This window comes from Comamonas sp. wu1-DMT (assembly GCF_040187805.1).
GTDB lineage: Bacteria > Pseudomonadota > Gammaproteobacteria > Burkholderiales > Burkholderiaceae_C > Comamonas > Comamonas thiooxydans.
Genome location: NZ_JBANEM010000004.1, coordinates 1 through 230,686, shown reverse-complemented (window position 1 = coordinate 230,686; position 230,686 = coordinate 1). Strand labels below are relative to the sequence as shown.

The following is a 230,686-nucleotide window of genomic DNA, read 5'->3' as shown; positions in this document are numbered from 1 at the left end:
CAAGCAGGACTTGCTGGTGGTTTCGCCCTACTTCGTGCCGGGGCAGGAGATCATGGACGCCTTTCGCGCCGCGCGCAGCAAAGGTGTCCGCATCCGGGTACTGACCAATTCGCTGGCCTCCAACGATGCTCCACTGGCACATGCCGGCTATGCCCGCCACCGCAAGGCATTACTGGAGATGGGCATCGAATTGCACGAAATGCGCAGCGAAGCGGCCAATGTCAGCTCCGCCCTGCGCGCAGGTGGCACGGGCTCCAGCGGGGGCAGTTCCGGTGCTTCGCGGGCCATGCTGCACACCAAGCTGCTGGTCATAGACGGGCGTCTGGTCGCCGTGGGCTCCATGAATCTGGATATGCGCTCACGCCTGCAGAACACCGAGATCGCTGTGCTCATCGCCAGCCGCCGCTTCAGCCAGCTGGCTGGCGACAGCATCGATGAAAGCCTGCCCGAAAACAGCTGGCGGGTGGACCTGGATCCCAAGGGACAACTGGTCTGGCGTGCGCCTCAGGACAGCGGGCTGGCGGACTCCTACTCGGAGCCCGATGCCAGCCTGGGGCTGCGGCTTATGCTGCAGTTGCTTGGGCCTCTGGCTCCGGACAGTCTGCTTTAGATGTGGTTTGCGGCCAGGCCCATTCCTGCTGCAGATCGCGCAGCGGCAGCGCTTGCACCCAGTCGCTGATGGCGCGCTGATCGGTCTGGGTGCGCACCTCCTGATAAGCCAGCTCGGCCTCGGGAAAGCGTCTGCGCATGAGATTGAGCCACTGCTTGAGGCGGCCCGCACGCTGGCGCGGCTCCAGATCTTCGCAGACCATATGCCAAAAACGCTGCACCTGGGGCACCAGCGCCAGCCAGTCAATGCCAGCGGCCGCCGCGCCACTGCCCTGCCCTACAGCGCGACGCACGGCCAGTGCCAGACCGGGGTCGGCCACAATGCCTCGCCCCAGCATCAGATCCTCGCAGCCCGAAACTTCGCGGCAGCGCAAGGCCTCTTCCACAGTCCAGATCTCGCCATTGGCCACCACATTCACGCCCACCGCCTCACGGATGCGTGGAATCTCTTCCCAGTAGGCAGGGGGGCGATAGCCGTCCAGCTTGGTGCGCGCATGGACGACGATCTCACAGGCACCGCCCTGCTCCATGGCCTGGGCGCACTCGGTCATCAGCGCACGGTCGTTGAAACCCAGCCGCATCTTGGCCGATACCGGCAGCTGCGCCGGGACCGCCTTGCGCACGGCTTCGACCACGCGGGCAATCTGCATGGGGTCCTGCAGTAGCGATGCGCCACCGCCATGGCGGTTGACCACCTTGGCCGGGCAGCCGAAATTCAGATCGATGCCCTCGGGTCCCAGATGCGCCAGATTGGCCGCATTCTCGGCCATGCTGACGGGGTCGGAACCCAGCAGTTGCGCCCGCACCGGCACGCCGGCCAGCGTCCTGCTGCCGTTGCGCAGCTCGGGCATGGTACGCAGATAGACCTTGTCCGGCAGCAGCGAGCCGCTGATGCGAATGAACTCGGACACGCAGCGATCCGCGCCGCCCACCCGGGTCAGCACATCGCGCAGCACAAAATCCAGCAGCCCTTCCATGGGCGCGAGCAGCAGTCTCATTTCAGATTCAAATCAGATTGACCTGTAGCGCTTATTCAGAAAACGCCAGCAGCTATTAATTCAGAAGCAATTGGCAAGCTTGGGCAGTAATGACTGGCCGATCCACTGCGAATTGGCGCAGATTCACACCACTGTCATCGTCAACTCATGCAATAGCGCATCCGCACTTGTAATGCGCCAGACAGAACCAGCCATGATTTTGCAGAAAACCGCCAAGGCCCAGGAGGAACTTCAGCCCGGATCACGCCAGCTGCCGCAGCGCGCACGCTCCCTGCTGTTGCTGGCCGGCGGCAAGAGCATGGAAGAACTTGCCGCCATGCTGGGCAGCGATCATGCCGCACTGGCCCAGCAATTGGTGGAGCAGGGATATCTCCAGCTGGTGACTTCATCCAGCGCCCCCAGGGAGCGCGGCATGGCCCTTCACCCTGCGGCGGCTCTCGCCACCCTCGGCCAAAGCCCTGCCGCACCGGCCCTGGCGCCAGCCGAGCAAGCCGCCAGCGCGTTGCCGGCCATCAATATGGCGGGCACGCGCATGTATCTATTCGATATGTGCGAGCGCCTGTTTGCCAACCGCCATGAGGCCCTGGCCCAGACATTGCGCACCCAGCTGCGCGAGGCCAGAGACCTGAACAGCTTGCGCAGCGCCGGTATCAGCCTGCTGACTGCGGTAGAGGAATATGCAGGCGAAGAGCGCGCACATTCGCTGCGCGAGAGGCTGGCGGCCCTGCTGGCGCACGGGGAAGCCGCTGATCCACCCTGCCAGGAACTGCAAGGCGCAGCGGCCTAGCAGCCTGGCTGTCAGCCCGCCTTGGCCAGACGCCAGAGCGAGGTCACTTCGGCAGAGCGCGCAATGTGCAGAGGGTCCTCTCGGTCCTGTACCTTGCCATGATGCGGGCGAACATCCTCACGCCCCAGCACCTTGAGTCCGGCGGCTTCAATCCAGCCCAGCAGCTCGTCACGCGTGCGCAGCTTCAGATGCTCGGCCAGGTCGGAGATGATGAGCCAGCCTTCGCCACCTGGCAGCAGGTGTGCCGCCAGCCCTTGCAGAAAGCCACGCAGCATGCGGCTGTCTTCGTCATAAATCGCCTGATCGAGCACCGATGCTGCCTTTCCCGGCAGCCAGGGCGGGTTGCAGACGATCAGACCGGCCTGCCCTTGCGCAAACAGATCGGCATGCTGCAGCTCCACCCGGGAAGCATGACCCAGGCGCTGCAGATTCTCGCAGGCGCAGGCCAGCGCACGCTCGCTGGTATCGGTGGCGACCACCGACTTCACGCCGCGCTTGAGCAGCAATGCCGAGAGCACGCCCGTGCCGACACCAATATCCCAGGCCTGTTGAATACCGGCTGCGGGAATGCTCGCACGCGCCACCAGATCGAGATACTCGCCGCGCACGGGTGAGAAAACACCGTAGTGCGCATGAATGCGGGCGCCATCCAGGGCAGGAATCTCCACCCCCTTCTTGCGCCACTCATGGGCGCCGACCACCCCCAGCAGATCGCGCAGCGGCACCAGCACGGACTGCGCATGCACTTCGGCCGGAACTGTGCCCCAGGCCTCGGAGCAGGCCTGGCTCCAGTCAGGAGCCCGGCGCAAGGCGCAATGCCACTGCACATCCAGCTCGATCAGAATGCTGCCCAGCATGCGTGCACGCTGGGCCTGGGACTGGCGGTACAGATGAAAAGCATGGGGAAAGCCTGCTGCAGCAGGGCTCTTTGCCGGGCTCTTGCGTCTCGACTTCTTGTCCAGCCGGCGGCCCAGTGCCAGCAACAACTGACGCGCATTCTGAAAATCACCGCGCCACAGCAGCGACGCACCTTCGCTGATATGGCGAAACGCCGTATCAGCGGGCATGGTGTCATCGGCAACTTCGATGCGACGGGGCTTGGGCAAGCTGCTTTCGCTGCGCCACAAAGCCGTATGGGCCTGGGCTTGCTCCTGCCATTGCAGCAGGTCGAAAGCAGATGCGGGAGCGCAGACTGAGGCCGCGAGCTTGCTGTTGGGAGACGTCACGGCCTGTCTTTCAGTGAGTGCTGAACGCTGTGATCAGCCGTTCAGAGGACGCTTGACGCGCACTTCTTCAATTTTGATGCTGCCAATCACAGCCGTCTTGGCCGTGGACATTTCACGCTTGAAGCCTGCCATTTCATGGAAACGCAGGGCACGCTCGTTGCGCAGCGGAATCCAGGCTGTCACATTGGTGCAGCCTTCTTCCAGCAAACCATCTCGGGCGGCGTCCCACAGGGCAACGCCAACGCCTTGGTTCCAGTGGGAAGGGGCTGCATAGATAGCCCAGATCTCGCCGGTGGTCTGGCGGGATTTTTCATCACGGGAACGGTCAAAGCCGACAAAGCCAACGATCTTGTCGCCGTCAATGGCGACCTGGACCTGTGGCTCACAGTATTCAATAGCTTCGCGCCAGTAAGCCTGGCGCTTTTCAACCGAGGACATGGCCTTCAGTTGATCATCGGGAACCAGACCTCGATAAGCCTCCAGTGCGGAAGCAGTATGGATCTGGGCAATCGCTTTTGCATCGCGAAGAGTAGCGGGACGGACCTGGATACTAGACATGGAAAAACCGGGGCGGAAACATGTAAGAATAGAAGGGCGTAATTGTCTACAGATTCAGAGTTTTGGCACGCGGTGCAGTGGTTAGCCATTTGCTCAACTGCGGCTGTTCGCAATTTCTTGCTATGGCGCAATCTATGTGCTATGCGCTCCACTAAGCAGAGCAGCAAGCCCGCAACCATCAATGGTTTGCGTCACATTTGATGACAATCTGGCAAGCGCTCACGACAGCACCGAAGCGCTCAATCCCTGTTCGACGGCCAAGAAACTTCAGAGCCAGCGTCGCATGAAGTCCATCACCCGGTCGAATTTTTCCCCGAACGGCGGGTACAGCAGGGAAGTCGCCGCCCAGCGCGACTGCACGAAAACCGCCTTCTGGTGCACAAAGCGCAAAAAGCCCTGCTCTGCGTGATAGGCACCCCAGCCGCTGTCGCCGACACCGCCGAATGGCAAGTTCTCATGCGCCACATGCAGCAAGGTGTCATTCACGCAGACGCCTCCGCTGACGGTGCGCATCAACACCGCATTGCGCTCGGCCTCGTCGTTGCCAAACCAGTACAGCGCCAGCGGGCGCGGACTAGCGTTGATGGCATTGATCACGTCTTCGATATGCTCGTAGGAGATCACGGGCAGGATGGGGCCGAAGATCTCTTCCTGCATCAGCTGCATCTCGCCCGTGGCGCCGAACACCAGCGCCGGAGCGAACTGTCTCTCCACGGCCTCGCCCCAGGCCGTGGTGTCACCGTCCGCAGCCGGGGCAGCCGCTTCATGCATCCAGTGCACCTGCGCTCCCAGACTTTGCGCCTGGCGCAGCATCTGCTTGAGTCGTGCCAGATGGCGCTTGCTGATGATGGCCGTGTAGTCCGGGTTGCCCGAGATGCGCGGGTACAGCTGCTGCACCGCCGCCTGATAGGCCTCGGCAAACTCCTGCTCCTTGCCGCGCGGCAGCAGCACATAGTCGGGAGCGATGCAGGTCTGCCCGGCATTGACCAGCTTGCCATAGGCCACCTTGAGCGCAGCGGCCTGCATATCGCAGTCCTGCGCAATGATGCAGGGCGATTTGCCCCCGAGCTCCAGTGTGGTGGGCGTCAGGTGCACGGCTGCCGCCTGCGCCACACGCCGCCCCACGGCCGTGGAGCCGGTGAACAGCAGATGATCGAATTGCAGACCCGAGAACTGCGTGGCCACGGCCACGTCCCCCTCGATCACGCAGAACTCTTCGGGTGCAAAGAACTGGGCGACCAGCTCGCCCATTTTTGCCGAGGTATGCGGCGTCAGCTCGCTGGGCTTGAGCATCACGCGATTGCCCGCCGCCAGAGCCGTGATGGCTGGCGCCAGCGATAGTTGTAGCGGATAGTTCCAGGGCGAGATGATGCCCACCACGCCCAGAGGCTGGCGCTCCACCCAGGCCTTGCCTGGCTGCAGCATCAGCGGCGTGCGCACGCGCTGACGCTTGCTCCACTTGGGCAGATGCTTGAGCGTGTGCCTGAGCATATTGCGCACCAGCATCAGATCCAGCATCTCGGTCCAGCGCTCGGAGCGCACACCAAAGTCCTGCTCCACCGCCGCGCACAAAGCCGGGCCGTTCTCGTCCAGCATCTTCTGCAGACGCAGCAGCCTCTCCCGGCGCACCAGCAAAGGTACATCGACCTGCGTGCGGCTGGCTTGGTACTGCAAGTCAAAAATGCGGTGCAAGTCCATGTAGTTCATGCCTGTCTGAAAATCCCAAGATCACAGTCCCGACCATACCGCGAGACTGCGTAAACACAGCGTAAAAAAAGAGCCTGATGCAACACTGCACAGGCTCTTGTGTGTTGACCGCGAAACAAGCCTGCGGCCCTTTATTGCCTCACCTGCTCCAAAGTATGAAGCCTGTGTAAGCGCTTGTCATTACGACTCGTGCACCTCGCGCGGCTGCACATCGGTCACATCGCCGGCACCGGGCAGAACGCCGCGGCGCCCGCGGGCTTCACGCTCATCCTTCTTGGCATCGGCATTGCCCGACGATTGCGCCATCCACTCGGCCCCCGAGCGGTACACCGTCTGCCAGCCGGCAAAGGGGCTCATGGCCCCCATGCTCATGGGCACCACGGGCTGGCCCGTGAGCCTGGCCCACAGGGCGCGCGCACCCCAGGCCAGGGCGATGAGGCAGGCCACGGCCATCAGGCACAGGAAAAACACCAGGCCCACCAGCATCAGCATGATGCGGACGGCCCAGCGGGTTGCAGTGGCGGCGAAATCGTTCAAAGCAATACCTCTTTCTAGGGTTCAGGTCCTCAGGCAGCGCCTGCGGACTCGAACCGGAACACCCCGGGATCATTCACCGGGTCGACTGTCACAGCTATCGTACTCTTGGGCGGGAATTTCCCCTCAAGTAACAACTTGGACAGCGGGTTTTCAATACGCTGCTGGATTGCGCGCTTGAGCGGACGGGCACCGAACACGGGATCGAAGCCCACCTTGGCCAGCTCGGCCAGGGCCTGCTCGGACACCTGCATGCTCAGCTCCATCTTCTGCAGACGGCTTTCCAGCAACTTCAGCTGAATCCTGGCAATCGCCTCGATGTTCTTGGCATCCAGTGCATGGAAGACCACGGTTTCATCGATACGGTTCAAGAATTCGGGTCGGAAATGGTTTTTAAGTTCCCCCCAGACCGCTTCCTTCACATCATCGGCATCCTCGCCAACCATGGCCTGTATCAGATGCGAGCCGATATTGCTGGTCATCACGATCACGGTGTTCTTGAAGTCCACCGTGCGGCCCTGGCCATCGGTCAACCGGCCATCGTCCAGAACCTGCAGCAATACATTGAAGACATCAGGGTGGGCTTTTTCCACCTCGTCCAGCAGCAGCACGCTATAGGGCTTGCGGCGCACGGCTTCCGTCAGGTAGCCGCCTTCCTCGTAACCCACATAGCCGGGAGGCGCACCGATCAAGCGTGCCACAGAGTGCTTTTCCATGAACTCACTCATGTCAATACGCACCAGATGGTCCTCGCTGTCGAACAGGAAGCCTGCCAGCGCCTTGCACAACTCGGTCTTGCCCACGCCCGTGGGGCCCAGGAACAGGAAGGAGCCGGTGGGGCGATTGGGATCGGACAGACCCGAACGCGAGCGACGGATGGCATTGGCCACAGCGCTGATCGCTTCCTCCTGACCCACCACACGCTCGTGCAGCTTGTCCTCCATGTGCAGCAGCTTGTCTTTTTCGCCCTGCATCATCTTGGCCACAGGGATGCCAGTGGCACGACTCACCACCTCGGCGATCTCCTCGGCTCCGACCTGGGTGCGCAGCAGCTTGTTGGCCGTCGCGCCGTCCTGGCCCTCTTCCTTGGCCTGGGCTTCGTGCAGCTGCTTTTCGAGTGCCGGCAGCTTGCCGTACTGCAGCTCGGCCACCTTGTTGAAGTCGCCCTTGCGCTTGAACTCCTCGATCTGTATGCGCAGCTGGTCCACTTCCTTGCGGATCTGCTCAGAACCCAGGGCGCTGGCCTTCTCGGCCTTCCAGATTTCCTCAAGGTCGGCGTACTCGCGCTCCAGGCTTTCGAGCTCTTCCTCGATCAGCTGCAGACGCTTTTGCGAAGCCTCGTCCTTCTCGCGCTTCATGGCCTCGCGCTCGATCTTTAGCTGGATCATGCGGCGCTCGAGCTTGTCCATCACCTCGGGCTTGGAGTCCATCTCGATCTTGATCTTGGCCGCGGCCTCGTCGATCAGGTCAATGGCCTTGTCGGGCAGGAAGCGGTCGGTGATGTAGCGATGGCTCAGCTCCGCAGCGGCAACGATGGCGGGGTCGGTGATATCGACGTTGTGATGCGCCTCGTACTTCACCTGCAGGCCGCGCAGAATGGCGATGGTGTCCTCCACCGAAGGCTCGTCCACGATGACCTTCTGGAAGCGGCGCTCCAGAGCGGCATCCTTTTCGATGTACTTGCGGTACTCATCGAGCGTGGTCGCCCCCACGCAATGCAGCTCGCCACGCGCCAGCGCGGGCTTGAGCATATTGCCGGCGTCCATGGCGCCATCGGCCTTGCCGGCGCCCACCATGGTGTGGATTTCGTCGATGAAAAGAATAATGCGGCCTTCGTCCTGTGCGATTTCCTTGAGCACGGATTTGAGGCGCTCCTCGAAGTCGCCGCGGTACTTGGCACCGGCCAGCAGGCCCGCCATGTCCAGCGACAGCACGCGCTTGTTCTGCAGGCTCTCGGGCACTTCGCCGGCCACGATGCGCTGGGCCAGGCCTTCGACAATGGCGGTCTTGCCCACGCCGGGCTCGCCGATGAGCACGGGGTTGTTCTTGCTGCGGCGCTGCAGCACCTGGATGGCGCGGCGGATTTCATCGTCGCGGCCGATCACGGGATCAAGCTTGCCGCTGCGGGCGCGCTCGGTCAGATCCAGCGTGTATTTCTTGAGCGCTTCGCGCTGGCCTTCGGCTTCTGCACTATCCACGTTCTGCCCTCCTCGCACGGCATTGATGGCTGCCTCCAGGCTGGATTTGCTCACGCCGCTTTGCTTGAGCAAGGCTCCAGCACGCGTGGCCGAGCCTGCGGCATCGGCCAGCGCCAGCAGAAACAGCTCGCTGGCGATGAACTGGTCACCGCGCTTGAGGGCTTCTTTTTCGCTGGCCTGCAGCAGCCGAGCCAGCTCGGAACCGACCTGCACATCGCCTTGCTGCTGCACCCGCGGCAGATCAGCCATGGCCTGTTCTGCCAGGTTTTTGAGTTGTTGCACATTGCCGCCAGCGCGCTGCAGCAGCGCACGCGGGCCGTCGTCCTGGCGCAGCATGGCCACCAGCAGGTGCAAAGGGTCGATGGTAGATTGATCAGCACCGAGCGCCAGGGACTGCGCGTCGGCCAAGGCTTCTTGGAATTTGGTCGTCAGTTTGTCAATTCGCATGGTTTGTCGCTTTCGCTCCAATCAGATTCATTGCTGATTTATCTGATAGCCAGGTGGTGAATTTCAAGACCGGAAGGGCAATAAAGCGGCTCAAAAGACGGCCGCAAGTCTGTGATTTGATCAAAATCAAACAACGCCCTGCGCCAGAAGCCAGACCCGAGCATCGCGCGTCAAAGCCAGATCCAATGTAGGCTCAAACCCACAATGCGCAAGATTACGGCCCCATACCTGCCAGAGTCAGCAAACCCGGGAGCCACCAAGAACCATAGCGACTTACGCTTTATACATCAGCGCCAGAGGCATTTTTATTCATAGATTTTTCAAGATCATGCACTGATGCGGCACAACCAGGCGTCACCTGGCCCAGGGCGACCTGGCACCAGTACAGGTCTGCGCTCAGGCGGCTGCCGCCATTCTTATTGCCACCGCGCCAGCGCCTGTTCGTCACTGACACGCGCATCCACCCAGCGTGCGCCTTGCTCGGTCTGCTCTTTTTTCCAGAACGGCGCTTCGGACTTCAGATAGTCCATGATGTATTCACAGGCCTCGAAGGATTTGCCGCGGTGGGCGCTGCTCACCGCCACCAGCACGATCTGGTCCATGGGCTGCAGCAGGCCGATGCGGTGAATCACGCGCGCGCCATAGATGCCAAAGCGCGCCACGGCCTTGTCGATGATGGCCTCGATCGACTTCTCGGTCATGCCGGGATAATGCTCGAGCTCCATGCTGGAGACGGCATCGCCCTCGTTGCGGTCGCGCACCGTGCCGACAAAACTGCAGACCGCGCCCACGCGCGCATCGCCGGTGCGCAGGGCGGCAATCTCGGCCGAGAGGTCAAAGTCCTGAGTCTGAATGGATACACGTGCTTCGGTCATGCCTGCATTGTCGCAGGCCAGCATGGGCATGTCTGGCGCATTAGCATTGGGCCATGGCCACACAAACCATCAATCTGCCGGAGTACACGCTGTACCCCTCTCCGCGCAACGAGCACCGGATGATTTTCGAGTTCCAGCTCTTTGTGCCCTATCCCTATGAGCTGATCCACCTGCCCGACTACAACTTCAAGGGCAAGGCCACGCTGTTTGCTGCCCACCGCAAGCGCGACAACAAATCGGGCCAGCTCATTACCTGCGAGCTGGCCGTGGACATAGAGCGTTTCGAGCGCCTGTTCGAACCAAGCTAAGCCATGGACGACACCAGCCAGATTCAGCCGCCGACCAGCTTTGCCGAGCTGTTTCGCACGCGCAGCGGCAAGCTGTCCGTACCGATTGCCGAGGTCGTCGCACGCTATGAGCTATGCGAAGACCTGGCAAGCCATCTGACCGAGCAGGCACAGACGCTCTATCACTCGGGCAACTCCTCCGAAGAACAGGTGCTGCTGGGCATGCATGCGGGCCTGGCCGCGGAGGGCTCGGTCGTCACGGTGCCTGAGGCGGGCTGGATCGTGCAGCGCCTGGCCGAGCTGCTGGAATGGCGTACACCGCAGTTCCCCACGCCTGCAGACCCGGCCTGAAATCCCGGACGGAACCGCTTCTCAGCACTTTCAGACCCGCATTTTTCGCTTCAAACTCCGGAGCTAGATCAGAAGGCTCCGACAGGCGCATGCAGACGCTGCCAGGCCAAGGCCCGCCAGGCAGGCGTTCCATAGGCAGCGACCAGATCTCGCCCTATGGCGACCCAGGCCGGATCGGCCGGGTTCAAGCCCAAAGCCTCGATGAATGGCGCTTGCACGATGAAGCACTGGCGCCGATAAGGCAGCAAAAAACCATCCGCCTGCTGTGCAAGCACGCTTCGCGCCTGTGCGTACTCGCTGAACCAGATGTGCAGAAGAATGCCGCTACGCGGCACATGCCAGAAGCTGCCCATGTCATCACCCGGTGCTGCCAGCACTCCCAGCACCCGACGCGCCTGCTCCCAGCCGGCAAAGCCGACCTCGCGCGCCGCCTGATGCAAATGGTCGCGCAATGTGGCCGAGCCCGCAGCCCCCTCGCGCCGCGCACGGTTCAGGCGCACGCGGGCGCGCACCTTGAGTTCGTCGACCAGGGCCTGCGGCGAAACGAATCCGGAAACAGAACCGGCCCCCGTGGCTGAACCCGACGGATCAATGGCTGCTGCACCACCGAGCAGCGCTTGGCCTGAGCTCATGGCATTCACGGTTTCACTGCTCATGGCTGTACCCCTTGCAGCTCTTGCTGCCACAGGGAAAGCAGGGCCTGAAGTTCGGCGTCATAGTCGAACAAAGGATCGTCGCGCTCCTTCACGCGGTCCAGTACCTCAAAACGAAATGCCTGTGCGCCATGGCAAGCCCAGGCCTGGGCCAGTGCCGCATCGCGCCGGGAGCCATTGCTCAGCTCGAACCGCAGGCGGTTGAGTATTGCGTCCACGTTACGGCTGGCCCCCAGGCGCAACAAGTCAGCGGCATCGCAGCGCACCGCGTAGATACCCATGGCGGGAAAAGCCTGTTTGTAGTCCCGCGTCAGCGCGCGCCGCGCCTGGGGATGGAGAGATGAAGTCATGACAGTGCTCCAGGTTGCATCGGAGCCTCCCGCGCTGGGCCCCTAGAACAACCATGGTCTGACAGAACATCGAAATCGAGCGTGAACACGCTGTCGAAAGCAAGGGTGAGAGCCTCTTGTGCGGGCAGGCGCCCCTTGGCACCTGTGAGCCGCGATTCTAGGGCAAGAGCCTCAGACCTGCTCAGGCACCAGTTGTTCGACCAGCTTGCGCCCGAACGCCACATCGGGCTGCAGACCATACAGAATGCGATAGACGATGGGTGCCACCAACTGGTCCAGCATGGCTTCCACATCGGGCACCTCTTCGCCACGCGCGCGGGCCCGGCCCAGCACAATGCCAAGCTGGTCGCGAATGATGTCCACGCAGGCGCAGGTCACCTGGTCTTCCTGGGTTGCCACCAAGGTATCGCGCAGCAAGGTTCGTCCCAGGGGAGAGCCCATTTCCTCGATGTATTGCTCGGTCCAGGCCTGCAGATCGCCATGCAGGCTGCCCGTGTCCGCAGGCTCGGCAATGGGACGGATGCGCTCCAGCGCCACATCGGCCAGCAACTGCGGCAGATCGCCCCAGCGGCGATACAGCGTGGAAGGCGTCACGCCGGCCTCGGTGGCGATCAGGGGAAAGGTCAGCTCCTCGCGCGGCATGTGCTCCAGCAGTTTCCTCACCGCCTGATGCACGCTGGCCTGTACACGGGAGCTGCGCCCGCCCGGCCGGGATTGGACTGGGTCTTTTGCAATCATGGTCATTAAAGCTAAATATTTGCGTTAATGATGAATTAACGCAGAATACGCAAACGCAAAAAATTTGCTTTTATGGTAGCGGAGCCTGCTTTTCCATGCCCACATCCTCTGTATCCCTGACTGCGGTATCCAGCACCCGCAATATGGCTGCTGTCGCCCTGACCCTGGCCAGCTTTCTGGCGGCATCCAGCGCTCCCACGCCCTTGTATAGGCTCTACCAGCAGGCCTGGGGCTTTTCCTCGGGCATGCTGACCCTGATCTTCGCGGTCTATGCCTTCAGTCTGCTCGTCGCCCTGCTCACCATGGGCGCACTGTCCGATTACCTGGGCCGACGCCCCGTCATTCTTGCGGCCCTGGGACTGGAGGCGGTCTCCATGCTGATGTTCACCCATGCACAGGATGCGCAGGCTCTACTCTGGTCGCGTGTGGTGCAGGGTTTTGCCACCGGCATGGCGAGCGCAGCCCTGGGCGCGGCCCTGCTCGATCTGGACCGTGAACGCGGTGCGTTGATCAATACGCTGTCTCCCATGCTGGGTATGGCAGCCGGCGTGTTCGGCGCCAACCAGCTGGCCAGCCATGGCCATGACGGCTTGCACCAGATCTACTGGTGGCTGCTGCTGGTCTTTGCGGCATCGGCCTGGGCCATTGCCGTGATGCCTGAAACCGTCAGCCGCCGCAGCGGAGCCCTGGCCTCCATGCGCCCTCGCATCCGCCTTCCCGCGCATACCCGCCCGGCCTTCCTGCGCATGGCACCGCTGGATATCGCCGCCTGGGCGCTGGCGGGCTTTTATCTGTCGCTAGGCCCCACCCTGCTGCGTGTGATCACCGGCTCCACCCTGATGGCAGGCCTGGCCGTGTGCATCAACACCCTGAGCGCCGCAGCGGCCATCTGGCTGCTGCGCCACTGGACGGCCCAGCGCATGCTGCGCTTCGGTGGCTCGGTTCTGCCGCTGGGCATCGTGATTCTTCTGCTGGGCGTGGCCAGCCACAGCCTGATGCTGATGGTGGCCGCCTCCATCATTGCCGGTGCGGGCTTTGGCGTGGGCTTTCAAGGGGCGCTGCGCAGCGTGCTGCCGCTGGCCGAGTCACATGAACGCGGCGGCCTGCTGTCCACCATCTATGTGCTGAGCTATCTGGCCTTCAGCCTGCCGGCCATCGCCGCAGGCCTGCTGACCCAGAGCCTGGGGCTGGTGCCCACCACCTATGGCTATGGTCTGATGCTGATTGTGCTTGGCTTGCTGGCACTGGCTGCCACAAGGCAGAAAGCGGTCACCCGGCATGGTGCATAAGCTGTGCGTTGCGGTCTTGCTCTACATTGCCTGGCTCATTCGTCCCCGACCTCCATCAAAAAAGCCGTGCAGCAAACGCAGCACGGCTTTTTGATCGGCATGACGGCCTCAGGCCTGGATCGACTCGGCAGCCTTCCAGTCCGCGTAGCGGTTCAGTATGCGCTGCACTTGCCCATGGGTCCACTCACCGCCCTTGGCGGCCGCAATGCCCCGCGCATTGAGTTCAGCCGCCATGGCACGGTGGGTCAGACCTTGTTGCAGCAATTCGGCGAACAGCGCTTCGTGCTGCCTGGCAAAGGCATCGGCCGCCGATTTACGCTTTTCCACCGTGGCGCGGATATTGGCCGCGCCGGCCGTGCCCAGCTTGACTCCGCGCTCACGCGCTTCAGCCAGAGCCTTGCGGGTACGGGCGCTGATCTCTGGGTTCACTTCGGTAGATGGCAAATCGGCGGTTTCGGTCATGGCATTACAGGGGGGGATATAGCTCAGGGTCTGACCCAGGAACCATAACAGGAACAGCACCACGGGCGCATGAACCAGCAACTGCACAAAGTTGAAGCCGATCAGATCACGCGCCTTGAGGCCCAGCACGCCCAACAGCGGCAGCATGTAGAAGGGGTTGATCAGATTAGGTAGAGCCTCAGCAGCGTTGTAGATCTGCACGGCCCAACCCAGGTGGTACTGCAGATCATTGGCCACCTGCATCACATAGGGGGCCTCCACAATCCACTTGCCACCGCCCGAGGGCAGGAAGAAGCCCAGCACGGCCGAGTAGGTGCCCATCAGCAGTGCATAGGTGTCATGTGTGGCAAAGCTGGTGAAGAAGGTGGAGATATGGTGGGCAATGCTGGCACCGCCGTCACCCTTGACGTCCGTCATGATGGCCGCAATCGCGCCGTACAGAGGGAACTGGATCAGCACGCCGGTCGTAGTGGGCACGGCACGTGCCACGGCATCGAGAAAGCTGCGGGGGCGCCAGTGCAACAGCGCACCGGCCATGAGAAACAGCAGGTTGTAGGTGTTCAGCCCAGAGATTGCCTGAATGAAAGGCTTGCTCGAGAACTCCTCCACCATCCAGCCCACGGTCAGCGCCACCAGCAAGATGATGAGAATGGGGCTGTATTCCAGCCATTCACCGGGGCGGCTGGGCTTTTTGACTTCCTGCACGACTTCTGTGCCCAGATCGACCTGGCATTGGGCCGCATCACGCGCGGTCTTCTCACCGGGTGCAGTCATGTAAGCCACGACAATGGAGATCACCATCAGCACGCCCAGCATTACGCCGGACTGCCAGAGGAAAATAGTCTGCGTGAACGGAATCACGCCGGTAATGGCCAGAATGCCGGGAGGCAGGCTGGCTGGGTTGGCCTGCAGCTGCGCTGCCGAAGACGAAATGCCCAGCGCCCACACGGCACCCAGACCCAGATAGACGGCGGCACCGGCGGCGCGGTAGTCCATCTTGATGTCGGTGCGGCGTGCCAGTTCCTTGACCAGCAGACCACCGAACACCAGGCTCAGCCCCCAGTTCAGCAGCGAGGCGCTCAGCGCCACAAACGCCACCCAGGCCACGGCGCCACGGCCGGTCTTGGGCACGCGGGCCAGCGCCTTGATGAGTGCAGATGCAGGCTTGGAGCTGGCCACCACATAACCGCCAATCACCACAAAAGCCATTTGCATGGTGAAGGGGATCAGACTCCAGAAGCCCTTGCCGAAGGCCTTGCTGGTTTCCTGCACCGGCGCACCAATGGCAAACGCTGCCAGCACCACGATGAAGATGCCGACCACGGCAAACACCCAGGAATCCGGGAACCACTTCTCCGCCCAGCTGGCGCAGCGCATGGCAAAGCGCGCAGAGCGGGTCTCCTCCATATTGACGTGAGTTGTCATGAGTAAGTGCTTTCTGTCTTTCTTGTAGAAAGCGCGGATTCTCCAAAATGAATCTCGTCAGATTCACGAAAATACGCCCAGGAAAACCCTAGTAAGCAATCTCACGATCAAGGCTGGCACCTGGAAACCGACAAACAGCAAAAAGGCCTGTGCAAGCGGTTTGCACAGGCCTTCTGTGGACTTCAGGCTTCTTCAGAAACCGTTTTTAGAGGCTCACAAGCGCTCAGAGACTCATCAGCCCCCCGTCACTGGCGGAAAAAATGCCACTTCGTCGCCATTGCTGAGCACGGCATCGGCATCGCAGATATCCTGGTTCAGCGCCATGCGCACAGCCTTGCTGGCAGCCAGCACCTGGGCAGCCGCATCGCTGCGGCTCATCAGTTGCTCGCGCAATGCTCCCACGGTGGCTGCCGGGGTCTGCAGGCTTTCGCTGCCCGTACCCAAGGCTTCCCGGATAGAGGCGAAATATCGAATCGTAACGGTCTTCATCTCCAACTCCATCAGGCCATGAGCTCGGTAAACGGGATAAAGCGCACACTGTCGCCCATGGCAACCGTGGTGCCGGCAGGGTTGTCCACCACGCCGTCGCCCCAAGCCGTGGAAGTCAGCACGCCCGAGCTCTGGTTTCTGAACAACTCCAGCCCGCCACGCTCGTTGTAGCGCACCCGCAAAAACTCTCTGCGCTTGTCGCCCTTTGGCCAGACGAAATCGGCGCGCGCTTCGATGGCTCGCGGCAGCACATGCTGCACGCCCTGCAGACGCAGCAGGAACGGGCGCACCAGCACCTGGAAGGTGACAAAGCTGGAGACCGGGTTGCCCGGCAGACCGATGAAATGCGCAAAGCCCGTGCCGGACTCGCGATTGACGCGGCCGTAGGCAAAAGGCTTGCCGGGCTTGATGTTGATCTGCCAGAGGTCCAGCTGACCCAGCTCCTGCACGGCAGGCTTGATATGGTCTTCCTCGCCCACGGAGACGCCGCCGCTGGTGACGATCACGTCGTGGTCCATGGCGGCATCGGCCAGCGCGGCAATCGTGGCCTCGCGGTCGTCGGGAACAATGCCCAGATCCGTGACCTCGCAGCCCATGCGCAGCAGCAATGCACGCAGGAAGAAGCGATTGCTGTTGTAGATGCTGCCCGCTGGCATGTCCTGCGGCGCCACGGTACCGGGCATGACCAGTTCGTCGCCGGTGGAGAACAGGGCCACACGCGGCTTGCGTGCCACCTGCAGGCTGGCAAAGCCCATGCTGGCGGCCAGACCCAGGTGGGCCGGCGTGAGGCGGGTGCCGGCCTCGATCACGGTCGCGCCCTGCCTGATATCTTCGCCAGCACGGCGAATCCACTGGCCGGTACAGGGCTCGGCCTTGATGCGCACGCGGCCGTCCTCGAGCAATTCGCAGTCCTCCTGCATGACGATGGCATCGGCCCCGGCCGGCACGGGCGCCCCCGTGAAGATGCGGGCGACGGAGCCGGCAGCCAGCGCATCGGGCGAGGTGCCGGCAGGGATGCGCTGCGACACCGGCAGCACTGCAGCGCCGTCGGCACATTCGACGGTGCGCACCGCATAGCCATCCATGGCCGAGTTGTCCTGAGGCGGCACCTGCAGCGGCGAAACGGCGGCCTGCAGCAGCACGCGGCCATCGGCATCAAAGGTGTCCACCATTTGTGCGCCGGCCTGGGGCTGGGCATGGGCCAGCAGCTCCTGCAGGGCTTCATCCAGAGGCTTGAGCGGCTTGCGAGGCGTCTGTGGTGCTTGCATTGCTGTGTCTTTCCTTAGTTCTTGTATTGCAGGGAGTCCGAATGAGCCAGCAGCCATTGCAGCACAAGCTGGGGCTGGTTGAGATCCAGCACGGGCTGGACAGGCACTTGAGGCAGGTCATGGGCAGCGTCGGTGGCAACTGCCAGCACCCTAGGGTCATGCGCAAACAGCGGCTCCAGGCTCTTGCCCTTGTCCAGCCTGTCCTGCTGCTGCCGCCAGACCTCTATCTTGGGCAGCTCGCCATGCTTGAAGCCTTCGACCAGCACCCAGTCCACGCTGGGGTCCAGCTGCGCCAGCATATGGTGCATGCTCAGCTGAGCAGGGTGCTCGTATTCGCGCATCAGCGCCATGCGTCTATCGGATGCGAGCAGCACTTCATAAGCGCCAGCCTTGCGGTGACGCCAGCTGTCCTTGCCCTCGCGATCCACATCAAAGTCATGGTGGGCATGCTTGATGACCGAGACCCTGAGTCCGCGCTGCTTCATCAGCATCACCAGCGCCTCGACCAGGGCGGTCTTGCCCGCGCCCGAATATCCGGCAAAGCCTATGACCTTCATCTTGATTTCAATATGTTTTTGATAGCTACCAGCGCTCTATGGGCAAGCGCAAAATACCAATTTCATCCAAAGAAAAAAAAGCACCTGTCGCCAAGCCACAGATGCTTTTCAAGCTTAACGCCGCAGGACTTTATCTGCAGTTTTCGGCGATAAAGGCCTTGACCTGGTCCACGTCGGAGGCCATGACGACCACATGCTTGGGCAGGTCTTCGATGCCGTTGAACTTGGCGGGACGGTCGGGCTGGCGGCCCAACGCTTCTTCGATCGTCGCCGCAAACTTGATGGGCAGAGCGGTTTCCAGCACCAGCATGGGCTCGGCGCCCAGATGCTCTCGCGCCACCTTCACGCCGTCGGCGGTATGCGTGTCGATCATCTGATCAAAGCGCTCGAAGGTGTCCTTGATGGTGGCCAGACGGTCGGCGTGTGTGCTCTTGCCGCTCACAAAACCGTACTTGCCGGCCGCATCCTTGAAGGCGGGATCTGTGCTCAGATCGAACTTGCCGGCCTTGGCCACGCCTTCGGCGAACAGTTGCCTGGTGCGCACGCCGTCGCGCCCCACCAAGTCGAACACAAAGCGCTCGAAATTGCTGGCCTTGGAGATGTCCATCGAGGGGCTCGATGTCTCGTAGGTATTGGCCGAGCCTCGCACCTGGTAGACGCCGGTGCGGAAGAACTCGTCCAGCACATCGTTCTCATTGGTGGCCACCACCAGCTTGGCAATGGGCAGACCCATCTGGCGCGCCACATGGCCTGCGCAGATATTGCCGAAGTTGCCGGAAGGCACGGTGAAGCTCACCTTCTGGTCATTGGAGCGGGTGGCCTGCAGATAGCCGGCAAAGTAATAGACCACCTGGGCCAGCAGACGTGCCCAGTTGATGGAGTTGACGGTGCCGATCTTGTACTGGGCCTTGAAGGCGTGGTCGTTGGAGACGGCCTTGACGATGTCCTGGCAGTCGTCGAACACGCCTTCGATGGCGATGTTGTGGATGTTCTCGTCCTGCAGGCTGAACATCTGCGCCTGCTGGAAAGGGCTCATGCGGCCGTGTGGGCTGGTCATGAAGACGCGCACGCCCTTTTTGCCGCGCATGGCGTATTCGGCCGCGCTGCCGGTGTCCCCGCTGGTGGCGCCAAGGATATTCAGTTCCTCGTTGCGGCGGGCCAGTTCGTACTCGAACAGATTGCCCAGCAGCTGCATGGCCATGTCCTTGAAGGCCAACGTGGGGCCGTTGGACAGGGCTTCGATGTGCAGCACGCCGTCGAGCTGACGCACGGGCACGATGGCGTCGCTGCCAAAGATTTCCCTGGTATAGGTCTTGGCACACAGGGCGCGCAGATCCTCGGCTGGAATGTCGTCGATATAGAGCGACAGAATCTCGAAGGCCAGGGCTGCATAGCCCTTGGCGGCCAGCGTCTCGCGCAACTGGCTCAGCTTGGCATCGTCGATCTGGGGGTACTCGACGGGCAGGTACAGGCCGCCATCGGGAGCCAGGCCTTCGAGCAAAATGTCGCAAAAACGCTTGCGGTCAGCATGGCCGCGGGTGGACAGATACAGCATCTCAAACTCGCCAAAAACTAAAATTCGGAACGGACAGCCAAACGGACAGAAGTCATGCCGCCAAGCCGACCATTATCGGTCAGCAAGCCCGATTTGACTGTGCGCGAATGCAGAGACCGGCCAACGCCATTGCCTCATATCGCGCCGGACGGGACTCAGGGCTGGAAATAGCGCTGCGCCCCCGGCTTGATATAGGGCTTGAGTTCCTTGAACGGGACACTGACGCCGCTGCCCAGGCACACACCCATGGCATGACCTATGCCCGAGATCACAAAGCTCATCTTGTCGGGCTTGTCGAGCATCAGCGCCATGTACTGGGGCAGCAGCTCGGTGCACTCCTTGTCATCCTCGGAATGCCGGTTCACGGCCTTGCTCAGAAAACGCGACAGCCGATCACCATACTCCAGCTTGTACTCGCCATATTTCACGTCCTTGAGCAGGCGGGTGAAGTCCATATAGCCGCCCTTGAGCAAGTCCAGCACAAAGGGGTCGTAATGATTGTTGGGATGGGCCCCGCCGCAACCGGTTGAACCGGACTCCACCACACTCATCAAGGCACTTGAGAGGTAGGTCACCTTGATCGACTCGTTATTGAAATCCCCCAGTGAGCCTGCCGCCGGGCCAGCGTTCTGGTAGATCGAGCCCACACAGGCCAGCGCCTCCAGACTCATGCCCCAGTGGCGCTGCTCCAGAACGGTATTGGTCTGCGCCAGAATTTTGGGATCCGGATGACGCGTGAGGCGCGGATACCAGAACTGGGTACGCGCATCGCGCACCGGCCTCCAGGCCAGCGTGGGGCTGACCACCACTTCCTTGCCCTGCTCCAGCTTTTGCTCGGCCACTTTCAGATAGTCGTAGGGCGTGGCCTGTGCCGAAATGGCAACGCCCGATGCAATACCGCTGCCCGCACCTTGCACAATCGCCAACGTCACGGCCTCCACACCGAATGGCGCTATCTTTTCAGGGTCGTACTGCGCAATATGGGTAAGGGCTAGCGGCAGTTTTTTACCGTGAATATCATCCACCCATTCACCTGCCAAAGCACTGCCTTGCTGGCGCAGTTGCCAGACGATGCGGCGCTGTTGGGAGTCGGTCAACACGGGAGGCTCGCCACCGCTTTCACGCGCCCAGTCGTTATTCAAAGGACGTGCCTCAGACAGCGCATTCAGCGAGCCCCGGAGCGGAATATCCACTCCATGCCGCAGATAGAAATAGCGCCCCTGGCGTTCACCATCCTCACCCGGCTTGCCCAGCTCCATCACCACCGCCGAGCCGCCCAGCGTGCCACGATAGACATCGACGGGCGCCGCTTGCGCACCCGCCGCCACCAAAAACAAAAAGGCTGACGCCATAGGGCACCAGCCTTTGAAGGAGTTTGCAATACCGACACCGCACTGAACAGGGAATAAGCCGGTTTGAGTGCGACGGTACATGCTCAAGTCCTTAGTTCAGCTCTTCCTTGCGGATGCGGGTGATGGGAGCCAGCACCGTGGGCAGCCCCTGGATTTCGGCCAGGGCCTTGTCCATATCCCCTTCGCGGGTATCGTGCGTGAGAATGATCAGGTCGGTCTGGGTCGAGCCTTCGCCGCCCACTTCATCGGCTTCGCGCTGCAGCACGGCGTCGATGCTGATGCCGGCACCCGCCAGCAGGCCGGTGATCTTGGCCAGCACTCCGGCTTCATCGGCCACGCGGATGCGCAGGTAGTAGCTGGTCACGACCTCGGCCATGGGCAGCACGGGCAGCTCGCTGCCAGCGGCAGCCAGGCTGCTGCTCTGGAAGGCCAGGGCTGGCACGCGGTGGGCAGGATCGGACCCGTCCATGCGAGCGATATCCACCAGGTCGGCCACCACGGCGGAAGCGGTGGGCTCGGACCCGGCACCCTTGCCGTAGTACAGCGTGGTGCCCACGGCATCGCCGTTCACCACCACGGCATTCATCGCGCCTTCCACATTGGCGATCAGACGCTTGGAAGGCACCAGCGAGGGGTGCACGCGCAGCTCGATGCCCTTGTCCGTGCGCTTGGTGATGCCCAGCAGCTTGATGCGATAGCCCAGTTGCTCGGCGTAGCGGATATCGGCTCCGGCCAGCTTGGTGATGCCTTCCACATAGGCCTTGTCGAACTGCACGGGAATGCCGAAGGCAATCGCGCTCATCAGCGTGGCCTTGTGGGCCGCATCCACACCCTCGATGTCGAAGGTGGGATCGGCTTCGGCATAGCCCAGACGCTGCGCTTCCTTGAGCACCACGTCGAAGTCCAGGCCCTTGTCGCGCATTTCGGACAGGATGAAGTTGGTCGTGCCGTTGATGATGCCGGCCACCCACTGGATGGAGTTGGCGGTCAGGCCTTCGCGCAAGGCCTTGATGATGGGAATGCCACCGGCCACGGCAGCTTCATAGGCCACCATCACGCCCTTCTCGGCTGCGGCCTTGAAGATTTCCGTGCCGTGCACGGCCAGCAGGGCCTTGTTGGCGGTCACCACATGCTTGCCGGCCGCGATGGCTTCCAGCACCAGGGCCTTGGCAATGCCGTAGCCGCCGATCAGCTCGACCACCACATCGATATCGGGGTTGGCGATGACTTCACGTGCATCGCCGACCACCTTGACCTTGTCACCCACCACGCTCTTGGCGCGTTCGGTATCCAAGTCGGCGACCATGGTAATTTCAATGCCACGACCCGCACGACGGCGAATCTCGTCTTGGTTGCGTTCCAGCACATTGAAAGTACCGCTGCCTACGGTGCCAATGCCCAACAGGCCTACTTGGATGGGTTTCATAAGTTCTAAGGTCAAAAAAGCGCTGAAGCGCTTGAAAATCAAGCGCCACCAGCTATCAAAAAGATGAGTTACGCGGCTTTCTCAGCCTTGGCAGGCTTGAGTGCCTTTTCTGCCGGCACTGCCTTGGGCTTGTCCGTGCCATGGCGCTTGCGGTACTTCTCGAGGAAGGCTGCCAAGCGGTTGATGGCCTCGCGCAGATCTGCCTCATGCGGCAGGAACACGATGCGGAAGTGATCAGGCTCGGGCCAGTTGAAGCCCGTACCCTGCACCAGCATGACCTTGGTTTCCTGCAGCACTTCGAGGAAGAACTCCTGGTCGTCCTGGATGGGGTAGACGGCGGGATCGAGGCGCGGAAACATGTACAGCGCGCCCTGAGGCTTGACGCAGCTCACGCCGGGAATGGCGTTGATCAGCTCCCAGGCCAGATCGCGCTGCACACGCAGGCGACCGCCCTCCTGCACCAGGGCGTCGATGCTCTGGTGGCCGCCAAGCGCCGTCTGCACGGCCCACTGGCCGGGCACATTGGCGCACAAGCGCATGTTGGAGAGCATGTTCAGGCCCTCGATGTAATCCTTGGCGGGCTTTTTGTCGCCCGAAATCACCATCCAGCCAGCACGGTAGCCGCAGGAGCGGTAGGCCTTGGAGAGGGAATTGAAGGTGATGGTCAGCACATCGATGGACAGGCTGCCCAGCGGCGTGTGCTTGGCATCCTCGTACAGCACCTTGTCGTAGACCTCGTCCGCGAAGATGACCAGGCCATGCTCGCGCGCCAGCTCCACGATCTGCAGCAGCAGCTCCCTGGAGTACAGCGCACCCGTAGGGTTGTTGGGGTTGATGACGACGATGCCCTTGGTGCGCGGCGTGATCTTGGCGCGGATGTCGTCCATATTGGGCATCCAGCCATTGGACTCGTCGCACATGTAATGCACGGGCGTGCCGCCGGACAGGCTGGTGGCAGCCGTCCACAGCGGGTAGTCGGGCGCAGGCAGCAGCATCTCGTCACCGTTGTCCAGCAGCGCGTTGGTGGCCAGGCTGATCAGCTCCGAAGCGCCGTTGCCCAGATAGATGTCGTCCAGCGTCACGCCCTTGATGCCCTGGCGCTGGGTTTCGTGCATCACGGCCTTGCGCGCCGCGAAGATGCCCTTGCTGTCGGAATAGCCGGCCGAGTTGGGCAAATTGCGGATCATGTCCTGCTGCACTTCCTCGGGAGCATCGAAGCCGAACACGGCCAGATTGCCGATATTGAGCTTGATGATCTTCTGGCCGTCGTCCTCCATCTTCTTCGCCGCGTCCATGATCGGCCCGCGGATGTCGTAACAGACGTTTGCTAATTTGGCGGATTTTTGAACGGTTTTCATGCGAATCAATGCAAAAGGATTTCAGGCACGCCAGGGCGCATTAAACGCCATGGTGAAACCTATAATTTAAGCACAGTTCCGCGCTGCAGCAATGTCCCCACCCTCTCTGTATGGAGACAGCAGCCATCGCCCCCGTCCAGCGCGCCGATTGCGCACACTCTCCATCATGAAATTTCAGGCAGACAAATCCGATGCGCAAACCATCACCGGCTATGGCCCGGGCTGGATCGCGGTTGACAAGCAAAACCACGAAACCAGTCTGCTGGTCGGAGCCCGCGGCCTGCTGACCGAGTGGAACTGCGCCCGTTTCGAAGACCTGACGGCCGAGCATTTCGAGGAGCTCGCCAAGCTGGATGCGGAAGTCGTCCTCTTTGGCAGCGGCAGCAAGAACCGCTTTCCACCCGTGGCCTGGCTCAAGCCGCTGATCGCCAAACGCATTGGCCTGGAGAGCATGGACACCGCCTCGGCCTGCCGTACCTATAACGTTCTGGCCAGCGAAGGCCGCAACGTGGTCGCAGCCCTGCTGCTAGCATAGACTTCTGAGCTTACATTGAGAGAAATACGTATTTCAGGGTAAAATCGCAGGTTGCGGTTGGGGGCGATCGATTGATAAAAACAAAAATACCACCGACGCCCTCGGCATTTCAACGAACACACCCGAGAGATACAAGCGCATGGCGATCGTTGTCAACAAACCACTCCCAGAATTTGAAGCCAACGCCACCGGCGGCGTCAAGGTGTCCAACACCTCGCACAACGGCCAGATTCTGATCCTGTATTTCTACCCCAAGGACAACACGCCGGGTTGTACCACGGAAGCAATGCAATTCCGCGATAAGTACAAGGATTTCGTGAAGGCTGGCGCCACCGTGTTCGGCGTGTCGCGCGACAACATGAACTCGCACAACGACTTCAAGGAAAAGCTGGAACTGCCGTTCGAGCTGATTGCCGACACCGAAGAAAAGATGTGCCACATGTTTGGCGTAGTCAAGAACAAGATCATGTACGGCAAGAAGGTCAAGGGCATCGAGCGCTCCACCTTCCTGATCGGCGCCGACGGCATCCTGATGCAGGAATGGCGCGGCCTGAAGGTTCCCGGCCATGTGGACGAAGTACTCAAGGCCGTCAAAAGCCTGAAGACCCAAGACAAGAAGGTGGCCTGAGCCCCGCCCGGGACTGAAAACCTTGCAATCATCTACACGCAAAGTATTTCAAAGTCTTTAAACAAGGCAAAACAGGAAATACTGCTTTAGGCCCTCGGAGCCTATGCATAATGGGGCATGCCTCAGTGCTACGCAGTATTCTCTGTTCACCCCACCAAAGCCGCCTCGGTTTCCAGGCGGCTTTGTGCTTTTTGAATCTTGTTGAGAACGGTTCGTCCACTATGCCCCTGCCCCCCGCACCCGGCCACCGCGCCGCAAAGCTTTCCGCAGAAGCCTTTTCGTCCATCCGCAAGACTGCCAAGCAGACTGCAGAACTTGACGAGGATCTGAACCCCTCCGACGGAGCCGCCCTGAATGCGGCTCCAGAGACCGCGCCCGCGGTCACCAAGCCGCGCCGCAGCAGCAGCAAGCCCAACGCAACCGCCAAGCCGCGCAAGACCGCCACAACGGTTGGCGTAGCGCCGACGACAGCAGCATCCACTGCCGCAGTACCTGCAAAACCTGCCGACGCAGCTGCCAAGCCTGCCCGCCGCGCCCGCAATACGCGCACCGGCCCGACCACGCTGTTCGTGCTGGACACCAATGTGCTGCTGCACGACCCCAGCAGCCTGTTCCGCTTTGAAGAGCACGACATCTTCCTGCCCATGGTGGTACTGGAAGAACTGGACAACCACAAAAAGGGCATGACCGAAGTGGCGCGCAACGGCCGCCAGGTCAGCCGCACGCTGGACTCCCTGGTTGCCTCCCAGCCCGCCGACGGTCTGGAAAAAGGTCTGCCGCTCAATGCCACAGGCCAGCGCAGCGCCACCGGCACGCTGTACTTCCAGACCAACCCTCTGGATGCATCCCTGCCCGAGAGCCTGCCCCAGGGCAAGGCCGACAACCAGATTCTGGGTGTGGTCGCCGCCCTGCGCGAGCAGCACAAGGATCGCGAAGTCGTGCTGGTGTCCAAGGACATCAATATGCGCGTGAAGGCGCGCGCCCTGGGCCTGGCCGCCGAGGACTACCAGAACGACAAGGTGCTGGAAGACGGCGATCTGCTGTACTCGGGCGCACTGGCCCTGCCCCACGACTTCTGGGCCAAGGCCGGCAAGAATGTGGAGAGCTGGCAGGAAGGCGCCATCACCTACTACCGCGTCAGCGGCGCCATCGTCGACCAGTTGATGATCAACCAGTTCGTCTACTACGAAGCACCGGGCGAGCCCAGCCTCTATATGCGCGTGACCGAGATCCGCGACAAGACGGCCGTGCTCAAGACGCTGCGCGACTTCGGCAACCCCAAGAATGCCGTCTGGGGCGTGTCCACACGCAATCGCGAGCAGAACTTCGCCATGAACCTGCTGGTCAACCCCGAAGTCGACTTTGTCACGCTGACAGGCACGGCCGGCACCGGCAAGACCCTGCTGGCCCTGGCCGCCGGCCTGGCCCAGGTGCTGGACGAGCGCCGCTATACCGAGATCATCATGACCCGCGCCACGGTGAGCGTGGGTGAGGACATCGGCTTCCTGCCCGGCACCGAAGAGGAAAAAATGGGCCCCTGGATGGGCGCCCTGGACGACAACCTGGAGTTCCTGGCCAAGGGCGACGGCGGCAATGCCGGCGAGTGGGGACGCGCCGCCACCAACGAGCTGATCCGCAGCCGCATCAAGATCAAGAGCATGAACTTCATGCGCGGTCGCACCTTTCTGAACAAATACGTCATCATTGACGAGGCCCAGAACCTGACGCCCAAGCAGATGAAGACCCTGATCACCCGTGCCGGCCCCGGCACCAAGATCATCTGCATGGGCAATCTGGCCCAGATCGACACGCCCTACCTGACGGAAGGCAGCTCGGGCCTGACCTATGTGGTGGACCGCTTCAAGGGTTGGCCCCATAGCGGCCACATCACCCTGGCGCGCGGCGAACGCTCGCGCCTGGCGGACTTCGCCAGCGAGGTGCTGTAAGTGGCGAGCTGGATCGCGGCACTCAAGCTCGTGCCCTGGGGCGAGGTCATCAAGGCCACGCCTCAGGTGGTGAAGGCCGCCCAGGGCATGCTCAAGAAGAAAGAAGCCCAGGCCGAGGCGCGCGAGCAGGACGCCAGCGCGCAAAGCGCTGCGCAGCGCATCTCGCCACCGGCCTCCGCCGGCGAGCAGGCGCTGTTGCTGATCCAGCAGCAGGAGGAGCGCATCGCCCAGCTCGAGCAATCGCAGCGCCAGTCGCTGGAGATCATCGAGAAACTGGCCCAGCAAAATGCCCAGATCGTCGCAACCGTGGGCGCGCTGCGCATAGGTGCACAGCGCCTGGCCTGGGCCTGCGGCGTACTGGGACTGTGCGTGATCGGTCTTGGCGTCTACCTGTTCAGCCGCTAACCCCGCAGCTGCTCAAAAAAACAAAGCCCGCAAGGTCTGTGCCTTGCGGGCTTTTCTTATGTCCTTCAATTTGATAGCTTGCAGCGCTTGATATTCATAGCTTGCATATTCATAGAGTTACGAAATCCATACCCAACAAGCGCTAACAGCTATGATTTTTAGTATTCGTCCGTGCCGTAGCCCTGCGCCAGGTTCTCGAAACGCGTCTGGTTCTTCTGGAAGAAGAGCTTCACCGTTCCCGTCGGCCCGTTACGCTGCTTGCCGATGATGACCTCGGCAATATTGGGCTCCTTGCTCTCTTTGTTGTAGTAATCGTCGCGGTAGATGAACATGATGATGTCCGCATCCTGCTCGATGGCGCCCGATTCGCGCAGGTCGGACATCATGGGACGCTTGTCGGTACGCTGCTCCACCGAGCGGTTGAGCTGGGACAGCGCGATCACCGGGCATTGCAGCTCCTTGGCCAGCATCTTCAAACCCCGCGAGATTTCGCCCAGCTCGGTGGCACGGTTGTCGGAACTGGCGGCAGATCCCGATCCGCTCATCAGCTGCAGGTAGTCAACCACGATCAGGCCCAGCTTGCCGCACTGGCGCGCCAGACGACGCGCATTGGCACGCAGCTCGGTTGGAGACAGGCCCGGCGTTTCGTCGATATGCAGCGACACGGTGCGCAGACGCTCGATGGCCTCGGTCAGACGCGGCCACTCGTCGTCGCTGAGCTTGCCGGTACGCAGATTACCCTGGTTGACGCGGCCGATGGAGCCGACGATACGAACCGCCAGCTGGGCCGCACCCATTTCCATGGAGAAGATGGCGACCGGCAAGCCCTCATTGAGCGCCACATGCTCGGCAATATTCACGGCAAACGAGGTCTTGCCCATGGAGGGACGCGCCGCCAGCACCACCATGTCGCCGGCCTGCAGGCCCGAGGTCATGCGATCCAGATCGACAAAGCCCGTGGGCACGCCGGTCACATCCATGGGGTTGTCGGCCATCTCCTGGACCCGGTCCAGCAGATCCACCACCAGCGAATCCAGCGACTGGAAACCCTGCTTGTTGCGCGCCCCCTCCTCGCCGATCGCCATGATCTTCTGCTCGGCTTCGTCGAGGATGCGCTCCACGGTCTTGCCCTGCGGATTGAAGGCATTGGTCGCGATGTCGTCGCTGGCCGTGACCAGTTTGCGCAAGATGGCGCGCTCGCGCACGATTTCTGCATAGCGGCGGATATTGCTGGCACTGGGCACATACTGCGCCAGCTGGTTCAGGTACATCAGGCCGCCGATTTCCTCGGCTTTGCCCATGCCCTGCAGATGCTCATAAACCGTGATCACGTCGGCCGGCTTGCTGGCGTTGATCAGCTTGCCGATGGCTTCGTAGATCAGCTTGTGCTCGTGTCGGTAGAAGTCGCCGTCGCCAAGCAGATCACCAACGCGCTCCCAGGCATTGTTGTCCAGCAGCAGACCGCCGAGCACCGAAGATTCCGACTCCATGGAGTGCGGCGGCACACGCAGTTGCGCCACCTGCTGATCGGCAGTGGGAACCGGGGCGAATGCATCATCTTGCAGATCAAGCGGGGGCATTACTGACGACATGAGACTCCTAGAGACAAGTCCTCCATCGTAGCGGGAGGCGGTGGCGACGTCACGGCGGGTGACGATAAAAACGCTGGCGAGACAAACAATTACCAGAAAGCAAAAAACCGCCCGAAGGCGGCTTTTTGCCAATTCAGAACAGAGCCTGAATTAGGAGTGGTCGCCGTACACGGAGACGGCCACTTCTGCAGCCACGTCGGTGTGCAGAGCCACCACCACAGTGGCGTCGCCAACGGTCTTGATGGGCCCGTTGGGCATGCGCACTTGCGACTTGTTCACTGCGAAACCGGCCTTGACCAGTTCTTCAGCGATGTCGGCGTTGGTGATGGAACCAAACAGACGACCGTCAACGCCAGCCTTCTGAGTGATCTTCACGTTCACGCCGTTGAGCTTTTCGCTCAGTTCTTGAGCGGCAGCCAGTTTCTCGGCGGCAGCCTTTTCCAGCTCAGCGCGCTTGGCTTCGAATTCAGCCTTGGCAGCAGCTGTTGCACGACGTGCAGCGCCGGAGGGGATCAGGAAGTTACGAGCGTAACCGTCCTTGACCTTGACGATATCGCCCAGGTTACCCAGGTTCACAACCTTTTCGAGCAGAATGATTTGCATAGTCGTGCTCCTTAGATCTTGTGCTGGTCAGAGTAGGGCAGCATAGCCAGGAAGCGAGCGCGCTTGATGGCTGTGTTCAGCTGACGCTGGTAGATGGCGCGCGTGCCGGTCAGGCGTGCGGGCACAATCTTGCCGTTTTCGGCGATGAAGTCACGCAGGGTGTCGACATCCTTGTAGTCGATTTCTTCGACGCCGGCGACTGTGAAGCGGCAGAAACGCTTGCGCTTGAACAGCAGCGACTGGGTGTTGCGCTTAGGACGCTTGTCCTTGTTGAATTTCTTGAACGTGGCCATTGCTGGACCTCTTGAAAATTAATTTTGTTGAATATCCTGAATGTGCAAAACCAGCATCTTGCTATTGCGCGCCGTGGCCAGAAAACCTTGAAAGGTCCATTGGCTACCGGGTGCTTGGCGGGCCAGCTTTTCAGCCAGGGCGCCAAAGGCAACAGCCTTGACAGATGCATTCACGTTGCGCGCACTGCCCAGCTCTTGCTGCTGCGAACTGTGTTCAATTCGCAAATCCAGGGCCGGCAATCCGGCGGGCGTGTAGCGCAAAGCAGCTTGCTCTACGAGAAGGCCCGTCAATACAACGCGGTTTTCCACTCCTTCAGTGTCTGATGCTATTAAGCGTGCTCAGCCTGGTTGGCCTTGCGGGCTTCTTCGCGCTCAACGCTCTTCATCATGGCGGAAGCAGCTGTTTCAGCCTTCTTCTTCTGCACAGTCAGGTGACGCAGCACGGCATCGTTGAACTTGAAGGCGTGTTCCAGTTCAGCCATCACAGCCTGGTCGGCTTCGATGTTCAGGCACAGGTAGTGAGCCTTAGCGAGCTTGTTGATCATGTAAGCCAGCTGACGACGGCCCCAATCTTCTTCGCGATGCACCTTGCCGCCACCAGCGGCAATCATGCCCTTGTAGCGCTCCAGCATCGCGGGAACTTGTTCGCTTTGATCCGGATGGATCAACAAAATGATTTCGTAATGACGCATAACGACTCCTTTTGGGTAAACGCCGCCCACTGCGTCTGTAGCGGTGCGGCAAGGCAAAACGTGAGATTCTAGCCGAGTAGCAGACTATCTGTACACTCTGGGGCCTATAAACCTGCGATTACCATTGGTCAATCAAGGCGAGATGTCTTGAAATCACAAGTACTCACTCTCCTGGAATGCCCCGCAAATCCCGCAGGCTCACCCCAGCCGCTGCGCCCGCCGCCCTTTGTTGGGCGGCACGGGTCTTGAAATAGACCTGGCGGAGCGCATCTGGCAGACAGATTGTCTTAAGTTTTGAGAAACCTTCACCAACTATGACCGAGAACCACAACCCCAACACCATCAACGACGCCAGCCCCGAGGAACTGGAAGCGGCCCTGGCAGCCAATGCGTCGGACGAACTGGGACGTCTGCAGGCCGAGCTGGAAGAACTCAAGGCCAAGAGCGCCGATCTGGCCGACCAATACCTGCGTGCCAAGGCCGACGCCGAAAACATGCGCCGTCGCGCCGAAGAAGAGGTCGCCAAGGCACGCAAGTTCGGCATCGAGAGCTTTGCAGAAAGCCTGCTGCCCGTGATCGACAGCCTGGACGCGGCCCTGGCCATCCAGAACGCCACGCCCGAACAGCTGCGCGAAGGCTCGGACGCCACGCTGCGCCAGCTGAATTCGGCCCTGGAGCGCAACAAGGTACTCGCCATCAATCCCGCTGCGGGCGAGAAGTTCGACCCTCACCACCACCAGGCCATCTCCATGGTTCCCGCCGACCAGCCCGCCAACACCGTGGTTGCCGTGCTGCAAAAGGGCTATGTGATCGCCGACCGCATCCTGCGCCCCGCGCTGGTGACCGTGGCCCAGGGCTGAGCTGGCTAGACACCCCAAAAAAAACAACCGTCAGGGCAAAAAATAGTAAGTGACGGCTCTTGAAGCCGGCCACTACGCCCACAAGTGACGAATCAAGCAAACATTCAACAGATTACGGAGAGAATTATGGGAAAAATCATCGGTATTGACCTGGGTACCACCAACAGCTGCGTCGCCATCATGGAGGGTAACAACACCCGCGTGATCGAGAACAGCGAAGGTGCCCGCACCACCCCCTCCATCGTTGCCTATCAAGAAGACGGCGAAATCCTGGTCGGTGCATCCGCCAAGCGCCAGGCCGTCACCAACCCCAAGAACACCATCTACGCTGCCAAGCGCCTGATCGGCCGCAAGTTCGCCGAAGCCGAGGTGCAAAAGGACATCGACCTGATGCCCTTCCAGATCGTCAAGGCCGACAACGGCGACGCCTGGGTGCAAGTGCGCGACCAGAAGCTGGCTCCTCCCCAGATCAGCGCCGAAGTGCTGCGCAAGATGAAGAAGACCGCCGAGGACTTCCTGGGCGAAGCCGTGACCGAGGCCGTCATCACCGTGCCCGCCTACTTCAACGACGCACAGCGCCAGGCCACCAAGGACGCCGGCCGCATCGCAGGCCTGGAAGTCAAGCGCATCATCAACGAACCTACCGCTGCTGCCCTGGCCTTCGGCCTGGACAAGGTGGGCAAGGGCGACCGCAAGGTGGCCGTGTATGACCTGGGCGGTGGTACGTTCGACGTCTCCATCATCGAAATCGCCGACGTGGACGGCGAAAAGCAGTTCGAAGTGCTGTCGACCAACGGCGACACCTTCCTGGGCGGCGAAGATTTCGACCAGCGCATCATCAACTACATCATCGACGAGTTCAAGAAGGAACAAGGCGTCGACCTGTCCAAGGACGTGCTGGCCCTGCAGCGCCTGAAGGAAGCTGCCGAAAAGGCCAAGATCGAGCTGTCGAACTCCGCACAGACCGACATCAACCTGCCCTACATCACCGCCGATGCCACAGGCCCCAAGCACCTGAACATCAAGCTGACCCGCGCCAAGCTGGAATCGCTGGTGGACGATCTGATCGAGCGCACGATTGCACCTTGCCGCACCGCCATCAAGGATGCAGGCATCTCGGTCTCCGACATCCACGACGTGATCCTGGTCGGCGGCATGAGCCGCATGCCCAAGGTGCAGGAAAAGGTCAAGGAATTCTTCGGCAAGGATCCCCGCAAGGATGTGAATCCCGACGAAGCCGTGGCCGTGGGCGCTGCCGTGCAGGGCCAGGTGCTGGGTGGCGAGCGCTCCGACGTGCTGCTGCTGGACGTGACTCCCCTGTCTCTGGGTATCGAAACCCTGGGCGGCGTCATGACCAAGATGATCAGCAAGAACACGACCATTCCCACCAAGTTCGCGCAGACCTTCTCCACGGCTGAAGACAACCAGCCTGCCGTGACCATCAAGGTGTTCCAGGGCGAGCGCGAGATCGCCAGCGCCAACAAGATGCTGGGCGAGTTCAACCTGGAAGGCATTCCGCCCGCAGGTCGTGGCGTGCCCCAGATCGAAGTGACCTTCGACATCGACGCCAACGGCATCCTGAACGTGTCCGCCAAGGACAAGGCTTCCGGCAAGGAAAACAAGATCACCATCAAGGCGAACTCCGGCCTGTCGGAAGAAGAAATCCAGAACATGGTCAAGGATGCTGAGCTGAACGCAGCCGACGACAAGAAGAAGCTGGAGCTGGTGACTGCAAAGAACCAGGGCGAAGCCGCTGTTCACAGCGTCAACAAGAGCCTGGCCGAGCATGGCGACAAGCTGGATGCCGCCGAAAAGAGCGCCATCGAAACTGCCGTCAAGGAGCTGGAAGAAGTGCTCAAGGGCGAGGACAAGGACGCCATCGACGCCAAGACAACGGCCCTGATGACAGCCAGCCAGAAGCTGGGCGAGAAGATGTACGCCGACGCACAGGCCGCTGGCGGTGCCGAAGCTGCTGCTGCCGCAGCAGGTGCCTCCGCCGGTGCCGGCGCCTCGGCTGCCGCTGACGACAACGTGGTTGACGCCGAAGTCAAGGAAGTCAAGAAGGACTAAGCGCGGGCAGGTCCTGGCCTCAAACCATTGACCGCTTGCCGCCGCGCCGAGCTCCCTGGAGCTGGCGCGGCGTTCCTGTTCCATCCGACCGAAAACTCACATGTCCAAACGTGACTACTATGAAGTTCTGGGCGTTGCCAAAAGCGCCTCGGACGATGACATCAAGAAGGCCTATCGCAAGCTGGCGATGAAGTTCCACCCTGACCGCAATCAGGGCGAGAAGGCCAAGGAAGCCGAGGAAAAGTTCAAGGAGGTCAAAGAGGCCTACGAGATGCTTTCCGACAGCCAGAAGCGCGCGGCCTACGACCAGTACGGCCATGCCGGCGTGGATCCCAATCGCGGCATGGGCGGCGGCGAGGGCTTTGGCGGCTTTGCCGAGGCCTTTGGCGATATCTTTGGCGATATGTTCAACGGTGGCGGCCGCGGCGGTCGCGGCGGCCGTCAGGTCTACCGCGGCAACGACCTCAGCTATTCCATGGAAATTACCCTGGAAGAGGCTGCCAAGGGCAAGGATGCCCAGATCCGCATTCCAAGCTGGGACAGCTGCGACACCTGCAGCGGCAGCGGCGCCAAGCCCGGCACCAGCACCAAGACCTGCACCACCTGCAACGGCATGGGCACGGTACAGATGCGCCAGGGCTTTTTCAGCGTGCAGCAGACCTGCCCGCACTGCCGCGGCACAGGCAAGATCATCCCCGAGCCCTGCACGTCCTGCGGCGGCCAGGGCAAGGTCAAGCGCCAGAAGACGCTGGAAGTGAAGATTCCCGCCGGCATCGACGACGGCATGCGCATCCGCTCGGCCGGCAACGGAGAGCCCGGCACCAATGGCGGCCCGGCAGGCGACCTCTATATCGAGATTCGCGTCAAGGACCACGACATCTTCGAGCGCGACGGTGACGATCTGCACTGCAATGTGCCCGTGAGCTTCATCACCGCCGCTCTGGGCGGCGAGATCGAAGTGCCCACGCTGCAAGGCAAGGCGGCGATCGACATCCCTGAAGGCACGCAAGCCGGCAAGCAGTTCCGCCTGCGCGGCAAGGGCATCAAGGGCATCCGCTCCAGCTACCCTGGCGATCTGTACTGCCACATCGTGGTGGAGACTCCAGTCAAGCTCACCGAGTACCAGCGCAAGCTGCTCAAGGACCTGGACGAATCGCTCAAGAAGGGTGGCTCCAAACATTCGCCCAGCGGCGAAAGCTGGACGGACCGCCTGAAGAGTTTCTTCAGCTAGGCCCCTGCACCCCACAAAAAGCCCATCGGCAATGCCTGATGGGCTTTTTTCATGGCTCGCCGATCACTCCTTGGCGGGCTTCCAGTTGCGCACCTCGCGCTGCACCTTCAGCCGCTCTGCGGGGCCCAATGCCTGCTCGGCCGTCTGCATGCGGCTTTGCAGCGAGGGATCCTTGGCATGAGCGATAGCCAGCCAGAAATAGGCCTTGCCCATGTCTTTCTGCACACCCTGACCGCTGACATACATGGCCGCCAGATTCGACTGTGCCAGGGTGTAGCCCTGCTTGGCGGCGCGATCGAACCAGCGCGCCGCCTGGCCTGCATCCTGCGACACGCCCTGGCCGTTGGCATAGAGAAAACCCAGAGACGACTGAGCCGCCGCATTGCCCTGACCGGCGGACTTCTCCAGCCACCGCGCCGCGCGCGTCAGATCCTGCGGCACCAGCGCACCTACGGCATAGATCATGCCGGTGTTGTACTGGGCGTCGGCATGGCCTTTCTCGGCCGCCTGTTCAAACCACTGCAGGGCGGCCCGGCCATCCTCCTTGACGCCCCTGCCGCTGGAGAGCATCACTCCCAGGCTGTACTGGCCTGCAGCCTCGCCACTTTTGGCCGAACGCTCGAACCATTGCACGGCCTGCGCATCATCGGCCGCCACGCCGCGCCCCTCGGCATACATCAGACCCAGATTGTTCTGCGCAATGCCGTCGCCCTGCTCTGCCGCCTTGCGGTACCAGTTCACGGCCTGCACTTCGTCCAGAGTCACGCCCCGCCCGTTGGCGTAGAGCACTCCCAGGTCGGATTGCGCAGGTGCATAGCCCTGGTCGGCCGACTGGCGATACCAGTGCACGGCCTGTGCCAGGTCCTGATTCACACCCTTGCCAAAACGGTAGCGCGAGCCCAGCAGATACTGGGCCTTGGCGTCACCCGCCTGTGCTGCTGCACGCATGGCGGCCAGCTCCTTGGCATCTTCGGCCTGATTGTTCCTGGCCTCCGGCGTCCAATGCTCACGACCCAGCGGAGCTGCCGCTGCCGCACCTGCTGCCGCAGCACCAGCGATCGCTGCATTGCGGCCGGTGCGCCCTTTTTTACCGGCCTTGCCGGCGGACTTGGCCGATGAAGATTTGGCAGCACCTGCAGTCGTGCTCTTGGTGGACTTGGACGATTTGGCTGGCGCGGCCGCACTGGATTTGGCCGGGGGCTTGCCTTTGGCCACAGCTGGCAAGGCAGTGCCGCCCAGCGCCAGCGCAGCCGTCAGCAGGCAGACCTGACCCCAGCAACGGCTGCGGCGCAAGAGGGGCGACCCCGAAGCCATAGCTGGCAACTCGGAAGGCTCACTGTCGGACATCGGATGGTTGGGAACTCTCATGACTCACATTTTTGCAGCGAATAGCGTCGATTCCAGGCTGCTTTACTGACGATTTACTTTGTAAAAAAACACCGGAACTCAGGCAGCAGGAAGACTTCCGCACCTCAGGCCGGATCATGCTTGAACGATTCTGGCATCTAGAGTCTTCGCTATGAAAATGCAAGTACACAAGACTGACAAATGCAACATCGCTTTCCAAGGTCTTGCCAAGTCATCGCAAAGTAAGAAATCACCCATCTCCAAAATTTACCCATCGCCAAGCAAGACATCTCATTCAAAGATGGATGCAGCTAGATTAATCGGTAAAAATGCTGAAAACTTCTCGAAACGAGAAGACTTGAGCCTACCCCATGAAGAATTCAGAGCGCAGTTTTGCGCGCCGCATCGATCTCACCTCGCTTCAGCTGTTCGTCGCCGTGTGCGAACTGGGCAGCATTGGCCGCGCCGCTGAACGCGAGTTCATTGCAGCCTCGGCCGTCAGCAAGCGGCTGTCCGACCTGGAAGCGACGGTGGACACCGCCCTGCTCTATCGCCACAGCCGCGGCGTGACGCTGACGCCGGCCGGCGAGAGCCTGCTGCACCATGCGCGCAATGTGCTCTACGGGCTGGAGCGCATGCAGGGCGAGCTCTCCGAATACGCCGACGGCGTGCGCGGCCATGTGCGCATGCACGCCAATATGTCGGCCATCGTGCAGTTTCTGCCCGAAGACCTGGGAGCCTTTGCGCGCGAACACAGCCAGATCAAGATCGATCTGCAGGAGCACCTGAGCCCCGACGTGCTGAGCGCCGTGGCCGAGGGCACAGCCGATATCGGCATCTGCACGCTGGGCAATATTAGGAGCAGCGAAGGCAATCAGGCCACCGTTCAGCTGACCCAGGGCAATGTGCCGCTGCAGTACCGTAGCTATCGCAAAGACCGATTGGTCGTCGTCGTGCCCGAGCGCCATGCCCTGGCCGACCGCGAAAGCGTCGCCTTCACGGAAGTGCTGGAATGGGACATCGTCAGCCTGCATGCCGGCTCCTCGATCAGCCTGGCCATGCGCGCTGCCGCAGCCCAGGCTGGCCACCCGCTGCACCAGCGCATCCAGGTCACCAGCCTGGACGCCATGTGCCGCATGATCGACAACGGCCTGGGACTGGGCCTGCTGCCCGACCGCGCATTCGAGCTGATGCATGGCGTGGGCCATCTGCGCGCCGTGCAGCTCACCGACGACTGGGCGCACCGCGAACTCTGCGTGGTGGCCCGCGACTTCGAAGCGCTGCCGGTGACCACCCGCCTGCTGGTCGATCACCTCTGCCCCGCCAGCGCCAAGGCTTGAAACATCGCATCAAGCCACAACAGAATCCTCCCAACAAACCAACCTCACGAGACCACCATGGGACGCACCCTCTACGACAAGATTTTTGACGAGCACGTCGTTCACACCGAGGAAGACGGCACCTCCGTCCTCTATATCGACCGCCATCTGGTGCACGAAGTCACCAGCCCCCAGGCCTTCGAAGGCCTGCGCATGGCCGGCCGCAAGCTGTGGCGCGTCAGCTCGGTCGTGGCCACGGCCGACCACAACACCCCCACCGACGGCTGGGAGCGCGGCTATGACGGCATTGCCGACCCCATCAGCAAGGAACAGATCACCACGCTGAACAGCAATATCGCCGAGTTCGGCTCGGCCGCCTTCTTCCCCTTCATGGACAAGGGCCAGGGCATTGTTCACGTCATGGGCCCCGAGCAAGGCGCGACCCTGCCCGGCATGACCGTGGTCTGCGGCGACAGCCACACCTCCACCCACGGCGCTTTCGGCGCGCTGGCCCACGGCATCGGCACCTCCGAGGTCGAGCATGTGATGGCCACCCAGACCCTGCTGGCCAAGAAGGCCAAGAACATGCTGGTGCAGGTCAACGGCAAGGTCGCACCCGGCATCACCGCCAAGGACATCGTGCTGGCCATCATCGGCAAGATCGGCACCGCCGGCGGCACGGGCTACACCATAGAGTTTGCCGGCGAAGCCATCCGCGACCTCAGCGTGGAAGGCCGCATGACGGTCTGCAACATGGCCATCGAAGGCGGCGCCCGCGCAGGTCTCGTGGCCGTGGACGACAAGACCATCAACTACATCAAGGGCCGCCCCCTGGCGCCCACGGGTGGCGAATGGGATGCCGCCGTCACTTACTGGAAGACGCTGCATTCCGACGCCGATGCGAAGTTCGACCGAGTGGTGGAGCTGAACGCCGCCGACATCGTGCCGCAGGTGACCTGGGGCACCAGCCCCGAGATGGTGCTGGGCATCGATGCCGCCGTCCCCGATCCCGACAAGGAAAAAGACTCGAACAAGCGCGGCGCCATCGAACGTGCGCTGACCTATATGGCACTGGAACCCGGCAAGCCCATCAACGACATCTTTGTCGACAAGGTGTTCATTGGCTCCTGCACCAACAGCCGCATCGAGGACATGCGCGAAGCCGCCGCCGTGGTCAAGAAGCTGGGCCAGAAGGTCGCCAAGAACATCAAGCTGGCCATGGTCGTGCCCGGCTCCGGTCTGGTCAAGGAACAGGCCGAGCGCGAAGGCCTGGACCAGATCTTCAAGGCCGCCGGCTTTGAATGGCGCGAACCCGGCTGCTCCATGTGCCTGGCCATGAACGCCGACCGCCTGGAGCCCGGCGAGCGCTGCGCATCGACCTCGAACCGCAACTTCGAAGGCCGTCAGGGCGCCGGCGGCCGCACTCATCTGGTCAGCCCCGCCATGGCCGCTGCGGCAGCCATCCACGGCCACTTTGTCGACATCCGTAAATTTGCGTAACCCCCTGAGTCGCTGCGCGTCTTCCCCCAAGGGGGACGACGGCCTTTGCTGCGGGGCGGCCCTTGCTGGCCGTCTCTGATGCAAGACGCGAACGTCGCCAAGACCAAAGATTCTGGAATCACACCATGCAAAAATTCACCGTGCACAAGGGCCTCGTCGCCCCCATGGACCGCGAGAACGTCGACACCGACGCCATCATCCCCAAGCAGTTCCTCAAGTCCATCAAGAAGACCGGCTTCGGCCCCAATCTGTTTGACGAGTGGCGCTATCTGGACCAGCCCGGCCAGCCCGGCGTGCCCGAAGCCGACCGCAAGCCCAATCCCGACTTCGTGCTCAACCAGCCCCGCTTCAAGGGCGCCAGCATCCTGATCGCGCGCAAGAACTTCGGCTGCGGCTCCAGCCGCGAGCACGCGCCCTGGGCCCTGGACCAGTACGGCTTCCGCGCCATCCTGGCCCCCAGCTTTGCCGACATCTTCTTCAACAACAGCTTCAAGAACGGCCTGCTGCCCATCGTGCTGCCCGAGGCCACGATCGACCAGCTGTTCAACGACGTCGCGGCCTTCCCCGGCTACGAGCTGACCATCGACCTGGAGCGCCAGGTGATCCTAAGGCCCCAAGGCGAAGAAATTGCCTTCGACGTCATCGCCTTTCGCAAGTACTGCCTGCTCAACGGCTTCGACGATATCGGCCTGACCATGCGCCATGCCGACAAGATCAAGGCCTTCGAAGCCGAGCGTCTGGCGCAAAAGCCCTGGCTGGCGCATACATTGATTCAGAAGTAACCCCCTGAGCCGCTTTGCCTAGGCGGCCCCGCGGCTTCCCTCTTTCTCGATGCGTTGCATCGGAAGGGGGACGGCATCTTCGCTGCGGGGCGGCCCTTGCTTGATGCCCCTTGTTTGGGGCGTGCTTGTTTTTAGGTTGCTACCCATAAATGAGCTGCTTGCGCCTTCTATTCATGAACATCAGCATTAATTCAATCTGAAGTCTATGAATAACAAGTGCAAGCAGCTATCAAATTAATCAAAGGAACATCATGAAGATTGCAGTTTTGCCCGGTGATGGCATCGGTCCCGAAATCGTCGCGGAAGCCGTCAAGGTGCTCGAGGCCCTGAATCTGGGTCTGGAGATGGAAACCGCTCCCGTGGGCGGTGCCGGCTATGAAGCTGCCGGCCACCCCCTGCCTCCTGCCACGCTGAAGCTGGCACAGGAAGCCGATGCGATCCTGTTCGGTGCCGTGGGCGACTGGAAGTACGACACGCTGGACCGCCCCCTGCGTCCCGAGCAGGCCATTCTGGGCCTGCGCAAGGCCCTGGGTCTGTTCGCCAACTTCCGCCCCGCCATCTGCTACAAGGAACTGACCCATGCTTCCAGCCTCAAGCCCGAGCTGGTGGCGGGCCTCGATATCCTCATCATCCGCGAACTGACCGGCGACATCTACTTCGGCCAACCGCGCGGCCGCCGTGTGGCTCCCGACGGCCATTTCCCCGGCGCCGAGGAAGCCTTCGACACCATGCGTTATTCGCGCCCCGAGATCGAGCGCATCGCCCATGTCGCCTTCCAGGCCGCCCAAAAGCGCAGCAAGCGCGTGACCAGCGTGGACAAGGCCAATGTGCTGGAAACCTTCCAGCTCTGGAAGGACGTGGTCACCGAAGTCGCCAAGCAGTACCCCGACGTGGCCCTGGACCATATGTATGTGGACAACGCCGCCATGCAGCTGGTCAAGGAACCCAAGCGCTTCGACGTGGTGGTGACCGGCAATATGTTCGGCGACATCCTCTCCGACGAAGCCTCGATGCTGACCGGCTCCATCGGCATGCTGCCCAGCGCCAGCCTCAACGACAAGAAACAAGGCCTGTACGAACCCAGCCACGGCTCGGCTCCCGACATCGCCGGCAAGGGCATTGCCAACCCCCTGGCCACCATTCTGTCGGCCGCCATGATGCTGCGCTTCAGCCTGGGCCAGGAAGCAGCCGCCCTGAAGATCGAAGCCGCCGTGCAAAAGGTGCTGGCCGACGGCCTGCGCACTGCCGACATCTACAGCGAAGGCACGACCAAGGTCAGCACCCGTGAAATGGGTGATGCCGTGGTCAAGGCGCTGGCCGGCGTCTGAGGCACCGAAACCGCTGAAGCCCAGCCGCCGCCGTAAGCGGCGGCTTTGGGTTTGACGCAAAATTCGGCACCAAATAAAACAAAACGTCAAAAATAAATCATTTATTTCGACGTTTTGACTAGAGTTTCAAGCACTTTTAGTTCTTCAAGCTTTGGCTCTAGTCGCTAGAATGACAACTCTTATGTTTGCCGCACGCACCTTCGCTCCCGAAATCGTCACACCCGCAAAGACTGCCGGTGTGAATGCGCGCGCAATCACCATTAAGACGATTACAGGCTGACCCAGCCCGGTTCGTCGCGCGCCCCTTCCGGCCCTGACGAGCCGGACGAATCAGTCTCAAGCTACTGTTTTCAAAACTGAAAGGGCGTTTCAAATGAGCAAGCAATTGGTAGGTTTGGTGGGCTGGCGCGGCATGGTCGGCTCCGTGCTGATGGATCGTATGCAGGCCGAAGGCGACTTCGCGCTGATCCAGCCCGTGTTCTTCTCCACCTCCAATGCCGGCGGCAAGGCCCCGGCCATGGCCACAGTGCACACCGAGCTGAAGGACGCCAACGACATCGCCGAGCTGTCCAAGTGCGACATCATCATCACCTGCCAGGGCGGCGACTACACCAAGGAAGTCTTCCCCAAGATCCGCGCCGCCGGCTGGAACGGCCACTGGATTGACGCCGCCTCCTCGCTACGCATGGAGAACGACGCCGTCATCGTGCTCGACCCCGTCAACGACGACCTGATCCAGCAAAAGCTGGCCGCCGGCGGCAAGAACTGGATTGGCGGCAACTGCACCAACTCCATCTTGCTGATGGGTCTGGGCGGTCTGTTCAAGGCCGGTCTGGTGGAATGGGTCTCCTCCATGACCTACCAGGCCGCATCGGGCGGTGGCGCCAACCACATGCGCGAGCTGCTCAAGGGCATGGGCGTGGTGCACGCCGCCGTCGCCGACGAGCTGGCGACTCCTGCTTCGGCGATTTTGGAAATCGACCGCAAGGTGGCCCAGACCATCCGCGAAGATGTGCCCACCGAATTCTTCGGCGCGCCTCTAGCCGGCGGCCTGATCCCCTGGATCGATGTGCAGCTGCCCAACGGCCAGTCCAAGGAAGAATGGAAGGGCCAGGCCGAGGTCAACAAGATTCTCGGCACCGAAGCCGCCATCCCCGTCGACGGCCTGTGCGTGCGCATCGGCGCCATGCGCTGCCACTCTCTGGCCCTGACCCTGAAGCTCAAGAAGGACCTGCCCCTGGAAGAGATCGAGGCCCTGATCAAGGGCGGCAATCCCTGGGTCAAGTTCGTGGCCAACGACCGCGCACTGACCGTCAAGGAGCTGACTCCTGCTGCCACCACCGGCGGTCTGGAAGTGGCCGTGGGCCGCGTGCGCAAGCTCAACATGGGCCCCGAGTACGTTTCGGCCTTCGTGATCGGTGACCAGCTGCTGTGGGGCGCTGCCGAGCCGCTGCGTCGCATGCTGCGCATCCTGCTGGCTGCCTGATCCCGTCCACCATCAAGCCTGCGAATGGCTTGATCCAGCACAGCAAAGCGCCAGTCATCCTCGTGATGGCCGGCGCTTTTTTCATGTCCAAGCTCCAGGCTTGGGCGACAATTGCCCGCTTATTCGGGCGAATGCAAACCGTCAGCAACCTACATTAAGTTTCATCTCGTTGCCAATCGACAACAATTGAGAGCCTTGCCAGCCATGCTTTTGCTCACATTGCAATAGCGTCGTTGACAATGCAAACTGTGTCCGCCGGGCCGAGAGACCTTTGCCGCCTGCTGGAATTTCCAATTTTTATGTGCACCGCAGCCACAAACCCGATCAAGAACAAGAGGGCTGTAGGCTGCACGAATCAAGTCTGAGCCCTATGCAACGCTGGAAACTATCTGCGCTCGCCGCAGCCACCCTCGCACTGTCAAGCCTCCCGGCCACCGATGCATGGGCATTGGCGCTGGGTCGCATCACGGTGCAGTCGGCTCTGGGCGAGCCCTTGCGTGCCGAGGTCGAGATCCCTCAACTCAGCGCAGCCGAGGCCGACAGCCTGCAGGCAGCTATCGCATCGCCAGCTGCATTCCGTGCCCAGGGCATGGAATTCACGGGCACGGCCAACTCGGTGCGCGTGCAGGTGCAAAAACGTGCCAACGGCTCGGCCGTGCTCAAGCTCAGCAGCTTTCAGCCAGTCAATGATCCCTTTGTCGACCTGGTGATCGATGCCAACTGGGCATCGGGCAAGCTGCAGCGCAACTACACCTTGCTGCTCGACCCTCCTGCAACGCGCCGCCCTGCTCCTGCGCCCACCACCGCTGCCCAGGCCACGCCTGCCGTGGTGCCTGCGCCTGCGCGTCCCGCCGTGACTGCACGCCCGGCGTCCAGCCCTGTCAACACGGCCGGCCGGGACCTGCGCAATGACCGCGATCAGGACGAAGCTGCAACCAAGCCTCAGCGAAAACGCCAGGCCGGCACTGCAGCACCGGCTGGCAGCAGCGATGAAGTTCGCGTCAGGACAGGCGACACCGCAGGTCGCATTGCTGCAGCGCACAAGCCAGCAGGCGTCTCGCTTGATCAGATGCTGGTCGCCATGCTGCGCAGCAACCCGCAGGCCTTTGTCAATGGCAATATCAACCGCATGCGCAGCGGCGCGGTGATTCAGTTGCCCGATCAGGCGGCTGCCCAGGCCACCTCGGCCAAGGAAGCCCGCCAGATCATGGCGGCCCAGTCTCAGGATTTCAACCAGTTCCGCCGTCAACTGGCTGGCGTGGCACCTGTGGCTCCTGTGGAAGCTGCATCGCGCAGCGCTTCCGGCCAGGTTCAGGCCCATGTCGCCGATGCCAAGGCCGCCACCGCAGCCCCCGACAAGCTAACCCTGTCCAAGGGCTCCGTCAAGGGCATGGCCGCCGATGAGCAAGTGGCCCAGCAAAAACAGGCAGCAGACCAGTCTGCGCGTGCCGATGAGCTCAAGCGCAATATGGCCGAGCTAAGCCAGATTGCGGCAGCCACCAAACCTGCAGGTACGGCCGCAGCTCCCGCAGCAAGCGCCCCGGCTGCAGCTGCACCAGCGGCAAGCCCTGCAGTCACCGTACCCGCGGCCAGCGCCGCCAATGCTGCAGCGCCTGCCCTCGCACCGGCTGCTGATGCGGCTGCAACGTCTGCGCCCCCAGCCACACCCGAGGCGGCTGCAGCCGATGCCGGCAAGCCAGGCGACACCGCGCCTGCACCAGCTCCGGCCGAAGGCGAACCGGCACAGGCCGCAGCCGAGCCTGCAGCGCCCGCACCGGCACCGGTTGCACCTCCCAAGCCTATGGCAGCACCGGTCCCCATTCCCGAAGAGCCCAGCTTTATCGACAGCCTGATGGAAGACCCGACCATCCCGCTGGCTGGCGCAGCACTGCTGGCCCTGCTTCTGGGCTATGGCGGCTACCGTGTTTCTCAGCGTCGCAAAGCCGCTGCGGCAGGCGCGGACAGCACACTGGGCGACAGCCAGCTGTCGGCGGACTCCTTCTTCGGCGCCAGCGGCGGCCAGCGCGTGGACACCACGACCAGCAGCAGCCAGATGTCGGGCCAGTCCATGCAGTACTCTCCCAGCCAGCTCGACGCCGGCGATGTGGACCCGCTGGCCGAAGCCGATGTGTACCTGGCTTACGGCCGCGACCTGCAGGCCGAGGAAATCCTCAAGGAAGCGCTGCGCAGCGACCCCAACCGCCTGGTGCTGCACCAGAAGCTGGCTGAAATCTATGCCAAGCGCCATGACCGCATGGCCTACGCATCTGTAGCCAACAACGTCTTTGCCCTGACCCAGGGCAAGGGGCCCGAATGGCAGCGGCTGGCCGATCAGGGCCGTATCCTGGATCCGGAAAATCTGACTTACCAGCTGGGCGGAGCTCCCCAGGCTCATGCAGCGGCAGCTGCGACCCCAAGCGCCTTCAGCCCCACCGATCCCTCAAGCGCCCTGCAAGGCGGCGTGGCCGCCGCCGTGGGCTTCGGCTCGGCACTGGCTGCTGCACAGGCTGCGGAAGCCGCTGCCAGCCACGAAGGGCCACCCACAGAGCCCGCCGGCATGGACTTCGACATGGATCTGGAGCTGCCGGCGGACCTGCCTGACACCGCAGCCAGCGCAGCGCCTGTGGCCTCCGAGCCCGTCTCCTTGCCCAACGAGCAGGATTTCGCGGCACTGGCACAGTGGGACATCCCTGTCACCGCATCCGAGCCAGCACCCGCAGCAGACAATGGCCTGAACCTGAACCTCGACGATCTGGCCTCGTTCAGCCTGCCCGCCACGGCATCTCAAGCCCCGGCCCCTGTCGCAGCTCCCGCGCCCGCCGAGCAAAGCTCCCTGAATGCGCTCGAGTTCGACCTCGACAGCTTCACACTGCCTTCGCAGGCACAGCCCGAGGCCGAGAGCGGACAGGAAACTGCGCCGCTGGAACTATCTTCCAGCCAGGAGCGCCTGGACACAGAGCAGGACATCGAAGCCCTGACCTTGCAGCAACCGGGTGAAGAGGCCGCCAGCCCTGCCGCCTCCCCTGCGCAAGCCGATGTGACCTTCGACCTCAGCGGCCTGTCGCTGGACCTGGGCACATCCGATATCGCTGCGTCAATCGATGCCGTGCCAGCGCCCTCCGAACCCGAAGACCCGCTGGCCACCAAACTGGCCCTGGCCGAAGAGTTCAATGCCATCGGCGACAGCGACGGAGCGCGTACACTGATCGAGGAAGTGATCGCCGAAGCCCATGGCGATCTCAAGGCCAAGGCTCACAGCCTTCTCTCTCAGATTGGTTGATTGATTTGATGCATTCAGACCCCGCGCCGGGAGCCATGCCATGCGCATAGCTCTTGGCGTCAGCTACAACGGTCAGGCCTATCGCGGCTGGCAAAGCCAACCCGATGGCAACACCGTACAAGACAAACTCGAAGCGGCCCTGGGCCGCTTTGCTGCTCAAGAAGTCTCCACCATCTGCGCCGGTCGCACCGATTCCGGTGTGCACGGCCTGATGCAGGTCGTGCACTTTGACACCGAGTTGCAGCGCACGCCCAACTCCTGGGTGCGCGGCACCAACACTTTCCTGCCCAAGGACATCGCCGTGCAATGGGCGGCCGAGGTCGCCGACGGCCCGAATGGCTTCCATTCCCGGGCCTGTGCCACTGCACGCCGCTATGCCTATGTGCTGCTGCAGTCACCCGTGCGCCCCAGCGTCGACCATGGCCGCGTGGGCTGGGTGTTTCAGGCCCTGGATGCGCAGCGCATGCGTGCAGCCGCCGACCTGCTGCTGGGCGAGCATGATTTTTCGTCCTTTCGCGCGGCAGGCTGCCAGGCCAAGAGCCCGGTCAAGACCCTGCGCCGCATCGACATCCACTACCGTCCCGCAGGCCAGGCACCCATGCGCGACGGACAGATGGAATGCGGCTACTGGCGTTTCGAGTTCGAGGGCAGCGCTTTTCTGCACCACATGATCCGCAACATCATGGGCTGCCTGATCTACGTGGGCCAGGGCTCCAAGCCCGTGGAATGGATGCAGCAAGTGCTGGAGGCACGCTCGCGCGAAGTGGCAGCCCCCACCTTCTCCCCTGACGGTCTGTACTTTCTCGGCCCCATTTACGATACGCGCTGGGGCCTGCCTGTAGACACCCCCCCCGTTTGCCTGGCTGCCCTGAGCGGCCAGCGGCCAACGATTGCTGCAACGCCAGAGATTTGCCATGTCTTCCATTGCCCCCCGCACCCGCATCAAGATCTGCGGCCTGACCCGCGAGCAGGATGTCGACGCTGCAGTGGCCGCCGGTGCCGATGCCGTCGGCTTTGTGCTCTATGCGCCAAGCCCGCGCGCCGTGACGCTGCAGCGCGCGGCCGAGCTGGCCCGGCGGCTGCCGCCCTTTGTCACACCTGTTTTGCTTTTTGTGAATGAAACAGCTACCAATGTGATAGCTGCTTGCGCCCTAATACCCAACGCCTGCGTGCAATTTCATGGTGATGAATCGGCAGCAGATTGCGAGGCCGCCACCCGGGGCGTCCAGCCCTGGTTGCGCGCCGCGCGCATACCCCTTGGAGACGATGCGGCGCGATTTGACCTCGTAGAATATGCCCAACGTTATTCAAAGGCCCAAGCCATCCTGCTCGACGCCCATGTCGATGGTTATGGTGGCGGCGGCAAGGCATTCAATTGGTCACTTCTGCCAACAAGCGTCGACTCTCACCTCGTTTTGTCTGGTGGACTCACGCCTGCAAACGTGACCGATGGCATCTTGCAAGTGCGCCCTCGCGGGTTGTCTCTGGCCGTTGATGTGAGCTCTGGAGTCGAGGCCGAAGGCCCCGACGGCAAGCCCCTCAAAGGCATCAAGGATGCCCACAAGATTCATCGCTTCATTGCTGCCGTACGTGCAGCTGATGCCCAAATTTTGCAGACTGACACATGTTTGAATACCAGTATCCCGACGTCCACGGCCATTTCGGCCGCTACGGCGGCAGCTTCGCCAGCGAAACCCTGACCCACGCGCTCACCGAGCTGCGTGAGGCCTACGCAAAGTATCAGAACGACCCCGAATTCATCGCCGAATTCCAGTCCGAGCTGGCACACTATGTAGGCCGTCCCTCGCCCGTCTATCACGCCTCGCGCATGAGCCGTGAAATGGGCGGCGCGCAGATCTATCTGAAGCGCGAGGACCTCAACCACACGGGCGCACACAAGATCAACAATGTGATCGGCCAGGCCATGCTCGCCAAGCGCATGGGCAAGCCGCGCATCATTGCCGAGACAGGTGCCGGCCAGCACGGCGTGGCCACGGCCACCATCTGCGCGCGTTACGGCCTTGAATGCATCGTCTACATGGGCGCCGAGGACGTGAAGCGTCAAAGCCCCAATGTCTACCGCATGAAGCTGCTGGGCGCCACCGTGGTGCCCGTGGAATCGGGCTCCAGAACGCTCAAGGATGCGCTCAACGAAGCCATGCGCGACTGGGTGGCCAATGTGGACAACACCTTCTACATCATCGGCACCGTGGCCGGCCCCCATCCCTATCCCATGATGGTGCGCGACTTCCAGAAAGTCATCGGCGACGAGTGCCTGACGCAGATGCCCGAGTTCCTGGGCGCCGACAAGCAGCCCGACGCGGTAGTCGCCTGCGTGGGCGGCGGCAGCAATGCCATGGGCATCTTCTACCCCTATATCCCCTACGAGAACACCCAGCTGTTCGGCGTGGAAGCGGCGGGCGAAGGCCTGGAGTCCGGCAAGCACTCGGCCTCGCTGCAAAAAGGCAGCTCGGGCGTGCTGCACGGCAACCGCACCTTCATCCTGCAGGACGAAAACGGCCAGATCACCGAGACGCACTCGGTGAGCGCCGGCCTGGATTACCCCGGCGTGGGCCCTGAACATGCATGGTTGCAGGAAATCGGCCGTGCCCAGTATGTGGGCATCACCGATCAGGAGGCGCTGGACGCCTTCCACTATCTGTGCCGCGCCGAAGGCATCATCCCGGCTCTCGAGTCCAGCCACGCCGTGGCCTATGCCATGAAGCTGGCCAAGACCATGCGCGCCGACCAGTCGATTCTCGTCAGCCTATCGGGCCGTGGCGACAAGGACATCGGCACCGTGGCCGACCTCTCGGGTGCCGAATATTTCGACCGCCCCTCCATGCGCGGTCTCACCGTCAAGGGCGCTCCCGGACATGATGCAGCCAAGACTGCCGCAGGGGGCAACAAGTTATGAGCCGAATTACCGCCACTTTCAGCAAGCTCAAGGAAGAAGGCCGCAAGGCCCTGATTCCCTATGTGACTGCAGGCTTTCCATTTGCCGCCATCACCCCCTCCCTCATGCACGGCATGGTGGAAGCCGGTGCCGACGTGATTGAGCTGGGCGTGCCCTTCTCGGACCCCATGGCCGACGGCCCCACCATCCAGCGCGCGGGCGACAAAGCCATCGCCAACGGCGTGGGCCTGAGCCAGGTACTGGCCTATGTGGCCGAGTTCCGCAAAAAGGATCAGACCACGCCCGTGGTGCTGATGGGCTATGCCAACCCCGTGGAACGCTACGACCAGATCCATGGCGAGGATGCCTTCGTCAACCATGCGGCGGCTGCCGGCGTCGATGGCGTGCTGATCGTGGACTATCCGCCCGAGGAGTGCGAAGAGTTTGCAGCCAAGCTCAAGGCCCGCGACATGGACCTGATCTTCCTGCTGGCTCCCACCAGCACCGAGGAGCGCATGCAGCAGGTGGCGCGCGTGGCCAGCGGCTATGTCTACTATGTCTCGCTCAAGGGCGTGACCGGTTCGGGCGCACTGGACACTTCGGCCGTGGAGGCCATGCTGCCGCGCATTCGCCAGCATGTCAGCGTGCCCGTGGGCGTGGGTTTCGGCATTCGCGATGCCCAAACCGCACAGACCGTGGGCCAGGTTGCCGACGCCGTCATCATCGGCAGCCGCATCATTGACCTGCTCGACAACCAGCCCCACGAGAAGATCGTTCCTTTGGCAATAGACTTTCTGCGTGGTGTGCGAAAGGCTCTCGACGCATAATGCTGCCCTGAAATCAGCCACCCCCTGAGCGGCTTCGCTGCTTCCCCCTTGAAGGGGGACGACAGCCTCGCAGCGGGGCGGCCCTTGCTCGCTGTCCCTGACCGGGATTGCGCCAGTGCCTGCGCCGCGCCGCCCTCATGGGTTGCGGGTGGCGCGCAGTGCAGTGGAAACTGAAAAGGAAATAACCATGTCCTGGCTTGAAAAACTTCTGCCTGCAAAAATCCAGCAGACCAATCCGACGGAACGCCACCAGCAGATTCCCGAAGGTCTGTGGATCAAGTGCCCCAGCTGCGAAACCGTTCTGTACAAGACCGATCTGGAAAAGAACCAGAACGTCTGCCCGACCTGCGGCCACCACCACCGCATCGGCGCGCGCGCGCGTCTGAACCATTTCCTCGATGCCGAAGGCCGCTATGAAATCGCTCAGGAAGTCATTCCTGTCGACCCGCTGAAATTCAAGGACAGCCGCAAGTACCCCGAGCGTCTGAAGGAAGCGCTGGAGAACACCGGCGAGACCGATGCACTGATCGTCATGGGCGGCTCCGTCAAGAGCATCAATGTGGTCGTGGCCTGCTTCGAGTTCGACTTCATGGGCGGCTCCATGGGTTCCGTGGTCGGCGAACGCTTTGTGCGCGGCGTGGAAACCGCCATCGAGCAGAAAGTGCCTTTCATCTGCTTCACCGCCACCGGTGGTGCCCGCATGCAGGAAGGTCTGCTGTCGCTGATGCAAATGGCCAAGACCAATGCCGCGCTGACACGTCTGGCCAAGAAGGGTCTGCCCTATATCTCCGTGCTGACCGACCCGACCATGGGCGGTGTGTCCGCCGGCTTCGCCTTCGTGGGCGATATCGTGATCGCCGAGCCCAAGGCCCTGATCGGCTTTGCCGGCCCCCGCGTGATCGAAACCACCGTGCGTGTGAAACTGCCCGAAGGCTTCCAGCGCGCCGAGTTCCTGCAGGACAAAGGTGCCGTGGACATGATCGTGGACCGCCGCGAGCTGCGTGATCGCGTCTCCAGCTCTCTGGCCATGCTGCAACGCCTGCCTGCGGACGCCGTGGAATAAGCACCGGCCGACCAAAAGCAAAAAGGCTGACGCAGCATTCATCTGCGTCAGCCTTTTTTTTTGTCGGTTTTAGCGCCTCGGAACATCCAAAACACACCGTACAGCATGCTTTGGAATTGACGAGGTTTCATCCGCAAACCTCAAGGCGATACGGCTTTCCCGGCCCGGGCAGCCCCCTAGCGCACACCGGCAATCATGGACAGGCCGCCAGCCTGCACATAGTTGAGCACCATCAGCAGCACCTGCAGGCCAATCAGGGCAATCAACGCCGAAAAGTCCACATTGCCTATCAGGGGCACCACCTTGCGGATAGGTGCTACCAGCGGATCGGCCAGACGCTGCAGCACACCGTAGATCGGCGAATAGGGCTGCACCCAGGACAGGATGGCGTAGATCAGCAAGATGCCCATCATGCCGGACAGAATGACCTTGATCAGCCCGCACAGCGCCAGCCATGGCAACGCCAGAACCGATCCCTTGCCACCCAGCAGCAGCCAGATCAGCAGCACCTGCGCCAGCTGCAGCAGCAAGGCAGCAATCAGGCTGGATTTGTCCCAGCGCCCCTTGGCGGGAACGACTTTGCGCAACGGCATGACGATCCAGTCGCTCAGCGCAAAGACCAGTTGTCCCACGGGATTGCCAAAAGGCACACGCTGCGCCTGCATGTACATGCGCAGCAGGCAGGCCCCGCTGATCAACCCGACAACGACATCCAGCAGAAACAAAACGATTTCAAACAGCATGTGACCCAATTCAGAAAACAGTGAGCAACTCACCCATTCGTGGGATGATAGCCGGGCACCATGACTGATACACAAAGTCTGCATTCCCTGCCCCTGTTCCCGCTGAACACGGTGCTGTTTCCTGAAGGCCTGCTGAGCCTGCAGGTCTTCGAGGTGCGTTATCTGGACATGATCCGCAAATGCCAGCATGCCGACGCCCCTTTCGGCGTGGTTGCGCTGCAGTCGGGACAGGAGGTGCGCAAGGCCGGCGCCCAGACCGAGCGCCTGCACTCGGAGGGCGTGCTGGCCCATATCGCCCGGCTCGATTCCCCTCAGCCCGGACTGCTGCACCTGCAATGCAAGGGCGTCCAGCGCTTTCACATCCAGCGCTGCTGGCAACTGCCGCATGGCCTGTGGGTAGCCGATGTCGCCATGCTGCCCGACGACCCCAAGGTCACTGTCCCCAAGCATTTGCTCAGCACCTCCTATGCACTGGCTCAGGCCTTGCTGAACTTGCGCAGCCACGACCCCGACCACGCGCAACTGCCCACTCCGACGCAGATGCACGACTGCGCCTGGGTTGCCAATCGCTGGGCCGAGATGCTGCCCCTGCCGGTGCGGGTCAAGCAGCAGCTCATGACACTGGATGCCCCGCTGCTGCGACTGGAGCTGATTGCCGATGTGCTGGAGCAAAGCGGCATTACCGGATCAGGCCCACAGGAGGAAGCCTGAATTTGACTCCTCCCTTTAACGGCGGTGTAGAAACACTACTTTTTCGGCAGCATTCAGCTGGCTGGCTCGGCTGCAGTCTGGGCCATAGAGGCGACATTCCGCAGTTCCTGCGAGCGCTTTGCCCGGTCGCTTACCGCTGACTCGGCAAAAAACTTAAAATCACCGGTTTCGGGCAGCGGCTATCCTTGCCGTGCCCCCATTCCTGGCCTCCAACCGGCGCTTGTCGCTGGCGCTCTCTTTTCATGACTGAACAAAACATCTCTTCTGCGGCAGAAAACACCGCCCCTCAGGACGAAAACAAACTCATCGCCGAGCGCCGCGAAAAACTCAAAGCCCTGCGCGAGTCTTCCAAGGCCAACGGCGGCGTTGCCTTTCCCAACGACTTCAAGCCCGAGCATCGCGCAGCAGCCCTGATCGCCGAGCACAGCGACAAGGATGCCGAAGCCCTGGACGCTGCAGCCGTCGCCGTCAGCGTGGCTGGCCGCATGATGCTCAAGCGCGTGATGGGCAAGGCCAGCTTTGCCACCGTACAGGACGCCACGGGTCGTATCCAGGCCTATGTCACCCGCGATGCCGTGGGTGAAGAGGTCTACGCCGACTTCAAGAAATGGGATCTGGGCGACATCATCTCCGTCGAAGGTCAGCTCATGAAGACCAAGACCGGCGAGCTGTCGATCAAGGCCACGAAGATCCGCCTGCTCACCAAGAGCCTGCGCCCCATGCCCGACAAGTTCCACGGCATGGCCGACCTGGAGCAGAAGGTGCGCCAGCGCTATGTGGACCTGATGACCGACGAAGAAGCCCGCAAGCGCTTCGTGGCCCGCAGCAAGGCTGTGGCCGGCATCCGCGACTTCATGGTCGAACACGGCTTCCTGGAAGTCGAGACACCCATGCTGCACCCCATCCCCGGCGGTGCCAATGCCAAGCCCTTCATCACCCACCACAATGCGCTGGACCAGGAGATGTACCTGCGCATCGCGCCCGAGCTCTACCTCAAGCGCCTGATCGTCGGCGGTTTCGAGCGCGTGTTCGAGATCAACCGCAACTTCCGCAACGAAGGTATCTCGGTGCGCCACAACCCCGAGTTCACCATGATGGAGTTCTACGCGGCCTACTGGAACTACCAGGATCTGATGGACTACACCGAAAAGCTGATCCGCGACGCGGCCATGAAGGCCGTTGGCACGCTGGAGCTGAGCTATGGCGGCAAGCCCGTGGACCTGGCCAAGCCCTTCGAACGCCTGACCATCCCCGAAGCCATCGTCAAATACACCGAAGCCGGCGACAACGTGGGCAACCGCGAATGGCTGACCAATGCCCTGAAGAAGTTGGGCATGAAGGAAGACAAGGACAAGCTGTCCACCCGCACCCTGGCCAGCCTGCAGGTGCTGTACTTCGAAGAGGTGGTGGAAGATAAGCTGTGGAACCCCACCTTCATCATGGAACACCCCACCGAGATCTCGCCGCTGGCGCGCGCCAACGACGAGCGCCCCGAAGTGACCGAGCGCTTCGAGCTCTACATCACGGGCCGCGAATTCGGCAACGGCTTCTCCGAGCTCAATGACGCCGAAGACCAGGCCGCCCGCTTCAATGCCCAGGTGGAAGCCAAGGACGGAGGCGACGACGAAGCCATGTACTTCGACCACGACTTTGTGCGCGCCCTGGAATACGGCATGCCTCCCACCGGCGGCTGCGGCATCGGTATCGACCGCTTCATGATGCTGCTGACCGACAGCGCCAGCATCCGCGACGTGATTCTGTTCCCGGCATTGCGCCGCGAGGTCTGAGAAGCGGCTGTGCGCCCGGCTCGGGCGTTGCGGAACAACATGGCCTGACGAGCCGAGGACGATCCGCGACTGAGACACCAATAGCCACCGGCACAGCCAGATTGCGCACCGGCCATGATTCAAAATAGGCTGTCGCAATACTGGCTGGCTATACTGCTTGACATGCAGATTCCCCAATACTGGGCTCAGGCAAGACTACGTCATCAGACCGGCGTACGCCATGGCGTCACCGTTCAACGCTGGGGCTGGTCTGACAACAGCGAGTCCGATGCCCAGGCTCATGCTCAGCAAAGAGCACAGCAGGCACTGGAGACAGCTCTCGCTGCCGCTGCCAAGCGCAACCTGCCCGAATACTTCGAGCGCATGGAATGGCGCACCGAATACGGGCTGGACGGCGGCACACCCATTCGCGAAGAGGTGTTGGAGCGGCGTGATGAATCCGTCATGACGCGCAACAGCTATGGCGCACACTGCCTGAATACAGAGAACGTGGCCATTGCCGATATCGACTTTCCACATCAGAAAAAGCCTGCCCGCTTCCCTGTCATTTCGTCGCTGCTGCTGGCTCTGGCCCTGCCCTGGCTGTGGATGACCCCGCTGACCTGGAGTCTCGGTGTGGCGATGTTGATGCTGTTGGTGGCCAGCATCGGCCTGGTCTTCTGGTCAGGCCTGAAGCAATGGCTGCATGCCCGCCAGACGCAGCGCAACAATGCCCGCCTGCCACCGCCTGTGGATATTGCACTGGCAAAAGTTCGGGCGTTCTCAGCCAGGCACCCGGACTGGGGCTTGCGCGTCTACGAAACGCCCAAAGGACTGCGCGTCATTGTCACCCACGCCGCACTCGCCCCCTCCTCGCCCGAGGTCCAGGGGCTGTTCCAGCAACTGGAGGTTGATCCGCTCTACGCCATGCTGTGCAACCAGCAGCAGTGCTTTCGCGCCCGAGTCAGCGGCAAACCATGGCGCATGGGCCTGAACGGTCTGTCGGGCCAGGAAAGGCGCTGGCCCCTGTCTGCCGCCTCTCAGACTGCACGCCAGCAGTGGGTGTCGGTTTATGAAACAAGATCGACGCAGTTCGCGGCCTGCCGCTTTATCGATCAACTGGGCGCGACGACGCTGTGTTCAGCGGCACAGACTTTCGTCATCTGGCACGATGAACGCAGCAAAGCGCACTCCTCTCTGGCATTGGCCTGAGCATGTCCGTGACCATTCACAAAGCCTGTTGCTTGAAACCGGCGTATAAAGTAACAATATATTTCCCAGACCATGCCTGAACTACCGATGAGTCTGACCCTGACCTTCCTCTCATGACAGCTCTGCCATCTTCTGCATCAGCTTTGTCTGCCATCGAATCCAGCGGGGCACGGTTCTCGTCACCCGATTCTGCGACGCCGTTCTCCGTACTGGTCGTCGAGGATCAGGCAGTCATGCGAGCTGCTCTGGTGACGGAACTTCGCCAGGCCGGTGTGACACAGGTGCTGGAAGCCGAAAACGGCCGCACCGCGCTGGCACTGTTTCGCAGCGAAAGACCTGATCTGGTGCTGCTGGACATCCGCCTCCCCGGCGAAGACGGCTATTGGGTCGCGCGTCAGCTGCGCGAGGCCGAGCCCGGCGAGTGGACACCCATCATCTTTCTCTCCGGCCTGGACAACGATCTGGACGTCTGGCGCGGTATTGAGGCGGGGGGCGACGACTACCTGGTCAAACCCGTCAAACCCATTGTGCTGGTCGCCAAGCTGCGCGCCATGCGCCGCCTGCTGGACATGCGCCGTCGCCTGGTCACGGTCTCTGCAGAGCTGCATCTGGCGAATCAAAAGCTCAACGAAATGGTGGAGCTCGATGCGCTCACGGGTCTGGTCAATCGTCGAGGCCTCGATCGCATGCTACATGCCGAAATTGCTGCGGCAAGGCGCGAGAGCAGGCCGCTGACGCTGATGCTTTGCGACCTCGATCACTTCAAGCACTTCAACGATACCTACGGCCATGTCCAGGGTGACGAATGCCTCAAGCAGGTCGGGCGTCTGCTACGCGAAGTCTGCGTGCGCCCGCGCGACATCGCCGCACGTTATGGCGGTGAAGAGTTTGCCATGATCCTGCCCAATACCCCGCGTTCCGGCTCGATGACGTTCGCACGTGCTCTCGGCCAAATGCTCAAGTTCCTCAAGATTCGCCCGCCAGGAGCCGCCGAGGATATTCCGCTGACCCTCTCCGGCGGGATTACCACCTGCATTCCCGACGAGCACACCAGCGCCGAATCCATGCTGATGCGAGCCGACGAAGCCCTGTATGCCGCCAAGTCTCAAGGGCGCAACCGCTTCTTCAGCTTCGAGATGCAGATGGACACCATAGAGCAGAGACAGATCTAGCAGTCCGCCAAGCAGCGTTGCGGCACTGCCTGCCCATTCGACACTTATCAGCTCCGCTCTCAAGAGACGCTAGGATTGGCGCATTGTCCTGTCAGCCCTTCTGGGCTGACCTCTGCCGTTTTTCTAGAGTGACTGGTTATGCGTCGTCTTCAAATGCACCTGCCCGATTGGATGCAGGACTGGCTTGAAATCCTGATTCCCGGGGTTCAGATCTTTCTCATCATCCTGGTGGCCTGGCTGATCAACTGGCTCATCAAGCGCATCATCTCGCGTGCAGGCAAGGCCTATGACCTGCCTCATGAACTGCTCATGCCGCTGCGCGGCGTGTTTCGCTGGATCATCATCGCCGCCGCCATACTGGCGATTCTGGAGCGCCTGGGCATGTCGGCTACCGTGCTCTGGACGGCTTTCACCGGCTTTGCCACAGTGGGTGCCGTTGCCTTCTTCGCAGCCTGGAGCGTGCTCTCCAATCTGTTTTGCGCGCTGCTGATCGTCACCGTCGGCCCCTTCCGTCTGGGCGACTATATCGAGGTGCTCGACACTGCCGAGAAGCCTGGGGCCAAGGGCCGCGTGATCGACCTCAATATGCTCTACATCACCTTGCAGGATGACAGCGCACCGGCAGGCATGCCCAATCTGCTGCAGATTCCCAACTCACTGATCTTCCAGCGCGTCATTCGCCGCTGGAAAGGCGGCATGCCGGTGGTGACGGAGAACACGCCGGCCACCAGCCAGGAAGAAGCGTGCGCGGTGGCCATCACGACTCCTGGCGGCAGCGCCGCTGCCTCGGGCTGAGACCGGCTGATATCGGCTGATACCCGGCCTCCATGCAAAAGGGCTTCCTGAGAAGCCCTTTTTGATTACCTCAAGGCAGGCGCGGCTTGACCTTGCTGGCGGCCAGCTTGGCATTCACACGTGCCTGCTCCACATCGCCAGCGCGCGCCAGGGCCACGCCCATGCGACGCTTGACGAAACTCTCGGGCTTGCCGAAGAGGCGCAAATCGGTGCCGGGCACTGCCAGGGCTTGCTCCACACCATCAAACACCAGGCCTTCGGCATCCTGACCGCCATAAATCACGGCACTGGCACCAGGGTTGCGCAGGCTGGCATCCACGGGCAGACCCAGAATCGCGCGGGCATGCAACTCGAACTCGCTTTGCCATTGCGTGCACAGCGTCACCAGACCTGTGTCATGAGGACGTGGCGAGACTTCGCTGAACCAGACCTGCTCGCCCTTCACAAACAGTTCCACGCCAAACAGGCCCAGACCACCCAGGTCGTCGGTGACGGCCTTGGCAATCTGGCGCGATTTCTCGAGCGCGGCAGGATGCATGGGGTGAGGCTGCCAGCTCTCCACATAGTCGCCGGCCTGCTGGATATGACCCACGGGATCGCAGAAATGGGTTTCGATCTGGCCATCCGCCCCCTTGGCGCGCACGGTCAGCTGGGTGATTTCGTAATCGAAGTCGATAAAGCCTTCGACGATCACGCGCCCCTTGGCCACACGGCCGCCGGCCATGGCGTAATCCCAGGCCTTGGCCACATCGGCAGGGCCGTCGATCTTGCTCTGGCCCTTGCCCGAGCTGCTCATCACGGGCTTGACCACACAGGGGTAGCCGATGGCAGGCTGGCCGTCGCTGCCGTCGATCGCGGCTTGCAGCTCGGCCAGAGAGTCACAGAAACGGTAGGGGCTGGTGGGCAGGCCCAGGGTTTCAGCGGCCAGACGGCGAATACCTTCACGGTCCATGGTCAGACGCGCGGCGCGGGCCGTGGGAATGCAGGTGATGACGCCTGCGGCCTCCAGCTCTTCCAGCATGGGCGTGGCAATGGCCTCTATCTCGGGCACGACCAGATCGGGCTTGACCTCTTCGATCAGCGCCTTGAGCTGGGCCGCATCGCTCATGGTGATGGTGCGCGCATGGTGGGCCACCTGCTGGCCAGGCGCGTTTTCATAGCGGTCCACGGCAATGGTTTCCACGCCCAGGCGCTGCAGGGCAATCAGCACTTCCTTGCCCAGCTCGCCGCTGCCCAGCAGCATGACTTTGGTGGCATTGGGGGAGAGAGGGGTTCCTAGGGTGGTCATGGTTGCATCCTGCATATATGGGGCCAAGCCCCCGATCATAGGCGAGCAGGCAAGCCTCTCGTGACTGCAGCTTGGCAATTCGGCCGCTTTCAGCGCCGAGCTATGAAGCGCATGGCGCGGCTGACTGAAGATTCAGTGCGGCATTGGCGAGTAATGCTCGATGCGGCAGGCGCCGCGATTCTTGCATTGCCCGTCCAGATAGCGAAAGCGTACCGTCACGGCAGTACCGGGACTGGGCCATTGCCTGCGCGGCAGCTCGCTTTGATAGTCTGCCGTTTCGGGCCTGAAGCTCAGCGCCGTGCCCGGTTGCGGGCATTCGGCATCGCCGCTGGCCTTGGCTTCGAGCACGCGGGTCTGCAGCGCGCGGCCACCGCTTTGCTTTTCTCGCACCTGCACCTTGAGATCGCAGATCTGCCAGTCTGCAGCCTGGGCGGCAGCGGCGCAGGCGGTCAAAGCCGCCGCGATCAGAATTCGGAAAAGAGTCATCTGCCTACCTGCGAGTGAGTGGTGTTCATGGGCCAGCATCTCTACCAAATAGATAGCTTCAATCGCTTCAAGACAAAGGGATTGAGGCCAATATCTTGAAATTTTTCGGTGGGTATCAGTGCGTCAGACCGACAGCCTTGCCGCCACGCTGCGGAATGCTTCCCGCGTCGAATCGCATCTCGGAAGTCCAGACCGCATCGTCCCAGACCCAGGGGCTGCTGGCCTGCTCCAGACCCAGCACATGCACGCCGCTCAGGTCCTTGATGCGTTCCTTGAGCCAGTCGATCTGATCGCTGCGCACAAACACCAGGCAGGCAATCTCCCAGTCGGGCTGCGTGATGCCCAGGCCGTGCAGCTGCGACAGCAGCGGGGCATACCATTTCTCGACCCGCTCGTTGAGACGGTTGACCAGCGCCAGCGGATAGCCGGAAGCCGATACCTCGACCACATAGACCTGGCGACGAGCCGGGCGCAGTGCCACGAAAGCCGGGCATTGCCAGCCATCGGCCACCTCGTACTTGGGGGCCACAAAAGTCTCACCGTTGGCCGTGAGCAGCTGCATCACGGCTTCTTCATGTCGGTCCATGCTGAATTTCTCCGGCGCGCCGAAAGTGCGCGCAGGCTCACACCTTAGCTCAGCTCAGGCCTCGCCAAAGCAAATTCCGATATCGCGCGCCATGGTCAGCAGCGGGCTGTCCAGCGGCACGGTGCGCTGGGTATTGGCCACATCGGCAATCGCCACACTGCCGATGCGGCCGTTCTGCAGCGTGACCATATGGCCCAGCTGGCCGCCCAGCACCAGTTGCGCCGCATGGTGGCCGAACTGCGTGGCCAGTACCCGGTCAAACGGCGTCGGATCGCCGCCGCGCTGCACATGCCCCAACACCGTGGTGCGCACCTCGCTCTGGAGATGGGGTTGCAGCCGCTCGCGCAGCACATGGCCGACGCCGCCCAGACGCACGGGGTCGGGACTGTGCGCAATCCGCTCGCGCACCGTCAGGCTCTGGCCGCTTTCCTTGGCACCCTCGCCGATGCAGATGATGGTGTAGCGCTGACGCCGCTCGCGCTCCTGACAGACCTTGATGATGGACTGCAGGTCGTAATCGATCTCGGGCAGCAAAATGATGTCGGCAGCACCAGCGATGCCGGACTCCAGCGCCAGCCAGCCTGCGTGGCGCCCCATGGTCTCCACGATCATCACGCGGTGGTGACTCATGGCCGTGCTCTCGATGCGGCGCAGGCTTTCGGTCACCGTGGCCACGGCCGTGTCGAAGCCGAAGCTGCGCTCGCAGTTGGCAATGTCGTTATCGATGGTCTTGGGCACGCCCACGCATTGCAGTCCCACCTGCGCCAGGCCATGGGCCAGGCTCATGGTGCCGTCGCCGCCGATGGCGACCACCACATCCAGTGCCAGCGCCTTGACATTGCGCCCCACCTGGGCCAGCGTGGCCGCATCGCGCAGCGGGTTGGCGCTGTTGCTGGTGCCCAGGATGGTGCCGCCGATATGCAGAATGCCGCTGACCTCGTCCCAGCTCAGCGCTCTGACGCGCGGACTTGCATCCATCAACCCTTCAAAGCCGTCGGCAATGCCCAGTACCTCGCACTGGCCATGGTTGATCAGGGACTTGGTGACCGCACGGATCACCGCATTGAGGCCGGGGCAGTCGCCGCCACCGGTCAGCACACCAACGCGCATGGGCTCGTTCTCCAAAGATTCTCGAATGCACATCATCCCACGAGAAAGTCGCTGCCAGAGCCTCCCATGCCTGCACCGTGGTTGAGACTGCTTGTCCCCGAACCTGCCTGCCTCAGCGGCTCCCGGGCAGGTCGGCCTCCCGGATCCCTTGCTGCGGCTGCAGCAGCCAGCGGGCCGTGTGGAACTCCGTCACACTGTCGCGGTGCGCCACCGAGACCAGTGCCCCGCCTCTGCCCTGCACCAGTTGCACCAGCCGGCTGTAGATCTGCGCTTCGGCGGCATTGTCCAGCGCGCTCGTGGCCTCGTCCGCAAACACCCAGGCCGGACGCTTGAGCAAGACCCGCGCCACGGACAGCCGCTGCTGCTCGCCTCCCGACAGGCTGCTGTTCCAGGCCGCCTGGCTGTCCAGCCGCTCCTGCAGCTGCGGCAACTGCGCTTCGCGCAAGACCTGTTTGAGCTCAGCGTCGCTGTAGCTTGCCGCCGGCTCCGGATAGGCCAGGGCATCGCGCAGGCTGCCGTCGGGAAAATAAGGGCGCTGAGGAATGAACATTACGTCCAGAGGCCGCTCCACCCGACCTCGCGCATAGGGCCAGATACCAGCAAACGCCCGCAGCAAGGTGGACTTACCGCTGCCAGAAGGCCCGCTGATCAACAGCCTCTGGCCCGGGCATATCTGCAGCCTGGCGTCCGCCACGATGGGGCTTCCTGCGGGCAGGGATACATCGAGATTCCGGGTCTGCAACTGGTTCGACGCTGCAAGCTGAACGCCGACCGGATGCTCCTCCTGCTCGCGCAGGCTCTCGTCGAAACCGGCCAGGCGCGCAGTCGTGGCCCTCCAGGCAGCGATATCGGAGTAGTTGTTGACGATCCAGCTCAGCGAGTCCTGCACCTGATTGAAGGCCGAGCCTATCTGCATGAGCTGACCCAGCTGGATGGCGCCGCTGAAAAAACGCGGTGCGGCAATGATGAAGGGAAAGACCACGGCTGCCTGGCCGAAGAAATTGGTAAACCAACCCAGACTCTTCTGCTTCTTGATCAGGTCCAGATAGTTGCCCAGGGCGTCGCCGAAACGCAGGCCGATCTGAGCACCCTCCACGCGCTCGCCACCGTCCAGGGCGATCGCCTCGGCATGCTCGCGCACACGGATCATGTGATGGCGGAAGTTGGCCTCCAGTTGCTGCTGGCGGTTGTTGAGTCGGACCTGGGGCTTGCCGATCCAGAAGGTGATCGCGCTGCCGACCAGACAATACAGCACGGCCATCCAGACCATGAAACCGGAAACCTGCAGCTGCCCGCCGCCGAACATGGCCGGCAAACTGACATCGACGACGGAGCTCAGGCTCCACAGAATGCCGACGAAGCTCACAAAGGTGACGACCGCATTCAGCAGCCCCATGGAAAGCGACACGGTATAGGTGGTGAACAGATTCAAGTCCTCCTGAATCCGCTGATCGGGGTTGTCGGGGGCCTTGGCATTGCCGTCCACGCCATAGCGCCCCAGCTCCAGCCGGTAGAATGCCTTGGCCGACAGCCAGCGCTGCAACATGTGCTCGGTCAGCCAGCGCCGCCAGTTGAGCTGCAGCAACTGCGTCAGATAGAACTTGTAGACCGCGATGACGATGTACACCAGGGCCAGCCAGAGAAAGCGCCATAGCTGCTGCCAGAACACCTCGGCCTGCTTGTTCTGCAATGCGTCATAGAACACCCGGTTCCATTCATTGATCTGCACCAGCATGAACACCGCCGCGAGATTGAGGCCCACGATGGCGGCCAGCAGCCCCCAGGCCTTCCATTTCTCCTCGGACTGAAAATAGGGCCGGGTCAGCGAAAAGGCCTGGCGCAGCACGCCCGACCGGTTTTTGCGGGACTCAGGTCCCGGGCTCTTGGAAGTCATGCAGGCTTTCGGTGATTCATGAACCGCTGGCGCCACGGCGATGCCGCTGCCAGGCTTCTGAGCACACCCTAAGCCGGCTAACTGAGGCCAGACTTAAATTTCAGCAGCCGACCTGCCCAGCCTTCGAAAGGCATAAAAAAAATCCGCTGCCCTTGCGTCAAAGGCAGCGGATGGCGGGCCGGCTCAGTGCCGCCTAGGGCAACAGATCCAGCGCCTGCAGATAGGCAGGCTGGCGCATCAGATCGTCCCAGGCCTGAGGTTCCGTGTCGGGCAGCAGCGAGACACGGCGCGACTCGGAGTCGATATCGGGCACCCAGCGGCCGTCGCGCAGCGCGGCATCCATGCCGTCCAGCAACTCGTCCACATGCTCGCCCAGACCCAGGCTCTGGTTGCACAGCAGCACCATGTCGCAGCCCGCATTCAGGGCCGTCAACGCGGCATCGGTGTAGCTGATGAGTGCGCCGTCGATGCGGCGCGCGCCCTCCATGCTCAGATCGTCGCTGAAGATGGCTCCGTCATAGCGCAGACGGGCGCGCAGAATATCCTTGAGCCATTTCTCGCTGAAGCCCGCCGGGCGCTTGTCCACCTTGGGGTAGATCACATGAGCGGGCATGACGGCCGTGAGCACGCTGGACAGCCAGGGATAGGGAGCGGCGTCTTCGTCGAGGATGGCCGTCAGGCTGCGCTTGTCGACGGGAATGTCCACATGCGAGTCGGCCTTCACAAAGCCGTGACCGGGAAAATGCTTGCCGCAGTTGCCCATGCCGGCCTGCAGCAGACCCTGCATCAGGCTCCTGGCAAGAGCGGCCACCACGCGCGGGTCGCGGTGAAAGCTGCGATCGCCGATGACCGAGGATTCGCCATAATCCAGGTCCAGCACGGGCGTGAAGCTGAAGTCCACGCCGCAGGCACGCAGCTCCGTGCCCAGCACATAGCCGGCGGCCGTGGCGGCGTTCATGGCCCGCATGGCGCCGCTGCCTTCGCGGTATTTTTTACCTTTGCCGCTGCGCACGCCGTCGTCCATCCACATCTCGCCAAAGGCACGCATCGGCGGAATATGCGTGAAGCCATCGGTGCGAAAGCGCTGCACGCGGCCGCCCTCGTGGTCCACGCTGATCAGCAGATCGGGCTTGACGGCCTTGATATCGGCGCACAGCTGGACCAGCGCGCTGCGGTCCTCCCAGTTGCGCTTGAAGAGAATGATGCCGCCCACCAGAGGATGGGAAAGGCGCGCGCGGTCCACATCGGTCAGCGATGTACCTGCAATATCAATGATGAGAGGGGCGTGCATACTCATGAAGTACTTGTTTTTGATAGCTGCTAGCGCTTATCCATTAAGTGCCAGCGCCATATTTCATTCTTTTCTTTCGACGACACAAAAGCTGGCTGCGTAGTCGGACTCATCGGTGACGGACAGGTGCGCCGTCAGATTGTTTTTCTCGAACCACTCCTTGAGTTCGCCATGCAGACGAATCGCAGGCTGGCCGCTGGGCAGCTTGATGACTTCGCAATGGCGCCAGGTCATGGGCATGACCATGCCCATTCCCACGGCCTTGCTGAACGCCTCCTTGGCCGAAAAGCGCGTGGCCATATAGCGGATGCCGCGCTCGGGCCAGCGCTCGCTGCGCGCCTTCCAGGTCGCCAGTTCGCCATCGGCCAGAACCTTGCGGGCAAAGCGCTCGCCATGCTTTTCCAGGCTGGCGCGTATGCGGCGCACATCGCAGATATCGGTGCCGATGCCGTAAATCATCCATGGCTCCTTATAGAGAAAAAGGCCTTAAACGCTTACCCACAAAGCGCTGGCAGCTATCTTTTCAGGAATTCTTGCCTGCCATGCCAGCGTCGATGCAGGCCTGATAGGCCTTGACGGTCTCGGCATAGCCCAGCTCCAGTGCATCGGCAATCAGGGCGTGGCCGATGGAGACTTCGGCCAGACCCGGCACCCGGGCCACAAAGGCGGCCAGATTGTCGCGATTAAGGTCATGGCCGGCATTGATGCCCAGCCCGGCATCCAGCGCCGCCTGCGCGGCCCTGGCATAGGTCTGCAGTTGTTGCTCCTGCTCGGCCTTGCCCCAGTTGGCGGCAAAAGGCTCGGTGTAGAGCTCCACGCGGTCGGCACCTACAGCCTTGGCCGCCGCCATCTGCTCGGGGATGGGGTCCATGAACAGGCTCACGCGCACGCCCAGAGCCTTGCATTCGGCAATCAGCGGCTTGAGGCGTTCGGCATCCTGGGGAAAGCTCCAGCCATGGTCACTGGTGAACTGGTCTTCGCTGTCGGGCACGAACGTGGCCTGATGCGGGCGCGTCTGGCGGATGAAGTCCATCAGGTTCTGCGTGGGATTGCCCTCGATATTGAACTCGGCGCCAGGCCAGTTCTTGAGCAGCTCGTGCAGTTCGAAGACATCCTGAGCGCGGATATGACGCTCATCGGGACGCGGGTGGATGGTGATGCCCTGCGCTCCGGCCTCCAGGCAGATCTGCGCCGCACGCGTCACCGAGGGAATGCCCAGATGGCGGGTATTGCGCAGCAGCGCCACCTTGTTGACATTGACCGAAAGCGCGGTGCGAGGGGAGGCAGAGGTATTCATAGCGATTGCAGATCCATCATCAGCTGGCGGGTGCGCAGCATGGTTGAGCCGCAATGGTATTGCAGAAGATGGCGCAATTGCGGCTTCAGGGCCTGGGCCACCTCCGGCTCGGCCAGCGCGTTCAGGGTTCTCGGAAATGGCTGCTCGGCCTGCAGCGCCAGCTCTATGGCCTGCCACTGCTGGCCGCTCAACGCCGCGCGCTCGTAGCCGGCGGCCTGGCGCAGGCCGCCGTCGGCCACCAGGGTGTAACGCAAAACACTGTTGAGCTGGCTGAGCGTTGCGCTTTCCTGCCTCAGATCGGGCAGATGGCCGAGTTCGCGCAGCAGCACCAGCTCGAAGGCGCGCAGCACGGGTTCGATGGCCTCGGTCGTGCCGCCATGCTGACCAGCCAGCACGCGCACCACACCGGCATAGATATCGAACAGCGCCGTATAAGGGTCATCGCGCGCCAGCAGGCGCAGCAGCAACTCGTTCAGATACATGCCCGACCACAGCGCATCGCCCTGGGGCATGACATGGCCGCCCACCCATTCCGCCCCCTTCAGGCTATGAATCTCGGCATTACCCTCTGCTCCCAGCGTGTAGCTGAGCTTGAGCGGCTGCAGCGGCAGCAGGACGGGGCGAAAGTTGGAGGTATGGCGCTTGACGCCCTTGGCCGCAAGCGCCACGCGCCCGCGATGGCGCGTGAACACCTCCAGGATCAGGCTGGATTCGCTCCAGTCGTACTGGTGCAGGATGTATGCGGGTTCGTCGCCGACGCGTTTGGCGCTAGCCATGACTTGCTCCGTACCACAACAAAAATGTGAAGGGGGTGGTTTTGCCGCCGGGCCGCCCCAAGGCAAAACCCGGCCTAAGCCGGGTCAGGGCCCCCTCGGGGGGCAGCGAGCACACGCAGTGAGCGAGCGTGGGGGTCAAAAAGTTTTACTCGTAGCCGAAGGATTTGACCCGGGCCTCGTCATCGGCCCAGCCGGACTTGACCTTGACCCAGACTTCGAGGAACACCTTGGCATTGAGCAGCTTTTCGAGCTCCTGACGGGTTTCGGTGGAGATGCGCTTGAGGCGCTCGCCGCCCTGGCCGATCACCATGGCCTTGTGACCGTCGCGCTCGACCACGATGGTGGCGGCAATGCGCATGAAGCGACCGAACTTGGGGCTGGGCTCTTCCTCGAACTTGTCGATGACCACCGTCGATGTATAGGGCAGCTCGTCGCCCGTGAAGCGGAACAGCTTCTCGCGCAGAGTCTCGGAAGCCAGGAATTTCTCGCTGCGGTCGGTCAGTTCGTCCTCGCCGTAGAACCAGGGCTGCTGCGGCAGGTATTTGGCGCAGATGCCATACATGCGCTCGATATCCTTCTTGTTCTTGGCCGACATGGGCACGAACTCGGCAAAAGGATGGCGCTCCTGCATGTCGCGCAGCCAGGGGGCGATCTCGGCGCGGCGACCCACGGTGTCGAGCTTGTTGGCGATCAAGAGCGTGGGAATGCCGGGCTTGAACAGGCTCAGCACCTTGGCATCGGCCAGCGTGAAGCTGCCCGCCTCCACCACGAACAGGATCAGGTCCACATCGCCGATCGCGCCCATCACGGTCTTGTTGAGCGACTTGTTCAGAGCGGTGGAATGCTTGGTCTGGAAACCGGGGGTATCGACAAAGACGAACTGGGTCTCGTCCTTGGTGCGGATGCCGGTGATGCGGTGGCGCGTGGTCTGGGCCTTGCGCGACGTGATGGAGATCTTCTGGCCCACCAGCGCGTTCATCAGCGTGGACTTGCCCACATTGGGCTTGCCGACGATGGCGATCAGGCCGCAGCGCTGCTCTTCGGGCGCGTAGACGCGGGCCGGAGCCTCTTCCTCCTGATCGCGGATGGCAGTCGGCGTGCTACCGGGCTTGGCAGCGGCCAGCATGGCGCTGATGTAGTCCAGGCTGGGGTCGCTGATATCGGTAGTCACAGACTTGGGGCCCTTTTGGCCCTTGGCTTTTTCTGCACCTGCGGTGCCCGCTATCTTTTTCTTAGCAGCATCGGTCATGGATTTTTGGCTTTCACTTTTTCCAGCAAGGCAGCGGCGGCTGCCTGCTCGCCCATGCGACGGGATGCTCCCGAGCCCTGGGCGCTGATATTCCATTCGGCAATCGTGCACTCGACCTTGAAGGTCTGCTTGTGCGCCGCGCCACTGATTTCCACCACATGGTATTGCGGCAGCTTCATGCGCTTGCCCTGTAGCAATTCCTGCAGTGCGGTCTTGGGGTCTTTGTCGGCCGCACGCATATGGGGGTTGATGTCCACGCCCTCGAAGAGGTGGTGGACGACTTTCTCGCCTGCGGCAAAGCCGGCATCGAGGTAGACGGCACCGATCAGCGCCTCCACGGCATCAGCCAGGATGGAGGGACGCTGCTTGCCGCCGGACTTGGCCTCACCTTCGCCCAGGCGCAGCAGATCGGGCAGCTGCAGCTTCAGCGCAATCTTGTGCAGCGTGCCTTCCTTGACGAGATTGGCCCGAACGCGCGAGAGATCGCCTTCGGGCATGGAGGCCAGCTTGGCGTAAAGCAAGCTGGAGATGGCCAGACTGAGCACCGAGTCGCCCAGAAACTCCAGTCGCTCGTTGTTGTCGGCCGAAAAGCTGCGGTGCGTGATGGCACGCTGCAGCAGCGCCGGATTGGCAAATTGATGTTGCAGCCTTTGCTGCAGAGCGACTAGAGCAGGTTCCACCTGAAAGGTCTATTTCTTGAAACGGTAAACAAGGTAGGCGGGGCCTGCCAGATGAATCTCACGGGAATACTCGAAGCCCACGACGATCTTGTCGTTGACCTTGGTCACGTTCAGATCGTTGCCGGAGATGGACTTGAAATCATCAATGGAGGCCGAACGATCGAAGCTGGCCTTGACTTCAGCAACGGTACTGCCTTCAGCGGCGGCCTTGTTGGCCGCCTTGGTGATGGCCTGGTACTCCAGGAAGACGGGCACCGATTGTGCGCCAATTGCGGCAACCGCCACGATGACGGCCACGAGAAACACCAGGCCGATAAAGGACAGACCACGCTGCCTGGAGCGCAATGCCAGATTTTTCATGCTTTTCCCCTCTCAAGCCGGGCATGTTTCTGCCCGTGTATCCCAGAAAAAATGACGAAACGATTGCTGGTGCTCAGTGGAAACGGCCGATACGGCTCAGGTCACCAAAGTTCATCCAGACAAAAAAAGGCCTTGCCCACGATGTTCTGGTCGGGCACAAAGCCCCAGTAGCGCGAATCCAGCGAGTTGTCGCGGTTGTCGCCCATCATGAAGTAATGGCCCTCGGGCACCTTGCAGGTCACGCCTTCCACGCTGTAGCGGCAGTTTTCCTTGAAGTCGAAATTGCTCGCCCCCTGAATGAAGGCCGGCACATCGTTGTTGACGATGGCACGGTGCGGCTGCTCGCCCAGAGTTTCCTCGAACTGCTTGAAGTAACGCATCACGTCACGGTCCAGAAAGTCCGGTAGCTCACGGGTGGGCAGCTCCTTGCCGTTGATGCTCAGGCGCTTGTTGATATAGGCCACCTCATCGCCGGGCACGCCCACCACACGCTTGATGTAGTCCAGCGTGGGCTGGGGCGGGTAGCGGAACACCATCACATCGCCGCGCTGGGGCTTGTTGCCTTCGGTGATCTTCTTGTTGATCACGGGCAGGCGGATGCCGTAGGTGAACTTGTTGACCAGGATCAGGTCGCCCACCATCAGCGTCGGGATCATGGAGCCCGAGGGAATCTTGAACGGCTCGAACAGAAAGGAGCGCAGCACGAAGACGATGGCGATCACCGGGAACAGACCGGCGGTCCAATCCAGCCACCAGGGTTGCATGAGGATGCGACCTTTGGCGTCTTCGGAGACTTCGATGTCGGTCTTGGCAATGCCCATGCGGTCTAGCTCGGCGCGGCGCTCGACCGCGGCCTGCTCCAGCGCAGCCGCAGCCGCGCGGCGTCGAGGCCAGAAGTAAAAGCGCTCGGCCAGCCAGTACACCCCGGTCACCACGGTTGCCAGAAACAGCAGCAGTGCGAAGTTGCCTTCGATGGAGCCGGTGTACCAGGCCGCGATATAGCCTACAAAGGCCGCCAGGATGGCGGCCGTGATCCACTGCATGACTTGCATCAATCCTCCACTTGCAGAATGGCCAGGAAGGCTTCCTGCGGCACTTCCACGGAACCGATCTGCTTCATACGCTTCTTGCCGGCCTTCTGCTTTTCAAGCAGCTTGCGCTTGCGCGTGATGTCGCCGCCATAGCACTTGGCCAGCACGTTCTTGCGCATGGCCTTGACGGTTTCACGCGCAATGATGTTGGCGCCGATCGCGGCCTGAATGGCCACATCGAACATCTGGCGGCTGATGATCTCGCGCATCTTGGCCACCACGGCACGGCCGCGGTAAACGGACTGCGAGCGGTGCACGATGATGGACAGGGCATCGACCTTTTCGCCATTGAGCAAGATATCGACTTTCACCACGTCGGAAGCACGATATTCCTTGAACTCATAGTCCATGGAGGCATAGCCGCGCGAGACGCTCTTGAGCTTGTCGAAGAAGTCCAGCACGATTTCGCCCAAAGGCATCTCGTAGGTCAGCATGACCTGACGGCCGTGGTATTGCATATTCATCTGCACGCCACGCTTCTGGTTGGCCAGCGTCATCACCGGACCCACATAGTCTTGCGGCATGTAGAGGTGCACGGTCACGATGGGCTCGCGGATCTCCTGGATGCGGCCGATATCGGGCATCTTGGAAGGATTTTCCACATCGATCAGCTCGCCATCGCCCTTGATCACCTGGTAGACCACGCTGGGGGCCGTGGTGATCAGATCCTGGTCGAATTCGCGCTCCAGTCGCTCCTGCACGATTTCCATGTGCAGCAGACCCAGGAAGCCGCAGCGGAAGCCAAAGCCCAGCGCCTGCGAGACTTCGGGCTCGAACTGCAGCGCCGCATCGTTGAGCTGCAGCTTTTCCAGCGCATCACGCAGCTGGTCGTATTCAGAGGCTTCGGTGGGGTACAGACCCGCGAAAACCTGGGGCTTGACTTCCTTGAAGCCCGGCAGAGGCTTGTCGGCAGGACCCAGGTTGTTGGGCAGCTTTTTTTCCAGCGTGATGGTGTCACCGACCTTGGCAGCCTTCAGCTCCTTGATGCCGGCAATGATGTAACCCACCTCGCCGGCCCTGAGCATGTCGCGCGGCTGGTTGGCCGGGGTGAACACGCCGATGTTGTTGGCTTCGTAGGCAGCGCCGCTGGCCATCATCTTGAAGCGCTCGTTCTTCTTAAGCTCGCCATCGACCACGCGCACCAGCATCACGACGCCCACATAGGGGTCAAACCAGCTGTCCACGATCATGGCACGCAGCGGGCCATCGGGATTGCCCTTGGGGGCCGGCACCTTGGCCACGATGGCTTCCAGGATCTCGTCGATGCCCATGCCGGTCTTGGCCGAGCAGGGAATGGCATCGCTGGCATCGATACCGATCACGTCCTCGATCTCGGCCTTGGCGTTCTCGGGATCGGCCTGGGGCAGGTCCATCTTGTTGAGGACGGCGAATACCTCCACGCCCAGGTCCAGCGCGGTGTAGCAGTTGGCCACGGTCTGGGCTTCCACGCCCTGGGAGGCATCGACCACCAGCAGGCCGCCTTCGCAGGCCGACAGCGAGCGCGAGACTTCGTAGGAAAAGTCCACGTGGCCAGGGGTGTCGATCAGGTTCAGGTTGTAGACCTTGCCGTCCTTGGCCTTGTACTGCAGGGCAGCGGTCTGGGCCTTGATGGTGATGCCGCGCTCTTTCTCGATGTCCATCGAGTCCAGCACCTGGGCTTCCATATCGCGGTCGGCAAGGCCTCCGCAGCGCTGGATCAGGCGGTCCGCCAGAGTGGACTTGCCATGGTCAATATGCGCAATGATGGAGAAATTACGGATGTGATTCATCAACGAGAAAGACAGCTTTGGAATTGAAAAAAGTGGCCTGCAGCAGCAAGAAAAAAGGGCGCGTCCCTCAAGCGGCGCGCCCTTAACCAACAATCTCTGGCAACTGCGATAGTTGGGACTTTATTGTAGGCAAAACTGGCCGCAAGCCAAGACCCAGCAAGGCTTGACAAGTTTCGGTTTGTGATTTTCGAATTCATTTATCAACAAATTATCCACAAACCAGAAAACACCGTTTAGCCATCAGCAGCCGGAGATTGCAAAGGCTTTTGCACCGCTTGAAAACCGCCTGTCAGCGTGATTTTTTGCGTCCAACCACCATGCATTTGCGTGGGATTCTACCCAATGGCATAGGGGCACTGACAGGCTGAGGGCTTGTTGTCATTTCAGATCACGAAATGGCAACAAGCCCATGCAGGCTTTTCGCCACATTTATTTGGCAGGGCGAATCAGCACATACTGCGCCCAGTCACCACGGCGCACCAGCACATTGACGGGCTTGGACTTGTCGGCCTTGGCCCAGGCGGCCTCGAAGCTCTTGAGATCGGAGACTTCCGCATTCGCCAATTGCAGAATCACATCGCCTTCACGCAGACCGGCACGGGCTGCGGCATCCACCGCAGCCGACACGCGCACGCCGCCCTTGATGGCCAGCTCCTTCTTCTGTGCAGACGTCAGCTCGCTCAGCGTCAGGCCCAGAGCCTTGTTCTCCAGCGTACCGGATGGAGTCTTGCCTGCACCACTGTTGCCTGCCTTGGTCTTGGCAGATTCGTCGGAAGGTACTTCGGCAATCACCATGCTCAGCTCCTTGAGCTTGCCGCGGCGCAGCACGGTAATGGTGCTCTTGGTGCCGGGCTTGGTATTGCCCACGAGACGCGGCAGATCGGAGACCTTCTCGATGGCCTTGCCATCGAACTTGGTGATCACGTCGCCCGCCTCCACACCGGCCTTGGCCGCGGGAGAGTCCGGCTCGACGGCCGACACCAGAGCGCCTTCTGGCTTGCCAAGGCCGATGGACTCTGCCACGTCCTTGGTCACGGGGCCGATCTGCACGCCGATACGGCCGCGCGTGACCTTGCCGGTGGCACGCAGCTGATCGCTGACACGGATCGCTTCATCCACGGGAATTGCAAAGCTGATGCCCATGAAGCCGCCCGAGCGCGAGTAGATCTGGCTGTTGATCCCCACCACCTCGCCGCGCATATTGATCAGCGGGCCGCCCGAGTTGCCGGGGTTGATGGCCACATCGGTCTGGATGAAGGGCAGATAGTCACCGGTATCGCGCTGCTTGGCAGAGACAATGCCGGCTGTGACCGAATTTTCGAGTCCGAAGGGCGAGCCAATCGCCATGACCCACTCGCCCACGCGCAGCTTGCTCACATCGCCGATCTTGACTGCGGGAAGCCCTTTGGCATCGATCTTGACCACGGCCACATCGGTGCGCTTGTCCGCGCCGACTATTTTTGCCTTGAACTCGCGCTTGTCGGTCAGCGTGACAATGACTTCATCGGCACCATCGACCACATGGGCATTGGTCATCACATAGCCGTCAGCCGTGAGGATGAAGCCCGATCCCACGCCACGTGGCTGCTCTTCCTCGGACTGACCGCCCTTGGGCGAGCGCTGACGCGGCACATTGGGCACGGGAAGGCCGAAGCGGCGGAAGAACTCCAGCATGTCTTCATCCATGCCCAGAGCTTCGGCGCTGTTGTTGGAGACCTTCTCCAGCGTACGGATGTTGACCACCGAAGGCCCGACCTGATCGACAAGATCCGTGAAGTCCGGCAGCCCGCGCGCCGTTGCAGCACTTTGGGCATGAGCAGCTGTAACCGGCAGCATGCCTCCTGCGGCCAGGGCCGCGATCGCCATCGAACTGGCAATGGCTGTAGCCGAAACACGGGATTTGAGCGTCATCCAGGATGGTGTGCGCATCGTTTTTATTCCTTGTTCGAGTCGTCGGACAGAACGGGTCGCCAAATCAGACCCATGAGAGAAAACAGGTGAGAGCATTGAAGCGCATTCTGGCAAAAGCAGCCATCAACTGAAAGCGCTCCGGCCCGTGAAATCGGGCACAGATCAAACAGTATCTGCGCCCAACAGATCCTAAATCAATAGCTTCGCACGCAAGCTGCATAAAGCTTAGACCTGAAAACCATGCGTTTCAGGCCTAAGACTGCTGTGCGGAGAAGCATCAATGGCGGGTAGCCGTGGCAAAGCTTGCATTGCGCAAAAAGCTGGCAGGCATCTGCAGATTGGGCGCGCTGCTTTGCTGAGGGTGAGAAGCCAACAACTCGTCCAGACGCGGATCACGCAGCATCACGGTCTGGCCGTTGGGGCCAGCAACTGCCACTACGGTGGAAGACTGGGCTTCCGAACCCAGGGGCATGGCCGTCTCTTCACCGCCCGAAACGGGCTGACTCAATCCTAGCGATGCGGCAGGCGCGGCAGCCACCACGGCATTCGGGCTGAGAGCAGCGAGTTGCGCCCCACCCTGGCGGCCGTACAGCCCCCCCGAACCTGCGAGCATGACCCCCCAGCCAACGGCGGCCACAGCAGCAACCGAAGCAAAGCCGGCTGCCATTTTCCAGCGAAAGACCGATGCATTGGCCGCCTGACGGGCAGGCAGGCTGACCACGGTTGCGCCATTGCCCAGCGCCTGCCCACGTTCCTCGGCAGCTGTGATCTGCTCCAGACCACCCAAGCTCAATGAACTGGCCGCATCTGCGGTCACACCGGGCAGATGAATGCCACGGATCGGCTCACGCTCCATATGGGCGCGCACGCCGCTCAAAATATCGTGCTGACTGTGATGGGCCAGCTCCGGAGAACGCAGCACATCGCCAATCAGGTGGTACATGGCCCAGGACTGCTGGCCTTCGTCGCTTTCCGCATAGGAGAGCACGGCCTGCATCTGGACCGAGGAAGCCTCGCCATCCACCAGTGCCGACAACTGTTCCTGCTTGATCAGATCGTCATTCATGAAGTTCACCTGCTCGTCTTGCCTGTACTACCAACGCTTTCCACCCTGGCGCTCCAGCAGGGGCTTGACCCTGGCCGAAATCGCCTCGCGTGCCCGAAAGATGCGCGAGCGCACCGTGCCTATGGGACAGTCCATCGCCTGCGCGATTTCCTCATAGCTGAGCCCCTCGATTTCGCGCAGCGTGACCGCCTGACGCAAATCCTCGGGCAAAGCCTCCATGGCGGCGTTGACGGCTTCGGCAATTTCACGCGCCGCCAACACTGTTTCCGGGGTTTCCTGAGTCGTTAGTTCCTGTCTGTGAACAGAAGTTTCATCCTCATCGTCCCCAGTGTGTAACGCGCTCTCGGTCATCACCGGCGAGCGATGCATTTCCATCAAGGCCTTCTTGGCCGTATTAACGGCAATGCGGTACAGCCAGGTGTAGAACTGGGCCTCGCCGCGGAACTGGTGCAAGGCCTTGTAGGCGCGGATGAAGGTTTCCTGCGTGATGTCAGGCACCAGATCGACATCGCGCACCATGCGGCCCACCAGACGTTCGATGCGACGCTGGTACTTGATGACCAGAAGCTCAAAAGCCCGTGTGTCGCCAGCATTGGCTCGTTCGACCAAAGCCAGATCGCTGTCGGCAGAGGGAGTGGGAAAATCGGGAGGTGTCATGAAAGGCCAAGCGGCGTGCTGCCATAACCGGCGAGGGCCTAGCCCTGCTCTGCCAGCGGCACGATGGAGGAATATACCGCACGCCGCAAGTCTCCCCATTGCTCGGGGCTGTGTCGTTGAGACAGGAAAATCCATAGCACCCGGCGCCTGCCGCCCTTGGTCCTGAACACCAGAACATCCGAAACGCTGAGCCAAAGCCAGTGGCCACCATCAAGCCCCACCGCCAGCCGCACAGGCAGTGACCGAGCGGTTGACGGGTTTTCGGCCTCCAGCAACCAATGCTCGCCATTCCAGAGCAGACGTCCTTGCGGCCAGTTGCGCCACTGTCCGCAAAGCAGCACTGCGGCCAGGATCAAGGCCGGCAAAGCCAGCAGCACCTGCAACCAGCCCGACTGGACTTGCAGGCACCAGACCAGCAGAGCCATCAGCAAGACCATCCCGGTCAGCAGCAGCAGTCCTCCGGCGCAGCCAGGCCGGACAAAGACATAGGCAACGGCTGGAGCATGGTAGCGAGCACTCATGGGCCGACCATGAGCGAAAACCCGGCTGCAGCAAAGCTAGGGAAAGCACGATCAAGCCGCACATAGAACAAAGCCCGCAAGGCCAGGGCCTGTGCGGGCTGTGCAGAAGCTGCTCGAAGCGACTTAGACGCGCTTGAAGACCAGCGTGCCATTGGTGCCACCGAAACCGAAGTTGTTCTTCACGGCAACTTCCAGCTTGGCGTCACGCGCCGTATTGGCGCAATAGTCCAGATCGCACTCGGGATCCTGGTTGATCAGATTGATGGTCGGAGGAATCTTCTGGTCGTGCAGCGCCATCACGGTGAAAACGCTCTCGATACCACCAGCACCACCCAGCAGGTGACCCGTCATGGACTTGGTCGAGCTGACCACCAGATTCTTCTTCGCAAACTCGCCCATGGCCGCCTTGATGGCATTGGATTCATTCGCATCGCCCAGAGGCGTGGAGGTGCCGTGCGCATTCAGGTAATTGACCTGATCCTGGTTCACACCGGCATTGCGCAAAGCGTTGAGCATGGCACGGCGAGGGCCGTCCATATTGGGTGCGGTCATGTGACCGGCGTCGGCACTCATGCCAAAGCCTGCCAGCTCCGCGTAAATCTTGGCGCCGCGGGCCTTGGCGTGTTCGTACTCTTCGAGCACCAGCACACCGGCACCTTCGCCGAGCACAAAGCCGTCACGGTCTTTGTCCCAGGGGCGCGATGCAGCCTTGGGGTCGTCGTTGCGCGTTGACAGCGCACGCATGGCAGCAAAGCCGCCCACACCCAGAGGCGAAACAGTGGCTTCCGTGCCACCGGCCACGACGATGTCTGCATCGCCGTATTCGATCATGCGTCCGGCTTCGCCGATGCAGTGCAGGCCTGTGGTGCAGGCTGTCACTATCGACAGATTCGGCCCCTTGAAGCCAAATCGCATGGACACATGCCCTGCCACCATATTGATGATGGAAGCAGGCACGAAGAACGGCGTGATGCGGCGAGGACCGCGGGCAGCCAGTTCTGCGTGAGTGTTCTCGATCAGCGGCAGGCCGCCAATGCCCGAGCCGATCACGCAGGCAATGCGTGTGGCCAGGTCTTCGGACAGGGCTTCACCTGTGGGCAGGCCTGCGTCCAGAACGGCTTGCTCCGCAGCCGCGATGCCGTAATGAATGAAGGTATCCATGGAGCGCGCATCTTTGGCGCTCATGTATTTCTCCACATCAAATCCCTTGACCTCACCTGCAATCTTGCAGGAGAAGTTCGACGCATCGAACTTGGTGATGAGGTCAATACCGGACTGGCCGGCCAAAAGATTGGCCCAGGCTTCGCCCACCGTGTTACCCACGGGGGAGATGCAGCCCAGACCGGTCACGACAACGCGACGACGGCTCATGCGTTCAAACCTTTAACTGATCGCTGAAAAAAGACCTTAGGCCTTTTGGTGGGTATTGGCGTAGTCGATGGCGTTTTGCACCGTCGTGATCTTCTCTGCGTCTTCGTCAGGGATCTCGATGCCGAATTCATCTTCCAGGGCCATCACCAGTTCCACTGTGTCCAGGGAGTCAGCGCCCAGGTCAGCCACGAAGGCCTTTTCGTTGGTCACTTGGGACTCTTCAACGCCGAGTTGTTCGGCAATGATTTTTTTTGACACGTGCTTCGATATCGCTCATGGTTTCCCTCAGGGGGTTGTGAATGAACCCGCGATTCTAGCCGTTTCGGGAGAAGCCCCTTGGCGGCTGGCCGTCGCGAGGAAACGGCCACTGAACTTGCAAAAGTGTTCAGCTTCTGGCAGCAAGTGCGGCAAACACCGCGCAAACTGCCGAAATTTCTTACATGTACATGCCGCCGTTGACGTGCAGTTCCTGCCCCGTCACATAGCCAGCACCGACAGAAGCCAGATAGGCCACGGCATGCGCGATGTCGCTGGGCTGACCCAGATCACCCATGGCGATCTGTGCCTTGAGCGCAGCCTTTTGCGCCTCTGGCAGATCTGCCGTCATATCTGTGGCGATGAAGCCCGGAGCTACACAGTTCACGGTGATGCCGCGACTGCCCAGCTCCTTGGCCAGAGCACGGGTCATGCCAGCCACGCCAGCCTTGGCTGCAGCGTAATTGGCCTGACCTGCATTGCCCGAGGCACCGACCACGCTGGTGATGCTGATGATGCGGCCGAAGCGCTGCTTCATCATGGGACGAATAGCCGCACGGCTGACTCGGAAAACAGCCTTCAGATTGGTGTCGGTGACGGCATCCCAATCGTCATCCTTCATGCGCATCGCCAGGGTATCGCGGGTAATGCCTGCGTTATTGACCAGCACATGCAGGCCGCCGTCATTCTTGACGATGGAGTCGATCAGGGCATCCACGGCAGCGCCGTCGGTCACGTTCAGCGTGACACCACGGCCACCGAAGGCGGACAGAGCCTGGCTGATCTTTTCAGCACCAGCATCCGATGTGGCCGTGCCAATCACTTGATAGCCCTTGGAGGCCAGCTCCTGCGCGATGGCGGCACCAATGCCACGGGTGGCACCGGTGACCAGGGCAACCTGGGGCTTGGTCTGGTTATCAGTCATGCGAGCAATTCTTTCACGTCAGCCAGGGTGGCTGTATCAAACAGGGGAACACCCGTCAGGTCGGCGTCAATACGCTTGACCATTCCGGCCAGCACCTTGCCGGGTCCACATTCCACGATATGGGTCACGCCGCGAGCCTTGATGGCCTGCACGCACTCCACCCAGCGCACCGGACCAAAGGCCTGACGATACAGGGCATCGCGAATCGCATCAGCGTCCGTCTGGACGGTGACGTCGATATTGTTGATGACGGGAATCAGAGGAGTAGCCAGCGTCAGCTCGGCCAGCGCGGCCTTGAGCTTTTCTGCAGCAGGCTTCATCAGGCTGGAGTGGAAAGGTGCGGAGACCGGCAGAGGCAGGGCGCGCTTGGCACCGGCCGCCTTGACCGCTTCACAGGCCTTCTCCACGGCCAGCTTGCTGCCGGCGATCACGGTCTGACCGGGATCGTTGAAGTTCACGGCTTCCACCACTTCAGCACCGCCCAGCTGGGCCGTCACTTCGGCGCAGACCGCCTTGACCTTTTCGGCATCCAGGGCCAGCACGGCCGCCATGCCACCCGTGCCAACGGGCACGGCATCCTGCATGGCCGCGGCACGCAGACGCACCAGCGGAGCGGCCTGAGCCAGCGTCAGCACGCCAGAAGCGACCAGCGCCGAGTATTCACCCAGGGAGTGACCGGCCACGGCATCCGGCAGTGCACCGCCTTCTGCCTGCCAGACACGCCAGGCCGCAACACCGGCAACCAGCATCACGGGCTGGGTATTGGTGGTCAGCGCCAGAGCTTCCTTGGGGCCTTGCTTGATCAGCAGACCCACATCCTCGCCCAGAGCCTCGGAGGCTTCGGCCACGGTCTGAGCCACGACGGGATGATCCCCCCAGCCATCCAGCATGCCTACGGACTGCGAACCCTGGCCAGGAAATACAAATGCGAATTTCTTCATATTTCTTAGTATAAAAATTGCCTGAAACGCTTATTTATATTGCGTCTACAGCTACATCTTGAGGAGCACCGCACCCCAGGTGAAGCCACCGCCCACCCCTTCGAGCAGCACGGTCTGGCCTTTTTTGACCTGTCCGCTGCGCACGCCATGATCGAGTGCCAGAGGAATCGAAGCCGCCGAGGTGTTGCCATGCTGATCGACGGTCACCACCACCTTGTCCATGGACAGCTTGAGCTTGCGCGCCGTGCTTTGCATGATGCGGATATTGGCCTGGTGCGGGATCAGCCAATCGATGTCGGCATCCGTCAGACCCGCTTTTTCCAGCGCGGAGCGAGCCGCCTTGTCCAGCACGCTCACTGCCAGCTTGAAGACAGCCTGACCGTCCATCTTGAGCAAGGGATCGCCCAGCACATTGCCGCCGGAGACATTGCCCGGTACGCAGAGAATGCCCACATGGCTGCCATCGGCATGCAGCTCGGTAGCCAGAATGCCAGGCTCGTCGGAAGCCTCCAGCACCACGGCGCCTGCGCCATCACCGAACAGCACGCAGGTCGTGCGGTCGTTGAAATCCAGGATACGGCTGAAGACTTCGGAGCCCACCACCAGCACGCGCTTGGCAGCGCCGGTCTGGATCATGGAATCGGCCACCGTCAGGGCATAGACGAAACCGCTGCACACGGCCTGCACATCGAAGGCCGGGCAGCCATTGCTGATGCCCAGCTTGTGCTGCAGGATGGCGGCCGTCGAGGGAAACACCATGTCCGGAGTGGACGTGGCGACAATGATCAGATCGATGTCCGAAGCCTCGATGCCTGCGGCCTCGATGGCCTTGCGGCTGGCCTCAAGAGCCAGGTCGCTGCTGGTCACATCGGGCTCGGCGAAGTGGCGGGCACGAATGCCGGTGCGTTCGACGATCCACTCGTCCGAGGTTTCCAGGCCGCGCTGAGCCAGCTCGGCTGCGAGGTCGTTATTGGTCAGGCGGCGGGGCGGCAGGTAACTGCCGGTGCCAATGATGCGTGCGTAGCGTCTCATGTCTTCTATCAGGGCGCCGAAGTTCCAGATTCCGTCTGCGCTGCCAGCAGCAAAGGTGCGGCAGCAGCAATACGGCTGCGGACACGGTCAAGCAGGTTGTTGCGTGCCGCATCATACGCGCGGTTCAAAGCATGCTCGAATGCCATTGCATCAGCCGAGCCATGGCTTTTGAAGACCAGCCCGCGCAGACCCAGCAAGGCAGCACCGTTGTAACGACGATGATCAACACGCTTCATAAGCGCAGATAGCACCGGATAGGCAATGATGGCGGCAATCTTGGTGAAGATGTTGCGCTTGAACTCTTCCTTGAGAATCCCCGAGATCATCGAGGCAACCCCCTCGGTGGTCTTGAGTGCAACGTTACCAACGAAACCATCACACACGACAATGTCCACCACACCCTTGAAGGTGTCGTTGCCTTCCACATTTCCGTAGAAATTGAGGTTGCCCGCATCGCCTGCAGTGCGCAGCAGCTCGCCGGCACGCTTGATGACTTCGCTGCCCTTGATCAGCTCTTCACCGATATTGAGCAGGCCGACACTGGGCGCCTCCGTATTCTTGAGCGCAGACACCAGGGCCGAGCCCATGACCGCAAACTGCAGCAGATGTTCTGCCGTGCAGTCCACATTGGCCCCCAGATCCAGCATGGTGGTGTCACTGCCCTTGGCGTTGGGCAAACCAAAGGCAATCGCGGGACGATCGATGCCCTCCAGAGTCTTGAGCAGATAGCGCGAGATTGCCATCAGCGCCCCGGTATTGCCCGCCGACACTGCAGCCTGAGCCGCACCATTCTTGACCTGCTGCACGGCCACGCGCATCGACGAGTCCTTTTTCTTGCGCAGGGCTATTTCAACGGGGTCATCCATGCTCACCACTTCCGTGGCGGGAACAAGGGTCACGCGCTCATGCTTGAAGCCGGCCAACTCCTCGGCCTTGCCGACCAACAGCAGATGCGCATCGGGGTGTGAATTCAGAAACTGACGGCACGCGGCCAGCGTGACGCGGGGGCCATGATCGCCCCCCATGCAGTCAACAGCCAAATTAATCATGGGCGACTGACAAATCCAATTAGGCTTGGGATGATGAATTGAAGGATCCGAGGACCACAACAGAAGCTATTTGCAAAACCAGCATTGAGATTTTGCAGCCACGCCCGTCATGACAGGCTTTGCAAATATCTCCCATAAAAACAAAAGCCTGTTGCTACAAAAAATGTAGCAACAGGCTTTGCGAATGCAGTCGTCGCTTAGGCTTCGGACTTGTTCTTCAGCACTTGACGGCCACGGTACACGCCGTTGGGGCTGATGTGGTGGCGCAGGTGTGTCTCGCCGGTAGTGGCTTCGACAGCGATGCCAGGCACATTCAGTGCGTTGTGCGAACGGTGCATGCCGCGCTTGGAGGGAGACTTCTTGTTTTGCTGAACAGCCATGATGGCTCCTGTGTATCTTGAAAGGGTTGGTAACACGACTCACACAGCAAGACCGGGCAAAAAACTCTGCCTTTCGACGCCCCCACCGAGAGTGAGAGTGCGCCCTTGTCCGTGCAAGTCCTAAAAAAAACGCGATCAGCCCATTAAAGACACGAGGGGGTTTCGCGCGAAGCTCACGATTATAGCGCAAACGCTTTTCGCGGCCCAGGCAAAATCAAATCCCCACCGTGCCATGGGATGGATCAGTCGGCAGACTTGCCTACATTGAGAGATTGCAGCACGGCAAAAGGGTTTTCCTTTTGCTCGTTGGCCTGCTCGAAGGCGTCATCGCTGACCTCCAGCTTGACGGGTACCGGGCAGACCTCATGGCGAGGCACTACAGGCACTTCCATCAGCAACTCGTCCTCAATCAACTCCAGCAGATTGAACTCGCTGCTCAATGCCAGCACATCCTCATCGCTATCGTCATCTTCCAGTTCTGCCGTCGCTTCGTCCGGAACGAAGCGAAATGACCGATCCACGTAAAGGGGAATATCGGCCTCGGTCAGGCAGCGCTGGCAGGTCAGCGGCAAAGCCACCTCGGCACTCAGGTGCAGCCACACATGGCCGCTGCCACCTTTTTGCTCCACCAGCTCGCCTTCGGCTTCCCAGCGCACCAGAGGCTGCTCGCCGGTAATCGCCAACGCATCAGCCGCCAGACGCTTGAAGTCCGACAATGGTGCCTGACCATGCAAATGACCTTCAGCCTGCGCGAAAGCACGCACATCCAGCCGGGTCGCAGAAAAATCCTTGCTCATGCAGCCAGTGTAAGAGAATCCCGCAATGCCCGACTTATTGATTGCCGGACGACTTGAGCGTCCATTGATTCTTGGCTCCACCTCGCGCTACCGCCGTGAGCTGCTCAGCCGCCTGCAACTGCCGTTCGAGACGGTGTCTCCTGAAGTGGATGAAACCCCGCTCGGCGGCGAAACACCCCACGATCTGAGTCTGCGTCTGGCCATAGCCAAGGCACAGGCCGTGGCCCGGTTGCACCCCGGCGCCATCGTGATCGGCTCCGACCAGGTGCCCGAGCTCGATGGCCAGCCTCTGTCCAAGCCCGGCACCCACGAGCGCGCCACCGAACAGTTGCGCCAGATGAGCGGCCGCCAGATGAATTTCCACACCGGCGTCTGCGTGAGCTGTGCCGAAACCGGCTTCACGGAATCCAGCGTGGTCACGGTGCAAGTGCGCTTTCGTGAACTGAGCGATGTCGAGATCGAGCGCTATCTGCGCGCCGAGCAACCCTATGACTGCGCAGGCTCGGCCAAGAGCGAAGGCCTGGGCATCGCCCTGCTGGATGCCATCGTCAGCGACGACCCCACGGCACTGATAGGCCTGCCGCTGATCCGCACCTGCCAGTTGCTGCGCGCCGCAGGAGTGGTTCTGCCATGAGCGAAACACCGAAAAGCAAATCAGGCACCCTTTATCTGGTACCCGCTCCACTTGATTTCGGCTGCGAAAGCCAGACTGCATTGACCGAGGTACTGCCCGAGGGCACGCTGCGCCGCGCCGCCTCTCTGACTCACTGGATCAGCGAAAACGCCAAGACCGCACGCGCCTATCTCAAGCGCATCGACGCCTTGTTCCCGCTGGCTGCTCCGTTGCAGGCCCAGAACATTGTCGAGTTGCCCCGCGAAGCCCACAAAAAAGGCGACCATGGCAACAAGGGCGCGGCCGTCTTCGACCCCAAGCCCCTGCTGGCAGCGGCCCTGGCCGGACAGGACATGGGTTTGATCAGCGAGGCGGGCATGCCCGCCGTGGCCGACCCCGGCAGCTCCATCGTGCGTGCCGCCCATGATCTGGGCATTCGCGTCGTGCCGCTGACGGGACCGGTGTCGCTGCTGCTGGGCCTGGCGGCCAGCGGCCTCAACGGCCAGAACTTCGCCTTTGTCGGCTATGTGCCTCAGGATGGCTCCGAACGCACGGCCCGCATCAAGGAGCTGGAGAGCCTGGCCCTGCGCCAAGGCCAGACCCAGCAGTTCATCGAGACGCCTTACCGCAATGCCTCCCTCTGGCAGGCATTGCTGCAAACCTTGCAACCCAATACCAGACTGGCCCTGGCCAGCGGATTGACGCTGGAGACAGCACGCATCGAAAGCCATCTGGTGCGCGAATGGCGCCAGCGCAATACCCCGCCCGACAACCGAACACCGGTGGTGTTCGCCATAGGCCGCTGAGCGCCTGAAATCAAAAAAAGCCTGCGGCATTGGCCGCAGGCTTTTTTGATAGCTACCGGCGCTTATCTGACAAAGGGTTAGCGGCTTTTTAATGCCTTATCAGCGAATGCTGGGCACCAGGCCACGCATGGCTTTGACCGAGCCCTCGCCGATGGCGGCGCCAAAGCGCTTGGCCAGGCGCTCGGCCACGTTGTCGCGGCGGGTGTAGTCTATGACTTCCTCGGCCTTGACCACCTCACGCGCCACATAGTCGAGGCTGCCCAGCTTGTCGGCCAGGCCCAGCTCCACGGCCTGCTGACCAGTCCAGAACAGTCCGCTGAACATTTCGGGGGTCTCATGCAGGCGGTCGCCACGACCAGCCTTGACCACGCCGATGAACTGCTGGTGAATCTGCTCCAGCATCTGCAGCGCAAATTCCTTTTGCTGCGCCGACATGGGGCTGAACGGATCGAGAAAGCCCTTGTTCTCACCGGCCGTCAGCAGGCGGCGCTCCACGCCGACCTTGTCCATCACGCCCGTAAAGCCAAAGCCGTCCATGAGCACGCCGATGCTACCCACGATGCTGGCCTTGTCGACGAAGATCTCATCGGCCGCCGCCGCAATGTAGTAGGCCGCCGAGGCGCAGGATTCCTCGACCACCGCATACAGAGGCTTGTTGTACTTGGCCTTGAGACGCGTCATCTCGTCGTTGATGATGCCGGCCTGCACGGGGCTGCCGCCGGGCGAGTTAATCAGCAGCACCACAGCGCGCGAGCCCGAATCTTCAAAGGCGCTGCGCATGGCAGCCACCACGAATTCGGCACTGGCGTCCGCTCCCGAGGCGATCTCGCCCTTGATCTCCACCACCGCGGTATGGGGCGAGGTGCTGGTCTTGGTGGCCGTATCCTTGAAGAACACCGCCCACATCACCAGCAGCACCACCACGGACCACAGCAGACGGCTGAAAAAGCGCCAGCGCCTTGCCGCCCGCTGCTCCTTGATGGAGGCGAACACCAGCTTTTCCAGCACATCGCGCTCCCAGCCCCCGTTCCCGGAGGCCTTGGCCGCAGCGGCGGGCGCCTCAGCGGACGCAGCAGACGCCTTGGACCAGAGGTCCGCGCCCGGCGTCACATGCGACTGGGAATCATGGTTGTCAGGAGTACTCATCTCAAAACTTCAGAGGTTTCAGTTGTGGCCCAGTATGCCAGCGCACCAAGCCGCCGCTTTCGCTCAAGGCGATTTTTACCAACCCACCGCGGCAAGGACCGCCTGCACAGGCGCCGCTGTCAGGTTCGTAGGCAGCTCCGTGGGTAGAACACAACAGCCAGCGACCGGAATCGTCAAAAAACTGACCTTCCTGGTAGTCCATTTCCATGGGGATATGGCTGCAGCGATTCAGATAGGCATGAACCTGCCCCTGGTAGCGAATCGCAAACGCGCGGCTGCTCTGACCGGCATACAGCACATCAAAGCTCATCGCCCGGCCGCCGTCGACCAGATCCGCACTGGCACACAGCTCCACGGCATCTGTCATATCTGGATTCACGCGTTGGCCAGCAGCCAGGCCCGCAGCTGCATCGCCGAATCGGCCACGAACAGCGGATTGAACTGGGCGAAGCCGTCGGGCGCATGGGCACCATAGGAAACCCCCACACAGGCACAGCCGGCGTTCTGCGCCATCTGCAAGTCGTGCGTGGTGTCGCCAATCATCAGCGTTCGCTCGGGTTCCACACCGAATTCGGCCATCAGCTCGTGCAGCATCAGCGGACTGGGCTTGCCGGCGGTCTCGTCGGCCGTGCGCGAACCGTCGAACAATCCCTTGAGCTGCGGATCCTGCAGCGCATGGTTGAGCCCCATGCGGCTCTTGCCCGTGGCCACGCTCAGCCAGTGGCCGCGCTCGCGCAGCTCGGCAAGCAGCGGCAGTATGCCGTCAAACACGCAGATATCGTCCTGATGCTTGAAGAAGTGAAAGCGATAGCGATTGGCCAACTCAGGATATTTTTCGGGCGGCACATCAGGTGCCGCGCGGGCCAGGGCCGGCATCAACGCCATGCCGATCACATAGGCAGCCTGCTCGTCGCTGGGCACAGTGCCGCCCACATCACGCACCGCCTCCTGGATGCTGCGACTGATGATGGCGGTGGAGTCCGCCACCGTGCCATCCCAGTCGAATGCAATCAGATCGAAGCGGCGTGGTCGCCGGGCGCTATGGTTTTCAGTAGTCATGAAGCCTGTCAGTTCACAAAATCCGCCAGCTCCGGCGGCAGCTCGGCACGCAGCTCGACACGCTCGCCGCTGGCGGGATGATTGAACTGTAGCCGCCAGGCGTGCAGAAACATGCGTTTGAGGCCCTGCTTTTGCACACGACGGTTGAGATCAAAATCACCATATTTGTCGTCGCCCACGATGGGATGCCCCTGCGATGACAGATGCACGCGAATCTGGTGGGTACGACCTGTCTTGATGGTCACCTCCAGAAGACTCATCGCAGGCAGTCCCTGCAGGGGACGCGGCTCTATCAGCTTTCTGACCTTGACCAGGGTGATGGAACGCATTCCATCCGGGTCATCGGCCGTGGTCACGCGCACGCGGCGCTCGCCGTCGGCCTGCAGATACTTGTGCAGCGGCAGATCGATGACCTTCTTGTTGGCCGGCCAGGCCCCCTGCACCAGTGCCAGATAGGTCTTGCCGGTCTCGCGCTCGCGAAACTGGTCCTGCAGATTGATGAGCGCGGAACGCTTCTTGGCCACCAGCAAAATGCCCGAGGTTTCGCGATCCAGCCGGTGCACCAACTCGAGGAACTTGGCATCAGGACGCGCCTGGCGCAGTTGCTCGATGACGCCAAAGCTCACGCCCGAGCCTCCATGTACGGCCACGCCGGCAGGCTTGGACAATGCAAGCATGTGTTCGTCATCCAACAGGGCGGGAAAGTCCTTAGCCGGCGCTGGGCGTTCTGCTTTTTCGCTGACTTTTTCGGAAATCCGGACCGGGGGAAGGCGCACCACGTCGCCGGGCTGAACCCGGGTCTCGGCGCTCACGCGCCCCTTGTTGATGCGCACCTCGCCGCTGCGGATGATGCGGTAGACATGGGTCTTGGGCACCCCTTTGAGGTGGCGCATGAGAAAGTTGTCGAGTCGCTGTCCGGCGGAGTCTTCATCGACCTCGATCAGCCGTACTGAGGCCGCGGCCGTATTCTGGGACCGGTCCTGTGCCGGTTTGCCCTCTATAATGTGTTTCACCTGTGCCGAGCTTAGTTGTAAGTGATTGATTCGCATGGAGTTTAGTCCAAACAATCATTTCCCACCGCACAGGCAGGTCGATGCCCGCCAGTTTTGCACACGCAAATTGCAGTCAAGATGAGCTGCAGCAGCCTGTGAGAGCCTGGCAAAGGCTGACGAATTGAAACACTGATACGGAATCTCATACCGTGCAGTTGTCCAGGCAAAAGCAGCCTGCAACTGTCGGTTCTCTCAACGAGCATGTGGATCTTTTGGACATTGCTGATCAACCTCTGGGGCAAGGCACGGCCGGCCCCCGGGACGAGCCATGTCTCAAAGAAACCACCCACCTCCCTAGCACGCGCGTCGGCTTCTTTTGTACCCCGTCTGCATGCGCGTCCTCTCCCGCTCGTCCCCCGGCCTGTACCTCCGCTACTGACTTGAGATCAGGCCAGTAGCGCCGTCCTGTACCGCCCCAGATTCCTCATCCGTTTCAACTCGTTCGTCTGGCATCACGGCTCCTGTTGAGCCTGTCTTTGATTACCAGTCAAAGGTGCGTTGGTCTGTGACCAACGTGCCTCATAAAACGAATAAAGGAAACGCATCATGAAACGGATGCTGATTAACGCGACGCAGTCCGAAGAACGCCGCCTGGCCATTGTGGACGGCCAGAAGCTGCTGGACTACGAGATCGAGATCGAAGGTCGCGAACAACGCAAGGGCAATATCTACAAGGCCGTCGTGACCCGCGTCGAGCCATCTCTCGAAGCCTGCTTTGTGGACTACGGCGAAGACCGTCACGGCTTCCTGCCCTTCAAGGAAATCTCCAAGCAATACTTTGCCGAAGGCGTCTCGCCCAGCCAGGCCCGCATCAACGACGTGATCCGCGAAGGTCAGGAGCTGATCGTCCAGGTCGAAAAGGAGGAGCGCGGCAACAAGGGTGCAGCCCTGACCACCTTCATCTCGCTGGCCGGTCGCTATGTCGTGCTGATGCCCAACAACCCCCGTGGCGGTGGCGTTTCGCGCCGCATCGAGGGCGAGGACCGCGCCGAGCTCAAGGAGGCCATGGACCAGCTCGAGTACCCCAAGGGCATGTCCATCATTGCACGCACTGCCGGCATCGGCCGTTCGGCCCCCGAGCTGCAGTGGGACCTGAACTATCTGCTCAAGCTGTGGAGCGCCATCGACGGCGCCGCCAAGGCCTCCAAGGGCGCCTTCCTGATCTATCAGGAATCCAGCCTGGTGATCCGCGCCATCCGCGACTATTTCAACAATGACATCGGCGACATCCTGATCGACACCGATGACATCTACGAACAGGCCCAGCAGTTCATGGCACATGTGATGCCCGAGCACGCTGCCCGCGTCAAGCGCTACCGCGACGACGCCCCCCCTGTTCTCGCGCTTCCAGATCGAGCACCAGATCGAGTCCGCCTATTCGCGCACCGTGACCCTGCCCTCGGGCGGCGCCATCGTGATCGACCATACCGAAGCCCTGGTCTCCGTGGACGTGAACTCGGCCCGCGCCATCAAGGGCGGCGATATCGAGGAAACCGCGACCCGCACCAACCTCGAGGCAGCCGACGAAGTGGCGCGCCAGATGCGCCTGCGCGACCTGGGCGGCCTGATCGTGATCGACTTCATCGACATGGAAGAGGCCAAGAACCGCCGCGAAGTGGAAAACCGCCTGCGCGATGCCCTGCGCCAGGACCGCGCCCGCGTGCAGTTCGGCACCATCAGCAAGTTCGGCCTGATGGAAATGAGCCGCCAGCGCCTCAAACCCGCCTTGTCCGAGGGCGCCCACATCAACTGCCCACGCTGCGGCGGCTCCGGCCACATCCGTGACACGGAAAGCTCGGCGCTGCAGATTCTGCGCATCATCCAGGAAGAGTCCATGAAGGACAACACGGCCGCCGTGCACTGCCAGGTGCCCGTGGAAGTGGCCTCCTTCCTGCTCAACGAGAAGCGCAGCGAAATCACCAAGATCGAGCTCAAGCAGCGCGTCAACGTGATCATGGTGCCCAACAAGTCCATGGACACGCCGCACTACAAACTCGAGCGCCTCAAGCACGACGACTCGCGCCTGGAATCCATGGAAGCCAGCTACAAGCTGGCCGACGAGCCCGAAGAGGTGACCACGGTCACACGCCGCTCGCAGGAGCCCACCAACAAGCAGACTCCCGTCATCAAGGGAGTGCTGCCCGATGCTCCCGCGCCGATTGCCGAGCCTCGCCCACCGCGCCAGCCTCGCGCTGCCGCTGCGACGCCCGCTCCCGCTGCTGCCCGCCCCGTGGTGCGCGAGCAAGGCTTCTTTGCCTGGCTCAAGAATCTGTTCGGCTTTGGCGCACCGGCTCCCGTGGCAGCGCCCGCTCCCGTGGCCGAGGCTCCCGCTCCTGCCGCCCGTGAAGGCAGCCGCGACGGCCGCCGAAGCGAAGGCCGTGGCGGCGACCGCAACCGCCGTGGCGGTGACCGCAATGAGCGCAGCGACCGCAACAGCGCGGAGCGCAATGGCAGCGAACGCGGCGACCGCAACAACCGCCGCAATGCCCAGGGTCGTGACGAGCAGCAACGCAACGAGCGTCCCGAACAGCAACAGCGTCAGGACCGTCCCGAGCGCGGCAACCGCCGCGGCGGCGAACGCAACGAGCGTCGCGACGAGCGCCAGCCCCAGGTGGCAGAAGCTGCTCTGAACGGCGAAGAGTTCAACGCAGCTCCCAAGCCCGAGCGCAACCGCCAGGAACGCGGTGAGCGTACAGAACGCAATGAGCGCGGTGAACGCGGTGAAGGCCGCCGCGAGCGTCAGAATCGCAACGCCGATGCCCAGCCCGCCATGCAGGCCGTGGCCGACGAAACGGTGCTGAACACCGCCCAGGTCGACGCTGCGGATGCGCAGGCACAGGATGGAGCGCAAGGCGATCCCGCACGCGAGCCCCGTCAGCGCCGTTCGCGTGACCGCTACGGCCGTGACCGCCGCGACCGTGCACCGCGCGATGCCCAGGCAGAAGGCCAGGCTGCAGAGCAGGCTGCCGAAGCCCAGGCCCCGGTCGAAGTGCCTGCCGCAGACGCTGGCGAGCAGCCGGCACGCCGCAGCTACTTTGATGCTGTTGCGCCTCAGGCTCAGGCAGAGCAAGCGCCTGTTGCTGCAGAAGTGCAGGCACCCGTGGCTGCAGAAGCCGTGGTGGCATCGGTCGCCCCTGTGGCAGAACTCTCTCAGCCCGTGCAAGCAGAACCTGCTGCTACCGCAGAGCCTCAGGCTGCCGCCGTGGAGCCTGTGGCTGAAACCGAGGCTCCTGCTCCGGCAGTCGCAACGAAGGCACAGAGCTATGCGCTGCCGATTGCCGAGCTGCAGGCCCTGGCAGCCGCATCGGGTCTGGAATGGATCAACTCCGATGCCGAAAAGATCGCCGCCGTCCAGGCTGCGATTGCCGCCGAGCCCAAGCCCGTGCGCATTCCGCGCGAGCGCCCACCGGTGGTGGTGCTCGACGAAGGCCCGCTGATTCTGGTCGAGACCCGCAAGGATCTGAGCCTGATGCAGCTGCCGTTCGAGAAGGAAGAACAGGCTGCAGGCGTCAACGCCTAAGCAGACTGCCTTCCGGCATCACAGGGCCAAGGGGACTGTCCACTTCGGTGGATGGGGCCTTGGCCCTTTTTCATGCGCCCTTTCTTTGATTGAGTGAACGTCAAGCCATGTTGTTTCTGATCTCTCCGGCCAAATCGCTGGACTATGAAAGCCCTGTTTCCGCCGAGTTGCCGCACACGCTGCCGGTTTTCAAAAAGCAGCCCCTGGAACTGATCGAAGTGCTGCGCGAGAAATCGCCCCAGCAGATTTCCGAGCTCATGAGCATCAGCGACAAGCTGGCCGTACTCAATGTGGGCCGCTACGAAGCGTTCAGTGCCAAGTTCACCACCAGGAACTCGCGCCAGGCCGTGCTGGCCTTCAATGGCGATGTCTATGAAGGCCTGAATGCCGCCAGCCTCAAGCCCAGGGAGCTGGACTGGGCCCAGGAGCATGTCGTGATCCTTAGCGGCCTCTACGGCGTGCTGCGCCCGCTGGATCTGCTGCAGCCCTACCGCCTGGAGATGGGCACCCGGCTGGAAAACGCCAAGGGCAGCAACCTCTATCAGTTCTGGGGAACCCAGATTGCCGACTACCTGAACGAACGCAGTGCTGCGCAAGCCGAGCACGGCGACGCCCAGGCCGAGCGCATTGTCGTCAACCTGGCGTCTCAGGAATACTTCAAGGCAGTGGATCTCAAGGCGCTCAAGGCCCCCGTGGTCGAATGCGTTTTCGAGGACTTCAAGGGCGGCAAGTACAAGATCATCAGTTTCCATGCCAAGCGCGCACGCGGACTGATGGTGCGCTGGGCCGTACAGCACAAGGCCAGGAAGGTGGCCGACCTGCGCAAGTTCGACCTGGAAGGCTATGCGCTGGCCGAGCAGGCCAGCACGCCCGGCAAGCTGGTGTTCCGCCGCAAGCTGCAAGACTGACGCTGCGCATTGAAATCGGCATCAGTGCACACTAGCATTGTCGACATGAGCACCTCCACCCAAGACGAGTTCGTCACACCTCCCGGCCTGACACCCGAGCTGATGCAATGGGTGCGCGCGCAAAGCGCCTCCGGCGTATCGCTGCCATCGCTGCTGCAGTCCATGCGCAAGGCTGGCTGGGCCGAGCATCTGGCGCGCCGCGCGCTGGCTCTGCCCGAAGAGGGTGAACTGCCCCTGCCTTTCGCAGCAGCCCGGCCCGAAACCGAAGTGGCAGTGCAGGTCCATGAGTCAGGGGTTCCCGAGCCTGATCTGCTGACCGATCCCTGCTGCGTCCATGCCGGCGATCGCGATGTCCATGTGCTGATGAGCGTGCGCCACCCGCGCGTGGTGGTGTTCGGCAATCTACTCTCCGACGAGGAGTGCGATGCCATCATCGCAGCTGCCCGCCCGCGCATGCGGCGCTCGCTGACCGTGGACAACCAGAGCGGCGGCGAGGCTGTCAACGATGACCGCACCAGCAATGGCATGTTCTTTCAGCGCGGCGAGAACGAGCTCATCAGCCTTGTCGAGCAGCGCATCGCACGCCTGCTGAACTGGCCGCTGGAAAACGGCGAGGGCATGCAGGTGCTGCACTACCGGCCTGGCGCCGAATACAAGCCGCATTACGATTACTTCGCACCCAACGAGCCCGGCACGCCGACCATACTCAAGCGTGGCGGCCAGCGTGTGGGAACCCTGGTCATGTATCTCAACGAGCCCGCGCGCGGCGGCGCAACCACCTTTCCCGATGTAGGGCTGCAGGTCGTTCCGCGCCGTGGCAATGCCGTATTCTTCAGCTATAACCGGCCCGACCCGGCCACCAAGACCCTGCACGGCGGCGCTCCCGTGCTGGAAGGCGAAAAATGGATTGCCACCAAGTGGCTGCGCGAACGAGAGTTCAAGTAAAAAAAACAGGCTCCAACCCTTACTTACAAAGCGCCAGCAGCTATCTTTTTTACTGCTGGCCATTTTGTTTTTGAATCATGCACACCCCTGAACAATCGCAGCTGGGCAAAAGCTCGGCCTATGTGGACCAGTACGACGCGTCCCTGCTCTTCCCCCTGCCACGCCTGTCCAAGCGCGAGGAAATCGGCGCCGCCATCAACCCACCGTTCTTTGGTGCCGATCTGTGGACTTCATTCGAAGTTTCCTGGCTCAATCTGCGCGGCAAGCCCCAGGTGGCGCTGGCGCATTTCACCATCCCCTGCGAGACGCCCAATCTGATCGAGAGCAAGTCCTTCAAGCTGTATCTGAACAGCTTCAACAACACCCGCTTTGCCGACGCCAGCGAGGTGCTGGCGCGCCTGCGCACCGATCTGTCCGAAGCCACCTGGCGCGGCAGCGAGGCCCAGGGCAGCGTGGGCGTGCGGCTGCTGCAGGCAGAGCAGTTCGATGCCCAGCAAGTGCATGAGCTGGACGGCCTGCTGCTGGACCGCCTCGATGTGGAGTGCACCCGGTACACGCCGGCTCCCGAGCTGCTGCGCGCCAACCACGACGAAGCCCCCGTCAGCGAAACCCTGGTCAGCAACCTGCTCAAGAGCAACTGCCTGGTCACCGGCCAGCCCGACTGGGGCAGCGTGCAGATTCAATACAGCGGTGCGCAGATCGAGCAGGAAGGTCTGCTGCAGTACCTGGTGAGCTTTCGCAATCACAACGAATTCCATGAGCAATGCGTGGAACGCATCTTCATGGACATCTGGACCCGCTGCAAACCCATCAAGCTGGCCGTCTACGCCCGCTACACACGCCGCGGCGGCCTGGACATCAACCCCTTCCGCACCAGCCACCCGGGTGCCCTGCCCGCCAACGTGCGTACGGCACGCCAGTAACACCAGCACCGACTCAATCAGGGGCAGCAAGCAAGGGCCGCCCCGCAGCAAAGCTGCCGTCCCCCCAGGGGGAAGCCGCAGAGTGGCTCAAGGGAATCAACTCTTCCATGGGCAGTCATCCTGTCCCAGCAAAGCCTCGGCATAACGCAGATCCTGAATGCGCAGCCACAGCCCGTTCATGCCCTGGCGCAGGGGCTCGACGGCAGCACGCTGCCAGGTCTGCGCTACCACGAGCTGACGCGCCGCTGCGGGCTCCGACTGGGGCTTGTGAACCGCGCTGGCCTCGCCCTGCAGCGCCACTTCGTCAGGCAAGGGCAGATCCTGCCAATGCAGGCCCTGGGCATCCCAGCCCTGCAGCACCGGCATGCGCGCCTTGAGTGTCAGCGTGCGTACTTCCTTTTCCACGGGGTTGAGCCAGTGCAACTGCCATTGACCCAGCTCGCCATAGCGTGTCTCCACGGGCTCCAGCAAGGCCCAGCCTTCGCCCGAGGGATGGGGACAGGCGCAAGGCCCGACACCGCAAAACGCCAGCCCGCTGCGCGTCATGATTACGCCATCCTTGCGAGGTTCATCATGCTGCCAATAGTGGTTGACGCGCTCGTTCACGCCGCCCCACCACCAGACGGTGTCTCCGCGCACATCGTCACGCCAGACATAGTCGCCGTCGGAACAGGGGTGTTGAATCTGTCTCACCTCGCGCCAGCGCGGCAGCAACTGCCAGCGCCCTTGCGCATCGGGCGCCAGTTCGCGCTCTGAGTAGAGCGGGCGCCAGTCGGGTCTTGCCAGATGGCTGGCCGATACGGACTGCAGAGGCCAGCGCCAGGATGCGGTGGAGGGTTCCCAGTCCTTGTCCGCCAAGCTGGCCGTCAGCGCCAGCACGCGCAGGCGGGCAGCCATGCCGCCCTTGACCGAAGGCACAGCGGCCAGCCGCACCACGGGCCAGGGCAGGTCCACGCTTTGCAGGCGCTCCCCGTCCCAGACCTGCAGGCTGCCGCTGCCACCGCGCATCGGTGCACGCCCATGCGGCATGAGAATCGCCCAGCGTCCCTGCACGATCACGTGTTCCAGCGCCCAGGTGCCGGGCAGATGGCGTTCGCCCCATTGCAGGTTGTAGGCCGCCGTTTCGCCCAGCTCCTCCCTGGCAGGCTTGGACAGGGTCCAGATCAAGCGCTGCCCCTTGAGCGGCTCGCTCTGCGCGCGCCACAGCGCGGGCTGCGCCGGATCACGCAGCCAGTCGAAACACAAGGGAAGCGAGGGTTTGAGGATGGGCAGGCCATCGCGCTGATGGGCAGCGCAGACATCCACCTCGCTCATGGCGCAACTGATGCTGGTGCCATCGTGCAGGCGCTCGGTCTCGGGCGTATCTAGCTGCACTTTCTGCAGCAGCAGTTCATTGAGCCAGCTCAGCGGCAAAACCGCTGGCGCTTGCGGCTCGCTCGGCGGCTCAAGATCCGGCAGGGCCAGGGCCCAGGGCTTGCGATCCTCGGGCATCAACTCCGGCCATTGCTGCCAGCCTCGCTCCATGGTCCAGACGGCCAGCCGCAGGCTGGCCTGGCTGGCATCGCCCTGGGTGGGGTAGGCATAGAGCGCAAAGGCCCGGGCATCGGCACGCCAGACCATGCTGTGGCTCTCGTCCAGCACCCAGGGCTGGGCGGCCTCACCCAGCATCAGCTGCCAGTGCGGATTCTGCAGCGGAGCCATGGGATAGCGCAGCTTGCGCAGCGAAGCCGGCCAGTGGCGCTGCAGCGCCACCGGCGGCACTGAGGTGGGCTGAGCCGGTTGTGGCAGAGTCGGCATGGGCCGGGCGACTTCGGCAGGCAGGCAGTCGGCCGGCACCCAGAGATCCACCACCTGCAGCAGGGGCTGCGGCTGCGCAGCCATATGCTCGCCCAGCCAGGCCTCGAAGCTGGCATCAGACATGATCACATGCGCATCGTCGGCAATGCCGCTTTCGTTGATGCTCTCGCCACTCCAGCGCGGCATGCGCCAGTGGATGGCATCCAGCAGCTCGCCTTCCGGCTTGCTGATCACCCAGCTGCGACGTGATTTGCGATCGACCAGATGGGCGGCCTCGCTGTCATAAAAGCCCGTGCGCAGCCAGCGCCCGTCATAGGAGGTGTGCATGTCCATCTCCCAGACATGGGGCAGGTAGACGCCGTCCGCACACAGCACATCGCCATAGATGGGACCGCCCATGCCGCGCTCGCCCTGGGGGCGAAAATTCACATCCCTGCTGGCCTCTGACGCCGTATCCGCCTGCGCCGCAAGCTCTTGATCGGAGAGTGTCTGCGCCGCAACCTCCGACGCCGTTCCGGCCTGGGCCACGGACGGCTCGGCCTCCTGCTGGGCAGTTGCAGACGACGCGGGTCTGGCGTCAGCGCGCAAACGCGATATCAGCCAGATCAGCAAACACAGGGCCAGCGCCGCAATGGCGATCAGGATCAGCACAACACTCATGGCGCAATCCTACCGAAAGCCGATGTGAAAAAGGCAGCTCCAAGGCTGCCTTTTCAGAGCAAGACCACAAAAGCCTAGAGATGGAACACGTCCACCGAACGCTCCAGCGTCTTGGCACTCTGGCGCAGCGATTGCGCAGCACTGGTCGACTGCTCCACCAGGGCCGCATTCTGCTGGGTCACGGAGTCGAGCTGGGCCACGGCCTCGTTGACCTGGGAGATCCCTATCGACTGCTCACGCGTGGCAATGCTGATCTGGTGCACCAGGGAGCCGACCTTGTCCACGGCCTGCACCATGCCGTCTATGGTCTGACCCGCGGCACGCATGCGCGCGTTGCCGTCATTGATGCCGTCGACCGTGCGGTTGATGAGCACGCTGATCTCCTTGGCCGCTTCGGCGCTGCGCTGGGCCAGTGCCCGCACCTCGCCCGCCACCACGGCAAAGCCGCGACCCTGCTCGCCGGCCCGCGCCGCTTCCACGGCCGCGTTCAGCGCCAGCAGATTGGTCTGGAAGGCAATGCTCTCGATCACGCCAATGATCTCGCTCATGCGGGTGGAGGAGCCGCGGATATGCTCCATGGCCAGTCCCACTTCGCTGATGGCCGCGCCGCTGCGGCTGGCCACCTTGCTGCTCTCGTCGCTGGCACCGGCCATGAACTGTGCCGTATCGGCCGTCTGCGACACGGTGCCCGAAATTTCCTCCATCGAGGCCGCAGTCTGCTGCAGGCTGGTGGCCTGTGACTCGGTACGCCCTGCCAGATCGAAACTGCTCTGGGCGATTTCATGGGCGGTCTGGGCAAAGCCCTGCACCTCGGTACGCACATCGCCCACCACGGCGCGCAGATTGATCTGAATCTGCTGCAGCCTCAGCATCAGCGCCCCCACGGCACCGCTGTAGCTCTGGCTGCATTCGGTGCTCAGATTACAGGCTGCCACATCGGCCGCAAAGCGGCTGGCTTCCTCCAGTCCCGCCACGCAGCGCCGTTGAAAGCGCCACAGCACGAATGCGCCGCCTGCCACCAGGCTTGCAGCACGCCAGCCCCAGGCCGCTGCACCCTGCCAACCCAGCATATCGGGCAGCATGGCGATCAAGGCCATGATGGCCAGCAGCCAGGCCATGCGCGCCACCAGGCCCACATCCTTGCGACCGTCCCACCAGCCCATCAGCCCCAGTCGGCGCACCGCGCCCGCACGCAGGCGGAAGCTGGCCTGGGCCTGCTTTTCCTCGTTGCGCATGCGCGCGTACAGCGCTTCGGCTTCGGCCACTTCCCTGGCCGAAGGTTTGGTACGCACCGACAGATAGCCGCTTGGCTTGCCGCCTTCCATGATGGGCGTGACATTGGCGCGCACCCAGTAGTGGTCGCCGTTCTTGCGGCGGTTCTTGACCAGTGCCGTCCAGGGATAGCCATGGGCAATGGTGCGCCACATATCCTTGAAGGCAGCGGCCGGCATGTCGGGGTGGCGAATCAGATTGTGCGGCTGGCCGATCAGCTCTTCGTAGCCATAGCCGCTGACGCGCACGAAGGCGGGATTGCAATGGGTGATCTCGCCCTTGGTGTTGGTGCTGGAGACCAGCAGCTCGTCACCTGGAAAGTCGTAGTTTTGTTGAGATACCGGCAGGTTCAGGCGCATGCTTTGCACTCCTCCAATAAGCCTGTTTAGTTTTTGTTCGAGAGTGAGCGATCAGGCATCCCGTCGACAGCTGGTTAACCAGATACACAAATTCACACTTGGATCATCGCACAGTGATGATTCCCGAGCCCCCAGGCTCAGAACAGAGATGCGGTATAGGGATCCGAATGCTTGACCGAGGTCAAACCATGAGGTCTGAGCAGCAGCTCGCGAGCCGCAGGATCGCCGGCACTTGCCTGCCAGAGCTGCTCGGCAATCAGGCCCGAGACCTTGACCCCCAGCAGCCTGATGCGCTTGCCAAGCGGCACGCGCTTGAGGCATTGGCCTGCGGCCAGGCGGATGGCTGCCGCATTCTGTATCGGCAGGTTCAAAGTCTGGTCCCGCGTGGCGATCCTGAAATCGTCATAGCGCAGCTTGATGCCCACGGTGCGCCCCACATAGCCCTTGCGCTGCAGATCCTCGGCCAGACGCTCGCACAGGTCCGTGAAGATCGCACCCAGTTCGGCCTTGTCGCGCACGGCATGCAGATCGCGCTCGAAGGTGGTCTCGCGACTCATGGAAACCGGCTCGCTCTCGGTTACCACGGCGCGTTCGTCCCGCCCCCAGGCAGACTCGTGCAGCCAATGGCCATAGCTTTTGCCAAACCAGTGCAGCAGCTGCGGCAGGCTTTGCGCGGCCAGGTGACCAATGGTTTCTATGCCCAGGCTCTTGAGCTTGGCATCGGCCTTGGGCCCTATGCCGTTGACCTTGCGGCAGGCCAGCGGCCAGATCCGGCTTTGCAGATCTTCGGGCTGGACGATGGAGATACCGTTGGGCTTGTTGAACTCGCTGGCCATCTTGGCCAGCAGCTTGTTGGGAGCCACACCGACCGAGCAGGTCAGGCCCGTGGCATCGAAGATGGATTTCTGGATCAGCCGGGCCAGCACGCGTCCGCCTTCGCGCTGGCCGCCGGGCACGTCGGTGAAGTCGATGTAGACCTCGTCCACGCCGCGGTTCTCCATCAGCGGAGCAATCGACACGATGATCTCTTTGAAGGCCTGGGAAAAGCGCCTGTACTCGGCAAAGTCCACGGGCAGAAGAATCGCCTGCGGGCACAGCCTGGCGGCCTTCATCATGCCCATGGCCGAGCCCACGCCGAACTGCCGTGCCGGATAGGTGGCCGTGGTGATCACGCCGCGCCCCGTGTAATCGCGCAGCAGCGGAAAGTCCGCCACCGGGATCTCGGACAGCGGCCGCCCCGCATGCCGCGCCAGTAGCTCTTCGTCAAAGCTGCGCCTCCCACCACCGATCACCACCGGCAGCCCCTTGAGCTGCGGGTAGCGCAGCAGCTCCACGGAGGCGTAGAACGCATCCATGTCCAGATGCGCGATGCGCCTGGGTCTGGGCTCGGGGCTGGTGGGAAGATCGCTCACAGCACCGATTTTGCCTGGGCTGGCCAGAGACGGCAGTCATGCGTCAAACAGGCACACAGACACCGGGAAACGGCAAGCAGCGCCAGCCCCCGGACCTGCTGCCATCCCCTCCCGAACAGAGAAGGGGAAGGCTCAAACAGCCTCAGGACGAAACCTTGCCCTGCTTGATGTCTTCGAGCTCGTCAAAGCGCATATCGGCATAGCTGACCCAGGTCTTGCGCTTGACCAGCCAGTAACCCAGCCAGAACAGCAGGAACAGCGGAATGCCCAGATAGGTCGACACCACGCCGCCCCAATCGATGCGATCTTCCAGGAAGGCCTGATAGTTCTGGCCCAGCGTCACCACCAGACACAGCACGAAGGCAAAGATGGGGCCGAAGGGGAAGGCGCCGGCCTTGTAGGGCAGCAGACCCACATCGTGACCATGCATGACATAGCCGCGACGGAAACGGTAGTGGCTGACGGCAATGCCCAGCCAGACGATGAACTCCGTCATGCCGGCCAGATTCAGCAGCCAGATATAGACGGCCTGCGGGCTGTAGAGCGAGGAAAAGAGGCACAGGCTGGCGACCAGCGTGCTGCCGATCAAGGCCACCAGCGGCACGCCGTTCTGGGTCAGCCGGGAGAAGATGCGCGGTGCATTGCCCTCGGTCGCCATGTTGTAGAGCATGCGCGTGGCTGCATACATGCCGGAGTTACCGGCCGACAGCACCGAGGTCAGGATCACCGCATTCATCACCGTGGCCGCCGACAGCAGGCCCGCGTGCTGGAACACCAGCGTGAACGGGCTCACGGCGATATCGGCCACATCGGTGCGCAGCAGCTGCGGATCGGTATAGGGAATCAGAAAGCCGATGACGACAATCGCCAGCACATAGAACAGCAGGATGCGCCAGAACACCTGGCGAATCGCACGCGGCACGTTCTCGCGCGGATTCTCGGATTCGCCCGCCGCCACGCCCACCAGCTCCGTGCCCTGGAAGGAATAGGCCACGATCATGGCCACGCCCACAAAGGTCGCGAAATTGCCGACGAATGGCGCATCGCCCGTGGTCCAGTTCTCGAAGCCCGGTACATGGCCGTTGCTGATGATGCCGAACAGAATCAGCACGCCGGTGATCAGAAAGGCCACCACGGCCAGCACCTTGATCAGCGCGAACCAGTACTCGGCCTCGGCAAAACCGCGCGCGGAAAACGCGTTCAGCCCCACCATCAGTAACAGGAACAGGCCGCTCCAGAGGATGCCCGGCACATCGGGAAACCAGTAGGCCATGACCAGTTGCGAGGCCACCAGATCCACCGCCACCACCACGGCCCAGCTGAACCAGAAGTTCCAGCCCAGCGCAAAGCCGAAGCCGCGATCCACATAGCGCGAGGCATAGGTCGAGAAGGAACCGGCCACCGGCATGAAGGCAGCCAGCTCGCCCAGGCTGGTCATGATGTAGTACACCATGATGCCGATGAGCAGATAGGTGAGCACGGCACCGCCGGGGCCGATCTGAGCGATGGCCGAGCCGGAGGCCACGAACAGGCCCGTTCCGATGGCGCCGCCAATGGCGATCATGCTCAGGTGGCGCTGCTTGAGCACCCGGTGCAAGCGGGGCTGGTTATCGTCACCATCACCAGTCGGCGCGAGCTGCTGGCTTGAGTTGGGTTGGGACATAAATGTCTTGTTGTAATGGTTTGCGCCCATCCGGACAAAACACCCAACCATCCCGCAGGCGCTGCGACAGGCAACGCAAAAAGGCGACCATGACGGTCGCGGGCAACAAGGACAAAGGAACGAAGCCATGACAGCAGAACGCCATGGCGGATAGGCCAGTTGCATCCTGAATCGGCAGCCACCCCAGTCGGGTGCTTCAATGGCAAAGCGGTGATATCGCCGGGCCCATTGACAGGCAAAGACGATATTTTGCCCAAATCCACCGCCGACCATGACCCGCCATGCCAATGCAGGGGCTGACTCTGGGGCTGCTCGGCGGCACTTGACAGCGTCTATCGCTATGAATTTAGAAGCACACTGCGCTTTAATAAATTCATTTTCATAGACAAATAATCAATATTCCCTTGAAGGATAAGCGGCAGGCGCTATCAAATAGCATGGACCCGACATGAGCAGCCATGGCTGAGCCTTGGCGCAGAAGTCTAGAAAACCCGTATATCCAGGCGCCGCCATTCTTCCTACATTTGCCCACAGGCTCTCAGCCCGGTGATGCCGAGAGAGACTGCAGCGCAAACTTGGCGCATGCAGCGCCGAAGGAGCAACCGCCCCGGAAACTCTCAGGCCAAAGGATCGGCATCGCTTTCACACACTCTGAAGAATGTCCGGACGTCATCGTCCGCCGGGCATACCGAAGGAGCAAGCGAGCAGCGCCGCAAGGCCCTGCCTCGTGAATCTCTCAGGTCCAGAACAGAGGGGGCGTTCGCTGCGCATGTTGCGCACGGGCTCCACCCTTGACGTTTCTGGAATCTGAATCATGAAGACAATCGCCGTCATCGGCGGTGGCATCACGGGCGTGACCACCGCCTACGCCCTCGCACGCCGCGGATTTTCCGTCACCCTGTTCGAGAAGCAGCGCTATGCCGCCATGGAAACCTCGTTCGCCAATGGCGGCCAGCTCTCGGCCTCGAACGCCGAGGTCTGGACCCATTGGTCCACCATCGTCAAGGGCCTCAAGTGGATGTTCAAGAGCGATGCTCCGCTGCTGCTCAACCCCAGGCCCAGCTGGCACAAGATTTCCTGGTTCTGCCAGTTTCTCGCTGCCATCCCCCATTACGAGAAAAACACCGTGGAGACCGCCAGGCTGGCGATTGCGGCACGTGAGCACCTGTTTGACTGGGCGGCCAGCGAAGGCATTGACTTCGATCTGAAGCAAAAAGGCATCTTGCATATCTACCGCGACCGAGCAGGCTTTGAACATGCGGGCAAGGTTTCCCAGTTGCTGGCCAAAGGCGGTCTGGAGCGCCGCGCCGTGACACCTCAGGAGATGCGCTCCATAGAGCCGACCCTGTCCGGAACCTTCTACGGCGGCTACTTCACCGAGAGCGACTCCACGGGCGACATCCACAAGTTCACCAGCGGCCTTGCCGCCGCCTGCGAGCGACTGGGCGTGCAATGCCGCTACGGCCAGGAAATCGTGTCGGTGAACAGCAATGGCAAGCAGGCCAGCGTGACCGTGCGCCAGGGCCTGGAAACCGAGACCTCGACTTTCGACGCCATGGTGGTCTGCGCAGGCACGGCCAGCCGCGCCCTGGCCGCCCAGCTCGGCGACAGCGTCAACATCTATCCGGTCAAGGGCTATTCCATCACGGTGAATCTGCCGGACGAAGCCAGCCGCGCCGCAGCCCCCGTGGTGAGTCTGCTGGACGACGAGACCAAGCTGGTCACCAGCCGCCTCGGCGACGATCGCTTCCGAGTTGCCGGTACGGCGGAGTTCAACGGCTTCAACAAGGACATCCGCGCCGACCGCATCCGCCCGCTCATCGAATGGGTTCAGCAGTGCTTCCCCGGTGTCAGCACGCGCAGCGTCGTGCCCTGGGCTGGCCTGCGCCCCATGATGCCGGACATGCTGCCGCGCGTGGGCCCCGACAACAAGCCCTGCGTGTTCTACAACACCGGCCACGGCCATCTGGGCTGGACCTTGTCGGCCGTCACCGCCGACATGGTCGGCGACCTCGTGCTGCAGTCCATGGGCAGCGCCAGCAGACAGCCCCGACCGGCCACGCTGAGCACCGCCAGCGCCTGACCACGACCTGAAAACCTCATCAACAAGCCAGACACGGCAGCCGCAGCGCTCCGTGAGGGGCAGCTGTTGCCGTGTGAATGGCAAAACGGAGACATACAACATGAGTCGAAATCATCCAAGCGCAGCCGGGGAGTCGCTGCAGCAGACAGGGGAGCTGGAGCGCGGCCTCAAGGACCGGCACATCCAGCTGATCGCCCTGGGCGGTGCCATTGGCGTGGGCCTGTTCCTGGGCTCGGCCAAGGCGATCCACAAGGCCGGGCCACTGCTGCTGGTCAGCTACGCCATCGCGGGGCTGGCCATCTTCTTCATCATGCGGGCACTGGGCGAGTTGCTGGTGCACCGCCCGGTGGCCGGCTCTTTTGCCACCTATGCCGAAACCTATGTCAGCCCCTGGGCCGGATTCGTCACTGGCTGGACCTACTGGTTCACCTGGGTGGTGACGGGCATGGCCGAGCTCACGGCCATAGGCATCTACACCCATTACTGGTTTCCGGCCATTCCGCAATGGGTTCCGGCGCTCGCCACCCTGGCCGTGCTGCTGGGCGTGAATCTGATTGCGGTCAAGGTCTTCGGCGAGCTGGAATTCTGGTTCGCGCTGATCAAGGTCGTGACCATTGTTGCCACGCTGGTGCTGGGTGTGGCCATCATCACCACGGGCTGGGGACCGCTGGGCCAGACGGCAAGCTTCGCCAATCTCTGGTCGCACGGCGGCTTTGCGCCCGTGGGCATGGTGGGCGTGGTCTTCACCTTGCAGATAGCCTGCTTTGCCTATACCGGCGTGGAATTGATAGGCGTGACGGCGGGCGAGGCCGAGTCGCCCGAGAAAGTGCTGCCTCGCGCCACCAACAGCATCGTCTACCGCATTCTGATCTTCTATATCGGTGCCCTGATCGTCATCATGTCGCTGGTGCCCTGGAACGAGCTCAGCCCCGACATGAGCCCCTTCGTCCATGTCTTCGACAAGCTGGGCATTCCCGCCGCTGCCGGCATCATCAACTTCGTGGTCATCACCGCCGCAGCCTCTTCGTGCAACAGCGGCATCTTCAGCACGGGCCGCATGCTCTATACGCTGGCGCAATTCAAACAGGCGCCCGCCAGGCTGGGCCGGATCAATTCACGCCATGTGCCGGCCGCCGGCATTGTGATCTCTGCAGCCTTCATGCTGGTCGGCGTGGTGCTGAACTATCTGGTGCCCGAGGAAGCCTTCATCTACGTGACCAGCATTGCCACCATAGGCGCCGTCTGGACCTGGGGCATCATCGTCTTCTCCCATCTGCGCTATCGCCGCGCCGTCAGCCTGGGTCATGCCGCAGCCGTGGCCTACCGCATGCCCGGCGCGCCGTTCACCAACTGGTTTGTGCTGGCCTTTCTGGCCGTGGTGCTGGTCTGCCTGTCGCTGGATGCCAGCACCCGCGTGGCGCTCTATATCGCGCCCCTGTGGTTTGCGCTGCTGACGATCGGCTACCGGCTCTACGCGGTCAAGCCCGAGCAGCGCCAACGCCTGGCGCAAGCGCAACAGCAAGCCGCCTGAGGCGCAGCACAGCCGCGCTGTCGATGCCCTGGCTGCAGCTGAGACAGCGACAGCCGCGGCAGCACGCTATTGATTCAGAAGCTTCTTGCGCTTTTTCATAGTTCATTTCAAAGACTTTTAGCTTTGAAAACGAGCACTGACAAGCGCTGGAAGCTCTTGAAATCAGAGCTGCAGACAGATCAGCACCAGGCCCAGCATCATCAGCGCCATGCCCAGCTTTTCGGTCAGCGACAGCTTCTCGCTGAACACCTTGCGCGAGACGATATAGCTGAACACCACCTCCACCATGCCCAGGGTGCGCACGGCAGCGGCCCCCTGCATGGCATAGGCGGTGAACCAGGCCAGCGAGGCCGCAGCGCCCATGCTGCCGGCCAGCAGCGAGATGCGCCAGGCCTTGAAGATGGGACGCAGGCCCTGCTCATGGGTTCTGACAATCCAGGCGCTCATGACGACGGACTGCATGGTCTGCGCGATCAGCACGCCCCAGGCCCCCGACAGCCAGGGCGAGCTCACGCCCAGTGTTGCGATCTCGACCGCGCCGCCGCGAAAGCCCACCGTGGCCAGCGCAAAACAGGCGCCGCAGATCAGCCCGTAGACCGAAGATTTGCTGGTCCAAGCCGAGAGCGTGAACAGCTGCCCGCGCGGCGGCAGCGACAGCATCAGCACGCCCACGGTGGCAAGCACCATGGCCAGCAGCGCCAGCCGGGTCGGCAGCTCGTGCAGAAACATGGCGGCAAACAAGGCCACCTGCAGCACCTCGGTCTTGGACAGCGTGACCGCCACGGCAAAATTGCGCTCCTTCATGGCCATGAGCAAGGCAGCCGTGGCCGCAACCTGAAAGAAGGCACCAAGCGCGATCCAGCCCAGATACGCGGCACTGAACTTCGGCAGCACCAGGGACGGATCGCCCAGACTGTACAGCGCCAGCAGATAGATGGCAGCAAACGGCAGGCCATAGAGAAAGCGCACCAGCGTGGCTGGCAAGGTGCCGACCTGCACCGTCAGCGAGCGCTGGGCCGTGTTGCGCACCGTCTGCGCCGCCGCCGCAAACAGCACCACCCCCACCCACAAATATTCCATTCCTATGCCCGGCATGAGATGCTTTCTTTTCTGTTAGCGCGCCAGCATAGCGCCGGCTGCCGGACGGTGCTGACGCGATTCGTGCAGTCCACCCGCTCAAGCCAAGGCGACGTGAAGCGCGAACGGCTTCCGTTCTGATGACGAAGCCTCCACCCCGGCAAAATAACCTCAAATCCAGACCATTGCTGCGTCTTTAGCTACAATTTCAGTTGGGTGCCCGCCGCACGAGGTGGCGATGGCAGGTGAATGTTCATGCGCAGGTCGGGCCGCCAGCGCGCCAGTCGTTTGCAGTGCAGACGGCACCAGCAGGCATTGCCTCAGATGCCGCACGCCTTCAGCGTACGACTTCAGACACCTACCGACACATGGACCCACAAACACTTGTGCAGGCCCCTGCGCCTTTTGCATCCCAAAATTCACCCCGTGTTCCCGCGCTGCAATCCGCGACCGAGCGCGTGCAGGCACAAATCTCGCACCTGCTGCATATCGAATCCTTTGCCGGCATGGTGCTCATGCTGGCCGCTGCGGCAGCCCTGATCTGGGCCAACTCCGCTGCGGCGCCAAGCTACTTTGCACTGTGGCATGCCCCCGTCGCGCTGACGCTTGGCCCGTGGAGCTTCAGCACCGATCTGCATTTCATCGTCAACGATGTGCTGATGACGGTGTTCTTTCTGGTCGTGGGCATGGAGATCCGGCGCGAGCTGCACAACGGCGCGCTGGCCAGCCTGCGCCAGGCCAGTCTGCCGCTGATCGCTGCCATCGGCGGCGTGGCCGTGCCCGCACTCATCTACGTGGCCCTGGCGGGCAACGACAGGACGCTGCTCAACGGCTGGGCAATTCCGACGGCGACCGACATCGCGTTTGCCGTGGGCGTGCTGGCCCTGCTGGGCCGCAATATCCCGGGTGCACTGCGTATTTTCCTGTTGGCCCTTGCCATCATCGACGACATCGTGGCCGTTCTCATCATTGCCTTCTTCTACTCGGGCGGCCTGCAGGCCATGGGCTTTGTGGTTGCCGCAGCCGGCGTGCTGCTGGTGCTGCTGTTCAACCGCATGGGCATTGCCGCCGCGCCCCTGTATGTGCTGCCCGGAGCCATTCTCTGGTTCGGCCTGCTCAAGACCGGCGCTCATCCCACTCTGGCAGGTGTGGTGCTGGGTCTGATGACGCCTGTGTTTGTACGTCCCGCCTCCATGCCGCTGCTGATCACGGCACAGACGGCCATGCGCAAGGCCGGCGAGCAGATGCTGAGCGGCCGCCCCGATCCGCAGCACCTGCTGCAGGAGTTGCGCATTGCCCAGCTCGCACAGCGCGACCTGCTGCCGCCTGCTCTGCGCCTGCCCATGATTCTTCATCCATGGGTGGCTTTTTGCATCATGCCCATCTTTGCGCTGGCCAATGCCGGCGTGCAGTTCTCGGACATAGACCTGAGCGCTGCCGCACCGCAGACCACGGCCATGGCCGTGCTGGTGGCCCTGGTGCTGGGCAAGCCCCTGGGGGTCTTCATCTGCACCTGGCTGGCCGTCAAGAGCGGGCTGTGCAGCCTGCCCGAGGGCCTGAACTGGCGCGGCGTGCTGCTGGTGGGCCTGCTGGCCGGCATAGGCTTTACCATGTCCATCTTTGTCGGCGGTCTGGCCTTTGCGGATGCTTCCCTGCTGGGCGCGGCCAAGCTGGGCATTCTGGCCGGCTCGGCCATGGCAGCCTTGCTGGGACTGGGCTATGGCTTTGCCATGCGCAAGCGTTTCGAGCAGCCCTGAACGCCACGACACACCGCCGGAAAATCAAAAAGGTCAGCCCTGCAAAGGACTGACCTTTTTTCATGCCGCAGAACAATCAGCTCTGCTCGAAAGGTTTCGGGTAAGTGCCGGGCAACAGAATTTCTTTGCCAACCTGGTTGATATTGGTGTGCCCGCAGAAGGCCATGGTGGTGTCGAGCTCCTTGTGGATGATCTGCAGTGCCTTGCTCACGCCGGCCTGGCCATAAGCCCCCAGGCCATAGAGGAAGCTGCGACCTATCATCGTGCCTTGCGCACCCAGTGCGCGGGCCTTGAGCACGTCCTGACCGCTGCGAATGCCGCCATCCATCCAGACTTCGATGTCCTTGCCCGCAGCCTCTGCAATCGATGGCAAGGCTGCAATCGAAGAAGGCGCACCGTCAAGCTGACGACCGCCATGGTTGCTGACCACCAGCGCGTCAGCACCGCTTTGTGCCGCCAGGCGCGCATCTTCAGCATCCATCACGCCCTTGAGAATGATCTTGCCGCCCCAGAGCTTCTTGATCCATTCCACATCGCTCCAGTTCAGTGACGGATCGAACTGATCTGCCGTCCAGGACGACAGCGAGGACACATCGCCCACACCATCCACATGGCCAACGATATTGCCGAAGCTGCGGCGCTTGGTACCCAGCATTCCAAGGCACCAGTGCGGCTTGGTCGCGAGATTGATGAGGTTTGCCAGCGTGGGCTTGGGCGGGGTGGACAGGCCGTTCTTGATGTCCTTGTGGCGCTGACCCAGGATCTGCAGGTCCAGCGTCACCACCAGCGCCGAGCAGTTGGCTGCCTTGGCGCGATTGATCAGGCGCTCCATGAAGGCCTTGTCGCGCATCACATAGAGCTGGAACCAGAACGGATGGCGATCGGTGTGCTCGGCTATGTCCTCCAGCGAGCAGATGCTCATGGTGGACAGCGTGAACGGCACGCCAAAGACCTTGGCGGCCTTGGCTCCAAGAATCTCGCCATCGGCATGCTGCATGCCGGTCAGGCCCGTGGGCGCAATCGCCACCGGCATGGCGACCTCCTCGCCGATCATGGTGGTGCGCGTGCTGCGCCCTTCCATGTTCACGGCCACACGCTGACGCAGCTTGATTGACTGGAACTCGTCTTCGTTGGCCCGATACGTGCCCTGGGTGTAAGAGCCCGAATCGGCGTAGTCATAGAACATGCGCGGCACACGACGCTTGGCCACCACACGCAGGTCTTCGATACAGGTGATTTTGGAAAGATCGCTCACGACTTCTAGCCTTGTAATTGGAGTTGAACCCGATGGTAGCCCTCATCGCCGTCATCGGCAGTTCACTATGGTTTGAAGTGATTTATGCCGGTTTTGAAATTTTCTTCAGCGAGGGAAAATCAAGGGCTAATGCTAGGTATGCAAGCCTATTCGCACAGCCACCATCCTTGTCACCACAACAAACAGGAGACAACAGAGATGGTTTGGCAACAGGTCTATGACCCTCTATCGAATATGTGGCTATCCACATTGCTGGCGGCCATTCCGGTCGTGGTGATGCTGGTGGGCCTTGGTTTTCTGCACATGAAGGCCCACCTGGCCGCAGGAGCAGGCCTGATTGCAGCGCTGCTGATTGCAGTCTTTGTCTACAACATGCCCGGCGAAATGGCGGGGCGCGCAGCCTTGTTCGGCGGCTTCACCGGCCTGCTGCCCATTGGCTGGATTGTGCTGAACATCATCTTCCTGCATCAGCTGACCGAGCAGAACGGCAGCTTCAAGGTGCTGCAGGATTCACTTTCCGGGATCACCGAAGACCGCCGCATCCAGTTGCTGCTGATTGCCTTTTCCTTCGGTGCCTTTTTCGAGGGCGCTGCCGGCTTCGGGACACCCGTGGCCGTGACGGCAGCCATCCTGATCGGCCTGGGCTTTTCTCCACTGGCGGCATCCGGTCTGTCGCTGATCGCCAATACCGCACCCGTGGCCTTTGGCGCCCTGGGCACGCCCGTCATCACGCTGGCCAAGGTCCATGGCTACGATCTGATGGAAGTGACCGCCATGATCGGCCGCCAACTGCCTTTCTTCTCGGTGCTGGTGCCGTTCTGGCTGATCTGGGCCTTTGCCGGTCGCAAGGGCATGATGGAGATCTGGCCCGCGATTCTGGTCACCGGCCTGTCGTTTGCCATTCCCCAGTATCTGGTCTCCAACTTCATCGGCCCCGAACTCGTGGACATCATCGCGGCCATTGTTTCCATGGCCAGCCTGATCCTGTTCCTGCGCGTCTGGCAGCCCAAGAAGATCTGGACCTCGGCCTCGCTGCGCGGCAAGGATATCAGCGCCTCCGAAGTCAAGCCGCCACAGCCCGTGGCCAAGCACAGCAAGAGCGCGCTGATCGCCGCCTGGACACCCTGGATCATTCTCTCGGTGTTTGTCTTCATCTGGGGCCTGCCGCCGGTCAAGGCCTGGCTCAACAGCCTGTTTGCCCCCGCCTTCCCCATGACGGGCCTGCACAATCTGATCGAGAAAATGCCGCCCGTGGTGCCCCAGCCGACCAAGGAGGGTGCGGTCTACACGCTGAACCTGCTGTCGGCCACCGGAACAGCCATCCTGTTCTCGGCCATCGTCAGTGCCTTCGTCATGAAGTACAACCCGGTGACCATAGTGCGCACCTTCTTCAAGACCACCTGGCTGGTACGCTACTCGCTGCTGACCATCGTGCTGATGCTGGCCCTGGGCACGCTGACACGCTACTCGGGCACCGACACCACCCTGGGCCTGGCCTTTGCCAACACAGGTGTGCTCTACCCCTTCTTCGGCACGCTGATGGGCTGGCTGGGCGTGGCGCTCACAGGCTCGGACACGGCGTCCAACGTGCTGTTCGGCGGCATGCAGAAGGTCGCCGCCGACCAACTGGGCCTGTCCCCCAACCTCATGGGCGCCGCCAACAGCTCGGGCGGCGTGATGGGCAAGATGATCGATGCGCAATCCATCGTCGTGGCTTCGACCGCCACACGCTGGTTCAACCGCGAAGGCGACATCCTGCGCTACGTATTCTTCCACTCCATCGCCCTGGCCTGCCTGATGGGTCTGTTCGTCACCATGCAGGCCTATGTCTGGCCGTTCAAGCTGATGGTGAACTGAGCCCCCGAGCCGCTTTGCGGCTTGCCCTGACGGGACACCTCAAAGAGCCACACTGGCCCTTGCTCGGTATCTCTGGCCTGGGCCGCGGCGGCTTTCCGCCGCGCATGTCCCTTTTCTCAACCCACCAGATGGGCATTCCAGCAGCCGCAGCGCCTTCGGGCCTGCGGCTTTTTTGCGCCGTTTGCATGGGCTCAATGGAATGCCAATTCTAAAATTGGTACTACCAATCAATTATTTAAAACAAGGGAAAACCACTAATTCATGAGCAAAACCTCATTTCTATAATCCTCTTTACCCGAAATCGCCACATATTGGTCATACCAATTTAACAAACGAAGCCGAACAAAACTGCGTGACAGCGTCCGGCACAGGGTGACACGGTTGTTTAAAGAATTGACGGGGAAGCTTCTGGACGCTCAGGAGGGTTGCCCTCCCCGCATAAATCCAGGAGATCAAGGCAATGCAAGAAATCTGGTCGCAGAACTACGACCCCGCAGGCAATGTGTGGGTGTCGGCGCTGGTGGCGCTGATCCCCATCATTTTTTTCTTTCTCGCGCTGACCAAACTGCGCCTCAAGGGCTATGTGGCGGGCACCATCACGGTGGCGCTGTCCCTGGCCGTGGCGCTGCTCTTCTATCGCATGCCCGTGGCCAATGCGCTGGCAGCAGGCGTCTACGGCTTCTTCTATGGCCTGTGGCCGATTGCCTGGATCATTGTCGCGGCGGTGTTTCTCTACAAGGTCTCGGTCAAGACCGGACAGTTCGACATCATCCGCTCGTCGATTCTCTCGGTCACAGAAGACCAGCGCCTGCAGCTGATCCTGGTGGGCTTTTGCTTCGGTGCCTTCCTTGAGGGAGCCGCCGGCTTCGGCGCCCCCGTGGCCATCACGGCAGCACTGCTGGTGGGCCTGGGTTTCAGGCCTCTGTATGCAGCCGGCCTGTGCCTGATCGGCAATACCGCCCCCGTGGCCTTCGGCGCCATGGGCATTCCCGTCATCGTGGCCGGTCAGGTCTCGGGGGTCGATGTCATGGCCATCAGCCAGATGGCCGGCCGCCAGCTGCCGTTCATGACCATCATCGTGCTGTTCTGGCTCATGGCCATCATGGACGGCTGGCGCGGCGTGAAGGAAACCTGGCCTGCGGTGCTGGTCGGCGGCGGCAGCTTTGCACTCGGACAGTTTCTGACGGCCAACTACATCGGCCCCGAACTGCCGGACATCACCTCGGCCATCTTCGCCCTGGTGACACTGACCACTTTCCTCAAGTTCTGGCAGCCCAAGCGCATCTTCCGCTTCGACACCGAGCCGGGCGCAGCAAAGATCCAGACGACAGCCCCTGCCAAACTGACGACCGGCATGGTGATCAAGGCCTGGTCGCCCTTCATCATCCTCACGGCCATGGTGACCATCTGGAGCCTCAAGCCCTTCAAGGCGCTGTTCGCCTCGGGCGGTGCACTGTCCGGCACGGTCTTCAGCATTCCCGTGCCCATGCTGCACAATCTGGTGCAGAAAATGGCTCCCGTCGTCGCCGCGCCCACGCCCTATGGCGCGGTCTATTCCTTCAACTGGCTGTCGGCCACTGGAACCGCGATCCTGATCGCCGCCGTGCTCGCCATTCTTTTGCTGCGCCTCAAGCCAGCCGTGGCAGTCCAGACCCTGGGCGAGACCTTCAAGGAACTGGCCCTGCCCATCTACTCCATCGGCATGGTGCTGGCCTTTGCCTTCATCGCCAACTACTCCGGCCTGTCCACCACGCTGGCCATGGCGCTGGCCCATACGGGCAAGGCCTTTGCGTTCTTCTCGCCCTTCCTGGGCTGGGTCGGCGTATTCCTCACAGGCTCGGACACCTCGGCCAATGCGCTGTTCGGCGCCCTGCAGGCCACGACGGCCGCCCAGCTGGGGCTGCCCGAGGTTCTGGCCGTGACGGCCAACACCACCGGCGGTGTGACCGGCAAGATGATCTCGCCCCAGTCCATCGCCATTGCCTGCGCGGCCGTGGGCCTGGCCGGCAAGGAATCGGACCTGTTCCGCTTCACCGTCAAGCACAGTCTGGCCTTCCTGGTGCTGATCGGCATCATCTGCACGCTGCAGGCTTATGTGTTTCCGTGGATGATTCCCACCACCTGAAACTCCTGCCCGACCCCATGCCCGCCATCCGCCTGTCCGACCGCGTTGCCCAGCAGTTGCTGGAGCTGATCCAGAGCACCCAGCTCCAGAGCGGCGCCAAGCTGCCGACCGAGCGGGCGCTGGCCGAGCAGCTGGGGGTCTCGCGCACGGCGCTGCGCGAGGCCATACAGAAGCTGGCCAGCCGCGGCGTGCTCGAAAGCCGCGTGGGCGCCGGCACTTTTGTCGGCTCGCGCGTTCCGCTGTGGCACGAGCAGGCCGTCGCACCGCTGGAGTCCTTGTTGCGCGACGACCCCCAGTATCGCTACGACGTGCTGGAAGCACGCCAGGCGCTGGAGCTCAGCACCGCCTGGTATGCGGCCCAGCGTGCCACCGACAAGGACAGGGACCGCATCCGCCGCTGCTTTGACGACATGCTGCGCCACCAGCAGGCGCGCGATGCCGCCAGCGCGGCCCGCTCCGACGCACAGTTCCATCTGGCAATTGCCGAGGCTTCGCACAACGCCGTGCTGGTGCAGCTCATGGGCAGCCTCTTCGAGCTGGTGCTGGGTACCGTGGCCCAGAACCGGCGCCTGATGTTCGTGCATGATGATCTTTCGACGCTGGAGCATCTGACTGCGCAGCACCACAACCTCATGCAGGCCATTGTCGACGGCGAGCCGGAGCAGGCCAGAAGCGCCATCGGCCAGCACCTGGCCTATGTTCACGAAAAGCTGTCCGAGTCGGATGCCGAAACGGCCCGACGCAAGCGGCTGGATCGTTTCTCCTCTTCCTCCGCCATTTTTTCATGATCATTTCCTCCACCACCGACTACCGCGCGGCTGCGCAAAAGCGCCTGCCGCCCTTTCTGTTCCACTACCTCGACGGCGGTGCCTATGCCGAGAAGACGCTGGCCCGCAATGTCGATGACCTGGCCGACGTGGCCCTGCGCCAGCGCGTGCTGAAGGACATGAGCCAGCTGGACACCAGCATCGAGCTGTTCGGCGAGAAGTTCTCGATTCCCGTGGCGCTGGCTCCCGTGGGGCTGACCGGAATGTTCGCCCGCCGCGGCGAAGTGCAGGCCGCCATGGCCGCTGATAAAAAGGGCATCCCCTTCACCATGTCCAGCGTCTCGGTCTGCCCCATCGAGGAAGTCGCGCCCAGGCTGGGCCGGCCGATGTGGTTCCAGCTCTATGTGCTCAAGGACCGGGGCTTCATGAAGAACGCGCTGGAGCGCGCCCAGGCTGCCGGCGTCTCCACCCTGGTCTTCACCGTGGACATGCCCGTGCCTGGCGCCCGCTACCGCGATGCGCATTCGGGCATGAGCGGCCCCAACGCCGCCATGCGCCGCTACCTGCAGGCCGTGACCCATCCGCACTGGGCCGTGGACGTGGGCCTGATGGGGCGCCCGCACACGCTGGGCAATATCTCCACCTACAAGGGTCAGAACGTCTCGCTCGAAGACTATATGGGCTATCTGGGCGCGAACTTCGATCCCTCGATCTCGTGGTCGGACCTGGAGTGGATCCGTGACTTCTGGAAGGGTCCCATGCTCATCAAGGGCATTCTCGATCCCGAGGACGCCAGGGATGCCGTGCGCTTCGGGGCCGACGGCATCATCGTCTCCAACCACGGCGGGCGCCAGCTCGACGGCGTGCTCTCCTCGGCACGCGCCCTGCCGGCCATTGCCGATGCCGTCAAGGGCCAGATCAAGATCCTGGCCGACTCGGGCGTGCGCAACGGCCTGGACATCGTGCGCCTGCTGGCCCTGGGCGCAGACTGCACCATGATAGGCCGCGCCTTCGTCTACGCGCTGGCCGCGGAAGGCGAAGCCGGCGTCACCAACCTGCTGAACCTGCTCGAAAAGGAAATGCGGGTGGCCATGACGTTGACCAGCGTCAAGAAGGTCTCGGAGATCACTGGCGATCTGCTGGTGCGCTGAGCGCCTCTGAGAGACGGCGCTGCTGCCTCCCGATGGCTTGGCTTGAGGACAGTCATGTCCGGCGGTAATGCCCCGTCTGCAAACCGCTGACCCCAACCAGCGGTTTTTTCATGTCTATCTTTTTTTCTTGATGTCCTCGGGGCCCGCAACCAGTGCGCCGGCACCGCGCACTTCCAGCGCAATGCTGTCCAGCACCTTGCCGGAGGCATCAAGCAGCTCCAGCTTGTGGCGCCCCGGCCAGGGCAGCCAGCCCAGCTGACTGCCACGCCCCAGCTCGCGCTGCACTTCCCGCATCACGGGTTGGGCGTTCTTGTCTGCTGTGGCGGGCGCTCCATATTGCCGGGTCACCAGCCGCCAGCGCAAGCTGCTGTCGCGCCAGTCCTGCTCGGCCGCCATACCGGCCTGGCGCGCCACCAGCTGCACGCGCTGGCTATCGGGCGGAATATCGGGGTCCAGCGCCAAAATGGTGCCATTGGCCGGACGCGAGATACGCACAGCGGCCGCAGCCGCAGCGCTGCCGGACTTGCTGCCTTTTTGCCTGGCTAGGCTTTTCTGCTCTGCACTGCCCGCCACGTGATCCATGGCAAACAACGACTGCTGCGTGCCTTCCACAAACCATTCGCCACGGGCGCTTTCGATGGGCGTTCCGCCACTGGCCAGCGCGCCAAACTGCACTTGCTGCTGCAGCACGCCGATCGGAGCCCTGGGCGCGCGGCTGGACAGGTTGCGATGCAAAAAGCCCATGATATCGGCCCAGATGGGCGCTGCGCCGCTGGTGCCGCTGACCGAATGCATGGCCTCGCCACCCGCATTGCCCACCCAGACGCCCACGGTGTAGCGCTCGGACCAGCCCACGGCCCAGTTGTCGCGCATATCCTTGCTGGTGCCGGTTTTCACGGCCGTCCAGAAGCGCGTGGCCAGCACGCTGTCCGTGCCGAACGTCGGGGCCCGCGCCATATTGTCGGAGAGAATGTCGCCCACGATAAAAGCTGCCCGCGCATCCAGTGCCTGCACCGCGTCGTCGCCGGTTTTGCCGCCGGCCTTGCGGCTTTCAGTCTGAGGCAAGGCCCAGCTCACGGGACGATATTGACCGCTATTGCCCAGTGCCCGATAGGCATTGGTCAGATTGAGCAGCGCGACCTCGCTGCTGCCCAGCGCCAGGCTGAAGCCGTAATAGCCTCCGCTTTCGCGCAGCGGCAGACCCAGTTTTTTGAGCTGCTCGAAGAAGGCGTCGGGCGTGACCATGACCAGCGTGCGCACCGCAGGCACATTGAGCGAGGAAGCCAGCGCCGTGCGCGCCGATACCCAGCCCTTGAAGCGCCGGTCGTAATTCTGCGGAATATAGAGGCCGTTCTGCGTGGGAATATGGGCCGATGAATCCTCGATCAGCGAGGCGGCCGTGATGCGCTTTTCGGCAATCGCCTGGGCGTAGAGAAACGGCTTGAGCGTGGAGCCGGGCTGACGCAGCGCAGTGACGCCATCGACCTCGGACGCCTGGCTCAGCGTGCCCGAAGAGCCCACCCAGGCCAGAATCTCGCCTGTTCGGTTGTCCAGCACCACGGTCGCACCATCTTCCACATTGCGGCCCTGCAACTCGCGCAGATGCTGCTGCAGGCTGGCCACGGCAAAGCGCTGCAAGGGTGCGCTCAAGGTTGATCGCACCTGCTCCTGCCCCCTGTTCTGAGGCAGCGCCAGCCAGCGCCGCGCGAAATGCGGGGCCACGCCCTCGCTGGCCAGCCATTGACGCCGCTGCAGCACGCTGGAGGTGTAGAGCTGCATGGCCGAGCAATCCCTGGCCGCCACATCATCGGGCACCATCACCTGCAGCACGCCACAGGCACGCTGGGCCACCCGCTCCACCGAGGCATTGGGTGCCCGCACCAGGGCTGCGGCAATGGCGGCCTCGCGCGCGTCCAGCCCGTGTGCTGCCTTGCCGTACAGGCTTTGCGACAGCGCAGCGATACCCACGATCTCGCCGCGGAACGGCACCAAGTTCAGATAGGCCTCGAGAATCTGGTCCTTGCGCCAGCGCCTGTCCAGCACCTGGGCCGCCACGGCCTGCCCCACCTTCTGCACCACGCTGCGCCCACCCGGTCCCTGACGCCAGTCTCCATCCAGCAGACCGGCGAGCTGCATGGTGATGGTGCTCGCGCCGCGCGTGCGTGTGTTCCAGAGGTTGCCCCATGCAGCTGCGGTGACGGCAGCCCAGTCCACGCCGCTGTGCTCGTAGAAACGCTTGTCCTCGCTGAGCACCAGGGCCGTGCGCAGTGCCGGCGAAACATCGGCCAATGCCACCCAGGGACCGCGGCGCACCGTGCTGTCGGTGCGCAAGCGCTGCAGCACCTCGCCTTCGCGCGAAAGCAGAAGGGTCTCCGACGAGCGATGGTCGCTGCGCACCTCGTCATAGCTGGGCACGGCTTGGCTGCTGGCGGCAAGACCCAGCCACAAGGCGGCCGTCATGCCAACGGCTCGCCAGAACGGCTTCATTCTCTGGGGCTGGAAATACCGCTGCATGCCTTGTTTCATGTCTTTGTGCGCTGTTGGAAGTCAGCAGGCATTGTCCCAAAGATGGCATGGCAAACTGTCCGCTCAGGCAAGCGGCAATAAAAAAGCGGCTCCAGCGAGCCGCTTTTTTCCGGAACCACCGCCTTTTCTTCAGGCCGTGAACTTCTTGATCTTGAACGCCAGTATCACCATCAGCACGCCAAAGATGACGGCATAGGTCGCCAGCACCCACAGCATGGCCATCATGCCCGCGCCGGGTTGCATCAGCACGAAGATGCCGAACAGCACCGAGAGCAGCCCCCCGAGCACCAGCACCCATTCGCCTTGAATTTCCTTGCGCAGACGCAGCGCCGCGACGATCTGCAGCACACCGGTCATCAAGGCCCAGACGCCGATATAGATGGTCAGAACCAGCGCCGTAATCGCAGGGTTGATGACCGTGAGCACCCCCACCACCACACCCGTCAGCCCCCACAGCAAAACCACCCACCAGTGGCGCGACTGTTGACGGCTCTTGATGGCGGTGTAGATGCCTAGCAAGCCGTCGACAAACACATAGGCGCCAAACACCAGCACCAGCGCGGCGGCGGACGCCGCAGGCTGCATCCAGGTCAGCACGCCGAAGATGATGGCTGCGGCGCCGCGCAACAACAGCACCCACCAGCTACGGTGCAACATGATGGACATGGACGGAATTTCTACAGGCATGAAGACTCCTCTCTTTTAGAACGTGTTTACGTTCTCAGGGTTTCACAACAGTGCGACTTGTGCAGCCACTCGTCTCTCGAATCCAGCTTCGACCCTAGCAACAAGCTCAGCCCAGCGTCAACATCACAGGCTGGTGATCAGACGCCTGTGTGGCGCTGTCAACACTCCAAGTGTGCACTCTCTGACACAAGCTATCGCTGACCCATATCAAGTCGCATGCCCCAGGCTCTGCCCCCCAGGTTCGATCCACCAGTCTGAAGGTCGGAGGCTGCGGTTGCCCGGGATACAGCACATCCCAGCTATTGCGCCACTGCCCGGCCTGCAGACAGCCTTCCTCGCCGGCAACCCAAGGTGCGGACAGAACGGCATATTCGGGCTCGTGCGGCTCGAAGTTGAAATCCCCACAAAGCACGGCATGGCGGGTATGCGGCTTGGTTTGATAGGGCGAGCCATCGCTGGCCGGCTGAGGCGGGGCATCGGCCAGCGCACAGGCCTGCATCTGCAGGGCACGCAGTGCGCCGGCCTGCGCCATGCGCTGACGCGCCGAGAAATATTCGAGATGCGTGGTCATGATGCGTACCGGTCCCAGCGCCGCGTCATCGACCGTGACCACGGAACACATGCGCTGCATGCAGCGCATATCGGCTTGGGCCGGCATGGGCAGCAGATAGTGCTGAACCAGCAGCACCGGCAGCCGCGTGGCAATCAGATTGCCAAAACGCTGATGGCCACTGGACGTGAATTCATCGACCGATGCGCCAAAGAAAATCTGCCAGCCCGGCAACAGCGCCTTCAGCTCGGCCAACTGGTCGCCGGGCCTTCCTTGCAGATCGGGGTAGTTGACGGCGATTTCCTGCAGGCACAGCACATCCAGACCGCCGGACTGCTCGCCCATTTGCAGCGCGTGACGCACGATGCGTTCCACACTGACCAGTCCATCCATGCCGCAGCACCATTGCACATTCCAGGTCAGGATATTCATCTTGTCGCGTCTTTCCAGATTGAAAGTGGCTGAAGCCCCGGCAGCCACTATTTTTACAGCAGCTGATCAGGCCAAGTTCTCGCGCAACTGGAACACATTGCCTTCCTTGTCCATGGCATTGCAGGCCGCAAAGCCAGGACCTTGCCAACGCTCGTCAAACACTTGTCCGCCCAGCGCCTGTGCTGCGCTTTCGGCGTCGGCAATCGCCGGCACGGTGACAAAGAACTTGAGTGCCACATCGGCGCGGCGCTGCGGTGGCGTGCCGATCTTGACCCGCGCCGCAATCTCGGCCGGCAGGGCGTGAATCACCAGTTGCAACACGGCGGACTCCAGCACGATGACGTGCGCATCTTCATGCAGTCGCCGCATGCCCAGAACCTGCTCATAGAAGCCTGCCAGACTCTGGAAATCCTTGGCATAAATCAGCACACCAGCAGCAGCGGGACCGGGCATCGTCAACTCCTCAAATGGTTTGACTGTATCCCAGTCACTTGATGCCCGCACGCATGAAGCTTTGCACGAACTGGCGCTGGAACAGCAGGAATGCAATAAGCAGCGGCCCTGAAGTCATCAGTGTGGCGGCGCAGATGGTCGACCATTCCACGCCCGATTCCACGCTGGAGAAAACCTGCAGGCCCACGGTGAGCGGACGCGACTGCACGCTGTTGGTGATGATCAGAGGCCAGAGAAAATTATTCCAGTGAAAGCTCACCGAAACCAGCGCAAACGCCGTGTAGACCGGCCTGGCCAGCGGTACGTAGACACGCCAGAGAATCTGCAGCGTGCTGGCACCTTCCACGCGCGCGGCTTCGTCCAGCTCGCGGGGTATGCCCATAAAGGTCTGGCGCAGCAAAAAGATGGCAAAGGCCGAGGCGAAATACGGCAGACCTATGCCCGCCAGAGTATCGATCGCCCCCAGCCCGGACATGGTCTGATAGTTCGCCACCAGCAGAATGTCCGGCATGATCATCAGCTGTATCAGCACCAGCGCAAACGCTACATTGCTGCCGCGAAAGCGCAAGCGTGCAAAGGCAAATGCAGCCAGCGTGGACAGCAGCAGCTGCACCGCCAAAATCATGGCCACCAGCAAGATGGTGTTGAGAAAATAGCGCGCAAACGGCGCGGCTTCCCAGGCATGGCGGAAGTTCTGCAGCGTCCAGGGCGCGGACAGATCCAGGCGCGTGGACGCATCGGAGGGGTGAAACGCCGTCCAGACCGCATAGGCCAGCGGCAGCAGCCACAGCAGGGCCAGCGTCCAGGCAGCCAGGGTGTCCAGCCATGAAGCGCCATAAAAGCTCACGCCCTGGATTGCCCGGGCGCTCCTGCGCCCTGGCAGAAATGAAGCAGCTGTCATTGATAGTGCACCTTTTTGTCCAGCACGAAGAACTGGAACAGCGCCACGGCAGCCAGCACCACGACCAGCACCACGGTGATGGCCGCGGCATAGCCGGTATCCCAGAACTTGAAGCCCACTTCGTAGAGGTGATAGAGCAGCAGCGTGGAGGCATTGTCCGGTCCGCCACGTGTGAGGATGAACACATGGTCCACGAGCCGGAAGGCATTGATCACGGCGTTGACCAGGATGAACAGCGTGGTCGGCATGAGCAGCGGCCACTGCACGCGGCGCAGGAAATACCAGCGCGATGCGCCTTCGATGACCGCTGCCTCCTTGAGGCTGGGATTGAGCGTCTGCAGCGCGGCCAGATAGAAGATCATGAAAAAGCCGGCCTCCTTCCACACGGCCACCAGCGTGATGCAGGCCAGGGCCGTGGAAGGATCGCCCAGCCAGTTGTGCGCGTCCAGGCCCAGTGCGCCGCGCAGTTGCTCCAGCAGCCCGTACTGGGGCGTGTAGAAGAACAGCCAAATATTGGCCACGGCAATCATGGGCAGCACCGTGGGCGTGAAATAGGCCATGCGCAGCAAGGCCCGCCCCGCGAGCTTCTCGTTGACCCACAGCGCCATCAGCAAGGCCAGCCCCATGGACAGCGGAATGGTGGCAGCAGCAAACCAGAGGTTGTTGCGCACGGCCTGCCAGAACACGGGGTCGTCGACCATGAGCGCATAGTTTTCCAGCCCCACCCATTCTCCGGACTGGCCGCCACGACCCGTGGCATGCAGGCTGTCGATCAACGTGGACAAGGCCGGCCAATGTGTAAAGCCCAGCAGCAGCACCAGCGCCGGCATGAGCAGCAGCCAGGCATGCACGGCCTGCTTTCGTGCTGCGGCCTGCGCCAGCCTGCGGGCGGCCCCGGATGACAAGGGCGCAGACATGGCACCCTTGCCGGGTTCAAGCGCCGGACTGCTCATTACTTGTAGCGACGCAGAATGCGGTCAGATTCCTTCTGCGCGTCGTCCATGGCCTGGGCTGCGGTCTTGGTGCCGTTCAGGGCCGCCTGAATCGCATCGTTGAGCACCTTGGTCACGCGCTGGTTCTCATGGGTGGAATACTCGGCCACCGACACGGGCAACTGGTCACGCGCCACCAGGGCCTGAGGAAATTCCTGGCCGTACTTCTTGAGCGCAGGCGTCTCGTAAGCCGCGGGCGAGACCGCCACATAACCGCTGTCCATGCTCCACTGGGCGGCACGCTCGGGCTGGGTCACCCATTTGGCAAACTCGAACGCAGCCTGCTGCTGCTCCTTGGGCGCGTTCTTGAAGATGTAGAAATTGCCCCCGCCCGTGGGCGAGCCCTTGCGGACATTGCCGGCGATCTGGCCCACGCCGAAGTCGAACTTGGCATTGGCGCGGATATTGGTGAGATTGCCCGTGGTCGTCACGATGATGGCGGCCTTCTTTTCCATGAAGTCCCTGGGCGTCGTGCCCCACTCCACCACACCTGCCGGGTGCACGCCGTCCTTGACCAGGCTGACCCAGAAGTTCAGCGCTTCCACCACCTTGGGGTGGTTGAGCATGACGCGGGTGCCGGACTCGTTGGCCAGCAGCACATCATTGGGCGTGGTCAGGGTCTGCAGCATCCAGTAGCCAAAGCCTGTGGACGGAATCTGGATGCCGTATTGCACGACCTTGCCGCTGGCGTCCTTCTTGGTCAGCTTGTGGGCGGCCTCCTTGAGTTCCTTCCAGTTCTGGGGCGCCTTGTCGGGGTTCAGGCCGGCCTCCTTGAAAGCTTCCTTGTTGTAGTACATCACCACGGTGGAGCGCTGAAAGGGCACGCCCCAGGTCTTGCCACCGGTCTGGCTGTTGGCCATGAAGGCCGGATAAAAGCCCTTGAGCCAGGCCTTGTCGGCATCGGTTTTCACGAAGTCGTCAATGGGCGCAATCGCGCCCTCATCCATCAGCGTGAACATATCGGTGGACAGCAGCACCGAAGTCGCAGGCGCCTTGCCGGCCTTGTGCGCCGTCAGCGCCTTGACGATGGTTTCCTGATAGGTGCCCGCATAGATGGGCGTGATCTTGTATTGCGGATGCGCCTTGTTGAAGTCCGCCGCATAACCGTCTACCACCTTGGTGATGGGGCCGCCCACGGCCACGGGGTAATAGAAAGGCACTTCCAGCGGGGACTGCGCAAGAGCAGTGCCCGCCAGGCCAAGGCCGGCGGCAGCGGCGATCACGCCATGAACAAAGGTTTGACGACGCATGGGAATCTCTCCTCGGGAATTGCAGACAATAGAAAACGCCGGCGGCTCAGGCTGCGGCCAGCAAGGAGCGGGCGGATTCCACCGCCTGCCCGCACACATGAATGCGCCCGCCCTGCGCATCGAACCAATGCGAGGCCTGCTGCGGCCAATACAGGATCACGCCTTGTCCAGGCCGCAGATCTGCCTGGGCATGGCCGGGCACGCGCGCCGTCAGCAGCTCACTGCCCACCCGGCAGCGCAGCACCAGATCGGCACCCAGATATTCAAAGCCCTGCACGGTGGCCGGAATGCGGTTGCCCAGACCCTCGTTGCCGCCGTCGGCATCACCTGCCACGGCAATCACCTCGGGCCGCACGCCCAGCGTTTGCGGATAGGCGCTGCCAGCCACCAGATCCGGGGCCACGACCACATCGCTGCCTGCAATCCGGTTGCCCTGCAGGGCCACGATGTTCATGGCGGGCGTGCCGATAAAGCGCGCGGCAAACGTGGTTGCGGGCTTGGCATAAATCTCGCGCGGCCCGGCCGCCTGTTCCACCCGGCCCTTGTTGAGCAGCACCACCTGATCGGCCATGCTCATGGCCTCGGCCTGATCGTGGGTCACATAGACCACTGTCAGCCCCAGACGCTGCTGCAGCTCGCGCAGCTCGGCGCGCATTTCCTGGCGCAGCTGGGCATCGAGATTGGATAGCGGCTCGTCCATCAGACAGACCCTGGCCCGCGCCACCAGCGCACGGCCCAGCGCCACGCGTTGCTGCTGGCCGCCCGAGAGTTGCCCAGGCCGGCGCTCCAGAAGTGCCGTCAGTCCCAGCAGCTCGGCCGTTTGCTCAAGACGCTGCTCGCGCTCGGCCTTGCCAAGCTTGCGTACCCGCAGACCGAACTGGATGTTGTCGGCCACGCTCAGATGCGGGAACAGCGCATAGTTCTGAAACACCATGGCAATGCCGCGCTCTGCGGGCGGCAGATGGGTGACGTCGCGACCATCGATGCGCACCGACCCCGAGGTGGGAATGTCCAGCCCGGCAATCATGCGCAAGGTGGTGGATTTGCCGCAGCCCGAAGGGCCGAGCAGGACGCAAAACGAGCCTGGTTCAATGCGCAGATTCACGGCATGCAGGGCCGTGGCGTCACCCCAGGATTTGGCGACGTTCTCCAGCTCGATCAAAGACATCGCGCCAGTCTAGGAAGACTGGATGACAGCCGCGTGTCAACCCAGATCCAACCAAATAAAAACAGGAGCTTCTGGCGCCTGCTATTTATTGATCTCAGATAGAAATGATCTTGAATCATCCTTTTTAAATGCGAAAGCAGCTTCAATATCCATAGCATCAGTGCATGAAAAAAGCCCCGACTGCTTGCGCAGACCGGGGCTTGGCGTATGGCCGGGAAACCGCTGAAGGCTTACTTGGGCATCACCACCTTGAGCTTGGCGTTGGGAATCTCGCCAAACATCTCGGGCGCATACAGCGCTTCGGCACGCGTGGGCGGCAGGGCAAATTCACCGGCGTTGTTCAGGCGCACCGTGTATTCGACCTTGGTCGTCCCTGCAGGCAGATACTGGTAGTAGGCACGGTAGGACTCGAAGCTGCGCTCTTCGTAGGCCAGCCAGCCGGCCCCCTCCTGCTTCTCGCCCTTGGACGCGATCTCGGAATCACGGCCCAGCCCGCCACCCAGAATGGTCGCCCCCGTGGGGACGGGATCGGTGATGGCCACCCAGGTCATATCGGTCTTGGCCTGCACCTCCAGCGTCACGCGCAGCACATCGCCGCGCGTGTACTGACCGCCACCGAACAGGCCCTTGTCGGCCTGCTCCACGGGCGTGACGGTCTTCTTGATGGTGTAGCCGGCGCTGAACGGTGCCTTCAGGGCCACGGCCGCCACGGACTGCACGGTCAGCCAGGGCTTGCCCGTGCCTTGCTGCGTCACGCTCAGCTGACCCTTGCCGGCCTTGGCCCAGGGCATGAACATGGTGTTGTTCATCAGGCCGCCGGCGCGCACGGGCTCACCAAAGACGCTGTTGGAATGGGCCGTGCCCTGCGCATCCTCGGACGTGGCGCGCCTGACCTCGGCCCAGTTCACCTTGGCCTCGTTGCCGTTCATGCTGGCCACGGTGCTGCCGGCCACGGGCTCGGACTCGAACTTCTGCGAGAAGCGGCGCAGCGCCAGAGCGCCCCAGAGGTTGGCCGTGGTCGTGTTCCAGGCACCGCCCTGCTGGCGAGCGATAAAGCCGCTGACCAGGCGCGGCATGTCTTCGGCCCATGCCGGGTCGTTGATGGTCGCGAGGATCAGGCGCGCCAGATTCACGTCAGGGCCCTGCATCAGCCACCACCAGCCATCGTCCTGATCGGTCGAGAAGCCGGCACGCGTGCCGTTGTAGGTCAGGCGGGCACGCAGAATCTGCATGGCCTGAGCCAGGCGCTCATCGCGCTGGGGCGCCTCGCTCATGCGCTGCAGCAGCATCACCCAGTCGATGACCGTATGCGTGGGCCACTGGTTGGGCGTGGCATTGATGCTGTCGAGCATGCGCGGCGTGGCCTTGCCCGACAGTGCCAGTGCAGCAATCGCCGCCAGCTTGCGCATTTCCAGATCCTTGCGCGGGCTCCAGAAGTTGCGCTGGATGCGGCCTTCCACAAACGCGATCAGGCCGTCCTCCATGCGCGCACGTTCGGCTCCGGGGATCACGAAGCGCTTGTCAACGCCCTGCGCCATGGCCGACAGATTAAGCAGATGCGCGGTCAGCGTATCGCTGCCGCGGCTGACCGAGCCGTCCTGCGGCGGGAAGTAGTTGGCCAGGCCGTCACCGTCCAGATAGTTGGGCAGCTGGGCCATGGTGCTGCCCCACAGCTCGGCGTTGTTCATGCCGACGGCCTTGCTGGTGGTCTGCTCCAGGCAGGAGTAGGGGTAGCGGGCCCACCAGTCGCGCACGCCGGGCAGACCTTCGGTCAGCTTGGGTACCAGCGACATCTGCAGGCCGCCACGGCCTGGCAGCGCATCGGCTGGCGGATTCACGGGCACGCTATAGCTGCCGTTGACCTGCACCAGCGTGGCCTGCTGCACCGACAGCGGCACGGCGGGCACGATGCGCTGGCTGACCTTGAGCGCATCCTGCGCCGCATCGGCGCCACCAGCGGTGTCGCGCGCAGAAATCTCCCAGATCAGCGCCTCGGCACGCGTGCCGGAGAGCTGAGCCGGAGCCTTCACATCCCAGGCCACTTCACGCGCCTCGCCGGCGGGAATCTCCACGGTCTGGGCCTTGAGTTCCAGCAGCGTGGCGCGCGGCGTGACCTCCACCTTCATGGCCTTGGCCGAGGTGTTGCGCAGCGTGACCTGGGCGCGGAACTGATCGTCCTCGCGCACCAGGGGCGGCAGGCCGCTGATGATCTGCAGATCCTGCGTGGTGCGGATCGCCGCCTGGCCGGTGCCGAACAGGCTCACGCCCGCATCGGCCACGGCCACCACCTGGAAGGTGGTCAGGGCGTCGTTGAGCGGCACCTCAATCAGCGCCATGCCGTTGCCGTCCAGCACCACATCGGGCTTCCACAGCAGCAGGGTGTCGAGCAGTTCGCGTGTGGGGCTGCGGCCACCGCCACCGCCCGCAGGCACGGCCTTCTTGCCGTAGTGGCGACGGCCGATCACCTCCATTTGGGCGGTTGCCGTCTGCACGCCCCATTCGCGGCGCGTCAGCATGGCATCGAGCAAATTCCAGCTGCTGTTGGGCATCAGCTCCAGCAAGGCCTGGTCCACGGCCGCCAGCGCCACATGGGCACCTGCTGCAGGCTTGCCATCGGGCAGCGTGGCCTTGACGGTGACCTTGGCCGTGCCGCGCACCTTGTAGCTGGACTTGTCCGAGGAAACCTTGACGTCCAGCGTATTGCTCTTCAGGCCCACGCGAATTTCGGACATGCCGAAACGGAAGGCAGGCTTGGAGAGGTCCACCATGGAAGTCGGCGCGATGAATTCCTTGCCGTCATTCCAGAAGGCACGCCACCACTCCAGCGGCGACTTGAAGCCCCAGGTGAAGAAGCTGTACCAGGGCACTTCCATCAGGCGGCCGCGCAGCGCCAGCACGCTGACATAGGCATTGGGGCCCCAGTTGTCTTCGATCTTGACGTCCACCGTGGGGTTGTCACCCGCCAGCTCCACCACCTGGGTGCTGACGATGCCTTCGCGCTCCACGGCCACCAGCGCCGTGGCGCGACGGAAAGGCATGCGCACCTGAAAGCGCGCGGTCTCGCCGGGCTCATAGCTCTTGCGCTCGGACAGCACGTCCATGCGGTCATGGTCTTCGCCGCCGAACCAGAGTTCGCCCTGGCCCGTGACCCACACCGAGGTCGCGGCCTGGCTGCTGCGGCCTTCCTTGTCGGCGGCCTTGACGATCAGCTCCACCTCGCCCGGCTGGGACAGCTGGGCCTCGCATTGAACAAGGCCATGACTGTCGCTGGTGCCCGAGCACACGGTGCCCAGATTCTTGAGCGTGGTCTGGTTGTCGTAGCTGTAGAAGCCGCCCACCAGTCGCTTGCGGCTGGAGGTGGTGATGCGCGCCACGGCCTCGACCTTGACGGGCACGCCGGCCTGGGCCTTGCCTGCCGTATCCAGCGTCAGCGCCTGAAAGCGCAGCTTGCGGTCCACCGAGATCCAGTTCTCGGAGCGCACGCCTGCCACCACGGCAGCCGGCCAGATGGTGCGCGTGCTGCGCAGGGTCTGCACCTCGCCGTTCGGGTCGGCGTAGGTCGCTTCCATCAGCAGCTCGCGCGGCTCACCCGACTTGGGCAGCTTGTCGATGCTGACCTTGCCCAGACCGTTCTTGTCCAGCGTCACGGGCAGCTTGTCGGCCACGACCTTGGTGTCGTCGGCCGCCGTGCTTTCCTCATCGTCGCTGCTGCCCACGTCCTGGGCACTGCGCGGCGGGTTGAAGCTGAAGCCATCCCATCCCGCGAAATCCAGCGATTTGGAGCGCAGCAGAGCCGACACCTTGACCGGCAGATTGGCGGCGGCACCACCCGAGACATAGTTGATCTGCACTTCGGCAGGCACGCTGCTGACAGCGTAGAGCTGCTCCTTGCCGGCCGGGCCCACACGTCCCTCCATCACGGGAAGGCGGAACTCCTCGACACGGAAGATGCCCGTGCTGAAACTGGAGCGACGGCCGCTGCCATTGGTATAGCCCAGCTCCACCGCATATTCGCCGAGCTTGGCGGCCTTGGAGATGGGGAACTCGCTGCTCGCGCTGCCGTTGGCATTCCAGCTCAGGGCCTGGGTAAAGCGCTGGCCGCTGCCCAGATGGGTGATGGTCAGGCGGTCAGGCTTGTCCTGGGTCTGTTCAAAACCCGTGGAGTTCTTGCCGGGGCCCGTCAGGGCACGCAGAAAGTGCTTCATGGACACGGTTTCGCCGGCTCGGAACAGCATGCGGTCAAACACCGTATGCGCGACTTCGTCGCGCTTGCTGCTGGAGCTGGTCGGCACATTGAAGCGCCAGGACTCTATGCCCTTGTTCCAGTTGCTCCAGACAAACGCCAGTTCCTCGCCAGCCTCGGTCTTGGCCCGCGCACTCACGAAATAGGAGTTGCTGCGGTAGTAGCCGTCTTCGTTGCTGCAGGAAGGCGGATTGGGATTGAGGCCGTTGAAGGTCACCAGACCCTGGGCATCACTGACGGCCGAAGCAATCGCCTGACCGTTGCAGTCCGAGACCTGCACCGTCGCGCCCGGCACCACCTTGCCCTTGTCCAGCGTCGTCACCCAGGCCACGGAGTTCTCGCGGCCCAGCTTGAAGTGCACGGCCAGATTGGTCACCAGCACCGAGGTGCGCACATACATGGTGCGGCCCGCTCCATAGCCTTCGTCGAGCAGAGACTGGCCCAGCATGGGCGAGGCGATCTCCACTACCTGAAAGCCCGGGTTCAGCGGAATGCCGACGACCTCAAAGGGGCGCGGATCGCTCTTGGCCGCCTTGGGCAGCTCCAGTGTCTGGGTCTGGCTCTGGCCGTCCAGCAGCGACAGCATGCGGGTCTGCACCCAGTGCTTGTCGTCGTTGATGACAGGAGGCAAGACCTTTACATCGCGCGCAGCGCGCTTGCGCTCCACGCTGTAGCTGTCATAGCGCTCGACCTTTTTGAGCCAGGCGATGATGTCGGCGTCCGAGCCGCCCTTCTTGGTGCGCACCACGCTGGCGTCCAGCGACTTGCCCAGAAGCTGCGGCTCCACATTGCGCAGCGTCACGGGCAGCAGCGCCGGGCCCTTGGGGCCTTCGGCAAAGCGCTCGACGATGCCGAAGGGCGCGGCGGCAAACTTCACCAGCGGCGGCATATTGCCCGTGGCCGTGGCCAGCGGGAACAGATTGGCATTGCTCAGCGTGCGGCCCGCTGCATCCTTGAACTGCGGCGGCAGCTCCACCACATATTTGGTGTTTGGCTGCATGGTGGCGGGAAAGCTCACGCTGTCCACCAGCGAATCCTCGGCCAGCTTGTCGCCGTTCTGCTCGATGATGGGTGCCACGGCCGAGGCACCGCTCTTGAGGCGTATGCCTTCGATCAGCTTGCGCGGCACCGGCGCGCTGAATGACAGCCGCATGGGACGGATCGGCAGGCAGGCGGCGTTGGCGTTCTCGCGCTCGCAGCTAAAGTCGGCGCTGAAGGGCTGGCGCACCTGGTACTCGTAGCGCTGCTCGTCCTTGCTGACCAGGCCGTTGGCCATGGCCACGCCCTTGCCATAGACCAGGGTCATCTTGCTGCCCGAGGTCAGACGGCGGTTACAGGCCAGCACCGCATAGTTCTGCGGGTTCTTGGCGGCATCCTTGTCCCAGTGGCGCTGCTCGAGCACGGCCTCGCGGTCCTTGCCCTCGATCAGTTGCACGGGAATGCGCTCGCCCACACCTTCGGAGGTACACCAGACGCGCTGCTTGAGGCTGTCGACGGATGCCGCGCCCGTCAGGCGCAGAGCAAAGTACTGCTGCTCGTCCACCTCTTCATAGGTGTCGGGCGCAATGCTGGCCACCTGCGGTCCGCCGGTCTGGAACTGATAGCTGGCTGCGCCCGTCAGGGCCCCGCCCGATACGCTCTTGAACTGCGGGTTGAGCTGGGCCGTGCAACGCACGCCGGCGGGCAGGTTCTGGGCAAAGTCGAAGACCCATTCCTTTTCGCTGTTCCAGCGCCCCGTGCCCTTGGCGGCCTGCGCATTGCTGCACTGCAGATTGACCGGCGCCGCGGCCTTGGGGTCGCCAAAGCGCACGGCTGCCCCATCGAACTGCACCACCACCTGGCCCACCTTGCTTACATCGCCCTGCGGGCTGAACTGGCGCACCCCCACGGCATGGGCCGCCGTGGCCGCCAGGCCCCATAACAGGCCTGCCTTGAGCAGCGCGCGCCAGTGCGGCGCGATCTGCTCCCTCTTCCTTCCCTCTGCATAAGGCACAGTCATACAGTCACTTCCTTTTGGGGCCGGCGTGGCCGGCCCTGGCTGTTTGAATCTGAAGTCTGGAGTCAGCGACGCAGCAGTGCGAGACGGCAGAATGCAAAAAGCCCTGCCTCGCAAGTGAAGCAGGGCCTTGAGCAGGTGCCGCACGCGCGAAACTACTGCGGCTGGAAACCGCTGCGCTGAATGATACCGGCCCAAACCTTGGAATAGGCGGCCTCACGCTCCCCCAACTGGCGGGGATTCATGTATCCAACTGTAAGCCCCAACGCCGTCAGCTGCGCGTAGACGTCACGCTGCTTGAGCACATTGCCCACAGCTGCAGAAAAGCGCTCGACAAAGGCCTGGGGCACGCCCTTGGGCGCAAAGATGCCGTAGTAAGGCATGTCCTCGAAGCCCTTGATGCCCTGCTCCAGCAAGGTCGGCACTTCGGGCATGGAGGCCTGGCGCTTGGCGCCCAGCACGCCGATCACGCGCAACTTGCCGGCCTTCTGGTTCTCCATGAAGTCGGGCACCGAGGCAATGCCGGCAGGAATCTGATTGCCCAGCATATCGGCCAGCAAGGGAGCGCTGCCGCGATACGGTGCCGCCACCAGATCGAGCTTGTAGTGGTCGGCCAGGATCTTGACCAGAAATTCGGGCGTCGATGCCGGAGCCGGAATGCCGATGGTTCCGTTCTTGGCACTGCCCCTGGCCCAGGCCGCGTACTCGGCCAGATTCCTCACCGGCGTGTTGCTGGACACGGCCAGCGCATTCACGAAAGTGGCGACCCCGGCCACGGGAATGAAGTCCTGTTGCGGATCGAAGCCCGGCTTTTTCACGACCTTGGGCAGGATGGAGATGGTGTGGTCATGCGTGAGAAACAGCGTATGGCCATCGGCAGGCGAGGCCTTGAGCAGTTGCGCGGCAATCTGGCCGCCGGCACCGGGGCGATTCTCCACCAGCACTGTCGCACCGCCCAGTTCGTCCTTGAGCTTGTCGGCCAGCAGGCGCGCAATCGCATCCGAGCCACCGCCGGGCGGAAAGCCCACCAGAATGCGGATGGGCTGGCCCGACGAGGCCCAGGCCAGCGGGCCCAGGGCCGATGCTGCCACCGCTCCCGCACCGGCTCTCAGCAATTGACGACGAGATTGCGTCATGTGTTTTCTCCTTATGCTTTTTCCAGACTAACCAAAACAAAAGCGCCCGGCAAAGGGCGCTTTCAAGGCGTGAACGTTACGCCACAGTGCTTGAGTCCATCAGGCCAGACGAGCGTGGTGCTTGGCCAGTTGCGCACGCACCTGCGCCGGAGCCGTACCGCCCAGCGTGTTGCGGGCATTGAGCGAGCCCTCCAGACTCAGGGCCTCGAACACATCGGCCTCGATATTGGGGTTGAAGGCCTGCAGCTCGGCCAGCGGCAGCTCGGTCAGGTCCACGCCCTTCATGGTGGCCAGCTTCACGGCGTGAGCCACGGTTTCGTGGGCGTCACGGAAGGGCAGACCCTTCTTGACCAGATAGTCGGCCAGGTCGGTGGCCGTGGCATAGCCCTTCAGGGCAGCAGCGCGCATGTTCTCGGCATTCACGGTGATGCCGCCTTCCTTGACGCCGCTGGCGGGGTTGAGCTGGCCGCCGATCATCTCGGCGAAGATGCGCAGCGTGTCCTTGAGGGTATCCACCGTGTCGAACAGCGGCTCCTTGTCTTCCTGGTTGTCCTTGTTGTAGGCCAGGGGCTGGCCCTTCATCAGCGTGATCAGGCCCATCAGATGACCGACCACGCGGCCGGTCTTGCCGCGTGCCAGCTCGGGCACGTCGGGGTTCTTCTTCTGGGGCATGATGGACGAGCCGGTGGTGAAACGGTCGGCGATCTTGATGAAGCCGAAGTTCTGGCTCATCCAGATGATCAGCTCTTCCGACAGGCGGCTCACGTGCACCATGCACAGCGAGGCAGCAGCGGTGAACTCGATGGCGAAGTCGCGGTCGGACACGCCGTCCAGCGAGTTCTGGCTCACGCCTTCCATGCCCAGGGTCCTGGCCACGCGCTCGCGGTCCAGCGGGTAGGTGGTGCCGGCCAGGGCGGCAGAGCCCAGGGGCAGCACGTTGACGCGCTTGCGCACGTCCAGCATGCGCTCGGCGTCGCGCTTGAACATTTCCACATAGGCCAGCATATGGTGGCCGAAGCTCACGGGCTGGGCCACTTGCAGATGGGTGAAACCGGGCAGGATCACGTCCACATTCTTGGCAGCCACGTCGACCAGCGAGCGTTGCAGCTCCTTGAGCAGGCCTTCGATCAGGTCGATCTCGCTGCGCAGCCACAGGCGCACGTCGGTGGCCACCTGGTCGTTGCGGCTGCGGCCGGTGTGCAGACGCTTGCCGGCATCGCCGACCAGCTGGGTCAGGCGCGCCTCGATATTCAGGTGCACGTCCTCCAGATCCAGCTTCCACTCGAAAGTGCCGGCCTCGATTTCGGCCGTGATCTGCGCCATGCCCTTCTGGATGGAAGCGAAATCTTCGGCCGCAATGATCTTCTGGGCCGACAGCATTTCGGCATGCGCCAGAGAGCCCTGGATGTCGGCCTGCCACATGCGCTTGTCAAAGAACACGCTGGAGGTGTAGCGCTTGACCAGGTCGCTCATGGGTTCGGAGAACAGGGCAGACCAGGCTTCGGCCTTGGAATCGAGCTGGTTGTGCGAAGGAGCAGATGTAGACATGTGAGGGCAACAATCCCGTAAAACCACAGGCCGCCCAATGCAGAAGTTTGGCGTGACGGCTGTGCAAAGCAGAAACAGGGATTTTATCGGCCTGACCCGGCGCCGGCGCCAGAGCACCCCAGAGCCATTGCCGGCCACTGCGACAAAGCGGCATTCGCGCCCCAAAAACTCACTAATCAATAGCACCATGTACTTGATGGATAAGGCCTACAAGGCTTATTTCCCCGAGCCGACAAATCCGGCTGCAGCCACCCGGTTTCTGGCTAGCGCGGACAATCACATCGTCCCCGCTCACTTCCCTCCCAGGCCGCTGCCCAAGCAGCTGACGCGCCTCCCGGCATGCATTCCCGCTCTTCCCTGATTTCCGGCCTCGGTTTTGCGCTGGCCGCCTGCGCGCTCTGGGGCGCGATTTTTCTCGTGCCGGCCATGCTGCCGGAGTTCTCGCCGCTGCAGATCACCTTTGGCCGCTTCGTGCTCTATGGTGTAGTGGCCTTATGCGTTTTTCTGCCTCGGGCCACCAGGCTGCTGCCCAGGCTGCAAGCGGCCGATATCCGGCATCTGATCTGGCTGGCCCTGACGGGCAATGTGGTGTACTTTGCCCTGGTTGCCACGGCCGTGCAATGGATAGGCATGGCCGTGACCTCGCTGATCGTGGGCCTGGTTCCCGTCACCGTGCCGCTGCTGGGCCGCAACACCCATGGCGCGCTTCCGCTGCGCCGCATGCTGGCGCCGATGGCACTGATCCTGACCGGCATCGTGCTCGTCAACGCCCATGCGCTGACCACAGGGCCCGAAGGCAGCCAGGGGCGCTATCTGCTGGGCGTGCTGATGGCCGTGCTGGCCATGCTCTGCTGGAGCCGCTACGCGCTGGACAACACCCGCTATCTGGCGCAGAGTCGCTTCAACGGCACGGAATGGTCCACGCTCTGGGGTCTGGTCGTAGGGCTGATCAGCGCCTTGCTCTGGGCGCTGCTCTGGCTGGTCTCGCCGGAGGCCAGCGGCGCCAACACCCCCGACATTCCAGCCCAGCGCTGGCAGCTGTTCTGGCTGTTGAACCTGGCCGTGGCCGTGCTCTCGTCCTGGCTGGGCAACTGGATGTGGAATGCCGCCAGCCAGCGCCTGCCCATCACCTTCGTGGGCCAGTTGCTGGTATTCGAGACCTTGTTCGCCCTGGCCTACCACTTCCTCTACGAGCAGCGCCTGCCACGGCTCGGCGAGCTGGCACCCATGCTGCTGATTCTCGCAGGCCTGGTCTGGTCGCTCAGACGCTTTCAGGCCGCAGGCAGGGCTGCAGCCTAGTTTTGAGTCAGCACAAACGCTGATGCATCAAACCGACAGATGCCGCGCGAATTGCAGCTGCACAGCGGCTGCTGGCCAATAATCACAGGACTTGCGCAAATTCGGACCGGGCATGCTGCCCTGTCGACAGGGATGCCCTTTGTGCTTTTTTGCCCCAGTCTGCATCCAAGACACCGCCCTGCTCCAGACCACCTGTGCCCATTTCACCGCTCATCGCCGCCACTCCCGCATCGGCCCGCACGGTCCTGGTGTTCGACGCCTGCAATGCCGGTGTGGTCCTGCGTGCCGTGCTGTTTGTACAGGTGGTGGTGAGCACGGCCGCCATCTATGGCGCGGACTCGCTCTGGGAATGGTTTTCCAGCGCCGCCCTGCTCACCGGGGCTTGCCTGCCCGGCACCCTGGTCTGGCTGATAGCAGCCTGCAGCCTCAAGCACCAGTTGCAGCGCCTGGGCACGCGCGGCCAGTATCTGGCCGGCGTGCTGCTGGGTGCCCTCGCGGGGCTTTATGCCTGCGGCATGCTGTTCTTCATAGGCATAGCCAAAGTCCCCTGGCTGGCCAGTGCCGTCACGGGAGGCCTGCTGGCCGCGCTGCTGGTGACGGCGCTGGTGCTGCGCGCGCGCGGCAACACGCCGGCGCAGACCCAGGCCCGTCTCACCGAGCTGCAGTCACGCATCAGACCGCATTTTCTGTTCAACACCCTCAACAGCGCGATTGCGCTGGTGCGTGCCGAACCCGCCAAGGCCGAGGCCTTGCTCGAGGACCTCAGCGACCTGTTTCGCTATGCGCTGGCCGAACCCCATCTAACCACCACGCTGGCCCAGGAGATAGAGCTGGCCCAGCGCTATCTGTCCATAGAGCAGGTTCGCTTTGGCAAGCGGCTGCAGATGCAGTGGCAGCTCGATGAAAGCGTGCACGGAGCACTGCTGCCGCCGCTGCTGCTGCAGCCGCTGGTGGAGAACGCCATCCGTCACGGCGTGGAGCCCAATGCGCGCGGCGGCAAGCTGCAGGTCCGCACCGAAAGGCGCGGCAACGAAGCACTGATCCAGATCATCAACACCTTGCCGCCGGCCAGTGCCGAGCATCAAAGCACGGGCCATGGCATGGCCCTGGACAACGTCAGGGCCAGGCTGTCGCTGCTGCACGACCTGCAAGGCAGTTTCAGCGCCAAGGTGCGCGACGGGCTGTATGTAGTGCGCCTGAGCGTGCCTTTGCAGCAGACCGCGCCAAAACCGGGAGAATCCCGTCATGCACATTCTGATCGTTGATGACGAAGCTCTGGCTCGCGCCAGACTGCGCACTCTGCTCGGCGACTGCGCACATGGCCCCCACCATATCCAGGAAGCCGCCGACGGCGAACAAGCCCTGCAGATGCTGCAGGCTGCACAGCCGGCCCCGGTGCAACTGGTGCTGCTGGACATCCACATGCCGGGCCACAACGGGCTGCGACTGGCAGCGGCTCTGGCCGAGCTGCCCAACCCGCCCGCCATCGTGTTCGTGACAGCGCATGCCAGCCATGCGCTACAGGCTTTCGAGCTCGATGCCGTGGACTATCTGACCAAGCCCGTACGCCTGGAACGCCTGCAGCAATCGCTGCAAAAGGCCGAACGTGCGCTGAGCACGCGCAGCGTCGTGGACAGCGGCCCCGTCCTGCTGATCCAGGAGCGCGGCGGCACGCTGCGGCTGCCGCTGTCCGAAGTACGTTTTCTCAAGGCAGAGCAGAAATACATCACCGTGCGCACCGTGCAGCGCAACTACATCCTCGACGGAGCACTGGCCGATCTCGAAACCCGCCATGGCGAGCATCTGCTGCGCATACACCGCAACGCCCTGGTGCTGCGTGCGGCCCTGCGCGGCCTCGAGAAATATGACGACCCGCAGGAAGGCGAAGGCTGGGGCCTGCGCCTGCAAGGTGTGAGCGAGCTGCTGCCGGTCTCGCGCCGCCAGCTGGCGGCGGTCAAGACCGAACTCAAAGATATTTCCTGAATGAAAAAACCGGCTGAAAGCCGGTTTTTTTATCGAATGCAGTTGCAATCAATGCTCGTGCTTGTGCGCCGCTTCATGAGCAGCCGCGGGCGCGGGGGCGGGCTCGTGCGAATGCCCGACCTCGGCACCATGATCGTGCTCATGCTCGTGTCCATGGTTGTGCGCCGCACCGCTCATCACCGTCACGATGACGATGCCCAGCAGCAGCCAGAAGACCTGGGCTGCGGTTTCCTTGGCGCTCAGGCGCTTTTGCAGCTGGGGAATCAGGTCGGCCAACGCCACATAGATAAAGCTGCTCGACGCAATGACCAGGAAATATGGCAGCAGCTCGTGCAGCTGTCCGATGAGGAAATAGCCAGCCACCCCGCCCAGCGTTGTCACGGCCCCTGCCATGGACACCTTGATCAGCGCCACGCGGCGATTGCTGCTGGACTGGCGCAGCACCACGATATCGCCCATGTGATGAGGCACCTCATGCGCCAGCACCGACAGCGCGGCGATCAGGCCCAGACGGATGTCGGCCACGAAAGCCGATGCAATCAGCACGCCATCGCCAAAGCAATGCACGCTATCGCCCGTCAGAATGGCCCAGCCGCCCTTGCCATGGCTGTGAGCGTGCGTATGCTCGCCATGCTCATGGCGGGCGTGACCATGCTGGTGATCGTGGCCATGACCGTGAGCATGGTGCACGGGAACATGCTGGTGGGCGTCGCCATGCGAATGCTCATGGCCGTGGTGCCATAGCTCGGCCTTGGACAGCAGAAAGAAAAACACCAGCCCGATCAGCAGCACCACGAACAGATCATGGGACTTGCCGTGGCTCTCGAACGCCTCGGGCAGCAAATGCATAAAGGCCGTGGCGAGCAAGGCTCCCGCCGCCAGGCTCAGCAAACGCTGAGGCATCAGCCCTGGCGTGCGCCCCCCTCCCAGACTCATCAACAAGGCGGCCACCCAGACACTGCCGATACCAGCAGCCAGGGTGGCCAGAATAATTGCTACCAATGTCATAGCTTTATATGGCTTAACCGCAACCTTTTACAGGCGAATCTTGAGGATTTTCGCAGAATGCGCCGCCCAACGCGGCCCGCTTGCGACTATCCCCATACCGTCAGCCCCGGATGCGCATGACATGCATGGCACGCCGGGACTTCTTTCACCTTAGCAAAGCTGTCAAGCCCCCCGGGCCGAAAATTTCAGCGTATGAGGCATCAAGCCACGCCATGCTGGTTGAACCAGGTCAGCATGCGGGTCCAGCCGTCCTGCGCGGCCTGCTCGCGATAGCTGGGGCGGTAGTCGGCATGGAAGGCATGGGGCGCCTCGGGGAAGATCACGAACTCCGAGGCCCTGGCGGCCGCAGAGCCGGTCTTGAGAGCTGCTTTCATGGCTTCGACCGACTCCAGCGGAATGCCCGTGTCCTTGCCGCCGTACAGGCCCAGCACCGGCGCCTTGAGCTGCCCCACCAGATCCAGCGGATAGCTGGGCTGCAAATCGTTCTTGTTGCCCTGCAGACGCCCGTACCAGGCCACGCCGGCCTTGAGCGGGGCATGCGCCGCATAGAGCCAGGTGATGCGCCCGCCCCAGCAAAAGCCGGTGATGGCCAGCTTCTTCACATCGCCGCCCTGCGTACCCGCCCATTGCACGGCCGCGTCCAGATCGCCCATGACCTGGGCATCGGGTACCTTGGCGATCACCTCGCTCATGAGCTTGGCCATCTCGGCATAGGCCATGGGGTCGCCCTGGCGCACAAACAGGTCGGGCGCTATCGCCAGATAGCCGGCACGAGCCAGGCGGCGGCAGGTGTCGGCAATGTATTCGTGCACGCCGAAGATTTCGGAGATCACCAGCACCACGGGCAGATTCTGCCTGCCCGCAGGCATGGCCCGGTAGACCGGCAGCTTGAAGCCTTTGACATCGATGCTGACCTCACCTGCCGTCAGGCCGTCGACCGGAGTCTTGATGGCCGTCTGTGCCATGACCGGCCCGGCAGCGCAGGCATAGCCCACGCCCAGACCTGCCCCCAGGGCTGTGCGCAAGGCCGCGCGGCGGCTGGGCCGGGCATCGGTGCGACCGCCAAGCAGCCCCTGCATATCCTGAGCGATGTCTTCGTACTTCATGGATCCTCCTTGGGTTGATGGAATCTCAAGCCAGCCCGGCTCGCGCAGCAAGCCGGGCTGGCCATGCAGTCTAAGGCCAGTGCCTTTCCGTCAGCTCAGGCCAGCCAGCGCAGCAGCGCCGCAGCGGCCGCCCCCAGAATCACCACCAGCAAGAACGGTGCCCGCAGCCACAGGGCAAGCGCCGCCACCAGCAAGGCGCCCAGACGCGCATCCAGGCTGATGCGCGTGCCGCTGGCCAAGGTGTTCATCACCGTCAGCGATGCCAGCAGCGCCACCGTCAGACAGGCCGCGATCTGGGCCATGCGCGGGCTGCGCATCCAGCGCTCGGGCAGGCTGTAGCCCAGCAGCTTGGTCACAAAGGCCAGCGCACAGGCCAGCAAAATCCATTGCCACAGGGACAGCGTCATTGCTCAGCCTCCGAAGGACGCACCCAGCCCCAGAAGGCGCCCAGGGCCGCGGCCAGCAGAATCGGCACGCCTGCGGGCACCCAGGGTATGGCCAGGGCCGTGACCAGCCCGCAGCCCAGTGCCAGCGCCACCGGCTCGCGCGCATTGAGGCGCGGCCAGAGCAGACCGAGAAAGGCCGCCACGGCGGCTCCGTCGAGACCGAAGCGGCGCGTGTCGCCCAGCGCATTGCCCATCAGCGCGCCCAGCAAGGTGAACAGATTCCAGAGCAGGAACACGCCCGCCCCTGCGACCCAAAAGCCGCGCCGCTGCTCGGCCAGATCTTCCTGCCCCGATGCCGTGGCCGCAGATTCGTCGATGGTCCAGTGCGCGGCCAGCCAGCGCTGCAGCCCTTTGACACCCAGCAGACGGCTCATCTGCATGCCGTAGATGGCATTGCGCACGCCCAGCAGCGAGGCAGCGCTCACGGCCGCCATGCCGCTGCCGCCACCGGCAACCACGCCGATGAAGGCGAACTGCGAACCGCCCGTGAACATCAGCGCGCTCAGCGCCATGGTCTGCCAGAGATTGAGGCCGGCCGCCACGGAAAGCGCACCGAAGGAGATGCCGTACAGCCCCGTCGCCACCGAAATCGACAACCCCATGCGCACGGCGGGCGTCATTGCAAAGCCTTTGAACAAGATATTTCCCGCAACAAGCCAGAACAATTCAGGAGCTGACAGCGCATGTGAACAAAGCACTTCAGGTCAAAAACAACCTGAAATTCTTTATTAGAAAGCGCAAGCAGCTCTCTTTTTTAAGGATTCGTCTCGGCAAGACCTAGTCGCCCCGGGACGAACGCGTATCAGTGCGCCTTTGGGTGAAAAGCTCAATGCGCCTTTTCCCAGCTGCTGCCAAAGCCGATCTCGGCCAGCAGCGGCACGGACAGGTCGGCCACGCCAGCCATGATGGCCGGGATCTCGGCCTGCACCCAGTCCCTGGCGGATTCAGGCAGCTCGAACACCAGTTCGTCATGCACCTGCATGATGACCAGCACCTCGGGCTTTTCGGTATCCAGCCTGGCCTGCACGGCCACCATGGCCTTCTTGATCAGATCGGCCGCCGTGCCCTGCATGGGGGCATTGATGGCCGCGCGCTCGGCCGCTTTCTTGCGCGGGCCGTTGCCGCCGTTGATCTCGGGCAGCACCAGGCGGCGACCGAACACGGTCTCCACATAGCCCTGGGCGTGGGCCAGCTCCACGGTCTGGTCCATATAGCGCTTCACGCCGGGGTAGCGCTGGAAATATTTGTCGATATAGGCAGCCGCAGCCTTGGTTTCAATGCCCAGGTTCTTGGCCAGGCCGAAGCTGCTCATGCCGTAGATCAAGCCGAAGTTGATCACCTTGGCATAGCGGCGCTGCTCGCTGCTGACCTCGTCCACACTCACGCCGAAGACTTCGGCGGCCGTCGCACGGTGCACGTCCAGGCCGTTCTTGAAGGCGCTCAGCAGGGCCTCGTCGCCCGACAGATGGGCCATGATGCGCAGCTCGATCTGCGAATAATCGGCGCTGGCAATCAGCTTGCCCTCGGGGGCCACAAAGGCTTCGCGCACGCGACGGCCTTCGGGCGTGCGCACGGGAATATTCTGCAGATTGGGGTCGTTGCTGGACAGACGCCCCGTCACCGCCACGGCCTGGGCGTAGTGGGTGTGCACGCGGCCGTCGCTGGGCAAGGCCATCTGCGCCAGCTTGTCGGTGTAGGTGCCCTTGAGCTTGGACAGCGAACGGTGTTCGAGCAGCTTGGCGGGCAGCGGATAGTCCTCGGCCAGCTTTTCCAGTACCTCCTCGTCCGTGCTGCGCGCGCCGGTGGCGGTCTTCTTCACGACGGGCATACCCAGCTTGTCGAAGAAGATCTCTCCCAGCTGCTTGGGGGAGGACAGATTGAAGGGCTGGCCCGCAATCTCGTAAGCCTCTTCCTCGAGCTTGAGGATGCGCGCGCCCAGATCGTTGCTCTGGCGTGCCAGCTCGCCCGCATCAATGCTGACGCCATTTCGCTCGATGCGAAACAGCGCTTCGCTGGTCTGCATTTCCAGCTCGTAGATATGCAGCAGACCGGCATGGGCCTGGATGCGCGGCCACAAGGTGTTGTGCACATCCAGGGTCTGGTCGGAGTCCTCGCAGCTGTACGCCGCGGCCTTGTCCACGCTCACCTGGGCAAACGGAATCTGGTTCTTGCCCTTGCCGCACAGGTCCTCGTAGCTGATGCCGCTGCGACTCACATGGCGCAGCGCCAGGCTGGTCAGATTGTGCGGGCGGTCGGCTTCGAGCACATAGGACTGCAGCATGGTGTCGTGCGCATAGCCGCGCACGGTGATGCCGTGGTTGGCAAACACATGCTGGTCGTATTTGACATGCTGACCCAGCTTCTTCTTGCCGGCATCTTCCAGCCAGGGCTTGAGCCTGGCCAGCACCATGTCCATATCGAGCTGCTCGGGCACGTCCATGCCTTCGTGGCGCAGCGGAATATAGGCGGCCTCGCCCACGGCCACGCTGAAGGAGATGCCGACGATGCGGGCCACCATCTCGTCCAGCGAATCGGTCTCGGTATCCAGCGCCGTCAGCTCGGCGGCGCTGATCTTGGCCAGCCATTCATCGAGCTGAGCCTCGCTCAGAATGGTGGTGTAGAGCACATCGCGCTGCTGGGCAGTCACGGCGACCTCGGTCGCCGCCGCGTCATCGGCATCGAACAGGCCGCCTTGGGCACTGTCGACCTTGGCAGCCTTGCCTGGCTTGGCCGCCTTGGCTTCGGCTGCTGCGGCGCCCAGCGTGCGCACCAGCCCCTTGAAGCCGTATTTCTCGTAGAAGGGCGCAAGCGCTGCGCTATCGGGCTCGGCCAGCGTGATGGCATCGAGCTGCGGCAGGCCGCTGATATAGGAGGACAGATCGCAATCGGTCTTCATGGTCACCAACTGGCGGCTCAGCGCCAGCTGACCGCTGGCAATCGCATCGCGCAGGTTCTGACCGGCAACGCCCTTGATATCTGCGGCGCGGGCGATCAGATTGTCCAGCGAACCATGCTCCTCCAGCCACTTGGCTGCTGTCTTGGGCCCGACCTTGGTCACGCCGGGCACGTTGTCCACGGTGTCGCCCACCAGGGCCTGGTAGTCGATCATCAGCGCCGGCGGCACGCCGAACTCGGCCGTCACTCCCGCCACGTCGCGCTTCTTGCCGTTCATGGTGTCGATGATGGTCACATGCTCGCCCACCAACTGGCTCAAGTCCTTGTCGCCGCTGGAGACGATGACCTGTATGCCCTGGGCCGCCGCAGTCTGCGCCAGCGTGGCGATCACGTCATCGGCTTCCACGCCGGGCACGGCCACCACCTTCCAGCCCAGCAGTTGAACCACCTCGTGGATGGGCTCGATCTGGCTGCGCAAATCATCGGGCATGGGCGAGCGCGTGGCCTTGTACTCGGTGTACATCTCGTCACGGAAGGTCGGGCCCGAGGCATCGAACACGCAGACGGCGTAATCGGCCTGCACATCCTTCCTCAGCGCCTGCATCATGTTCACCATGCCGCGGATAGCGCCCGTAGCCGGGCTGGCCGGGTCGCCTGGAATCGCCCGCAGGTCGGGCATGGCATGGTAGGCGCGGTAGAGGTAGCTGGAGCCGTCCACCAGCACCAGGGTCTTGGAATTGCTCATACCCCGGATTGTGCACGCGTGCCCGGCTCCTCCGAGCTGCAGCCCAAAGACAGGCTGCGCCTGGTGGGACAATTCGAAGTCGCCCTACAATCTATGCATCATGCGCGCTGCACCACTTTTCATCATCCTGAGCCTGGCTGCCGGATCCGTTCTGGCCCAGTCCCCCACTCCTGCTCCGGCCAATGCCGTGGTCGCTCCTGCGCCCCAGGGCCAGCAGGACAACGCGGCGGCGACCGGCAGGCACAACCAGCGGATCGAACATATCCGCGTGGAAGATGCTGGCAGCCGTGTGGATGAAACCCGTGTGGGCGGTCAGACCCAGAGCATCACCGTGCAACCCAAGGTAGGCTCCATGCCCGAGTACGAGGTGCAGTCCAACGACGGCGCCCGCGCAGCCCGCAACCGCGACAACAACAGCGGCGACACCACGGGCACCCGCGTCTGGAATTTCATCAAATTCTGAAGCGCGGCGCGCCTTCCCCCATTCATGACAGGGCAGTGCTTCACTGCCCTGTTGCATATAGACACCTTCTCCCCGCTAGTTCGGTCGGTCGCCCCAGACCGGCGTATTCACCATGGCTGTTTTCACCGAAGTTTCCGATAAAGATGCGCGCGAGCTGCTGCGCCGCATGTCCCTAGGCGCGTTCAAGGAATTGCGCGGCATTCAAGGCGGCATTGAAAACACCAACTATTTTCTGACGACCGACCAGGGAGAGTGGGTGCTGACACTGTTCGAGCGCCTGAGTGCCGAGCAGCTGCCTTTTTACCTCTACCTGATGAAGCATCTGGCACAAGCCGGGATTCCCGTGCCGGACCCGCAGGGCGAGACACGCAGCGGTGACATTCTGCTCAAGGTCTGCGGCAAGCCCGCATCCATCGTCAACCGCCTGGCCGGCAAGAGCCAGCTGACCCCGGCTGCCGTGCACTGCGCTGCCGTGGGCGAGATGCTGGCGCGCATGCATCTGGCCGGTCAGGACTACAACCGCCAGCAGCCCAATCTGCGCGGCCTGCCCTGGTGGAATGAAACCGTGCCCGTGGTCCTGCCCCATCTGGGCGAGGAAACCGCCGCCATGCTGCGCGCCGAGTTGGCCTATCAGAACCATATCGCCGCCTCGGCCAGCTATGCGGCCCTGCCGCGCGGCCCCATCCATGCCGACCTGTTCCGCGACAACGTGATGTTCGACGGCGACCGGCTGACCGGCTTTTTCGACTTCTATTTCGCGGGCGTGGACACCTGGCTCTTCGATCTTGCGGTCTGCCTCAACGATTGGTGTATCGATCACGCAACAGGTGCACATGATGCCGAGCGCGCCAAAGCCATGCTTGCGGCCTACCAGTCCGTGCGTCCTCTGACCGGGCCCGAGCGCGAGTTGCTCAACGCCCAGTTGCGTGCCGGCGCCCTGCGTTTCTGGATCTCCCGCCTCTGGGACTTCCATCTGCCGCGTGAAGCCGCACTGCTGCAGCCTCACGACCCCACCCACTTCGAGCGCGTGCTGAGCCAGCGCATCGCACATCCGCTGACGCTGGACTGAGTACCAGGCAAGCTGATTGCTCCGGGGCTTTTGATGGCCCCGCTCAGCCGTCTCGGGTACAGTGCAAGAAGCGACTTTTGCACGCTCTCGCAAAAGTATTTCAGCCTCTTCCATGAAACTTCAAATCGTTCCACCCGGCACCGGTCTGCAATGGGTGCTGCAGGGTCTGCGCACCTTCAAAAGCCAGCCCCTCGCCCTTGCCGCCCTGTTCTTTCTGGGCATGGCCAGCATGTCTCTGATCTCGGCCCTGCCGCTGATCGGCCCTGTCATTGCACTGGCACTGCTGCCATGCATCTCGCTGACCATGATGGTCGCGGCATCCGAAGCCGCCCACGGCCGCAAGCCCACACCGGCGCTGCTGCTGGTGGCTTTCCGCTCCGGCAGCCAGCATCTGCACTCCATGCTGATGCTGGGCGGCCTCTATGCCGCAGGCTTTTTGCTCATCATCGGTGCCTCCAGCCTTGTGGACGGCGGCACGTTTGCCAGCGTCTACCTGGGTCAGACTCCCATGACCCGAGAACTGGCCGAAGAGCCCGAGTTCCAGTCCGCCATGTGGCTGAGCATGTTTCTCTACCTGCCGCTGTCGCTGGCCTTCTGGCATGCTCCGGCGCTCATCCACTGGCATGGCATCAGCCCCGTCAAATCGCTGTTCTTCAGCTTTGTCGGCTGCATTCGCAATATCGGTGCCTATCTGGTGTTCGGTGTCTGCTGGATCGGCGTGTTCATCGTCTCAGGCATGGCCCTGGCCATCGTGACCGGCATATTGGCCATGCTCATCGGCAGCATTGCCGGTGGCCTGATGGTGGCAACGGCACTGATGCTGGCAGCCATCTTTTTTACCTCGATTGTGTTTACCTTCCGTGACAGCTTCAGCCCGCCCGATGACGACCAGACTCTGATCGACTCCTCGTCGGGCACAGCGCCGCCATCATCGGACTCCTAAGCTCGAGCACTACCCCGCACCAGCCCCGACCCCAGGTCGGGGCTTTTTTATGGGCTGAACACAGGCCCGTGTAGCCAGATCATTCATCCCGGCGTCATCAAGCCGCCACGGCACTGTCATATTCGTTTCCTAGGATTCGCAGGACTGACCAAGGCATGCATCTCATGTCCTGGCATTCATCCAATTCAGCGCGGCCCCAAGTCTGCGCTTCACCCCACACTGCGAAACTCTCATGGCACAAAATCTGCTCAGCCGTCGTAAGGCCCTGCAACTCTTTTCCGGCGCTCCTCTGCTCCCACTGGGTTCGGTCGTGTCCGCATCCAGCCTGCTGGCCGCATGTGGTGGTGGTGACGATGACAACACAACGCCGACAACGCCTCCTGTCACCAAGAACTATGTTTCCGCCACCTTCACCAGCATGGCCGCGCCTACGCTGAGCACGCCTGCCAATATGGCGACCATGTATGCGGCCTCGCAGCTCAAGGTCGCTTTCGACGACAAGAGCGAGCAGGTCTACGACCTGGGCTATCAGCCCTTCTTCGTGACCGGCGACATGGTCTCCAACGGCAAGGGCGACCAGGTGCTGGCCGGTGGTTACTACGACATCTACAACAACAAGATCATCGACAAGACCGTTTCCGGCAAGGAGCGCCACTTCTTCTCCGATTCGCCCGACGGCACATCGTTGCTGACCGTTCCTGATGCCAAGGTGGACGGCGTCAAGGGCAAGCCCGTCTTCGCCGTGGTGCAGTTCGAGTACACCACCTGGGCCCAGGACGGTACGACCGATATGTACGGCAAGCTGCCATCGCCCATCGCCGTGCTGACGCTGGATCAGGACCAGACCACGGGCAAGCTGAGCCTGGTCAAATACCACAATGTGGACACATCCAAGGTTCATGGGCTGTGGATCACCTGCGGCGCCAGCCTGTCGCCCTGGGGCACCCATCTGTCCTCGGAAGAGTACGAGCCCGATGCCTTCAGCATCGGCACCAACACCATGTTCCAGGCTTACAGCGAGAACCTGTATGGCGACAAGAACAAGGCCAACCCCTACCACTACGGCCACATGCCCGAAGTGATCGTCAATGTCGATGGCACGGCCACCATCAAGAAGCACTTCTGCATGGGCCGCATCTCGCACGAGCTGGTGCAGGTCATGCCCGACCAGCGCACCGCGCTCATGGGTGACGACGCCACCAACAGCGGCTACTTCGTCTTCGTGGCAGACAAGGAAAAAGACCTGTCCTCGGGCACGCTGTATGCCGCCAAGGTTGGTGCGGGTTTCTCCATCGACCCCGCCGCCAAGAGCGCTGCCCCCCTGACCTGGATCAAGCTGGGCTCGGCCACCAGCGCCGAGATCGAGAACCTGGCCAACACGCTCAAGCCTGCGGACATCATGACCGTGGTCAAGACCGACCCGAGTGACTCCAGCTACACCAAGATCGTGGCCAACGGCAAGACCGAGTGGATCAAGATCAACGCCGGCATGGACAAGGCCGCGGCCTTCCTCGAAACCCATCGCTATGCCGCCTTCAAGGGCGCCAGCCTGGGCTTTACCAAGATGGAAGGCACGACCGTCAACGCCAAGGACAAGATCGCCTACTCCGCCCTGCAGAACGTGCAGTCCTCCATGGTGGCCGGCAATGCCGCCAACGTGCCCGGCAACGGCGTCTCCGTGCCCAAGCAGTTGGTGGCCGGCGTGGTGATGGCGCTGAACCTCAAGGGCGGCCAGAAGGACACGACCGGTACCGCCATCAACAGCGAATGGATGCCCGTGGACACCGCCCCCCTGCTGGCTGGTGAGGATCTGCTGGACAGCGACGGCAAGACCCTCAAGGGCGACGCACTGGGCAACACCGCCAACCCCAACAAGATTGCCAACCCCGACAACCTGAAGTTCTCGGAAAAGATGCGTACTCTGTTCATCGGCGAGGACAGCAGCCAGCACGTCAACAACTTCATGTGGGCCTACAACGTGGACACCAAGCAGCTGTCGCGCGTGCTGTCCGTGCCCGCAGGCGGTGAATCCACCGGCCTGCATGCCGTGGACGAAATCAACGGCTGGACCTACATCATGAGCAACTTCCAGCACGCTGGCGACTGGGGCGGCATCCACGCCAACGTCAAGACCCAGCTGGATCCGCTGATCAAGGCCAACTACAAGGACAAGTTCGGCTCCGCCGTGGGCTACATCACGGCCTCGCCCGCCCAGATGAAGCTCAGCGCCAAATAAGCGCCAACGCCTCATAAAAAAGCCGCCTTCTACAAGGCGGCTTTTTGCTGGGCAAAGGCGCTATGCCTCAGTCCACAATCGTCAGCTTGGCAATCGCCAGCGCCAGCCACTTGGTGCCATGGCGGCCGAAGCTGACCTGGGCGCGCGCATCATCACCCGAGCCTTCCACCGCCAGTACCTTGCCCTCGCCAAACTTGTTGTGGAACACCGCGATACCGGCCTTGATGCCGTGCGCGGGCTCGGCCTTTTGCTGCGGCACGGGCGGACTCGCAAAGACTTCGCTCTGCTTGCCGCCCCAGCCCGAGCCGTATTGACCTCCAGCCCTCGCCCCCCAAGCTCCACCGGTGCCTGAAGAGGGCGCAAAACTGCCAAAGCCGCTTTGCCTGGGCGTGATCCACTTGAGCGCTTCTTCGGGCAGCTCGTCAAAGAAACGGCTCTTGACGTTGTAGCGCGTCTGGCCATGCAGCATGCGCGTCTGCGAATGGCTCAGATACAGACGCTTGCGCGCACGCGTGATGGCCACATAGGCCAGGCGCCGCTCCTCCTCCAGACCGCCACGATCCATCATGGCGTTCTCGTGCGGGAACAGGCCTTCCTCCACACCGCCGATGAACACGGCATCGAACTCCAGGCCTTTGGAGGCATGCACGGTCATCAGCTGCACGGCATCCTGGCCGGCCTGGGCCTGGTTGTCGCCCGCCTCCAGCGCCGCATGGACGAGGAAGGCCTGCAGCGGCGACAGCGTCTCGCCGGTATCGGCATTGACCATGGAGGCCGCCGTACCGGCCGGCGCCTTGAGCGCCTCGTCCAGCTGCGGCTGATTCGGGTCCAGCCCCTGGCTGACAGGTGACTGGCTCAGCTGCGGTGCATTCTGCTGCTCGTCCAGCGGCATGGCCACGGCATCGCGGCCAAAGCCTTCCTGGGTCACAAAGCTCTCGGCAGCCGTGACCAGTTCCTGCAAGTTCTCGATGCGGTCCGCGCCTTCCTTCTCGTTGCGGTAATGCTCGATCAGGCCGCTTTGCTCTTCCACGGTCTCGATGATTTCACGCAGCGTGCGCCCTTGCGTCTGCTCGCGCAGCACATCGATCTGTGCCACAAAGCCCTGCAGCTTGGTGCCGGCCGTGCCGCCCACGGCCGTGACGGCGTCGCTCAGCGAGGTGCCGCTGCTGCGCGCCGTGTCCTGCAGGACTTCGATCGTGCGCGCGCCGATGCCGCGTGCGGGAAAGTTCACCACGCGCAGGAAGCTGGTGTCGTCGTGCGGATTCTCCAGCAGGCGCAGATAGGCCAGGGCATGCTTGATTTCCGCGCGCTCGAAAAAGCGCAGGCCGCCGTACACACGGTAGGGAATTTTGGAATTGAACAGCGCCGACTCGATCACCCGGCTTTGCGCATTGCTGCGGTAGAGCACGGCAATTTCCTGGCGCGTGAAACCATCGTTTCTGACCAGCTGCTTGATCTCGTCGACCATCCACGCAGCCTCGGCCAGATCGCTGGGCGCTTCGTAGATACGCACCGGCTCGCCCGGGCCCTGGCTGGTGCGCAGGTTCTTGCCCAGGCGGTTGCTGTTGTGGCTGATGAGGGCGTTGGCGCAGTCGAGGATATTGCTGTAGCTGCGGTAGTTCTGCTCCAGCTTGATCTGGTTTTTGACGTCGAACTCGCGGATGAAGTCGGCCATATTGCCCACGCGTGCACCGCGAAAAGCATAGATGCTCTGGTCGTCGTCACCCACGGCAATCACGCTGGCGGCCGACTCGTAGCGCCCGCCCACATCGTCGCCCGCCAGTTGCTTGAGCCACTGGTACTGCAGCTTGTTGGTGTCCTGGAACTCGTCCACCAGGATGTGCTGAAAGCGGCGCTGATAGTGGTGGCGCAGATGGACATCGTCACGCAGCAACTCGTAGCTGCGCAGCATCAGCTCGCCAAAATCGACCACGCCTTCGCGCTGGCATTGCTCTTCGTAGAGCTGGTACAGCTCCACTTTCTTGCGAGTGTCGGGGTCGGTCGCCACCACATCGCCAGGGCGCATGCCCTCTTCCTTGCAGCCCGCAATGAAGTACATCAGCTGCTTGGGCGGAAAGCGCTCGTCATCCACATTGAACTGCTTGCACAGACGCTTGATGGCCGAGAGCTGATCTTGCGTATCCAGAATCTGAAACGCCTGGGGCAACTTCGCGGCCTGATAGTGGGCGCGCAGCAGTCGGTTGCACAAGCCGTGGAACGTGCCTATCCACATGCCGCGCACGTTGTAGGGCAGCATGGCCGACAGACGCGTGAGCATCTCCTTGGCGGCCTTGTTGGTGAAGGTCACGGCCATGATGGAGCCGGGCGTGGCCTGCCCGGTCTGCAGCAGCCAGGCGATGCGCGTGGTCAGCACGCGCGTCTTGCCCGAGCCGGCACCCGCCAGAATCAGCGCATGGCCCGCAGGCAGGGTCACCGCGGCCAGCTGCTCGTCATTGAGGCCGGTCAGCAGGGGCGAGTGAGAGGCGGGATTGGCGCCGGAATTTGCACCGTCTGGCGCGGAGTCAAGCAGGTCGATCGGGAACATAGCCCCCCATTGTAGAAATGCTGGCGACTCCCTGCGACTTGCTGCTGCTTTCGTGGCTTCATGCTCCTGAAAGAAAAGCTGCCTGCGCTTGATAAATATGGATTTCAGATATTTTCATATCTGAAAAGCATGAATATCAAACGCAAGCAGCTATCAAATCATTCAAGCCACGGCACTCACACTCAGTGTCCACCCGCACCGGGCTCGACCGTGCGGCTCGGCCTCGGTGCCAGCCAGATCGCGCAGGCTGCCAGCACAAAGCCGCCCGCGATGATGAACATGATCTGGTTGGTGGCCAGCATCACGCTCTGGCTGGTGATGAGCTGATCGAGCGCCGACAGCGCCGCATCAGGACTCATGCCCGACTGCTGCAGCCCGTGCAACACCTCGCCGCTGGCATCGCTCAAACCCACCAGATCCGCATGCTTGCGCGTCGTGCCATTCTCCCAGGCCGTGTTGACCACGGAGACCGCGGCCGCGCCCGACAGGGTGCGCAGAAAGTTCATCAGGCCGGCGGCGTTGTCCATCTCCTGCGGCTCCACGCTGGCCAGCGCCAGCCCGGTGGTCGGGATGAAGAAGAACGGCAGACCCAGCCCCATGAACATCAGCGGCAGGGCGATGTCCCAATAGCCCATGTCCGTGGTCGCGAACGCGCGCCAGAAGGTGATCACCCCCATCCAGAACACGCCGCCAAAGATCAGCCGGCGCGGGTCCACCCGGGCCGCCAGCCCGGCCGCAGCCGGCGCCACGAACAGTGCGAACAAGCCCGTCCAGGCCGTGACCAGACCCGCCAGCGTGGCCGTGTAGCCCATGAAGCTCTGCAGCCACAGCGGCGTGAGCACATTGACGGCGAAGAAGGCTGCAAACGCCAGACTGATGGTCAACACGGCCATGGAAAAGCCGCGGTGCCTGAAGACGCGCAAATCCACGATCGGGTGCTCGGCATGCAGCTCCCAGATCATGAAGGCCGCAAAGCCCACCACGGCGACCACGGCCAGCGCCACGATCATGGGCGAGGCAAACCAGTCCAGGTTCTTGCCTTCGTCCAGCATCAGCTGCAGCGAACCCACCCAGACGATGAGCAACACCAGGCCTACGGTGTCTATGGGGTTCTTGAGCAGCGGCTGCTCGTAGCGCCTGACCAGATGCCAGACCGCGAACGCGCAGACCAGGGCCACCGGGATGTTGATCAGAAAGATCCAGTGCCAGGTGTACTCGTCGCAGATCCAGCCGCCCACGATGGGGCCCAGCACGGGAGCTATCAGCGTAGTCATGGACCACAGGCCGATGGCCGCAGGCGCCATCCGCGGCGGGAAGATGCGCAGCAGCAGCGACTGGGACAGCGGCATCAGCGGGCCGCCGGCCAGGCCCTGCAAGATGCGCGCAAACACCAGCATGCCCAGCGAATTGGCCAGACCGCACAGCAGCGATGCCAGACCGAACAAGCCCATGGCCGTGGCAAACACGCGCACCGCGCCGAAGCGCGCCGCCAGCCAGCCGGTCAGCGGCACGGTGATGGCCTCGGCCACCGCGTAGCTGGTGATGACCCAGGTGCCCTGGCTGGTGGTCGCGCCCAGGTTGCCGGCAATGCTGGGCACGGAGACATTGGCCACCGTCATGTCCAGCACGGCCATGAAGTTGGCCGCTGCCAGCACCAGGGCCGCCAGCCACAGCGTGCCCCCCGTCAGCGGCACCATGCCGGCGGCCATGGGCACGGCAGGCGCATCGGCCGCTGCGGCCGCACTTGCGTTGTGATCGCTCATGAGACGCTCACTGCGCGGCCGTGGTCGCCACGCCGGCTGCGTCGGCAGGGCCGCTGCGGGTGTCCACCGTCACCTGCATGGACAGGCCCACGCGCAGCGGGTTCCTGGCCAGCTCGGCGGCATCGAGCTGAATGCGCACGGGCAGGCGCTGCACCACCTTGATCCAGTTGCCCGTGGCGTTCTGCGCGGGAATGGCTGCAAACGCCGAGCCGGAGCCGCCGCTGAAGCCCACCACAGTGCCGCTGTACTTCACATCGCTGCCGTACAGATCGGACTGCAGCTGCACGCGCTGGCCCACGCGCACCTTGCCCAGCTGGCCCTCCTTGAAATTGGCATCCACATAGATCCGCTGCACCGGCACCACCGTCATCAAGGGCGCGCCGGCCTGCACGCGCTGACCGATCTGCACGCTGCGCCTGGCCACCACGCCATCGACGGGAGCGCGCACCGTGCTGCGATCCAGATCGACCTGGGCCTGATCGCGACGCGCCTGCGCCAGCTGCACCTCGGGATTGGTCTCGGCATCCGCCCCCTCGATCAAGGTGGCGTTGACCTGCTTGGCACCAATGGCGGCTTCGCGGTTGGCCCTGGCCTGGGCCTGCGCGGCCACGGCCGATGCCAGCTGCGCCTTGGCTGCGGCAAAAGCGTTCTGCGCCTGCGTCAGCTCCTCGCCCGAGACCGAACCACTCCTGGCCAGGGCCTGGCGGCGCTGCAAATCGATGGTGGCACGCTCCATATCGGCCTCGGCCGCCAGCAGCTGCGCGGCCGCGCGCTTTTCATCGGCCTCGCGTGCCGTCACCTGGGCCTTGAGGCCGCCATCATTGGCCACATAGCCCTTGACGCGGCGCATGGCGCGGGCCAGCTCGGCCTCGGCCTGGGCCAGTGCCAGCCTGGCGTCCGTGGGATCGATGCGCAGCAGCACATCGCCTTGCTTGACGGCCTGGGTGTCCCTGACCAGCACCTCCAGCACCGTGCCGCCTATGGACGGCGTGACCTGCGCCACCTCGGCCGCCGCATAGGCGTTGTCAGTGGAGACGAAGCGGGAGGCATGCAGCCACCAATAGACGCCGGCGCCCGCACCGCCAAGCAGCACCAGGCCTGCCAGCCCGGCCAGCAGCCGGTTGCGGCGCTGTTCGCGCACGGCAGGATTCGCGCTCACGGAAGAAGCGTTTTCAGTCATACAAAAACCTCGGAAATATTCTTGGGAGTCACGCAAACAGGACTGCATTCGAGGCCTGCCTGCTGAGGCAGCCGTCTTGCCCGAACCTGTTTTGCGCAAGTCGTGATTCAGTTCTGGAAAGTGGCTCAGGCCTTTGGCAAAGCCGCATGCTGGACGCCGGCGGACTCGCTCCAGCCGCCGCCCAGTGCGCGATGCAGACCGATATCGAGCGTCAGCGCACGCGACTGCACATCGACCAGCTGGCGCACGCTGGCCAGCAACTGGTCTTCGGCTGACAGCACATCGAGATAGCGCGCCAGCCCGCCTTCATAGCGGTTGCGCGCCACGCGATGCGCCTCGGTCGCGGCCGTCACGGCTTGCTGCATGGCCGTCAGCTGCTGCTGCAGCGCTCGCTGGCTGACGGCGTTGTCCGCCACCTCCTGCAAGGCCCGGTTCAGCGTGCTGCGGTACTGGGCCACGGCCTCGTCATAACGGGCGCGCGCGGCACCCAGTTGCAAGCGCAAACGGCCGCCATTGAAGATCGGCAGGCTGACGGCCGGGCCCACGTTGGCGATGCCGGAGCCGCTTCGGGTCAGCATGTCCAGGCCCAGCGACTGCACGCCGACAAAGGCGCTGAGATTCACATCGGGATAGAACTCGGCCTGTTGCGATGCCACGCGCGACTCCAGCGCCTGTGCCTGCAGGCGGGCCGCCACCACATCGGGGCGACGGCCCAGCAGATGCGCCGGCAACTGCTCGGGCAAGGCCCATTGCTGCTGCCACGGCGATTGCAGGCGCCCGGCATCGAGCACGATGGCCGCACCACGATCGGGAGCGGCGCCAATCAGCGCAGCAATGCTGTTGCGCTGCAAGCCGACCTGTTCCTGCATCTGTGCCAGTTCGGCCTGTGCAGCCGCCAGACGCGCCCTGGCGCTGTGCACGCTGCCCTGGTTTTCGAGCCCGTTGGCATAGCGCTGCTCAAACAACCCGGCCGTGGTCCGGCGCACCTGCACCGATTGCTCCAGCGTCTGCGCATTGGCGGCCAGGCGCAGCAGCTGTGCATAGGCCAGGGCCACATTGCTGGACAGCACAAGACGCGCCTGGGCTGCATCGGCCTCGCGCGCTGCCAGTTCGCCGGCAGCGGCGGCCACGGCGGCGCGCTGCTTACCCCACAGGTCCAGCGACCAGCTCAGGTCCAGCGTGGCGCGGCCGTAGTCATTCATGCCGCGCGGCGCGAAGGCCTCTGGCGTCAGATGGTTGTAGCTGAGCTTGTCCTCGCTGACCGAGGCGCGGGCGGAAAGCTGCGGCGCAGAGGCCGCCTCGCTCACGCCCAGCATGGCCCTGGCCTGCTGCACGCGGGCGGCGGCGGCCGCCATATCGGGAGCGCCCTCCATAGCCTCGGCGATCAGCTGATCGAGCTGTGCGTCGCCATAGCGCTGCCACCATTGCTGGGTGGGCCAGTCCATGGGCGGAGCATGGCTTGCAGCCTGCAGAGTCTCGGGCACGGGCTGCGCCAGCATGGCCTTGCCCTCCCATTCGGGAATCTGGGCACAGGCTGCCAGAACCGCCGGCAAGCCCAGAACCCACCAGCCATGGCGCCCGCGCCGAATCCTCTGCGGCGCGGCGGCTATGCATTGAGTCATGAAATACTTTGATAATGAACTGTACGGTACAGTATATGTTTCCAGCGTTTGAGATCGCAAGCGCTACACTGAAAGACATCACAACCGCCCCAGGACATTTCGCCCCATGCGCACCAAAACGGAAGAAAAGCGACAAGCCATCATTGACGTTGCAGCGGCCACCTTTGGCGAACTGGGCTTCGAGCGCACTTCCATGTCCGAGATCTGCACGCGGCTGGGCGGCTCCAAGGCCACGCTCTACAACTACTTCCCGTCCAAGGAAGCGCTGTTTCTGGAGGTGATGTTCCAGGCCTCCGAGGCCGACTTCCAGAACACCATGCTGGCGCTGCAGACCGGCAATGACGATGCGGCGCAGACGCTGCGCAACTTTGGCCAGCGTTTCCTGGGTCTGCTGTATTCGCCGGAGGTGATGTCCGTGCGCCGCCTGCTGGTCTCCGAAGGCGGTCGCGCCAATATCGGCCAACGCTGCTGGGACATGGGGCCGGCGCGCGGCAACGCTGCCATCAACGCCTTTTTGCAGCAGGGCATCGAGCGCCGGCTGCTGCGCAATGCCGATACAGAAGTCATGCGCCATCATCTGCTGGCGCTGCTGGAAGCCGAGCTGCTGCCGCGCTTCATGTTCCAGCACCTGCCCGCCCCTACCGCGCAGGAGATTGCCCTGTGCACCGAGCGCGCCGTGGATGCCTTCATGCGGGTCTATGGCACACCGGGTGACACACAGGGCAAAAGTGACGCTATAAGAAAATCCTTATAACCCTCATAACGATGCCGGAACATACGATTTGCGCCAGCGCCGTATAGAATCAATCACCGGGCCCAAGTTTTTTGAGGCCCGGTTTTTTTTGCCTGCTGCATGCCGGCACTGCCAAAAACCGGGCTCCAAGCCAAGCGCCTATCCTTGAAAATTGAGGTGGGTGAGATTCCCGCCGTGACCTTTTCCGGAGCTTGGAACCATGGAAATCTTCGACTACGACAACATTCTTTTGCTGCCCCGCATGTGCCGCGTGGAAAGCCGTTCGGAATGTGACACCAGCGTGGTGCTGGGCAACCTCAGCTTCAAGCTGCCTGTGGTGCCCGCCAACATGAAGACGGTGGTGGACGAGAAGATCTGCACTTATCTGGCACAAAACGGTTTCTTCTATGTGATGCACCGTTTTGACATCGACAACGTGGCCTTCACCAAGGACATGCAGTCCAAGGGACTGTTTGCCTCCATCTCTCTGGGCGTCAAGCAGCCGGACTACGAGACGGTGGACCGCTTCGTGGCCGACGGCATCTGCCCCGAATACATCACCATCGACATTGCCCACGGCCATGCCGAGAGCGTGAAGAACATGATTGCCTACATCAAGGCCAAGATCCCTGCGGCCTTTGTGATTGCCGGCAACGTCGCCACGCCCGAGGCCGTGATCGACCTCGAAAACTGGGGTGCGGACGCCACCAAGGTCGGCGTGGGTCCCGGCAAGGTTTGCATCACCAAGCTCAAGACCGGCTTCGGCACGGGCGGCTGGCAGCTGTCGGCGCTCAAGTGGTGCGCCCGCGTGGCGACCAAGCCCATCATTGCCGACGGCGGCATCCGCAGCCACGGCGACATCGCCAAGAGCATCCGTTTCGGTGCCACCATGGTGATGATAGGCTCCCTGTTTGCGGGCCATGAAGAGTCGCCCGGCAAGACCGTGGAAGTGGACGGCCAGCTGTTCAAGGAATACTACGGCTCGGCCTCCGACTTCAACAAGGGCGAGTACAAGCATGTGGAAGGCAAGCGCATTCTGGAGCCCGTCAAGGGCCCGCTGATGAACACGCTGGTCGAGATGCAGCAGGACGTGCAGTCCTCCATCAGCTACTCCGGCGGCACCAAGCTCATGGACATCCGCAAGGTCAACTACGTCATCCTCGGCGGCGACAACGCCGGCGAGCATCTGCTGATGTAGGCCGTAAAGCGCGACTCACCAGCGCGAAGGTGAACCTCCAAAAAAAAGCATCAAGGGCAGCTCAGGCTGCCCTTGTTGTTTTCGGCTGTCCCTTTTTCTGCATCCTGCGCGCACAACTGATCTGTGATCATGGCCGCGATTGCGGCCTTCACCAGGGCTTAGCATGTCGTCATTCATAAAAGCTCCAGGGAAACAACGCCATGAACACATTGAAGATCGCCGTTCTGGGCACGGGCATGATGGGCCTGCCCATGGCCCGCCGCCTGGCCCAGGCCGGCCATGAGGTCCACGTCTGGAATCGCACCCGCGCCAAGGCCGAGCCGCTGGCTGCCGATGGCGTGAGCATCCACGACAGCGCGGCAGATGCCGTACGCGGCGTGGACTTCGCCGTGAGCCTGCTGGAGAGCGGCGCCATCGTGGGCGAAGTGCTGTTCACGCTGGGGGTTGCCGATGCCATGCCCAAGGGCTCGCTGTTCATCGACATGGCTTCCATCCAGCCACGCGAGGCGCGTGAACATGCGGGCAAGCTTGCCGCGCTGGGCGTGCGGCATCTGGATGCGCCCGTCTCGGGCGGCACGCTGGGTGCGCAAGCCGGCACGCTGGCCATCATGGCCGGTGGCGAGGCTGCGGATTTCGAACATGCCCTGCCCGTCTTTGCAGCGCTTGGCCGTGCCACCCATGTGGGCCCGCACGGCGCAGGCCAGCTCGCGAAACTGGCCAACCAGATGATCGTGGGCATCACCATCGGTGCCGTGGCCGAAGCGCTGCTGCTGGCCGAACGTGGCGGCGCCGACCCTGCCAAGGTTCGTGAAGCCATCTCCGGCGGCTTTGCCGACAGCCGCATCCTGCAAGTGCATGGCGAACGCATGGTCAAGCACGACTTTGCGCCACGCGGGCGCATGACGGTGCAGCTCAAGGACATGCGCAACGCCATCGCCACGGCCGAGGAAGTCGGCTTTGACGCGCCCATCACCGGCCTGCTGGAGCAGCTCTATGCCGAGGGAGTGAAAAACGGCCTGGGCGACCTGGACCAGGCGGGTCTGTTCGTGGAATTGCAACGCCGCAACGCACTGGATTAAAAAAACCCGCGGGTTTTCCTGCAAGCCCTCCAGAATTAGCGCATAATTGCGGTCTCGCTTGCAGCGCAGGCGTTGTGTGGGGCTCTTAGCTCAGCTGGTAGAGCAGCGGACTCTTAATCCGTTGGTCGAGTGTTCGAATCACTCAGGGCCCACCAAATTTCTTCAGTCTGATTCTTCAGATTGATCCTCCGGATTTACTCCGGCGGGCTCTTAGCTCAGTTGGTAGAGCAGCGGACTCTTAATCCGTTGGTCGAGTGTTCGAATCACTCAGGGCCCACCATAATTCAAAAGCCAAAGTTCTCAGGAACTTTGGCTTTTTTCTTGGCCGCGCCCAAGCGCCGCCGAATCTGCAAAAGCATGGGCGCCGACACCGGAGCCGCGCCATATCAGGCATCATGCAGGCATCCCCGGGCAGTATTTGCCCACCCAAGACTCACTATGCAAAACGACCTCTCCACGTTCTGGCGCGGACCGCGTTGGACTCTGGCCATGCTGCTTGCCATTCTCGGCATGCTGGGCCCGTTCTCGGTTGACACCTATATTCCCGCCTTCTCGGGCATTGCCAAGGCCTTGGGCGCAACCCCTGTAGAAATGCAGCAGACACTGTCTGCCTACCTGCTGGGCTTTGCCTTCATGAACCTGTTTCATGGCGCCCTGGCTGACAGCTTCGGACGCCGCCCCGTCATCCTCTGGGGACTGGTGATGTTCACCATCGCCTCGGCCGGCTGCGCGCTGTCGCAGAACATCACCCAGTTGGTGATCTTCCGCACTCTGCAGGGCCTGTCCACGGGCGCCGGCATCGTGGTCTCGCGCGCCATCGTGCGCGATATCTTTCCGCCGACCCAGGCCCAGGGCGTGATGGCGCAGATCACCATCTTCTTCGGCGTTGCACCGGCACTGGCTCCCGTGATCGGCGGCTGGCTGTTCGTGCACCTGAGCTGGCAGGCCGTTTTCTGGTTCCTGAGCATCGTGGGCGTGCTGCTCTGGCTCATCAACGTCAAGTTTCTGCCCGAATCGCTGCCGCCGCAAAAACGCCAGCCCTTCCAGTTCAGACCGCTGATGCAGGGCTATGGCATCTTGCTCACCGATCCGCGCTTTCTGCTGCTGGCCCTGGCCAGCGGCATTCCGTTCAACGGCATGTTTCTCTATCTGCTGTCGGCACCGGCTTTTCTGGGCGATATCCTGCAGCTCGAGCCCACGCAGTTCTTCTGGTTCTTCATCGCCACCATCGGCGGCATCATGGCCGGCAGCTGGACCAGCGGTCGCCTGGCCGGACGCATCCCGCCCAAGCGCCAGATCCGCCACGGCTTTCTGGTGATGTGCGTGACCTCCATCATCAATCTGGTGGCCAATCTGATCTGGCCCGCCCATGTGAGCTGGGCCTTGATTCCCATCAGCCTGTTCGCCTATGGCTGGGCGCTGATGGTGCCCGTGGTGACGCTGCTGGTGCTGGACATCCATCCTGCGCGGCGCGGCCTGGCCTCTTCGCTGCAGGCCGTGGTGGGCTCGGTGGCCAACGGCTTTGTGGCCGGCGTGATCGCGCCGCTGGTCATGCATTCGGCCGCACTGCTGGCCACGGGCTCGATTCTGATGATGCTGATCGGCCTGGTCGCCTGGATCTATCTGCACCACCACTGGCCGGACATCGGCCGCCATGCCTCCGAACATTAAATAATGGAGCAGCTACCGCACGTCATTCATAGACTTCAGATTGGAAGGCATCTGAAATGCTTGAATGACATGCGCTAGCAGCTCACTTTTCAAGGGCTATCTCAGCCCTGTATGGGCAACAAAAAGCCGGCTTCAAGAGCCGGCTTTTTTCATGCTTCGGGCCTCAGCCCGAATCAGCGATCAACGCTCGTCGCGACGCGGTGCGCGGGGCTTGCGCTCGAAGCTGCGCTCGCCACCACGTTCGCCATGGGGCTGATAAGGCTTGCCGGCACCCTGACCAAAGGCAGGACGGCGATCGCCGCCGCCGAAGCCGCGCGATTCACCACCACGGAAGCCGCCTTCGCGGGGAGCGCCGGCATGAGCGCCTTCACGGCCACCGCCAAAGCTCTTGCGACCGAAATCGCCGCCTTCACGGCGCTGGGCACCACCACCGAAGCCGCCACGCGATTCGCCGCCGCCGAAGCTGCGCTCTTGACGCTCGCCACCACGGAAACCGCCGCGATCGCCACCAAAGCTGCCGCGATCATCACGACGCTCGAAGCTGCGCTCTTGACGCTCGCCACCGAAGCTGGGGCGGCCACCGCCGAAGCCGCGATCACCACCACGGTCGCCGCCGCGATCGGCAAAGCGATCACCACGAGGTGCACCAAAACCGGCGCGATCGCCACCGAAACGGTCACCGCCACGGTCGCCACCGAAACCACCGCGATCATTGCCACGGCCACCGCCGAAGCTGCCGAAGCCGGATTTGCGACCGTAGCCTTCGCCATCGCGACGACCACCGAAGCCACCGCGACCACCGGCGCCGCCGCCACGGCGACCGTCACGCTCGCCAGAGGCGGGGAAGCGCTGCTGGGGTTCCATGCCGGGAATGGTCTCGGCCTTGAACTGCTGACGGGTATAGCCTTCGATGTCGAACACGCGGCGACGGTCGCGGAATTCCGCAAACGTCACGGCCACGCCTTCGCGGCCCGCACGACCGGTACGACCGATACGGTGGGTATAGTCCTCGGCCTTCATCGGCAGGCCGTAGTTGAAGACGTGGGTGATGGTGGGCACGTCGATACCGCGAGCAGCCACATCGGTGGCCACCAGGATCTGCACCTGGCCGTTGCGCAGCGCCATCAGGCGGCGGTTGCGCAGGCCCTGGCTCAGAGCACCGTGCAGGGCCACGGCAGAGAAACCGTCCTGCTGCAGATCGTTGGCCAGACCGTCACACTCCACCTGGGTGGACGCAAACACGATGGCCTGGTTGATGCTGCTGTCACGCAGCCAGTGGTCGAGCAGCTTGCGCTTGTGCTGCATGTTGTCGGCCCAGAACAGCGCCTGCTTGATGTTGGCGTGCTTCTCCTGGGGCGTGGCAATCGTGATCTTCTTCACGTTGGCGCCGCCGTCATGCATCACTCGCATGGCCAGCTGCTGAATGCGGGGAGCAAACGTGGCGCTGAACATCATGGTCTGCTTGCGCTCGGCCGTCAGCTGGTTGACTTCGGCCAGATCGTCGGAGAAGCCCAGGTCCAGCATGCGGTCGGCTTCGTCGACCACCAGGAACTGCACCTTGTCCAGCTTGATCTGCATGGAGCGCTGCAGGTCCAGCAGACGGCCGGGAGTGGCCACCACCAGATCGGCGTTCTGCAGCTTGGCGATTTGCAGCTGGTAAGGAATGCCGCCCACCACGTTGGCGATGCGGATGCCGCGGCAGTGCTTGACCAGCTCGATGGCGTCATGCGCCACCTGCTGGGCCAGCTCACGCGTGGGGCACAGCACCAGGGCGCCGGGCACGGCGGCCTTGAAGTTGCGGGCGTTGGTGGGGTCCTTGCGCTTGTTGCGCTTGGGAGCGGGCTCGCCCTTGGCCGCAGCTTCGGCGCACAGGCGCTCGAATTCAGCCTTGGCGGCCGCATCGGCCACGGCACGCTGCTTGATCAGGGTGTGCAGCACGGGCAGCAGGAAGGCAGCGGTCTTGCCCGAGCCAGTCTGGCTGGAGACCATCAGGTCGATGAAGCCGTCGGCATCGGCACCTTCGCCCATGGCCAGGGGAATCGCTTGCAGCTGCACAGCGGTAGGCTGGGTATAGCCCAGGTCGGTCACGGCCTGGATCAGTTCGGGGGCCAGACCCAGTTCTACGAAGCCATTGGGTTCGTCGGCGGCTTGGGTTTCTTCGACAGCGGCATCTTCCGCGTCCATGTCGGCCAGCATGGCGTCCAGACGGGAATCGAGTTCGGGAGAAGACAAAGCAATATCAGCAGCGGCCACTTGGCCCTGCTCCAGGGAGTTTTCTGTCATGAATAGCTCACGCAAAAAGCGACGCAGTCAGCGTGCTGCTCGCTTCTTTGACGGTTGGTTATCAACATCCACCGTCAGACTTTGACTGGCCCGTTCGCAAAACGGGGCAGATGGGTGTTATGGCTTGTCGTGTCGGCGCTGGGCAGGCCGTTGCACGCAAGTAAGAACCCGGTGTGTGATGGAGATGCGCAAAAATTACCCATTGATCGGGTAAGCAGTGCATTGTCGCATGTACCGGGTTTTCCCGCAAGTGGCAGGGCTATACCGACCCGCCACCGCACCATCAGACGCTGAGCAGTTGCTGGCGGTAATGCTGCAGCTCGTCGATGGACTCGTGCACATCGGCCAGAGCCGTGTGACGCTGCGCCTTCTTGAAGGAGGTATAGGCCTCGGGCTTCCAGCGCTTGGCCAGCTCCTTGAGCGTGCTCACGTCGATATTGCGATAGTGAAAGAAATTGTTGAGCTTGGGCATGTAGCGCTCCATGAAGCGCCTGTCCTGACCAATGCTGTTGCCGCACAGCGGCGTCTTGCCCTTGGGCACGTATTTGCCCAGAAAGGCAATCAGCGCGGCTTCCGCCTCTGCTTCGCTGATGGTCGAAGCCTTGACCTTGTCGATCAGGCCGCTTTTGCCATGTGTGCCCTTGTTCCAGGCATCCATGCCGCCCAGCAGCTCGTCGGACTGATGAATGGCGAATACCGGGCCTTCGACGCGAATCTGCAGATCGGAGCTGCTGACCACCACGGCAATCTCGATGATGCGGTCGCGGTCGGGGTTCAACCCCGTCATTTCGCAGTCCAGCCACACCATATTGAGATCGGACTTGGGCAGAACCGGTGGGGTAGCGGCCACGGGGGCGGCGCTGACGGAATTCGTACAGGAAGCTTCAGACATGGCGCAAATTGTCGCCTACACTGCCAATACATGGCTTCCAGACTAGATTTCACATTGGCACTTTCGCTGCTGTTTGCGACGGCCGTGGCCCTGCAATGGCTGCTGCGCGTGTGGCTTGTTTCGCGCCAGGTGCGCCATGTGGCCACCCACCGCGACGCCGTGCCGCCGGCATTTGCCCATCGCATCAGCCTGTCCGCCCATCAGAAGGCGGCCGACTACACGCTGGCCAAGGCCAGGGTGTCGCTGATCGACATCACGCTGTCGGCCGCCGTGCTGCTGTGCTGGACGCTGCTGGGCGGGCTGGACTGGCTCAACCGCTGGCTGCTGGAATTCATCAGCCCCGACCTGTGGCAGCAGCTGGCGCTGCTTGCCAGCTTTGCCGTGATCTCGGCGCTGATCGAGCTTCCCCTGTCGCTCTATCAGACCTTCAGGCTGGAGCAGCGCTTCGGCTTCAACCAGATGACGCCAGGCCTGTGGCTGGCCGATCTGCTCAAGTCGACGCTGGTGGGCGCCATCATCGGCCTGCCGCTGGCGGCCTTGATTCTCTGGCTCATGGGCTCGACCGGCCCGCTGTGGTGGCTCTGGGCCTGGGGCGCCTGGACGGCTTTCAATCTGCTGCTGATGTGGATTTTCCCCAGCTTTATTGCACCGCTGTTCAACAAGTTCGAACCGCTGGCCGATGAAAGCCTCAAGAGCCGCGTGACCCGGCTGATGGAGCGCTGCGGCTTTGCGGCCAAGGGACTGTTCGTGATGGACGGAAGCCGCCGCTCGGCGCATGCCAACGCCTATTTCACGGGTTTCGGCAATTCCAAGCGCGTGGTGTTCTTTGACACCTTGCTCAGGCAGCTCAGCCCCGGCGAAGTCGAAGCCGTGCTTGCTCACGAGCTGGGCCACTTCAAGCACAAGCACATCAGCAAGCGCATGGTCCTGATGTTCGGCGTCTCGCTGCTGGGCTTTGCACTGCTGGGCTGGCTCAGCCAGCAACTCTGGTTCTACACGGGACTCGGAGTCTCTGTGCTGCTGGATCCGAACATCGGCGTGGCTGCCGAAAACAATGCGCTGGCCCTGCTGCTGTTCATGCTGGCGGTGCCGGTGTTCAGCTTCTTCGTCACGCCGCTGATGTCCGCCATGTCGCGCCGCGACGAGTTCGAGGCCGATGCCTATGCCATGCAGCAGGCCGATGGTGCACAACTGGCTTCGGCACTGCTCAAGCTTTACGAGGACAATGCCTCCACACTCACGCCAGACCCATGGTATGTGAGCTTTTACTATTCACACCCTCCTGCCGTGGATCGCCTGGCGCGCATGCCGGCTCCTGCAGGCAGCTTGTAACACCACAACGAATTCAGACATGAGCACACCCACACTGCAACAGAAAGACTGGTCCCAGCTCAAGCGCAGCGCCCTGAGCACAGAGCAAGTGCAAGAGCAACTGGCAACCCTTGAGGGCTGGGAGCTGCTGGCCGGCAACGCGGCCATCAGCAAGACCTTCCGTTTCGTGAATTTCTACGAAACCATGGCCTTTGTGAACGCGCTGGCCCTGATTGCCCATCAGCAGGACCACCACCCCGATCTGGAGGTGGGCTACAACCGCTGCAAGGTCAGCCTCAACACCCATGATGTGGGCGGCATCTCCGAGACCGACATCGACTGCGCACGCCGCATCGAAGCACTGCTGAATCCGGCCTGATCCTTATGGCAAAACAAGGACGGCGCCCAGGCGCCCAAGCAACAGGCGACACCCAGACAGGCCTGGTGGTCGCCAGCTATGGCCGTCATTGCGTGGTCGAGACCCCGGACGGCGAACGCCGCATCTGCCACCCGCGCGGCAAGAAAAGCCAGGCCGTGGTGGGCGACCATGTGCAATGGCTGGCTCCCCCACCCGGCCAGGGCGATGAGGGCACGATCGAAAAAATTGTGGAGCGCCGCAACGTCTTCTACCGCCAGGATGACATCCGCACCAAGACCTTTGCTGCCAACCTGGACCAGCTCCTGATTCTGATAGCTGCCGAGCCGGTATTCAGCGAAGTGCAGCTCGCCCGCGCGCTGATCGCCGCCGAGGCCGCACACATCAAGCCCATCATTGCGCTCAACAAGATGGACCTGGAAGAGCCCTTCCTGCGCGCCTGGCAGCGGCTGGAGCCTTACCGGACCATGCGTGATGCCGCGAACGCTGCACCGCATTACATGGTGCTGCCGCTGTCGCTGGAAGATGCGGACGACGAGGATCGCGACGCCATCATCGGTCTGCTGCAAGGCAAGACAACCCTGGTTCTCGGTCCTTCGGGCGTAGGCAAGAGCACCTTGATCAACTTGCTGCTGCCCGATGCCAAGGTGGCGACCAACGAAATTTCGCAGGCGCTGAACACCGGCAAGCACACCACCACCAGCACCACCTTGTACTGGGTGGACGAGGCACGCACCACCGCCATCATCGACTCGCCAGGATTTCAGGAGTTCGGTCTCTATCACATTGCCGCCACGCAACTGGCAGCCTGCATGCCCGACATCGGCGCACTGGCGGACCAGTGCAAGTTCTACAACTGCACCCATCTGCATGAGCCTGGCTGCGCCGTCATGGCCCAGGTCGAAGCGCAGGACAGCCCCCACTCCATCAGTGCCAACCGCTACCGGATCTATGGCGAGCTGTTCGATGAACTGAGTCAGGAACCCCGCTACTGAGCGCGAGGCCAGCCAAGCCGCAGGGCCGCGCCATATGAGAGCAATTTCAGCGTTTGCCACGCAGCCATTCCAAGCCCGATGAGCGCCGGCACGAGTGCTCGGCCTCCGGGCTTGGCTGCCGGCCACAACCCGGTGTTCACGTCATGAAGCCCAGAGTTTTCCAGCCCTGTTTGCAAGCCGCCCTCGCCGTCGCGCTATATGCAGGCATGAGCCTGGCCTGGGCCCAGGGCACGGACTCCGCCCCCAGCTGGGAGGACGAGCCACCCACGCTGTCTCGCTGGATCGAAGAAGGCTACAAGGCCGAGCTGAGCCGGCAGCCATGGCGCGCAGCGCAGCGCTATTGCGCGGCAGCACGCTATGGCAGCCTCGAAGCCCAATACCGGCTGGGCCGGCTGCTGTTGCTGGGGCGAGGCTTGACTCCCGACCCTGCCACGGGCACGACGCTGCTGGCCCTGGCCGCCCAGCGCGGCCATGAGAAAGCCCGCTTGCTGCTGGCCGGCAAGCTCCCTGGCGACCGGCTGCCCGACTGCCTGACCCAGGGCGATGCGCCCGCACAGGAGTTTCTGGAGGCCAGCCAGGAGGCCGTCCCCCACGAGGTGGTGGCCAGCTATGTGAGCAGCCTGCCCAGGGAGAAGCGGCGCATGGCCGAGCTGGTGCAGCGCCTCGCACCGCGTTTCTCGATTGATCCGCGGCTGGCACTGGCCATCGTACGCTCGGAGTCGAATTTCGAGGCGCAGGCGCTGTCGCCGCGCAATGCTCAGGGCCTCATGCAGCTCATTCCCGAGACGGCCGAGCGTTTTGGCGTGCGCGATGCCTGGAATCCCGAGCAGAACGTGCGTGGCGGCCTGGCCTACCTGCGCTGGCTGCTGGAGCGCTTCGAGGGCGATGTGGCACTGGTATCGGCAGCCTACAACGCGGGCGAGAGAACCGTGCAACAGTATGGCGGTGTGCCTCCTTATGCGGAGACGCGTGAATATGTGCGACGCATACTCAGCTTCTATCGCGCCAAGCGCCACGAGCGCCCTGCTCGCTGATGGCACCTTGAACAGTGCCCGGCATGCCCGTCGCACCTGAGCCACCTTGGTATATGGCAATGCGCAACACAGGACTTCGATGACCCGCTGCGGCTTGAGCGCTCATGCACCAAGCTGCTGCCACGCAGAAGGCGATGTCCGGGTGCTCAACCGAGCAGACGGGCAAAGGTCAGCAAGGCCAGCAGCAGCAGCCAGACCACGACCGAACGCCAGACCAGCCCCACCACACTGCGCAAATGAGCCATTTCCGGCTCCCGCCCCGGAGTGACATCGCTGCCCGTCCACTGTGCATCGTCGCCCTCTTCGCCGTCAGCCGCATCGCGGCGGCGCAAGGCCTCGCCCCCCAGGCGGACATTGATGGCACCCGCAGTGGCAGCCAGAATCACGCCATCGTTGTCATTGGGAAAGCGCTGGGCATAGACGCGCCAGTTGTCTATGGCCTCCTCAAAGCTGCCCACCATGGCAAAGGACAGCGCCGTCAGCCGCGCCGGCAGCCAATCGATCACATACCAGGCCTTGGCTGCGGCGGACTGCAAACGCTCGCTGGTCGGTGCCCGAAGACCTTCCGCACCCTTGCGCGACCAGGCACGCGACAGATATTCAGCCATGCGGTAGAGAATGGCACCCAGCGGTCCCAGCCCCAGAGCCGAGAGAATCGAAAACCAGAACAGCACGCCAAACACATGACGGTGCGCTGCCAGCACCGAGTACTCGATGACATGGCGCACTACTTCGCTGCGTGGTACCTCGCTGGCATCGACCTGCTGCCAATCGGCCAGGGCCTGACGGGCGGCAAATTCATCACCGGCATCGAGCGCATCGCGAATCCGCGTGAAGTGGTGGCTGAACTGGCGAAAACCCAGCGTGACATAGAGCACCGCGACATTCCACAGCATGGCTGCAGGCCAGCCTATGAACTCCATCAGCGCCCAGAATATGCCCAGCACGATAACGCTGGGCAGCAGCACGGCCATCGCCCAGGCAAGCCAGCCATGGTGGGGCTTGCCCGCATCAAAGTTGCTGCGCACGGTCACGGTCCAGGCGCGATAACCGGCCTGTACCAGATTGGATCGGGCCAGCGGGCGCGCCTGTTCCAGCAGCAGTGCGATCAGGATGGCAAAAAAGCTCATTGCTTCATCATAGCTGCGCTGTTTACCGGCTTGTTACAACTGCTGTCTCAAGCCGCCAAAAAACGGTAAAGATTGCGCAACATGCCCGCTGTCGCGCCCCAGATATAGCGTTGCTGCTCACCATCCTGATAAGGCATGGCAAACCATTCGCGATCCACCCCCTGCCACAGCATGGCATGACGTTCATGATGCGCGGGATTGAGCAGATAGGACAGGGGAACCTCAAACAGATCGGCCACCTCTCCCGGATTGGGGAAGTAACTGGCCTGCGGGTGAACCAGCGCCACCACAGGGGTGATGTGAAACGCCGTACCTGTCACGTAAATGGGCAAACGACCCAGCACCTCGACATTCTTGGGAGCCAGTCCCACTTCCTCATGCGCCTCGCGCAATGCCGTGGCCTCGGCCGAAACATCCTGCGGGTCACGTTTACCGCCCGGAAAAGCTACCTGACCCGAGTGCGTGGACAGTCTGGCCGAACGCACGGTCAGCAACACGGTGGGCTGCTCGCGCATGACGATGGGCACGAGCACGGCCGCATCGGAAGGCTGCTTGGCCGTGATGCGCTTTTCCTGCATGGCCTCGGGCAGCCACTGCGGTGGCTGGGCAAAGCGCGTGCGCAAGGCCTGAGGCGTCTGAGCAGCCAGCGGCACAGCCGGCAACTGGCTATCAATGCCCAGAAGGCGAGCCTTGCGCGGATCAACAATGCCCACCACGGGGAGCGAAGAATTATCAGATGCAGGCATGTATGTGTTCGGCCAAACCGCAAAGCAAGAATCACGAACCAAGGCAGACATAAAAAAAAGCCGCCACAGCGAACTGTAGCGGCTTTTACGGAATCACTTCCGATGCGTGTATTACTCGGCTGCAGCAGCAGTCTTGTTAACACGCTGGGGCAGCTTTTCCTTGATACGAGCAGACTTGCCGCTACGCTCACGCAGGTAGTACAGCTTGGCACGGCGCACATCACCGCGACGCTTGACTTCGATCTTGGCGATCAGAGGAGAGTAGGTCTGGAACGTACGTTCCACGCCTTCACCGCTGGAGATCTTGCGCACTGTGAAGCCGCTGTTCAGGCCGCGATTACGCTTGGCAATCACCACGCCTTCGTAAGCCTGCACGCGCTTACGGTTACCTTCCACCACGTTCACGCTCACGATGACGGTGTCACCGGGGGCGAATTCGGGGATGGTCTTGTTCAGGCGAGCGATTTCTTCTTGCTCGAGGGTCTGGATCAGATTCATGATTTAGTCCACCTTGATCTTGTCCGCGCCAGAATTGGCAAGCGCCGGGATTGGTGCTATTGCTGCATTACAAGAACAGCCCGAAAGCTGTCCCGCTATTTCCTTGCAGCGGCCGGATAGAGGATCAAAGAACTTGCAATTATAGCTTGGACGCTGTTTTTGCCAAAAAACCCTCATCTTTGGCATTGAGCAGCCCCTGTTCGCGGGCCTGCTCTATCAACTCGGGCCTGTGCTCGGCCGTGATGCTCAAGCGCTGATCGCGACGCCAGCGCTCGATATTGGAGTGATGGCCGGAGAGCAGCGCGGCTGGCACCTCCTGATCATTCCAGACTTCTGGGCGAGTGTAGTGGGGGCAGTCCAGCAAACCGTCAAGCGCAGGATTGAAGCTGTCCTGCTGAAAGCTGCCTTCATCGTTAAGCACACCGGGCTGCAGACGCGCCAAAGAGTCCAGCAACACCATGGCTGCCAGCTCACCACCCGAAAGTACAAAGTCACCCAGACTCAGTTGATGAGTGACATTTCTATCAATGAAACGCTGGTCAATGCCCTCATAGCGGCCACAGAGCAGCACCGCACCCCGGCTTTCGGCCCAATCGGCCACCACGGCATGCTTGAGGGTCGTACCTATGGGTGAGAACAACACCACAGGAGCAGGCTCTGCCTGTTCCTGTGCATCGACTTCAGCGCGTGCCGAGCGAATCGCTTCGAGGCAGCGCTGCAGCGGCTCGGCCATCATCACCATGCCGGGGCCTCCGCCAAATGGACGATCATCCACACGGCGGTAATTGCCTTCGGCCCAGTCACGCGGATTCCACAGATGCACTGCCACCTGGCCCGAGCTGTAGGCACGGCGCGTCACCCCGCTCTCAAGAAATGGAGCGAACAGCTCAGGAAACAGCGTAATAATGTCGAAGCGCATTGATATAAAAGCGATTTCAGCTACAAACTAAATAGCAAAAAAAAAGCATTCCAGCTCAATAATCGGGCTGCCAGTCGGCCACGATCTTCTTGCCGGCCAGATCCACCGAATCCACATAGGCATCGACAAAGGGTATCAGACGCTCCTGCTCCTTGCCGTCCTGTTCATAGCCCAGCACCAGAACAGTCTGCGGGCCGGTGGCCATCAAGTCCTTGACCACCCCCAGGGTCACACCTTCGCGGTTGACCACGTTCAGCCCCATCAGATCCACCCAGTAGAACTCACCATCCTCGGTCTTGGGGAAATGCTCGCGCGCCACAAAGACGCGGGCACCGCGCAGAGCCTCGGCGGCGTTGCGGTCGGCGACTTCAAGCGAGGTTGCCACGATGGTGTCGGCATGGAAGCGGGCCTGCTTGACGGGCAGCACCACGGTACCCGTGAAATGCTTGGCACCTTTCTCGGCAGGCTGCAAAAACCAGTCCTTGGCGGCAAACAGGGCCTCTGGGGCGCTGCTGAAGGCATGCACCTTGAACCAGCCCTTGATTCCCCAGGCATCGGCAATGCGACCGACTTCAATGGCATCAGCAGGCAAGCTCGTGGCTTGAAGAACAGGCATGTGGCTCATGGGATCAGCAGAAAATGCAGAATTTCAATAAAAAACGGGTCCCGTCAGGCAAGCCAACGGAACCCGCTTTGGTAAAGGTGCCTAGAGAGCGACCGCCTAAATTAGGCAGCAACCTTCTTTGCAGCTTCCTTGATCAGGCGTTCAGCCGTATCGGAAGTTTGAGCACCAACGCTCTTCCAGTAGTTCACGCGGTCCAGAGCCAGACGCAGGCCTTCTTCGGCGCCACGAGCGCTAGGGTTGTAGAAACCCAGACGTTCGATGAAAGCACCGTCGCGACGCACGCGCTTGTCAGCTGCAACGATGTTGTAGAAAGGACGAGCCTTAGAGCCGCCGCGGGAGAGACGAATAACAACCATGATGTTTCCTTCGGGTGGTTACAGCCAGTGCCATCAAAAATTTGACCAGCTGCGCAGGTTTTCTTACAGCGTTTGAGACACGCGACATGACCACCCGGCCAGCGACACGCCGTAAAACCGGAAATTATATCGAGTTCTGCCGAAGCTGCCTATAGCAGCGGCAAATGGGCATAGTTGGCACAGAGGACTTCCTGAAAATGAAGCGCAATTGCCCTGAGCCCCGTAATTGATGCGAAGGGAATAATGGACGGGTTCTTTCGTTTTCTGCCCGCGCACCAGACCATGAACCAACTTGTTCCCGCCTCGACCCCTACCCCTCGCCCCAAAAACAAGACGCTTGCCTCCTGGCTGGCCTTGCTCGGCGGGCCTCTGGGACTGCATCGCTTCTACCTGCACGGCCTTGGGGACTGGCTGGGCTGGCTGCTGCCCATTCCCACTGCACTTGGCATCTACGGCATCGAGCGCGTGCAGCAGTTGGGGCAGGACGACAGGCTGAGCTGGCTGCTGATCCCTTTGCTCGGCTTCACGATAGCAGGCTGCGCCCTGCGCGCCATCCTTTACGGTCTGATGGAGCAAGGAAACTGGAACCGGCTCTTCAACCCATGGATGAATGCCGACGCGCCTGCAGGGCGCACCCAATGGACCACGATTTTTGCCGTAAGCCTGTCCCTGATGCTGGGGGCCACCGTGCTGATGGCCAGCATCGCCTACAGCTTCCAGCACTACTTTGAATATCAGGTCGAAGAGGCACGCAAGATTTCACAGTAGCTGCAGCGCTCTGAACCAGGGGCTCTCACCCACTCCAAAGCGGCTTCGGCTTCGCCGCTTTTGTAAGCAAAAGTCTAATTTTTCACTTACTGGGCGCAAAGCGCCGCCTGCCGATTCCACAGAACTCACAATGCCCAACTGACGAACATCTTGCAAAGACTGCATCCAAGCAGTTTTCGCACTACGACGGCTTTGCTGCACCAGTCCGAAGAGGTCTTATGTCTGCAACCAACGAAAAGTCTGCCAGATCCGAAGTGCACGGGCAAAACGCCTTTCCAGCTGCCACCAGCCTGGTGGGCGTGTACGGAGAACAGCTTTTCCGCATTCTTGAACAAACCAGTAGCGGCTATGTGTTGCTGGATGCTCAGAACCGGGCGCAACGCTGGAATGATGGTTATCTGCAGATATTCCCCTGGCTGGCTTCCGCCCTCAAAGTAGGCATGCCTCTGCAAGCCGCTCTGCAAGCCGCCGCAACAGCAGCCCCGGCCAACGCTGCACCGGCCCTGAACCATATCGCCGAAAGTCATCAAGCCCTGATTGCGCGCCAGCAAGCCAATGCCCAGTTTCAGCTGCCCAATGGACGCAAGCTCAATCTGTCGGCTCACGCCCTATCGGCCAATTACACCGTGCTCGCCTGCAAGGAGCTGCTGCCTCATGGCAACGAGGCAGAAAGCCTTTCCTTCTTTGATGTACTGACCAATCTGCCCAACCGGCGCCTGCTGCTGGACAGGCTGTCCCAGGCCACGATCCAGTCCGAGCGCACGGGCTGGCGCGGCGCCTTGCTGACCATAGACATGGAGCCGGTGGCGGGCCCGACCGCCAGCACGGGAGACAGGCAGTCCTGCCTGGCTCCGCACATCGCACAGCGCCTGCTCGGCTGCGTACGCTCCTGCGATACCGTAGCCAGACTGGATGCCGCGCACTTTGTCATCATGGTCTCGGATCTGTCCCCGGATATCGAAATGACCACGGTGCTGGTGGAACGTCTTGGAGAGCGTCTGCAGGAAAGCCTGAACGGCAGCTACCAGCTCGGCCACAAAAGCGTGATGCTGGAGGCCAATATCGGCGCCACCCTGTTCGGCCCGCACTCCCGCTCCGCCACCGAGTTGCTGCAGCAGGCAGAGGTCGCCATGTACCGTCTGCGCGATGAAGAGGCTCGCGGCCTGCACTTCTTCAGCCCCGAGCAGCAGGTTCCGGCCAACGACCGCAGCCGCCTGGAGCAGGATCTGCGGGAAGCCCTGCGCCTCGGCCAGTTCGAGCTGCATTACCAGGCCCAGTATTCCGCCAGCGGCGAAGTCAACGGCTTGGAGGCCCTGCTGCGCTGGCGTCATCCCAGGCGAGGTCTGGTACCCCCGAGCATCTTCCTGTCCGTGGCAGAGGAGACCGACATCATCGTTGCGCTTGGCCGCTGGAGCATTCAGGCCGCCTGTGAACAATTGGCCAGATGGAAAGCCGAGCTGCAACTGGACAGGCTGCCCATCTGCGTCAACATCAGCGCCAAGCAGCTTCGGCAAGCGGACCTGGCCGAGCAAGTGCAGAGCATTCTCAGCCAGACAGGGGCCGATCCTGCATTGCTGCTGCTGGAGCTTTCCGCGCAGACCCTGAGTCCTCTGGATGCGGATAGCGCGAGCAGCCTCAAGCGCATCGGCGCCATGGGTGTGCGGCTGTCACTCGACGATTTTGGTGGCAGCTCCAATATGCAAGAAGCGCTGCATCAGCTCCCCCTGAACCAGCTCAAGCTCTCGCATTCCCTGGTGCAGCGCCTGGGCCCCAACAATGCCGCCGAGGCCGCCGTACAGGCGGCCATCGCGCTGGCTGCCCGCCATCAGATGACGATCGTCGGCGCAGGGGTGGAAACCCTGGAGCAGCGTGCCCTGCTGGCGCAGCATGGCTGCGAGCATTTCATGGGCTATCTGCTCAGCCCCCCTGCACCGGTCAGCCAACTCAAATCCCTGATGCAGCGGCAGGCAATGCCCGGTCTGCAGGAAACGGCTGCTTGACCTCCATGTTTCAGCCATGAAAAAAGGCTTCGCAACGCGAAGCCTTTTTTCCATTCAGCCCTTGATCGACAAGCAGTTACAGCTATCAATCAAGGAGTTCACAAACTCAATACAGTTGCAGGCTGACCCAGTAGGCAATGGATGCCACAAAGGCGCTGGCCGGAATCGTCAGAATCCATGCCCAGACGATATTGCCTGCCACGCCCCAGCGCACGGCACTCGCGCGCTGCGTAGAACCCACGCCCACGATGGCACCGGTAATGGTGTGTGTGGTCGAGACCGGAACGCCCAGGAAGGTGGCAAAGAACAAAGTCAGAGCACCACCGGATTCGGCGCAGAAGCCACCGACGGGTTTGAGCTTGGTGATCTTCTGGCCCATGGTCTTGACGATGCGCCAGCCGCCAAACATGGTGCCCAGGCCGATGGCCAGGTAGCAGCTGACGATGGTCCACATGGGAGGCTCGGCATCACCGGCATTGGCATAGCCCGTGGCAATCAGCAGCAACCAGATGATACCGATGGTCTTTTGCGCATCGTTGCCGCCGTGACCCAGGCTGTAGGCACCGGCAGAAACCAATTGCAGACGGCGGAACCACTTGTCCACGCGATTGGGGCTGGCACGGCGGAAAATCCAGGCCACCAGAACCATCATCAGCGAGCCCAGCAGAAAGCCCAGCACGGGAGAGACGAAGATGAAGGCCACAGTCTTCCAGATGCCGCTGGCGATCAGCGCACCTGCACCGGCCTTGGCAATCACCGCACCCACGATACCGCCAATCAGGGCATGCGAGGAGCTGCTGGGAATGCCGTAGATCCAGGTGATGACGTTCCAGGTGATGGCACCCACCAGAGCGCCGAACACGACATGGGTGTCAACAATGCCCGGCTGAACAATACCCTTGCCCACGGTTGCCGCCACACTGAGGTGGAAGACGAAAACCGCGACAACGTTGAAGAACGCGGCAAATGCCACGGCCTGAGTAGGCTTGAGAACCCCCGTGGAAACCACGGTGGCAATCGAATTGGCAGCGTCGTGAAAGCCGTTCATGAAATCGAACAGCAAGGCGAGCACCACCAGCAAAATCACAACCCAGAGGGCTGCCTGTACCGGCTCCATGATCGGGCTCCAGCGAGAATCAGGAATTCTCGAGGACGATGCCCTCGATCAGGTTCGCCACGTCTTCGCAGCGGTCCGTGATGGTTTCCAGCAGCTCATAGATGGCCTTGAGCTTGATCACCTCACGCACATCGGGCTCTTCACGGAACAGCTTGCTCATGGCCGCGCGCATCACGCGGTCGGCATCGCCTTCCAGGCGGTCGATCTCGTCGCAGGTCTTGCTCGCGGCGTCCACAATCGTGGGATCCGAGAGACGATCCAGCAGCTTGACAGCATCACGCAGACGCTCGCAGCAACGCACGCACAGATCGGTCAGACGTGTGATTTCGTCTGTCATGTGACGCACGTCATACAGGGCCATGGTCTCGGCCGAGTCCTGAATCAGGTCGGCCACGTCGTCCATGGTGTTGATCAGCGAGTGGATATGCTCGCGATCCAGGGGCGTGATGAAGGTCTTGTGCAGCAGCTTGGTGACATCATGGGTCACACGGTCGGCTGCGCGCTCGGCGTTGTCCACATCAGCGTTGTATTTTTCGCGCAGATGGGGATCGTTGTAATTTGCAACGAGTTGCGAGAAAGCATGAGCTGCTTCAACGATGCGGTCCGCATGTTGATTGAACATCTCGAAAAAATTGCCTTCGCGCGGCAATAGCTTGCCAAACAGCATGAATGCTCCTTACCGGGGAAAAGAAACCAGGCGACTCACTGCAAAAAAAAGTGCATGGTTCCCGGCTTAAACGGGGCGGAGTTTACTCTTGAGTCATTGTGCGTTTCAGCGCGTCTTCAAGACACCCCTTCGGGCACCACGAAAAATAAAATACAAGCTCTTCGCCATGCTAGGCGCTGTCATAAAGCCTGTGATTCCTCCAGACAACACCGGAGAGCAGCAATCCGCCCACCCAACGCGCCGACTCCTTGAGCATTTCACTAAGCCACGCGAAAACGTTCCAAATACTTCTTTTTGTAATAAGCAAATTCTATTCAATGACAAAAAAGAATTAAAAGGAACTAAAAAGAAATGAATAAAACAATCAAAGAACCATGAAAAACGTCATTTTTTTGTCATTTTCTTGAATTTAAGGGGAATTAGGGTTCACCCTTGGCTGCAGCAGAGCATCACGGCGAGATAGCGCACTGCGATCGAAAGCGCCAGCAGTCTCGTCGAGGCTTACTCTCCCAGGTAAGCCGCACGCACGCGCGGATCGCTCAGCAAGGTCTGGCCCGGCCCCGTCATGGTGATGATGCCGGACTCCATGACATAGCCTCGATCGGCCAGCGCCAGCGCGCGACTGGCGTTCTGCTCCACCAGCACCATGGTCACGCCCAGCGCATAGACATCGCTGACCACCTCGAAGATCTTGTCCACCATGATGGGCGACAAACCCATGGAGGGCTCGTCCAGCAGCAGCACCTTGGGCTGACTCATGAGTGCGCGGGCCATGGCCAGCATCTGCTGCTCGCCCCCGGACATGGTGCCTGCCAGCTGATCCTTGCGCTCCTTCAGGCGCGGAAAGATGCCGAACATGCGCTCGATATCCGCCTGTATGCCAGCCTTGTCCTTGCGCGTGTAGGCCCCCATGAGCAGGTTTTCGGTAATCGTCATGCGTGCGAACACGCCGCGCCCCTCGGGCACCATGACCAGGCCTTCGGCCACCAGATCCCAGGCACCCTTGCCCTTGATGCTTTGGCCCAGATAGAGAATTTCGCCATCGGCAATCGGCAGACCCCGCGTGACAGCCTTCATGGTCGTGGTTTTGCCTGCACCGTTGGAGCCGATCAGCGACACCAGTTCACCCTGATGCACCTGAAAGTCCACGCCCTTGACAGCCTGAATACCGCCATAGCCCACCTTCAGGCCCTTCACCTGCAGCAATACCGGGGCCGTGGATTTGGAGGCCTGCGCCTGTTCCAGCACTTGATCCTGCATCTTCAATGGCCTCCCGTGCCCAGATAGGCTTCAATCACTTTTTCATTCTTCTGCACTTCGGCAGGCGTGCCTTCGGCAATCGGCTTGCCATAGTCCAGCACCGTCACGCGATCGCACAGGCCCATGACCAGCTTCACATCATGCTCGATGAGCAGGATGGTGCGGTGGTCGTTGCGAATGCGGTCGATCAACTCACGCAACTGCAGCTTCTCAGTCGCGTTCATGCCGGCGGCCGGCTCATCCAGCGCAATCAGCTGCGGGTCCGTCGCCAGTGCACGGGCAATCTCCAGCCGGCGCTGGTCGCCATAGGACAAGGTGCGCGCCTTGAAGTCCGCATATTTGCCGATGCCGACATAGTCGAGCAGCTCGCGCGAGCGGGCGCGAATCGCGGCCTCCTCGGCCTTGAAGCCCTTGGTGCGAAACACCGCCCCGAGCAGACCGGAATGCGTGCGCACATGGCGCCCGACCATGACGTTCTCCAGTGCCGTCATCTCGGCAAACAGCCGGATGTTCTGGAAGGTCCGTGCAATGCCGGCCCTGGCCACCTTATGCACCGCCGTCGGCTCATAGGGCTTTCCGGCCAGCTCGAATTTGCCGGTGTCGGGCGTATAGAGGCCGGTGATCACGTTGAAAAACGTGGTCTTGCCTGCGCCATTGGGGCCGATCAGGCCATAGACCTGGCCTCTATCAATCTTCATGCTCACACCGGACAGTGCCTGCAAACCGCCAAAGCGCTTGGAGATGTCCGAGACATGAAGGACCGCTGAAGTCGTGCTCTCTGCCATATCAGTTCACATTCCTTGTCTGTGCAGTCATCAGGACTGACGGTCCAGGCTTTTGGCATGCTCGGGCGTGGGCCAGAGGCCGCGCGGACGCATCAGCATGATGACGATCATGGCCAGGGCAATCAGCAACTGGCGCAGGATGGACGCGTCGAGGCGTCCATCGGTCATCTGCTGCAGCGGCCCGGCCACATAGCGCAGCACCTCGGGCAGGGCCGAGAGCAGCACGGCCCCCAGAATCACGCCGGGAATATGGCCCAGGCCGCCGAGCACGACCATGGCCACAATCATCACGGACTCCATGAGGCTGAAGGACTCGGGCGATACAAAGCCCTGGAAAGCACCGAACATGGAACCTGCCACACCGCCGAACGAAGCGCCCATGCCGAAGGCCAGCAGCTTCATATTGCGCACATTGATGCCCATGGCCTTGGCGGCGATTTCATCCTCGCGAATCGCCATCCAGGCGCGGCCTATGCGCGAATCCTGCAAGCGGTAGCAGATCACGATGGTGGCCAGCACCAGCACCAGAAACAGGTAGTAGTACAGCGTGACGGAAGCGATGTCGTAGCCGAAGATCTCATGACGCTTGGCCAGGTCGAAGCCGAAGATCTTGACCGAGTCGATCTGGCCAATGCCCTTGGGGCCGTTGGTGATGTTGACGGGCTGGTCCAGGTTGTTCAGGAAGATGCGGATGATCTCGCCGAAGCCCAGTGTCACGATGGCCAGGTAATCACCGCGCAGCCGCAGCACCGGCAGGCCCAGCAGCACACCCGTACAGGCGGCCAGCAGCATTCCAAGCGGAATCACCAACCAGATCGAGGTGTGCAGCCCGTTGGGAAACATGGCGACAAAGCCTTCGAAGGTCTCGGCCAGATGCGGCGATGCCATGAGCGCAAACATATAGGCGCCCACGGCATAGAAGGCCACGTAGCCCAGATCCAGCAGGCCTGCGTAGCCGACCACGATATTCAGGCCCAGCGCCAGCATCACGTAGAGCAGAGCCAGATCGGCGATGCGCACCCAGGCGTTGCCGAAATACTGCAGGATCAGCGGCAGCACCAGCAGGCCTATGCCGCCCAGAATCCAGTGGAGTGTCTTGTTGTTCTTCATGGGCACTCCTCAGGCACGGTCCGCCACACGCTCACCGAGCAGGCCCGAAGGGCGCAGCGTCAGGATGATGATGAGCACGATGAAGGCAAAGATGTCGGTGTACTGGCTGCCCAGCACGCCCCCCCGTCAGGTCACCGATATAGCCGGACCCGATGGACTCGATCAGCCCCAGCAACAGGCCTCCCACCACGGCGCCAGCCAGATTGCCGATGCCGCCGAAAACGGCGGCCGTGAAGGCCTTGAGACCCGGCAGAAAGCCCATGGTGTGATGGGCCGTGCCATAGTTGGAGGCGTACATGATGCCGGCAATCGCCGCCAGCACGGCACCGATGATGAAGGTGGCGGAAATCACCATGTCGGGCTTGACGCCCATCAGCGCCGCCACACGCGGATTCTCTGCCGTGGCCCGCATGGCGCGCCCCAGCCTGGTGTAGTTGACCAGATACATCAGCGTGGCAAGTGCAATCGCCGTGACCACCAGCACCAGAATCTGCGTGGGCGTGATCACCGCCGTGCCGATTTCATAGGGGGTGGACGACAGCAGCGTGGGATAAGCCTTGTAATTGGGCTTCCAGATGATCATGGCCAGGGTCTGCAGCAGGATGGAGACACCGATGGCCGTGATCAGCGGCGCCAGACGCGGACTGTTGCGCAGCGGCCGGTAGGCCACCTTCTCGATCACGAAGTTCAGCGATGCAGCCACCACGCAGGCGATGATGGCGGCTATCAAAAGCATGAGCCAGCCCGGCAGATAGGGCATGGCCTCCTGCATCAGGCCGATGCAGCTCCAACTGGTCAAAGCCCCCACCATCAGCACCTCGCCATGCGCGAAGTTGATCAGCTGAATGATGCCGTACACCATGGTGTAGCCCAGGGCTATCAAGGCGTACATGCTGCCTAACACCAGACCATTGATGATCTGCTGCAGCAAGATATCCATAAGCGCGCTCCCCTTCCCTCGATCCAAGACGGAGACACTGCGAGCCTCTCATCCCGAACGACGGAGCCAGCGATGCCATGGTTCCCCTTCTGCAGTCCGCCGCTTTGTGGGCCGCTTGTCGCAAAAGAGTGAATCGATTCTAGGGAGCTGTTTTCAGGACTCAGGGCCGGGGTTTCCCGTGCGCAACCCCAAAATGCTGCATCGCAACAATTTCATCGGCAATGCAAGTCCAATAAATACAGGCACTTAGTCATGTGCTGCTACTCAATCTAGCGAAAAACCCTGAAAACACCGCAAAAAATGCAGCATTCAACTAGTGCCAGTCTTGCAACACCTGGGCAACTCGCTCTTTACAAGCCTGCCGGCTCGTCATCTGCCGCACGAGCGGCGTTGTTGAGCGCCTTGAGCTCCGCCAGCTTCTGGCCGATCTTGATTTCCAGCCCCCGCGCCACGGGCTGGTAGAAGCCGGGGTCTTCCATTCCTTCAGGCAGATAGCGCTCGCCCGCCGCAAAGCCGCCCTCCTCGCTGTGGGCATAGCGGTAATCCCGGCCGTAGTCCAGCTGCTTCATCAGCTTGGTGGGGGCATTGCGCAGATGCAGCGGCACAGGCCTGGTGGTGTCGCCCTTCACAAAGGCCTTGGCCTTGTTGTAGGCCATGTAGCCGGCATTGCTCTTGGGCGCGACGGCCAGGTAGATCACGGCCTGGGCCAGGGCCAGTTCGCCCTCGGGGCTACCCAGGCGTTCATAGGTCGCAGCGGCATCGTTGCACATCTGCATGGCACGCGGGTCGGCAAGTCCTATGTCTTCCCATGCCATGCGCACGATGCGGCGCGCCAGATAGCGCGGGTCGGCACCGCCATCCAGCATGCGGCAAAACCAGTAAAGCGCCGCATCGGGGTCCGAGCCGCGCACGGATTTGTGCAGGGCGCTGATGGTGTCGTAGAACTGCTCGCCGCCCTTGTCATAGCGGCGCATGCGCTCGCCCAGCACCTTGAGCAGCCAGGCATCGGTGATGCTCTGCACCCCGGCCTGCTCGGCCGTGATGGACAAGGTCTCCAGCGTGTTCAGCAAGCGCCGTGCATCGCCGTCGGCATAGGCAATCAGGCGCTCCAGCGCTTCGTCCTCGATCGCCGGAATCGCCTGGATGGCCTGGGCCTTGGTCACAATCTGCTTCAAGTCGTCCGGAGTCAGGCTTTGCAGCACATAGACCGCCGCCCGCGAAAGCAGGGCCGAGTTAACCTCGAACGAGGGGTTTTCCGTGGTCGCTCCGATGAAGGTGAACAGCCCGCTTTCCACATGGGGCAAGAAAGCGTCCTGCTGGCTTTTGTTGAAGCGGTGCACCTCATCCACAAACACGATGGTGCGCTGCTGCAGCAGTCCGCTCTGGGCGGCCTGCGCCTGCTCCACGGCCTCGCGGATGTCCTTGACGCCGCCCAGCACGGCGCTGATGGAGATGAACTGCGCATCAAAGGCATCGGCCATCAGGCGCGCAATCGTGGTCTTGCCCACCCCCGGCGGGCCCCAGAGTATGCAGCTGTGCGGGCGACCCGACTCGAAGGCCAGGCGCAACGGCATGCCCTCTCCCAACACATGTTGCTGGCCGATGACTTCGGCCAGAGTGTGCGGCCGCAGGCGCTCGGCCAGGGGCTGATGAGGAATGGCTGAAGATGAGGAGTTGTTGTGCGTAACCATGACCCCTCAAGTATCCGACTCTCCGGCCAGTTGTGCATCCAAATGGGTTGGGGCTGCTTGCACACCGAAGGCAGTCAATGCTTATCCACCTTAACCCCTGCATCCTTATCAGAATTTTTCATAAGAGAAAATAGCGTTTCAACGGATTCAATCTCTCCATTAACGAGGCCACCCCTCGCCCCATGGAGGCACTGCCCCCATCCGGCCTGCCAAAAATCAGGCCAGCCAGGCCTGGCAGCGCGCTTAGATTCATTGCGGGCCGCCTCATCTGCGCCGCGCAATGCCTGTGCCTGATAGGGCTACCGCCATCAGCCAGAAATCAATCGAAAGCATCCGCAACTTTCCTTGGCTCCACACTGCTACAGGGCGTGCCAGCGCTGCACGTCTGAGTCTACGCGTATGAAAAAACTCAAGACCTGGGACATTTTTGCCCTCGGTTTCATGACCTTTGCCCTGTTCCTCGGGGCCGGCAACATCATCTTTCCACCCATGGTGGGCCTGGCAGCCGGTGAAAACCTGCTCGGCGCCTCGACAGGCTTTCTGCTGACGGGTGTCGGTCTGCCCCTTCTCGGCGTAGTCGCTCTCGCACGTGTGGGTGGCGGCCTGGACACCTTGACCAGCCCCATAGGCCGCATTGCCGGCCTGGTGCTGGCCGTGGCCATCTATCTGACCATCGGCCCTCTGTTTGCGACGCCGCGCACGGCCACCGTATCCTTCGAGATGGGTCTGGCTCCCTTTGTCGGCAACACACCCGCCATGCTGCTGGCCTTCACCATCGCTTACTTTGTGGCGGTGGCGCTGCTGTCGCTGTTCCCCGGCAAGCTCATGGACAACGTGGGCAAGATCATCACCCCCGTGCTGATTCTGGCGCTGACCGTTCTCGGCGGCTCCGCCGTGCTGGCCCCTGTGGATGGCTACAGTCTCAGCACCGAGGCCTATGCCACGCAGGCAGCCGCCTTTTCCGAAGGTTTTCTGCAGGGCTATCAGACCATGGACGCCCTGGCCTCGCTGATCTTCGGCATCGTCATCGTCAACGCGATCAAGGCTGCCGGCGTGAGCGACAGCAAGCTGCACACGCGCTACTGCATCTACGCCGGCATCATTGCCGCGACCTGCCTGGGCCTGGTCTATGTCTCGCTGATGTATCTGGGCGCCACCAACAGCCAACTGGCCGCCAACGCCACCACCGGTGTGCAGATTCTCACAGCCTTTGTACAGCAGACCTTCGGCCCCGCAGGCCTGTGGCTGCTCGCCATCGTCATCATGCTGGCCTGCCTGACCACCGGCGTGGGCCTGATCACGGCCTGCAGCAGCTTCTTCAGTGAGCTGACCGGCATCTCCTACCGCACCATGGTCATCGGCCTATCGGTGTTCAGTGCAGCCGTAGCCAACCAGGGCCTGGCCCAGCTGATCGCCGTGGCCGTGCCCGTGCTTGTGGGGCTGTATCCCGTGGCCATCGCCCTGATCGCCCTGAGCCTGCTGCATCGCTGGAATCAGCCACCGCGCGTCTACATCCCCGTGATGGGCACCGCCCTGGTCTTCGGCCTGTTTGACGCCGCCAAGGCTGCCAATCTTGATGCACTGGTGCCCGCCTGGCTGGACAAGCTGCCCGGCGCCGCCCTGGGCATGGGCTGGGTCGCCCCTGTGCTAGGTGTGCTGGTGATTGCAGGCCTACTGGACTTCGCCATCGGCAACAAGCAAAGTGCCGCAAACGCCACGCGCGCCTGATCACAACAGCCCCCACCAAAGCGTAGCTGGCTGCGTTCCACTCACAAGGGCTCAAACCCGATTCCTGCATATAAAAGGCCTGCGGACACAATCCGCAGGCCTTTTTGCTGATGCGCGCCGCGATCTTTACTGCTTGAGCACATCGGCCCCCTTGGGCACCGTGAAGTGGAAGGTCGATGCCGGCAGCGAAGCCTGGGTTTGCAGGCCCTTGAACTGCATCAGCGAGCGCTGGCCAAAGCTGTCCTCGATATCCAGCGCAGCCAGCTTGCCTTCGGGTGTGAAGCCTATGCGCACGCTCTTGAGCTGACCGCCTTTCTGCCTGGGGCTGGCCAGCACCCATTCCAGGCCATCGGCGTCAGGCTGGTTGCCCAGCTCGAAATCGGCCTTCAAGGCCTTGAGGTCGGTGGCCGATGTCAGGATGGCCGCTGGCGTGCTGCCCAGCACCTGGGCCTGGGCACGCTCCGTCACCTGATTCAGGTCGGCGTCGTACAGCCACAGCGTCTTGCCGTCGGCTACTATGAGCTGCTCAAAAGGCTTGGTGTAGTTGAAACGGAACTTGCCGGGGCGCTGGAATTCGAAGCTGCCGCTGGACACCTTGGTACGCGCCTCCTGCCCGGACTTGGGTGGCGAGGTCACGGACTGGGTGAAGTCGGCCTTGCCCGCCTGGGCATTCTTCATGAAGGACTCAAGGCTTTTCAGACCATCAGCCATTGCTGCACTTGCACTGCCAGCTATCAAAATTGCAGTCAAAAGACGTTTCATGACTCTCTCTCTTGTGCGTGGCTCACTCGCTGCGGGCCGGAACTAGAACATCGCGCTGCCCACTGGATGTGAGCGAGCTGACCAGGCCGGCCTTTTCCATCTGCTCGAGCAGATTGGCCGATCGGTTGTAGCCGATACGCAGTTTGCGCTGAACGTAGGAAATGCTGGCCTTGCGGTCTTTCAGCACGATTTCTACTGCCTGATCGTAGAGCTCGTCCTTTTCGCCGCCGCCTTCGCCATCGTCATCACCCCCCTCACCATCGACAGAGCCACCTTCCAGAATGCCTTCGATGTAGTCGGGTTCGCCCTGCTCCTTGAGATAGCTGACCACGCGGTGCACCTCGTCGTCGGAGACAAAAGCGCCATGTACGCGAATAGGCAGACCTGTACCGCTGGCCATGTACAGCATGTCGCCCATGCCCAGCAGGGTCTCGGCCCCCATCTGATCCAGCACGGTGCGGCTGTCGATCTTGCTGGAGACCTGGAAGGCAATACGCGTCGGAATATTGGCCTTGATCAGGCCGGTGATCACGTCCACGCTGGGGCGCTGGGTCGCGAGGATCAGATGAATGCCGGCCGCACGCGCCTTTTGCGCAAGGCGGGCGATGAGCTCTTCGATCTTCTTGCCCACCACCATCATCAGATCGGCCAGCTCGTCGATCACGATGACGATGTGCGGCAGGCGCTGCAGCGGCTCGGGTTCCTCGGGCGTCAGGCTGAAGGGGTTGGGAATCGACTCCTCGCGCGCCTTGGCCTCGTCGATCTTGCTGTTGTAGCCGGCCAGATTGCGCACACCGAGCTTGCTCATGAGCTTGTAGCGGCGCTCCATCTCGGCCACGCACCAGTTCAGTCCGTTGGCCGCCTGCTTCATGTCGGTGACCACGGGGCACAGCAGATGGGGAATGCCTTCATAGACCGACATTTCCAGCATCTTGGGATCGATCATGAGCAGACGCACATCGCGCGCCTCTGCCTTGTAGAGCAGAGACAGAATCATGGCGTTGATACCCACGGACTTGCCCGAGCCGGTCGTGCCGGCCACCAGCACGTGGGGCATCTTGGCCAGGTCGGCGACCACGGGGTTGCCCACGATGTCCTTGCCCAGACCCATGGTCAGCAGGCTCTTGGCGTCGTGGTAGACCTGCGAGCCCAGCACTTCGGACAAACGGATCGACTGGCGCTTGGCATTGGGCAGCTCCAGCGCCATATAGTTCTTGCCGGGAATGGTCTCGATCACGCGAATCGACACCAGGGACAGCGAACGCGCCAGATCCTTGGCCAGATTGACGATCTGCGAGCCCTTGACGCCCGTGGCAGGCTCGATCTCGTAGCGTGTGATCACAGGGCCGGGCATGGCCGCAACCACGCGCACTTCCACGCCAAAGTCCTTGAGGCGCTTTTCAATCAGCCGGCTGGTCATCTCCAGCGTCTCGGCAGACACCAGCTCCTGGCGCTGCTGGGCCTGGTCGAGAAGGTCCACCTGAGGCAGCTTGCTGTCCGGATGATCGGTGAACAGCGGCTTCTGGCGCTCCTTCACCACCCGGGCGCTGGGCTGACTGGTCTCCTGCAGCACGGGCTCGATGATCTGCACAGGCTGATGCACCGGTGCAGCGATCGCACCTTCGCTGCGGTCAAACACCACTTCCTCGCGTTCGCGGGCCGCTCTCTTGCCGACAGAGACATCCTTGGCAATTTCGCGACGCTCGCGGCCAAACTGCACCATGCCGTCCAGGCGCGCGCCCAGGCCTTCGGCCAGCTTGCCCCAGGAAAAGCCGAACACCATGGCAGCGCCCAGCACGAACAGGCAGATGCCGATCAGGCCCGAACCCGCAAAACCCAGCCATTTGAGGGCATTGAAGCCCATCATGTAGCCAAACACGCCACCGGCAGGGCCGGGCAGCAAGTTTTCGAAACGGTACAGACGCGTCCATTCCAGCGCGCAGCTGGCAATCATCAGAATGGCCAGACCGCCCCAGAACAGAAAGCGACGGCGCCACAGCGGCATCAGCGCCAGAGGGCTGCCGTCCTTGTTCACCCCGCCACGCATCCAGCGCACCAGCGATGTCACCCAGGTCTGCACGGCGGCCAGTACCAGCCACCAGATGGACATGCCGAAGCCGAAGTAGCAGGCATCGGCCAGCCAGGCGCCCACACGGCCCATCCAGTTGTGCACAAACGGCTTTTGCCCGGCGCCCGAAGTGGACCAGGCTGCGTCTTGCGGCGAGTAGGTGAACATGGCCATGAGCCAGAACACCAGCGCCAGCAGGCCGATCAACAGCAAAACCTCCTGGCTGAAGCGAATCACTCCATAGCGCGGAGTCGCAGCGCGGGATTTTGATTTGCTGGAAGAAGACGCGTTCGAAGCGTTCAATGTATATGTCATACGCAGGCGCAAGCTTACCTTAGGCCCTTATCCAAGCGGTGCATTCGGCCAAGACGATCGCTCAGCGTAATGCAAGCACATGCAACAAAACTGCCATACGGTAGCCGGATTCGCTTCGTCACTATCATTTTTAACAATTCCGGTGATTAAAAACAGCTGCACGCGCAGACCTTGATCCGGAGCGATACTCCCACATCTTCCCAATGTTTTCATGACCGCGCGCCGGCTGTCGGCCTGCTTTTTTCAGAGTTCCGCTCCATGTCCTCTACCAAACACGCACAAGTTCTCATCCTCGGCTCCGGCCCTGCCGGCTATACCGCTGCCGTATACGCGGCCCGTGCCAACCTCAAGCCACTGCTGATTACCGGCATGGCCCAGGGTGGCCAGTTGATGACCACCACCGAAGTGGACAACTGGCCGGCCGACGTCATGGGCGTGCAGGGCCCCGAGCTGATGCAGCGTTTTCAGGAACATGCCGAGCGCTTCAAGACCGAAATCGTTTTCGACCACATCAACCAGGTTGACCTCTCCAAGCGCCCCTTCACCCTGACCGGCGACAGCGGCGTCTATACCTGCGACTCGCTGATCATCGCCACCGGCGCATCGGCCAAGTACCTGGGCCTGCCCTCCGAGGAAGCCTTCATGGGTCGCGGCGTGTCCGCTTGCGCCACCTGCGACGGCTTTTTCTATCGCGAGCAGCCCGTTTGCGTGATCGGCGGCGGCAACACGGCCGTAGAAGAAGCCCTCTACCTTTCCAACATCGCCAGCAAGGTCACCCTCGTGCACCGCCGCGACAAGTTCAAGGCCGAGCCCATCCTCGTGGACAAGCTGATGGAAAAGGTCGAGGAAGGCAAGATCGAGCTCAAGACCCATTTCACACTGGATGAAGTGCTGGGTGACCAGAGTGGCGTGACCGGCATCCGCATCAAGAGCACGCAGGACGGCCACACCGAAGAGGTCAAGCTGCAAGGCGCTTTCATCGCCATCGGCCACCACCCCAACACCGACATCTTCCAGGGTCAGCTGGAGCTGGAAAACGGCTACATCATCACCCAGGGAGGTCTCAAGGGCTTTGCCACCCAGACCAGCGTACCCGGCGTATTCGCCGCCGGCGACTGCCAGGATCATGTCTACCGCCAGGCCATCACCAGCGCCGGCACCGGCTGCATGGCGGCCCTGGACGCCCAGCGCTTCCTGGAACAGGAATCCTGATGACGCCAAGGCGCTTCGGCGTTTGAGCGGTTGTTAGCGCATATTCGGCGCAAAAGCCCTTGGGTTTGGCCAGTTTTGGCCGGCACCAGGGGCTTTTTTGCGAAAACGCTATAATCGCAGACTTTGCTGAATTCCAGGTTCGCGCTTTACCGTGTTTCGGGACTTCCGCAATCGGGCTACCGCCACCCATTACAAACTGGCGAGGTGAGGTTGTCGGCACCTCCTGCTCCTGCAGGATTCCAGAGCCGGCGGCCGATTCAACTATCGGAGTGTCCCAATGGCACGCGTATGTGAAGTTACGGGCAAGAAGCCCATGGTGGGCAACAATGTTTCCCACGCCAACAACAAGACCAAGCGTCGTTTCCTCCCCAACCTGCAATACCGCCGCTTCTGGGTGGAGAGCGAAAACCGTTGGGTGCGCCTGCGCGTTTCCAGCGCTGCTCTGCGCCTGATCGACAAGAACGGTATCGACTCCGTGCTCGCAGACATGCGCGCTCGTGGCCAAGCTTAATTTCCTGAAGGAGAAACACCATGGCTGCTAAAGGCGGACGCGAAAAGATCAAGCTGGCTTCCACTGCTGGTACCGGTCACTTCTACACAACGACCAAGAACAAGAAGACGATGCCTGAAAAGATGTCGATCATCAAGTTCGACCCCAAGGCTCGCAAGCACGTCGAGTACAAGGAAACCAAGCTGAAGTAATTCGGCCTGTTTCTTGAAAAACCGCCTCACGCAAGTGCAGGCGGTTTTTTCATGCCTTCGCGACGCGACAGCTGACGCAGCGACCTTCCCTATACTTGGCACTTTGCAACGAACAGGGATGGATTGCATGAATCACCGGACGCTGAGCACATTGCTTTTTTCGCTTGCCGTGTCGCCAGCCGTCTTCGGCCAGACCTTCATCTGCCCCACGGGACCCGGCCCCGGCCAGCGCCAGGTCGGCATGACAGGCGGCTCACCGGGTCTGGCCTCGGTGCCCGTCTGCGAGCAGTTCAGCTCCGCGCCAGCCGCCGCCCAGCGCCCCGAACCGTCGCCTGCCGATGCCCTGGGCGGTCTGGCGCGCAGCCAGCTGGAGCTGCTGCGCGAGGGGCAGGAGCTGATCAAGGAAGGACAGAGAATTGCACAAGACCCGCAGTATCAGAAGCTGCGCAAGGGCTACTGGATGTTTTCGCATGACGAGAAAAACCCGCGCTCCGGTCGTGAATGTGCGGCGATCTTTGGCAGCATGTCCGGTGCCGTTCAGCTTTCCGGCCCCACGGCCAAGCACAACGGTGCCCTGCTGACCTTTCTGGGCATGGACATTCCCCAGCCCGCCAGTCCGCGCAAGATCAGAACCACTCTGACCCAGAACCAGGACCGGCCCCAGGAGGTCGGCGCCATCAACTACACCATGTCCAATGGCAAATGGGGAGCCATCGTCTACGCGCTGGGCGGCCCCGAAGCACTGGTCAAGGAGCTTGGGGAAGAGGAAGAAGCCCGCTTCAAGGTCTCTGTGGAAGGCAAGGAGGTCATCAGCACCTTCTACAAGGAAGGCGGCAAGGCCCGTGAATTCCTGAGCAAGTGCATGGCCGGTCAGCCGACGAAGTAAAGGACCCCGGCCAGCGCTAGCTGCGCGGACTCTGCCCCAGTTGCCGGCAGGCCATCGCGCCCAGATCCTGCATCGCCCTCTCCATGAGTTCGTCGACCGGATGGGTACAGGCCAGGCGCATGCAGTACTCATACCTGCCGGAGTTGGAAAACATGCTGCCCGGCGCAATACGTATGCCGCGCGCCAGGGCTGCCGTGAACAGGTCCGAGGTTGACATCTGCGCGGGGAACTCCAGCCACAGGCACAGGCCACCGCCTGGCAGGCTCATGCGCGTGCCCAGCGGGAAATGACGTGCCACCAGTCTGGCCATGGCCTCGCGCTGCCGCTTGAGCTGCTGCCTGAGCTTTTCCAGGCTGCGCTGATGGGTGGGTGAGCCCAGCACCTCGGCCACGACCAGCTGCCCCAGCGTCTGGGTATTGCGGCTTTGCGCAAATTTCAGCATCTGGATGCGGCCATGCCATTGGCCGCCATTCATCCAGCCCTGGCGCAGGCCCGGCGCCAGACTTTTGTTGAAGGCCTGGCAATAGATCACATGCCCGGAGACACTGTCCCAGGCCTTGAGCGGCTTCACCGCCAGCCCTTCGACAAACAGACCGTAGGAGTCGTCCTCGATCAGCGCCGCCCCATGGGCTGCGCACAGGGCCACGAGTCTGGCCTTATTCTCATCCGGCATGCGCGCGCCCAGCGGCATCTGCAGATCCGGCACCACCACCACGGCCTTCAGGCGCGGCTGGGTCTGAAAGGCCAGCTCCAGCGCCTCGATGGACATGCCGGTGCGCGGGCTGCAGGGAATCTCCAGCGTTTTCAGCTGCAAGGACTCCACCACCTGCAGCAGGCCGTAATAGGTTGGCGATTCGACGGCCACCATGTCCCCGGGTGATGCCACGGCAGCCAGCGCCAGACTCACCGCTTCGGAATTGCCGGTGGTTGCCAGCACATCGGCAGGCGCCACACGGATACCGGAGGCCAGCGCCCGTCTGGCCATGGCCTGCTGAAACAGCGGATGATTGCCCTGATTGGCCAGCAGAGAGCGCCCCTGCGAGAGCAGGGTCGGATGCTCGCGCAGCAGCCGGGTGACGGTCTTGTTCAGATAGTGATGATCGAACAAGGAGGCAGGCGGCGTGCAGCCACCGATGTCCATATAGACCTCGGCCTGACGGCCGCGCTCGAGCAGCAGAGAAATATGCTCGTTGATGCCCACGAAATGCGCATGCGCGCCGGGAGACAGCGGCTGGCTCAGGTCCGGTTCGCTGGTCAGAGGAATATCGCCCGTCCTCGTCGCGCACACAAAGTAGCCCACGCGGGGCCTGGCCTCCAGACAGCCCTGCGCTTCCAGAAAACGCAGCACCTGCAAGGCCGTCGAGAGGCTGATGTCATGCCGCGCCATCAACTCGCGCACCGACGGCATGCGCTCCCCGGGTTTCAGGCTCCCCAACTCTATGGCTGCACTGTAGTGCGCGGCCAGCCGTTGATACAGCGGCAGCAGCACATCGCTTGCCGCATGATCGACAGGCTGTGATTCGGAGAGGGAGGAAGTCAGCATGATGACAAAACGCAGGACCGGGCAGGCATCATGCCAGCAAGCCCTGTTCTGCAACAGATACAGATTGTCAGCAAACATACCGGAACAGATGCACAGCAATCCACGCTGCTACGCCTGCACGGAACGCTTGCTGTGCCTGTTCTGCCAAGCCGTGCTTCCTTACGCTTGAGGCCTGAATCACAGACCCCTAGCCACCATGTCACAGCCGGACCCCACCCCGAAAACACATAGTCTCAACAACGGCCAAGCCGCGTCGCTGCTGTTTGAACCAGGCAGCGAACTGTTCTGCCAGCAAGGGCCGCTGCGTCTGGCCATTGGGCCGCTGAGCTTTACCGACAATCACTTCGGTCAGGTCATGGTGCTGCAAACCGGGCAAAGCTGGCGTTGCCCCAGTCGCACCTGGGTGCAACTGAGCACGCCGGCAGGTGCGGCCTGGATTCAATATCCGGCGGCTCAGATACAGCAAAGCCGCCCCCACCCGAACAGGGCAGCGCAGCGGCTTGAAGAGGGAAAAGGCCTGAGCTTCGCGCTTGCCAGAATCTGGCTGCAGCTTGGCAAGCTCGGCCTCAGACGTGGGCAGCGCGCAGCTTGACGGAGAAATCCTTGAGTGCCGCGATGCCGCTGGCTTCGGCACGCTGGCACCAGGCCTGCAGCTGGCTTGTCAGCTGCTCGCGGCTCAGGCTGGTGTTGAGCCACAGCTGACGCAGCTCTTCACGCATGACCAGCATCTGGTCAATCACCGGGTGCGCAGCGCGCGCCTGCGCCAGCTGGCCCTGGGCACGCTCGGGCACCTTGTCGGCATCGCGGTGCAGCCAGCGTTGCACGCCCTTGAGCAGGGAAACATCCGACTTCTGCGCCTGCTTCTGCTTGAGCAGATCCAGCTCGTGCTGAACTGCCGTGCGCACGCCGCGCGCATAACGGGCCATGACCTCGTAGCGATTGGCAATGATGGCCTCCAGCGTCAGCTCGTCAGCCACGGGCTTGACGGCGCCCATGCGCAGGCGCGGCGGGGTCTTCTTGACCTTGGCCCAGCCCAGCTTCTGCATAAGGCTGATATAGACCCAGCCGATATCGAACTCGTAGGGCTTGACGGAGAACTTGGCCGAAGTGGGAAAGGTATGGTGGTTGTTGTGCAGCTCTTCGCCGCCGATGATGAGGCCCCAGGGCACCAGATTGGTGGAGGCATCCGTCGCCTCGTAGTTGCGATAGCCCCAGAAATGCCCCACGCCGTTGACCACGCCCGCAGCCCAGAATGGAATCCAGACCATCTGCACGGCCCAGATCGACAGGCCGATCACGCCGAACAGCGCCACATTCAGGATGAGCATCAGCGAGGGGCCCATCACCGAATGGCGGTAGATGTTGCGCTCCATCCAGTCGTCGGGCGTGCCGTGACCGTATTTCCTGAGCGTTTCCTCGTTCTTGGCCTCGGCGCGGTACAGCTCGGCACCTTCGCGCATCACCTTGCCCAGGCCGCGCGTCTGCGGGCTGTGCGGGTCATCCGCAGTCTCGCATTTGGCATGGTGCTTGCGGTGGATGGCCACCCATTCCTTGGTCACCATGCCCGTGCCCAGCCAGAGCCAGAAGCGGAAGAAATGCGAGGGAATAGGCCCCAGATCCAGCGCCCTATGCGCCTGGCTGCGGTGCAGATAGATGGTGACACCCGCAATCGTGAAGTGGGTGGTGATCAGGGTGTAGAGCAGCAACTGCCACCACGACAGATCCCACAGGCCATTGGCCATCCAATCCACGACGGCATTCCAGATCGAGGCTATATCCAGCGACATAAATAACAAAGCCTTTGGCAAAAAACCGCGCTCACCCGATAAGCACGGTCGTGCCATTTTAGGTGAGCCGCCGACCGGACTGCTGCCGATTCCCCGACAGCAGATACCAGATTTGCACCGAAGTTACGCCTTTTTCACCCAAACAGCGGCGAAAAACCCGTCTGTCTCGTGCTGATGCGGCCACAGACGCAAATAACGTCGACCCTCGTCACCGCCGCTGCAAAGCTTGTCGCCGTCGGCAATCTTGAGCTGCTCGAGCACCTCGCCCGCGTCCAGCGGAACGAACTCGGGGTGAGCGACGCTGAAGGCTTCGGCGATGGCCTCGTTTTCCTCTGGCAGGATGGAGCAGGTGGCATAGATCAGACGGCCACCGGCCTTGACCAGGCGCGCGCTGCTTTCCAGGATGGCAGCCTGTTTCTGCGTCAGCTCCTGCACGGCCTTGACGCTCTGGCGCCACTTGAGGTCGGGATTGCGGCGCAGCGTACCCAGGCCCGAGCAGGGAGCATCGACCAGCACGCGGTCGATCTTGCCGGCCAGGCGCTTGACGCGCTCGTCGCGCTCGTGGGCAATTGCGGCAGGGTGGACATTGGAAAGACCCGAACGCGCCAGACGAGGCTTGAGCGCATCGAGGCGATGACCCGAGACGTCGAAGGCATACAGGCGGCCGGTGTTGCGCATGGCCGCGCCAATGGCCAGGGTCTTGCCGCCGGCGCCAGCGCAAAAGTCCACCACCATTTCGCCACGCTTGGCATCCAGCATCAGTGCCAGCAGCTGCGAGCCTTCGTCCTGCACTTCGATGGCGCCGCGGTTGAAGGCATCGACCTTGGCCAGCGCGGGTTTGCCGTCCACACGCAGACCGATGGGCGAAAATGGTGTGGGCTCGGCCTTGATGCCGGCTTTTTCCAGTTCCTTGCGCAGATCGGAGCGCTTGTCGTTGAGCGTGTTGACACGCAGATCCAGCGGAGCGGCCTGCTCCATGCTGGCGGCCAGTGCCCAGAATCCATCGCCCAGCTGGGCCTTGAGCGGCTCGACCAGCCATTCGGGCAGATTGTGGCGGTGCGCCTCCATCAGCTCTTCGGGCTTGACGCCGTCGCAGGCAGCCAGCCACTTGAGTTCCTGGGGCGTCAGCGCGGCCTTGATAAAGGTCTCGCTATCCTGGCCGTCCTTGTTCTTGACCTTGCCTTCCTTCTTGGCCTGCTCGCGCAGCACGGCGGCAAAGCCCAGGATGGTCAGCCGGCGCTCGCGTGCGCCGCTGCCCGAATGCGCCAGCGCTTCGAACAGCAGCTTCTTGCGCAGCACGGTGTAGACGGTTTCGGCCAGGGTGGCGCGCTCGCGCGGGCCCAGATAGCGGTTTTCGCGGAAAAAGCGGGACACCACGGCATCGGCCGGGTGTTCAAATGTCAGGGCGCGCTTGACGAGTTCAGAGCAAGCGTCGAGAAGGGCTTTGGGATGCATGGGCGCAATTGTCCCACTCTCGCCCTGGCCCTGGCTGGCACCAGAAATCTATGACGCCGGCCTGCTCCAAACGATTCGTAGTAAAAACAGGCTTCAGCCCTTTTCCTTCAAGCGTTGACAGCTCATCTTTTTAAAGCATCATGTCCGACCACGATCTGCCTGCACTCATCACCACCGAGCCCGGTCTCTACGAACACTACAAAGGCATGCGCTATGAAGTCATAGGCACGGTGCGCCACAGCGAAACCCTGGAACCCATGACGCTTTACCGCGCGCTCTATGGCGAGCATGGCCTGTGGGTGCGCCCGGCTGCCATGTTCAACGAGACGGTGGTAATCGACGGCGTGGAACGGCCACGCTTTCGCCGCCTGCCCGCAAAGGAGCAGAAATCAGCATAAAGATAGGCTCTATCGCTTACCTATAAAGAGATAGAAGCTATCAAATCTGATCAAGCCTTGATCAGATTGAGCACGGCTTGCGGATAGATGATGTGCTCCTGCACCAGCACGCGTGCAGCCAGCAGCTCGGCCGTGTCACCCTCCAGCACGGGCACCACGGCCTGTTCCAGGATGGGGCCCACGTCGAGCTCGGCCGTCACGCGGTGCACGGTGCAGCCCGCAAACTTGCAGCCCGCATCGATCGCTCGCTGATGGGTGTGCAGACCGGTGAAGGCCGGCAACAGCGAGGGATGGATGTTGATCAGCCGGCCCTCATAGTGCGCAACAAAGCCTGGCGTGAGAATGCGCATGAAACCGGCCAGCACCACCAGATCGGGCGCATGGCGATCGATGACCTGCGTCAGCTCGGCATCAAAGGCCTCGCGGCTGTCGAACTGTTTGTGATCCAGAACCTCGGTGGCGATGCCGTTGTCCCGCGCGAACACCAGGCCCTTGGCCTCGGCCTTGTTGCTCACCACGGCGCTCACGCGGGCGTTGTACTGCTTTGCCCAGTTCTGCTGCTGGGATGCACGCACAATGGCAGCCATGTTCGAGCCGCCGCCCGAGATGAGGATCACGATGTTTTTCATGGGCGGCAATTGTCGCATTGACGGACAAACCCTATCGGGTTTGCACCAGTTCCTGTGCGCAGCCCTAAGACTTTCGAGGAGATCCCATGCCGTTTGACCCACGCAACACCCCTTTGAGCGCCATCGAAGCCCGCGTTCTGGCCACGCTGATGGAAAAGGCCCGCACCGTGCCCGACAGCTATCCGCTCACGCTCAACAGCCTGGTCACGGGCTGCAACCAGAAGTCCAGCCGAGATCCGGTGATGGAGGTCAGCGAGGGCGAAGCCCAGGAGGCACTGGACAGCCTGCGCCTCAAGACCCTGTCGGTCCAGATCAGCAGCGTGCGCTCCACACGCTGGGAGCACAACTTCCCGCGCGGCATTGGCGTGCCCGACCAGTCGGCCGTGCTGCTGGCCCTGCTGATGCTGCGCGGCCCTCAGACCGCTGGCGAGCTGCGCATCAACTCCGAGCGCTGGCACCGCTTTGCCGATATCTCCTCGGTCGAAGCCTTTCTCGACGAACTGCGCGAACGCAGCGAGGAAAAAGGCGGCCCGCTGGTCGTGCAGTTGCCGCGCGCCCCTGGCGCCCGCGAACAGCGCTGGGCCCACCTGCTTTGCGGCCCGGTGGATGTCAACGCCCTGGCTGCAAGTACCGGCAGCGCCAGCACAGGCGGCAATGCATCGGCCCTGCAGCAGCGTGTGGATGCGCTCGAAACCGAAGTCGCCCAACTGCGCGCCACCGTGCAGATGCTGTGCGAATCGCTGGGCGTGGAACCGCCTGCTGCCTCGGCTGAATAAATCCAGACAGAAACTGATAGCTGCCGGCCTTTATCCAGTAAGCGCTGGCAGCATGTTTCATTACAAACGACAGGCCGGCGCTAAGAACTGGCTCACGCCACGCAAAGACAGGCAGGCGCAGCCGCTCAGAGGGATGCTCATCCCTGGGGTTTCCCGCCATTTGTCGCAACCCGGACAGCCAGAAAAAGAACGTGCGTGCTACAAATCTCCAGCATTTGCAGGAGACAACGCATGGACTTGGCATTCACCCCTGAAGAACAGGCTTTTCGCGAAGAGATCCGCAGCTGGGTGCGGGCAAATCTGCCCGAGGATATTGCGCACAAGGTGCGCAACGATCTGCACCTGACGCGCGAGGACATGCAGCGCTGGGCCAAGATTCTGGGCAAAAAAGGCTGGCTCGGCTACGGCTGGCCCAAGGAATTCGGCGGCCCCGGCTGGAGCGCCGTACAAAAGCATTTGTTCGAGGAAGAATGCGCACTCGCCGGCACGCCGCGCATCGTGCCCTTCGGCCCCGTGATGGTGGCGCCGGTCATCATGGCCTATGGCACACCGGAGCAGCATCGGCGCTTTCTGCCCGGCATCGCCAGCGGCGAAGTCTGGTGGAGCCAGGGCTATTCCGAACCGGGTTCGGGCTCGGACCTGGCCAGCGTCAAGACCCGCGCCGAACGCGTGGGCGACAAATACATCGTCAACGGCCAGAAGACCTGGACCACGCTGGGCCAATACGGCGAGTGGATCTTCTGCCTGGTGCGCACCAGCAACGAGGGCAAGCCCCAGACCGGCATCAGCTTCCTGCTGGTCGACATGAAGTCGCCGGGCGTGACCGTGCGCCCCATCAAGCTGCTGGACGGCTCTCACGAAGTCAACGAGGTCTTTTTCGACAATGTGCAAGTGCCTGCCGACCAACTGATCGGCGAGGAAAACAAGGGCTGGACCTATGCCAAGCACCTGCTCAGCCACGAGCGCACGAATATCGCCGATGTGAACCGTGCCAAGCGCGAGCTGGAGCGCCTCAAGCGCATCGCCAAGACCGAAGGCGTCTGGGAAGACCAGCGCTTCCGTGATCAGATCGCCCTGCTGGAGATCGATGTGATCGCGCTGGAAATGCTGGTGCTGCGCGTGCTCTCGGCCATGAAGTCGGGCAAGAACCCGCTGGACATTGCCGGCCTGCTCAAGATCAAGGGCAGCGAGATTCAGCAGCGCTACTCCGAGCTGATGATGCTGGCCGCAGGCCCCTACTCCCTGCCCTATATCCAGGAAGCCATGGAAGCCGGCTACCAGGGCGACTTTCCCGGCAACGTGCTGGGCAATGCGCCGCTGGCCGCGACCTACTTCAATATGCGCAAGACCACCATCTATGGCGGCTCCAACGAGGTGCAGCGAAACATCGTGGCTCAGACGGTTCTTGGCTAGCCAAGAACCGTCTTCGCTTTGCGAAACAGGACTACTCCCCCGTGCCCCCTCCGGGAGGGGGTTCTAGATTGAGCTTCGCTGGGCTGGCTTGGCACTTCGCGCCAATTGCGGCCTGGTGGCAGGAGACAAATATGGATTTCGATTTTTCCGACGATCAGCAACAACTGCGCGATGCCGTGGCCCGCTGGGTGGACAAGGGCTATACCTTCGAGCGCCGCCAGAGCATTGCCAAACAAGGCGGCTTCTCGCGCGAGGTCTGGAACGAGCTGGCCGAGCTGGGCCTGACGGCCCTCACCGTGCCCGAGCAATATGGCGGCCTGGGCCAGGGCGCGGTCGATGTGATGGTGGTCATGGAGGAACTGGGCCGCGGTCTGGTGATGGAGCCTCTGACCCAGGCTTTCGTGGCCTCCGCCTTGCTCGGTCAGTTCGGCGACGAAGCCGTCAAGCAAGCCTGGCTGCCCCGTATCGCCAGCGGTGAAAAGCTGGTTGTGCTCGCATCGCAGGAGCGCAAGGCGCGCTACCAGATTGATTTTTGCGCCGCAAAAGCCTCTAAATCCGGCGATGGCTATACGGTAGATGCTACGAAAAACATTGTTCCTGCAGGCGACCAGGCCGACGCCTTCATCGTGCCGGCACAGCTCGACGGCAAGATCGCGCTCTTCCTCGTCGAGAACGGCAGCGAAGGCGTCGCCACCAAGCCCTATGCCACGCAGGATGAGGGTCGCGCGGCCGATCTGGTCTGCCGGTCAGCAGCGGCCACCCTGATCACCACCAATGGCGTGGCTGCCCTCACCCTGGCACAGGATGTGGCCAATGCCGCTCTTTGCGCCGAAGGCGTCGGCGTGATGGAGCAGACGCTCAAGCTCACCACCGAGTACATGAACCAGCGCAAGCAGTTCGGCGTGGTGATCTCCAGCTTCCAGGCCCTGCGCCACCGCGTGGCCGATATGAAGATGCAGCTGGAGCTGGCTCGCTCCATGAGCTACTACGGCACGCTCAAGCTGGTCGCGCCTGCCGAGGAGCGCCATGTCGCCATCGCCCGCGCCAAGGTGCAACTGGGCCAGTCCATGCGTTATGTGGGCCAGCAGGCCGTGCAATTGCATGGCGGCATCGGCGTGACGGACGAATATGTGGGCAGCCACTATTTCAAGCGCCTGACCCAGATGGAGATGACGGGCGGCGACACCTTGCACCACCTGGGCACGGTATCGGCCCATATGCAGGACAGCGCCGGCGTCTTTGCCTGAAAGCCTGCATCAATATTCATCAAAATCACGGCAACTGCATTCAACCCAAAACTAAAAGTCAACAGCACGCTTCGGCGTGCTGTTTTGCTTCCTGCATGCACTATGGGCCCTATCGCTCTTCCTATGATTCTTGCGCCATTCACAAGAATCAAAGGAGACATGCATGAGCAAGCAAGACAGCGAAAAGTATCTGCTGGAGTCCATCCGCCTGGCCATGGGCAATGTCAAGGGCCGCGAATCCGCGACCTGGCCTTTCGGTGCCGTGCTGGTGCGTGACGGCAAGGTCCTGGCGCGCGCCGTCAACCAGGTCGATGAGCTCTGCGACCCCACGGCCCACGCCGAGATGCAGGCGCTGCGCATTGCCGCCAAGGCCCTGGGCAGCACGGATCTGTCCGGCTCGGTCATGTATGCCAGCGGCTATCCCTGCTCCATGTGCCACACCGCCATGCTGCTGGCCGGCGTGAAGCAGGTGTACTTCGCCTACTCCAACGAAGACGGCGAGCCCTACGATCTGTCGGCTGCGCGCGGCTATGAGGAACTGGCTCGCCCCGAAGGCCGGCGCGAACTGCCCGTCATCAGCCACCGAGTGCGCGATGCCGGCGAGGACCTGTACCAGGCCTGGCAAAAGGCCGTGGACGAAGATCGCGCCACGGTCTAGCCAACACTGGCTCCAGCCGCTATCAAGAACAAAGCCCTGAATGACGAGTTCAGGGCTTTTGCATTCTGGAGAACCTCAGGTCAGCAGATAGTCCACCGGTTTGAGCGGCGCCGGAACCTGGGGGTCACCCAGCGACTGGCTGAGGCTGATCTCAATGCTGCGACAGATGCTGTCCAGTGCCAGGTCGTTGCTTTCCATGCCGAATGGCTCTTCCAGCTCGTCACCCAGCACATCGAGACCGTAGAAGGTATAGGCCACGATGGCTACGACAAACGGCGTCATGAAGCCCGTGATGTCCACCAGACCGAAAGGCAGCAAAAAGCAGTACAGATGGGCCGTGCGGTGCAGCAGCAAGGTGTAGGAAAACGGAATCGGCGTATTGCGGATGCGCTCGCAGGAGGCTGCAGCCGTCGTGAAGCCGTTGAGGGTGCGGTCCAGCTCCACGGCCAGGCAGGGGTCTATGCGCTGCTCGCGCACGCACTGGCCCAGATCCTTGCCCATGGCCAGCATCAGCGCATCGGTGCGCTGATTCAGCGGCAGCAGCTGCAGGCGCTGCCACTCGGCATGGGTCAGCCATTGCTGGGCCGCCACATCGTCCTTGAGGCCGCGCAGCTGGGCCCGCAGCACATGAGAAAAAGCCACGGCCCGATGCACCATGCGCACCCGCACATCGTTGGCCCGCTGGCGCGGGTCTACGGGGTGATCGAGCTCGATCAGGCTCAGGCACTGGCGCGCCAGCGTGCGTGCATAGATCACGATCTCGCCCCAGAGCTTGCGTCCCTCCCAGTAGCGCGCATATGCGGTGTTGTTGCGAAAGCCCAGAAAAATCGCCAGCGGCAGGCCGATCAGGGTGAACGGAATCGGCGTGATGGGGATCTTGGTGTGGAACAGCGTGCCATGCGCCACGGTGACGATGATGGCCAGCACGATATTGACGGCAAGCACACCTTTGATGCGTTGCAGCACCGAGCCCCGGACAATCCACAGCAGCTTGAAGCCCGACGGGCGATCTCTGACGATCATGAAAACGAGAAATAAGGTCTAAACCCGAATTCAATCACAAGCATGCGGGGATTTCAGCCGGCGCCGAGAACTCCCACTGCGGCAGTAGGCAGCCCGTGCCGCGCCAGCACGGCACATGCGGCATCTGCTGCACATGGGCAGCGAACCCCGAAAGACGGTGCCAGACGGCCAGCCAGCATAAGAAAAGCCCCGCATTGCAAGGCTTGGACCGCGCTGGAGGGCTCAGGCTGCTTGCAGGCTGGCGGCGCTCACGCGCTGCGCCAGGCGCAGGCGACTGATGAAGCCGATCTGGCGCAGGGCTTCGGCAAACTCCTGCTCGGTGCCGCGCTCGGTACGCGAGGCCAGCTCGGCAAACAGGCCGGCGCGCGTGTAGTGGCGCACGCAGGCGATGAAGGGAAAGCCATGGCGCGTGCGATAGGCCTGGTTCAGCTCGGCCAGGCGCTCGCCCTGCTCCTGCGCCAAATCTCCCAGCCCCGCGCTTTGCTGCTCCTGCTGGGAGTCAACGGTCAGCGTGCCGGAGCGCACGGCGCTGGCCGACAGCTCGGGGTGGCCACAGAGAAAGCGCAGGGTCTGCTCACGCGGGCTGCCATGCACGGCGGCCAGCATGGCCTGGTGCAGTGCGTCCAGGCTGGCAAAGGGGCGCTGCTGCGCTGCAGCCTCGGCCACCCAGGGGGCGTATTCAAAAACCTCGCCGAGCGCGGCAGCAAAGTCTGCGTGCGTCATGACGTTGAGCTCGTCGAGCGTGGGGATGGAGGAGGTAGTGGTGCTAGTCATGAGGCCAGTGTAGGAAGCGCGTTTCCCGCCTCACAGTGCTGGCTTGTTATAGCCCGTATAGCAGCCGGCTACGTCGATGCCGTCAGCACCTGCGAGGCCTGATTGAGCAGAGCGCGCAGCCAGATATGGGAGGCATCCCGGTGCCGGGACGAATGCCAGAGCTGGTAGAAGCGCATGACGCGGTTGCCCATGGGCAGAGGCACCATGGCCAGCGGCAACCGTTTGGCGTGATAGGCCGCGAAATGACGGCTGGTGGTCAGCAGCAGGTCGGTGCCCACCAGCAGATCCGGCGCCATCGAGAAATGCGAGCATTGCACGCGGCCGTCACGGCTCACGCGCATGGTGCCCAGACTGCTCTCCACCACGCCGCGCTGATCGGGCGAATAAGGCGTAAACACCACATGCGCGGCCTGCAGATAGTGCTCGGCCGTGAGCCGGCCCGGCCCGGCCAGAGGATGCGTTTCATCGAGCAGGCAGACCACCTCGTCCTCGAGCAGCGTGGACATGTGCAAATGCTCGGGCGGGCTCGGCCAGTTGCCGATGACGATATCCACCTCGCCGCTTTGCAGGGCCTGCTCGTAGTCGAAGTTCTGGCCCAGCGGCAGCAGGACCAGCCTCGCGCCCGGTGCCTGCACTCGCATGAGCTGGACCACGCGCGCCATGAAGGGCGGTGCCAGATAGTCGGGCATGGCGATGGTGAAGCGCAGTTGCGTGGTCTCGGCCACAAATTCCTTGCCGACGCTCAGCAGCCCGTCGATCAGGCCCAGCGCCGCACGCGCCTGCTCCACGGCCTGAAGCGCGCGCGCCGTCGGCACCATGCGGTTCTTGTCCCGCACCAGCAAAGGGTCGTTGAAGATGGCCCGCAATCGCCGCAGCGCCGCGCTGATGGCCGGTTGTGACTGATTGAGGCGTATTGCCGCGCGCGACACGCTTTTTTCGCTGATCAGGGTGCACAGCACGCGCAGCAAATAGGTATCGAACGGTTCTTCGCTGCGAGACACGTGTTTTCCCTAGAGATATGCATTTTGCTATGCGGCTCATAGCAGGCGCTTAGTTTCGCATATCGCCACAAGTCGCGACCATGCAAGTGTCCGCAAACCCAACAACAAATTTCCGAGACAAGGACTTGCCATGAGTGCTCATCATGTGCCGATCAGCGGCACCGCTGCTTCCGTCGATCAGGTCGACGCCACCTATTCCAAGATTTCCTGGCGCCTGCTGCCCTTTCTGGGCGTGCTGTGGGTGCTGGCCTGGCTGGACCGCGTCAACATCGGCTTCGCCAAGCTGCAGATGCTCGACGACCTGAAGTTCAGCGAAGCCGTCTACGGCCTGGGTGCCGGCATCTTCTTCATCGGTTACTTCCTGTTCGAAGTGCCGTCCAACATGTTGCTGCAGAAGATAGGCGCCAAGAAGACGGTGATGCGCATCACCATAGGCTGGGGCCTGATCTGCATCTTGCAGGCCTGGGTGACAACACCGACCCAGTTCTACATCCTGCGCTTTCTGATGGGCGTGTTCGAGGCCGGCTTCTACCCCGGCATCATCCTCTACCTGACCTACTGGTATCCGTCCAAGCGCCGCGCCAAGGCCTTCGGCACCTTCATGTCGGCCTCGGCCATCGCCGGCGTCATCGGCGGCCCGCTGGCTGGCGGCATCATGACCTGGGCTGCAGGCGCGCACGGCATGCACGGCTGGCAGTGGCTGTTCATCATCGAAGGCATCCCCTCGGTGCTGGCCGGCATCTTTGCCTACTTCTACATGACCGACCGCCCCGAGGAAGCCAAATGGCTCACCGACACGGACCGCGCCGTCGTGCGCCAGCAACTCGAAATCGACCAGAAGGCCCAGGGCGAGCGCCACAGCGACTGGCGCACCCTGTTCGGCAACCCCATGGTGTGGCTGCTGATCGCCGTGTTCTTCTGCCTGCTCTGCGCCAACTCCACGCTGACCTTCTGGATTCCCACCGTGATTCGCGAAGCGGGCTTCACCTCGCCCATGCAGGTGGGCTGGATCGCCGGTGCCGCCTATCTGCTCGGCGCGGCCGGCATGATCATCAACGGTCGCCATTCCGACCACCGTGGCGAGGTACGCTGGCACTTCGCGGGCTCGGCCCTGCTGGGCGCCGTGGGCATGCTGGCCCTGGCCTTCACCATGGGCATGGACAGCATCCCCGTGATCGTGGCGCTGACGGCCATGGTCCTGGCACTGGTGGGCACCATGAGCGCGATCCCCGTCTTCTGGCAGATGCCCAATATGCTGCTCAGCGGCGGCGCTGCTGCAGTGGGCGTGGCGCTGATCAACTCGGTGGCCAATCTGGCCGGCTTCGGTGCCCCTTATCTGATGGGCGTGATCAAGGCCTCCACCGGCAAGGTCGCTCCGGGCCTGTACCTGGTGGCCATCGTGGAAGCGCTGGCAGCCGTTCTCGCCATCGCCTTCGTCGCCCGCGTCCAGCGCCGCAAGAACGTCTGAAGGAGTCATCCCGCATGCATCCCACACCCACACCGACCCCGTCGCGCCGACGGTTCGCACTCTCGGGCCTCGTGCTCGGCGCCTCGGCCCTGACAGGCACACACGGCGCGCTGGCCGCCGACACCCCCCCCGGCAGTGCCGGCCCAGGCCACCGGCCCCATCGTGCTGCATGGTGTCAGCCCGCGCCTGACCATGCATGCCGTGGACACCTTCCATGGCTCTGCAGCCACGGGCTTGCGCATCGACTTTTCGCGCTTCGACGGCGAAACCTATGTGCCGATACGCAGCTTTGTCGTGAACGCCAACGGCCGGGCCGACGAACCGCTGCTGATCGACGACAGCTACCGCAGCGGCCGCTACGAAATGCTGCTGCACGTGGACGAGTACTTTGCTGCCAAGGGCGCCAAGCTGCCGCGCCCGGCCTTTCTGTCCAAGGTGCCGGTGCGCTTCCAGATCGTGAACACGGCAGAGCGCATCCATCTGCCCATCCAGTTCGGCCCTTGGAGCTATACCTATTCGCGCGGCAGCTGAGCCGGCATATCCGCGCTCTATCGCAACCCATCGAAAGACCACTATGGCAGGCATCAGCACCCATGTACTCAACCTCACCACCGGTCGCCCCATAGACGGCATGCGGGTGGAACTCTACGACGTGGCGCAGACCCCGGCGCAGCGCCTGAACAGCACCCGTACCAATGCCGACGGTCGCACCGACGCCCCCATGCTGCCCGCCGCCGCGGCCCGCACCGGGGACTTCGAGCTGCGCTTTTACACAGGCGAGCATTTCAAGGAGCCCACGGCGCTGTCGGAAGAAGTGTTGGTGCGCTTTTCCATCTTCGACGCGGCCCAGCACTACCACGTGCCCATGCTGTGCTCGCCGTGGTTCTTCAACACCTACCGCGGCAGCTGATTTTTTACCAAGGAGAACGACTCGATGAACAACGAAAACGACAGCGGCAAATACCTGCTTGAATCCATACGCCTGGCCATGGGCAATGTCAAAGGCCGCCAGCAGCCCACCTGGCCCTTCGGCGCCGTGCTGGTCAGGAACGGTCAGGTGCTGGCCCGCGCCGTCAACCAGGTCGATGAGCTCTGCGACCCCTCGGCCCACGCCGAGATGCAGGCCCTGCGCATAGGAGCCAAGGCCCAGGGCAGCACCGATCTGTCGGGGGCCGTCATGTATGCCAGCGGCTACCCTTGCTCCATGTGCTACACGGCCATGTTGCTGGCCGGCGTGAAGCAGGTGTATTTCGCCTACTCCAACGAAGACGGCGAGCCCTACGATCTGTCGGCCGCGCGCGGCTATGTGGAACTGGCCAAGCCCGAGGAGCAGCGCGAGATGGCCCTGATCGGCCAGCGCGTGCGCGACGAGGGCGAAGACCTCTACGAAGCCTGGCAAAAAGCCGTCTCCACCACAGTCTGAACGCGTTTCTGTCCTCTTGCTCCTGCCCCGCGGCGCCAGCCCGGGGCTTTTTTTTACGCCCTAGCTGCGCCAGCGTGATCCACGCGGCACATGGGCCACGAGAAACTCCATCTGGTCGGCCAGAATGCGGCGGTTTCTCAGGATGAAGTCCTCCCACAGCGTGGGCGTGTAGGGGGTGTAGAGCAAGGGCATGCGGGCCTGCTCCGGCGTTCTGGCCCCCTTGCGGTGGTTGCAGGCGCGGCAGGCCGTGACCAGATTCATCCAGCTGTGCTGCCCGCCGGTGCTCACGGGGACAATGTGCTCGCGCGTGAGATCGCTCTCATGGAAGCGCCGCCCGCAATAGGCGCAGACGCAGCGGTCACGAGCAAAGAGCTTGCCATTGGTCAGACCCGGCAGCAGCTCATGCGGGTTGATGTTCGGCATGCCCTTGGTGCCGATGATGGAGTTGATGTGAATGACTGACTGCTTGCCGGTCACCGCATTGTGGCCACCGCGAAAGCAGGCGATTTCGACACCGGCTTCCCAGCGCACATCTTCTGCTGCGTAATGCAGCGCCGCCTGCTCCAGCGTTACCCAGGACTGCGGCAGCCCCTGGGCTGTCAGCTTCAAGACTTTCACAACCAGCCTCCATACAGTCAAACTTGGACCACGGAAAACAGACAAGCGTCTTGGCGCTTTTGAGCACAATCGTGCAGCCTCCACAGCTGCCTGATTTGAAGCAATATACTCTGAAACTATGTCAAATTGACGGCTTGTGTCGCATGCATCGGCGCCAGTTGCTATAAATAACAAAGCAGTCCATGAAGATTTTCCGCGGCATCAATCATCCCGGCCTAGCCCCGGCCTGCGCTGTGACCATTGGCAATTTTGATGGTGTACACCGGGGACATCAAGCCATGCTCGGCCTGCTCAAGGCCGAGGCCGCCCAGCGCGGCATCCCCAGCTGCGCCATGACCTTCGAGCCGCACCCGCGCGACTACTTTGCCAAGAAGCTGGGCAAGCCCGAGATGGCCCCGGCCCGCGTGGGCACGCTGCGCGACAAGCTCAGCCAGCTCGAGGTCTGCGGCGTCGATCAGGTCGTGATCCTGCCCTTCAACCAGGCCCTGGCCGGCCAGAGTCCCGAGGACTTCATTCAAGACGTGCTGATCTCGGGCCTGGGCGCCAAGTACGTGCTGGTGGGCGACGACTTCCGCTTTGGCTCCAAGCGCGCCGGCGATTACGCCATGCTGGACAACGCCGGCCAGGCCCTGGGCTTTGATGTGGCCCGCATGAACAGCTATGAAGTCCATGGGCTGCGCGTCTCCAGCACGGCCGTGCGCGAGGCCCTGGCCGCCGGCGACATGCACCAGGCCGCCAAGCTGCTGGGCCACCCCTACCGCATCTCGGGCCATGTGGTGCATGGCCGCAAGCTGGGCCGCAAACTGGCCGAATCAATGAGCGGAGCCGAGGACGGCTTTCGCACGCTGAATCTGCGTTTCGACCACTGGAAACCTGCCGCCAGCGGCATTTTTGCCGTGCTGGTGCATGGTCTGACGGACAAGCCGCTGCAGGGCGTGGCCAACCTGGGCGTGCGCCCTTCGCTGGACCCCAACGACATCAACGGCGGCCGGGTGCTGCTGGAGACCCACTGTTTCGATTGGCCCGCCCAACTGGGTGGAGAAGGTGCCTACGGTAAAATCATCCGCGTGGAACTTCTGCACAAACTGCACGACGAGCTGAAGTATGACAGTCTCGATGCCCTGACGGTCGGCATCGCCAAGGACTGCGATGACGCGCGCGCGTTTTTCGCCTCGGCCCACATACCGTCTCACACCTCGTCGCACACAGAGACCCGTCGCCAGACCACGCGCGACCGAATTTGAAGCTCGCTGCTCGCACGTCCCAGGCGCAGCAGCGCACTGGCGCTCACCTCACCATTCACGCCCAGGCAGAACTGCCCGGGCACCGCATTGCTTTCAAGGTTTCCCATGTCTGATTCGAAGTCCAACAAGCCCGAAGCGTCCGCTTACCGCGCCACGCTGAACATGCCCGACACCCCTTTCCCCATGCGCGGCGACCTGCCCAAGCGCGAACCCGCCTGGGCCAAGGAATGGGATGACCAAGGCATCTACAAGAAGCTGCGTGACGCCCGCAGCGGCGCGCCCAAGTTCATCCTGCACGACGGCCCTCCATACGCCAACGGCAAGCTGCACATTGGCCATGCGGTGAACAAGATCCTCAAGGACATGATCGTCAAGAGCCGCCAGCTCGAAGGCTTCGACGCGCTCTACGCACCGGGCTGGGACTGCCACGGCCTGCCCATCGAGAACGCCATCGAGAAACTGCATGGCCGCAACCTGCCACGCGACGAGATGCAGGCCAAGAGCCGCGCCTTTGCCGCCGAACAGATCGAGCAGCAGATGGTGGACTTCAAGCGCCTGGGCGTGCTCGGCGACTGGGATCATCCCTACAAGACCATGAACTACGCCAACGAGGCCGCCGAGCTGCGTGCCTTGAAGAAGGTGATGGAGCGTGGTTTTGTCTACCGCGGCCTCAAGCCCGTGTACTGGTGCTTTGACTGCGCCTCCTCGCTGGCCGAGTTCGAGATCGAATACGCCGACAAGCAAAGCCAGACCCTGGACGTGATGTTCCCCGCTGCCGAGCCAGCCAAACTGGCCGCAGCATTCGGCCTGGACAAGCTCGACAAGGAAGCCTTCATCGTCATCTGGACGACGACGGCCTGGACCATCCCCGCCAACCAGGCACTGAACGTCAACCCCGATCTGGAATACAGCCTGGTGGACACCGAGCGCGGTCTGCTGATCGTGGCCTCCGCCCTGGTCGAGAAATGCCTGGCCCGCTGGAAGCTGGAGGGCCGCGTGCTCGCCACCGCCAAGGGCGAGAAGCTCGACCACATGCCCTTCAAGCACCCTCTGGCCCATGTGGACAAGGGCTTTGACCGCATCTCGCCCGTGTACCTGGCCGAATACGCCACCGCCGACGACGGTACCGGTATCGTGCATTCGGCCCCGGCCTATGGCGTAGACGACTTCAACAGCTGCATGTCCAACGGCATGGACTACAAGCAGATCCTGAACCCCGTGCAGGGCAACGGCGTGTACGCGGCCGACCTGCCCATGTTCGGCGGCCAGCATATCTGGAAGGCCGTGCCCGTCATCCTCGACGCCCTGAAGGTCGCGGGCCGCCTGATGGACACCACCACCATCAGCCACAGCTATCCGCACTGCTGGCGCCACAAGACGCCCGTCATCTACCGCGCTGCCGCCCAGTGGTTCATCCGCATGGACGAAGGCGAAGGCGTGTTCACCGATCCCGCGCAAAAGCCCGAGAAGACCCTGCGCCAGATCGCGCTGGACGCCATCGAGCAAACCAACTTCTACCCACAAAACGGCCAGGATCGCCTGCGCGCCATGATCGCCGGCCGTCCCGACTGGTGCATCTCGCGTCAGCGCAGCTGGGGCGTGCCCATCCCCTTCTTCCTGCATGTGGACACGGGCGCTCTGCACCCTCGCACCATGGAGATCATCGACCAGGCGGCCGCCATGATCGAGCAAGGCGGCATCGAGGCCTGGAGCCGCGTCAGCACCGAAGATATCCTGGGCGCCGAAGAGGCCAAGAGCTATACCAAGAGCACCGATATTCTGGAGGTGTGGTTCGACTCGGGCTCCACCTTCTGGCATGTGCTGCGCGGCACCCATCCCGAGCACCACCACGACCACGGCCCCGAGGCCGACCTGTACCTGGAAGGCCACGACCAGCACCGCGGCTGGTTCCACAGCTCGCTGCTGCTGGCTTCGGCCATCTTCGGCCGCGCGCCCTATCGCGGCCTGCTGACCCACGGCTTCACCGTGGACGGCCAGGGCAAGAAGATGTCCAAGTCGCTGGGCAACACCGTGGCCCCGCAGGACGTGTCCAGCAAGATGGGCGCGGAAATCATCCGTCTGTGGGTGGCCTCGACCGACTACTCGGGCGACCTGGGCATCGACGACAAGATCCTGGCCCGCGTGGTGGACGCCTATCGCCGCATCCGCAACACGCTGCGCTTCCTGCTGGCCAACACCAGCGACTTCGATGCGAGCAAGGACGCCGTGGCCTACGGCGAGATGCTGGAGATCGACCAGTTCGCGCTGGCCCGCTCGGCCCAGCTGCAGCAGGAAATCCTGGCCCACTACAAGGTCTACGAGTTCCACCCCGTGGTCGCCAAGATCCAGCTGTTCTGCTCCGAAGACCTGGGCGGCTTCTACCTGGACGTGCTCAAGGATCGCCTCTACACCAGTGCCCCCAAGAGCCTGGCACGCCGCTCGGCCCAGACCGCGCTCTACCAGATCACCCAGGCGCTGCTGCGCTGGATGTCGCCCTTCCTGTCCTTCACGGCCGAGGAAGCCTGGAAGATCGTGGGCCACAGCGAATCCATCTTCCTGGAGAAGTTCACCGAGCTGCCCGCCGGCGATGAAGGCCTGCTGGCCAAGTGGACGCGCCTGTGCGAGATCCGCAACCAGGTCAACAAGGACATCGAAGTGGTGCGCACCACCGGCGCCGTGGGCTCCTCCCTGCAGGCCGAAGTCACGCTCACGGCCGAGCCCGAAGACCTGGCCCTGCTGCAAAGCCTCAAGGACGATCTGAAGTTCGTCTTCATCACCTCGGCAGCGACTGCCGTGGCCGGTGATGCGCTGACCACTACCGTGAAGGCCAGCGAGCATGCCAAGTGCGAGCGCTGCTGGCACTACCGCGAAGACGTGGGCGTGAACCCCGAGCACCCCTCGATCTGCGGCCGCTGCGACAGCAATCTGCACGGCACGGGCGAAGTCCGCACCAAGGCTTGAGTCTTCAAAAAGTGAGCTGCCAACGTATGCTGGCAGCCATTTTCAGCATTTATTCTTGCTGAAATCCTTTTGAGTCAAGCGCTAACCGCTATCAAAAAACCTTAGCAAAGAGCTGCCATGAGCAACACCCAGACCTCCTCCGCAGGCCTTGGCCGTATCTGGCCCTGGCTGCTGTGGGCGCTTGTCATCATCGGCGTGGATCAGGTCACCAAGCAGATGATTCTGAGCCACTACCAGTATGGGGACTGGACTCCCATCACCAGCTTCTTCAACATCGTGCGCGCGCACAACACGGGCGCCGCCTTCTCCTTCCTTGCGGGCGGCAGCGGCTGGCAGCGCTGGCTGTTCGTGGCCATAGGCGTGATTGCCACCGTGCTCATCGTCTGGCAGCTGCGCAAGCACCCTGGCGAGAAGATGTTCTGCCTGTCGCTGTCCAGCATTCTAGGCGGGGCCATCGGCAATGTGGTGGACCGCCTGCAGCACGGCTATGTGGTGGACTTCCTGGACTTCTACTGGGGCAGCAGCCACTTTCCGGCCTTCAACGTGGCCGACATGGGCATCACGCTGGGCGCCATACTGCTGATCCTGGATGAGGTTTTGCGCGCAAAACGCGCCAAGAACCAGAGCGTGTAAGCGCCAGTCGCTTTCCATAGGCAAGGCCCGCTGCCTCTCCAGCAGACAGCGGGCCTTGCTTATTCCGCCCCGCTCCGGCAGGATTCGGCCGACTCGTAGATGGGCTCGGCAGCACCTTCAGGCATATCGCGCCGAATATGGCTGCCCGCAGACAAGATGATGCCGCCCCGGACCGCGGACTGAACCAGCGTGATGTGCGTCAGCTGTTCTTGCTCGGCCATCTGCTATACCTGCCGCTGATTGATCCATGCAATCTGCGCCGGCCCGAGCAGCGTGGAGATGGACAGCAATACCGCCACCACCCATTGCTAGATGCGCAGCGGCCGCCTGGGCTTGCCGCGCCGCAAATGCCATAGCTGCCATGGCTGCCAGCAACATCAAAAGAAAGCTCACCGCAGCAGCACCGGGCATGGCAGGAATCATGAACCCGCCTTTTTAATAGCATCGAACGCAATACCGATATACGGAAAACTCGGTCGCCTCTGAAATCTCATCCGTAGAAACGATGTTTCGAATAATTCGTTTTTGTTCTATTGTGTTCCTTATTCCGCACTTATTTGTGCGTGAAGAGTGAGCCATCGGGGCAGACCGGCCTCACTCAGGGGTATATTAGGTCGCTCCTTCGCGGGCAGAACATGAAGCATTTATTGAATCTTTTAGCAGCCATTGCCCTGTTGATCTGGGGCTCTCAGATGGTTCGCACCGGCGTTCTGCAGGTCTTCGGCGCAAACCTGCGCAACATTCTCGCCCGCAGCATGAGCAACCGTTTCTCGGCAGCACTATCTGGCATGGGCGTCACGGCCCTGGTGCAATCAAGTACGGCCACCTCGCTGATGACCTCGTCCTTTGTAGGCCAGGGTCTGATCACCCTGCCCTCGGCCCTGGCCGTGATGCGCGGTGCCGATGTCGGCACGGCTCTGATGGCCGTGCTGTTCTCCACCGATCTTTCTTGGCTGTCGCCGCTGTTCATCTTTGTCGGCGTGGTGCTCTATATCTCGCGCAAGGACTCCAAGCCCGGTCGTATCGGCCGCGTGCTCATCGGCCTGGGCCTGATGCTGCTGGCCCTGCGCCTGGTGGTGGAAGCCACCGAGCCCCTGCTGCAGGCCCCTGCCGTGCGCACCCTGCTGGCCTCGGTCAGCAGCGATCTGTTCATGGAATTGCTGCTTGGTGCGGTACTGGCCGTGCTGGCCTACTCCAGCCTGGCCGTGGTGCTGCTGATTGCGGCCATGGCCAGCTCCGGCGCCATTCCGCTGGATGTGGCTCTGGGCCTGACCCTGGGCGCCAATCTGGGCAGCGGCCTGGTCGCGGCGCTCACCACCGCCAAATCGGCGGTGGAGGAGCGCCAGGTCACCATAGGCAATCTGCTGTTCAAGATCATGGGCGTGGCCATCGTCGCGCCCTTTATCGGGCTGTGGTCGCAGTACGCCCAGCCCTATCTGGCCAACGCCGGCCAGAACGTGGTGATGTTCCATCTGGCGTTCAATATCTTCAACAGCCTGTGCTTCATCGGCCTGACCCAGCTCGTGGCCCGCTGGGTGACTGCCATGCTGCCCAAGCCCGAGGAAGAAAGTGCGGCCAAGCTGCTGCGCCCACGCCACCTGGACCCCTCGGCCCTGTCCACCCCTTCGCTGGCCATCACCTGTGCCGTGCGCGAGTCACTGCATCAGGCCGACGTGGTGGAGTCCATGCTGATCGGCCTGCAAAAAGTGGCTGAAACCGACGATGCCAAGCTCTCCGAGGAAGTGCGCCACCTGGAAGGCACGGTGGACGATCTGTACTCGGCCATCAAGTACTACATGACCAAGATCTCGCGCGCCGAACTCGACGAGCGCGAAGGTCAGCGCTGGACGGAAATCATCAGCTTCACCATCAATATGGAGCAGATCGGCGACATCATCGAGCGCGTGCTGCTGGATCTGGAAGACAAGAAGATCAAGAAGGGCCGCCAGTTCTCGGCCGCCGGAAAACAGGAAATTCACGAGCTGACCCAGCATCTGCTGGACAATCTGCGCCTGGCCATGAGCGTCTTCCTCAACGGCAATGTGCGCGAGGCGCAAAAGCTGCTCGAGGAAAAAGCGCGCTTTCGCGATCTGGAACTGGCCTACTCGGCCACCCATCTGGAGCGCCTGTCGCAGCACACGGTTTCGAGCATAGAGACCAGCTCCCTGCATATCGACATGATCAGCGACCTCAAGCGCATCAACTCGCTGCTGTGCTCGGTGGCCTACCCGATTCTCGAGCAGGCCGGAGCCCTGGCGCCCAGCCGGCTCAAGTCCACCGCACTGGAGAACCAGCGCTAGCTGCTCTGCCGCCCTACCATCCCATGTAGGCGGCAAGCACCAGGGAGGCCTCGGGGGTGAAACGCCCCTGCAGCATCCAGCCCTGGACCTCGGTCAGCTCCAGCCGCTCGAAACGCTGTACCTCGCCATCCTGATTCACAGGCTGCAGCGCATCGGGCACCAGGGCCGAGAACCAGTCTATGCGCTCGACCATATAGCCCTGTCCCTCTGCTTCGTCGCTGGGTCTTGCGAACATCACATTTCCGCCGTGCCGAAGCTCGCCGAGTTCTGCCACATGCAGACCGGCCTCCTCCCAGGTTTCACGCGCCAGTGCCTCGACCAGACCATCTGTCGCCGAGACCATGCCGCCCATCAAGGTATCCCACATGCCGGGGTTGTTGGCCTTGTCCTCCGAGCGCTGCTGCACCCAGATCAAGCCATCCGCGCAAACGCCCACCAGATGCACGGCTCTGGTGGCAATGCCCAGCGGCCGCACGGCACCACGCTCGACGGTGGCCAGTTGCCGGCCCTCGGCATTGCAGACCGCCAGTTGTTCGTTGCGCCAGGCACCGGCAAGACCGGCGCTGCGCATGGCCTGTGCCAGCCGGTTCAGATTGTCCGTCGCCCCGCCCTGGCCTTCCAGCCGCCATTGCCCGGCCAGCAGCCTCAGCGCTATTCCGTGGGCCACCAGCAGATCAGACCCCAGCTTGCGCGCAAAGTCTTCCTCGATACTGCCGATCTGCTGATCATCAATGCACAGCGGCTGGCGCGGGCGCAGAGGCTGCCTGCTGGCCATGGCCTGCTGTGCCTGCAGCCATTGCTGCTGGAGCGACGTGGTTTGCTGCTTCATGAAAAATCTCCCAAGCCTGCATTGTGCTCAGCTTCGCAAAACGGGAAGGCTTGCATCACTATTGAGGGCTACCGGTTTGCCGCCAACTGCCGCCGCCACACGGTGTGACAGGCCCAAAGACCAACGGTCGCACGTTACAGTGGCAACCCATGAATTCCCCCCTGAAACCCGCCACGGTCGCCATGCTCAGCCTGGCTCCGGCACTGTGGGCCGGCAATGCCATCGTGGGCCGACTTGCTCACGACCTGATCTCGCCCTTTGCACTCAACTTCCTACGCTGGTGCATCGCCTTTGTGCTGCTGTTGCCGCTGGCATGGCGGGTGCTGCGCAAGGACAGTCCGATCTGGCCACTGTGGCGGCAGTACATGCTGCTGGGACTGCTGGGCATAGGCTGCTACAACGCCTTGCTGTACTTGGCGCTCAAGACCTCGACTCCGCTGAACGTGACGCTGGTGAGCTCGAGCATGCCGGTCTGGATGCTGGCCATAGGCCGGCTGTGCTGGGGCATTCGCATCAGCCGCCGGCAGATGGGCGGGGCTTTGCTGTCAGTGCTGGGCGTGGCGGTGGTGATGTCGCGCGGCGACTGGCAGACGCTGCTTGCTCTGCGCTTTGTGCCCGGCGACCTGTTCATGGTGCTGGCGACGATTGCCTGGGCTTTCTACACCTGGCTGCTGTCGCGCAGCACCGGCCCCCAGGAAGTGAAATCGCACTGGGCCAGCTTTCTGCTCGCACAGATCGTTTTCGGCCTGCTCTGGTCCGGCCTTTTCACGGGCGGCGAAGCCTTGCTGGGCGAGTTCCGCCTGGTGCCGGGCTGGCCGCTGCTGGGCAGCCTGCTGTTCATCGCCGTGGGCCCGGCCATCCTGGCCTACCGCTTCTGGGGCATGGGCGTGCAGCGCTCCACGCCCGCCATTGCGGGCTTCTTCGGAAATCTGATTCCGCTGTTCACGGCCCTGCTGTCGATTCCCGTGCTCGGCGAAACCCCGCACCTCTACCACGCGCTTGCGTTTGCGCTGATCGTGACCGGCATCGTCGTGTCATCCCGCAAATAAGCGGCTTCCCACCCAGACAAAAGCCCCGCATTGCGGGGCTTTGTCGTTTCAGCACTCGATCACGGATCAGTAAGTGCCGGGATACAGACCGCCGTCGGGCAGGATGTTCTGGCCCGTCATATAGCCGGCCTGGCGGCTGCACAGGAAGGCACAGATGGCGCCGAACTCTTCGGCCGTGCCAAAGCGCTTGGCAGGGATCTGGGCAGCCTGGGCCTGGCGCACGGCATCCAGGTCCTGGCCGCTCTTGTTGGCCGCAGCCTGATGGGTTGCCACCAGACGGTCGGTGTCGAACTTGCCGGGCAGTATGCTGTTGATGGTCACGCCCTTGGCGGCGATGCCCGAACGCGCCAGGCCGGCCACAAAGCCCGTCAGACCGCTGCGTGCACCGTTGGACAGGCCCAGGATGTCGATGGGCGCCTTGACCGCGCTCGAGGTGATGTTGACGATGCGACCGAAGCCACGCGCAGCCATGCCATCCACCGTAGCCTTGATCAGCTCGATGGGGGTCAGCATATTGGCGTCCACCGCCTTGATCCAGGCCTCACGATCCCAGGTGCGGAAGTCGCCAGGAGGCGGGCCACCGGCGTTGGTCACGACGATGTCGTAGTCCTTGCCCGGGCCGCCGGCGGCTTCGAACACTGCGGTGCGGCCTTCTGGCGTGGTGATGTCTGCGGCGACACCGATGACCTTGATCTGAGGAGCAATGGCTTGCAGCTTCTGCACGGCCAGCTGCAATGCCTGGTCGTTTCTGGCGTTGATGACCAGATTCACTCCCTCTTCGGCCAGAGCCTTGGCACAGCCAAAACCCAAACCCTTGCTGGCGCCGCAGACCAGAGCCCAGCGCCCGGCGATACCAAAGTCCATGTCAGTGTCCTTTCACACAGTTTCCAAGCCGGACAAACTGCCCGACGCTATCAAAATCAATAACCGCTAGAGCTTTATCAGAAAGCGCTGGCATCCAATTTCATGCTCAATGACTGCGACCATGAAACAGCTTGTGGTGCAGCCTGCGCAGCGACCACCAGACGCCCAGTGCCACAACCGGAATGGCCACGGCCGCCGTCGACTCGGGCGACCAGGGCCAGCCCAGCTTCTGCCCGCCCTTGGCCAGATAGCTGATCAGGCCGGTGATGTAGTAGGTGATGGCCGCGACCGACAGGCCTTCCACCGTGGACTGCAGCTTGAGCTGGGTGCCCTGGCGGTCGTTCATCGTGCCCAGCAGCTGCTGGCTGCTTTGCTGCTGCTCGATCTCGACGCGCGTGCGCAACAGACTGCTGACACGGGAGACTCGCTCGGACAGCGCATTCTGACGGCGTGTCGCCCATTCGCAGGTGGCGCGCGCAGGTGTAAGTCGCCGGTCCATGAATTCACGGATGGTCTGGATGCCATCCACCCGCGTCTCCTGAATTTCCTGAATACGCCTGTCTACCAGCTCGAAATAGGCGGAACTGGCCGAGAAGCGCGAATGCGTGGCCGCATATTCGCTCTCCACCTGGCCCGCCAGCCGCGTCAGGCGGTCCAGCAGCGCCGGTTCGGTGTCGCGGTCGGCAGCGCGGATGGCATTGGCCAGTTCGGCCAGTTCACGCTCGGCCGTGGCCAGCACGGCTGCAGCCTTGCGTGCGGCGGGCAGGCCCAGCAGCGCCGCCATGCGATAGGTCTCGATCTCCAGCACGCGCTGCACCAGACGGCCCAGGCGGCGCGGGGACAGATCGGCACCGGCGAGCAGCAGCATGCGCGAGAAGCCGTCAGGGTGAATCGCAAAGTCGGTAAAGATGGCCCCCGCACCGCCGGAGACGCGCGAGCCGACCAGGGTATCGGCCTGCAACATATGACGCATCAGATATTGCGGGTCCACATCCTGCTCGTTCAGCGCCCACAGATGCAGACTGCTCAGGCACTGCCCTGGCAGGGTTGCCAGCCAGTCGCGCGGAACGGCGTCAATGGCTGTCTCGGGCTCGCGCACATCGGCCACGCCGGCTTGGGCCATGGGCGTCGTGAAGGTCCAGGCCACGAACTCGGTGTGCTGCTCCCAACGCAGGCGAAACGCACCCAGGTCGATCAGCACATGGGTGGTTGCCGCATCGGGCAGAGGGCGATGGTGGTTGCGCAGCAGGGCCGCCACATGCTCGCGGCTGGCTTCACGCTGTGCCGCATCGGTGAGCATCACGATATGCGTGATGGCCAGAGGGGCCTGCATGATTTCCGCAGGACGGGCATGAATTTCGTTGTGCAGCAAGACCCGCTGAGGGTGCTGCGCGGGCAATAAAGACAAGGCCATGCAATCTTTCGAATAACTGCAGCTATTTTGCCGCCCTAATCCATAGTCCCAGAAACAAAGGTCCTCATATAAAAAAAAGCGGCCCCGGAAGGGCCGCTTTAACGATGATCAGCGATCAGGTTGACGATCAGTCTTCCACGAAAGCTTCTTCACGCTTGTTCTTCACTGCGGGCATCAGCACGATCACCAGCAGCACCACGGCAGCAGCCAGCAGGCAGGCGGAGATGGGGCGGGTCACGAACACGGACCAGTCACCACGCGACAGCAGCAGGGCACGGCGCAGGTTTTCTTCCATCATCGGGCCCAGGATGAAGCCCAGCAGCAGAGGAGCAGGTTCGGTACCCAGCTTGTGGAACACATAGCCGATGAAGCCGAAGATACCGACCATCCACACGTCCCAGACGTTGTTGTTGGTACCGTACACGCCGATCGCGCAGAACAGCACGATGGACGGGAACAGCCAGCGATAAGGCACGGTCAGCAGCTTGATCCAGACGCCGATCAGCGGCAGGTTCAAGATGATCAGCATCAGGTTGCCAATCCACATGGAGGCGATCAGACCCCAGAACAGTTCGGGGTTGCTGGTCATCACCTGAGGACCGGGCTGGATGTTGTGGATAGTCATGGCACCCACCATCAGCGCCATCACGGCGTTGGGAGGAATACCCAGGGTCAGCAGAGGAATGAACGATGTCTGAGAGCCGGCGTTGTTGGCGGATTCAGGAGCGCACACACCACGGATATTGCCTTGACCGAAAGGAACTTCGCCGGGCTTCAGCTTGGTCTTCTTTTCGATGGTGTAGGCAGCGAAGGCCGACAGCATGGCACCGCCACCGGGCAAGATACCCAGGGCCGAACCCAGAGCCGTACCGCGCAGCATGGCTGGCAGCATGCGCTTGAAGTCTTCGCTTGTGGGCAGCAGACCCGTCACCTTGGCAGCGAACACTTCGCGCTCGTCGTCGGGCTTGGACAGGTTGGCAATGATTTCGCCGTAGCCGAACACACCCATGGCGATCACGACGAAGTCGATGCCGTCGGTCAGTTCAGGAATGTCGAAGCTGTAACGAGCCACACCGGAGTTCACGTCGGTTCCGACCATGCCCAGCAGCAGACCCAGCACGATCATGGCGATCGCCTTGAGCAGCGAACCGGAAGCCAGCACCACGGCACCGATCAGACCCAGGGTCATCAGCGAGAAGTATTCAGCGGGGCCGAACTTGAAAGCCACTTCGGTCAGGGGTGGAGCGAAGGCAGCCAGGATGACGGTGCCCACGCAGCCGGCGAAGAAGGAGCCGATACCAGCCGCTGCTAGCGCAGGGCCTGCTCGACCTTTTCGCGCCATCTGGTAGCCGTCGATCACGGTCACCACCGACGAGGATTCACCTGGCAGGTTCACCAAAATGGCAGTGGTGGAGCCACCGTACTGGGCGCCGTAGTAGATACCGGCCAGCATGATCAGCGCCGCCACGGGGGGCAGAGCGTAAGTGGCGGGCAGCAGCATGGCGATGGTCGCCACGGGGCCAATGCCGGGCAGCACGCCGATCAGCGTACCGAGCAAACAGCCCACAAAGCAGTAGATCAGGTTCTGGAACGTGAAAGCCACGCCAAAACCCGTCGACAAGTTCTGAATCAGATCCATGGACGATGCTCCTGATTAGCCTGCAATGAAGCTAGGCCACACTGGGAACTGCAGATTCAGCGCCCACACGAAAGCGAAATAGCTACCCACTGCCAGCACGGTGGCCAGGATTGCTGTTTCCTTGAAGTTGAAACTATGACCGCCCAGGCTGGCGATGAAGACCAGCGCATAGATAGCGATGATCAGACCGAACTGAGGGATACCCACAGCAGGCACGCCCACCAACAAGATGCCGAAGGCAAAGTTGGCTGCCAGGATGAAGAACACCTGCCTCCAGGCCCACTTACCGATCTTGTCACCACCTTCGGGGCCCTTGGTCAGGCCGCCGACGCAGATGGCTGCACCCAGGATGGCCATGAGCACACCCAGGATCAGAGGGAAGTAACCTGGACCCATACGGGCGCCGGTGCCAATGGTGTAGTTGGAAGCGCCGATCGCAAATGCGAGACCGACGGCCAAGAACATCAGACCGGAGAAAAAGTCTTTTTGGCTCTTGATTTTCACAAAACGTCTCCTTACGGAAATCACGACTTGGCGATTCTCGTTTCATAGAAATGCCAAATTGATGTGGATTCCACCTACAGAGGGCATACCCTAATGCCGACGCTTTGTACACATTTACCGCATTCAACCCAGGCCAATGCCGGCCTGCACTTGCTACACCAGCCAAGAAGCAAGCACTAGCACCCGGACTTTCAGATTTCGCTCATCAGCGGCGTGCAGGCCAGCACCTCGGGCAAGGTGGTCACGCCCTCGGCAACGCGCAAAGCCCCGGCCAGGCGCAGAGGGCGCATGCCGTCCTGCACGGCCTGACGGCGCAGAACGTCCATGGACGGGGCATCGTGAATCTGCTTCTTGAGGGCCTCGGTCACCATCAGCAGCTCGTACAGGCCCATGCGGCCTCGGTAGCCTGTCATGCGGCAATCCTCACAACCCACGGGCTTGTAGGGCTGGTAACTGCCGGTCAGCTTCCAGGGCCTGACCGATTCGGCCAGATCCTCGGGCTTTGCGTCTTCATCGCGCACCTTGCAGCTGGAACACAGCGTGCGCACCAGACGCTGGGCCAGCACGCCCAGCAAGGTGGCGTTGATCAGATAGGAAGGTACGCCCAGCTCCATCAGGCGGCTGACGGCGCTGGGCGCATCATTGGTATGCAGCGTGGAGAAGACCAGGTGGCCGGTCAGTGCAGCCTGCACCGCCATCTCGGCAGTGGCCAGATCGCGAATCTCGCCCACCATGATGATGTCCGGGTCCTGACGCATCAGCGCACGCAGGCCCTCGGTGAAACCGAAGTCGAGCTGGGGCTGAACCTGGGTCTGATTGAAGCTGGGCTCGATCATTTCGATGGGGTCTTCCACCGTGCTGACATTGACCTCCTCGGTCGCCACACGCTTGAGCGTGGAGTACAGCGTGGTGGTCTTGCCCGATCCCGTGGGGCCGGTGACCAGGATGATGCCGTGCGGACGCTTGACCAGATCTTCCCAGCGCTGCGCGTCATGGACACTGAAGCCCAGCGCATCCAGATTCTTGACCGTGTTCTCCGGGTCGAAGATGCGCATCACCATCTTCTCCCCAAAAGCCGTGGGCAAGGTGGACAAGCGCATTTCCACCTCCTCGCCGCGCGGGTTGCGCGTCTTGATGCGGCCATCCAGTGGGCGGCGCTTTTCGACCACGTCCATGCGCCCCAGCAACTTGACGCGCGCCACCATGGCATTCAGCACGCCCATGGGCATCTGGTAGACCGGATGCAGCACACCATCGATGCGAAAGCGGATCACGCCCTGCTCGCGCCTGGGCTCCAGATGAATGTCGCTGGCCCGCTGGTCGAAGGCATACTGCCACAGCCAGTCCACCACGCGCACCACGCCCTGGTCGTTGGCATCGAGCTGCTTGTTGCTTTTGCCCAGCTCCACCAGCTGTTCAAAACTGGCGCCGCCGGTCGCGCCACCGGCTTTCTCCGCCGCACGCACGGACTTGGCCAGGGCGAAGAACTCTGCCGTATAGCGCTTGATATCCTGCGGATTGGCCACCACGCAGCGCACGCTGCGGCGTGCCTGCCGCTCCACCTCGCTCACCCAGTCGCTGATGAAGGGCTCGGCCGTGGCAATCACCACCTCCTTGGCGGTCACCTGCACGGGCAGTACCTTGTGACGCTCGGCGTAGCTGGCGCTCATGACCTCACCCACGCGGCCCACATCCACGCGCAGCGGATCGATGCGCAGATAGGCCAGACCGCTGCGCTGTGCCAGATACTGGGTCAGGGTCTCCAGATCCAGCGGCTGACGCGTCTGGGCGCCGACAACACCTACATTGGCAAGCCGCACCAGCGGCAGTTGCGCGCTCTCTGCGGCCGAGCAGCGCGCAATCGTGCGCTCGGCCTCCTGCGCCGTGATCACAGCGTCTTCCTGCAACCATTGCACCAGCTTGCGCCAGTCCAGCGGTCCCTGGTATTGAGCAGGCTTGATGGACTGGGACAGAAGGGATTCAGTCAATGACATGGGCGGCAGTGGCAACAAAACTGCCTTGACTGTACCGCCATCGGCCCACGCTCCTGACTAGGACGATACAAAGCAGGCGGACGATGGCATTCATCTCTGATGCAGCTCAGGCGTATTCGTCCAGCAGTCCGCCCAGGCCGCCCTGGCCACCCTGGCCCGGATTGCCGCTACTTCTGCTCTGCATCTGCTCATCCTTCTTTTGCTGGACTGCCTCCGTCCCGCGCTGGGCAGCCTGCTGGGCTTGCTGTGTCTGCTGGTTCTGCAAGGCCTCTATCTGGGCCTGCAACATCTGGATCTTGGTCTGCAGCAACTGCGCCTGCTGCTCCTTGGTTTTGGCATCAGCGTCGCTGTTGGCAACCTCTTTGAGTTCGTTGGTGGCATCCTTGATCTGCCGTTGCAGCTGCTGGATACGCGATGCCGCGCCAGCCCCCGAAGAGGCTGAGCCGGCAGAACTGGATGAGATGGCACTGATCGTCATGTCCATATCATCGGCACAAAACCGCAGCCCTCAAGGCCTGCACCATCAATTTACTCAGGCTTTGCAATTACACGGTAGCGCCCCGGCCGATGCGGCTGACTTTGGCTTTGCCCGTCTTGCTGCCTGCTTCTGCATCGCGTGCCGGCACAAACACCTTGGCCCAGCGGGTGGTGTTCAATTCCCAACGGGCCTGCACCTGATCGCAGGCCAGATCCAGCTCCGCGCCCTGCAGCACACGCGGCGTGCGCTGTGCCAGCACCACGGTATTGCCTTCGCGTGTGGGGCGGAAGGCCCAGAGCGCGTCCTCGCCAAAAGCCTGGGCCATCTGATCCAGGCTTTTGTCAAAGCTTGAGGAGCGGCCAAAGAGGTTGACGGTCATGATGCCGTCCTCGGTCAGCAGATTGCGGCAATCGGCATAGAACTCGGCGCTGTCGAGCACGGGAGCCGCCGCTTCGTGATCGTACAGATCGACGGCCAGCGCATCGACAGTGCCCAGCCATTCGGGCTTTTTGATTTCCTGGGCCGCATCGGCCAGCACCACCTGCAGCGTGCTGCTGTCGGGCGGCAGCTTGAACCAGCTGCGGCACACGGCCAGGACCTGAGGGTTCAGCTCGACCGCCGTGGTCTTCATGCGCAGTTTCTTGTGACAGAACTTGGTGATGGCGGCCGCTCCCAGACCCAGTTGCATGGCGTGCATCCGGGGCACTTCAGCAGGCTCGGCAAACAGCAGCCAGCCCATCATGCGCTGCACATACTCCAGATCGATATCAAAAGGATCGCGAATACGCATGGAGCCCTGCACCCAGGGCGTGCCCAGATGCAGATAGCGGATATCGCCGTCGTCGGAGACGCTGACTTCGGGCAGCTCCTGGACGCTGGCCAGATTCTTGTCTTGCGCGGATTTGGCACCGCCACGGGTTTTACGGATCACGTTTCACACCAATCTTCAAAGTAGGCCATGGGCCGCCAGCGCATGGCGCCAGGCCTGCAGTTTTCTATCGAACGACCAGCCGGCATTGGCCGGGCTGGTGGATGGCAGCTTGAGGGCGATCAGCCCCAGTGCCTCGGTCTGACGGGCATGCTTGTAGCTCTCGCCGCCGTTGTGCAACGCCAGTTGCAGATCAGGACAGCGCTGACGCAGTCCGGCAAAGTCGTTGACCTGGGCACCGCGAATGGCGCTATCCAGACTACCCTCGCGCTCGCAGCTCGCATACACATCCCACAGACCCAGCCCGCGTGCCAGCAGCCATTCGCAGCGGCCCGCGTAATCACTACGTGGCGGCTGCAGATGCTGGGGCCACAAGGCCTGCAGCAGCGGCCAGAACTGGTTTTGCGGATGGGCGTAGTACTGCGCCAGCTGCAGCGACTTCAGGCCCGGAAAGCTGCCCAGCACCAGGGCCCGCGTGCGGCCATCGGCCACTGCGGCCAGCCCCTGCCAGCGCGGGCCTGTCTCTGTCACGGTGGCAGAAGAATCCTCGGTCATGCCCTATTGTCGCCCAGCCATCATCATCCTGGATCTTGGGCTGACATTCAAAAAGATGAGCATGAGCCTCTTTGCCTGCAAAGGATAGCTACTGCCCCATCTAGGGAAGTGCCGGCAGCCCTTTGAGCGCCTTACGTGCATTGGCCGTGCAGGCCTGCGCCAGCTGCTCAATGCCCATGCCGCGCAGCCGCGCGATCTCCGCCGCAATGCGCGGCAGCTCGGCGGAGCTGTTACGCCCTTGGGGCTGACCGGCCGCACGCTGTTCGGCCGTGGTGTAGAGCCAGTGCGGCGGAATATCGGGAGCGTCGGTTTCCAGAACCAGCGCCTCCAGCGGCAGGCTGGCCGCCAGCTCACGCAGCTTGAGCGCGCGCTCATAGGTGATGGCACCGCCAAAGCCCAGCTTGAAGCCCATATCGATGAAGGCCTGCGCCTGCTGGGCGCTGCCGTTGAACGCATGGGCAATGCCACCCACAACCCTGTGCTGACGCAAGGTCTTGAGCAGACGATCGCTGCTCTTGCGCACATGCAGGATCACGGGCAACTCGAACTCGCGTGCCAGCCGGATCTGCTGCTCGTAGAACCAGATCTGGCACTGTTCGTCCAGTCCGGGGACAAAAAAGTCGAGACCGATTTCACCCACCGCCACCAGTTGCGGGTCGCCGCGCTGCTGATTCAGCAACTCGCGCAGCGCCGCGATATCGGACTCCTGCGCGCCGGGCGTGTAGAGCGGATGAATGCCCAGCGCATAGCTGTCGCCATGGCGATGGGCAAGTGCAATCACATCCTGCCAGTGGCTGCGCTGTACGGCAGGAATGACCAGATGCGTGACGCCTGCGGCCTGCGCAGCGGCGCGCACGGCATCTCTGTCAGGTGCGAACTCGGGCGCATCCAGGTGGCAATGGGTATCTATCCAGGTTGGCATCCACACATCATGCATCGGCTGGGCTGCTTGCGCAGCCCAGCCTCGGCCGATGACACGTCAAGTGACTACAGACAGTTTCCTGTCTTGTCCTACGATTCACATATTGAAACAAATAAAACATTAAGCAACTTCACCCCCTACCCTGCGCGACCGGCCAAAGGAGCATGTTATGACGGGACTTCTGCAAAGCACGCTCTGGCAACGCCTGAGCCAAAGTCATCAGCGCGCCGACATGCAGGGCAAGCTGGCCGCGCTGGATCAGGTGCAGGCCGTGATCGAATTCGATCTGCAAGGTCATGTGCTGACGGCCAATGACAACTTTCTGCGCACCATGGGCTATAGCCCTGAACAGATCATCGGCCAGCATCACCGCATGTTCGTCGATGAGGAAACCCGCGGCTCTGTCGAGTACGCCCAGTTCTGGCAGCGCCTGGCAGCGGGTCTGCACGACAGCGGACGCTACCGCCGCATCAACAGCCAGGGCGAGGATGTGTGGCTGCAGGCCAGCTACAACCCGATCTTCGACAGCCAGGGCCAGCCGCGCAAAGTCATCAAGTACGCCACCGACATCACCGAGCAGCAACAGCACGAAGACGATGCCCGCGGCCAGCTCCAGGCCATTGCCAAGGTGCAAGCCATCATCGAATTCGATCTGAACGGCAACATCCTCACGGCCAACGATCTGTTCCTGCAGACCATGGGCTACTCCCTCGCCGAAGTCGTGGGCAGGCACCACAGCATGTTCGTCCAGCCGCACGAGCGCCAGTCCCCGGCCTATCAGCATTTCTGGCACAAGCTGGCACTGGGCCATCATGATGCCGGCCAGTACCTGCGCATAGGCAAGGCCGGCCGCCAGGTCTGGATCGAAGCCAGCTACAACCCCATACTCGACGCCGAAGGGCGCCCCTTCAAGGTCGTCAAGTTCGCCACCAACATCACACGCCGCGTGACCGCAGCCCAAACCCTGCGTGCCACGGTGGAAGGTCTGACCGAAAGCGCCAACCATGCGCGCCAGGCCAACGAGCTGGCCCAGGACGCCTGCAGCGTGGCTGAGGCCGGCGGCCGCACCGTGCAGGATGTGGTGACCACCATGGAATCCATCAGCGCCAGCTCGCGCAAGATCAGCGACATCATCGGCATGATGGACTCCATCGCCTTCCAGACCAATCTGCTGGCGCTCAACGCCGCCGTGGAAGCGGCCCGCGCCGGCGACCAGGGGCGCGGCTTTGCCGTGGTGGCCAATGAGGTGCGCCAGCTGGCCCAGCACAGCGCCGAAGCCGCCAAGGAGATCAAGCAGCTGATCCAGACCTCCGTCACCCAGGTCACCCAGGGGGTGAACCAGGTGCGTGAGGCCGGCACCACCATGGCCGAGATCGTGAACTCCTCGCGCCAGGTCACGCAGATCATGGGCGAGGTGGTGCAGACCTCGCTGGCCCAGTCCGCCAGGCTGCGCGAGGTCACCGACGATCTGACGGCGCAGGATGTTTCGGCCAATCCAGGCTCGGTCAAGCCGCGCCCTGCCGTGCCGCTGCAGGCTTCGGCCCGTGAGCAGGCCACGATCGCCATCCGGAACGCGGCGGTCGGCGCTTATTGAAAAAGGAAAAGCGCCCCAGGCACTTCATGAAAAAGGCCCGGCGCTGCAAAGGCTGCGACCGGGCCTTTACCCGTCGGCAGGCAGGAGATCAGGCCAGCTGTCCCTGCCCCAGCCTGACCATGCGATCGCAACGCGCGGCCAGTCCTTCGTCATGAGTGACCATCACAAACGCCGTGCCATGGCTGCGCGCCAGCTCCAGCATCAGCGCAAACACCGTATCGGCCGTGCCGCGGTCCAGGTTGCCCGTGGGCTCGTCGGCCAGCACGCAGGCCGGACGCGTGACCAGGGCACGTGCAATGGCCACGCGCTGACGCTCGCCGCCCGACAGCTCGGCCGGGCGATGCGCCATGCGCTGGCCCAGGCCCACGGCGCGCAGCATCTCGGCCGCGCGATCCATGCAGTCCTCCTTGGCATCGCGGCGAATGCGCAGCGGCATGGCCACATTCTCCTGGGCCGAGAACTCGGCCAGCAGATGGTGGAACTGGTAGATAAAGCCCAGATGCCGGTTGCGCAGCGCACCCTGCTTTTGCGGGCTGAGCTGGTGCAAGGGCTGGCCCATGAGGCTGACGCTGCCGGTGGAGGGTGCATCCAGCCCGCCCAGCAAGTGCAGCAAGGTGGATTTGCCCGAACCCGAGGCGCCGACGATGGCCAGCGTCTCGCCCGCCTGAACCTGCAGATCCACTCCCTGCAGCACGGTCACATCCAGCTTGCCTTCGGCAAAGCGCTTGGTCAGGCCGCGTGCTTCCAGCACGCTCTGGCCCATCACAACATCATTCATAACGCAGTGCCTCTGCAGGGTTCACGCGGCTGGCACGCCAGCTGGGGTAAATCGTGGCCACAAAAGAAAGAATCAGGGAAATCACAGCGATCGGCACGATGTCCGTGGACTGCGGCTCGCTGGGCATCTTGCTGATCAGGTAGATGTCCTTGGGCAGGAAATTGGCATGCAGCGCCTGCTCTATGGCCGGCACGATGACGTCGATATTGAAGGCAATCGCCAGCCCCAGCGCCAGACCGGCCAAGGTACCGATGACGCCGACCATGGCTCCCTGCACCATGAAGATGCCCATGATGGACGAGGGCGAGGCCCCCAGGGTACGCAGGATGGCAATATCGGCACGCTTGTCCTGCACGCTCATCACCAGGGTGGACACCAGATTGAAAGCCGCCACGGCCACGATCAGGGTCAGGATGATGAACATCATGCGTTTTTCGAGCTGCACGGCAGCAAACCAGGTCTTGTTCTGGTGCGTCCAGTCACGGATGAACAAACGGTCCGTCAAGGTGTCAGCGAGTTCATGCGCCACGCGCGGGGCCTCGTGCAAATCCTTGAGCTTGAGGCGAATGCCGGTCGGCCCTTCCAGGCGGAAGATGCGCTGCGCATCCTCGTAATGCATCATCACCAGCGCCGAGTCATATTCGTAGTGACCGGAATCGAAGGTGCCGGCCACCGTCATCTGCTTCATGCGCGGCAGCACGCCGGCTGGCGTGACCTGTCCGCTGGGAGCGATCAACGTGATCACATCGCCTTCGCTCACACCGAGATTGCGCGCCAGCTCGATGCCAAGCACCGCCTTGAACTCGCCGGGCACCAGACGCTTGAGCACCTCGCCGCTGGTGGCCGCCAGATCGGTCACCTCGCCCTCACGCGCCGGATCGATACCGCGCACCAAGGCGCCTTTCATATCCTCGCCGCGCGCCAGCAAGGCCTGAGCCGCCACAAAAGGCGCAGCCCCCACCACATCGGGGTTGGCTCTGGCCTCGCGCATGGTGCGCTCCACATCAGGCAGAGGCGCGCCCTGCGGGGCGTAGATTTCCACATGGGAGACGACGCTGAGCATGCGATCCCGCACTTCCTTCTGGAAGCCGTTCATCACGCTCAGCACAATGATCAGCGCCGCCACGCCCAGCGCAATGCCAAGCATGGAGACACCCGAGATAAAGGAGATGAAGCCATTGCGGCGTGTGGCGCGCCCTGCACGGGTATAGCGCCAGCCCACGGCCAGTTCGTAGGGAAATTGCATGTTGCCAGCATTGTGGCATTGCCGGCAATGCCCTGCCGGCGGCGCCAGCCTTATGCAATTTGACTGCCCACCGACCCTCTATCGGGGCGGCCTGCTGCGCCCTATGCGCGGCAGATCCGCGTATTGCTCGTGCTGCTCCAGCGTCACCGCATGGGCCTGAAGCTTGGCCAGCAGATCGTCAAACAAGGCCAACTCTTCATCGCTGAGGACAGACACGATGTCGGCATGAATCTTGACCATCTCGGGCAGGATCAGACCGTACATGCGCCGCCCCTCATCGGTCAGATACATGGCCACGCGCCGGCGGTCTCCATCCAGAGGCTTGCGCAGCACCCAGCCTTTTTCCTCCAGGCCGCTGAGCGCCCGCGAAGTGCGCGCCCTGTCCAGTTGCACCTTCTGTGCCAGCTCGGAGGACAGCAAACCCTCCTCGGTCGCCAGCGTCGCCATCACGCCCCATTCGCGGCGCGTCAGGCCGAAGCGGGCCTCGCACATGCGCATGGCCATGCCGCCCGCCACGCCGAAGAAGCGGCTGATGCGAAACAGCAGCATCTGCTGAATGGAGGTGGGTTGTCGGGTATTCACGGGGATGAGTTGATTAGATCAATTGTGGATGTCACTTCTACAGTGAGCATTCCCAATACAGAGACAAAGGGAAGTGCCGGGGATTTTCGCAAATGCCAGCACTTTCCTCAGACCAGAGAGTGATTCCATGGCCCGCCTGACTGCACCCCGCCGCCTTCTTCAAACCAGCCTGGCTCTGCTGCTGGGCTGCTCCGCCTTCGCCTCCCAGGCCCAGTCTGCCGATGGCGCAGCCGTCGCCGCCTGGCCTCACAAGCCAGTTCGGCTGATAGCAGCCTTCGCTCCCGGTGGGGCTGTGGACATACTGGCGCGCGGCGTCGGAGAAGTGCTTCAACGTGAGACCAAGCAGCCATTCGTTGTTGAAAACCGCACCGGCGCTGGCGGCAATATAGGAGCCGATTACGTCGCCAAGGCTGCCGCCGACGGATACACCATGCTGATCGGCCTGGACACGAGCTTCACGGTCAACCCGCTGATCTACAAAAGCATGCCGTTCAAAAATGGCGACCTGCGTCCTGTCATGGTGTTCGCCTCGCAAGGCATGCTGATGGCCGTCAGTCCCAAGACAAATATCAAGACACTGGAGCAGTTCATCGCCCGCGGCAAGGACAAGGGCCTGACCCTGGGGTCCGCCGGCTATGGAACCCCCGGCCATCTGGCCTCCAGCATCCTGACTTACGCCACCGGAGCCAAGGTCAACCATGTGCCCTACAAAGGCAATGCACCTGCCACGCTGGCCATGCTCTCTGGCGAGGTGGACGGCGGCGTCATCAGCTCCACCGCCATGCTGCCCCATGTGACCACTGGAAAGATCACGGCGCTGGCCGTGACCACGGCCCAGCGCAACCCCTTGCTGCCGGAAGTTCCATCCGTGGGCGAGCTCGGACATAAAGAGCTGCAGCAGGAAGTGCTTTTCGCTGCCTGGGTACCCAGCAGCACACCTGAGCCGCTGGTGCAGAAAATCCAGGCCCAGTTCGAGAAGGCCATGAAGGACGGCACGCTGCGCGAGCGCATGCGTGTCAACGACATGGTCTACGAAGGGCTGACAGGCGATGCGGCCGTCAAGCGCATTCAGGCCCTGGCCGACCGCTATCGCGTCCTGGCCCAGGCCACCGGCATGAAGATGGAATGAGCGCTTGCGCCAGCCATCAACCCCATGACAACGACCCGCATTTCATGACTCGCCCCAACATCATCTTTATCGTCGCCGACGATCTCGGCTATGCCGACCTGGGCTGCTACGGCGGCCGCGATGCCGAGTTCGGCCCGGTATCCCCGGTGCTCGACCGCCTGGCGGCCAACGGCCTCAGGCTCACCCAGGGCTATGCCAATTCACCCGTGTGCTCGCCCACGCGTTTTGCCCTGGCCACGGCCCGCTATCAATACCGCTTGCGCGGCGCGGCCGAGGAGCCCATCAACAGCAAGACGCGCGGCACGCCGCTGGGCGCCAAGCTGGGCCTGCCGCCCGAAATCCCCACCGTTGCCTCGCTGCTCAAGGGCGCGGGCTATCGCACGGCACTGATAGGCAAATGGCATCTGGGCTACCCTCCCCACTTCGGTCCGCTGCGCTCTGGCTACGAGGAATACTTCGGCCCCATGTCGGGCGGCGTGGATTACTTCACCCATCTGAGCAGCTCGGGCCAGCACGATCTGTGGGTAGGCGAAGAGGAGCATCACGACGAAGGCTATCTGACCGACCTGCTGTCCCAGCGCAGCGTGGACTTCGTCAACCGCATGAGCGAGGGCAACGCCCCCTTCTTCCTGAGCCTGCACTACACGGCGCCGCACTGGCCCTGGGAAACCCGTGATGACCGTGAGGCTGCCGAGCAGTTGGGCGCCGGCATCACGCATCTGGCGGGCGGCAATATTCACCAGTACCGCCGCATGATTCATCACATGGATGAAGGCATAGGCTGGATCGTCGAAGCCCTGCGCAAGAACGGCCAACTGGACAACACGCTGATCGTCTTCACCAGCGATAACGGCGGCGAGCGCTTCTCGGACAGCTGGCCTCTCGTGGGTGGCAAGATGGATCTGACCGAAGGCGGCATCCGCGTGCCCTGGATCGCCCACTGGCCTGCCGTGATCGAGGCCCATCGCAGCAGCGCCCAACAATGCATGAGCATGGATTGGGCCGCCACGGTGCTGGATGCAGCCGGTGTGAGCGCCGATCCGGACTACCCGCTGGACGGCGTCTCCATCCTGCCCGTGCTGCGCACCGACGGTGCGGAGTTTGCCCGGCCGCTGTACTGGCGCATGCTCTACCGCAACCAGCGCGCGCTGCGCGAAGGCGAATGGAAATACCTGCGCGTGGAAGACAACGAATACCTGTTCAATCTGGCGCAGGACGAACGCGAGCGTGCCAATCTGGCCGGCCAGCACCCAGAGCGCCTGCAGGCCATGCGACAGCGCTGGGACGACTGGAATGCCGGCATGCCCGCGATTGCCGATGATGCGAGTTACAGCCTGGTTTACACCCTGAAAAATATGCCTGCGAGGTGACAAAGCACCCCGCACCATGCCCGGGCGGCGGCCATGCCCGACAATAGCGCCCATGTCTTTGACCGCGCCTTTGCTGCCTGCCGCCCAAGCCCTGGGCACAGGCGCCTCTGAAATCATTGTTGCCTATGCCAGCGGCCCTGCCGACATTCCCCTGGCATGGGACGGTTTGCAACTCCCTCACCTGCAGGCCTTGCTGGCAACGCTGGCTCCGACCACGCTGGTGCAGGGCGACGAGATGGACTTCTCCCCCCCCGCATGAACGCGCCCTGGCCCGCAGCATGCAGCTGCCCGATACCCCCGGGCTGATTCCCTGGGCAGCGCTGGCGGCCGGAGACAGCAGCCAGGCCTGTGCCTTCATCACTCCCTGCCACTGGCATATCACGCCGGACCAGGTCCACCAGACCGACCCGGCCAGCGCGCCACTGGACGAAGACGAATCCCGCCAGTTGCTGGCGCTGATCGCACCCTGGTTCAGCGACGACGGCATCACGCTGGAATACCTGCGTGCCGACCTCTGGCTGGCACGCGGAGCGGCCTTCAAGGACCTGGCTACCGCCTCGATGGACCGGGCACTGGGCCGCGACGTGCGCCCCTGGATGCCCGAGCCTATCCAGGGCGCCATCATCCAGCGTCTGCAGACCGAGTTGCAGATGCTGCTCTACACCCATGTCTTCAACGACCAGCGTGCCGCACGCGGTCTACCGCCCATCAACTCCTTCTGGGTACATGGCACGGGAAGCCTGAACAGCCTGCCCGCAGCGGGCCCTGCAGCAGTCTGTGTCGATGATCTGCGCCACACCGCGCTGCAGGGCAATGTGCAAGGCTGGCAAAAAGCCTGGCAGGCGCTGGACAGCGGCCTGATCGCCGAGCTGCAGCAGCGGGCTGCCCGCGGCGAGCCCGTCAAGCTCACGCTCTGCGGCGAGCGCAATGCCGTGCAATGGCAAAGCCAGCCGCGCAGCCTGCGGGACAAGATCAAGAGTGTTTTTGGCACGAAAAGATTGCCTGACCTGCGAGAGATGCTATGAAAATAATCCCCAGGTCCATTCCCGACGGCAGTGTCTCTGCACTGCTGCAGGCCAAGATTCATCCCTTGCTGGCCCAGCTCTATGCAGCGCGAGGCGTCTGCTCGGCCGACGAATTGGACGATGCCCCGGCGCGCCTGCTGCCGCCCTCGGGCCTGCGCGGCATCGATACTGCCGTGCAGCTCCTGGCCGATGCCATCACCGCGCAAAAGCGCCTGTGCATCGTCGCCGACTATGACTGCGATGGCGCCACGGCCTGCGCCGTGGGCCTGCGCGGCCTGCGCATGCTGGGCGCGGCCCATGCCGACTACCTGGTGCCCGACCGCGTGGTCGACGGCTATGGCCTGACGGCCCCCATCTCGCGCCGAGTCAAGGAGACCGGTGCCGACATGCTGATCACCGTGGACAACGGCATTGCCAGCGTCGAAGGCGTGGCCGTGGCCAAGGAGCTGGGCATGTCGGTCGTGGTGACCGACCACCATCTGCCCGGCGACCACCTGCCGCTGGCCGATGCCATCGTCAACCCCAACCAGCCCGGCTGCGAGTTCGCGAGCAAATCCATGGCCGGCGTGGGAGTCATGTTCTATGTGCTGCTGGCCCTGCGCACCGAGCTGCGCAATCGCGGCCGCTTTGACCGCCACAACCAGCCCCGTCTCGAGCAATTGCTGCCTCTGGTAGCACTGGGCACGGTGGCCGACGTGGTCAAGCTCGATGCCAACAACCGCCGCCTGGTGGCACTGGGTCTCAAGCAGATTCGCAAAGGCGTCATGCAGCCCGGCATACGCGCGCTGTTCGAGGCATCGGGCCGCCGCTTCGACATGGCCACAACCATCGACTTCGGCTTTGCCCTGGGCCCGCGCATCAATGCCGCCGGTCGTCTGGCAGACATGACCATAGGTATCGAGTGCCTGAGCACGGAAGATGTCAGCCGCGCCGACAACCTGGCACGCATGCTGGACAGCATCAACCGCGAGCGCCGCGAGATCGAAGTCAGCATGCGCGAGCATGCCCTGCTCATGGCCGAAGGCCTTTGCGAGGACGGCATGACGCCGCCGCCTGCCATCAGCGTGTTCGACCCCGACTTTCACGAAGGCGTGGTCGGTGTGGTGGCCTCGCGCATCAAGGACAAGCTGCACCGGCCCACGTTTGTGTTTGCAGCCAGCGGCGCCCCGGGCAAGGAACACGAGCTCAAGGGCTCGGGCCGCTCCATTCCAGGCTTTCACCTGCGCGATGCGCTGGATCTGGTCAGCAAGCGCCACCCCGGTCTGATACTGCGTTTTGGCGGCCACGCCATGGCGGCAGGCTGCACCATCGCAGAAGCGCACTTTGACGAGTTCGAAAAGGCTTTTGCCCAGGTCGCCAGGGAATGGCTGGATGCCGCCACGCTGACGCGCAGGCTGGAGACCGATGGCCCGCTGTCGCCCCAATGGCTGGACACCGGCCTGATCGAACAAATGCAGCTGGCCGTCTGGGGCCAGGGCTTTGCCGCGCCGACTTTCAGCGAAGAGCTGGAAATCACCTCGCAGCGCCTGGTCGGTGAAAAGCACCTGAAGCTGGAGCTGCTGCACCATGGCTCCAAGATCGACGGCATCTGGTTCAACCACACCGACCCGCTGCCCTCGCGCACCACCCTGGCCTATCGCCTGGACATCAACGAATGGCGCGGCGAACGCAAGGTGCAGTTTCTCGTGGAAGCCGCACAGGACTTCGAGGGCGGTGCCGGCAACATGGGCTTCTGATCCTCGCCCCAGCCTGGACCGCCGCCACCGCGAACGTGGCGGCTGCCCATTTCACGCTGTGCCCGACACTTAGAACTGCTCCCAGCTATCGTCCTTCGCAGTGCTTGCAAGGGACTGCTCCTTGGACCTGGACGCTACCGGCCTGGGAACTGCAACGGCAGGCAGAGCGGTCGGGTTGAACGCCTTGATCGTCGCTAACGGCTTGGGGAGCACTGCGGACACGGTCGTGAAAGCCTCGGCATTGCGTCCCAGCTTGAAGACTGAGACCACTTCCGCCAGGCGACGCGCCTGCTCCTGCATGGACAGCGCCGCCGCACTGGACTCCTCCACCAACGCCGCGTTCTGCTGCGTCATCTGGTCCAGATTGCTCACCGCCTGATTGACCTGATTGATGCCGTCGCGCTGCTCGGTGGACGAGGCCGTGATCTCGCCGATCAGATCGCTGACGCGGCGCACGCTGGCCACGATCTCGCTCATGCTCTGGCCCGCCAGCTCCACCTGCTGCGAGCCCGACTGCACATTGTCCACGCTGGTGGTGATGAGCTGCTTGATCTCC

The 230,686-nt window shown here is 62.4% G+C and carries 198 protein-coding genes, 2 tRNA genes, 8 pseudogenes and 1 riboswitch (1 of these 209 cut by a window edge); of the genes and pseudogenes, 86 read left to right on the top strand and 122 right to left on the bottom strand.

The genetic code is table 11. From position 1 onward, the window contains the following. A protein-coding gene (locus V8Z78_RS27115; RefSeq protein ID WP_502878837.1) for a phospholipase D-like domain-containing protein crosses the window boundary here: on the top strand, window positions 1-610 show its 3' portion. It extends 122 nt beyond the left edge of the window; the window shows 610 of its 732 coding nt (coding positions 123-732); the start codon falls outside the window, past its left edge; the stop codon is at window positions 608-610. Here the strand turns inward: V8Z78_RS27115 and V8Z78_RS08770 are convergent. Next, window positions 564-1,607 (bottom strand): tRNA dihydrouridine synthase, encoded by a 1,044-nt coding sequence (locus V8Z78_RS08770; RefSeq protein WP_349731240.1) that lies wholly within the window; start codon window positions 1,605-1,607, stop codon window positions 564-566. The two genes, V8Z78_RS27115 and V8Z78_RS08770, sit on opposite strands and share 47 nt — an antisense overlap. Window positions 1,608-1,779: 172 nt before the next feature. Here V8Z78_RS08770 and V8Z78_RS08765 point away from each other — a divergent pair, with 172 nt between their 5' ends. Beyond that, complete coding sequence (locus V8Z78_RS08765; protein ID WP_349731239.1) at window positions 1,780-2,394, top strand: hypothetical protein; 615 nt, start codon at window positions 1,780-1,782, stop codon at window positions 2,392-2,394. Between the two features lie 11 nt (window positions 2,395-2,405). Here V8Z78_RS08765 and V8Z78_RS08760 read toward each other — a convergent pair whose 3' ends face one another. From V8Z78_RS08760 to moaE, 6 genes are all read right to left on the bottom strand, one after another. After that, window positions 2,406-3,620 (bottom strand): methyltransferase, encoded by a 1,215-nt coding sequence (locus V8Z78_RS08760; protein WP_280030945.1) that lies wholly within the window; start codon window positions 3,618-3,620, stop codon window positions 2,406-2,408. Window positions 3,621-3,653: 33 nt separating this feature from the next. Next, complete coding sequence (locus V8Z78_RS08755) at window positions 3,654-4,178, bottom strand: GNAT family N-acetyltransferase (protein WP_034348967.1); 525 nt, start codon at window positions 4,176-4,178, stop codon at window positions 3,654-3,656. A gap of 267 nt (window positions 4,179-4,445) precedes the next feature. Continuing rightward, the gene (locus V8Z78_RS08750; RefSeq protein ID WP_003064341.1) at window positions 4,446-5,885 is read right to left on the bottom strand and encodes a coniferyl aldehyde dehydrogenase; all 1,440 of its coding nucleotides are present in this window, start codon (window positions 5,883-5,885) and stop codon (window positions 4,446-4,448) included. A 180-nt stretch (window positions 5,886-6,065) separates the two neighbouring features. Further along, the gene (locus tag V8Z78_RS08745) at window positions 6,066-6,422 is read right to left on the bottom strand and encodes a hypothetical protein (RefSeq protein ID WP_012837300.1); all 357 of its coding nucleotides are present in this window, start codon (window positions 6,420-6,422) and stop codon (window positions 6,066-6,068) included. Between the two features lie 29 nt (window positions 6,423-6,451). After that, entirely contained in the window at window positions 6,452-9,064 is a 2,613-nt protein-coding gene (gene clpB, locus V8Z78_RS08740) for an ATP-dependent chaperone ClpB (protein WP_034359764.1), read from the bottom strand. Between the two features lie 416 nt (window positions 9,065-9,480). After that, a complete protein-coding gene (gene moaE / locus V8Z78_RS08735; protein WP_046461285.1) occupies window positions 9,481-9,939 on the bottom strand; it encodes a molybdopterin synthase catalytic subunit MoaE in 459 nt (152 codons plus the stop codon). 53 nt (window positions 9,940-9,992) lie between these two features. On the opposite strand from moaE, the gene V8Z78_RS08730 reads away from it, so the two are divergent. Together V8Z78_RS08730 and V8Z78_RS08725 are read left to right on the top strand one after the other, a co-directional pair. Then, a complete protein-coding gene (locus V8Z78_RS08730) occupies window positions 9,993-10,247 on the top strand; it encodes a hypothetical protein (RefSeq protein WP_003057869.1) in 255 nt (84 codons plus the stop codon). Between the two features lie 3 nt (window positions 10,248-10,250). Continuing rightward, window positions 10,251-10,577, top strand: a complete 327-nt coding sequence (locus tag V8Z78_RS08725; protein ID WP_279089921.1) for a hypothetical protein — start codon at window positions 10,251-10,253, stop codon at window positions 10,575-10,577. 68 nt (window positions 10,578-10,645) lie between these two features. Here V8Z78_RS08725 and V8Z78_RS08720 read toward each other — a convergent pair whose 3' ends face one another. The 3 genes from V8Z78_RS08720 to V8Z78_RS08710 all read right to left on the bottom strand — a co-directional run bounded on the left by V8Z78_RS08720 (window position 10,646) and on the right by V8Z78_RS08710 (window position 12,318). Further along, window positions 10,646-11,233, bottom strand: coding sequence for a hypothetical protein (locus V8Z78_RS08720; protein ID WP_349731238.1), 588 nt, complete (start codon window positions 11,231-11,233; stop codon window positions 10,646-10,648). Beyond that, the gene (locus V8Z78_RS08715; RefSeq protein ID WP_012837293.1) at window positions 11,230-11,580 is read right to left on the bottom strand and encodes a GIY-YIG nuclease family protein; all 351 of its coding nucleotides are present in this window, start codon (window positions 11,578-11,580) and stop codon (window positions 11,230-11,232) included. Before V8Z78_RS08715 ends, V8Z78_RS08720 begins: the two co-directional genes overlap by 4 nt. A gap of 171 nt (window positions 11,581-11,751) precedes the next feature. Then, complete coding sequence (locus V8Z78_RS08710) at window positions 11,752-12,318, bottom strand: TetR/AcrR family transcriptional regulator (RefSeq protein ID WP_034361874.1); 567 nt, start codon at window positions 12,316-12,318, stop codon at window positions 11,752-11,754. A 95-nt stretch (window positions 12,319-12,413) separates the two neighbouring features. Between V8Z78_RS08710 and V8Z78_RS08705 the strand changes: the two genes are divergently transcribed. Then, the gene (locus V8Z78_RS08705; protein ID WP_349731237.1) at window positions 12,414-13,607 is read left to right on the top strand and encodes an MFS transporter; all 1,194 of its coding nucleotides are present in this window, start codon (window positions 12,414-12,416) and stop codon (window positions 13,605-13,607) included. A 108-nt stretch (window positions 13,608-13,715) separates the two neighbouring features. Here V8Z78_RS08705 and V8Z78_RS08700 read toward each other — a convergent pair whose 3' ends face one another. The 9 genes and pseudogenes from V8Z78_RS08700 to V8Z78_RS08660 all read right to left on the bottom strand — a co-directional run bounded on the left by V8Z78_RS08700 (window position 13,716) and on the right by V8Z78_RS08660 (window position 23,499). Beyond that, complete coding sequence (locus V8Z78_RS08700) at window positions 13,716-14,069, bottom strand: recombinase family protein (protein ID WP_003064321.1); 354 nt, start codon at window positions 14,067-14,069, stop codon at window positions 13,716-13,718. A gap of 9 nt (window positions 14,070-14,078) precedes the next feature. Further along, window positions 14,079-15,494 (bottom strand): annotated as a pseudogene (locus V8Z78_RS08695) (short-chain fatty acid transporter); the annotation flags it as partial. 234 nt (window positions 15,495-15,728) lie between these two features. Then, the gene (gene moaD, locus V8Z78_RS08690; RefSeq protein WP_003064318.1) at window positions 15,729-15,983 is read right to left on the bottom strand and encodes a molybdopterin converting factor subunit 1; all 255 of its coding nucleotides are present in this window, start codon (window positions 15,981-15,983) and stop codon (window positions 15,729-15,731) included. Between the two features lie 11 nt (window positions 15,984-15,994). Beyond that, the gene (locus V8Z78_RS08685; RefSeq protein WP_314351903.1) at window positions 15,995-17,251 is read right to left on the bottom strand and encodes a molybdopterin molybdotransferase MoeA; all 1,257 of its coding nucleotides are present in this window, start codon (window positions 17,249-17,251) and stop codon (window positions 15,995-15,997) included. 14 nt (window positions 17,252-17,265) lie between these two features. Beyond that, the gene (mobB, locus tag V8Z78_RS08680; protein WP_314351901.1) at window positions 17,266-17,808 is read right to left on the bottom strand and encodes a molybdopterin-guanine dinucleotide biosynthesis protein B; all 543 of its coding nucleotides are present in this window, start codon (window positions 17,806-17,808) and stop codon (window positions 17,266-17,268) included. 130 nt (window positions 17,809-17,938) lie between these two features. After that, complete coding sequence (thrC, locus tag V8Z78_RS08675; protein WP_314351899.1) at window positions 17,939-19,363, bottom strand: threonine synthase; 1,425 nt, start codon at window positions 19,361-19,363, stop codon at window positions 17,939-17,941. A gap of 155 nt (window positions 19,364-19,518) precedes the next feature. Next, window positions 19,519-20,715 carry a hypothetical protein gene (locus V8Z78_RS08670; protein ID WP_057091639.1) on the bottom strand — a complete coding sequence of 399 codons (1,197 nt, stop codon included), beginning with the start codon at window positions 20,713-20,715 and terminating at the stop codon, window positions 19,519-19,521. A 91-nt stretch (window positions 20,716-20,806) separates the two neighbouring features. After that, window positions 20,807-22,141, bottom strand: a complete 1,335-nt coding sequence (locus V8Z78_RS08665; protein ID WP_003064309.1) for a homoserine dehydrogenase — start codon at window positions 22,139-22,141, stop codon at window positions 20,807-20,809. 68 nt (window positions 22,142-22,209) lie between these two features. Then, complete coding sequence (locus V8Z78_RS08660; protein ID WP_003057902.1) at window positions 22,210-23,499, bottom strand: pyridoxal phosphate-dependent aminotransferase; 1,290 nt, start codon at window positions 23,497-23,499, stop codon at window positions 22,210-22,212. Window positions 23,500-23,665: 166 nt separating this feature from the next. Here V8Z78_RS08660 and V8Z78_RS08655 point away from each other — a divergent pair, with 166 nt between their 5' ends. The 4 genes from V8Z78_RS08655 (at window position 23,666) to V8Z78_RS08640 (ending at window position 27,013) form a co-directional block, all read left to right on the top strand. Continuing rightward, window positions 23,666-24,034, top strand: coding sequence for an Mth938-like domain-containing protein (locus V8Z78_RS08655; RefSeq protein ID WP_003064306.1), 369 nt, complete (start codon window positions 23,666-23,668; stop codon window positions 24,032-24,034). A 139-nt stretch (window positions 24,035-24,173) separates the two neighbouring features. Continuing rightward, the gene (locus V8Z78_RS08650; RefSeq protein WP_003057908.1) at window positions 24,174-24,662 is read left to right on the top strand and encodes a peroxiredoxin; all 489 of its coding nucleotides are present in this window, start codon (window positions 24,174-24,176) and stop codon (window positions 24,660-24,662) included. Window positions 24,663-24,883: 221 nt separating this feature from the next. Continuing rightward, on the top strand, window positions 24,884-26,608 hold the full coding sequence (locus V8Z78_RS08645; RefSeq protein ID WP_046461228.1) for a PhoH family protein: 1,725 nt from the start codon (window positions 24,884-24,886) through the stop codon (window positions 26,606-26,608). Continuing rightward, window positions 26,609-27,013, top strand: coding sequence for a hypothetical protein (locus tag V8Z78_RS08640; protein ID WP_003064300.1), 405 nt, complete (start codon window positions 26,609-26,611; stop codon window positions 27,011-27,013). It begins immediately after the preceding gene. Window positions 27,014-27,171: 158 nt separating this feature from the next. Here the strand turns inward: V8Z78_RS08640 and dnaB are convergent, their stop codons facing one another. The 5 genes from dnaB to rpsF all read right to left on the bottom strand — a co-directional run bounded on the left by dnaB (window position 27,172) and on the right by rpsF (window position 30,193). Continuing rightward, window positions 27,172-28,605 carry a replicative DNA helicase gene (gene dnaB, locus V8Z78_RS08635; RefSeq protein ID WP_034359740.1) on the bottom strand — a complete coding sequence of 478 codons (1,434 nt, stop codon included), beginning with the start codon at window positions 28,603-28,605 and terminating at the stop codon, window positions 27,172-27,174. 150 nt (window positions 28,606-28,755) lie between these two features. Then, window positions 28,756-29,208 carry a 50S ribosomal protein L9 gene (rplI, locus tag V8Z78_RS08630; protein WP_003064296.1) on the bottom strand — a complete coding sequence of 151 codons (453 nt, stop codon included), beginning with the start codon at window positions 29,206-29,208 and terminating at the stop codon, window positions 28,756-28,758. Between the two features lie 11 nt (window positions 29,209-29,219). Then, the gene (gene rpsR / locus V8Z78_RS08625; protein ID WP_003057920.1) at window positions 29,220-29,501 is read right to left on the bottom strand and encodes a 30S ribosomal protein S18; all 282 of its coding nucleotides are present in this window, start codon (window positions 29,499-29,501) and stop codon (window positions 29,220-29,222) included. A gap of 18 nt (window positions 29,502-29,519) precedes the next feature. Next, on the bottom strand, window positions 29,520-29,810 hold the full coding sequence (gene priB, locus V8Z78_RS08620) for a primosomal replication protein N (protein ID WP_349731236.1): 291 nt from the start codon (window positions 29,808-29,810) through the stop codon (window positions 29,520-29,522). Window positions 29,811-29,830: 20 nt separating this feature from the next. Then, complete coding sequence (gene rpsF, locus V8Z78_RS08615; RefSeq protein ID WP_003064289.1) at window positions 29,831-30,193, bottom strand: 30S ribosomal protein S6; 363 nt, start codon at window positions 30,191-30,193, stop codon at window positions 29,831-29,833. Window positions 30,194-30,507: 314 nt separating this feature from the next. Between rpsF and grpE the strand changes: the two genes are divergently transcribed. The 3 genes from grpE (at window position 30,508) to dnaJ (ending at window position 34,354) form a co-directional block, all read left to right on the top strand. Continuing rightward, the gene (grpE, locus tag V8Z78_RS08610) at window positions 30,508-31,053 is read left to right on the top strand and encodes a nucleotide exchange factor GrpE (protein ID WP_012837282.1); all 546 of its coding nucleotides are present in this window, start codon (window positions 30,508-30,510) and stop codon (window positions 31,051-31,053) included. A gap of 126 nt (window positions 31,054-31,179) precedes the next feature. Next, entirely contained in the window at window positions 31,180-33,123 is a 1,944-nt protein-coding gene (dnaK, locus tag V8Z78_RS08605) for a molecular chaperone DnaK (protein ID WP_046461225.1), read from the top strand. Between the two features lie 100 nt (window positions 33,124-33,223). Beyond that, on the top strand, window positions 33,224-34,354 hold the full coding sequence (dnaJ, locus tag V8Z78_RS08600; RefSeq protein ID WP_003064279.1) for a molecular chaperone DnaJ: 1,131 nt from the start codon (window positions 33,224-33,226) through the stop codon (window positions 34,352-34,354). A gap of 63 nt (window positions 34,355-34,417) precedes the next feature. On the opposite strand, the gene V8Z78_RS08595 is transcribed toward dnaJ, so the two are convergent. Then, window positions 34,418-35,722, bottom strand: a complete 1,305-nt coding sequence (locus V8Z78_RS08595; RefSeq protein WP_349731235.1) for a tetratricopeptide repeat protein — start codon at window positions 35,720-35,722, stop codon at window positions 34,418-34,420. 350 nt (window positions 35,723-36,072) lie between these two features. On the opposite strand from V8Z78_RS08595, the gene V8Z78_RS08590 reads away from it, so the two are divergent. The 11 genes and pseudogenes from V8Z78_RS08590 to accD all read left to right on the top strand — a co-directional run bounded on the left by V8Z78_RS08590 (window position 36,073) and on the right by accD (window position 50,182). Next, on the top strand, window positions 36,073-37,041 hold the full coding sequence (locus tag V8Z78_RS08590) for a LysR family transcriptional regulator (RefSeq protein WP_003064272.1): 969 nt from the start codon (window positions 36,073-36,075) through the stop codon (window positions 37,039-37,041). Window positions 37,042-37,098: 57 nt separating this feature from the next. After that, window positions 37,099-38,520: a 3-isopropylmalate dehydratase large subunit gene (leuC, locus tag V8Z78_RS08585; RefSeq protein WP_003064269.1), complete on the top strand. Its 1,422-nt coding sequence runs from the start codon at window positions 37,099-37,101 to the stop codon at window positions 38,518-38,520. Window positions 38,521-38,645: 125 nt separating this feature from the next. Further along, a complete protein-coding gene (gene leuD, locus V8Z78_RS08580; RefSeq protein WP_003057935.1) occupies window positions 38,646-39,302 on the top strand; it encodes a 3-isopropylmalate dehydratase small subunit in 657 nt (218 codons plus the stop codon). A 251-nt stretch (window positions 39,303-39,553) separates the two neighbouring features. Then, complete coding sequence (gene leuB, locus V8Z78_RS08575) at window positions 39,554-40,630, top strand: 3-isopropylmalate dehydrogenase (protein ID WP_046461223.1); 1,077 nt, start codon at window positions 39,554-39,556, stop codon at window positions 40,628-40,630. 373 nt (window positions 40,631-41,003) lie between these two features. Next, window positions 41,004-42,116: an aspartate-semialdehyde dehydrogenase gene (asd, locus tag V8Z78_RS08570; RefSeq protein ID WP_349731234.1), complete on the top strand. Its 1,113-nt coding sequence runs from the start codon at window positions 41,004-41,006 to the stop codon at window positions 42,114-42,116. A gap of 370 nt (window positions 42,117-42,486) precedes the next feature. Next, window positions 42,487-45,396 (top strand): motility hub landmark protein FimV, encoded by a 2,910-nt coding sequence (locus V8Z78_RS08565; RefSeq protein WP_349731233.1) that lies wholly within the window; start codon window positions 42,487-42,489, stop codon window positions 45,394-45,396. Between the two features lie 40 nt (window positions 45,397-45,436). Then, window positions 45,437-46,268 (top strand): annotated as a pseudogene (truA, locus tag V8Z78_RS08560) (tRNA pseudouridine(38-40) synthase TruA). 42 nt (window positions 46,269-46,310) lie between these two features. Beyond that, window positions 46,311-47,096 (top strand): phosphoribosylanthranilate isomerase, encoded by a 786-nt coding sequence (locus tag V8Z78_RS08555; protein WP_003064251.1) that lies wholly within the window; start codon window positions 46,311-46,313, stop codon window positions 47,094-47,096. After that, window positions 47,021-48,313, top strand: a complete 1,293-nt coding sequence (gene trpB / locus V8Z78_RS08550) for a tryptophan synthase subunit beta (RefSeq protein ID WP_349731232.1) — start codon at window positions 47,021-47,023, stop codon at window positions 48,311-48,313. Before V8Z78_RS08555 ends, trpB begins: the two co-directional genes overlap by 76 nt. Beyond that, on the top strand, window positions 48,310-49,119 hold the full coding sequence (gene trpA / locus V8Z78_RS08545; RefSeq protein ID WP_003064247.1) for a tryptophan synthase subunit alpha: 810 nt from the start codon (window positions 48,310-48,312) through the stop codon (window positions 49,117-49,119). The genes trpB and trpA overlap by 4 nt, the downstream gene beginning before the upstream one ends. A gap of 187 nt (window positions 49,120-49,306) precedes the next feature. Beyond that, the gene (gene accD / locus V8Z78_RS08540) at window positions 49,307-50,182 is read left to right on the top strand and encodes an acetyl-CoA carboxylase, carboxyltransferase subunit beta (RefSeq protein WP_003064244.1); all 876 of its coding nucleotides are present in this window, start codon (window positions 49,307-49,309) and stop codon (window positions 50,180-50,182) included. A 176-nt stretch (window positions 50,183-50,358) separates the two neighbouring features. Here the strand turns inward: accD and V8Z78_RS08535 are convergent, their stop codons facing one another. Next, window positions 50,359-50,925, bottom strand: coding sequence for a YggT family protein (locus V8Z78_RS08535; RefSeq protein ID WP_003064241.1), 567 nt, complete (start codon window positions 50,923-50,925; stop codon window positions 50,359-50,361). 60 nt (window positions 50,926-50,985) lie between these two features. Here V8Z78_RS08535 and V8Z78_RS08530 point away from each other — a divergent pair, with 60 nt between their 5' ends. From V8Z78_RS08530 to V8Z78_RS08510, 5 genes are all read left to right on the top strand, one after another. Then, the gene (locus V8Z78_RS08530) at window positions 50,986-51,636 is read left to right on the top strand and encodes an LON peptidase substrate-binding domain-containing protein (protein WP_349731230.1); all 651 of its coding nucleotides are present in this window, start codon (window positions 50,986-50,988) and stop codon (window positions 51,634-51,636) included. Window positions 51,637-51,878: 242 nt separating this feature from the next. Continuing rightward, the gene (gene lysS / locus V8Z78_RS08525; RefSeq protein ID WP_003064235.1) at window positions 51,879-53,423 is read left to right on the top strand and encodes a lysine--tRNA ligase; all 1,545 of its coding nucleotides are present in this window, start codon (window positions 51,879-51,881) and stop codon (window positions 53,421-53,423) included. Window positions 53,424-53,585: 162 nt separating this feature from the next. After that, window positions 53,586-54,614: a hypothetical protein gene (locus tag V8Z78_RS08520; RefSeq protein ID WP_034361865.1), complete on the top strand. Its 1,029-nt coding sequence runs from the start codon at window positions 53,586-53,588 to the stop codon at window positions 54,612-54,614. A gap of 113 nt (window positions 54,615-54,727) precedes the next feature. After that, window positions 54,728-55,786 carry a GGDEF domain-containing response regulator gene (locus V8Z78_RS08515; RefSeq protein WP_012837272.1) on the top strand — a complete coding sequence of 353 codons (1,059 nt, stop codon included), beginning with the start codon at window positions 54,728-54,730 and terminating at the stop codon, window positions 55,784-55,786. 138 nt (window positions 55,787-55,924) lie between these two features. Then, window positions 55,925-56,581: a mechanosensitive ion channel family protein gene (locus V8Z78_RS08510; RefSeq protein ID WP_003064226.1), complete on the top strand. Its 657-nt coding sequence runs from the start codon at window positions 55,925-55,927 to the stop codon at window positions 56,579-56,581. A 70-nt stretch (window positions 56,582-56,651) separates the two neighbouring features. Here V8Z78_RS08510 and purT read toward each other — a convergent pair whose 3' ends face one another. The 26 genes and pseudogenes from purT to V8Z78_RS08380 all read right to left on the bottom strand — a co-directional run bounded on the left by purT (window position 56,652) and on the right by V8Z78_RS08380 (window position 81,363). Next, a complete protein-coding gene (purT, locus tag V8Z78_RS08505) occupies window positions 56,652-57,869 on the bottom strand; it encodes a formate-dependent phosphoribosylglycinamide formyltransferase (protein ID WP_003064223.1) in 1,218 nt (405 codons plus the stop codon). Between the two features lie 132 nt (window positions 57,870-58,001). Beyond that, the gene (locus V8Z78_RS08500) at window positions 58,002-58,355 is read right to left on the bottom strand and encodes a hypothetical protein (RefSeq protein ID WP_046461215.1); all 354 of its coding nucleotides are present in this window, start codon (window positions 58,353-58,355) and stop codon (window positions 58,002-58,004) included. A 115-nt stretch (window positions 58,356-58,470) separates the two neighbouring features. Continuing rightward, window positions 58,471-58,941 carry a hypothetical protein gene (locus V8Z78_RS08495; RefSeq protein ID WP_046461214.1) on the bottom strand — a complete coding sequence of 157 codons (471 nt, stop codon included), beginning with the start codon at window positions 58,939-58,941 and terminating at the stop codon, window positions 58,471-58,473. 54 nt (window positions 58,942-58,995) lie between these two features. Next, window positions 58,996-60,051 carry a 6-phosphofructokinase gene (locus V8Z78_RS08490; RefSeq protein ID WP_003057959.1) on the bottom strand — a complete coding sequence of 352 codons (1,056 nt, stop codon included), beginning with the start codon at window positions 60,049-60,051 and terminating at the stop codon, window positions 58,996-58,998. Window positions 60,052-60,163: 112 nt separating this feature from the next. After that, window positions 60,164-61,945, bottom strand: a complete 1,782-nt coding sequence (locus V8Z78_RS08485; protein WP_349731229.1) for an ABC transporter ATP-binding protein/permease — start codon at window positions 61,943-61,945, stop codon at window positions 60,164-60,166. A gap of 193 nt (window positions 61,946-62,138) precedes the next feature. After that, a complete protein-coding gene (gene nagZ, locus V8Z78_RS08480) occupies window positions 62,139-63,242 on the bottom strand; it encodes a beta-N-acetylhexosaminidase (protein WP_280007289.1) in 1,104 nt (367 codons plus the stop codon). Window positions 63,243-63,299: 57 nt separating this feature from the next. After that, the gene (gene acpS / locus V8Z78_RS08475; protein WP_003064212.1) at window positions 63,300-63,695 is read right to left on the bottom strand and encodes a holo-ACP synthase; all 396 of its coding nucleotides are present in this window, start codon (window positions 63,693-63,695) and stop codon (window positions 63,300-63,302) included. Between the two features lie 64 nt (window positions 63,696-63,759). Beyond that, a complete protein-coding gene (locus V8Z78_RS08470) occupies window positions 63,760-64,533 on the bottom strand; it encodes a pyridoxine 5'-phosphate synthase (RefSeq protein WP_003064209.1) in 774 nt (257 codons plus the stop codon). Next, window positions 64,530-65,309 (bottom strand): DNA repair protein RecO, encoded by a 780-nt coding sequence (recO, locus tag V8Z78_RS08465; RefSeq protein ID WP_003064206.1) that lies wholly within the window; start codon window positions 65,307-65,309, stop codon window positions 64,530-64,532. The genes V8Z78_RS08470 and recO overlap by 4 nt, the downstream gene beginning before the upstream one ends. 145 nt (window positions 65,310-65,454) lie before the next feature. Beyond that, a complete protein-coding gene (gene era, locus V8Z78_RS08460) occupies window positions 65,455-66,558 on the bottom strand; it encodes a GTPase Era (RefSeq protein ID WP_003064203.1) in 1,104 nt (367 codons plus the stop codon). Further along, entirely contained in the window at window positions 66,555-67,238 is a 684-nt protein-coding gene (rnc, locus tag V8Z78_RS08455) for a ribonuclease III (RefSeq protein ID WP_003057967.1), read from the bottom strand. The genes era and rnc overlap by 4 nt, the downstream gene beginning before the upstream one ends. Before the next feature lie 9 nt (window positions 67,239-67,247). Continuing rightward, window positions 67,248-67,598 (bottom strand): DUF4845 domain-containing protein, encoded by a 351-nt coding sequence (locus tag V8Z78_RS08450; protein WP_003064200.1) that lies wholly within the window; start codon window positions 67,596-67,598, stop codon window positions 67,248-67,250. A 73-nt stretch (window positions 67,599-67,671) separates the two neighbouring features. Next, window positions 67,672-68,650 (bottom strand): annotated as a pseudogene (lepB, locus tag V8Z78_RS08445) (signal peptidase I). Further along, window positions 68,650-70,458, bottom strand: a complete 1,809-nt coding sequence (gene lepA, locus V8Z78_RS08440; protein ID WP_046461209.1) for a translation elongation factor 4 — start codon at window positions 70,456-70,458, stop codon at window positions 68,650-68,652. The pseudogene lepB and the gene lepA overlap by 1 nt, the downstream one beginning before the upstream one ends. Window positions 70,459-70,887: 429 nt before the next feature. Further along, window positions 70,888-72,387, bottom strand: a complete 1,500-nt coding sequence (locus tag V8Z78_RS08435) for a DegQ family serine endoprotease (RefSeq protein WP_003064192.1) — start codon at window positions 72,385-72,387, stop codon at window positions 70,888-70,890. Window positions 72,388-72,646: 259 nt separating this feature from the next. Continuing rightward, the gene (locus V8Z78_RS08430) at window positions 72,647-73,435 is read right to left on the bottom strand and encodes a sigma-E factor negative regulatory protein (RefSeq protein WP_003064189.1); all 789 of its coding nucleotides are present in this window, start codon (window positions 73,433-73,435) and stop codon (window positions 72,647-72,649) included. A 27-nt stretch (window positions 73,436-73,462) separates the two neighbouring features. After that, a complete protein-coding gene (gene rpoE / locus V8Z78_RS08425; RefSeq protein WP_003064186.1) occupies window positions 73,463-74,092 on the bottom strand; it encodes an RNA polymerase sigma factor RpoE in 630 nt (209 codons plus the stop codon). 38 nt (window positions 74,093-74,130) lie between these two features. Further along, on the bottom strand, window positions 74,131-74,613 hold the full coding sequence (locus tag V8Z78_RS08420) for a hypothetical protein (RefSeq protein WP_279089108.1): 483 nt from the start codon (window positions 74,611-74,613) through the stop codon (window positions 74,131-74,133). 123 nt (window positions 74,614-74,736) lie between these two features. Next, entirely contained in the window at window positions 74,737-75,984 is a 1,248-nt protein-coding gene (gene fabF, locus V8Z78_RS08415; RefSeq protein ID WP_003057981.1) for a beta-ketoacyl-ACP synthase II, read from the bottom strand. 36 nt (window positions 75,985-76,020) lie between these two features. After that, a pseudogene (gene acpP / locus V8Z78_RS08410) lies at window positions 76,021-76,261 on the bottom strand (acyl carrier protein). Between the two features lie 159 nt (window positions 76,262-76,420). Continuing rightward, window positions 76,421-77,164, bottom strand: a complete 744-nt coding sequence (fabG, locus tag V8Z78_RS08405; protein WP_046461207.1) for a 3-oxoacyl-ACP reductase FabG — start codon at window positions 77,162-77,164, stop codon at window positions 76,421-76,423. Next, entirely contained in the window at window positions 77,161-78,105 is a 945-nt protein-coding gene (fabD, locus tag V8Z78_RS08400) for an ACP S-malonyltransferase (RefSeq protein WP_034353350.1), read from the bottom strand. Before fabD ends, fabG begins: the two co-directional genes overlap by 4 nt. Window positions 78,106-78,156: 51 nt before the next feature. Further along, window positions 78,157-79,137, bottom strand: a complete 981-nt coding sequence (locus tag V8Z78_RS08395) for a beta-ketoacyl-ACP synthase III (protein WP_003064176.1) — start codon at window positions 79,135-79,137, stop codon at window positions 78,157-78,159. A gap of 8 nt (window positions 79,138-79,145) precedes the next feature. Beyond that, window positions 79,146-80,186, bottom strand: coding sequence for a phosphate acyltransferase PlsX (gene plsX, locus V8Z78_RS08390; RefSeq protein WP_034361823.1), 1,041 nt, complete (start codon window positions 80,184-80,186; stop codon window positions 79,146-79,148). A gap of 197 nt (window positions 80,187-80,383) precedes the next feature. After that, window positions 80,384-80,566 (bottom strand): 50S ribosomal protein L32, encoded by a 183-nt coding sequence (gene rpmF / locus V8Z78_RS08385; protein WP_003058062.1) that lies wholly within the window; start codon window positions 80,564-80,566, stop codon window positions 80,384-80,386. A gap of 242 nt (window positions 80,567-80,808) precedes the next feature. Next, a complete protein-coding gene (locus V8Z78_RS08380) occupies window positions 80,809-81,363 on the bottom strand; it encodes a YceD family protein (protein ID WP_003064170.1) in 555 nt (184 codons plus the stop codon). Between the two features lie 25 nt (window positions 81,364-81,388). On the opposite strand from V8Z78_RS08380, the gene V8Z78_RS08375 reads away from it, so the two are divergent. Both V8Z78_RS08375 and V8Z78_RS08370 read left to right on the top strand, forming a co-directional pair. After that, complete coding sequence (locus tag V8Z78_RS08375; RefSeq protein ID WP_280030957.1) at window positions 81,389-81,997, top strand: Maf family nucleotide pyrophosphatase; 609 nt, start codon at window positions 81,389-81,391, stop codon at window positions 81,995-81,997. After that, complete coding sequence (locus V8Z78_RS08370) at window positions 81,994-82,782, top strand: SAM-dependent methyltransferase (RefSeq protein ID WP_057091631.1); 789 nt, start codon at window positions 81,994-81,996, stop codon at window positions 82,780-82,782. The genes V8Z78_RS08375 and V8Z78_RS08370 overlap by 4 nt, the downstream gene beginning before the upstream one ends. Window positions 82,783-82,881: 99 nt before the next feature. On the opposite strand, the gene V8Z78_RS08365 is transcribed toward V8Z78_RS08370, so the two are convergent. Genes V8Z78_RS08365 through V8Z78_RS08350 form a run of 4 tightly spaced genes read right to left on the bottom strand, consistent with a single transcriptional unit; the run spans window position 82,882 to window position 86,000 of the window. After that, window positions 82,882-83,928, bottom strand: a complete 1,047-nt coding sequence (locus V8Z78_RS08365; protein ID WP_003067704.1) for a S49 family peptidase — start codon at window positions 83,926-83,928, stop codon at window positions 82,882-82,884. Window position 83,929: 1 nt separating this feature from the next. Then, window positions 83,930-84,295, bottom strand: a complete 366-nt coding sequence (locus V8Z78_RS08360; RefSeq protein ID WP_046461204.1) for a Rieske (2Fe-2S) protein — start codon at window positions 84,293-84,295, stop codon at window positions 83,930-83,932. Window positions 84,296-84,303: 8 nt separating this feature from the next. After that, window positions 84,304-84,987, bottom strand: a complete 684-nt coding sequence (locus tag V8Z78_RS08355) for an HAD family hydrolase (protein WP_034408589.1) — start codon at window positions 84,985-84,987, stop codon at window positions 84,304-84,306. 8 nt (window positions 84,988-84,995) lie between these two features. Continuing rightward, on the bottom strand, window positions 84,996-86,000 hold the full coding sequence (locus V8Z78_RS08350) for an RluA family pseudouridine synthase (protein ID WP_050788990.1): 1,005 nt from the start codon (window positions 85,998-86,000) through the stop codon (window positions 84,996-84,998). Window positions 86,001-86,585: 585 nt separating this feature from the next. Here V8Z78_RS08350 and V8Z78_RS08345 point away from each other — a divergent pair. The 4 genes and pseudogenes from V8Z78_RS08345 (at window position 86,586) to queF (ending at window position 92,335) form a co-directional block, all read left to right on the top strand. Next, window positions 86,586-89,559, top strand: a pseudogene (locus tag V8Z78_RS08345) (Rne/Rng family ribonuclease). Between the two features lie 107 nt (window positions 89,560-89,666). Next, window positions 89,667-90,467 (top strand): peroxide stress protein YaaA, encoded by an 801-nt coding sequence (yaaA, locus tag V8Z78_RS08340; RefSeq protein ID WP_003067720.1) that lies wholly within the window; start codon window positions 89,667-89,669, stop codon window positions 90,465-90,467. Window positions 90,468-90,512: 45 nt separating this feature from the next. Continuing rightward, on the top strand, window positions 90,513-91,412 hold the full coding sequence (locus V8Z78_RS08335) for a 2OG-Fe(II) oxygenase (protein WP_003067722.1): 900 nt from the start codon (window positions 90,513-90,515) through the stop codon (window positions 91,410-91,412). Window positions 91,413-91,489: 77 nt separating this feature from the next. Beyond that, a complete protein-coding gene (gene queF / locus V8Z78_RS08330; protein ID WP_349731228.1) occupies window positions 91,490-92,335 on the top strand; it encodes an NADPH-dependent 7-cyano-7-deazaguanine reductase QueF in 846 nt (281 codons plus the stop codon). Between the two features lie 96 nt (window positions 92,336-92,431). Here the strand turns inward: queF and V8Z78_RS08325 are convergent, their stop codons facing one another. The 4 genes from V8Z78_RS08325 to V8Z78_RS08310 all read right to left on the bottom strand — a co-directional run bounded on the left by V8Z78_RS08325 (window position 92,432) and on the right by V8Z78_RS08310 (window position 99,498). Further along, a complete protein-coding gene (locus V8Z78_RS08325) occupies window positions 92,432-94,792 on the bottom strand; it encodes a hypothetical protein (protein WP_349731227.1) in 2,361 nt (786 codons plus the stop codon). 74 nt (window positions 94,793-94,866) lie between these two features. Next, window positions 94,867-96,423 carry a methyl-accepting chemotaxis protein gene (locus V8Z78_RS08320; protein ID WP_280040127.1) on the bottom strand — a complete coding sequence of 519 codons (1,557 nt, stop codon included), beginning with the start codon at window positions 96,421-96,423 and terminating at the stop codon, window positions 94,867-94,869. A 137-nt stretch (window positions 96,424-96,560) separates the two neighbouring features. Next, window positions 96,561-97,778, bottom strand: a complete 1,218-nt coding sequence (gene dinB / locus V8Z78_RS08315) for a DNA polymerase IV (RefSeq protein ID WP_349731260.1) — start codon at window positions 97,776-97,778, stop codon at window positions 96,561-96,563. Window positions 97,779-97,977: 199 nt separating this feature from the next. Continuing rightward, window positions 97,978-99,498 (bottom strand): amino acid permease, encoded by a 1,521-nt coding sequence (locus V8Z78_RS08310; RefSeq protein WP_003067734.1) that lies wholly within the window; start codon window positions 99,496-99,498, stop codon window positions 97,978-97,980. Window positions 99,499-100,041: 543 nt separating this feature from the next. After that, window positions 100,042-100,141, top strand: a riboswitch (glycine riboswitch). Window positions 100,142-100,312: 171 nt separating this feature from the next. Here V8Z78_RS08310 and V8Z78_RS08305 point away from each other — a divergent pair. Together V8Z78_RS08305 and V8Z78_RS08300 are read left to right on the top strand one after the other, a co-directional pair. Further along, window positions 100,313-101,581: a D-amino acid dehydrogenase gene (locus tag V8Z78_RS08305; RefSeq protein WP_349731226.1), complete on the top strand. Its 1,269-nt coding sequence runs from the start codon at window positions 100,313-100,315 to the stop codon at window positions 101,579-101,581. 100 nt (window positions 101,582-101,681) lie between these two features. Beyond that, window positions 101,682-103,112, top strand: a complete 1,431-nt coding sequence (locus V8Z78_RS08300) for an amino acid permease (RefSeq protein ID WP_349731225.1) — start codon at window positions 101,682-101,684, stop codon at window positions 103,110-103,112. 162 nt (window positions 103,113-103,274) lie between these two features. Here the strand turns inward: V8Z78_RS08300 and V8Z78_RS08295 are convergent, their stop codons facing one another. Continuing rightward, window positions 103,275-104,207, bottom strand: coding sequence for an EamA family transporter (locus tag V8Z78_RS08295; RefSeq protein ID WP_046460333.1), 933 nt, complete (start codon window positions 104,205-104,207; stop codon window positions 103,275-103,277). A gap of 350 nt (window positions 104,208-104,557) precedes the next feature. On the opposite strand from V8Z78_RS08295, the gene nhaA reads away from it, so the two are divergent. Continuing rightward, window positions 104,558-105,946 carry a Na+/H+ antiporter NhaA gene (gene nhaA / locus V8Z78_RS08290; RefSeq protein WP_349731224.1) on the top strand — a complete coding sequence of 463 codons (1,389 nt, stop codon included), beginning with the start codon at window positions 104,558-104,560 and terminating at the stop codon, window positions 105,944-105,946. A gap of 76 nt (window positions 105,947-106,022) precedes the next feature. Here the strand turns inward: nhaA and V8Z78_RS08285 are convergent, their stop codons facing one another. After that, window positions 106,023-107,201, bottom strand: a complete 1,179-nt coding sequence (locus tag V8Z78_RS08285; protein WP_349731223.1) for an alpha-hydroxy acid oxidase — start codon at window positions 107,199-107,201, stop codon at window positions 106,023-106,025. 32 nt (window positions 107,202-107,233) lie between these two features. On the opposite strand from V8Z78_RS08285, the gene V8Z78_RS08280 reads away from it, so the two are divergent. The 5 genes from V8Z78_RS08280 (at window position 107,234) to lldD (ending at window position 113,101) form a co-directional block, all read left to right on the top strand. Next, complete coding sequence (locus tag V8Z78_RS08280; RefSeq protein WP_131361368.1) at window positions 107,234-107,422, top strand: hypothetical protein; 189 nt, start codon at window positions 107,234-107,236, stop codon at window positions 107,420-107,422. Beyond that, window positions 107,400-109,058: an L-lactate permease gene (locus V8Z78_RS08275; RefSeq protein ID WP_003067746.1), complete on the top strand. Its 1,659-nt coding sequence runs from the start codon at window positions 107,400-107,402 to the stop codon at window positions 109,056-109,058. The genes V8Z78_RS08280 and V8Z78_RS08275 overlap by 23 nt, the downstream gene beginning before the upstream one ends. 460 nt (window positions 109,059-109,518) lie before the next feature. Continuing rightward, window positions 109,519-111,183, top strand: coding sequence for an L-lactate permease (lldP, locus tag V8Z78_RS08270; RefSeq protein ID WP_003067748.1), 1,665 nt, complete (start codon window positions 109,519-109,521; stop codon window positions 111,181-111,183). A gap of 17 nt (window positions 111,184-111,200) precedes the next feature. After that, the gene (gene lldR / locus V8Z78_RS08265; protein ID WP_349731259.1) at window positions 111,201-111,971 is read left to right on the top strand and encodes a transcriptional regulator LldR; all 771 of its coding nucleotides are present in this window, start codon (window positions 111,201-111,203) and stop codon (window positions 111,969-111,971) included. After that, a complete protein-coding gene (gene lldD / locus V8Z78_RS08260) occupies window positions 111,968-113,101 on the top strand; it encodes an FMN-dependent L-lactate dehydrogenase LldD (RefSeq protein ID WP_046460330.1) in 1,134 nt (377 codons plus the stop codon). Before lldR ends, lldD begins: the two co-directional genes overlap by 4 nt. Before the next feature lie 114 nt (window positions 113,102-113,215). Here the strand turns inward: lldD and pbpC are convergent, their stop codons facing one another. The 11 genes from pbpC to argH form a co-directional block, all read right to left on the bottom strand. Further along, window positions 113,216-115,588: a penicillin-binding protein 1C gene (gene pbpC / locus V8Z78_RS08255; RefSeq protein WP_050788991.1), complete on the bottom strand. Its 2,373-nt coding sequence runs from the start codon at window positions 115,586-115,588 to the stop codon at window positions 113,216-113,218. Between the two features lie 168 nt (window positions 115,589-115,756). Then, window positions 115,757-116,314, bottom strand: coding sequence for an HdeD family acid-resistance protein (locus tag V8Z78_RS08250; protein WP_012837236.1), 558 nt, complete (start codon window positions 116,312-116,314; stop codon window positions 115,757-115,759). 106 nt (window positions 116,315-116,420) lie between these two features. Beyond that, window positions 116,421-117,296, bottom strand: coding sequence for an endonuclease/exonuclease/phosphatase family protein (locus V8Z78_RS08245; protein WP_003067758.1), 876 nt, complete (start codon window positions 117,294-117,296; stop codon window positions 116,421-116,423). 66 nt (window positions 117,297-117,362) lie between these two features. Beyond that, on the bottom strand, window positions 117,363-117,749 hold the full coding sequence (locus V8Z78_RS08240) for a VOC family protein (RefSeq protein WP_003067760.1): 387 nt from the start codon (window positions 117,747-117,749) through the stop codon (window positions 117,363-117,365). Between the two features lie 34 nt (window positions 117,750-117,783). Continuing rightward, window positions 117,784-118,650, bottom strand: coding sequence for a carbohydrate ABC transporter permease (locus tag V8Z78_RS08235; protein WP_034362726.1), 867 nt, complete (start codon window positions 118,648-118,650; stop codon window positions 117,784-117,786). Further along, window positions 118,647-119,567, bottom strand: a complete 921-nt coding sequence (locus V8Z78_RS08230; RefSeq protein WP_046460342.1) for a carbohydrate ABC transporter permease — start codon at window positions 119,565-119,567, stop codon at window positions 118,647-118,649. Before V8Z78_RS08230 ends, V8Z78_RS08235 begins: the two co-directional genes overlap by 4 nt. A gap of 35 nt (window positions 119,568-119,602) precedes the next feature. After that, the gene (locus V8Z78_RS08225) at window positions 119,603-120,892 is read right to left on the bottom strand and encodes an ABC transporter substrate-binding protein (RefSeq protein WP_046460327.1); all 1,290 of its coding nucleotides are present in this window, start codon (window positions 120,890-120,892) and stop codon (window positions 119,603-119,605) included. Between the two features lie 46 nt (window positions 120,893-120,938). Next, window positions 120,939-122,060, bottom strand: a complete 1,122-nt coding sequence (locus tag V8Z78_RS08220) for an ABC transporter ATP-binding protein (protein WP_349731222.1) — start codon at window positions 122,058-122,060, stop codon at window positions 120,939-120,941. A gap of 230 nt (window positions 122,061-122,290) precedes the next feature. Continuing rightward, window positions 122,291-128,302 carry an alpha-2-macroglobulin family protein gene (locus tag V8Z78_RS08215; RefSeq protein ID WP_349731221.1) on the bottom strand — a complete coding sequence of 2,004 codons (6,012 nt, stop codon included), beginning with the start codon at window positions 128,300-128,302 and terminating at the stop codon, window positions 122,291-122,293. 152 nt (window positions 128,303-128,454) lie between these two features. Then, a complete protein-coding gene (locus tag V8Z78_RS08210) occupies window positions 128,455-129,435 on the bottom strand; it encodes a Bug family tripartite tricarboxylate transporter substrate binding protein (RefSeq protein WP_039051181.1) in 981 nt (326 codons plus the stop codon). Window positions 129,436-129,534: 99 nt separating this feature from the next. Next, the gene (argH, locus tag V8Z78_RS08205) at window positions 129,535-130,983 is read right to left on the bottom strand and encodes an argininosuccinate lyase (RefSeq protein WP_003067776.1); all 1,449 of its coding nucleotides are present in this window, start codon (window positions 130,981-130,983) and stop codon (window positions 129,535-129,537) included. A gap of 339 nt (window positions 130,984-131,322) precedes the next feature. Between argH and V8Z78_RS08200 the strand changes: the two genes are divergently transcribed. The 3 genes from V8Z78_RS08200 to V8Z78_RS08190 all read left to right on the top strand — a co-directional run bounded on the left by V8Z78_RS08200 (window position 131,323) and on the right by V8Z78_RS08190 (window position 134,265). Then, window positions 131,323-132,282: a DMT family transporter gene (locus tag V8Z78_RS08200; protein ID WP_349731220.1), complete on the top strand. Its 960-nt coding sequence runs from the start codon at window positions 131,323-131,325 to the stop codon at window positions 132,280-132,282. A gap of 194 nt (window positions 132,283-132,476) precedes the next feature. Then, complete coding sequence (locus V8Z78_RS08195; RefSeq protein WP_349731219.1) at window positions 132,477-133,547, top strand: sensor histidine kinase; 1,071 nt, start codon at window positions 132,477-132,479, stop codon at window positions 133,545-133,547. Then, complete coding sequence (locus V8Z78_RS08190) at window positions 133,528-134,265, top strand: LytR/AlgR family response regulator transcription factor (RefSeq protein WP_003067782.1); 738 nt, start codon at window positions 133,528-133,530, stop codon at window positions 134,263-134,265. Before V8Z78_RS08195 ends, V8Z78_RS08190 begins: the two co-directional genes overlap by 20 nt. A gap of 48 nt (window positions 134,266-134,313) precedes the next feature. Here V8Z78_RS08190 and V8Z78_RS08185 read toward each other — a convergent pair whose 3' ends face one another. The 5 genes from V8Z78_RS08185 to polA form a co-directional block, all read right to left on the bottom strand. After that, on the bottom strand, window positions 134,314-135,273 hold the full coding sequence (locus V8Z78_RS08185) for a ZIP family metal transporter (RefSeq protein ID WP_003067784.1): 960 nt from the start codon (window positions 135,271-135,273) through the stop codon (window positions 134,314-134,316). A 200-nt stretch (window positions 135,274-135,473) separates the two neighbouring features. Further along, complete coding sequence (locus V8Z78_RS08180; RefSeq protein WP_003067785.1) at window positions 135,474-136,379, bottom strand: dienelactone hydrolase family protein; 906 nt, start codon at window positions 136,377-136,379, stop codon at window positions 135,474-135,476. 95 nt (window positions 136,380-136,474) lie between these two features. Beyond that, window positions 136,475-136,786, bottom strand: a complete 312-nt coding sequence (locus tag V8Z78_RS08175; protein WP_280030964.1) for an AzlD domain-containing protein — start codon at window positions 136,784-136,786, stop codon at window positions 136,475-136,477. Continuing rightward, a complete protein-coding gene (locus V8Z78_RS08170; protein WP_034362752.1) occupies window positions 136,783-137,445 on the bottom strand; it encodes an AzlC family ABC transporter permease in 663 nt (220 codons plus the stop codon). The genes V8Z78_RS08175 and V8Z78_RS08170 overlap by 4 nt, the downstream gene beginning before the upstream one ends. A 206-nt stretch (window positions 137,446-137,651) precedes the next feature. Beyond that, window positions 137,652-140,465 carry a DNA polymerase I gene (polA, locus tag V8Z78_RS08165; protein WP_057091616.1) on the bottom strand — a complete coding sequence of 938 codons (2,814 nt, stop codon included), beginning with the start codon at window positions 140,463-140,465 and terminating at the stop codon, window positions 137,652-137,654. A 100-nt stretch (window positions 140,466-140,565) separates the two neighbouring features. Between polA and V8Z78_RS08160 the strand changes: the two genes are divergently transcribed. From V8Z78_RS08160 to V8Z78_RS08145, 4 genes are all read left to right on the top strand, one after another. Next, window positions 140,566-140,928, top strand: coding sequence for a hypothetical protein (locus V8Z78_RS08160; RefSeq protein WP_003067794.1), 363 nt, complete (start codon window positions 140,566-140,568; stop codon window positions 140,926-140,928). 112 nt (window positions 140,929-141,040) lie between these two features. Next, entirely contained in the window at window positions 141,041-141,997 is a 957-nt protein-coding gene (locus V8Z78_RS08155; RefSeq protein WP_003067796.1) for a homoserine kinase, read from the top strand. Window positions 141,998-142,109: 112 nt separating this feature from the next. Beyond that, on the top strand, window positions 142,110-142,940 hold the full coding sequence (locus V8Z78_RS08150) for a BPSS1780 family membrane protein (RefSeq protein WP_003067798.1): 831 nt from the start codon (window positions 142,110-142,112) through the stop codon (window positions 142,938-142,940). 232 nt (window positions 142,941-143,172) lie between these two features. Further along, the gene (locus V8Z78_RS08145; protein ID WP_057091614.1) at window positions 143,173-145,176 is read left to right on the top strand and encodes a PhoX family protein; all 2,004 of its coding nucleotides are present in this window, start codon (window positions 143,173-143,175) and stop codon (window positions 145,174-145,176) included. Window positions 145,177-145,243: 67 nt separating this feature from the next. Here the strand turns inward: V8Z78_RS08145 and V8Z78_RS08140 are convergent, their stop codons facing one another. The 4 genes from V8Z78_RS08140 to V8Z78_RS08125 all read right to left on the bottom strand — a co-directional run bounded on the left by V8Z78_RS08140 (window position 145,244) and on the right by V8Z78_RS08125 (window position 152,286). Then, window positions 145,244-147,721, bottom strand: a complete 2,478-nt coding sequence (locus V8Z78_RS08140; protein WP_280030965.1) for a UvrD-helicase domain-containing protein — start codon at window positions 147,719-147,721, stop codon at window positions 145,244-145,246. Between the two features lie 182 nt (window positions 147,722-147,903). After that, a complete protein-coding gene (locus V8Z78_RS08135) occupies window positions 147,904-149,484 on the bottom strand; it encodes a DHA2 family efflux MFS transporter permease subunit (protein ID WP_003067803.1) in 1,581 nt (526 codons plus the stop codon). A gap of 7 nt (window positions 149,485-149,491) precedes the next feature. Continuing rightward, the gene (locus V8Z78_RS08130) at window positions 149,492-150,664 is read right to left on the bottom strand and encodes an HlyD family secretion protein (RefSeq protein WP_280030966.1); all 1,173 of its coding nucleotides are present in this window, start codon (window positions 150,662-150,664) and stop codon (window positions 149,492-149,494) included. 125 nt (window positions 150,665-150,789) lie between these two features. Continuing rightward, window positions 150,790-152,286 carry an efflux transporter outer membrane subunit gene (locus tag V8Z78_RS08125; protein WP_280030967.1) on the bottom strand — a complete coding sequence of 499 codons (1,497 nt, stop codon included), beginning with the start codon at window positions 152,284-152,286 and terminating at the stop codon, window positions 150,790-150,792. Window positions 152,287-152,392: 106 nt separating this feature from the next. Here V8Z78_RS08125 and V8Z78_RS08120 point away from each other — a divergent pair, with 106 nt between their 5' ends. From V8Z78_RS08120 to V8Z78_RS08095, 6 genes are all read left to right on the top strand, one after another. Further along, window positions 152,393-153,040, top strand: coding sequence for a TetR/AcrR family transcriptional regulator (locus V8Z78_RS08120; protein WP_003067809.1), 648 nt, complete (start codon window positions 152,393-152,395; stop codon window positions 153,038-153,040). A 199-nt stretch (window positions 153,041-153,239) separates the two neighbouring features. Beyond that, window positions 153,240-154,217 carry a GMP reductase gene (locus tag V8Z78_RS08115; RefSeq protein WP_003067812.1) on the top strand — a complete coding sequence of 326 codons (978 nt, stop codon included), beginning with the start codon at window positions 153,240-153,242 and terminating at the stop codon, window positions 154,215-154,217. A gap of 200 nt (window positions 154,218-154,417) precedes the next feature. After that, complete coding sequence (locus V8Z78_RS08110) at window positions 154,418-155,296, top strand: NAD(P)-dependent oxidoreductase (RefSeq protein WP_012837213.1); 879 nt, start codon at window positions 154,418-154,420, stop codon at window positions 155,294-155,296. A gap of 79 nt (window positions 155,297-155,375) precedes the next feature. Continuing rightward, window positions 155,376-155,451: transfer RNA gene (locus V8Z78_RS08105), tRNA-Lys, on the top strand. Window positions 155,452-155,500: 49 nt separating this feature from the next. Continuing rightward, window positions 155,501-155,576: transfer RNA gene (locus V8Z78_RS08100), tRNA-Lys, on the top strand. 158 nt (window positions 155,577-155,734) lie between these two features. Beyond that, window positions 155,735-156,967, top strand: coding sequence for a multidrug effflux MFS transporter (locus V8Z78_RS08095; RefSeq protein ID WP_003067818.1), 1,233 nt, complete (start codon window positions 155,735-155,737; stop codon window positions 156,965-156,967). A gap of 180 nt (window positions 156,968-157,147) precedes the next feature. On the opposite strand, the gene V8Z78_RS08090 is transcribed toward V8Z78_RS08095, so the two are convergent. Beyond that, window positions 157,148-159,250 (bottom strand): DEAD/DEAH box helicase, encoded by a 2,103-nt coding sequence (locus V8Z78_RS08090; protein WP_003067821.1) that lies wholly within the window; start codon window positions 159,248-159,250, stop codon window positions 157,148-157,150. Window positions 159,251-159,533: 283 nt separating this feature from the next. Further along, entirely contained in the window at window positions 159,534-160,142 is a 609-nt protein-coding gene (gene orn, locus V8Z78_RS08085; protein WP_003067823.1) for an oligoribonuclease, read from the bottom strand. A 30-nt stretch (window positions 160,143-160,172) separates the two neighbouring features. Here orn and V8Z78_RS08080 point away from each other — a divergent pair, with 30 nt between their 5' ends. From V8Z78_RS08080 to V8Z78_RS08065, 4 genes are all read left to right on the top strand, one after another. Next, window positions 160,173-161,474 carry a M48 family metallopeptidase gene (locus V8Z78_RS08080; protein ID WP_349731218.1) on the top strand — a complete coding sequence of 434 codons (1,302 nt, stop codon included), beginning with the start codon at window positions 160,173-160,175 and terminating at the stop codon, window positions 161,472-161,474. Window positions 161,475-161,493: 19 nt separating this feature from the next. Continuing rightward, on the top strand, window positions 161,494-161,832 hold the full coding sequence (locus V8Z78_RS08075; protein WP_003067828.1) for a 4a-hydroxytetrahydrobiopterin dehydratase: 339 nt from the start codon (window positions 161,494-161,496) through the stop codon (window positions 161,830-161,832). A 5-nt stretch (window positions 161,833-161,837) separates the two neighbouring features. Next, complete coding sequence (gene rsgA, locus V8Z78_RS08070; RefSeq protein WP_046460312.1) at window positions 161,838-162,824, top strand: ribosome small subunit-dependent GTPase A; 987 nt, start codon at window positions 161,838-161,840, stop codon at window positions 162,822-162,824. Window positions 162,825-162,967: 143 nt separating this feature from the next. Further along, complete coding sequence (locus tag V8Z78_RS08065) at window positions 162,968-163,858, top strand: lytic transglycosylase domain-containing protein (RefSeq protein WP_057091607.1); 891 nt, start codon at window positions 162,968-162,970, stop codon at window positions 163,856-163,858. Between the two features lie 146 nt (window positions 163,859-164,004). On the opposite strand, the gene V8Z78_RS08060 is transcribed toward V8Z78_RS08065, so the two are convergent. From V8Z78_RS08060 to rpsP, 6 genes are all read right to left on the bottom strand, one after another. After that, window positions 164,005-164,988 carry a CobD/CbiB family protein gene (locus V8Z78_RS08060; RefSeq protein WP_003067835.1) on the bottom strand — a complete coding sequence of 328 codons (984 nt, stop codon included), beginning with the start codon at window positions 164,986-164,988 and terminating at the stop codon, window positions 164,005-164,007. A 47-nt stretch (window positions 164,989-165,035) separates the two neighbouring features. Then, entirely contained in the window at window positions 165,036-165,734 is a 699-nt protein-coding gene (locus V8Z78_RS08055; RefSeq protein ID WP_003067836.1) for a CoA pyrophosphatase, read from the bottom strand. Between the two features lie 111 nt (window positions 165,735-165,845). Next, window positions 165,846-166,232 carry a 50S ribosomal protein L19 gene (gene rplS, locus V8Z78_RS08050; RefSeq protein ID WP_003067838.1) on the bottom strand — a complete coding sequence of 129 codons (387 nt, stop codon included), beginning with the start codon at window positions 166,230-166,232 and terminating at the stop codon, window positions 165,846-165,848. Window positions 166,233-166,371: 139 nt separating this feature from the next. Continuing rightward, window positions 166,372-167,151 (bottom strand): tRNA (guanosine(37)-N1)-methyltransferase TrmD, encoded by a 780-nt coding sequence (gene trmD / locus V8Z78_RS08045; RefSeq protein ID WP_012837206.1) that lies wholly within the window; start codon window positions 167,149-167,151, stop codon window positions 166,372-166,374. 55 nt (window positions 167,152-167,206) lie between these two features. Further along, on the bottom strand, window positions 167,207-167,776 hold the full coding sequence (rimM, locus tag V8Z78_RS08040; protein ID WP_003067842.1) for a ribosome maturation factor RimM: 570 nt from the start codon (window positions 167,774-167,776) through the stop codon (window positions 167,207-167,209). Window positions 167,777-167,877: 101 nt separating this feature from the next. Further along, window positions 167,878-168,132, bottom strand: coding sequence for a 30S ribosomal protein S16 (rpsP, locus tag V8Z78_RS08035; RefSeq protein ID WP_003058210.1), 255 nt, complete (start codon window positions 168,130-168,132; stop codon window positions 167,878-167,880). A gap of 282 nt (window positions 168,133-168,414) precedes the next feature. On the opposite strand from rpsP, the gene V8Z78_RS08030 reads away from it, so the two are divergent. Both V8Z78_RS08030 and V8Z78_RS08025 read left to right on the top strand, forming a co-directional pair. Next, window positions 168,415-168,900 carry an NINE protein gene (locus V8Z78_RS08030; protein WP_279088833.1) on the top strand — a complete coding sequence of 162 codons (486 nt, stop codon included), beginning with the start codon at window positions 168,415-168,417 and terminating at the stop codon, window positions 168,898-168,900. A 218-nt stretch (window positions 168,901-169,118) separates the two neighbouring features. Beyond that, window positions 169,119-170,900, top strand: a complete 1,782-nt coding sequence (locus V8Z78_RS08025; protein WP_349731217.1) for a putative bifunctional diguanylate cyclase/phosphodiesterase — start codon at window positions 169,119-169,121, stop codon at window positions 170,898-170,900. A 106-nt stretch (window positions 170,901-171,006) separates the two neighbouring features. Here V8Z78_RS08025 and V8Z78_RS08020 read toward each other — a convergent pair whose 3' ends face one another. From V8Z78_RS08020 to V8Z78_RS07990, 7 genes and pseudogenes are all read right to left on the bottom strand, one after another. Beyond that, window positions 171,007-172,017 carry an inorganic phosphate transporter gene (locus V8Z78_RS08020; protein ID WP_003067849.1) on the bottom strand — a complete coding sequence of 337 codons (1,011 nt, stop codon included), beginning with the start codon at window positions 172,015-172,017 and terminating at the stop codon, window positions 171,007-171,009. A 19-nt stretch (window positions 172,018-172,036) separates the two neighbouring features. Further along, window positions 172,037-172,684: a DUF47 domain-containing protein gene (locus V8Z78_RS08015; protein ID WP_003067851.1), complete on the bottom strand. Its 648-nt coding sequence runs from the start codon at window positions 172,682-172,684 to the stop codon at window positions 172,037-172,039. Window positions 172,685-173,185: 501 nt separating this feature from the next. After that, window positions 173,186-173,944: an ABC transporter ATP-binding protein gene (locus V8Z78_RS08010; RefSeq protein WP_034362735.1), complete on the bottom strand. Its 759-nt coding sequence runs from the start codon at window positions 173,942-173,944 to the stop codon at window positions 173,186-173,188. A gap of 2 nt (window positions 173,945-173,946) precedes the next feature. Further along, entirely contained in the window at window positions 173,947-174,729 is a 783-nt protein-coding gene (locus tag V8Z78_RS08005) for an ABC transporter ATP-binding protein (protein ID WP_003067855.1), read from the bottom strand. A gap of 30 nt (window positions 174,730-174,759) precedes the next feature. Further along, a complete protein-coding gene (locus V8Z78_RS08000; RefSeq protein ID WP_003067856.1) occupies window positions 174,760-175,839 on the bottom strand; it encodes an ABC transporter permease subunit in 1,080 nt (359 codons plus the stop codon). Window positions 175,840-175,848: 9 nt separating this feature from the next. Further along, a pseudogene (locus V8Z78_RS07995) lies at window positions 175,849-176,779 on the bottom strand (branched-chain amino acid ABC transporter permease). 350 nt (window positions 176,780-177,129) lie between these two features. Next, complete coding sequence (locus V8Z78_RS07990) at window positions 177,130-178,470, bottom strand: replication-associated recombination protein A (RefSeq protein WP_349731216.1); 1,341 nt, start codon at window positions 178,468-178,470, stop codon at window positions 177,130-177,132. 399 nt (window positions 178,471-178,869) lie between these two features. On the opposite strand from V8Z78_RS07990, the gene brnQ reads away from it, so the two are divergent. Continuing rightward, window positions 178,870-180,198: a branched-chain amino acid transport system II carrier protein gene (gene brnQ, locus V8Z78_RS07985; RefSeq protein WP_046460308.1), complete on the top strand. Its 1,329-nt coding sequence runs from the start codon at window positions 178,870-178,872 to the stop codon at window positions 180,196-180,198. A 126-nt stretch (window positions 180,199-180,324) separates the two neighbouring features. Here the strand turns inward: brnQ and lolA are convergent, their stop codons facing one another. Continuing rightward, a complete protein-coding gene (gene lolA, locus V8Z78_RS07980) occupies window positions 180,325-180,960 on the bottom strand; it encodes an outer membrane lipoprotein periplasmic chaperone LolA (RefSeq protein ID WP_012837199.1) in 636 nt (211 codons plus the stop codon). A 22-nt stretch (window positions 180,961-180,982) separates the two neighbouring features. Beyond that, a complete protein-coding gene (locus V8Z78_RS07975; protein WP_349731215.1) occupies window positions 180,983-183,343 on the bottom strand; it encodes a DNA translocase FtsK in 2,361 nt (786 codons plus the stop codon). Window positions 183,344-183,601: 258 nt separating this feature from the next. On the opposite strand from V8Z78_RS07975, the gene trxB reads away from it, so the two are divergent. The 4 genes from trxB to V8Z78_RS07955 all read left to right on the top strand — a co-directional run bounded on the left by trxB (window position 183,602) and on the right by V8Z78_RS07955 (window position 186,143). After that, complete coding sequence (gene trxB, locus V8Z78_RS07970) at window positions 183,602-184,555, top strand: thioredoxin-disulfide reductase (protein WP_003067867.1); 954 nt, start codon at window positions 183,602-183,604, stop codon at window positions 184,553-184,555. A gap of 277 nt (window positions 184,556-184,832) precedes the next feature. Continuing rightward, entirely contained in the window at window positions 184,833-185,066 is a 234-nt protein-coding gene (gene rpmB, locus V8Z78_RS07965; RefSeq protein WP_003058229.1) for a 50S ribosomal protein L28, read from the top strand. Between the two features lie 20 nt (window positions 185,067-185,086). Further along, a complete protein-coding gene (gene rpmG / locus V8Z78_RS07960; RefSeq protein WP_003058233.1) occupies window positions 185,087-185,257 on the top strand; it encodes a 50S ribosomal protein L33 in 171 nt (56 codons plus the stop codon). A gap of 127 nt (window positions 185,258-185,384) precedes the next feature. After that, window positions 185,385-186,143, top strand: coding sequence for a hypothetical protein (locus V8Z78_RS07955; RefSeq protein ID WP_349731214.1), 759 nt, complete (start codon window positions 185,385-185,387; stop codon window positions 186,141-186,143). Window positions 186,144-186,159: 16 nt separating this feature from the next. Here the strand turns inward: V8Z78_RS07955 and V8Z78_RS07950 are convergent, their stop codons facing one another. Then, window positions 186,160-187,764 (bottom strand): aminotransferase-like domain-containing protein, encoded by a 1,605-nt coding sequence (locus V8Z78_RS07950; protein ID WP_349731213.1) that lies wholly within the window; start codon window positions 187,762-187,764, stop codon window positions 186,160-186,162. A 118-nt stretch (window positions 187,765-187,882) separates the two neighbouring features. Between V8Z78_RS07950 and V8Z78_RS07945 the strand changes: the two genes are divergently transcribed. Continuing rightward, window positions 187,883-188,278: a hypothetical protein gene (locus tag V8Z78_RS07945; RefSeq protein WP_349731212.1), complete on the top strand. Its 396-nt coding sequence runs from the start codon at window positions 187,883-187,885 to the stop codon at window positions 188,276-188,278. Here the strand turns inward: V8Z78_RS07945 and V8Z78_RS07940 are convergent. After that, window positions 188,253-189,473 carry a DesA family fatty acid desaturase gene (locus V8Z78_RS07940; protein WP_349731211.1) on the bottom strand — a complete coding sequence of 407 codons (1,221 nt, stop codon included), beginning with the start codon at window positions 189,471-189,473 and terminating at the stop codon, window positions 188,253-188,255. The genes V8Z78_RS07945 and V8Z78_RS07940 overlap by 26 nt on opposite strands. Window positions 189,474-189,596: 123 nt before the next feature. Further along, a complete protein-coding gene (locus V8Z78_RS07935; RefSeq protein ID WP_349731210.1) occupies window positions 189,597-190,928 on the bottom strand; it encodes an RsmB/NOP family class I SAM-dependent RNA methyltransferase in 1,332 nt (443 codons plus the stop codon). Window positions 190,929-191,068: 140 nt separating this feature from the next. On the opposite strand from V8Z78_RS07935, the gene V8Z78_RS07930 reads away from it, so the two are divergent. After that, a complete protein-coding gene (locus tag V8Z78_RS07930; protein WP_280030975.1) occupies window positions 191,069-191,326 on the top strand; it encodes a DUF1653 domain-containing protein in 258 nt (85 codons plus the stop codon). Window positions 191,327-191,376: 50 nt separating this feature from the next. Here V8Z78_RS07930 and purN read toward each other — a convergent pair whose 3' ends face one another. Further along, the gene (purN, locus tag V8Z78_RS07925) at window positions 191,377-191,955 is read right to left on the bottom strand and encodes a phosphoribosylglycinamide formyltransferase (protein ID WP_034362742.1); all 579 of its coding nucleotides are present in this window, start codon (window positions 191,953-191,955) and stop codon (window positions 191,377-191,379) included. 86 nt (window positions 191,956-192,041) lie between these two features. Between purN and V8Z78_RS07920 the strand changes: the two genes are divergently transcribed. The 4 genes from V8Z78_RS07920 to V8Z78_RS07905 all read left to right on the top strand — a co-directional run bounded on the left by V8Z78_RS07920 (window position 192,042) and on the right by V8Z78_RS07905 (window position 196,049). Next, window positions 192,042-192,731, top strand: a complete 690-nt coding sequence (locus tag V8Z78_RS07920) for a YceH family protein (protein ID WP_003067883.1) — start codon at window positions 192,042-192,044, stop codon at window positions 192,729-192,731. A gap of 231 nt (window positions 192,732-192,962) precedes the next feature. Continuing rightward, a complete protein-coding gene (locus V8Z78_RS07915) occupies window positions 192,963-194,144 on the top strand; it encodes an acyl-CoA dehydrogenase family protein (protein ID WP_012837189.1) in 1,182 nt (393 codons plus the stop codon). A 131-nt stretch (window positions 194,145-194,275) separates the two neighbouring features. Continuing rightward, window positions 194,276-195,391, top strand: a complete 1,116-nt coding sequence (locus V8Z78_RS07910) for an acyl-CoA dehydrogenase family protein (RefSeq protein WP_349731209.1) — start codon at window positions 194,276-194,278, stop codon at window positions 195,389-195,391. A gap of 163 nt (window positions 195,392-195,554) precedes the next feature. Next, window positions 195,555-196,049, top strand: a complete 495-nt coding sequence (locus tag V8Z78_RS07905) for a nucleoside deaminase (protein WP_046462581.1) — start codon at window positions 195,555-195,557, stop codon at window positions 196,047-196,049. Between the two features lie 75 nt (window positions 196,050-196,124). Here the strand turns inward: V8Z78_RS07905 and V8Z78_RS07900 are convergent, their stop codons facing one another. From V8Z78_RS07900 to V8Z78_RS07890, 3 genes are all read right to left on the bottom strand, one after another. Next, the gene (locus V8Z78_RS07900) at window positions 196,125-197,072 is read right to left on the bottom strand and encodes a bestrophin family protein (protein WP_046462580.1); all 948 of its coding nucleotides are present in this window, start codon (window positions 197,070-197,072) and stop codon (window positions 196,125-196,127) included. A gap of 222 nt (window positions 197,073-197,294) precedes the next feature. Further along, a complete protein-coding gene (uraD, locus tag V8Z78_RS07895) occupies window positions 197,295-197,846 on the bottom strand; it encodes a 2-oxo-4-hydroxy-4-carboxy-5-ureidoimidazoline decarboxylase (RefSeq protein WP_349731208.1) in 552 nt (183 codons plus the stop codon). Window positions 197,847-197,914: 68 nt separating this feature from the next. Beyond that, on the bottom strand, window positions 197,915-198,847 hold the full coding sequence (locus V8Z78_RS07890; RefSeq protein WP_349731207.1) for a LysR family transcriptional regulator: 933 nt from the start codon (window positions 198,845-198,847) through the stop codon (window positions 197,915-197,917). A gap of 130 nt (window positions 198,848-198,977) precedes the next feature. Here V8Z78_RS07890 and V8Z78_RS07885 point away from each other — a divergent pair, with 130 nt between their 5' ends. From V8Z78_RS07885 to V8Z78_RS07870, 4 genes and pseudogenes are all read left to right on the top strand, one after another. Beyond that, the gene (locus V8Z78_RS07885) at window positions 198,978-200,315 is read left to right on the top strand and encodes an MFS transporter (RefSeq protein WP_046462578.1); all 1,338 of its coding nucleotides are present in this window, start codon (window positions 198,978-198,980) and stop codon (window positions 200,313-200,315) included. 14 nt (window positions 200,316-200,329) lie between these two features. Beyond that, window positions 200,330-200,846, top strand: a pseudogene (locus V8Z78_RS07880) (hydroxyisourate hydrolase). 43 nt (window positions 200,847-200,889) lie between these two features. Further along, complete coding sequence (gene uraH, locus V8Z78_RS07875) at window positions 200,890-201,225, top strand: hydroxyisourate hydrolase (protein ID WP_003066142.1); 336 nt, start codon at window positions 200,890-200,892, stop codon at window positions 201,223-201,225. 24 nt (window positions 201,226-201,249) lie between these two features. Next, window positions 201,250-201,738, top strand: a complete 489-nt coding sequence (locus V8Z78_RS07870) for a nucleoside deaminase (protein WP_012837180.1) — start codon at window positions 201,250-201,252, stop codon at window positions 201,736-201,738. 60 nt (window positions 201,739-201,798) lie between these two features. Here the strand turns inward: V8Z78_RS07870 and V8Z78_RS07865 are convergent, their stop codons facing one another. Continuing rightward, complete coding sequence (locus V8Z78_RS07865) at window positions 201,799-202,356, bottom strand: HNH endonuclease (RefSeq protein ID WP_003066139.1); 558 nt, start codon at window positions 202,354-202,356, stop codon at window positions 201,799-201,801. Between the two features lie 182 nt (window positions 202,357-202,538). Here V8Z78_RS07865 and V8Z78_RS07860 point away from each other — a divergent pair, with 182 nt between their 5' ends. The 3 genes from V8Z78_RS07860 (at window position 202,539) to lspA (ending at window position 207,194) form a co-directional block, all read left to right on the top strand. Then, complete coding sequence (locus V8Z78_RS07860; RefSeq protein WP_349731206.1) at window positions 202,539-203,600, top strand: bifunctional riboflavin kinase/FAD synthetase; 1,062 nt, start codon at window positions 202,539-202,541, stop codon at window positions 203,598-203,600. Between the two features lie 105 nt (window positions 203,601-203,705). After that, window positions 203,706-206,561 (top strand): isoleucine--tRNA ligase, encoded by a 2,856-nt coding sequence (gene ileS, locus V8Z78_RS07855; protein ID WP_349731205.1) that lies wholly within the window; start codon window positions 203,706-203,708, stop codon window positions 206,559-206,561. Window positions 206,562-206,678: 117 nt separating this feature from the next. Then, window positions 206,679-207,194: a signal peptidase II gene (gene lspA / locus V8Z78_RS07850; protein WP_012837177.1), complete on the top strand. Its 516-nt coding sequence runs from the start codon at window positions 206,679-206,681 to the stop codon at window positions 207,192-207,194. Between the two features lie 59 nt (window positions 207,195-207,253). Here the strand turns inward: lspA and V8Z78_RS07845 are convergent, their stop codons facing one another. After that, complete coding sequence (locus V8Z78_RS07845; RefSeq protein ID WP_349731204.1) at window positions 207,254-207,415, bottom strand: hypothetical protein; 162 nt, start codon at window positions 207,413-207,415, stop codon at window positions 207,254-207,256. 414 nt (window positions 207,416-207,829) lie between these two features. On the opposite strand from V8Z78_RS07845, the gene V8Z78_RS07840 reads away from it, so the two are divergent. Further along, window positions 207,830-209,494, top strand: coding sequence for a Na/Pi cotransporter family protein (locus V8Z78_RS07840; RefSeq protein WP_034362175.1), 1,665 nt, complete (start codon window positions 207,830-207,832; stop codon window positions 209,492-209,494). A 13-nt stretch (window positions 209,495-209,507) separates the two neighbouring features. Here the strand turns inward: V8Z78_RS07840 and V8Z78_RS07835 are convergent, their stop codons facing one another. Next, window positions 209,508-210,323 (bottom strand): NUDIX hydrolase, encoded by an 816-nt coding sequence (locus V8Z78_RS07835; protein WP_003066129.1) that lies wholly within the window; start codon window positions 210,321-210,323, stop codon window positions 209,508-209,510. Window positions 210,324-210,472: 149 nt separating this feature from the next. On the opposite strand from V8Z78_RS07835, the gene V8Z78_RS07830 reads away from it, so the two are divergent. Beyond that, a complete protein-coding gene (locus V8Z78_RS07830) occupies window positions 210,473-211,372 on the top strand; it encodes a DMT family transporter (protein WP_046462573.1) in 900 nt (299 codons plus the stop codon). Between the two features lie 66 nt (window positions 211,373-211,438). On the opposite strand, the gene V8Z78_RS07825 is transcribed toward V8Z78_RS07830, so the two are convergent. From V8Z78_RS07825 to V8Z78_RS07785, 9 genes are all read right to left on the bottom strand, one after another. Beyond that, entirely contained in the window at window positions 211,439-212,236 is a 798-nt protein-coding gene (locus tag V8Z78_RS07825) for an SDR family oxidoreductase (protein ID WP_003066126.1), read from the bottom strand. Between the two features lie 106 nt (window positions 212,237-212,342). After that, window positions 212,343-213,650: a DUF3422 family protein gene (locus V8Z78_RS07820; protein ID WP_034356463.1), complete on the bottom strand. Its 1,308-nt coding sequence runs from the start codon at window positions 213,648-213,650 to the stop codon at window positions 212,343-212,345. 127 nt (window positions 213,651-213,777) lie between these two features. Continuing rightward, the gene (locus tag V8Z78_RS07815; RefSeq protein ID WP_003066124.1) at window positions 213,778-215,289 is read right to left on the bottom strand and encodes a tripartite tricarboxylate transporter permease; all 1,512 of its coding nucleotides are present in this window, start codon (window positions 215,287-215,289) and stop codon (window positions 213,778-213,780) included. 15 nt (window positions 215,290-215,304) lie between these two features. Further along, the gene (locus V8Z78_RS07810) at window positions 215,305-215,793 is read right to left on the bottom strand and encodes a tripartite tricarboxylate transporter TctB family protein (RefSeq protein WP_003066123.1); all 489 of its coding nucleotides are present in this window, start codon (window positions 215,791-215,793) and stop codon (window positions 215,305-215,307) included. Window positions 215,794-215,984: 191 nt separating this feature from the next. Beyond that, window positions 215,985-217,787 (bottom strand): type IV pilus assembly ATPase TfpB, encoded by a 1,803-nt coding sequence (gene tfpB, locus V8Z78_RS07805; RefSeq protein WP_057091595.1) that lies wholly within the window; start codon window positions 217,785-217,787, stop codon window positions 215,985-215,987. Window positions 217,788-217,893: 106 nt separating this feature from the next. After that, the gene (locus V8Z78_RS07800; protein ID WP_179625583.1) at window positions 217,894-218,265 is read right to left on the bottom strand and encodes a FlxA-like family protein; all 372 of its coding nucleotides are present in this window, start codon (window positions 218,263-218,265) and stop codon (window positions 217,894-217,896) included. 67 nt (window positions 218,266-218,332) lie between these two features. Beyond that, a complete protein-coding gene (locus V8Z78_RS07795) occupies window positions 218,333-219,196 on the bottom strand; it encodes a spermine/spermidine synthase domain-containing protein (RefSeq protein WP_349731203.1) in 864 nt (287 codons plus the stop codon). Window positions 219,197-219,211: 15 nt separating this feature from the next. After that, window positions 219,212-219,748, bottom strand: coding sequence for a DNA-deoxyinosine glycosylase (locus V8Z78_RS07790; protein WP_349731202.1), 537 nt, complete (start codon window positions 219,746-219,748; stop codon window positions 219,212-219,214). Between the two features lie 100 nt (window positions 219,749-219,848). Next, window positions 219,849-220,670, bottom strand: coding sequence for a TatD family hydrolase (locus V8Z78_RS07785; RefSeq protein ID WP_034362191.1), 822 nt, complete (start codon window positions 220,668-220,670; stop codon window positions 219,849-219,851). A 169-nt stretch (window positions 220,671-220,839) separates the two neighbouring features. On the opposite strand from V8Z78_RS07785, the gene V8Z78_RS07780 reads away from it, so the two are divergent. After that, on the top strand, window positions 220,840-222,264 hold the full coding sequence (locus V8Z78_RS07780) for a methyl-accepting chemotaxis protein (RefSeq protein ID WP_034378577.1): 1,425 nt from the start codon (window positions 220,840-220,842) through the stop codon (window positions 222,262-222,264). Window positions 222,265-222,352: 88 nt separating this feature from the next. Here V8Z78_RS07780 and lolD read toward each other — a convergent pair whose 3' ends face one another. From lolD to V8Z78_RS07765, 3 genes are all read right to left on the bottom strand, one after another. Continuing rightward, entirely contained in the window at window positions 222,353-223,042 is a 690-nt protein-coding gene (lolD, locus tag V8Z78_RS07775) for a lipoprotein-releasing ABC transporter ATP-binding protein LolD (RefSeq protein WP_046462569.1), read from the bottom strand. Next, window positions 223,035-224,288, bottom strand: a complete 1,254-nt coding sequence (locus V8Z78_RS07770) for a lipoprotein-releasing ABC transporter permease subunit (protein WP_349731201.1) — start codon at window positions 224,286-224,288, stop codon at window positions 223,035-223,037. Before V8Z78_RS07770 ends, lolD begins: the two co-directional genes overlap by 8 nt. Window positions 224,289-224,366: 78 nt before the next feature. After that, entirely contained in the window at window positions 224,367-224,870 is a 504-nt protein-coding gene (locus V8Z78_RS07765; RefSeq protein WP_223305771.1) for a MarR family winged helix-turn-helix transcriptional regulator, read from the bottom strand. A 127-nt stretch (window positions 224,871-224,997) separates the two neighbouring features. Between V8Z78_RS07765 and V8Z78_RS07760 the strand changes: the two genes are divergently transcribed. The 4 genes and pseudogenes from V8Z78_RS07760 (at window position 224,998) to recJ (ending at window position 230,130) form a co-directional block, all read left to right on the top strand. Then, window positions 224,998-225,999: a Bug family tripartite tricarboxylate transporter substrate binding protein gene (locus tag V8Z78_RS07760; RefSeq protein WP_003066105.1), complete on the top strand. Its 1,002-nt coding sequence runs from the start codon at window positions 224,998-225,000 to the stop codon at window positions 225,997-225,999. Then, entirely contained in the window at window positions 225,996-227,369 is a 1,374-nt protein-coding gene (locus V8Z78_RS07755; RefSeq protein WP_003066104.1) for a sulfatase family protein, read from the top strand. The genes V8Z78_RS07760 and V8Z78_RS07755 overlap by 4 nt, the downstream gene beginning before the upstream one ends. Window positions 227,370-227,421: 52 nt before the next feature. Further along, window positions 227,422-228,394, top strand: a pseudogene (locus V8Z78_RS07750) (phosphoglycerate mutase). After that, window positions 228,391-230,130: a single-stranded-DNA-specific exonuclease RecJ gene (recJ, locus tag V8Z78_RS07745; RefSeq protein WP_046462566.1), complete on the top strand. Its 1,740-nt coding sequence runs from the start codon at window positions 228,391-228,393 to the stop codon at window positions 230,128-230,130. The pseudogene V8Z78_RS07750 and the gene recJ overlap by 4 nt, the downstream one beginning before the upstream one ends. A 69-nt stretch (window positions 230,131-230,199) precedes the next feature. On the opposite strand, the gene V8Z78_RS07740 is transcribed toward recJ, so the two are convergent. Continuing rightward, the coding region (locus V8Z78_RS07740; protein ID WP_349731200.1) for a methyl-accepting chemotaxis protein at window positions 230,200-230,686 on the bottom strand (487 nt) is incomplete at its 5' end.

Bases quoted from the DNA above. Each gene is read 5' to 3' on its own strand.
- V8Z78_RS08305 (WP_349731226.1), top strand. From the start codon at position 100,313: ATGAAGACAATCGCCGTCATCGGCGGTGGCATCACGGGCGTGACCACC.
- V8Z78_RS08210 (WP_039051181.1), bottom strand. From the start codon at position 129,435: ATGACGCAATCTCGTCGTCAATTGCTGAGAGCCGGTGCGGGAGCGGTG.
- V8Z78_RS08590 (WP_003064272.1), top strand. From the start codon at position 36,073: ATGAAGAATTCAGAGCGCAGTTTTGCGCGCCGCATCGATCTCACCTCG.
- brnQ (WP_046460308.1), top strand. From the start codon at position 178,870: ATGAAAAAACTCAAGACCTGGGACATTTTTGCCCTCGGTTTCATGACC.
- V8Z78_RS08755 (WP_034348967.1), bottom strand. From the start codon at position 4,178: ATGTCTAGTATCCAGGTCCGTCCCGCTACTCTTCGCGATGCAAAAGCG.
- V8Z78_RS08180 (WP_003067785.1), bottom strand. From the start codon at position 136,379: ATGAAGTACGAAGACATCGCTCAGGATATGCAGGGGCTGCTTGGCGGT.
- rpsR (WP_003057920.1), bottom strand. From the start codon at position 29,501: ATGGCCACGTTCAAGAAATTCAACAAGGACAAGCGTCCTAAGCGCAAC.
- thrC (WP_314351899.1), bottom strand. From the start codon at position 19,363: ATGCTGTATCTGTCCACCCGCGGCCATGCTGACCGCAAGCGTTTTTGC.
- purN (WP_034362742.1), bottom strand. From the start codon at position 191,955: ATGAAAAACATCGTGATCCTCATCTCGGGCGGCGGCTCGAACATGGCT.
- V8Z78_RS07950 (WP_349731213.1), bottom strand. From the start codon at position 187,764: ATGTTTGCTGACAATCTGTATCTGTTGCAGAACAGGGCTTGCTGGCAT.
- rpoE (WP_003064186.1), bottom strand. From the start codon at position 74,092: ATGACACCTCCCGATTTTCCCACTCCCTCTGCCGACAGCGATCTGGCT.
- V8Z78_RS08095 (WP_003067818.1), top strand. From the start codon at position 155,735: ATGCAAAACGACCTCTCCACGTTCTGGCGCGGACCGCGTTGGACTCTG.
- rpmF (WP_003058062.1), bottom strand. From the start codon at position 80,566: ATGGCTGTTCAGCAAAACAAGAAGTCTCCCTCCAAGCGCGGCATGCAC.
- V8Z78_RS08645 (WP_046461228.1), top strand. From the start codon at position 24,884: ATGCCCCTGCCCCCCGCACCCGGCCACCGCGCCGCAAAGCTTTCCGCA.
- V8Z78_RS08655 (WP_003064306.1), top strand. From the start codon at position 23,666: ATGAAATTTCAGGCAGACAAATCCGATGCGCAAACCATCACCGGCTAT.
- V8Z78_RS07820 (WP_034356463.1), bottom strand. From the start codon at position 213,650: ATGGCCTTGTCTTTATTGCCCGCGCAGCACCCTCAGCGGGTCTTGCTG.
- V8Z78_RS07990 (WP_349731216.1), bottom strand. From the start codon at position 178,470: ATGGTTACGCACAACAACTCCTCATCTTCAGCCATTCCTCATCAGCCC.
- V8Z78_RS08060 (WP_003067835.1), bottom strand. From the start codon at position 164,988: ATGAGCTTTTTTGCCATCCTGATCGCACTGCTGCTGGAACAGGCGCGC.
- V8Z78_RS08420 (WP_279089108.1), bottom strand. From the start codon at position 74,613: ATGAGTGCTCGCTACCATGCTCCAGCCGTTGCCTATGTCTTTGTCCGG.
- lldR (WP_349731259.1), top strand. From the start codon at position 111,201: ATGCCCGCCATCCGCCTGTCCGACCGCGTTGCCCAGCAGTTGCTGGAG.
- V8Z78_RS08530 (WP_349731230.1), top strand. From the start codon at position 50,986: ATGACTGATACACAAAGTCTGCATTCCCTGCCCCTGTTCCCGCTGAAC.
- V8Z78_RS07770 (WP_349731201.1), bottom strand. From the start codon at position 224,288: ATGCAATTTCCCTACGAACTGGCCGTGGGCTGGCGCTATACCCGTGCA.
- dnaB (WP_034359740.1), bottom strand. From the start codon at position 28,605: ATGTCGTCAGTAATGCCCCCGCTTGATCTGCAAGATGATGCATTCGCC.
- V8Z78_RS07830 (WP_046462573.1), top strand. From the start codon at position 210,473: ATGAATTCCCCCCTGAAACCCGCCACGGTCGCCATGCTCAGCCTGGCT.
- fabF (WP_003057981.1), bottom strand. From the start codon at position 75,984: ATGAGCCGTCGTCGCGTTGTCGTGACCGGTCTGGGCTGCATCTCCCCC.
- nagZ (WP_280007289.1), bottom strand. From the start codon at position 63,242: ATGAGTATGCACGCCCCTCTCATCATTGATATTGCAGGTACATCGCTG.
- grpE (WP_012837282.1), top strand. From the start codon at position 30,508: ATGACCGAGAACCACAACCCCAACACCATCAACGACGCCAGCCCCGAG.
- fabG (WP_046461207.1), bottom strand. From the start codon at position 77,164: ATGACTGATAACCAGACCAAGCCCCAGGTTGCCCTGGTCACCGGTGCC.
- V8Z78_RS08065 (WP_057091607.1), top strand. From the start codon at position 162,968: ATGAAGCCCAGAGTTTTCCAGCCCTGTTTGCAAGCCGCCCTCGCCGTC.
- V8Z78_RS08365 (WP_003067704.1), bottom strand. From the start codon at position 83,928: ATGAGTACTCCTGACAACCATGATTCCCAGTCGCATGTGACGCCGGGC.
- V8Z78_RS08120 (WP_003067809.1), top strand. From the start codon at position 152,393: ATGCGCACCAAAACGGAAGAAAAGCGACAAGCCATCATTGACGTTGCA.
- rimM (WP_003067842.1), bottom strand. From the start codon at position 167,776: ATGAGCCACATGCCTGTTCTTCAAGCCACGAGCTTGCCTGCTGATGCC.
- rsgA (WP_046460312.1), top strand. From the start codon at position 161,838: ATGGCAAAACAAGGACGGCGCCCAGGCGCCCAAGCAACAGGCGACACC.
- V8Z78_RS07900 (WP_046462580.1), bottom strand. From the start codon at position 197,072: ATGATCGTCAGAGATCGCCCGTCGGGCTTCAAGCTGCTGTGGATTGTC.
- V8Z78_RS08535 (WP_003064241.1), bottom strand. From the start codon at position 50,925: ATGCTGTTTGAAATCGTTTTGTTTCTGCTGGATGTCGTTGTCGGGTTG.
- V8Z78_RS08665 (WP_003064309.1), bottom strand. From the start codon at position 22,141: ATGAAACCCATCCAAGTAGGCCTGTTGGGCATTGGCACCGTAGGCAGC.
- V8Z78_RS07760 (WP_003066105.1), top strand. From the start codon at position 224,998: ATGGCCCGCCTGACTGCACCCCGCCGCCTTCTTCAAACCAGCCTGGCT.
- V8Z78_RS08080 (WP_349731218.1), top strand. From the start codon at position 160,173: ATGGCTTCCAGACTAGATTTCACATTGGCACTTTCGCTGCTGTTTGCG.
- V8Z78_RS08245 (WP_003067758.1), bottom strand. From the start codon at position 117,296: ATGAATATCCTGACCTGGAATGTGCAATGGTGCTGCGGCATGGATGGA.
- accD (WP_003064244.1), top strand. From the start codon at position 49,307: ATGTCCTGGCTTGAAAAACTTCTGCCTGCAAAAATCCAGCAGACCAAT.
- V8Z78_RS07845 (WP_349731204.1), bottom strand. From the start codon at position 207,415: ATGGCCGAGCAAGAACAGCTGACGCACATCACGCTGGTTCAGTCCGCG.
- trmD (WP_012837206.1), bottom strand. From the start codon at position 167,151: ATGCGCTTCGACATTATTACGCTGTTTCCTGAGCTGTTCGCTCCATTT.
- leuB (WP_046461223.1), top strand. From the start codon at position 39,554: ATGAAGATTGCAGTTTTGCCCGGTGATGGCATCGGTCCCGAAATCGTC.
- V8Z78_RS08355 (WP_034408589.1), bottom strand. From the start codon at position 84,987: ATGACTACTGAAAACCATAGCGCCCGGCGACCACGCCGCTTCGATCTG.
- V8Z78_RS08375 (WP_280030957.1), top strand. From the start codon at position 81,389: ATGCCCGACTTATTGATTGCCGGACGACTTGAGCGTCCATTGATTCTT.
- V8Z78_RS08705 (WP_349731237.1), top strand. From the start codon at position 12,414: ATGCCCACATCCTCTGTATCCCTGACTGCGGTATCCAGCACCCGCAAT.
- rpmG (WP_003058233.1), top strand. From the start codon at position 185,087: ATGGCTGCTAAAGGCGGACGCGAAAAGATCAAGCTGGCTTCCACTGCT.
- leuC (WP_003064269.1), top strand. From the start codon at position 37,099: ATGGGACGCACCCTCTACGACAAGATTTTTGACGAGCACGTCGTTCAC.
- V8Z78_RS08765 (WP_349731239.1), top strand. From the start codon at position 1,780: ATGCGCCAGACAGAACCAGCCATGATTTTGCAGAAAACCGCCAAGGCC.
- V8Z78_RS08500 (WP_046461215.1), bottom strand. From the start codon at position 58,355: ATGACTCTTTTCCGAATTCTGATCGCGGCGGCTTTGACCGCCTGCGCC.
- V8Z78_RS08710 (WP_034361874.1), bottom strand. From the start codon at position 12,318: ATGATTGCAAAAGACCCAGTCCAATCCCGGCCGGGCGGGCGCAGCTCC.
- V8Z78_RS08010 (WP_034362735.1), bottom strand. From the start codon at position 173,944: ATGCAGGATCAAGTGCTGGAACAGGCGCAGGCCTCCAAATCCACGGCC.
- V8Z78_RS08225 (WP_046460327.1), bottom strand. From the start codon at position 120,892: ATGCGTCGTCAAACCTTTGTTCATGGCGTGATCGCCGCTGCCGCCGGC.
- V8Z78_RS08750 (WP_003064341.1), bottom strand. From the start codon at position 5,885: ATGAACTACATGGACTTGCACCGCATTTTTGACTTGCAGTACCAAGCC.
- V8Z78_RS08160 (WP_003067794.1), top strand. From the start codon at position 140,566: ATGCGCGCTGCACCACTTTTCATCATCCTGAGCCTGGCTGCCGGATCC.
- V8Z78_RS08660 (WP_003057902.1), bottom strand. From the start codon at position 23,499: ATGAAAACCGTTCAAAAATCCGCCAAATTAGCAAACGTCTGTTACGAC.
- uraH (WP_003066142.1), top strand. From the start codon at position 200,890: ATGGCAGGCATCAGCACCCATGTACTCAACCTCACCACCGGTCGCCCC.
- V8Z78_RS08335 (WP_003067722.1), top strand. From the start codon at position 90,513: ATGAGCACCTCCACCCAAGACGAGTTCGTCACACCTCCCGGCCTGACA.
- V8Z78_RS07955 (WP_349731214.1), top strand. From the start codon at position 185,385: ATGAATCACCGGACGCTGAGCACATTGCTTTTTTCGCTTGCCGTGTCG.
- V8Z78_RS08715 (WP_012837293.1), bottom strand. From the start codon at position 11,580: ATGACTTCATCTCTCCATCCCCAGGCGCGGCGCGCGCTGACGCGGGAC.
- V8Z78_RS07915 (WP_012837189.1), top strand. From the start codon at position 192,963: ATGGACTTGGCATTCACCCCTGAAGAACAGGCTTTTCGCGAAGAGATC.
- rplS (WP_003067838.1), bottom strand. From the start codon at position 166,232: ATGAATCTGATCCAGACCCTCGAGCAAGAAGAAATCGCTCGCCTGAAC.
- recJ (WP_046462566.1), top strand. From the start codon at position 228,391: ATGAAAATAATCCCCAGGTCCATTCCCGACGGCAGTGTCTCTGCACTG.
- V8Z78_RS08170 (WP_034362752.1), bottom strand. From the start codon at position 137,445: ATGACGCCCGCCGTGCGCATGGGGTTGTCGATTTCGGTGGCGACGGGG.
- V8Z78_RS08280 (WP_131361368.1), top strand. From the start codon at position 107,234: ATGGTAGCCCTCATCGCCGTCATCGGCAGTTCACTATGGTTTGAAGTG.
- era (WP_003064203.1), bottom strand. From the start codon at position 66,558: ATGACCGATGCTGCTAAGAAAAAGATAGCGGGCACCGCAGGTGCAGAA.
- V8Z78_RS07755 (WP_003066104.1), top strand. From the start codon at position 225,996: ATGAGCGCTTGCGCCAGCCATCAACCCCATGACAACGACCCGCATTTC.
- V8Z78_RS08495 (WP_046461214.1), bottom strand. From the start codon at position 58,941: ATGGACCGACATGAAGAAGCCGTGATGCAGCTGCTCACGGCCAACGGT.
- V8Z78_RS08650 (WP_003057908.1), top strand. From the start codon at position 24,174: ATGGCGATCGTTGTCAACAAACCACTCCCAGAATTTGAAGCCAACGCC.
- V8Z78_RS08325 (WP_349731227.1), bottom strand. From the start codon at position 94,792: ATGAGTGTTGTGCTGATCCTGATCGCCATTGCGGCGCTGGCCCTGTGT.
- V8Z78_RS07870 (WP_012837180.1), top strand. From the start codon at position 201,250: ATGAACAACGAAAACGACAGCGGCAAATACCTGCTTGAATCCATACGC.
- V8Z78_RS08520 (WP_034361865.1), top strand. From the start codon at position 53,586: ATGCAGATTCCCCAATACTGGGCTCAGGCAAGACTACGTCATCAGACC.
- V8Z78_RS08360 (WP_046461204.1), bottom strand. From the start codon at position 84,295: ATGACAGATGCCGTGGAGCTGTGTGCCAGTGCGGATCTGGTCGACGGC.
- pbpC (WP_050788991.1), bottom strand. From the start codon at position 115,588: ATGAAGCCGTTCTGGCGAGCCGTTGGCATGACGGCCGCCTTGTGGCTG.
- rpsF (WP_003064289.1), bottom strand. From the start codon at position 30,193: ATGCGTCATTACGAAATCATTTTGTTGATCCATCCGGATCAAAGCGAA.
- V8Z78_RS08770 (WP_349731240.1), bottom strand. From the start codon at position 1,607: ATGAGACTGCTGCTCGCGCCCATGGAAGGGCTGCTGGATTTTGTGCTG.
- V8Z78_RS08730 (WP_003057869.1), top strand. From the start codon at position 9,993: ATGGCCACACAAACCATCAATCTGCCGGAGTACACGCTGTACCCCTCT.
- V8Z78_RS08685 (WP_314351903.1), bottom strand. From the start codon at position 17,251: ATGCAAGCACCACAGACGCCTCGCAAGCCGCTCAAGCCTCTGGATGAA.
- recO (WP_003064206.1), bottom strand. From the start codon at position 65,309: ATGGCTAGCGCCAAACGCGTCGGCGACGAACCCGCATACATCCTGCAC.
- V8Z78_RS08005 (WP_003067855.1), bottom strand. From the start codon at position 174,729: ATGGCAGAGAGCACGACTTCAGCGGTCCTTCATGTCTCGGACATCTCC.
- V8Z78_RS07825 (WP_003066126.1), bottom strand. From the start codon at position 212,236: ATGGACTTTGGTATCGCCGGGCGCTGGGCTCTGGTCTGCGGCGCCAGC.
- V8Z78_RS08510 (WP_003064226.1), top strand. From the start codon at position 55,925: ATGCGTCGTCTTCAAATGCACCTGCCCGATTGGATGCAGGACTGGCTT.
- V8Z78_RS08135 (WP_003067803.1), bottom strand. From the start codon at position 149,484: ATGAGCGATCACAACGCAAGTGCGGCCGCAGCGGCCGATGCGCCTGCC.
- V8Z78_RS08310 (WP_003067734.1), bottom strand. From the start codon at position 99,498: ATGTCCCAACCCAACTCAAGCCAGCAGCTCGCGCCGACTGGTGATGGT.
- V8Z78_RS08275 (WP_003067746.1), top strand. From the start codon at position 107,400: ATGGTTTGGCAACAGGTCTATGACCCTCTATCGAATATGTGGCTATCC.
- V8Z78_RS08000 (WP_003067856.1), bottom strand. From the start codon at position 175,839: ATGAAGAACAACAAGACACTCCACTGGATTCTGGGCGGCATAGGCCTG.
- V8Z78_RS07935 (WP_349731210.1), bottom strand. From the start codon at position 190,928: ATGCATCCCAAAGCCCTTCTCGACGCTTGCTCTGAACTCGTCAAGCGC.
- V8Z78_RS08595 (WP_349731235.1), bottom strand. From the start codon at position 35,722: ATGAGAGTTCCCAACCATCCGATGTCCGACAGTGAGCCTTCCGAGTTG.
- V8Z78_RS07940 (WP_349731211.1), bottom strand. From the start codon at position 189,473: ATGTCGCTGGATATAGCCTCGATCTGGAATGCCGTCGTGGATTGGATG.
- trxB (WP_003067867.1), top strand. From the start codon at position 183,602: ATGTCCTCTACCAAACACGCACAAGTTCTCATCCTCGGCTCCGGCCCT.
- V8Z78_RS08125 (WP_280030967.1), bottom strand. From the start codon at position 152,286: ATGACTCAATGCATAGCCGCCGCGCCGCAGAGGATTCGGCGCGGGCGC.
- V8Z78_RS08670 (WP_057091639.1), bottom strand. From the start codon at position 20,715: ATGGCGTCAGCCTTTTTGTTTTTGGTGGCGGCGGGTGCGCAAGCGGCG.
- asd (WP_349731234.1), top strand. From the start codon at position 41,004: ATGAGCAAGCAATTGGTAGGTTTGGTGGGCTGGCGCGGCATGGTCGGC.
- V8Z78_RS08090 (WP_003067821.1), bottom strand. From the start codon at position 159,250: ATGACAGAAAACTCCCTGGAGCAGGGCCAAGTGGCCGCTGCTGATATT.
- argH (WP_003067776.1), bottom strand. From the start codon at position 130,983: ATGTCTACATCTGCTCCTTCGCACAACCAGCTCGATTCCAAGGCCGAA.
- polA (WP_057091616.1), bottom strand. From the start codon at position 140,465: ATGAGCAATTCCAAGACCCTGGTGCTGGTGGACGGCTCCAGCTACCTC.
- V8Z78_RS08380 (WP_003064170.1), bottom strand. From the start codon at position 81,363: ATGAGCAAGGATTTTTCTGCGACCCGGCTGGATGTGCGTGCTTTCGCG.
- V8Z78_RS08565 (WP_349731233.1), top strand. From the start codon at position 42,487: ATGCAACGCTGGAAACTATCTGCGCTCGCCGCAGCCACCCTCGCACTG.
- V8Z78_RS08190 (WP_003067782.1), top strand. From the start codon at position 133,528: ATGCACATTCTGATCGTTGATGACGAAGCTCTGGCTCGCGCCAGACTG.
- dnaJ (WP_003064279.1), top strand. From the start codon at position 33,224: ATGTCCAAACGTGACTACTATGAAGTTCTGGGCGTTGCCAAAAGCGCC.
- lolD (WP_046462569.1), bottom strand. From the start codon at position 223,042: ATGAATGATGTTGTGATGGGCCAGAGCGTGCTGGAAGCACGCGGCCTG.
- clpB (WP_034359764.1), bottom strand. From the start codon at position 9,064: ATGCGAATTGACAAACTGACGACCAAATTCCAAGAAGCCTTGGCCGAC.
- V8Z78_RS08700 (WP_003064321.1), bottom strand. From the start codon at position 14,069: ATGACCGAAACCGCCGATTTGCCATCTACCGAAGTGAACCCAGAGATC.
- V8Z78_RS07920 (WP_003067883.1), top strand. From the start codon at position 192,042: ATGCCGTTTGACCCACGCAACACCCCTTTGAGCGCCATCGAAGCCCGC.
- V8Z78_RS08395 (WP_003064176.1), bottom strand. From the start codon at position 79,137: ATGAGACGCTACGCACGCATCATTGGCACCGGCAGTTACCTGCCGCCC.
- V8Z78_RS07910 (WP_349731209.1), top strand. From the start codon at position 194,276: ATGGATTTCGATTTTTCCGACGATCAGCAACAACTGCGCGATGCCGTG.
- V8Z78_RS08555 (WP_003064251.1), top strand. From the start codon at position 46,311: ATGTCTTCCATTGCCCCCCGCACCCGCATCAAGATCTGCGGCCTGACC.
- V8Z78_RS08115 (WP_003067812.1), top strand. From the start codon at position 153,240: ATGGAAATCTTCGACTACGACAACATTCTTTTGCTGCCCCGCATGTGC.
- lldD (WP_046460330.1), top strand. From the start codon at position 111,968: ATGATCATTTCCTCCACCACCGACTACCGCGCGGCTGCGCAAAAGCGC.
- V8Z78_RS08220 (WP_349731222.1), bottom strand. From the start codon at position 122,060: ATGTCTTTGATCGAGCTGGAGAACGTCGCCAAATCCTGGGGTGACGCC.
- trpA (WP_003064247.1), top strand. From the start codon at position 48,310: ATGAGCCGAATTACCGCCACTTTCAGCAAGCTCAAGGAAGAAGGCCGC.
- V8Z78_RS08200 (WP_349731220.1), top strand. From the start codon at position 131,323: ATGCATTCCCGCTCTTCCCTGATTTCCGGCCTCGGTTTTGCGCTGGCC.
- V8Z78_RS08020 (WP_003067849.1), bottom strand. From the start codon at position 172,017: ATGGAGCCGGTACAGGCAGCCCTCTGGGTTGTGATTTTGCTGGTGGTG.
- V8Z78_RS08110 (WP_012837213.1), top strand. From the start codon at position 154,418: ATGAACACATTGAAGATCGCCGTTCTGGGCACGGGCATGATGGGCCTG.
- V8Z78_RS08215 (WP_349731221.1), bottom strand. From the start codon at position 128,302: ATGACTGTGCCTTATGCAGAGGGAAGGAAGAGGGAGCAGATCGCGCCG.
- lolA (WP_012837199.1), bottom strand. From the start codon at position 180,960: ATGAAACGTCTTTTGACTGCAATTTTGATAGCTGGCAGTGCAAGTGCA.
- V8Z78_RS07860 (WP_349731206.1), top strand. From the start codon at position 202,539: ATGAAGATTTTCCGCGGCATCAATCATCCCGGCCTAGCCCCGGCCTGC.
- V8Z78_RS08370 (WP_057091631.1), top strand. From the start codon at position 81,994: ATGAGCGAAACACCGAAAAGCAAATCAGGCACCCTTTATCTGGTACCC.
- V8Z78_RS08430 (WP_003064189.1), bottom strand. From the start codon at position 73,435: ATGAATGACGATCTGATCAAGCAGGAACAGTTGTCGGCACTGGTGGAT.
- plsX (WP_034361823.1), bottom strand. From the start codon at position 80,186: ATGATTAATTTGGCTGTTGACTGCATGGGGGGCGATCATGGCCCCCGC.
- moaE (WP_046461285.1), bottom strand. From the start codon at position 9,939: ATGACCGAAGCACGTGTATCCATTCAGACTCAGGACTTTGACCTCTCG.
- V8Z78_RS08130 (WP_280030966.1), bottom strand. From the start codon at position 150,664: ATGACTGAAAACGCTTCTTCCGTGAGCGCGAATCCTGCCGTGCGCGAA.
- V8Z78_RS07780 (WP_034378577.1), top strand. From the start codon at position 220,840: ATGACGGGACTTCTGCAAAGCACGCTCTGGCAACGCCTGAGCCAAAGT.
- leuD (WP_003057935.1), top strand. From the start codon at position 38,646: ATGCAAAAATTCACCGTGCACAAGGGCCTCGTCGCCCCCATGGACCGC.
- lepA (WP_046461209.1), bottom strand. From the start codon at position 70,458: ATGAATCACATCCGTAATTTCTCCATCATTGCGCATATTGACCATGGC.
- lysS (WP_003064235.1), top strand. From the start codon at position 51,879: ATGACTGAACAAAACATCTCTTCTGCGGCAGAAAACACCGCCCCTCAG.
- V8Z78_RS07930 (WP_280030975.1), top strand. From the start codon at position 191,069: ATGTCCGACCACGATCTGCCTGCACTCATCACCACCGAGCCCGGTCTC.
- V8Z78_RS07835 (WP_003066129.1), bottom strand. From the start codon at position 210,323: ATGAAGCAGCAAACCACGTCGCTCCAGCAGCAATGGCTGCAGGCACAG.
- tfpB (WP_057091595.1), bottom strand. From the start codon at position 217,787: ATGTCATTGACTGAATCCCTTCTGTCCCAGTCCATCAAGCCTGCTCAA.
- V8Z78_RS08235 (WP_034362726.1), bottom strand. From the start codon at position 118,650: ATGACAGCTGCTTCATTTCTGCCAGGGCGCAGGAGCGCCCGGGCAATC.
- uraD (WP_349731208.1), bottom strand. From the start codon at position 197,846: ATGACTAGCACCACTACCTCCTCCATCCCCACGCTCGACGAGCTCAAC.
- V8Z78_RS07905 (WP_046462581.1), top strand. From the start codon at position 195,555: ATGAGCAAGCAAGACAGCGAAAAGTATCTGCTGGAGTCCATCCGCCTG.
- queF (WP_349731228.1), top strand. From the start codon at position 91,490: ATGCACACCCCTGAACAATCGCAGCTGGGCAAAAGCTCGGCCTATGTG.
- V8Z78_RS08015 (WP_003067851.1), bottom strand. From the start codon at position 172,684: ATGCTGTTTGGCAAGCTATTGCCGCGCGAAGGCAATTTTTTCGAGATG.
- V8Z78_RS08055 (WP_003067836.1), bottom strand. From the start codon at position 165,734: ATGCCTGCATCTGATAATTCTTCGCTCCCCGTGGTGGGCATTGTTGAT.
- fabD (WP_034353350.1), bottom strand. From the start codon at position 78,105: ATGAAGAAATTCGCATTTGTATTTCCTGGCCAGGGTTCGCAGTCCGTA.
- mobB (WP_314351901.1), bottom strand. From the start codon at position 17,808: ATGAAGGTCATAGGCTTTGCCGGATATTCGGGCGCGGGCAAGACCGCC.
- V8Z78_RS08175 (WP_280030964.1), bottom strand. From the start codon at position 136,786: ATGACGCTGTCCCTGTGGCAATGGATTTTGCTGGCCTGTGCGCTGGCC.
- V8Z78_RS07885 (WP_046462578.1), top strand. From the start codon at position 198,978: ATGAGTGCTCATCATGTGCCGATCAGCGGCACCGCTGCTTCCGTCGAT.
- orn (WP_003067823.1), bottom strand. From the start codon at position 160,142: ATGTCTGAAGCTTCCTGTACGAATTCCGTCAGCGCCGCCCCCGTGGCC.
- moaD (WP_003064318.1), bottom strand. From the start codon at position 15,983: ATGAAGACCGTTACGATTCGATATTTCGCCTCTATCCGGGAAGCCTTG.
- V8Z78_RS08470 (WP_003064209.1), bottom strand. From the start codon at position 64,533: ATGAATACCTCTGCCTCCCCTCGCACCGCGCTTTCGGTCAATGTCAAC.
- rpsP (WP_003058210.1), bottom strand. From the start codon at position 168,132: ATGGTTGTTATTCGTCTCTCCCGCGGCGGCTCTAAGGCTCGTCCTTTC.
- V8Z78_RS08150 (WP_003067798.1), top strand. From the start codon at position 142,110: ATGAAACTTCAAATCGTTCCACCCGGCACCGGTCTGCAATGGGTGCTG.
- V8Z78_RS08155 (WP_003067796.1), top strand. From the start codon at position 141,041: ATGGCTGTTTTCACCGAAGTTTCCGATAAAGATGCGCGCGAGCTGCTG.
- V8Z78_RS08140 (WP_280030965.1), bottom strand. From the start codon at position 147,721: ATGTTCCCGATCGACCTGCTTGACTCCGCGCCAGACGGTGCAAATTCC.
- purT (WP_003064223.1), bottom strand. From the start codon at position 57,869: ATGACCACCCTAGGAACCCCTCTCTCCCCCAATGCCACCAAAGTCATG.
- V8Z78_RS07815 (WP_003066124.1), bottom strand. From the start codon at position 215,289: ATGGATCTGATTCAGAACTTGTCGACGGGTTTTGGCGTGGCTTTCACG.
- rplI (WP_003064296.1), bottom strand. From the start codon at position 29,208: ATGCAAATCATTCTGCTCGAAAAGGTTGTGAACCTGGGTAACCTGGGC.
- nhaA (WP_349731224.1), top strand. From the start codon at position 104,558: ATGGACCCACAAACACTTGTGCAGGCCCCTGCGCCTTTTGCATCCCAA.
- V8Z78_RS08250 (WP_012837236.1), bottom strand. From the start codon at position 116,314: ATGCCTGTAGAAATTCCGTCCATGTCCATCATGTTGCACCGTAGCTGG.
- acpS (WP_003064212.1), bottom strand. From the start codon at position 63,695: ATGATTTACGGCATCGGCACCGATATCTGCGATGTGCGCCGCATACGC.
- lldP (WP_003067748.1), top strand. From the start codon at position 109,519: ATGCAAGAAATCTGGTCGCAGAACTACGACCCCGCAGGCAATGTGTGG.
- dnaK (WP_046461225.1), top strand. From the start codon at position 31,180: ATGGGAAAAATCATCGGTATTGACCTGGGTACCACCAACAGCTGCGTC.
- V8Z78_RS08240 (WP_003067760.1), bottom strand. From the start codon at position 117,749: ATGCCCGGTCCCGCTGCTGCTGGTGTGCTGATTTATGCCAAGGATTTC.
- V8Z78_RS08485 (WP_349731229.1), bottom strand. From the start codon at position 61,945: ATGACTTCCAAGAGCCCGGGACCTGAGTCCCGCAAAAACCGGTCGGGC.
- V8Z78_RS08300 (WP_349731225.1), top strand. From the start codon at position 101,682: ATGAGTCGAAATCATCCAAGCGCAGCCGGGGAGTCGCTGCAGCAGACA.
- rpmB (WP_003058229.1), top strand. From the start codon at position 184,833: ATGGCACGCGTATGTGAAGTTACGGGCAAGAAGCCCATGGTGGGCAAC.
- V8Z78_RS08145 (WP_057091614.1), top strand. From the start codon at position 143,173: ATGGCACAAAATCTGCTCAGCCGTCGTAAGGCCCTGCAACTCTTTTCC.
- V8Z78_RS08230 (WP_046460342.1), bottom strand. From the start codon at position 119,567: ATGTCTGCGCCCTTGTCATCCGGGGCCGCCCGCAGGCTGGCGCAGGCC.
- V8Z78_RS08720 (WP_349731238.1), bottom strand. From the start codon at position 11,233: ATGAGCAGTGAAACCGTGAATGCCATGAGCTCAGGCCAAGCGCTGCTC.
- dinB (WP_349731260.1), bottom strand. From the start codon at position 97,778: ATGGATGCGTTCTACGCCTCCGTGGAGCTGCTGCGCTACCCGCAGCTC.
- V8Z78_RS08490 (WP_003057959.1), bottom strand. From the start codon at position 60,051: ATGCGCGTTGGTGTGCTGACCGGTGGCGGCGACTGCCCCGGCCTCAAT.
- ileS (WP_349731205.1), top strand. From the start codon at position 203,706: ATGTCTGATTCGAAGTCCAACAAGCCCGAAGCGTCCGCTTACCGCGCC.
- V8Z78_RS08320 (WP_280040127.1), bottom strand. From the start codon at position 96,423: ATGCGCCTGAACCTGCCGGTATCTCAACAAAACTACGACTTTCCAGGT.
- trpB (WP_349731232.1), top strand. From the start codon at position 47,021: ATGTTTGAATACCAGTATCCCGACGTCCACGGCCATTTCGGCCGCTAC.
- V8Z78_RS07945 (WP_349731212.1), top strand. From the start codon at position 187,883: ATGTCACAGCCGGACCCCACCCCGAAAACACATAGTCTCAACAACGGC.
- lspA (WP_012837177.1), top strand. From the start codon at position 206,679: ATGAGCAACACCCAGACCTCCTCCGCAGGCCTTGGCCGTATCTGGCCC.
- V8Z78_RS08435 (WP_003064192.1), bottom strand. From the start codon at position 72,387: ATGCGCACACCATCCTGGATGACGCTCAAATCCCGTGTTTCGGCTACA.
- yaaA (WP_003067720.1), top strand. From the start codon at position 89,667: ATGTTGTTTCTGATCTCTCCGGCCAAATCGCTGGACTATGAAAGCCCT.
- V8Z78_RS08185 (WP_003067784.1), bottom strand. From the start codon at position 135,273: ATGACATTGGTAGCAATTATTCTGGCCACCCTGGCTGCTGGTATCGGC.
- V8Z78_RS07790 (WP_349731202.1), bottom strand. From the start codon at position 219,748: ATGACCGAGGATTCTTCTGCCACCGTGACAGAGACAGGCCCGCGCTGG.
- V8Z78_RS08030 (WP_279088833.1), top strand. From the start codon at position 168,415: ATGAACCAACTTGTTCCCGCCTCGACCCCTACCCCTCGCCCCAAAAAC.
- V8Z78_RS08295 (WP_046460333.1), bottom strand. From the start codon at position 104,207: ATGCCGGGCATAGGAATGGAATATTTGTGGGTGGGGGTGGTGCTGTTT.
- V8Z78_RS07785 (WP_034362191.1), bottom strand. From the start codon at position 220,670: ATGCCAACCTGGATAGATACCCATTGCCACCTGGATGCGCCCGAGTTC.
- V8Z78_RS08025 (WP_349731217.1), top strand. From the start codon at position 169,119: ATGTCTGCAACCAACGAAAAGTCTGCCAGATCCGAAGTGCACGGGCAA.
- V8Z78_RS07975 (WP_349731215.1), bottom strand. From the start codon at position 183,343: ATGACATATACATTGAACGCTTCGAACGCGTCTTCTTCCAGCAAATCA.
- V8Z78_RS08450 (WP_003064200.1), bottom strand. From the start codon at position 67,598: ATGAAAAATCTGGCATTGCGCTCCAGGCAGCGTGGTCTGTCCTTTATC.
- V8Z78_RS08075 (WP_003067828.1), top strand. From the start codon at position 161,494: ATGAGCACACCCACACTGCAACAGAAAGACTGGTCCCAGCTCAAGCGC.
- V8Z78_RS07840 (WP_034362175.1), top strand. From the start codon at position 207,830: ATGAAGCATTTATTGAATCTTTTAGCAGCCATTGCCCTGTTGATCTGG.
- V8Z78_RS08725 (WP_279089921.1), top strand. From the start codon at position 10,251: ATGGACGACACCAGCCAGATTCAGCCGCCGACCAGCTTTGCCGAGCTG.
- V8Z78_RS07800 (WP_179625583.1), bottom strand. From the start codon at position 218,265: ATGACGATCAGTGCCATCTCATCCAGTTCTGCCGGCTCAGCCTCTTCG.
- V8Z78_RS08515 (WP_012837272.1), top strand. From the start codon at position 54,728: ATGACAGCTCTGCCATCTTCTGCATCAGCTTTGTCTGCCATCGAATCC.